The sequence below is a fragment of the Isoptericola sp. NPDC056605 genome, assembly GCF_042792795.1.
Classification (GTDB): Bacteria; Actinomycetota; Actinomycetes; order Actinomycetales; family Cellulomonadaceae; genus Isoptericola.
In genome coordinates this window covers 1-220,251 of the sequence record NZ_JBHTVT010000006.1, presented here as the reverse complement: position 1 = coordinate 220,251, position 220,251 = coordinate 1, and the positions used below count along the sequence as shown (strand labels likewise).

218 protein-coding genes, 2 tRNA genes, 1 other RNA gene, 3 pseudogenes and 1 riboswitch (1 of these 225 only partly in view) are annotated in these 220,251 nt (G+C 74.3%); of the genes and pseudogenes, 139 read left to right on the top strand and 85 right to left on the bottom strand.

Annotated features, from left to right (window positions below):
• The 5 genes from ACFQ8Y_RS09015 to pgi form a co-directional block, all read right to left on the bottom strand.
• Positions 1-640, bottom strand: the 5' portion of a protein-coding gene (locus tag ACFQ8Y_RS09015; RefSeq protein ID WP_430585248.1) for an ATP-binding protein. Its footprint begins 401 nt before the window's first position; the window shows 640 of its 1,041 coding nt (coding positions 1-640); it begins with the start codon at positions 638-640; its stop codon lies beyond the left edge, outside the window.
• Positions 637-1,056, bottom strand: coding sequence for an ATP-binding protein (locus tag ACFQ8Y_RS09010; protein WP_430551493.1), 420 nt, complete (start codon positions 1,054-1,056; stop codon positions 637-639). Before ACFQ8Y_RS09010 ends, ACFQ8Y_RS09015 begins: the two co-directional genes overlap by 4 nt.
• Positions 1,053-1,460: an STAS domain-containing protein gene (locus tag ACFQ8Y_RS09005; protein ID WP_430551492.1), complete on the bottom strand. Its 408-nt coding sequence runs from the start codon at positions 1,458-1,460 to the stop codon at positions 1,053-1,055. Before ACFQ8Y_RS09005 ends, ACFQ8Y_RS09010 begins: the two co-directional genes overlap by 4 nt.
• Positions 1,457-2,290 carry an STAS domain-containing protein gene (locus ACFQ8Y_RS09000; protein ID WP_430551491.1) on the bottom strand — a complete coding sequence of 278 codons (834 nt, stop codon included), beginning with the start codon at positions 2,288-2,290 and terminating at the stop codon, positions 1,457-1,459. The genes ACFQ8Y_RS09005 and ACFQ8Y_RS09000 overlap by 4 nt, the downstream gene beginning before the upstream one ends.
• Before the next feature lie 183 nt (positions 2,291-2,473).
• Positions 2,474-4,192: a glucose-6-phosphate isomerase gene (pgi, locus tag ACFQ8Y_RS08995; RefSeq protein ID WP_430551490.1), complete on the bottom strand. Its 1,719-nt coding sequence runs from the start codon at positions 4,190-4,192 to the stop codon at positions 2,474-2,476.
• Positions 4,193-4,295: 103 nt separating this feature from the next.
• Here pgi and ACFQ8Y_RS08990 point away from each other — a divergent pair, with 103 nt between their 5' ends.
• Positions 4,296-4,781, top strand: a complete 486-nt coding sequence (locus ACFQ8Y_RS08990; RefSeq protein ID WP_430551489.1) for a DUF1269 domain-containing protein — start codon at positions 4,296-4,298, stop codon at positions 4,779-4,781.
• A 90-nt stretch (positions 4,782-4,871) separates the two neighbouring features.
• Here the strand turns inward: ACFQ8Y_RS08990 and ACFQ8Y_RS08985 are convergent, their stop codons facing one another.
• On the bottom strand, positions 4,872-5,159 hold the full coding sequence (locus tag ACFQ8Y_RS08985) for a hypothetical protein (RefSeq protein WP_430551488.1): 288 nt from the start codon (positions 5,157-5,159) through the stop codon (positions 4,872-4,874).
• A gap of 205 nt (positions 5,160-5,364) precedes the next feature.
• Between ACFQ8Y_RS08985 and ACFQ8Y_RS08980 the strand changes: the two genes are divergently transcribed.
• Complete coding sequence (locus tag ACFQ8Y_RS08980) at positions 5,365-6,102, top strand: copper homeostasis protein CutC (RefSeq protein ID WP_430585260.1); 738 nt, start codon at positions 5,365-5,367, stop codon at positions 6,100-6,102.
• Positions 6,099-6,815, top strand: coding sequence for a DedA family protein (locus ACFQ8Y_RS08975; protein ID WP_430551487.1), 717 nt, complete (start codon positions 6,099-6,101; stop codon positions 6,813-6,815). The genes ACFQ8Y_RS08980 and ACFQ8Y_RS08975 overlap by 4 nt, the downstream gene beginning before the upstream one ends.
• A gap of 140 nt (positions 6,816-6,955) precedes the next feature.
• Here ACFQ8Y_RS08975 and ACFQ8Y_RS08970 read toward each other — a convergent pair whose 3' ends face one another.
• Positions 6,956-8,002 (bottom strand): LacI family DNA-binding transcriptional regulator, encoded by a 1,047-nt coding sequence (locus tag ACFQ8Y_RS08970; RefSeq protein ID WP_430551485.1) that lies wholly within the window; start codon positions 8,000-8,002, stop codon positions 6,956-6,958.
• A gap of 197 nt (positions 8,003-8,199) precedes the next feature.
• Between ACFQ8Y_RS08970 and ACFQ8Y_RS08965 the strand changes: the two genes are divergently transcribed.
• The 4 genes from ACFQ8Y_RS08965 to ACFQ8Y_RS08950 all read left to right on the top strand — a co-directional run bounded on the left by ACFQ8Y_RS08965 (position 8,200) and on the right by ACFQ8Y_RS08950 (position 14,020).
• Entirely contained in the window at positions 8,200-9,519 is a 1,320-nt protein-coding gene (locus tag ACFQ8Y_RS08965; protein ID WP_430551484.1) for an ABC transporter substrate-binding protein, read from the top strand.
• 168 nt (positions 9,520-9,687) lie between these two features.
• Positions 9,688-10,659: a carbohydrate ABC transporter permease gene (locus ACFQ8Y_RS08960; protein WP_430585259.1), complete on the top strand. Its 972-nt coding sequence runs from the start codon at positions 9,688-9,690 to the stop codon at positions 10,657-10,659.
• Positions 10,656-11,555 (top strand): carbohydrate ABC transporter permease, encoded by a 900-nt coding sequence (locus tag ACFQ8Y_RS08955; RefSeq protein WP_430551482.1) that lies wholly within the window; start codon positions 10,656-10,658, stop codon positions 11,553-11,555. The genes ACFQ8Y_RS08960 and ACFQ8Y_RS08955 overlap by 4 nt, the downstream gene beginning before the upstream one ends.
• Positions 11,552-14,020 (top strand): beta-glucosidase, encoded by a 2,469-nt coding sequence (locus ACFQ8Y_RS08950; RefSeq protein WP_430585247.1) that lies wholly within the window; start codon positions 11,552-11,554, stop codon positions 14,018-14,020. The genes ACFQ8Y_RS08955 and ACFQ8Y_RS08950 overlap by 4 nt, the downstream gene beginning before the upstream one ends.
• Positions 14,021-14,033: 13 nt before the next feature.
• Here ACFQ8Y_RS08950 and ACFQ8Y_RS08945 read toward each other — a convergent pair whose 3' ends face one another.
• Entirely contained in the window at positions 14,034-14,438 is a 405-nt protein-coding gene (locus ACFQ8Y_RS08945) for a hypothetical protein (RefSeq protein WP_430585246.1), read from the bottom strand.
• A gap of 16 nt (positions 14,439-14,454) precedes the next feature.
• Here ACFQ8Y_RS08945 and ACFQ8Y_RS08940 point away from each other — a divergent pair, with 16 nt between their 5' ends.
• Positions 14,455-14,955, top strand: a complete 501-nt coding sequence (locus ACFQ8Y_RS08940; protein WP_430551478.1) for a nitroreductase family deazaflavin-dependent oxidoreductase — start codon at positions 14,455-14,457, stop codon at positions 14,953-14,955.
• Between the two features lie 174 nt (positions 14,956-15,129).
• Positions 15,130-16,416 (top strand): cellulase-like family protein, encoded by a 1,287-nt coding sequence (locus ACFQ8Y_RS08935; protein WP_430585245.1) that lies wholly within the window; start codon positions 15,130-15,132, stop codon positions 16,414-16,416.
• A gap of 21 nt (positions 16,417-16,437) precedes the next feature.
• Here the strand turns inward: ACFQ8Y_RS08935 and ACFQ8Y_RS08930 are convergent, their stop codons facing one another.
• Positions 16,438-17,352, bottom strand: coding sequence for a helix-turn-helix domain-containing protein (locus ACFQ8Y_RS08930; protein ID WP_430585244.1), 915 nt, complete (start codon positions 17,350-17,352; stop codon positions 16,438-16,440).
• 55 nt (positions 17,353-17,407) lie between these two features.
• Between ACFQ8Y_RS08930 and ACFQ8Y_RS08925 the strand changes: the two genes are divergently transcribed.
• From ACFQ8Y_RS08925 to ACFQ8Y_RS08890, 8 genes are read left to right on the top strand one after another with little or no spacing between them, the layout of a single operon-like run.
• Positions 17,408-20,707 (top strand): DUF5107 domain-containing protein, encoded by a 3,300-nt coding sequence (locus tag ACFQ8Y_RS08925; RefSeq protein ID WP_430585243.1) that lies wholly within the window; start codon positions 17,408-17,410, stop codon positions 20,705-20,707.
• 39 nt (positions 20,708-20,746) lie between these two features.
• Entirely contained in the window at positions 20,747-23,188 is a 2,442-nt protein-coding gene (locus ACFQ8Y_RS08920; RefSeq protein ID WP_430585242.1) for a beta-galactosidase, read from the top strand.
• Positions 23,179-24,507, top strand: coding sequence for an ABC transporter substrate-binding protein (locus ACFQ8Y_RS08915; protein ID WP_430585241.1), 1,329 nt, complete (start codon positions 23,179-23,181; stop codon positions 24,505-24,507). The genes ACFQ8Y_RS08920 and ACFQ8Y_RS08915 overlap by 10 nt, the downstream gene beginning before the upstream one ends.
• Positions 24,504-25,439, top strand: coding sequence for a carbohydrate ABC transporter permease (locus tag ACFQ8Y_RS08910; RefSeq protein ID WP_430585240.1), 936 nt, complete (start codon positions 24,504-24,506; stop codon positions 25,437-25,439). Before ACFQ8Y_RS08915 ends, ACFQ8Y_RS08910 begins: the two co-directional genes overlap by 4 nt.
• Positions 25,436-26,332 carry a carbohydrate ABC transporter permease gene (locus ACFQ8Y_RS08905; RefSeq protein WP_430585239.1) on the top strand — a complete coding sequence of 299 codons (897 nt, stop codon included), beginning with the start codon at positions 25,436-25,438 and terminating at the stop codon, positions 26,330-26,332. The genes ACFQ8Y_RS08910 and ACFQ8Y_RS08905 overlap by 4 nt, the downstream gene beginning before the upstream one ends.
• Positions 26,333-26,337: 5 nt before the next feature.
• The gene (locus tag ACFQ8Y_RS08900; RefSeq protein WP_430585238.1) at positions 26,338-27,708 is read left to right on the top strand and encodes a cellulase-like family protein; all 1,371 of its coding nucleotides are present in this window, start codon (positions 26,338-26,340) and stop codon (positions 27,706-27,708) included.
• A gap of 10 nt (positions 27,709-27,718) precedes the next feature.
• On the top strand, positions 27,719-28,150 hold the full coding sequence (locus tag ACFQ8Y_RS08895) for a GNAT family N-acetyltransferase (RefSeq protein ID WP_430551469.1): 432 nt from the start codon (positions 27,719-27,721) through the stop codon (positions 28,148-28,150).
• Positions 28,151-28,194: 44 nt separating this feature from the next.
• On the top strand, positions 28,195-28,443 hold the full coding sequence (locus ACFQ8Y_RS08890) for a DUF2630 family protein (RefSeq protein WP_430551468.1): 249 nt from the start codon (positions 28,195-28,197) through the stop codon (positions 28,441-28,443).
• A gap of 65 nt (positions 28,444-28,508) precedes the next feature.
• Here ACFQ8Y_RS08890 and ACFQ8Y_RS08885 read toward each other — a convergent pair whose 3' ends face one another.
• From ACFQ8Y_RS08885 to ACFQ8Y_RS08870, 4 genes are read right to left on the bottom strand one after another with little or no spacing between them, the layout of a single operon-like run.
• The gene (locus ACFQ8Y_RS08885; RefSeq protein WP_430551467.1) at positions 28,509-29,945 is read right to left on the bottom strand and encodes a DUF2252 domain-containing protein; all 1,437 of its coding nucleotides are present in this window, start codon (positions 29,943-29,945) and stop codon (positions 28,509-28,511) included.
• Positions 29,942-30,394 (bottom strand): DUF2255 family protein, encoded by a 453-nt coding sequence (locus ACFQ8Y_RS08880; RefSeq protein ID WP_430585237.1) that lies wholly within the window; start codon positions 30,392-30,394, stop codon positions 29,942-29,944. Before ACFQ8Y_RS08880 ends, ACFQ8Y_RS08885 begins: the two co-directional genes overlap by 4 nt.
• Entirely contained in the window at positions 30,391-31,119 is a 729-nt protein-coding gene (locus ACFQ8Y_RS08875; protein WP_430585236.1) for a carboxymuconolactone decarboxylase family protein, read from the bottom strand. The genes ACFQ8Y_RS08880 and ACFQ8Y_RS08875 overlap by 4 nt, the downstream gene beginning before the upstream one ends.
• Before the next feature lie 3 nt (positions 31,120-31,122).
• On the bottom strand, positions 31,123-32,013 hold the full coding sequence (locus ACFQ8Y_RS08870; protein WP_430585235.1) for an aldo/keto reductase: 891 nt from the start codon (positions 32,011-32,013) through the stop codon (positions 31,123-31,125).
• A 198-nt stretch (positions 32,014-32,211) separates the two neighbouring features.
• On the opposite strand from ACFQ8Y_RS08870, the gene ACFQ8Y_RS08865 reads away from it, so the two are divergent.
• Positions 32,212-33,459, top strand: coding sequence for an ATP-binding protein (locus tag ACFQ8Y_RS08865; protein ID WP_430585234.1), 1,248 nt, complete (start codon positions 32,212-32,214; stop codon positions 33,457-33,459).
• A 5-nt stretch (positions 33,460-33,464) separates the two neighbouring features.
• On the opposite strand, the gene ACFQ8Y_RS08860 is transcribed toward ACFQ8Y_RS08865, so the two are convergent.
• Positions 33,465-34,886 (bottom strand): MFS transporter, encoded by a 1,422-nt coding sequence (locus tag ACFQ8Y_RS08860; RefSeq protein WP_430585233.1) that lies wholly within the window; start codon positions 34,884-34,886, stop codon positions 33,465-33,467.
• Positions 34,887-34,987: 101 nt separating this feature from the next.
• On the opposite strand from ACFQ8Y_RS08860, the gene ACFQ8Y_RS08855 reads away from it, so the two are divergent.
• A complete protein-coding gene (locus tag ACFQ8Y_RS08855) occupies positions 34,988-35,905 on the top strand; it encodes a helix-turn-helix transcriptional regulator (protein WP_430585232.1) in 918 nt (305 codons plus the stop codon).
• Positions 35,902-36,318, top strand: a complete 417-nt coding sequence (locus tag ACFQ8Y_RS08850) for a cupin domain-containing protein (RefSeq protein WP_430563377.1) — start codon at positions 35,902-35,904, stop codon at positions 36,316-36,318. Before ACFQ8Y_RS08855 ends, ACFQ8Y_RS08850 begins: the two co-directional genes overlap by 4 nt.
• Positions 36,319-36,324: 6 nt before the next feature.
• On the opposite strand, the gene ACFQ8Y_RS08845 is transcribed toward ACFQ8Y_RS08850, so the two are convergent.
• Together ACFQ8Y_RS08845 and aspA are read right to left on the bottom strand one after the other, a co-directional pair.
• On the bottom strand, positions 36,325-37,632 hold the full coding sequence (locus tag ACFQ8Y_RS08845) for an anaerobic C4-dicarboxylate transporter (RefSeq protein ID WP_430551460.1): 1,308 nt from the start codon (positions 37,630-37,632) through the stop codon (positions 36,325-36,327).
• A 134-nt stretch (positions 37,633-37,766) separates the two neighbouring features.
• A pseudogene (aspA, locus tag ACFQ8Y_RS08840) lies at positions 37,767-39,200 on the bottom strand (aspartate ammonia-lyase); the annotation flags it as partial.
• Between the two features lie 147 nt (positions 39,201-39,347).
• Between aspA and ACFQ8Y_RS08835 the strand changes: the two are divergent.
• From ACFQ8Y_RS08835 to ACFQ8Y_RS08790, 10 genes are all read left to right on the top strand, one after another.
• Entirely contained in the window at positions 39,348-40,274 is a 927-nt protein-coding gene (locus ACFQ8Y_RS08835; protein ID WP_430585231.1) for a hypothetical protein, read from the top strand.
• A 16-nt stretch (positions 40,275-40,290) separates the two neighbouring features.
• Positions 40,291-40,479 carry a hypothetical protein gene (locus ACFQ8Y_RS08830; RefSeq protein ID WP_430551458.1) on the top strand — a complete coding sequence of 63 codons (189 nt, stop codon included), beginning with the start codon at positions 40,291-40,293 and terminating at the stop codon, positions 40,477-40,479.
• Positions 40,476-40,736, top strand: a complete 261-nt coding sequence (locus ACFQ8Y_RS08825; RefSeq protein WP_430551457.1) for a hypothetical protein — start codon at positions 40,476-40,478, stop codon at positions 40,734-40,736. Before ACFQ8Y_RS08830 ends, ACFQ8Y_RS08825 begins: the two co-directional genes overlap by 4 nt.
• A 3-nt stretch (positions 40,737-40,739) precedes the next feature.
• Positions 40,740-41,000, top strand: a complete 261-nt coding sequence (locus ACFQ8Y_RS08820; RefSeq protein WP_430585230.1) for a hypothetical protein — start codon at positions 40,740-40,742, stop codon at positions 40,998-41,000.
• Positions 40,997-41,596 carry an NADPH-dependent FMN reductase gene (locus ACFQ8Y_RS08815; RefSeq protein WP_430551455.1) on the top strand — a complete coding sequence of 200 codons (600 nt, stop codon included), beginning with the start codon at positions 40,997-40,999 and terminating at the stop codon, positions 41,594-41,596. Before ACFQ8Y_RS08820 ends, ACFQ8Y_RS08815 begins: the two co-directional genes overlap by 4 nt.
• Before the next feature lie 77 nt (positions 41,597-41,673).
• Positions 41,674-43,002 (top strand): sensor histidine kinase, encoded by a 1,329-nt coding sequence (locus tag ACFQ8Y_RS08810; protein WP_430585229.1) that lies wholly within the window; start codon positions 41,674-41,676, stop codon positions 43,000-43,002.
• Positions 42,999-43,652, top strand: coding sequence for a response regulator (locus tag ACFQ8Y_RS08805; RefSeq protein ID WP_430585228.1), 654 nt, complete (start codon positions 42,999-43,001; stop codon positions 43,650-43,652). Before ACFQ8Y_RS08810 ends, ACFQ8Y_RS08805 begins: the two co-directional genes overlap by 4 nt.
• Positions 43,653-43,664: 12 nt before the next feature.
• Positions 43,665-44,024: an RNA-binding S4 domain-containing protein gene (locus ACFQ8Y_RS08800; protein ID WP_380318621.1), complete on the top strand. Its 360-nt coding sequence runs from the start codon at positions 43,665-43,667 to the stop codon at positions 44,022-44,024.
• Positions 44,025-44,033: 9 nt separating this feature from the next.
• On the top strand, positions 44,034-45,251 hold the full coding sequence (locus ACFQ8Y_RS08795) for a dipeptidase (RefSeq protein WP_430585227.1): 1,218 nt from the start codon (positions 44,034-44,036) through the stop codon (positions 45,249-45,251).
• A gap of 56 nt (positions 45,252-45,307) precedes the next feature.
• The gene (locus tag ACFQ8Y_RS08790; protein ID WP_430551451.1) at positions 45,308-45,988 is read left to right on the top strand and encodes a response regulator; all 681 of its coding nucleotides are present in this window, start codon (positions 45,308-45,310) and stop codon (positions 45,986-45,988) included.
• Here the strand turns inward: ACFQ8Y_RS08790 and ACFQ8Y_RS08785 are convergent.
• A complete protein-coding gene (locus ACFQ8Y_RS08785; protein ID WP_430563370.1) occupies positions 45,940-47,694 on the bottom strand; it encodes a GAF domain-containing protein in 1,755 nt (584 codons plus the stop codon). The two genes, ACFQ8Y_RS08790 and ACFQ8Y_RS08785, sit on opposite strands and share 49 nt — an antisense overlap.
• A 144-nt stretch (positions 47,695-47,838) precedes the next feature.
• Here ACFQ8Y_RS08785 and ACFQ8Y_RS08780 point away from each other — a divergent pair, with 144 nt between their 5' ends.
• Positions 47,839-48,735 carry a universal stress protein gene (locus tag ACFQ8Y_RS08780; RefSeq protein WP_430551449.1) on the top strand — a complete coding sequence of 299 codons (897 nt, stop codon included), beginning with the start codon at positions 47,839-47,841 and terminating at the stop codon, positions 48,733-48,735.
• A gap of 60 nt (positions 48,736-48,795) precedes the next feature.
• Here the strand turns inward: ACFQ8Y_RS08780 and ACFQ8Y_RS08775 are convergent, their stop codons facing one another.
• A complete protein-coding gene (locus tag ACFQ8Y_RS08775; protein WP_430551448.1) occupies positions 48,796-49,092 on the bottom strand; it encodes a hypothetical protein in 297 nt (98 codons plus the stop codon).
• 106 nt (positions 49,093-49,198) lie between these two features.
• On the opposite strand from ACFQ8Y_RS08775, the gene ACFQ8Y_RS08770 reads away from it, so the two are divergent.
• Positions 49,199-51,259 (top strand): hypothetical protein, encoded by a 2,061-nt coding sequence (locus tag ACFQ8Y_RS08770; protein WP_430585226.1) that lies wholly within the window; start codon positions 49,199-49,201, stop codon positions 51,257-51,259.
• Here ACFQ8Y_RS08770 and ACFQ8Y_RS08765 read toward each other — a convergent pair.
• Together ACFQ8Y_RS08765 and ACFQ8Y_RS08760 are read right to left on the bottom strand one after the other, a co-directional pair.
• Complete coding sequence (locus ACFQ8Y_RS08765) at positions 51,143-51,709, bottom strand: GNAT family N-acetyltransferase (RefSeq protein ID WP_430585225.1); 567 nt, start codon at positions 51,707-51,709, stop codon at positions 51,143-51,145. The genes ACFQ8Y_RS08770 and ACFQ8Y_RS08765 overlap by 117 nt on opposite strands.
• 10 nt (positions 51,710-51,719) lie before the next feature.
• Complete coding sequence (locus ACFQ8Y_RS08760) at positions 51,720-52,283, bottom strand: TetR/AcrR family transcriptional regulator (protein WP_430551445.1); 564 nt, start codon at positions 52,281-52,283, stop codon at positions 51,720-51,722.
• Between the two features lie 102 nt (positions 52,284-52,385).
• Here ACFQ8Y_RS08760 and ACFQ8Y_RS08755 point away from each other — a divergent pair, with 102 nt between their 5' ends.
• Entirely contained in the window at positions 52,386-53,288 is a 903-nt protein-coding gene (locus ACFQ8Y_RS08755) for an SDR family oxidoreductase (RefSeq protein ID WP_430585224.1), read from the top strand.
• A 15-nt stretch (positions 53,289-53,303) separates the two neighbouring features.
• Here the strand turns inward: ACFQ8Y_RS08755 and ACFQ8Y_RS08750 are convergent, their stop codons facing one another.
• Positions 53,304-53,885: a 1-acyl-sn-glycerol-3-phosphate acyltransferase gene (locus tag ACFQ8Y_RS08750; protein ID WP_430545958.1), complete on the bottom strand. Its 582-nt coding sequence runs from the start codon at positions 53,883-53,885 to the stop codon at positions 53,304-53,306.
• Between the two features lie 63 nt (positions 53,886-53,948).
• Between ACFQ8Y_RS08750 and ACFQ8Y_RS08745 the strand changes: the two genes are divergently transcribed.
• Both ACFQ8Y_RS08745 and ACFQ8Y_RS08740 read left to right on the top strand, forming a co-directional pair.
• Positions 53,949-54,329, top strand: a complete 381-nt coding sequence (locus tag ACFQ8Y_RS08745) for a VOC family protein (RefSeq protein ID WP_430551443.1) — start codon at positions 53,949-53,951, stop codon at positions 54,327-54,329.
• A 22-nt stretch (positions 54,330-54,351) separates the two neighbouring features.
• Positions 54,352-54,942 (top strand): phosphoribosylglycinamide formyltransferase, encoded by a 591-nt coding sequence (locus ACFQ8Y_RS08740; protein WP_430585223.1) that lies wholly within the window; start codon positions 54,352-54,354, stop codon positions 54,940-54,942.
• Positions 54,943-55,023: 81 nt separating this feature from the next.
• Here the strand turns inward: ACFQ8Y_RS08740 and ACFQ8Y_RS08735 are convergent, their stop codons facing one another.
• Positions 55,024-55,491 (bottom strand): luciferase family protein, encoded by a 468-nt coding sequence (locus ACFQ8Y_RS08735; RefSeq protein WP_430585222.1) that lies wholly within the window; start codon positions 55,489-55,491, stop codon positions 55,024-55,026.
• Between the two features lie 33 nt (positions 55,492-55,524).
• On the bottom strand, positions 55,525-56,703 hold the full coding sequence (locus tag ACFQ8Y_RS08730; protein ID WP_430551440.1) for an SLC13 family permease: 1,179 nt from the start codon (positions 56,701-56,703) through the stop codon (positions 55,525-55,527).
• 68 nt (positions 56,704-56,771) lie between these two features.
• Between ACFQ8Y_RS08730 and ACFQ8Y_RS08725 the strand changes: the two genes are divergently transcribed.
• Positions 56,772-57,353 carry a hypothetical protein gene (locus ACFQ8Y_RS08725; protein ID WP_430585221.1) on the top strand — a complete coding sequence of 194 codons (582 nt, stop codon included), beginning with the start codon at positions 56,772-56,774 and terminating at the stop codon, positions 57,351-57,353.
• Positions 57,354-57,380: 27 nt separating this feature from the next.
• Here ACFQ8Y_RS08725 and ACFQ8Y_RS08720 read toward each other — a convergent pair whose 3' ends face one another.
• The 7 genes from ACFQ8Y_RS08720 to ACFQ8Y_RS08690 form a co-directional block, all read right to left on the bottom strand.
• The gene (locus tag ACFQ8Y_RS08720; protein ID WP_430585220.1) at positions 57,381-58,304 is read right to left on the bottom strand and encodes a phosphotransferase family protein; all 924 of its coding nucleotides are present in this window, start codon (positions 58,302-58,304) and stop codon (positions 57,381-57,383) included.
• A gap of 16 nt (positions 58,305-58,320) precedes the next feature.
• Positions 58,321-59,679 (bottom strand): hypothetical protein, encoded by a 1,359-nt coding sequence (locus ACFQ8Y_RS08715; protein ID WP_430585219.1) that lies wholly within the window; start codon positions 59,677-59,679, stop codon positions 58,321-58,323.
• Positions 59,676-60,263: an RNA polymerase sigma factor gene (locus tag ACFQ8Y_RS08710; protein ID WP_430551436.1), complete on the bottom strand. Its 588-nt coding sequence runs from the start codon at positions 60,261-60,263 to the stop codon at positions 59,676-59,678. The genes ACFQ8Y_RS08715 and ACFQ8Y_RS08710 overlap by 4 nt, the downstream gene beginning before the upstream one ends.
• Positions 60,264-60,372: 109 nt before the next feature.
• Entirely contained in the window at positions 60,373-60,819 is a 447-nt protein-coding gene (locus ACFQ8Y_RS08705; protein WP_430585218.1) for a universal stress protein, read from the bottom strand.
• Complete coding sequence (locus ACFQ8Y_RS08700; protein WP_430563357.1) at positions 60,816-62,402, bottom strand: tripartite tricarboxylate transporter permease; 1,587 nt, start codon at positions 62,400-62,402, stop codon at positions 60,816-60,818. The genes ACFQ8Y_RS08705 and ACFQ8Y_RS08700 overlap by 4 nt, the downstream gene beginning before the upstream one ends.
• Before the next feature lie 13 nt (positions 62,403-62,415).
• Positions 62,416-62,961 (bottom strand): tripartite tricarboxylate transporter TctB family protein, encoded by a 546-nt coding sequence (locus ACFQ8Y_RS08695; protein WP_430585217.1) that lies wholly within the window; start codon positions 62,959-62,961, stop codon positions 62,416-62,418.
• Positions 62,958-63,935 (bottom strand): Bug family tripartite tricarboxylate transporter substrate binding protein, encoded by a 978-nt coding sequence (locus ACFQ8Y_RS08690; protein WP_430585216.1) that lies wholly within the window; start codon positions 63,933-63,935, stop codon positions 62,958-62,960. Before ACFQ8Y_RS08690 ends, ACFQ8Y_RS08695 begins: the two co-directional genes overlap by 4 nt.
• A 141-nt stretch (positions 63,936-64,076) precedes the next feature.
• On the opposite strand from ACFQ8Y_RS08690, the gene ACFQ8Y_RS08685 reads away from it, so the two are divergent.
• Complete coding sequence (locus ACFQ8Y_RS08685; RefSeq protein ID WP_430551431.1) at positions 64,077-65,810, top strand: sensor histidine kinase; 1,734 nt, start codon at positions 64,077-64,079, stop codon at positions 65,808-65,810.
• On the top strand, positions 65,807-66,493 hold the full coding sequence (locus ACFQ8Y_RS08680; protein WP_430551430.1) for a response regulator: 687 nt from the start codon (positions 65,807-65,809) through the stop codon (positions 66,491-66,493). The genes ACFQ8Y_RS08685 and ACFQ8Y_RS08680 overlap by 4 nt, the downstream gene beginning before the upstream one ends.
• 38 nt (positions 66,494-66,531) lie before the next feature.
• Here ACFQ8Y_RS08680 and ACFQ8Y_RS08675 read toward each other — a convergent pair whose 3' ends face one another.
• From ACFQ8Y_RS08675 to ACFQ8Y_RS08665, 3 genes are all read right to left on the bottom strand, one after another.
• Positions 66,532-67,518, bottom strand: coding sequence for a hypothetical protein (locus tag ACFQ8Y_RS08675; RefSeq protein WP_430585215.1), 987 nt, complete (start codon positions 67,516-67,518; stop codon positions 66,532-66,534).
• On the bottom strand, positions 67,518-68,138 hold the full coding sequence (locus ACFQ8Y_RS08670) for an RNA polymerase sigma factor (RefSeq protein WP_430563352.1): 621 nt from the start codon (positions 68,136-68,138) through the stop codon (positions 67,518-67,520). Before ACFQ8Y_RS08670 ends, ACFQ8Y_RS08675 begins: the two co-directional genes overlap by 1 nt.
• An 83-nt stretch (positions 68,139-68,221) precedes the next feature.
• Positions 68,222-69,097: a LysR family transcriptional regulator gene (locus ACFQ8Y_RS08665; RefSeq protein ID WP_430563351.1), complete on the bottom strand. Its 876-nt coding sequence runs from the start codon at positions 69,095-69,097 to the stop codon at positions 68,222-68,224.
• A 72-nt stretch (positions 69,098-69,169) separates the two neighbouring features.
• Here ACFQ8Y_RS08665 and ACFQ8Y_RS08660 point away from each other — a divergent pair, with 72 nt between their 5' ends.
• The gene (locus ACFQ8Y_RS08660; RefSeq protein ID WP_430585214.1) at positions 69,170-70,417 is read left to right on the top strand and encodes an MFS transporter; all 1,248 of its coding nucleotides are present in this window, start codon (positions 69,170-69,172) and stop codon (positions 70,415-70,417) included.
• On the opposite strand, the gene ACFQ8Y_RS08655 is transcribed toward ACFQ8Y_RS08660, so the two are convergent.
• The gene (locus ACFQ8Y_RS08655) at positions 70,407-70,787 is read right to left on the bottom strand and encodes a winged helix-turn-helix transcriptional regulator (protein ID WP_430563349.1); all 381 of its coding nucleotides are present in this window, start codon (positions 70,785-70,787) and stop codon (positions 70,407-70,409) included. The genes ACFQ8Y_RS08660 and ACFQ8Y_RS08655 overlap by 11 nt on opposite strands.
• A 79-nt stretch (positions 70,788-70,866) precedes the next feature.
• Between ACFQ8Y_RS08655 and ACFQ8Y_RS08650 the strand changes: the two genes are divergently transcribed.
• Positions 70,867-71,277 (top strand): RidA family protein, encoded by a 411-nt coding sequence (locus tag ACFQ8Y_RS08650; RefSeq protein WP_430551424.1) that lies wholly within the window; start codon positions 70,867-70,869, stop codon positions 71,275-71,277.
• Between the two features lie 86 nt (positions 71,278-71,363).
• Positions 71,364-72,026, top strand: coding sequence for a histidine phosphatase family protein (locus tag ACFQ8Y_RS08645; RefSeq protein ID WP_430585213.1), 663 nt, complete (start codon positions 71,364-71,366; stop codon positions 72,024-72,026).
• Between the two features lie 14 nt (positions 72,027-72,040).
• On the opposite strand, the gene ACFQ8Y_RS08640 is transcribed toward ACFQ8Y_RS08645, so the two are convergent.
• Both ACFQ8Y_RS08640 and ACFQ8Y_RS08635 read right to left on the bottom strand, forming a co-directional pair.
• Positions 72,041-72,658, bottom strand: a complete 618-nt coding sequence (locus tag ACFQ8Y_RS08640; RefSeq protein WP_430551422.1) for a LysE family translocator — start codon at positions 72,656-72,658, stop codon at positions 72,041-72,043.
• A gap of 102 nt (positions 72,659-72,760) precedes the next feature.
• Positions 72,761-73,561 (bottom strand): AraC family transcriptional regulator, encoded by an 801-nt coding sequence (locus ACFQ8Y_RS08635; RefSeq protein WP_430563346.1) that lies wholly within the window; start codon positions 73,559-73,561, stop codon positions 72,761-72,763.
• Between the two features lie 87 nt (positions 73,562-73,648).
• Here ACFQ8Y_RS08635 and ACFQ8Y_RS08630 point away from each other — a divergent pair, with 87 nt between their 5' ends.
• On the top strand, positions 73,649-74,125 hold the full coding sequence (locus ACFQ8Y_RS08630) for a GNAT family N-acetyltransferase (RefSeq protein ID WP_430585212.1): 477 nt from the start codon (positions 73,649-73,651) through the stop codon (positions 74,123-74,125).
• 27 nt (positions 74,126-74,152) lie between these two features.
• Here the strand turns inward: ACFQ8Y_RS08630 and ACFQ8Y_RS08625 are convergent, their stop codons facing one another.
• Positions 74,153-74,626: a GNAT family N-acetyltransferase gene (locus tag ACFQ8Y_RS08625; protein ID WP_430585258.1), complete on the bottom strand. Its 474-nt coding sequence runs from the start codon at positions 74,624-74,626 to the stop codon at positions 74,153-74,155.
• Between the two features lie 125 nt (positions 74,627-74,751).
• Here ACFQ8Y_RS08625 and ACFQ8Y_RS08620 point away from each other — a divergent pair, with 125 nt between their 5' ends.
• The 6 genes from ACFQ8Y_RS08620 to ACFQ8Y_RS08595 all read left to right on the top strand — a co-directional run bounded on the left by ACFQ8Y_RS08620 (position 74,752) and on the right by ACFQ8Y_RS08595 (position 80,544).
• Positions 74,752-75,732, top strand: a complete 981-nt coding sequence (locus tag ACFQ8Y_RS08620; protein ID WP_430585211.1) for a cold-shock protein — start codon at positions 74,752-74,754, stop codon at positions 75,730-75,732.
• Positions 75,733-75,945: 213 nt separating this feature from the next.
• The gene (gene dnaK, locus ACFQ8Y_RS08615) at positions 75,946-77,829 is read left to right on the top strand and encodes a molecular chaperone DnaK (RefSeq protein ID WP_430551418.1); all 1,884 of its coding nucleotides are present in this window, start codon (positions 75,946-75,948) and stop codon (positions 77,827-77,829) included.
• Positions 77,826-78,461, top strand: coding sequence for a nucleotide exchange factor GrpE (gene grpE / locus ACFQ8Y_RS08610; protein ID WP_430585210.1), 636 nt, complete (start codon positions 77,826-77,828; stop codon positions 78,459-78,461). Before dnaK ends, grpE begins: the two co-directional genes overlap by 4 nt.
• A 104-nt stretch (positions 78,462-78,565) precedes the next feature.
• Complete coding sequence (locus ACFQ8Y_RS08605) at positions 78,566-79,576, top strand: DnaJ C-terminal domain-containing protein (RefSeq protein ID WP_430585209.1); 1,011 nt, start codon at positions 78,566-78,568, stop codon at positions 79,574-79,576.
• 55 nt (positions 79,577-79,631) lie between these two features.
• The gene (locus ACFQ8Y_RS08600) at positions 79,632-80,069 is read left to right on the top strand and encodes a heat shock protein transcriptional repressor HspR (RefSeq protein WP_430551415.1); all 438 of its coding nucleotides are present in this window, start codon (positions 79,632-79,634) and stop codon (positions 80,067-80,069) included.
• Positions 80,070-80,235: 166 nt separating this feature from the next.
• Complete coding sequence (locus ACFQ8Y_RS08595) at positions 80,236-80,544, top strand: DUF1540 domain-containing protein (protein ID WP_430551414.1); 309 nt, start codon at positions 80,236-80,238, stop codon at positions 80,542-80,544.
• 37 nt (positions 80,545-80,581) lie between these two features.
• Here ACFQ8Y_RS08595 and ACFQ8Y_RS08590 read toward each other — a convergent pair whose 3' ends face one another.
• A complete protein-coding gene (locus ACFQ8Y_RS08590) occupies positions 80,582-81,388 on the bottom strand; it encodes a hypothetical protein (protein ID WP_430551413.1) in 807 nt (268 codons plus the stop codon).
• 182 nt (positions 81,389-81,570) lie between these two features.
• On the opposite strand from ACFQ8Y_RS08590, the gene ACFQ8Y_RS08585 reads away from it, so the two are divergent.
• Positions 81,571-85,494, top strand: a complete 3,924-nt coding sequence (locus tag ACFQ8Y_RS08585; protein WP_430585208.1) for a sigma-70 family RNA polymerase sigma factor — start codon at positions 81,571-81,573, stop codon at positions 85,492-85,494.
• A gap of 33 nt (positions 85,495-85,527) precedes the next feature.
• Here the strand turns inward: ACFQ8Y_RS08585 and upp are convergent, their stop codons facing one another.
• Entirely contained in the window at positions 85,528-86,163 is a 636-nt protein-coding gene (gene upp, locus ACFQ8Y_RS08580; protein ID WP_430551411.1) for a uracil phosphoribosyltransferase, read from the bottom strand.
• Between the two features lie 57 nt (positions 86,164-86,220).
• On the opposite strand from upp, the gene ACFQ8Y_RS08575 reads away from it, so the two are divergent.
• Genes ACFQ8Y_RS08575 through ACFQ8Y_RS08565 form a run of 3 tightly spaced genes read left to right on the top strand, consistent with a single transcriptional unit; the run spans position 86,221 to position 90,102 of the window.
• Entirely contained in the window at positions 86,221-86,766 is a 546-nt protein-coding gene (locus ACFQ8Y_RS08575; RefSeq protein WP_430551410.1) for a nucleoside deaminase, read from the top strand.
• Between the two features lie 54 nt (positions 86,767-86,820).
• A complete protein-coding gene (locus ACFQ8Y_RS08570; RefSeq protein WP_430585207.1) occupies positions 86,821-87,858 on the top strand; it encodes a hypothetical protein in 1,038 nt (345 codons plus the stop codon).
• A 60-nt stretch (positions 87,859-87,918) separates the two neighbouring features.
• Positions 87,919-90,102 (top strand): ABC transporter ATP-binding protein, encoded by a 2,184-nt coding sequence (locus ACFQ8Y_RS08565; RefSeq protein WP_430585206.1) that lies wholly within the window; start codon positions 87,919-87,921, stop codon positions 90,100-90,102.
• Positions 90,103-90,122: 20 nt separating this feature from the next.
• Here ACFQ8Y_RS08565 and ACFQ8Y_RS08560 read toward each other — a convergent pair whose 3' ends face one another.
• Complete coding sequence (locus ACFQ8Y_RS08560; RefSeq protein ID WP_430585205.1) at positions 90,123-91,730, bottom strand: phytoene desaturase family protein; 1,608 nt, start codon at positions 91,728-91,730, stop codon at positions 90,123-90,125.
• Between the two features lie 111 nt (positions 91,731-91,841).
• Between ACFQ8Y_RS08560 and ACFQ8Y_RS08555 the strand changes: the two genes are divergently transcribed.
• The 4 genes from ACFQ8Y_RS08555 (at position 91,842) to ACFQ8Y_RS08540 (ending at position 95,182) form a co-directional block, all read left to right on the top strand.
• Positions 91,842-93,218 carry a sensor histidine kinase gene (locus ACFQ8Y_RS08555; protein WP_430585204.1) on the top strand — a complete coding sequence of 459 codons (1,377 nt, stop codon included), beginning with the start codon at positions 91,842-91,844 and terminating at the stop codon, positions 93,216-93,218.
• Positions 93,206-93,868, top strand: a complete 663-nt coding sequence (locus ACFQ8Y_RS08550; protein WP_430551405.1) for a response regulator — start codon at positions 93,206-93,208, stop codon at positions 93,866-93,868. The genes ACFQ8Y_RS08555 and ACFQ8Y_RS08550 overlap by 13 nt, the downstream gene beginning before the upstream one ends.
• Positions 93,869-93,912: 44 nt before the next feature.
• On the top strand, positions 93,913-94,758 hold the full coding sequence (locus ACFQ8Y_RS08545) for a DUF4097 domain-containing protein (RefSeq protein ID WP_430585203.1): 846 nt from the start codon (positions 93,913-93,915) through the stop codon (positions 94,756-94,758).
• A gap of 64 nt (positions 94,759-94,822) precedes the next feature.
• A complete protein-coding gene (locus ACFQ8Y_RS08540; RefSeq protein ID WP_430585202.1) occupies positions 94,823-95,182 on the top strand; it encodes a hypothetical protein in 360 nt (119 codons plus the stop codon).
• A 16-nt stretch (positions 95,183-95,198) separates the two neighbouring features.
• On the opposite strand, the gene ACFQ8Y_RS08535 is transcribed toward ACFQ8Y_RS08540, so the two are convergent.
• The 4 genes from ACFQ8Y_RS08535 to ACFQ8Y_RS08520 all read right to left on the bottom strand — a co-directional run bounded on the left by ACFQ8Y_RS08535 (position 95,199) and on the right by ACFQ8Y_RS08520 (position 99,600).
• Entirely contained in the window at positions 95,199-96,107 is a 909-nt protein-coding gene (locus ACFQ8Y_RS08535; protein WP_430551402.1) for an NAD-dependent protein deacetylase, read from the bottom strand.
• A gap of 241 nt (positions 96,108-96,348) precedes the next feature.
• The gene (locus tag ACFQ8Y_RS08530; protein ID WP_430585201.1) at positions 96,349-98,166 is read right to left on the bottom strand and encodes a carbohydrate-binding domain-containing protein; all 1,818 of its coding nucleotides are present in this window, start codon (positions 98,164-98,166) and stop codon (positions 96,349-96,351) included.
• 37 nt (positions 98,167-98,203) lie between these two features.
• Entirely contained in the window at positions 98,204-98,989 is a 786-nt protein-coding gene (locus tag ACFQ8Y_RS08525; RefSeq protein WP_430585200.1) for a VTC domain-containing protein, read from the bottom strand.
• Complete coding sequence (locus ACFQ8Y_RS08520; protein WP_430585199.1) at positions 98,986-99,600, bottom strand: DUF4956 domain-containing protein; 615 nt, start codon at positions 99,598-99,600, stop codon at positions 98,986-98,988. The genes ACFQ8Y_RS08525 and ACFQ8Y_RS08520 overlap by 4 nt, the downstream gene beginning before the upstream one ends.
• Positions 99,601-99,786: 186 nt before the next feature.
• Here ACFQ8Y_RS08520 and ACFQ8Y_RS08515 point away from each other — a divergent pair, with 186 nt between their 5' ends.
• The 6 genes from ACFQ8Y_RS08515 to ACFQ8Y_RS08490 all read left to right on the top strand — a co-directional run bounded on the left by ACFQ8Y_RS08515 (position 99,787) and on the right by ACFQ8Y_RS08490 (position 104,233).
• Complete coding sequence (locus ACFQ8Y_RS08515; protein WP_430585198.1) at positions 99,787-100,299, top strand: hypothetical protein; 513 nt, start codon at positions 99,787-99,789, stop codon at positions 100,297-100,299.
• The gene (locus ACFQ8Y_RS08510; RefSeq protein WP_430585197.1) at positions 100,296-101,525 is read left to right on the top strand and encodes an NRAMP family divalent metal transporter; all 1,230 of its coding nucleotides are present in this window, start codon (positions 100,296-100,298) and stop codon (positions 101,523-101,525) included. Before ACFQ8Y_RS08515 ends, ACFQ8Y_RS08510 begins: the two co-directional genes overlap by 4 nt.
• Positions 101,522-101,911: a hypothetical protein gene (locus ACFQ8Y_RS08505; protein WP_430585196.1), complete on the top strand. Its 390-nt coding sequence runs from the start codon at positions 101,522-101,524 to the stop codon at positions 101,909-101,911. Before ACFQ8Y_RS08510 ends, ACFQ8Y_RS08505 begins: the two co-directional genes overlap by 4 nt.
• Complete coding sequence (locus ACFQ8Y_RS08500) at positions 101,908-102,342, top strand: hypothetical protein (protein WP_430585195.1); 435 nt, start codon at positions 101,908-101,910, stop codon at positions 102,340-102,342. Before ACFQ8Y_RS08505 ends, ACFQ8Y_RS08500 begins: the two co-directional genes overlap by 4 nt.
• Positions 102,339-103,424, top strand: coding sequence for a hypothetical protein (locus ACFQ8Y_RS08495; protein ID WP_430585194.1), 1,086 nt, complete (start codon positions 102,339-102,341; stop codon positions 103,422-103,424). Before ACFQ8Y_RS08500 ends, ACFQ8Y_RS08495 begins: the two co-directional genes overlap by 4 nt.
• Positions 103,425-103,570: 146 nt before the next feature.
• Positions 103,571-104,233 carry a PAS and ANTAR domain-containing protein gene (locus tag ACFQ8Y_RS08490; RefSeq protein WP_430585193.1) on the top strand — a complete coding sequence of 221 codons (663 nt, stop codon included), beginning with the start codon at positions 103,571-103,573 and terminating at the stop codon, positions 104,231-104,233.
• Between the two features lie 6 nt (positions 104,234-104,239).
• Here ACFQ8Y_RS08490 and ACFQ8Y_RS08485 read toward each other — a convergent pair whose 3' ends face one another.
• Positions 104,240-104,809 (bottom strand): DUF2231 domain-containing protein, encoded by a 570-nt coding sequence (locus tag ACFQ8Y_RS08485; RefSeq protein ID WP_430585192.1) that lies wholly within the window; start codon positions 104,807-104,809, stop codon positions 104,240-104,242.
• Between the two features lie 148 nt (positions 104,810-104,957).
• Between ACFQ8Y_RS08485 and ACFQ8Y_RS08480 the strand changes: the two genes are divergently transcribed.
• The 5 genes from ACFQ8Y_RS08480 (at position 104,958) to ACFQ8Y_RS08460 (ending at position 109,035) form a co-directional block, all read left to right on the top strand.
• Complete coding sequence (locus ACFQ8Y_RS08480) at positions 104,958-105,137, top strand: hypothetical protein (protein WP_430564379.1); 180 nt, start codon at positions 104,958-104,960, stop codon at positions 105,135-105,137.
• Between the two features lie 91 nt (positions 105,138-105,228).
• Positions 105,229-105,939 carry a PAS and ANTAR domain-containing protein gene (locus ACFQ8Y_RS08475; protein WP_430585191.1) on the top strand — a complete coding sequence of 237 codons (711 nt, stop codon included), beginning with the start codon at positions 105,229-105,231 and terminating at the stop codon, positions 105,937-105,939.
• Between the two features lie 48 nt (positions 105,940-105,987).
• Positions 105,988-106,851, top strand: a complete 864-nt coding sequence (locus tag ACFQ8Y_RS08470) for an SDR family oxidoreductase (RefSeq protein WP_430585190.1) — start codon at positions 105,988-105,990, stop codon at positions 106,849-106,851.
• 136 nt (positions 106,852-106,987) lie between these two features.
• Positions 106,988-108,796, top strand: coding sequence for a glycosyl hydrolase family 18 protein (locus ACFQ8Y_RS08465; RefSeq protein ID WP_430585189.1), 1,809 nt, complete (start codon positions 106,988-106,990; stop codon positions 108,794-108,796).
• A 149-nt stretch (positions 108,797-108,945) separates the two neighbouring features.
• A tRNA-Ser gene (locus tag ACFQ8Y_RS08460) sits at positions 108,946-109,035 on the top strand.
• Between the two features lie 117 nt (positions 109,036-109,152).
• On the opposite strand, the gene ACFQ8Y_RS08455 is transcribed toward ACFQ8Y_RS08460, so the two are convergent.
• The 5 genes and pseudogenes from ACFQ8Y_RS08455 to ACFQ8Y_RS08435 all read right to left on the bottom strand — a co-directional run bounded on the left by ACFQ8Y_RS08455 (position 109,153) and on the right by ACFQ8Y_RS08435 (position 113,023).
• On the bottom strand, positions 109,153-109,671 hold the full coding sequence (locus ACFQ8Y_RS08455; RefSeq protein WP_430585188.1) for a DUF402 domain-containing protein: 519 nt from the start codon (positions 109,669-109,671) through the stop codon (positions 109,153-109,155).
• Between the two features lie 349 nt (positions 109,672-110,020).
• Positions 110,021-110,335 (bottom strand): annotated as a pseudogene (locus ACFQ8Y_RS08450) (DUF6228 family protein); the annotation flags it as partial.
• A 116-nt stretch (positions 110,336-110,451) separates the two neighbouring features.
• A pseudogene (locus ACFQ8Y_RS08445) lies at positions 110,452-110,613 on the bottom strand (IS5/IS1182 family transposase); the annotation flags it as partial.
• A gap of 88 nt (positions 110,614-110,701) precedes the next feature.
• Entirely contained in the window at positions 110,702-112,480 is a 1,779-nt protein-coding gene (locus ACFQ8Y_RS08440) for an ATP-dependent endonuclease (RefSeq protein WP_430585187.1), read from the bottom strand.
• 321 nt (positions 112,481-112,801) lie between these two features.
• Positions 112,802-113,023, bottom strand: coding sequence for a hypothetical protein (locus tag ACFQ8Y_RS08435; RefSeq protein WP_430585186.1), 222 nt, complete (start codon positions 113,021-113,023; stop codon positions 112,802-112,804).
• 99 nt (positions 113,024-113,122) lie between these two features.
• On the opposite strand from ACFQ8Y_RS08435, the gene ACFQ8Y_RS08430 reads away from it, so the two are divergent.
• Positions 113,123-113,548 (top strand): hypothetical protein, encoded by a 426-nt coding sequence (locus tag ACFQ8Y_RS08430; RefSeq protein ID WP_430585185.1) that lies wholly within the window; start codon positions 113,123-113,125, stop codon positions 113,546-113,548.
• Between the two features lie 680 nt (positions 113,549-114,228).
• A complete protein-coding gene (locus tag ACFQ8Y_RS08425) occupies positions 114,229-114,672 on the top strand; it encodes a DUF4304 domain-containing protein (RefSeq protein ID WP_430585184.1) in 444 nt (147 codons plus the stop codon).
• Between the two features lie 107 nt (positions 114,673-114,779).
• Here the strand turns inward: ACFQ8Y_RS08425 and ACFQ8Y_RS08420 are convergent, their stop codons facing one another.
• Positions 114,780-115,217 (bottom strand): hypothetical protein, encoded by a 438-nt coding sequence (locus tag ACFQ8Y_RS08420; protein WP_430585183.1) that lies wholly within the window; start codon positions 115,215-115,217, stop codon positions 114,780-114,782.
• 37 nt (positions 115,218-115,254) lie between these two features.
• The gene (locus tag ACFQ8Y_RS08415) at positions 115,255-115,809 is read right to left on the bottom strand and encodes a GNAT family N-acetyltransferase (RefSeq protein WP_430585182.1); all 555 of its coding nucleotides are present in this window, start codon (positions 115,807-115,809) and stop codon (positions 115,255-115,257) included.
• Between the two features lie 127 nt (positions 115,810-115,936).
• Here ACFQ8Y_RS08415 and ACFQ8Y_RS08410 point away from each other — a divergent pair, with 127 nt between their 5' ends.
• From ACFQ8Y_RS08410 to ACFQ8Y_RS08400, 3 genes are all read left to right on the top strand, one after another.
• A complete protein-coding gene (locus ACFQ8Y_RS08410; RefSeq protein WP_430585181.1) occupies positions 115,937-116,605 on the top strand; it encodes a Type 1 glutamine amidotransferase-like domain-containing protein in 669 nt (222 codons plus the stop codon).
• Positions 116,606-116,696: 91 nt separating this feature from the next.
• Complete coding sequence (locus ACFQ8Y_RS08405) at positions 116,697-117,020, top strand: hypothetical protein (protein WP_430585180.1); 324 nt, start codon at positions 116,697-116,699, stop codon at positions 117,018-117,020.
• A 57-nt stretch (positions 117,021-117,077) separates the two neighbouring features.
• A complete protein-coding gene (locus tag ACFQ8Y_RS08400) occupies positions 117,078-117,788 on the top strand; it encodes a hypothetical protein (protein WP_430585179.1) in 711 nt (236 codons plus the stop codon).
• Here ACFQ8Y_RS08400 and ACFQ8Y_RS08395 read toward each other — a convergent pair.
• Positions 117,770-118,369, bottom strand: a complete 600-nt coding sequence (locus ACFQ8Y_RS08395; RefSeq protein WP_430585178.1) for a dihydrofolate reductase family protein — start codon at positions 118,367-118,369, stop codon at positions 117,770-117,772. The two genes, ACFQ8Y_RS08400 and ACFQ8Y_RS08395, sit on opposite strands and share 19 nt — an antisense overlap.
• A gap of 65 nt (positions 118,370-118,434) precedes the next feature.
• Positions 118,435-118,926 carry a hypothetical protein gene (locus ACFQ8Y_RS08390; RefSeq protein WP_430585177.1) on the bottom strand — a complete coding sequence of 164 codons (492 nt, stop codon included), beginning with the start codon at positions 118,924-118,926 and terminating at the stop codon, positions 118,435-118,437.
• A gap of 122 nt (positions 118,927-119,048) precedes the next feature.
• Between ACFQ8Y_RS08390 and ACFQ8Y_RS08385 the strand changes: the two genes are divergently transcribed.
• Complete coding sequence (locus tag ACFQ8Y_RS08385; protein ID WP_430585176.1) at positions 119,049-119,600, top strand: hypothetical protein; 552 nt, start codon at positions 119,049-119,051, stop codon at positions 119,598-119,600.
• A 6-nt stretch (positions 119,601-119,606) separates the two neighbouring features.
• Here ACFQ8Y_RS08385 and ACFQ8Y_RS08380 read toward each other — a convergent pair whose 3' ends face one another.
• Positions 119,607-120,671 carry a serine hydrolase domain-containing protein gene (locus ACFQ8Y_RS08380; protein WP_430585175.1) on the bottom strand — a complete coding sequence of 355 codons (1,065 nt, stop codon included), beginning with the start codon at positions 120,669-120,671 and terminating at the stop codon, positions 119,607-119,609.
• Between the two features lie 84 nt (positions 120,672-120,755).
• On the opposite strand from ACFQ8Y_RS08380, the gene ACFQ8Y_RS08375 reads away from it, so the two are divergent.
• Both ACFQ8Y_RS08375 and ACFQ8Y_RS08370 read left to right on the top strand, forming a co-directional pair.
• Positions 120,756-121,295 (top strand): PadR family transcriptional regulator, encoded by a 540-nt coding sequence (locus ACFQ8Y_RS08375; protein WP_430585174.1) that lies wholly within the window; start codon positions 120,756-120,758, stop codon positions 121,293-121,295.
• A gap of 80 nt (positions 121,296-121,375) precedes the next feature.
• Positions 121,376-121,999 carry a PAS and ANTAR domain-containing protein gene (locus ACFQ8Y_RS08370; RefSeq protein ID WP_430551361.1) on the top strand — a complete coding sequence of 208 codons (624 nt, stop codon included), beginning with the start codon at positions 121,376-121,378 and terminating at the stop codon, positions 121,997-121,999.
• Between the two features lie 13 nt (positions 122,000-122,012).
• On the opposite strand, the gene ACFQ8Y_RS08365 is transcribed toward ACFQ8Y_RS08370, so the two are convergent.
• The 4 genes from ACFQ8Y_RS08365 to ACFQ8Y_RS08350 form a co-directional block, all read right to left on the bottom strand.
• Positions 122,013-122,714, bottom strand: coding sequence for an ANTAR domain-containing protein (locus ACFQ8Y_RS08365; RefSeq protein WP_430551360.1), 702 nt, complete (start codon positions 122,712-122,714; stop codon positions 122,013-122,015).
• Positions 122,715-122,786: 72 nt separating this feature from the next.
• On the bottom strand, positions 122,787-123,458 hold the full coding sequence (locus ACFQ8Y_RS08360) for an ANTAR domain-containing protein (protein ID WP_430585173.1): 672 nt from the start codon (positions 123,456-123,458) through the stop codon (positions 122,787-122,789).
• Between the two features lie 72 nt (positions 123,459-123,530).
• Positions 123,531-125,345 carry a choice-of-anchor I family protein gene (locus ACFQ8Y_RS08355; RefSeq protein WP_430585172.1) on the bottom strand — a complete coding sequence of 605 codons (1,815 nt, stop codon included), beginning with the start codon at positions 125,343-125,345 and terminating at the stop codon, positions 123,531-123,533.
• Positions 125,346-125,475: 130 nt separating this feature from the next.
• A complete protein-coding gene (locus tag ACFQ8Y_RS08350) occupies positions 125,476-126,774 on the bottom strand; it encodes a glycosyltransferase 87 family protein (RefSeq protein ID WP_430585171.1) in 1,299 nt (432 codons plus the stop codon).
• A gap of 114 nt (positions 126,775-126,888) precedes the next feature.
• Here ACFQ8Y_RS08350 and ACFQ8Y_RS08345 point away from each other — a divergent pair, with 114 nt between their 5' ends.
• On the top strand, positions 126,889-128,223 hold the full coding sequence (locus ACFQ8Y_RS08345; protein ID WP_430585170.1) for an Nramp family divalent metal transporter: 1,335 nt from the start codon (positions 126,889-126,891) through the stop codon (positions 128,221-128,223).
• A 47-nt stretch (positions 128,224-128,270) separates the two neighbouring features.
• Here the strand turns inward: ACFQ8Y_RS08345 and ACFQ8Y_RS08340 are convergent, their stop codons facing one another.
• Positions 128,271-129,017, bottom strand: a complete 747-nt coding sequence (locus tag ACFQ8Y_RS08340; RefSeq protein WP_430564518.1) for an SAM-dependent methyltransferase — start codon at positions 129,015-129,017, stop codon at positions 128,271-128,273.
• A 211-nt stretch (positions 129,018-129,228) separates the two neighbouring features.
• Positions 129,229-129,723, bottom strand: a complete 495-nt coding sequence (locus tag ACFQ8Y_RS08335) for an NUDIX domain-containing protein (RefSeq protein WP_430585169.1) — start codon at positions 129,721-129,723, stop codon at positions 129,229-129,231.
• 204 nt (positions 129,724-129,927) lie between these two features.
• Here ACFQ8Y_RS08335 and ACFQ8Y_RS08330 point away from each other — a divergent pair, with 204 nt between their 5' ends.
• Both ACFQ8Y_RS08330 and ACFQ8Y_RS08325 read left to right on the top strand, forming a co-directional pair.
• A complete protein-coding gene (locus tag ACFQ8Y_RS08330) occupies positions 129,928-131,184 on the top strand; it encodes an acyl-CoA dehydrogenase family protein (RefSeq protein WP_430551353.1) in 1,257 nt (418 codons plus the stop codon).
• A 128-nt stretch (positions 131,185-131,312) separates the two neighbouring features.
• Entirely contained in the window at positions 131,313-132,548 is a 1,236-nt protein-coding gene (locus ACFQ8Y_RS08325) for an extracellular solute-binding protein (RefSeq protein ID WP_430585168.1), read from the top strand.
• A 4-nt stretch (positions 132,549-132,552) separates the two neighbouring features.
• Here ACFQ8Y_RS08325 and ACFQ8Y_RS08320 read toward each other — a convergent pair whose 3' ends face one another.
• Together ACFQ8Y_RS08320 and ACFQ8Y_RS08315 are read right to left on the bottom strand one after the other, a co-directional pair.
• Positions 132,553-133,065 (bottom strand): histidine phosphatase family protein, encoded by a 513-nt coding sequence (locus ACFQ8Y_RS08320; protein ID WP_430585167.1) that lies wholly within the window; start codon positions 133,063-133,065, stop codon positions 132,553-132,555.
• Positions 133,066-133,071: 6 nt separating this feature from the next.
• The gene (locus ACFQ8Y_RS08315) at positions 133,072-133,758 is read right to left on the bottom strand and encodes a GPP34 family phosphoprotein (RefSeq protein ID WP_430551350.1); all 687 of its coding nucleotides are present in this window, start codon (positions 133,756-133,758) and stop codon (positions 133,072-133,074) included.
• A 38-nt stretch (positions 133,759-133,796) separates the two neighbouring features.
• Here ACFQ8Y_RS08315 and ACFQ8Y_RS08310 point away from each other — a divergent pair, with 38 nt between their 5' ends.
• Entirely contained in the window at positions 133,797-134,483 is a 687-nt protein-coding gene (locus tag ACFQ8Y_RS08310; protein ID WP_430585166.1) for a hypothetical protein, read from the top strand.
• 11 nt (positions 134,484-134,494) lie between these two features.
• On the opposite strand, the gene pnuC is transcribed toward ACFQ8Y_RS08310, so the two are convergent.
• From pnuC to ACFQ8Y_RS08285, 5 genes are all read right to left on the bottom strand, one after another.
• A complete protein-coding gene (pnuC, locus tag ACFQ8Y_RS08305) occupies positions 134,495-135,214 on the bottom strand; it encodes a nicotinamide riboside transporter PnuC (protein ID WP_430564523.1) in 720 nt (239 codons plus the stop codon).
• Between the two features lie 125 nt (positions 135,215-135,339).
• A riboswitch (FMN riboswitch) is annotated at positions 135,340-135,483 on the bottom strand.
• Between the two features lie 101 nt (positions 135,484-135,584).
• Complete coding sequence (locus tag ACFQ8Y_RS08300; RefSeq protein ID WP_430585165.1) at positions 135,585-136,145, bottom strand: hypothetical protein; 561 nt, start codon at positions 136,143-136,145, stop codon at positions 135,585-135,587.
• 89 nt (positions 136,146-136,234) lie between these two features.
• On the bottom strand, positions 136,235-137,053 hold the full coding sequence (locus tag ACFQ8Y_RS08295; RefSeq protein ID WP_430585164.1) for a TetR family transcriptional regulator: 819 nt from the start codon (positions 137,051-137,053) through the stop codon (positions 136,235-136,237).
• A 10-nt stretch (positions 137,054-137,063) separates the two neighbouring features.
• The gene (locus ACFQ8Y_RS08290) at positions 137,064-138,272 is read right to left on the bottom strand and encodes a class I SAM-dependent methyltransferase (protein ID WP_430585163.1); all 1,209 of its coding nucleotides are present in this window, start codon (positions 138,270-138,272) and stop codon (positions 137,064-137,066) included.
• A gap of 177 nt (positions 138,273-138,449) precedes the next feature.
• Complete coding sequence (locus ACFQ8Y_RS08285; RefSeq protein ID WP_430564527.1) at positions 138,450-138,689, bottom strand: hypothetical protein; 240 nt, start codon at positions 138,687-138,689, stop codon at positions 138,450-138,452.
• A gap of 65 nt (positions 138,690-138,754) precedes the next feature.
• Here ACFQ8Y_RS08285 and ACFQ8Y_RS08280 point away from each other — a divergent pair, with 65 nt between their 5' ends.
• The 13 genes from ACFQ8Y_RS08280 to ACFQ8Y_RS08220 all read left to right on the top strand — a co-directional run bounded on the left by ACFQ8Y_RS08280 (position 138,755) and on the right by ACFQ8Y_RS08220 (position 155,566).
• Positions 138,755-139,411 (top strand): disulfide bond formation protein DsbA, encoded by a 657-nt coding sequence (locus ACFQ8Y_RS08280; protein ID WP_430585162.1) that lies wholly within the window; start codon positions 138,755-138,757, stop codon positions 139,409-139,411.
• 75 nt (positions 139,412-139,486) lie between these two features.
• Positions 139,487-140,410 (top strand): LLM class F420-dependent oxidoreductase, encoded by a 924-nt coding sequence (locus tag ACFQ8Y_RS08275; RefSeq protein ID WP_430551342.1) that lies wholly within the window; start codon positions 139,487-139,489, stop codon positions 140,408-140,410.
• Positions 140,411-140,688: 278 nt separating this feature from the next.
• A complete protein-coding gene (locus tag ACFQ8Y_RS08270; RefSeq protein WP_430564529.1) occupies positions 140,689-142,386 on the top strand; it encodes a glycosyltransferase in 1,698 nt (565 codons plus the stop codon).
• Positions 142,383-143,114, top strand: a complete 732-nt coding sequence (locus ACFQ8Y_RS08265; protein WP_430585161.1) for an HlyD family efflux transporter periplasmic adaptor subunit — start codon at positions 142,383-142,385, stop codon at positions 143,112-143,114. Before ACFQ8Y_RS08270 ends, ACFQ8Y_RS08265 begins: the two co-directional genes overlap by 4 nt.
• 41 nt (positions 143,115-143,155) lie before the next feature.
• Positions 143,156-145,252, top strand: coding sequence for a glycosyl hydrolase (locus ACFQ8Y_RS08260; RefSeq protein ID WP_430585160.1), 2,097 nt, complete (start codon positions 143,156-143,158; stop codon positions 145,250-145,252).
• A 372-nt stretch (positions 145,253-145,624) separates the two neighbouring features.
• Positions 145,625-146,317 (top strand): DUF624 domain-containing protein, encoded by a 693-nt coding sequence (locus ACFQ8Y_RS08255; protein ID WP_430585159.1) that lies wholly within the window; start codon positions 145,625-145,627, stop codon positions 146,315-146,317.
• Between the two features lie 32 nt (positions 146,318-146,349).
• A complete protein-coding gene (locus ACFQ8Y_RS08250) occupies positions 146,350-147,897 on the top strand; it encodes an extracellular solute-binding protein (protein WP_430585158.1) in 1,548 nt (515 codons plus the stop codon).
• A gap of 87 nt (positions 147,898-147,984) precedes the next feature.
• A complete protein-coding gene (locus tag ACFQ8Y_RS08245; protein ID WP_430551336.1) occupies positions 147,985-148,959 on the top strand; it encodes an ABC transporter permease in 975 nt (324 codons plus the stop codon).
• Positions 148,959-149,912 (top strand): carbohydrate ABC transporter permease, encoded by a 954-nt coding sequence (locus tag ACFQ8Y_RS08240; RefSeq protein WP_430551335.1) that lies wholly within the window; start codon positions 148,959-148,961, stop codon positions 149,910-149,912. Before ACFQ8Y_RS08245 ends, ACFQ8Y_RS08240 begins: the two co-directional genes overlap by 1 nt.
• 1 nt (position 149,913) lies before the next feature.
• Positions 149,914-150,627 (top strand): rhamnogalacturonan acetylesterase, encoded by a 714-nt coding sequence (locus ACFQ8Y_RS08235; protein ID WP_430551334.1) that lies wholly within the window; start codon positions 149,914-149,916, stop codon positions 150,625-150,627.
• Positions 150,609-151,319 carry a DUF1961 family protein gene (locus tag ACFQ8Y_RS08230; protein ID WP_430551333.1) on the top strand — a complete coding sequence of 237 codons (711 nt, stop codon included), beginning with the start codon at positions 150,609-150,611 and terminating at the stop codon, positions 151,317-151,319. Before ACFQ8Y_RS08235 ends, ACFQ8Y_RS08230 begins: the two co-directional genes overlap by 19 nt.
• Positions 151,316-154,012, top strand: coding sequence for a Tat pathway signal sequence domain protein (locus ACFQ8Y_RS08225; protein ID WP_430585157.1), 2,697 nt, complete (start codon positions 151,316-151,318; stop codon positions 154,010-154,012). The genes ACFQ8Y_RS08230 and ACFQ8Y_RS08225 overlap by 4 nt, the downstream gene beginning before the upstream one ends.
• 195 nt (positions 154,013-154,207) lie before the next feature.
• On the top strand, positions 154,208-155,566 hold the full coding sequence (locus ACFQ8Y_RS08220) for a uracil-xanthine permease family protein (protein ID WP_430585156.1): 1,359 nt from the start codon (positions 154,208-154,210) through the stop codon (positions 155,564-155,566).
• A gap of 22 nt (positions 155,567-155,588) precedes the next feature.
• On the opposite strand, the gene ACFQ8Y_RS08215 is transcribed toward ACFQ8Y_RS08220, so the two are convergent.
• Together ACFQ8Y_RS08215 and ACFQ8Y_RS08210 are read right to left on the bottom strand one after the other, a co-directional pair.
• Positions 155,589-156,224 (bottom strand): LytR C-terminal domain-containing protein, encoded by a 636-nt coding sequence (locus ACFQ8Y_RS08215; protein ID WP_430551330.1) that lies wholly within the window; start codon positions 156,222-156,224, stop codon positions 155,589-155,591.
• A gap of 61 nt (positions 156,225-156,285) precedes the next feature.
• On the bottom strand, positions 156,286-156,582 hold the full coding sequence (locus ACFQ8Y_RS08210) for a type II toxin-antitoxin system VapB family antitoxin (protein WP_380320948.1): 297 nt from the start codon (positions 156,580-156,582) through the stop codon (positions 156,286-156,288).
• A 205-nt stretch (positions 156,583-156,787) separates the two neighbouring features.
• Here ACFQ8Y_RS08210 and ACFQ8Y_RS08205 point away from each other — a divergent pair, with 205 nt between their 5' ends.
• Positions 156,788-158,089 carry a glycoside hydrolase family 6 protein gene (locus tag ACFQ8Y_RS08205; RefSeq protein WP_430585155.1) on the top strand — a complete coding sequence of 434 codons (1,302 nt, stop codon included), beginning with the start codon at positions 156,788-156,790 and terminating at the stop codon, positions 158,087-158,089.
• Positions 158,090-158,119: 30 nt separating this feature from the next.
• On the opposite strand, the gene ACFQ8Y_RS08200 is transcribed toward ACFQ8Y_RS08205, so the two are convergent.
• Positions 158,120-158,875, bottom strand: coding sequence for a class I SAM-dependent methyltransferase (locus ACFQ8Y_RS08200; RefSeq protein WP_430585154.1), 756 nt, complete (start codon positions 158,873-158,875; stop codon positions 158,120-158,122).
• Positions 158,876-158,940: 65 nt separating this feature from the next.
• Positions 158,941-159,333, bottom strand: a complete 393-nt coding sequence (locus tag ACFQ8Y_RS08195) for a winged helix-turn-helix transcriptional regulator (RefSeq protein ID WP_430551327.1) — start codon at positions 159,331-159,333, stop codon at positions 158,941-158,943.
• A 155-nt stretch (positions 159,334-159,488) separates the two neighbouring features.
• On the opposite strand from ACFQ8Y_RS08195, the gene ACFQ8Y_RS08190 reads away from it, so the two are divergent.
• On the top strand, positions 159,489-160,931 hold the full coding sequence (locus ACFQ8Y_RS08190; protein WP_430585153.1) for an MFS transporter: 1,443 nt from the start codon (positions 159,489-159,491) through the stop codon (positions 160,929-160,931).
• A 140-nt stretch (positions 160,932-161,071) separates the two neighbouring features.
• Here ACFQ8Y_RS08190 and ACFQ8Y_RS08185 read toward each other — a convergent pair.
• Positions 161,072-161,156: transfer RNA gene (locus tag ACFQ8Y_RS08185), tRNA-Ser, on the bottom strand.
• Positions 161,157-161,293: 137 nt separating this feature from the next.
• On the opposite strand from ACFQ8Y_RS08185, the gene ffs reads away from it, so the two are divergent.
• The 7 genes from ffs (at position 161,294) to ACFQ8Y_RS08150 (ending at position 168,235) form a co-directional block, all read left to right on the top strand.
• Positions 161,294-161,390, top strand: an RNA gene (gene ffs / locus ACFQ8Y_RS08180) — signal recognition particle sRNA small type.
• A gap of 406 nt (positions 161,391-161,796) precedes the next feature.
• Entirely contained in the window at positions 161,797-162,687 is an 891-nt protein-coding gene (locus tag ACFQ8Y_RS08175; RefSeq protein WP_430585152.1) for a MetQ/NlpA family ABC transporter substrate-binding protein, read from the top strand.
• A 60-nt stretch (positions 162,688-162,747) separates the two neighbouring features.
• The gene (locus ACFQ8Y_RS08170) at positions 162,748-164,046 is read left to right on the top strand and encodes a methionine ABC transporter ATP-binding protein (protein WP_430551324.1); all 1,299 of its coding nucleotides are present in this window, start codon (positions 162,748-162,750) and stop codon (positions 164,044-164,046) included.
• Positions 164,043-164,705, top strand: coding sequence for a methionine ABC transporter permease (locus ACFQ8Y_RS08165; RefSeq protein ID WP_430551323.1), 663 nt, complete (start codon positions 164,043-164,045; stop codon positions 164,703-164,705). The genes ACFQ8Y_RS08170 and ACFQ8Y_RS08165 overlap by 4 nt, the downstream gene beginning before the upstream one ends.
• A 131-nt stretch (positions 164,706-164,836) precedes the next feature.
• Complete coding sequence (locus tag ACFQ8Y_RS08160) at positions 164,837-167,383, top strand: DNA polymerase III subunit gamma and tau (RefSeq protein WP_430585151.1); 2,547 nt, start codon at positions 164,837-164,839, stop codon at positions 167,381-167,383.
• Position 167,384: 1 nt separating this feature from the next.
• On the top strand, positions 167,385-167,834 hold the full coding sequence (locus tag ACFQ8Y_RS08155; RefSeq protein WP_430585150.1) for an NUDIX domain-containing protein: 450 nt from the start codon (positions 167,385-167,387) through the stop codon (positions 167,832-167,834).
• The gene (locus ACFQ8Y_RS08150; protein ID WP_430585149.1) at positions 167,831-168,235 is read left to right on the top strand and encodes a VOC family protein; all 405 of its coding nucleotides are present in this window, start codon (positions 167,831-167,833) and stop codon (positions 168,233-168,235) included. The genes ACFQ8Y_RS08155 and ACFQ8Y_RS08150 overlap by 4 nt, the downstream gene beginning before the upstream one ends.
• A gap of 55 nt (positions 168,236-168,290) precedes the next feature.
• On the opposite strand, the gene ACFQ8Y_RS08145 is transcribed toward ACFQ8Y_RS08150, so the two are convergent.
• Positions 168,291-168,815 (bottom strand): NUDIX hydrolase, encoded by a 525-nt coding sequence (locus ACFQ8Y_RS08145; protein ID WP_430585148.1) that lies wholly within the window; start codon positions 168,813-168,815, stop codon positions 168,291-168,293.
• A 26-nt stretch (positions 168,816-168,841) separates the two neighbouring features.
• Positions 168,842-169,894 carry an Lrp/AsnC family transcriptional regulator gene (locus ACFQ8Y_RS08140; RefSeq protein WP_430585147.1) on the bottom strand — a complete coding sequence of 351 codons (1,053 nt, stop codon included), beginning with the start codon at positions 169,892-169,894 and terminating at the stop codon, positions 168,842-168,844.
• A 78-nt stretch (positions 169,895-169,972) separates the two neighbouring features.
• Here ACFQ8Y_RS08140 and ACFQ8Y_RS08135 point away from each other — a divergent pair, with 78 nt between their 5' ends.
• From ACFQ8Y_RS08135 to ACFQ8Y_RS08115, 5 genes are read left to right on the top strand one after another with little or no spacing between them, the layout of a single operon-like run.
• Complete coding sequence (locus ACFQ8Y_RS08135; protein ID WP_430585146.1) at positions 169,973-171,334, top strand: Gfo/Idh/MocA family protein; 1,362 nt, start codon at positions 169,973-169,975, stop codon at positions 171,332-171,334.
• Positions 171,331-173,580: an alpha-N-acetylglucosaminidase TIM-barrel domain-containing protein gene (locus tag ACFQ8Y_RS08130; protein WP_430585145.1), complete on the top strand. Its 2,250-nt coding sequence runs from the start codon at positions 171,331-171,333 to the stop codon at positions 173,578-173,580. The genes ACFQ8Y_RS08135 and ACFQ8Y_RS08130 overlap by 4 nt, the downstream gene beginning before the upstream one ends.
• Positions 173,577-174,965 (top strand): ABC transporter substrate-binding protein, encoded by a 1,389-nt coding sequence (locus ACFQ8Y_RS08125; protein ID WP_430585144.1) that lies wholly within the window; start codon positions 173,577-173,579, stop codon positions 174,963-174,965. Before ACFQ8Y_RS08130 ends, ACFQ8Y_RS08125 begins: the two co-directional genes overlap by 4 nt.
• Positions 174,962-175,918: a carbohydrate ABC transporter permease gene (locus ACFQ8Y_RS08120; RefSeq protein WP_430585143.1), complete on the top strand. Its 957-nt coding sequence runs from the start codon at positions 174,962-174,964 to the stop codon at positions 175,916-175,918. Before ACFQ8Y_RS08125 ends, ACFQ8Y_RS08120 begins: the two co-directional genes overlap by 4 nt.
• On the top strand, positions 175,915-176,811 hold the full coding sequence (locus tag ACFQ8Y_RS08115; RefSeq protein WP_430585142.1) for a carbohydrate ABC transporter permease: 897 nt from the start codon (positions 175,915-175,917) through the stop codon (positions 176,809-176,811). The genes ACFQ8Y_RS08120 and ACFQ8Y_RS08115 overlap by 4 nt, the downstream gene beginning before the upstream one ends.
• 18 nt (positions 176,812-176,829) lie before the next feature.
• On the opposite strand, the gene ACFQ8Y_RS08110 is transcribed toward ACFQ8Y_RS08115, so the two are convergent.
• Positions 176,830-178,146: an alkaline phosphatase family protein gene (locus ACFQ8Y_RS08110; protein WP_430585141.1), complete on the bottom strand. Its 1,317-nt coding sequence runs from the start codon at positions 178,144-178,146 to the stop codon at positions 176,830-176,832.
• Between the two features lie 191 nt (positions 178,147-178,337).
• Between ACFQ8Y_RS08110 and ACFQ8Y_RS08105 the strand changes: the two genes are divergently transcribed.
• The 6 genes from ACFQ8Y_RS08105 to ACFQ8Y_RS08080 are packed head-to-tail and all read left to right on the top strand — an operon-like array spanning position 178,338 to position 183,312.
• Positions 178,338-179,306, top strand: coding sequence for an ABC transporter ATP-binding protein (locus ACFQ8Y_RS08105; protein ID WP_430551310.1), 969 nt, complete (start codon positions 178,338-178,340; stop codon positions 179,304-179,306).
• Positions 179,303-180,139, top strand: coding sequence for an ABC transporter permease (locus tag ACFQ8Y_RS08100; RefSeq protein WP_430585140.1), 837 nt, complete (start codon positions 179,303-179,305; stop codon positions 180,137-180,139). The genes ACFQ8Y_RS08105 and ACFQ8Y_RS08100 overlap by 4 nt, the downstream gene beginning before the upstream one ends.
• 50 nt (positions 180,140-180,189) lie before the next feature.
• A complete protein-coding gene (locus tag ACFQ8Y_RS08095) occupies positions 180,190-181,440 on the top strand; it encodes a sensor histidine kinase (RefSeq protein WP_430551308.1) in 1,251 nt (416 codons plus the stop codon).
• Positions 181,437-182,042 carry a response regulator gene (locus ACFQ8Y_RS08090; protein ID WP_430585139.1) on the top strand — a complete coding sequence of 202 codons (606 nt, stop codon included), beginning with the start codon at positions 181,437-181,439 and terminating at the stop codon, positions 182,040-182,042. The genes ACFQ8Y_RS08095 and ACFQ8Y_RS08090 overlap by 4 nt, the downstream gene beginning before the upstream one ends.
• 40 nt (positions 182,043-182,082) lie before the next feature.
• Positions 182,083-182,682: a recombination mediator RecR gene (gene recR / locus ACFQ8Y_RS08085; protein WP_429766609.1), complete on the top strand. Its 600-nt coding sequence runs from the start codon at positions 182,083-182,085 to the stop codon at positions 182,680-182,682.
• Positions 182,683-182,742: 60 nt separating this feature from the next.
• Positions 182,743-183,312 carry a DUF5063 domain-containing protein gene (locus ACFQ8Y_RS08080; RefSeq protein ID WP_430551306.1) on the top strand — a complete coding sequence of 190 codons (570 nt, stop codon included), beginning with the start codon at positions 182,743-182,745 and terminating at the stop codon, positions 183,310-183,312.
• Between the two features lie 9 nt (positions 183,313-183,321).
• Here ACFQ8Y_RS08080 and ACFQ8Y_RS08075 read toward each other — a convergent pair whose 3' ends face one another.
• A complete protein-coding gene (locus ACFQ8Y_RS08075) occupies positions 183,322-183,849 on the bottom strand; it encodes an SRPBCC domain-containing protein (protein WP_430551305.1) in 528 nt (175 codons plus the stop codon).
• Between the two features lie 91 nt (positions 183,850-183,940).
• On the opposite strand from ACFQ8Y_RS08075, the gene ACFQ8Y_RS08070 reads away from it, so the two are divergent.
• The gene (locus tag ACFQ8Y_RS08070) at positions 183,941-184,717 is read left to right on the top strand and encodes a TSUP family transporter (RefSeq protein WP_430551304.1); all 777 of its coding nucleotides are present in this window, start codon (positions 183,941-183,943) and stop codon (positions 184,715-184,717) included.
• On the opposite strand, the gene ACFQ8Y_RS08065 is transcribed toward ACFQ8Y_RS08070, so the two are convergent.
• The gene (locus ACFQ8Y_RS08065; protein WP_430585138.1) at positions 184,714-186,483 is read right to left on the bottom strand and encodes a peptidoglycan recognition protein; all 1,770 of its coding nucleotides are present in this window, start codon (positions 186,481-186,483) and stop codon (positions 184,714-184,716) included. The two genes, ACFQ8Y_RS08070 and ACFQ8Y_RS08065, sit on opposite strands and share 4 nt — an antisense overlap.
• Before the next feature lie 237 nt (positions 186,484-186,720).
• Here ACFQ8Y_RS08065 and ACFQ8Y_RS08060 point away from each other — a divergent pair, with 237 nt between their 5' ends.
• The 7 genes from ACFQ8Y_RS08060 (at position 186,721) to ACFQ8Y_RS08030 (ending at position 193,895) form a co-directional block, all read left to right on the top strand.
• A complete protein-coding gene (locus tag ACFQ8Y_RS08060) occupies positions 186,721-187,713 on the top strand; it encodes an ABC transporter substrate-binding protein (protein WP_430585137.1) in 993 nt (330 codons plus the stop codon).
• Entirely contained in the window at positions 187,713-188,597 is an 885-nt protein-coding gene (locus ACFQ8Y_RS08055; protein ID WP_430585136.1) for an ABC transporter permease, read from the top strand. The genes ACFQ8Y_RS08060 and ACFQ8Y_RS08055 overlap by 1 nt, the downstream gene beginning before the upstream one ends.
• Positions 188,594-189,310, top strand: a complete 717-nt coding sequence (locus ACFQ8Y_RS08050; protein ID WP_430585135.1) for an ABC transporter ATP-binding protein — start codon at positions 188,594-188,596, stop codon at positions 189,308-189,310. The genes ACFQ8Y_RS08055 and ACFQ8Y_RS08050 overlap by 4 nt, the downstream gene beginning before the upstream one ends.
• Complete coding sequence (locus tag ACFQ8Y_RS08045) at positions 189,307-190,941, top strand: FAD-binding protein (protein ID WP_430585134.1); 1,635 nt, start codon at positions 189,307-189,309, stop codon at positions 190,939-190,941. The genes ACFQ8Y_RS08050 and ACFQ8Y_RS08045 overlap by 4 nt, the downstream gene beginning before the upstream one ends.
• Positions 190,938-191,342 carry a 4Fe-4S dicluster domain-containing protein gene (locus ACFQ8Y_RS08040; protein WP_430585133.1) on the top strand — a complete coding sequence of 135 codons (405 nt, stop codon included), beginning with the start codon at positions 190,938-190,940 and terminating at the stop codon, positions 191,340-191,342. Before ACFQ8Y_RS08045 ends, ACFQ8Y_RS08040 begins: the two co-directional genes overlap by 4 nt.
• Before the next feature lie 122 nt (positions 191,343-191,464).
• Positions 191,465-192,769, top strand: a complete 1,305-nt coding sequence (locus tag ACFQ8Y_RS08035) for an aspartate kinase (RefSeq protein WP_429734073.1) — start codon at positions 191,465-191,467, stop codon at positions 192,767-192,769.
• Between the two features lie 7 nt (positions 192,770-192,776).
• Positions 192,777-193,895: an aspartate-semialdehyde dehydrogenase gene (locus ACFQ8Y_RS08030; protein ID WP_430585132.1), complete on the top strand. Its 1,119-nt coding sequence runs from the start codon at positions 192,777-192,779 to the stop codon at positions 193,893-193,895.
• Between the two features lie 192 nt (positions 193,896-194,087).
• Here ACFQ8Y_RS08030 and ACFQ8Y_RS08025 read toward each other — a convergent pair whose 3' ends face one another.
• On the bottom strand, positions 194,088-194,900 hold the full coding sequence (locus tag ACFQ8Y_RS08025) for an alpha/beta fold hydrolase (protein WP_430585131.1): 813 nt from the start codon (positions 194,898-194,900) through the stop codon (positions 194,088-194,090).
• Between the two features lie 11 nt (positions 194,901-194,911).
• The gene (locus tag ACFQ8Y_RS08020) at positions 194,912-195,640 is read right to left on the bottom strand and encodes a MerR family transcriptional regulator (protein ID WP_430585130.1); all 729 of its coding nucleotides are present in this window, start codon (positions 195,638-195,640) and stop codon (positions 194,912-194,914) included.
• A 39-nt stretch (positions 195,641-195,679) separates the two neighbouring features.
• Here ACFQ8Y_RS08020 and ACFQ8Y_RS08015 point away from each other — a divergent pair, with 39 nt between their 5' ends.
• From ACFQ8Y_RS08015 to ACFQ8Y_RS07970, 10 genes are all read left to right on the top strand, one after another.
• Positions 195,680-196,174: a DUF6194 family protein gene (locus ACFQ8Y_RS08015; RefSeq protein WP_430585129.1), complete on the top strand. Its 495-nt coding sequence runs from the start codon at positions 195,680-195,682 to the stop codon at positions 196,172-196,174.
• Positions 196,175-196,297: 123 nt separating this feature from the next.
• Entirely contained in the window at positions 196,298-196,843 is a 546-nt protein-coding gene (locus tag ACFQ8Y_RS08010; protein WP_430564878.1) for a hypothetical protein, read from the top strand.
• 104 nt (positions 196,844-196,947) lie between these two features.
• Entirely contained in the window at positions 196,948-197,343 is a 396-nt protein-coding gene (locus tag ACFQ8Y_RS08005) for a GntR family transcriptional regulator (protein ID WP_430551292.1), read from the top strand.
• On the top strand, positions 197,340-198,302 hold the full coding sequence (locus ACFQ8Y_RS08000) for an ATP-binding cassette domain-containing protein (RefSeq protein ID WP_430585128.1): 963 nt from the start codon (positions 197,340-197,342) through the stop codon (positions 198,300-198,302). Before ACFQ8Y_RS08005 ends, ACFQ8Y_RS08000 begins: the two co-directional genes overlap by 4 nt.
• Complete coding sequence (locus tag ACFQ8Y_RS07995; RefSeq protein ID WP_430551290.1) at positions 198,299-199,072, top strand: hypothetical protein; 774 nt, start codon at positions 198,299-198,301, stop codon at positions 199,070-199,072. Before ACFQ8Y_RS08000 ends, ACFQ8Y_RS07995 begins: the two co-directional genes overlap by 4 nt.
• Before the next feature lie 5 nt (positions 199,073-199,077).
• A complete protein-coding gene (locus ACFQ8Y_RS07990) occupies positions 199,078-199,848 on the top strand; it encodes a hypothetical protein (protein WP_430551289.1) in 771 nt (256 codons plus the stop codon).
• 68 nt (positions 199,849-199,916) lie between these two features.
• The gene (locus ACFQ8Y_RS07985) at positions 199,917-200,900 is read left to right on the top strand and encodes an ABC transporter ATP-binding protein (RefSeq protein WP_430551288.1); all 984 of its coding nucleotides are present in this window, start codon (positions 199,917-199,919) and stop codon (positions 200,898-200,900) included.
• Positions 200,897-201,709: an ABC transporter permease gene (locus ACFQ8Y_RS07980; protein ID WP_430551287.1), complete on the top strand. Its 813-nt coding sequence runs from the start codon at positions 200,897-200,899 to the stop codon at positions 201,707-201,709. Before ACFQ8Y_RS07985 ends, ACFQ8Y_RS07980 begins: the two co-directional genes overlap by 4 nt.
• A gap of 79 nt (positions 201,710-201,788) precedes the next feature.
• Complete coding sequence (locus ACFQ8Y_RS07975; RefSeq protein ID WP_430551286.1) at positions 201,789-202,757, top strand: bile acid:sodium symporter family protein; 969 nt, start codon at positions 201,789-201,791, stop codon at positions 202,755-202,757.
• On the top strand, positions 202,754-203,485 hold the full coding sequence (locus tag ACFQ8Y_RS07970) for a glutamine amidotransferase (protein WP_430551285.1): 732 nt from the start codon (positions 202,754-202,756) through the stop codon (positions 203,483-203,485). The genes ACFQ8Y_RS07975 and ACFQ8Y_RS07970 overlap by 4 nt, the downstream gene beginning before the upstream one ends.
• 66 nt (positions 203,486-203,551) lie before the next feature.
• Here the strand turns inward: ACFQ8Y_RS07970 and ACFQ8Y_RS07965 are convergent, their stop codons facing one another.
• The 3 genes from ACFQ8Y_RS07965 to ACFQ8Y_RS07955 all read right to left on the bottom strand — a co-directional run bounded on the left by ACFQ8Y_RS07965 (position 203,552) and on the right by ACFQ8Y_RS07955 (position 206,953).
• Positions 203,552-205,870 carry an immune inhibitor A domain-containing protein gene (locus ACFQ8Y_RS07965; protein WP_430585127.1) on the bottom strand — a complete coding sequence of 773 codons (2,319 nt, stop codon included), beginning with the start codon at positions 205,868-205,870 and terminating at the stop codon, positions 203,552-203,554.
• A 168-nt stretch (positions 205,871-206,038) separates the two neighbouring features.
• Complete coding sequence (locus ACFQ8Y_RS07960) at positions 206,039-206,425, bottom strand: DUF5655 domain-containing protein (protein WP_430585126.1); 387 nt, start codon at positions 206,423-206,425, stop codon at positions 206,039-206,041.
• A gap of 30 nt (positions 206,426-206,455) precedes the next feature.
• Complete coding sequence (locus tag ACFQ8Y_RS07955; RefSeq protein WP_430551282.1) at positions 206,456-206,953, bottom strand: NUDIX domain-containing protein; 498 nt, start codon at positions 206,951-206,953, stop codon at positions 206,456-206,458.
• A 374-nt stretch (positions 206,954-207,327) separates the two neighbouring features.
• Between ACFQ8Y_RS07955 and ACFQ8Y_RS07950 the strand changes: the two genes are divergently transcribed.
• From ACFQ8Y_RS07950 to ACFQ8Y_RS07940, 3 genes are all read left to right on the top strand, one after another.
• Positions 207,328-208,476 carry a 3-deoxy-7-phosphoheptulonate synthase gene (locus ACFQ8Y_RS07950; RefSeq protein ID WP_430585125.1) on the top strand — a complete coding sequence of 383 codons (1,149 nt, stop codon included), beginning with the start codon at positions 207,328-207,330 and terminating at the stop codon, positions 208,474-208,476.
• A gap of 159 nt (positions 208,477-208,635) precedes the next feature.
• Positions 208,636-209,208: a sigma-70 family RNA polymerase sigma factor gene (locus ACFQ8Y_RS07945; protein WP_430585124.1), complete on the top strand. Its 573-nt coding sequence runs from the start codon at positions 208,636-208,638 to the stop codon at positions 209,206-209,208.
• Positions 209,201-209,929: an anti-sigma factor domain-containing protein gene (locus ACFQ8Y_RS07940; RefSeq protein WP_430585123.1), complete on the top strand. Its 729-nt coding sequence runs from the start codon at positions 209,201-209,203 to the stop codon at positions 209,927-209,929. The genes ACFQ8Y_RS07945 and ACFQ8Y_RS07940 overlap by 8 nt, the downstream gene beginning before the upstream one ends.
• Positions 209,930-210,040: 111 nt before the next feature.
• Here ACFQ8Y_RS07940 and ACFQ8Y_RS07935 read toward each other — a convergent pair whose 3' ends face one another.
• Positions 210,041-210,727 carry a fasciclin domain-containing protein gene (locus ACFQ8Y_RS07935; RefSeq protein WP_430585122.1) on the bottom strand — a complete coding sequence of 229 codons (687 nt, stop codon included), beginning with the start codon at positions 210,725-210,727 and terminating at the stop codon, positions 210,041-210,043.
• 128 nt (positions 210,728-210,855) lie between these two features.
• On the opposite strand from ACFQ8Y_RS07935, the gene ACFQ8Y_RS07930 reads away from it, so the two are divergent.
• The 3 genes from ACFQ8Y_RS07930 (at position 210,856) to ACFQ8Y_RS07920 (ending at position 215,454) form a co-directional block, all read left to right on the top strand.
• The gene (locus ACFQ8Y_RS07930) at positions 210,856-212,706 is read left to right on the top strand and encodes a cytochrome c biogenesis protein DipZ (protein WP_430585121.1); all 1,851 of its coding nucleotides are present in this window, start codon (positions 210,856-210,858) and stop codon (positions 212,704-212,706) included.
• A 154-nt stretch (positions 212,707-212,860) separates the two neighbouring features.
• Positions 212,861-214,846, top strand: a complete 1,986-nt coding sequence (locus tag ACFQ8Y_RS07925; protein WP_430585120.1) for a LamG-like jellyroll fold domain-containing protein — start codon at positions 212,861-212,863, stop codon at positions 214,844-214,846.
• Positions 214,843-215,454, top strand: coding sequence for a hypothetical protein (locus ACFQ8Y_RS07920; protein WP_430585119.1), 612 nt, complete (start codon positions 214,843-214,845; stop codon positions 215,452-215,454). The genes ACFQ8Y_RS07925 and ACFQ8Y_RS07920 overlap by 4 nt, the downstream gene beginning before the upstream one ends.
• A gap of 31 nt (positions 215,455-215,485) precedes the next feature.
• On the opposite strand, the gene ACFQ8Y_RS07915 is transcribed toward ACFQ8Y_RS07920, so the two are convergent.
• Positions 215,486-216,868: a DUF4232 domain-containing protein gene (locus ACFQ8Y_RS07915; RefSeq protein WP_430585118.1), complete on the bottom strand. Its 1,383-nt coding sequence runs from the start codon at positions 216,866-216,868 to the stop codon at positions 215,486-215,488.
• A gap of 130 nt (positions 216,869-216,998) precedes the next feature.
• Between ACFQ8Y_RS07915 and ACFQ8Y_RS07910 the strand changes: the two genes are divergently transcribed.
• From ACFQ8Y_RS07910 to ACFQ8Y_RS07900, 3 genes are all read left to right on the top strand, one after another.
• Complete coding sequence (locus tag ACFQ8Y_RS07910) at positions 216,999-218,273, top strand: glycosyltransferase family protein (protein ID WP_430585117.1); 1,275 nt, start codon at positions 216,999-217,001, stop codon at positions 218,271-218,273.
• Positions 218,260-219,543, top strand: coding sequence for a glycosyltransferase family 4 protein (locus ACFQ8Y_RS07905; protein ID WP_430585116.1), 1,284 nt, complete (start codon positions 218,260-218,262; stop codon positions 219,541-219,543). The genes ACFQ8Y_RS07910 and ACFQ8Y_RS07905 overlap by 14 nt, the downstream gene beginning before the upstream one ends.
• 11 nt (positions 219,544-219,554) lie before the next feature.
• Positions 219,555-220,251: glycosyltransferase family 4 protein (locus tag ACFQ8Y_RS07900; protein WP_430585115.1), on the top strand; the 697-nt coding region annotated here is incomplete at its 3' end.

Sequence of the window (220,251 nt, the reverse complement as noted above, 5' to 3'; positions counted from 1 at the left end):
CCGGCTGCGCCTCGAGGAACGCGCGGACAGCCGACTGCGAGGCGACGGCGGCCAGCGGACCGTGGCCGAGCCCGTCGGCGACGAGGACCGAGGTCATGCCGTCGTCCGTCCGCAGGGCGAACGCGTCACCGCAGACGACCTGCCCGGTCATCGGCCGGGTCAGGCCCGCCCCCGGTGCGGGGTCGGGCCGGGCTCCGGGGGACGCGAAGGTGGCGGCCACCACCGTGCCCTGCCCGGGCGCCGACCAGGCGTCCCACGAGCTGGTGAGCCGCGGCAGCGTGCCGAGCCCGATGCCGAGCGTGCCGCGCGAGGACACCCCGTCGCGCATCGCGGCGGCGAGGTCGCGCATGCCGGGGCCGGAGTCCACCGCCAGCACCTCGAGCGCGGCATGGTCGTCCCAACGACGGACGCGGAGCGACACCGCCCCCGAGCCGGCGTGCCGGGTCTGGTTGGACGCCAGCTCGGACACCACCAGTCCGGCTTCCGCGGCGCGCGACTCGCCCAGGCCGAGGCTCAGCGCGGCCGTCGTCGCGGCGCGCCGGACCGCGCCGACGGCGGAGGGATGGTCGACGGTGTGCCAGACCCCGGCCTCCAGGGCGACCGCCGTGTCGGGCGAGGACGACCCCGACGGGGAGATCATCGCGACCAGGTCACGATCTCGACCCGGGTCCCTGCTCCCGGTGCCGTGTCGATCGAGAACTGCTCCACGAGCCGTCGTGAGCCGGACAGCCCGAGGCCCAGCCCGTTCCCGCTGGTCCAGCCGTCCGTCAGCGCGAGGTCCAGGTCGGCGATGCCCGGCCCCTCGTCGGAGAAGACGGCCCGGACCCCGGACCGTCGGCCGTCCGCGACGAGCTCCACCTCGACCTCGCCGCCGCCGCCGTAGACCAGCGTGTTGCGGGCGAGCTCGCTGGCGGCCGTGACGAGCTTCGTCTGGTCGACGAGAGAGAGCCGTGCCTGCTGTGCCACCGTGCGGACGAGCTGTCGGACCCTGACCACGTCGGAGTCGGCACGCACCTCGAGCCGTTCCGTCGTCGTGGCCGAGGGCGCGGTCGTCATCTCGACGCTCGTTCGGCAGCCGCCGCGAGCAGCACGCTCTCGGCGGACTCCTGCGCCGGGGCGAGCATCGCGAGGCCGCGCTCCACGTCCAGCGCCGTGCGGACGCCGCCGAGGGACAGGCCGAGCTCCACCATCGTGATGGCCACGGCGGGCCGCATGCCGACGACCACCGTCTGCGCGTCGAGGACGCGGGAGATCGCGGCGACCGACGCCAGCATCCGGCCGATGAAGCTGTCGACGATCTCCAGGCCCGAGATGTCGATGACGACGCCGCGCGCGCCGGTGCGCGTGATGCGCTCGGCCAGGTCTTCCTGCAGCTGCAGCGCGGTGTCGTCCTGGAGGTCCACCTGGATCGAGACGAGCAGCGTCGACCCGATCTTGAGGATGGGGACGGCGTCGCTCACGCGGTCACCTCGATGTGCGAGCGGCGACCCTCCCGCAGTGCGTCCACGAGCGCGTCCGCCAGCGTCGCGCGGGTGCGGATGTCCCCGAACTCGATCCCGAGCGCGACGACCGTCTGCGCGATCTGGGGGCGGATGCCGCTGATGGTGCACTCCGCGCCCATGAGGCGCGCCGCGACGACCGTCCGCAGGAGGTGCTGGGCCACCTGGGTGTCGACCGCCGGCACGCCGGTGATGTCGATGATGGCCTGCGTGCTGCCCGTCTCGACGAGGGTGTTGAGCAGCTTCTCCATGACGACCTGGGTGCGCGCGGAGTCGAGGGTCCCGACCAGCGGGACCGCCACGATGCCCTCCCAGAGCTTGACCACCGGGGTCGACAGCTCGAGGAGCTGCTCGGCCTGCTCGCTGATGATCGACTCGCGGGCGGCGGCGAACGCCTCGAACGTGAACAGCCCGAGCTCGTCCACGAGGCGCAGCAGCGGTACCAAGCGCGTCATGGCGTCGGCCGAACCGGCCAGCCCGTACAGCCCTTCCTTGAGGGCGAACACGCCCACGGCGGTCTCCCGGGGCGTGAAGCCGAGCCGGGCGCGCGCGGCGGAGACGTCCGCCAGGATGCCGCGCAGCTGGTCGAAGGCCTCCGACTGCAGGGCGGTGCCACCGGCCTGCAGGCCGTCGACGAGGGCCTGGTAGATGTCGGACTGCTCGCGCTCGAGCTCGCCCCGGGTGGTGCGTCCGCGCAGCTCCTGCACGGCGGCGTCCAGCCAGGCGGGGCGGACGCTCTCCGCGTGGTCGACGAGGGTCTGTGCCAGGGCACTCGGCGCGACAGCAGTCATCGCGGGATCCTTCCGGACGAGAGAGGGGCCGTGTTCTCGACCGCGGTCAGTGTACGCAGCGACGGGAGCGCTGCCGCACCGGTGTGCGGCAGCGCTCCCGTGACCTGCGGTGCGGTCCTCGCGCTCCCGCAGATTTCACCCGCTCGCCGTCAGGTTCAGGCGCGCAGGTTCAGGCGCGCAGGTTCAGGCGCGGTGCTCCCGGTAGTAGCGGATGAGCGCCTGCGTCGAGGAGTCCTGCGCGGCGAGGGCGGCGTCGTCCCCGGACACGGCCGGGGCGATCTCCAGGGCGAGCTTCTTCCCGAGCTCCACCCCCCACTGGTCGAAGCTGTCGATGCCCCACACGACGCCCTGCACGAAGGTGATGTGCTCGTACAGCGCGACGAGCTGGCCGAGCACCGACGGCGTGAGCGCCGGCGCGACGATCGACGTCGTGGGCCGGTTCCCGGAGAAGACACGGGCCGCGACGATCTCCTCGGGCGTACCCTCGGCGCGCACCTCGTCGGCCGTCTTGCCGAAGGCGAGCGCCTTGGTCTGGGCGAAGAAGTTGGCGAGGAACAGCTCGTGCACGTCGGCGCCCGCGGCCACGGTCTTCCCGTCGCCCTCGTCGTCCTTGAGGGGGTAGGCGGGGGTGGCGACGGCGATGAAGTCCGCCGGGATGAGGCGCGTGCCCTGGTGGATGAGCTGGTAGAAGGCGTGCTGCCCGTTGGTGCCCGGCTCGCCCCAGAAGACCTCGCCCGTCTGGGTGGTGACGGGGGAGCCGTCCCAGCGCACCGACTTGCCGTTGGACTCCATCGTCAGCTGCTGCAGGTACGCGGGGAAGCGGTGCAGCTGCTGCGCGTACGGCAGGACGGCGTGCGTGTGGGCGCCGAGGAAGTTGTTGTACCAGACGTTCAGCATGCCCATGAGGACGGGCACGTTGGCCTCGAACGGCGTGCTCCGGAAGTGCTCGTCGACGGCGCGGAAGCCCGCGAGCAGGTCGCGGAAGACGTCGGGGCCGAACGTGATCGCCAGCGACGTGCCGATGGCGGAGTCCACGGAGTAGCGGCCGCCGACCCAGTCCCAGAAGCCGAACGCGTTGGCCGGGTCGATGCCGAAGTCGGCCACCTTGTCGAGGGCGGTCGAGACGGCCACGAAGTGCGCCTTGACGGCGGCCTGCTTCGCGTCGGGGTCGTCCTCGATGACGCCCGCCGCGATGAGGCGCTCCCACAGCCACGCCCGGGCGAGCCGCGCGTTGGTGAGCGTCTCCAGCGTCCCGAACGTCTTGGACGCCACGATGAACAGCGTGGTCTCCGGGTCGAGGTCCGCCGTCTTCTGCGCGACGTCGGTGGGGTCGATGTTGGAGACGAACCGGGCCTCGATGGCGTCGTCGCCCGTGCGGCCGTACGGCTTGAGCGCCTCGTAGACCATGACCGGCCCGAGGTCGGAGCCGCCGATGCCGATGTTGACCACCGTGCGCACCGGCTTGCCCGTGACGCCGGTCCACGCCCCGTCGCGGACCTGGTCGGCGAACGCGCTCAGCTTGTCGAGCTCGGCCTGGACGTCGGCGTCGACGTCCTGCCCGTCCACGACCAGCGGCGGCTGCGTGCCGGGGGCACGGCGCAGCGCCGTGTGCAGGACGGCGCGGTCCTCCGTGACGTTGATGTGCTCCCCGGTGAACATCGCCTCGATGCGCTCGGGCAGGCGCACCTCGTTCGCGAGGCGGACCAGCAGGTCCAGCGTCTCGTCCGTGGCGAGGTTCTTGGAGAGGTCCACGTGCAGGTCGCCCGCGACGTGGGTCATGCGCGCGGCGCGGCCGGGGTCGGCGGCGAACCAGCCGCGCAGGTCGCCCCGGAACTCCTGGTAGTGGGCGTACAGGTCGCCCCAGGAGGTCGTGGTGGTGGGATCGACGGGGGAGGAGGTCATGGGGCCAACGGTACTGACCGCCCGGCCCGGTTGCGCGGTCTGTTCACGCTGCCAGGATGACCATCAGCCGGGGACGGACCCGGCCCGGCGTCGGGAGGTACTCATGGCGAATTTCACGGTCTGGAAGTTCGACGACCCGGGTGCGGCCGACCGCGCCTTCAAGGCCGTCAAGGGCGGCGAGGCGGACGGCCTGGTGAAGGTCGTCGACCACGCGGTCGTGAGCTGGCCGGAGGGCGAGCGGAAGCCGGACACCCACGGCTCGCACGACGACACCGCCAAGGCCACGGGCTGGGGCGCGGTCTGGGGCCTGCTGCTCGGCGCGCTGTTCTTCCTGCCGGTGCTGGGCGCGGCCGCCGGCGCGGCGATCGCCGGCATCACCCGGTCGCTGTCCGACGTCGGGATCACCGCGAAGGACCTCGAGAAGATGAAGAAGGAGATCGTGCCCGGCACGTCGGCCCTGTTCATCGTCACCGAGCCGATCGACCCCGACCGGCTGGCGGAGCGGCTGCACGGGATCGACGCGACCCTGGTCAGCACCAACCTCACCGACGCGGAGCGCCGGAACCTGCTCGACGCCTTCGGGCAGTGAGCACCCGGGCGGCCCTGGCGCCGCCCGCACGGCGAGCCCGTCGCGCCCCTCGGGGCCGGCGGGCTCGCCCGTGCCGTCGGGACCGCCGTGTCAGGCGGGCTGCCAGCGGTTGCCCCACCGCCGGGTGAGCGTGCCGCCGAACGTGTCGGCCAGCGTGTCGACGCGGTCGTGGACGGCGTCCGCCACGCGGTGCGCGGCGGCGTCGTCCTCCGCCGTGAAGCGGACCGTGACGCGTGCCCGGCCCCGCACCACCCCCACGTCGTACGCCTCGACGGTGACGAGCCCGCGCGCCGCGTCCGCCGCGGCGGGCAGCACGTCGGCGGGATCGACGCCCGGCTGCAGCAGGCCGACGGCGAGGCTCACGCGGTAGGAGGGCACCCGGCGATCCTGCCACCCCGCGGGCAGGCACCTCCGACCGGCACCTCCGACCGGCACCTCCGACCGGCACCGTCCCGTCACACGTCGCCCCGGTCGTCGTCACCTGCGCCCCCGTAGACTCGCGGCCGTGACTGCGGACCCTTCGACCGAACCCGTCCCCGAGCCCGTCAGCCCCGCTCAGCCGCGCGATCGCCGTGGCGTCGCCCTGGAGATCGCGGTGCAGGACGTCGCGGGCGCGCGCGTCGCCGCGGCCGGCGGCGCGGACCGTCTCGAGCTGTGTGCCGCCCTCGCCGGCACGGGGGGACTCACCCCGTCGACCGGCATGGTCGCGGCCGTCGCCGACGCGCTGCGCGGCTCGGGCGTCGGCGTGCACGTCCTGGTGCGCCCCCGGGCCGGGGGCTTCGTGTTCGCGCCCGACGAGGTCGACGTGCAGGTGCGCGACGTGCGCGCGGTGCTCGACGCCGGTGCGGACGGCGTCGTCGTCGGCGCCATGACGGCGGCCGGAGAGGTCGACGCCGCGGCGCTCGCCGCGTTCGTGGCCGCGGCAGACGGTGCGGCCGTCACGTTCCACCGTGCGATCGACCAGGTGCCCGACCCGGTCGCCGTCCTCGACGTCCTCGCGCGCGCCGGCGTGCGCCGCGTCCTCACCTCGGGCGGCGCCCCGCAGGCCGGCGAGGCCCTCGACGTGCTGGCGGCGCTCGCCGCGCGCGGCCGCGAGCTCGGCGTCGAGATCATGGCCGGCGGCGGCGTCCGCGTGGACGACGTCCCCGCCCTCGTCGGCGCCGGCGTGCACGCCGTCCACCTCTCCGCCCGGCGCACCGTGGTCGCCGACGGCGGCCCCGGGGGCGGCGGTGCCGGCGGGTACGACGTCACCGACCCCGGCGTCGTCGCCGCGACCCGCGCCGCCCTCGACGCGGCTCTCCAGGACGAGGCGGGCGCGTGACCGGCGTCGTGCACGCCGCCGCCGTCGCAGCCTCGGCGACGGACCCGTCCGCCGAGTACGACGGGTTCATCGGCTGGGTGCTGAGCCTGATGACCACGCTCGGCGAGGTCGGCGTGGGGGCGGCGGTGCTGATCGAGACGTTCGTGCCGCCCATCCCGTCAGAGGCGGTGCTGCCCGGCGCGGGCTTCCTCGCCTACGCGGGGCACATGAACGCGTGGCTGGCGATCCTCGCCGCCACGATCGGCGCCGTCGTCGGCGCCTGGATCTGGTGGTACCTGGGCTGGCTGCTCGGGCGCGACCGCACCCGCGCGATCGTCGACGCCATCCCCCTCATGGACGGCTCCGACTTCGACAAGGCCGAGGCGTTCTTCGCGAAGTGGGGGCGCGTCGCGGTCCTCGTGGGGCGCTGCGTGCCGCTCGTGCGCAGCTTCATCTCCATCCCCGCGGGCATCGAGCGCATGCCGTTCTGGTCGTTCACGCTCTACACGGCCATCGGCTCGGGCGTGTGGAACGGCATCTGGGTGGGTCTCGGCTATGCCTTCGGCCCCGCCATCGAGCCCGTGCTGGCGCAGTGGAGCGGCATCATCTCGAACGCCGTGCTCGTGGTCATCGGGCTGCTCGTGCTCTGGTTCGTCGTGGTGCGGCTGCGGCAGCGCCACCTCGCCCGCCGTGGCCCGCGCGAGCCCGAGCGTCGGCACCGTCGGGCGCGCTGACCCTGCCGAGGTAGCTCCGGGCCCGGCGAGGTAGTTCGAACCGCGCCGAGGTAGTTCGCGTCGTGCCGAGGTAGTTCAGACCCCGCGAGGTAATCCTCGACTACCTCGCCGAGTCCTCGACTACCTCGCGGGGGTTCGGACTACCTCGGCGGGGGCGCCGTCGAGGCACGGACGACGAGCGACGTGGGCAGCCGCAGGTGGCGCTCGCGGGCGGTGCCCTCGAGGAGGTCGAGCACCATGCGCAGCGCCTCCGCGCCCATGCGGTGCAGGGGCTGCGCGACGGTGGTGAGCGGGGGAGCGCTGCCCCACGACTCGGGGATGTTGTCGAAGCCGACGACGGACAGGTCCTCGGGGACGCGCAGGCCGAGCTCGCCGGCCACCTCGAGCACGTGGATGGCCGACAGGTCGTTCGCGGCGAACACGGCGGTGGGGCGGTCCGGCCGGTCGAGCAGGGTGCGCACGGGCGCGTCGGCGAGGTCGGGGCGGTAGCCGCCCACCTTGATGAGGAGCGGGTCGACGGCGATGCCGGCGCCCTCGAGCGCCTGCCGGTAGCCGAGCTCGCGCAGCCGGGCGGACTCGAGGTCGGCACGGCCGCCCAGGTGCGCGATCCGCCGGTGCCCGAGGTCGATGAGGTGCTCGACGGCCTCGCGGGCGCCGGTCGTGTTGTCGGAGTCCACGGTGGGGGTGCCCTCGGGCCCGGTGTGCGGGTCGACGGCGACGACGGGCACGGGGGAGTCGGCGGACATCACCATCGTCGGCGTCACGACGATCGCCGCGTCGACCAGGGTGCCGGCAAGACGGGAGAGCGACCGCCGCTCCCAGCCCGTGCGCGCGCCGCCGTCCGTGCGGCCGGCGTAGGCGAGGAGCTCGTAGCCGGTGCCGTCCACGGCGGCCGAGATGCCCTTGAGCAGCTCGGTGGAGTACGGCTCGAACTCGGCGACGAGCACGCCGATGACGTTGGTGCTGGTGCGGCGCAGGCTGCGGGCGACCAGGGAGGACTCGTAGCCGAGCTCTTCGACGACGGCGAGCACCCGTTCGGACGTCCCGGCGGCCACGCCGTACCGGTTGTTGACGACCTTCGACACGGTGGCGACCGAGACCCCGGCGACGCGGGCGACGTCGGAGATGGTGACGCGCCCGGCGACAGGTGCGGTGGGACCCCTGGGCGGGTCGGCGGCGGTGCTCACGAGTCGACAGTATGCGCCATACGGGCGGCGATGACGCGTCGTCGTCGGCGTCCGAGCCGGCGACGGGTGAGGTTTCGAAATCGTTATCGACAACGATTGACGAATCGACGGCCGGCCTGCCACTCTCGTGCCAGGAACACTCCTACCTTCGCGGCAGCGTCGCTGCCGTGCCCGTCGACGAGGACAAGGGATCGATGATGACGAGGACGAGGATCATCCGCGGCGCCACCGCGGTCGCGCTCGGGACCACCGTGGCGCTCCTGGGCGCCGCCTGCGCGGGCCAGGGCACCGGCTCGCAGGGCGACGACGACGGCGGCAGCAGCGCCGACGCCAGCACGATCACGTGGTGGCACAACTCGAACACCGGCGAGGGCAAGGAGTACTACGACAAGCTCGCCGCCGACTTCGAGAAGGACCACCCCGGCACCACCGTCGAGGTCAGCGCCATGGCGCACGAGGACATGCTCACCAAGCTCGACGCCGCCTTCCAGTCCGGCGACGCGCCCGACGTCTTCATGGAGCGCGGCGGCGGCGAGCTCGCCGACCACGTCGAGGCCGGCCTGCTCAAGGACCTCTCCGAGCCCGCCGCGGAGACCATCGACAAGCTCGGCGCGTACATGCCGGGCTTCCAGGTGGACGGGGCGTCGTACGCGCTGCCGTTCTCCATGGGGGTCGTCGGCTTCTGGTACAACAAGTCGCTCTTCGAGAAGGCGGGGATCACCGAGACCCCGACCACGATGGACGAGCTGTACGACGTCTTCGCCAAGCTCAGTGACGCCGGCGTCACGCCCGCTTCGGTGGGCGCGGGCGACAAGTGGCCCGCCGCGCACTACTGGTACTACAACGTCATCCGGCAGTGCGCCAAGGACACCCTCGACGCCGCCATCGCCGACGTCGACTACTCCGACCCGTGCTTCGTCAAGGCGGGCGACTCGCTCGACGAGCTGCTCGCCACCGAGCCGTTCAACAAGGGCTTCCTCACCACGCCCGCGCAGACCGGCCCCACGTCGGCCTCGGGCCTGCTCGCCTCGGGCAAGGTCGCGATGGAGCTGGCCGGCCACTGGGAGCCCGGCGTCATGCAGGGGCTCACGGAGGACGGCTCCGGCCTGGGCGACGACACCGGCTGGTTCCCCTACCCGTCGATCGACGGTCAGCAGGGCACCGACGGTGCGCAGATGGGCGGCGGCGACGCGTGGGCCGTGTCGAAGGACGCGCCCGACGTGGCGGTCGAGTTCGCCGAGTACCTGCTGAGCGACGAGGTGCAGACGGGCTTCGCCGAGCTCGACATGGGCCTGCCGACCAACCCGGCCGCGTCCTCGTCGGTCTCCGACCCGGCGCTGGCCGAGCTGCTCGAGGTGCGTGACGGCGCCCCGGAGATCCAGCTGTACCTCGACACGCTCCTCGGAGCGTCGGTCGGTGGCGCGATGAACGACGCGATCGCCCTGCAGTTCGCCGGCAAGGCGACCCCGCAGGACGTGGTCGACGCGGTGCAGTCCGCCGCGGAAGCGGACCAGTGACCGGACGATGACGGACACCGCAGTCCGGTCCGCCGACCGTGCCCCGGCACGGGCGGCGGGGCCCCCGGCCGGGCGGCCCGGCCGGGGCCCCCCCCGGGGCAACCGGGCGGGGTTAGCCCGGGTTGGGTAGCCGGTGGCCGCCCGCCGCCCCGCCCCCCGGGCCCGGGCATTCTCCCCCCCCCCGCTGGCGGCCCCCCCCCCGGCCCCCGGGCCGGGCGGGGGCACCGCCGTCCGGAGCGCCGCGGCCGTGCCGCCGCCTGGCGCAAGCGGGCGGAGATCGCCCTGTTCGTGACGCCGGCGCTCGCGCTCCTCGTGGCCTTCGTGGTGGTCCCGATCGCCACGGCCGTGCAGATGTCGCTGTACAAGTGGAAGGGCTTCGGCCCGATGGTCGACTTCGTCGGCCTGCGCAACTACGTGTCGGTGCTGACCAACGAGGTGTTCACCGACGCCGTCGTGCACAACCTCATCATCGTGGTGGGCTCGATCCTGCTGCAGCTGCCGCTCGGGCTCGCGATCGCCCTGCTGCTCAACCGCAAGATGTGGGGCCAGGGCCTGCTGCGCACGATCATCTTCGTGCCGTACGTGCTGGCGGAGGTCATCGCCGGCGTCGTGTGGTTCCAGCTGCTGCAGCCGCAGTACGGCGTCATCGACACGCTGCTCGCCGCCGTGGGGCTGCACGGGCCGGAGCAGGGCTTCCTCGGCACGCCCGAGTACGCGCTGTGGACCGTGCTCGTGGTGCTCACCTGGAAGTACCTCGGCCTCGCCGTGATCCTCTTCCTCGCCGGCCTGCAGGGCGTGCCCGACGAGCTGTACGAGGCCGCACAGCTCGACGGCGCCTCCTGGTGGCAGGTGCAGCGCCGCATCACCATCCCGCTGCTCGGCCCGACCATGCGCACCTGGGGCTTCCTGTCGATGATCGGCTCGCTCCAGCTCTTCGACATGGTGTGGATCCTCACCGGAGGCGGGCCCGCGAACGCCACGACGACGATGGCGACGTTCCTCGTCAACGAGGGCACCAAGCGGCAGAACTTCGGCATCGCCGGCGCCGCCTCCGTGGTGCTGTTCGTCATCGCGCTGGTGCTCGCGCTCGCGTACCAGAAGTTCATCCTGAGCCGCGACAGCAAGGAGGGCGGCCGATGAGCGCCGTGACGACCCCCGCCCGCACCTCTGGCCGCAACCCCGCCCGTGCGTCGTCCGGCGGGGCGCGGAAGAAGTCGTTCTCCGGCGGGAGCCCGCTGGTCTACGCGATCGCCCTCGTCGTGGTGGCGGTGACCCTCGGGCCCGTGCTGTACGGCGTGCTCGGCGGGTTCCGCTCCAACGCCCAGCTCGCGGAGGACCCGGCCGGCCTGCCCAGCCCGTGGGTGTGGGACAACTACGCCGGCGTGCTCGCGGCGGACTCGCCGTTCTGGGGGTACTTCCTCAACTCCACGATCATCGCCGTCGTCACGACCGCCGTCGTCGTGGTGTTCGGCATCATGGCCGCCTACCCCCTCGCGCGGTACCGCTTCAAGGGTCGCGAGGCGTTGTTCATGGTGTTCGTGATCGGGCTGCTGTTCCCCGCCACGGTGGCGATCATCCCGCTGTTCATCCTCATCACGCAGAACTACCAGATGGGCAACACGTGGTGGGGCGTGGCGCTGCCGCAGGCGGCGTTCGCGCTGCCGATGACGGTCGTCATCCTGCGCCCGTTCCTCCAGGCGCTGCCCACCGAGCTCGAGGAGGCGGCGCAGCTCGACGGCGCCAGCCGCATCGGGTTCTTCTGGCGGATCCTGCTGCCCCTGTCCGGGCCGGGGATGGTGACCGTGGGCGTGCTCGCGTTCGTCGGCTCCTGGAACGCCTACCTCCTGCCCCTGCTGCTGCTGCAGGGCGACATGCGGACGCTGCCCCTCGGCGTCGCCGACTTCTCCTCGGAGCACTCGGCCGACACCGCGGGCGTGTTCGCCTTCACGACGCTGGCGATGATCCCTGCGCTGGTGTTCTTCCTCGCGATGCAGAAGCGCATCGTGAACGGCCTGCAGGGAGCCGTGAAGGGATGACCCAAGGAGAGCACGTGACCCACCCTGTCCCCACGGTGCCGGAGCTGCCGGCGCTGCCCGTGGTGTCCGAGCGCGTGACCGCGCTGCACGCCCGCATGACCCTGGAGGAGAAGCTCGCGCAGCTGGTCGGCTACTGGCTCGACAAGGGCGGCGAGGTCGTCGCCCCCATGCAGGGCGAGATGGCCGCCGGTGACGGCGGCCGCCTCGAGGAGGTCACCCGGCACGGCATCGGCCACTACACCCGCGTGTACGGCACGCGGCCGGTCGACCCGGCGGAGCGCGCCGCCTGGCTGTGGGCGGAGCAGCAGCGGCTGCGGCGCGAGACGCGCCTCGGCATCCCCGCCCTCGTGCACGAGGAGTGCCTCACGGGCCTGTCCGCGTGGAAGGCGGCGACGTTCCCCACGCCGCTCGCCTGGGGCGCGTCGTTCGACCCGGACCTCGTGGCCGAGATGGGCGCCGTCATCGGCAGGTCCATGCGGGCGCTCGGCATCCACCAGGGCCTCGCGCCCGTGCTCGACGTCGTGCGCGACCCCCGCTGGGGCCGCGTCGACGAGTGCATCGGCGAGGACCCCTACCTCGTCGGCACGGTCGGCACCGCGTACGTGCGGGGCCTGCAGGACGCCGGCGTGCACGCCACGCTCAAGCACTTCGTCGGGTACTCGGCGTCGCGCGCCGGTCGCAACCACGCGCCCGTCTCGGCGGGCCCGCGGGAGATGGCCGACGTCTTCCTCCCGCCGTTCGAGATGGCGGTGCGCGACGGCGGCGTGCGGTCGGTCATGGCGTCGTACGTCGACGTCGACGGCGTGCCGATGCACGCCAGCGCGGAGCACCTCACCGGGATCCTGCGCGACGAGTGGGGCTTCGAGGGCACCGTCGTCGCGGACTACTTCGGCGTCGCGTTCCTCGAGGTGATGCACCGGGTGGCCGCGGACCGCGGGCAGGCGGCCGCGCAGGCGCTCGCGGCGGGCCTCGACGTCGAGCTGCCGTCGGGCGACGCCTACCTCGAGCCGCTCGCGGAGGTCGTCCGGGCGGGCGGGCTCGACGAGCGGTACGTGGACCGCGCCGTGCTGCGCGCCCTCGCGCAGAAGGAGGAGCTCGGGCTGCTCGACGACGACGCCTTCGCCGGCGAGCCGCCCGCGGTCGTCGACCTGGACTCGCCCGCCCACCGGGACGTGGCGCGTCGTCTGGCGGAGGAGTCGCTCGTGCTCCTCAGCAACGACGGCGTGCTGCCGCTCACGCGGTGGAGCGCCGCCCCGGTGCGCGTCGCCGTCGTCGGCCCCAACGCGCACCGCAGCGACGCCCTCATGGGCTGCTACTCGTTCGCCAACCACGTGCTGGCGCACCACCCCGAGGTGCCGAAGGGCTTCCACATCCCCACCGTGTTCGAGTCGCTGGGCGGCGCGTTCCGCTCCGCGGGGCTGCCGCAGCCCGAGCTGGTGCACGCCGCGGGCTGCGACGTCGAGGGCGAGGACACGTCCGGCTTCGCGGAGGCGGTCGCCGCCGCGTCGTCGGCCGACGTGGCCGTCGTCGTCGTGGGCGACCACGCGGGCCTCTTCGGCCGCGGCACCGTGGGCGAGGGCAACGACGCCGAGTCGCTGGAGCTGCCCGGCGTGCAGCGCGGGCTCGTCGAGGCCGTGCTCGCCACCGGCACCCCCGTCGTCATGGTGGTGCTCAGCGGCCGGCCGTACGCGATCGACTGGGCGCTCGACGTCGCGGGCGACTCCGACGACCGGCGCCCGGGCGCGGTGCTGCAGGCGTTCTTCCCCGGCGAGGAGGGCGGCACCGCGGTCGCCGCGGCGATCGCCGGCGCGATGAACCCGTCGGGCCGCCTGCCGGTGTCGCTGCCCCGGTCGGCCGGGGCGCAGCCGTACTCGTACCTGCACCCCGTGCTGGGCGGGCCGTCCGACGTCACGTCCACCGACTCGACGCCGCTGCGACCGTTCGGCTTCGGCCTGTCGTACACCACGTTCGCGTACACCGACCTGGCCGTCGACGGCGAGGTCGCCGCGGGCGGCACGTTCGCCGCGGCCGTCCGGGTGACCAACACCGGGACCGTCGCCGGGTCGGACGTCGTGCAGCTCTACGGGCGCGACGTGGTCGGGTCGGTGACCCGGCCCGTGGCGCAGCTGCTCGCGTACCGCCGCGTCGCGCTCGAGCCGGGGGAGTCCGTCGTCGTGACGTTCGCCGTGCCGACGACCCGGCTCGCGTTCGCCGACCGCCGCCTCGTGCGCGTCGTCGAGCCGGGCGACGCCGAGGTGTGGGTCGGGTCGCACGTGGCCGCCACGCCCGACGCCGAGGCCGAGGACGTGCAGCACGCCACCGGCGGGGCCATCACCAGCGCCCGCCGCTCGGAGAAGCGCGACCTGCCGGGGACGGCGACGCCCCGCGCGACGCTCGTCGTCACCGGCGACACCTACGAGGTGACCGTCGCCGACCCGCGGGTGGTGACGTCCACCGTGGCGTGACGGCCGGGGCGGGTCATCCCGTCTCCGGCACCCGGCCGCTCGTCGCACGGAACCGTGCGGCGAGCGGCCGCGCCGTCACCAGCACGAAGACGGCGAACAGCGACTGCGGGACGAGTCCGGCCAGGCCGTCGCCCGTGGCCGCGAGCATGCTCCCGTTCACCGCGACGTCGGCGACCATCACCACCACGCCCAGTGCCACCCCGGCCCGCCGCCGCAGCAGGACCAGCGTCACGACCAGCGGGTCGACGACGGTCAGCGCCACCCAGAACGCGCGGACGCCCGCGGGATACCCGGCGTAGACGTCGGTGCCGCCCAGCACCAGGTCGACCACGTGGGTCGTCGTCCCCACGAGGAACCCGGCCACCCAGAGCAGGCGCACCACGCCCAGGGCGCGTGCGGACGACCGTGGCGAGGGCACCACCCCAGAATGGGGCATGGCCAGCGTGCTGCACGTCGTCCGGTCCGTCGTCGCGCCGATCACCCGGACGCGCGCGTTCCGGGCCGTCGCCCCCGTCGTGCTGCCGCCCGTGGAACGCGCGCTGGCGCGGCTCACGCGCGGCCGGTTCCAGCTCTCGGCCGTGCTGGTGCCCTCGTTGGTGCTGCACACCACCGGGGCCCGGTCCGGCGAGCCGCGCGACACCTACCTCATGTACACGCCCGTGGGCGCCGGACGCCTCGTGGTCGCGGGCACGTCGTTCGCGCGCGACCGCCACCCCGCGTGGACGTACAACCTGCTCGCGCACCCGGACGCCGCCGTCAGCGTCCGCGGCCGGCGCTTCGACGTCCGCGCGACCCCCGTCACCGACGACGGCGAGCGGGACGCGCTGTGGGCGCGCATCGAGGCGCAGTGGCCGGGGTATCGCGCCTACGAGCGGGAGTCCGGCCGCGTGGTGCGGCTGGTCGTGCTCGAGCGGGCGGACGCCGGCGACCGCTGATTCGTCCATGTCGTCCGCCGGATCGGACATTCCCCGCCCCCGCGCGGCGTCTCTACCGTGATCGTCAGGCCGCTCGGGGACGAGGGTGCGACGCCACGGCGGCGGCGCGGTCCTCGTGCCTCGGCGCATCGCACGACTGACCAGCACGACACCCGATCACCGGAAGGCCGCGCCGTGCCCCACCCCGTGTCGAAGGTGCCCTTGCACCTCCCCTCCCGCCTGACGATCAGCCTGTGGGACTTCACCTGGTACACCCGGACCACCCCGGGTGAGCCGTTCGCCGATCTCGACGTCGCGTTCGAGCAGGCCGTCGAGCGCGGCTACAACACCGTGCGGATCTGCGCGATGCCGTTCCTGCTCTTCGGCGACCACGGCATCGACACCGCCGCGCTGCGCTTCACGAGCATGGGCGGCGACGTCGGGGTCAGGACGCGGTGGTACGACGCCGCCGGCGGGGCCGTCCTCGACGGCCGGGCCCACCTCCTGGAGCTCTTCCGGGCGGCGGAGCGCCACGGCTGCCACGTCATCCTGTCGTCCTGGGAGTACCAGCAGAGCCCGGCGTTCCTCGAGGGACCGGAGTGGTACGAGGCCCTCATGGCGGTGGATCCGGACGACCGCCACCGCGTCATGGCCGAGGCCATGTCCGACCTCGTGCAGTTCCTCAAGGACCACGGCCTCGCCGAGCGCATCGCCTACGCCGAGCTGCACAACGAGGTCGACCTGAGCCGCCTCTCCCTGGCGGGCGGTGGCGGCCCGGCAGACGTCTACTGGCCCCAGCGCCCGTTCGTGGAGTCCGCGGTGGCCCGCATGCAGGAGCGCCACCCCGACATCCTCGCCACGACCTGCTACGGCATCCCGCCGCACCTCGACATCGGCGCCGTCCCCGACAACGGCGAGGTCGCCCACTTCCACATCTACGTCTACGGCGTGCTCGGCGCGCTCGAGAAGTGGGCCGGGGTGCGCGCCGTCGACGGGTTCCCCTCCCCGGAGCTGCGGTCCCTGCTGCGCGACGACGCCCCGGACATGGCGTCGTACGAGGGCAAGGTCGACCCGTGGCGCCTGTCCGCCACGGGAGTCTCCGCGAGCATGTTCTACAGCCACGACTGGATGGATACCGCGCGCTGGGACCGGTGGCTGTACGAGAACTACGGCCGGTGGCGGGAGGCCATGAGCACCGCGGTCGACGAGCGGCTCGACGTGCTGGCGCGCCACGCACGGCGCACGGGCACTCCTCTCGTGATCGGCGAGGGGTGGGTCGGCTACACCCCGCTGCTCGCCGAGTTCGAGGACGGCCCCGTCGGCCAGGGCATCGCCGAGCGCGCGATCACCCGGTGCATCGAGCTCGGCGCCTGGGGCGCCGTCCTCGGCTCCAACTCGGCGCCCCACCACCCCGGCTGGGACAACGTCGAGTGGCAGCGGACCTGGAACCGCCGCCTGACCCTGGGCGACGCCGCCGCCTGAGGGGCAGCACGCGCCGTCCGCTCAGCGGCCCCGGGCGCGATAGGCGGTCGGTGACGACCCGTGCACGCGGGTGAACTGACGCGAGAAGTACAGCGCGTCGTCGTACCCGCTGGCCTGCGCGACGGCCGTGACCGGGAGGTCCGTGCTGTCGAGGAGCTCTCGCGCCCGGGCCATCCGCAGCCCGGTCTGATAGCGCAGCGGCGAAGTACCGACCTGCGCCCGGAACAGGCTGCCGAGCTGCGACGGGCTCAGTCCGACCATGGCCGCCAGCGACTCCACCGACGTGCGGCGCGGGGCGGTCGACCGCAGGTGCTCGACGGCGCGCTCCACGGGGTCCGGGGCGGGGCCGGGGGAGCGGCGTCCGGTCGCCACGACGAGGGCGAGGGCGTGCCAGGCCGCGCCGGTCGCGGTCACGAGACCGCCCGCCGTGCCGGCGTCGAGCGCGTCGATCACCTGGGAGACGAGGCTCGCCACGGGCGCCGGGTCCCGGAGGTGGGTCACGGGGCCGCCGGCCGTCTCGCGTGCCGCGCGGACGAGCTCGTCGGCGTCCCGGCCGGTGGCGTGCAGCCACCAGAGGGTCCACGGGTCGTGCTCGGCGGCGGCGTACTCGTGCGACGACCCGGCCGGCACCAGCACCACGTCCCCGGGTCGGACGTCGAACCGGCCGTCCGGCGTGCGGCACCAACCGGCGCCGTCGGTGCAGACCAGCAGGACGTGCTCCCGGGCGCCGTCGGGTCGCGACCGCCCGTGGCGGGCGGCGTGCGGGAAGAACCCGGCGTCCGTCACGACGAACCGGGCCGTCACCGGGCGTGCGAGGGCCGCGCGGACCGCCGGGCGCGGCACGACGACCATGCGCTGACCGGCGAAGCCGTCGCGGAGCGCGCCCTCGCCCCCGACCTCGGTCGCGACGCCGCGTTCGACCGTCGTTTCGTCCATGCGTCCCAGGGAATCGCCCATCGTGCCGTGCGGTCAAGCGGCCTACGTTCGTCGCATGCCAGGAGAAGAGTCGCGGATCGTCCTGCCGTCCGCCCCGGACAGCCTCGCCGACCGGCCCGTGCGCGGGTGGCGCGAGCCGGTGTCCATCGACACGTACGACATCGGCGAGCCGGACCGGTACCCGGCGTACCTGGACCAGCGGGTGTACCAGGGGTCGTCGGGGGCGGTGTACCCGATGCCGTTCGTCGATCGCGTCGAGCAGACCAAGGCGCCCCGCGAGTGGGACGCGATCCACCTGGAGAACGCGTACGTGCGGCTGATGGTGCTGCCGGAGCTGGGCGGGCGCATCCACGTGGGCCTCGACCGCACGCGCGGCTACGACTTCTTCTACCGCAACGACGTCATCAAGCCGGCGCTGGTCGGGCTGCTCGGGCCGTGGCTCTCGGGGGGCGTAGAGCTCAACTGGCCGCAGCACCACCGGCCCGCGACGTTCCTGCCGACGGAGGCGTGGATCGAGCACGAGCCGGACGGCGCGGTGACGGTGTGGTGCTCCGACCACGACCCGTTCGCGCGCATGCAGGGGATGCACGGCGTGCGGCTGCGCCCGGACAGCGCGCTCGTCGAGCTGCGCGTCCGCCTCGTCAACCGGACCGACGACGTGCAGACGTTCCTGTGGTGGGCCAACGTGGCCGCCGCGGTGCACGACGACTACCAGGCGTTCTTCCCCACGGACGTGACGGTCGTGGCCGACCACGCCAAGCGCGCCGTGACGACCTTCCCCGCGGCGTCGGGTCGCTACTACGGGGTCGACTACCCGGCGCAGCGCACCGCGGAGCGCCCCGACGGCGACCGCCTGGACCGGTACCGCAACATCCCCGTGCCGACGTCGTACATGTGCCTGGGCTCGCAGGACGACTTCTTCGGGGGCTACGACCACACCGCCCGTGCCGGGTTCGTGCACTGGGCGGACCATCGGGTCTCGCCCGGCAAGAAGATGTGGACGTGGGGGAACGCGCCGTTCGGCTGGGCGTGGGACCGGCACCTCACGGACACGAACGGCCCGTACGTGGAGCTCATGGCGGGGGTCTTCACCGACAACCAGCCGGACTTCGCGTTCCTGCGCCCGGGGGAGACGACGACGTTCTCGCAGTACTGGTACCCGATCCAGGACGTCGGGCCCGTGCACCAGGCGACCCGGGACGCGGCGGTGCGGCTCGACGTCGAGGGCGCGGCCGTGCGCGTCGGCGTCGCGGTCACGTCCCCGCGGCCGGGGGCGCGGGTGGTGCTGCGGGCCGGCGACGAGGTGCTGCTGGACGAGCGGGCCGACGTCGTGCCCGGGGCGCCGCTCGTGCGCGAGGTGGCCGGGCCCGCCGGCGTCGACCCGACCGCCTACGAGCTCGTCGTCGAGCACGACGGCGCGACGCTCGTCGCCTGGCGCCCGCGGCCCGCGGCGGACCCCGACGCCCCCGCGCCGGAGCCCGCCACCGAGCCGCCCGCGCCGGAGGACCTCGCGTCCGTCGACGAGCTGTACGTCACGGGCCTGCACCTGGAGCAGTACCGGCACGCCACGCGCTCGCCCGAGCCGTACTGGACCGAGGCGCTGCGCCGCGACCCCGGGGACGCGCGCTGCGCGACGGCGCTCGCGGCCCGGCGGGCGCGCGCGGGCCGCCTGGAGGAGGCCGAGCGGCTGCTGCGCTCCGCGGTCGCGCGCCTCACGGTGCGCAACCCCAACCCGCGCGACGGCGAGGCGCACTACCGGCTGGGCGTGGTCCTCGCCCGCCGGGGCCGGACGGCCGAGGCGCGCGAGGCGCTGGGCACGGCGTCGTGGGACCAGGCGTGGCGCGACGCCGCGGCCGTCGCGACCGCGCGGCTCGACCTCGCCGAGGGGCGCGACGCCGAGGCCGCGGAGGAACTCGACGCGCTGCTGCGCCGCAGCCCGGAGCACGTGCAGGGCCGCAACCTCGCGGCGGTCGCCGCGCGACGCCTGGGGGACGCGGACCGCGCCCGCGACCTGGTGCGCGGCACGCTCGCCGTCGACCCCCTCGACGCGTGGGCGCGCGACCTCGCGGCGCGACTCGCGCTCGCCGTCCCGACGGGACCGACGCCCGACCCGACCATCGCGCTCGACGTCGCGCTGGAGCACGCGTCGGCGGGGGAGGTCGCGGACGCCGTCGAGCTGCTGGAGGACGTCGCGACGCGCCCGTCCCCGCGCGGGCAGCGGGACGTCCGCGCGCTCGCGCTGCTGCACCGCGCCGACCTGGAGCTGGCCCGGGGCGACCGGGCGGCCGCGGCGGACGCGCTCGAGCGGGCCCGGCGCGCCCCGCGCGACTGGGCGTTCCCGGCCGCCACGGACGACGACGCCCTCGCGCGGCTGCGCCGGGCGTGGCCGCAGGACCCGCTCGTCGCGGGCCTGGCCGGGCACCGCCTGTACGCGGCGGGCCGGCGCGAGGACGCGGTCGCGGCCTGGGAGGTCGCGGCCGCCGGCGACGGGACCGACGCCGTCGTGCTGCGGAACCTCGGCGTCGCGGCCTACAACGTGCGCGGCGACGCCGCGGCGGCGGCCGCCTGGTACGCCCGCGCGCGGGCCCTCGCCCCCGGCGACGCCCGCCTGCTGTACGAGGCGGACCAGCTCGAGGCGCGGCGCGGCACCGACCCGGAGCGCCGCCTGGCGACGCTGCTCGACCGGCCCGACCTGGTCGACGCCCGCGACGACCTGTCCGTGCAGCTCGCGGAGCTGCTCACCGCGCTCGGCCGCGCGGCCGAGGCGCTCGACACCCTGGCCGGCCGGTCCTTCCAGCCCTGGGAGGGCGGGGAGGGGCGCGTGCTGGGAGCCTGGGACGCCGCGCACCTCGCCCTCGGCCGGCGGGCCCTGGACGACGGCGACGCCGCGACCGCGCTGGCGCACGCCACCGCGGCCCTCACTCCGCCGCAGTCGCTCGGGGAGGCGCGCCACCCGCTCGCCAACACCGCCGACCTGCACCTGCTGCTCGGCGACGCGCTCGACGCCGCAGGCCGCGCCGACGAGGCCCGGGACGCCTGGCGCACCGCCGCCGACCAGCAGGGCGACTTCGAGGGCATGGCCGTCCAGGAGTTCTCGGAGCGCACGGCGGCCTCGGTGCTCGCGCTGCGCCGGCTGGGGCGTGCCGACGACGCACGGCACCTGCGGGACGGCCTCGCGCGGTACGTCGAGGCCGAGGACGGCCGCCGGGCGACCGTCGACTACTTCGCGACGTCGCTGCCCGCCATGCTGCTGTTCGCCCACGACGTCCAGCAGGACCACGACGACAGGGTCCGCGCCCTGCGCGACCAGCTCGCCGCCCTCGACCGGCACGTCGCCGCCACCGCGTCGGCCTGACCCGCCCGCCCCGACCCCGCTTCTCGAAGGAGAGAGCCCATGCCCGACGCCCTCGACAGCCGACGGTCCGTCACGCACCGCGTGCGGGCCCGCCGCCCGTCCCCGCCGCGCCGCGACCACCTCGAGCTGGGCGACCCGCCCGGCGCGTCGGACGCGGTGGCCGTGACCAGCCGGTACCTCGAGCGGGCGGGGCGGCCCTGGTTCCCCGTGACGGGCGAGGTGCACTACTCGCGCGTCCCGCGCGACCGCTGGTCGGAGGTGCTGGGGCACGCGAAGGCGGGCGGGCTGGACTCCGTGGCGACGTACGTCTTCTGGCAGGCGCACGAGCCCGCACCGGGCGACTTCCGCTGGGACAGGAACCTCGACCTGCGCGCGTTCGTCGAGACGGCCGGCCGGCACGGGCTCGACGTCGTCGTCCGGCTGGGGCCGTGGGCGCACGGCGAGGCGCGGTACGGCGGCTTCCCCGACTGGCTCGTCGAGCGCGGGCTGGCGACGCGCACGAACGACCCCGCCTACCTCGACCTGGTGCGGGCCTACTACGCGCAGGCGGTCGCGCAGCTCGACGGCCTCACGCACGCCGAGGGCGGGCCGGTCGTCGGGGCCCAGGTGGACAACGAGCTCTACGACCAGCCCGAGCACCTCGCCACCCTGCGCACCACCGCGGAGGAGCTGGGCCTGCGGGTGCCGGTCTGGACCGCGACCGGGTGGGGCGGCGCGCAGGTGCCCGCCACCCTGCTGCCCCTGTACAGCGCGTACGCCGACGGGTTCTGGGAGGACGCCGAGACCGAGTGGCCGGCGTTCTCGCCCGTGCACTTCCGGTACAGCACGGTGCGCGACGACCTCTCGGTGGGCGCCGACCTGCGCGAGGCCCTCGACGGCATCGTCGTGGCACCCGACGCGGTGGCGCTCAAGGACGACGACGCCCTGCCGTACGCGACCTGCGAGCTCGGCGGCGGGATGCACGTCGCCTACCACCGGCGGCCGCTCGTGACGCCCGACGACGTGGCCGCCCTCGCGCTCGCGAAGGTCGGCAGCGGTTCCGTCTGGCAGGGGTACTACATGTACGCCGGCGGCACCCAGCGCGTCGGGCCGCACGGCACGGAGCAGGAGTCGCACGCCACCGGGTACCCGAACGACGTGCCCACCCGCACCTACGACTTCGGCGCCCCCGTCGGCGAGCACGGCCAGGTGCGCCGCCACCACCACCTGCTGCGCCGCCAGCACCTGTGGCTCCAGGCCGACGGCGCCGAGATCGCGGCCATGACGACCACCGTGGGCGGGGGGAGCGACGACCCGGAGGACCTGCGCTGGTCGGTGCGGTCGGACGGCCGCCGCGGGTACGCCTTCCTCACCACGTACCAGCCCGCGCGCCGCCCGCTGCCGCCGCAGCCGGGCGTCCAGGTCGCCGTCGAGCTCGACGACGCGACCGTGACCGTGCCCACGCGTCCGGTGGACCTGCCGGCGGGCGTCTCGGTCGCGTGGCCGCTCCGCCTCCCGCTGGGCGACGGGCTCGTGCTGCGCAGCGCGACGGCGCAGGTGCTCACCCGGATCGACGCCGGGCGAGACCTCGTCGTGCTCGTCGCGACCGACGGCGTGCCCGTCGAGCTCGTCGTCGACGGCGACGTCACGGCGACGGGTCCGGTGGAGGCGCGCGCCGGGGACGGCGCGACGGTCCTCGACCTCACCGGTCGCCCGGGTCCCGACACCCTGGTCCGGCTGGGCGGCCCGTCGGGCGGGGTCGACGTGCTGGTGCTCGACGAGGCGACGGCGGACCGGCTGTACCGCCTCGACGTCGGCGGCCGCGAGCGCCTGGTGGTCTCCGACGCCCCGGCGTACGCGCTCGACGGCGCGCTCGTCGTGCACACGGAGGAACCGGCGGTGACGGTGTCGATGCTGCCCGCGCCGGCGTCGCTGACGTCGACGACCACGGGCGCCGACGTCGCCGCCGACATCGCCGCCGACGTCGCCCCCGACCAGCCGGCCGGCGCGCTCTGGTCCACGTGGACGCTGTCCGTCCCCGGCGCCGGGCGCCGCCGGGTCGCGTCGGACCTGCACCCGGTCGCCCCCGCGCCGCCGGAGCCGGCGCACGGCGGTCCGATGGACCGGCTCAGCGCGCCGGTCGACTTCTCCGGCGCCGCCCGCGTGGACCTGGACGTGCCCGCCGACGCGCTGGACGGCGTCGACCGCGCGCTGCTGCGCGTCGCGTGGACGGGCGACGTCGGCCGGGCGCTGGTGGGAGGGGAGGTCGTGAGCGACCACTTCTGGCACGGCCGCGAGTGGGACGTCGACCTCACGCCGTGGCGCGACGACGTCGTCCGCGACGGCCTGACGCTGGAGCTGCTGCCGTGGCGCGCCGAGACCGGCGTCTGGGTGGACCCGTCCGTGCGCGACGTGCCCGACGGGATCGCCGTCGCCGCGGTCGACGTCGTGCGGATGGCGCGGGTGGTGCTCGCCGTGGGGGAGGAGCGGTCGTGGACCTGAACCGGCGCGAGGTGCTGCGGCTGCTCGGCGTCGCCGGCCTCGGCGTCGCGGGCGGCGGGGCGCTCGCGGGCTGTTCGTCCACGACCGCGGCCGCGCCGGTTCCTTCGGGAGCGGCGTCCCTCGGGCTGTGGACGCACGACCCCGGCTACGCGAGCTACTTCACGCAGGCGGCCACGGACTCGGCCGTCGTCGGCGGCAGCGCGTGGACCTTCGGCGTGGACGTCACCTCCGTCGCGCCGGCCGACATCGTCTCGCGCCTGGTGACGCAGGCGGTCGCGCAGCGGCCGCTGCCGGACCTGGCCGGGCTGGTGATCGACCAGTTCCCCCGCGTCATGCGGGCCGGGATCGCGGAGAACCTGTTCGTCGACCTCACCTCGCTGACGGCGCCCCTGGGCGACCGGCTGCTGAAGACCCAGCCGTACACCGTGGACGGCAAGGTGTACGCGCTGGAGTCGGACAACTCCATCTCGGTGATGTTCTACCGGGCCGACCTCTTCGAGGAGCTGGGGATCCCGGCGGACGTCGACACCTGGGAGGAGCTGCTCGAGGTCGGGGCCGAGGTCGCCGCGGACACCGGCCAGGCGATCGGGATGGTGGCCAACGGCGACAACGGCTCCATCGTCAACGGGTTCACGCAGCTGCTCCTGCAGCGCGGCGGGAACCTCTACGACGCCGCCGGAAACCTCGCCGTGCTCTCGGACGAGGCCGTCGAGGTGCTCGAGCTCATGGCCGAGGGCGTCCGGACGGGGGCGTTCGTCGCCCTCGCGGACCCGTACGGCGGCGCCGCCGCGGCGGCGCTCAAGGGGAGCCGGCTCGTCGCGACCGTCATGCCGAACTGGTACGAGGTGTACGGCCTCCAGGCGAACGCGCCCGACCAGTCCGGGCTGTGGCGGGCGCGCACGATCCCGCGGTTCGCGGGCGGGGGGCACGTCGCCTCCACGATGGGCGGCACCGCGTTCGCGGTGCTCAAGGACCAGCCCCTGACCGACGCCGCGACCGACTTCCTGCAGCGGGCCTACCTGTCCGAGGAGGGCCAGCTCGCCCGGTACTTCGCGGGCGCCTACATGCCCACCCTGGTCGACCTCTACGACGCGCCCGAGTTCCAGGAGATCACCGACCCGTACCTCGGCGGCCAGCGCGTCTTCGAGGTCTTCTCCGCCGCCGCGGCCGACATGCCGCTCTTCTACCAGTCCGCGGGCGCCTCGGTGCTGCGCGACAGCCTCGGCGGCCCCATCCTCCGCGCCATCAACGGTCAGGTCGGTGCCGAGGAGGCGCTGCGGGCCGGGGTGCGCACGTACGAGAGGCAGGTGCAGCAGTGAGCACCCTGACCAGGCCGCCGACGGCGACGGCCACCCGGGACGCCGCGCGCGCCCCCCGACGCGGGAGCGGGCGGCAGTGGGCGCCCTACCTCTTCATCTCCCCGTTCTTCCTGCTGTTCACGGTCTTCATGGTGGTGCCGGTCGGGGCGGGGATCTACCTGAGCCTCACCGACTGGGCCGGGCTGGGCAGCCCGGAGTTCGTGGGACTGGCGAACTACTCCCGGCTGCTGCGCGACGCCAGCTTCGGCGCCGCCCTCGCGAACACCGCCTTCTACACCGTGTTCGCGATGGTCGTGGTGCTGCCGCTGGCGCTGCTGATCGCGCTGGCGCTCGACGCCAAAGGGCTGCGGCTGCGGGACTTCTTCCGCCTCACCTACTTCATGCCGGTGGTGCTGTCGCCGATCGTCATCGCCCTGATCTTCGGGCTGGTCTTCGACGGCGAGTACGGGCTGCTCAACGCCACGCTCGAGGCCCTGTTCGGTGTCGGCGGCGTCTCCTGGCTCACCGACCCGTGGTGGGCGCGCGTCGTCGTGGTCGTGCTGGTGCTGTGGCGCTGGACCGGGTACCTCACGATCTTCTTCCTCGCCGGCCTGCAGAACATCCCGCGCGAGCTGCACGAGGCGGCCGAGCTGGACGGCGCGGGCGTCGTGCGACGGTTCTTCGCCGTCACGCTGCCCCAGCTCAAGCCGGTCACGGCCTTCATCGCCGTGACGATGCTGGTGAGCACCGCGCAGATCTTCGAGGAGCCGTTCCTGCTCACGCAGGGCGGTCCCGGCGAGGCCACCCTGTCGGTCTCGATGTTCGTCTACCGGGCCGGGTTCCAGCGTCAGGAGCTCGGCTACGCCGCGGCCGCCGGCGTCGTCATGTTCGTCATCGTGTTCGTGCTGGGCCGGCTCGGCACCCGCGCGTTCGGCGTCGGGAGGAACCGATGAGCACTCCGACCCTCGCGCGGGCACCCCGCGCCGCGACCCCCGTGGCGGGGCGGGCGGCCCGCGCCCCGCGGCGCTTCCGCCCGGGCCGCGCCGTCCTGTACGTCGTGCTCGGCCTCCTGACCGTGGTCTACGTCGCGCCGCTGCTGTGGGCGCTGTCCTCGTCGTTCAAGGACCGCGGCGACATCTTCGCGTTCCCGCCCGCGTTGATCCCGGACCCGGCCACGCTGGACAGCTACGCGAACCTCCTCGCCACGCAGCCGTTCTGGCAGTGGATGCTGATGAGCACCGTCGTGGCCACCGTCAGCACCGTCGCCACCGTCTTCCTGTGCTCCCTGGCCGGCTTCGGGTTCGCCAAGTACGAGTTCCGCGGCAAGCGGGTGCTGTTCGACGTGATGTTCTCGTCGCTCGCCATCCCGTTCGCGGTGATCGTCGTGCCGCTGTTCGTCCTCGTCGCGAAGCTGGGGCTGGCGAACCCGTTCTTCGCGCTGGTCGTGCCCTGGGTGGCGCCGGCGTTCGGGATCTTCATGATGCGCCAGTACACCGAGCAGTCGGTGCCCGACGAGCTCCTCGACGCGGCCCGCATCGACGGGTGCTCCGAGCTGCGCACGTTCCTGTCGGTCGTCATGCCGCTGCTGCGGCCCGCGATCGGGGCGCTCGCGGTGTGGAGCTTCCTCAACTCGTACAACACGCTGCTGTGGCCGCTGGTGATCATCGCCGAGCCCGAGTTCTACACGCTGCCACTGGGGCTGCAGGCGCTGTTCGGCGCCGAGGGACGGCAGTACGACCTGGTGATGGCGGGGTCGGTGCTCGCGGCCGTCCCCGCGCTGATCGTGTTCTTCGTGCTGCGCAAGCAGCTCGTCAACGGCCTGACCGCAGGGGCGGTGAAGGGATGAGCGAGATGACGGACCCCAAGATGGTGACGGACCGGTCGACGCCGGACCGGAGGCAGACGGGCGCGACGCCGGGAGGCACCGCCGCGGGGGTCCCCGCGCACCTGCCCCGCCGCCTGGCGATCACGCTGTGGGACTTCTCCTGGTACGTGCGCACCGGGCCGGGGGAGCCCTTCGAGGACCTGGACGCGGCGTTCGCCCGCGCCGCGGAGCTCGGGTACAACGCCGTGCGGGTCTGCGCGATGCCGTTCCTGCTGTTCCGCTCCGGCCTCGACACGACGGCGCTGCGGCTGGGGCCGATCGGCGGCGGGTACGCGTCGCGGGTGCGCTGGTACGACGTGCGCGAGCCGACGACCGTCGACGCCCGCGCGCACCTGCTGGAGCTGTTCCGCGGCGCCGACCGGCACGGCATGACGGTGATCGCCTCGTCGTGGGAGTACCAGCAGAGCCCGGCGTTCGCCGCGGACCGGGCCTGGTACGACGCCCTCCAGGCCGTGCACCCCGAGGACAGGCTGACCGTGCTCGGCGAGGCGACGGCCGACCTCGTGGACCTGCTGCGCGACGAGGGGCTCGACCACGTCCTGGCGTTCGTCGAGCCGCACAACGAGGTGCAGGCCGGGCACCTCACCGCAGGGCTGCCCGGCGTCGAGGACCCGGTGGTGGAGCTGCGCGACCGGCTCGAGCGCGGCATCGCCGCCTTCTCCGCGCGCCACCCCGACGTGCTGTGCGGACCGAACTACGCCGCCGTGCCCGTCACCGCGATGCGGGGGCTGCCGCGCAACGCCCAGGTGCTCGGGGTCCACCCGTACGTGTACGGCGTCCTGGACGACCTGGTGCGGGAGTTCGCGCTGCGCGGCGACCCCGCCGACTTCCCGCAGGCGCGGGCCGACGCCGAGCTGCTCCGGCCGGGTGCGCCGCGGCTCGGCGAGTGGGCGCCGCCGCCGGACGAGGAGTGGAAGCGGCGCGCGTCGATCGTCGGGCACGCGGAGATCTACGTGCACGACTGGTGCGACCCGCAGGCCGTGGACCGGTGGCTGTACGAGCGGTACGGCGCGCACCGCATCGCGATGGCCGAGCGGCTGCGGGAGTGGATCGGCGTCGCCGCCGACCACGCGGCGCGCCTCGGCGTCCCGCTCGTGCTGGGGGAGGGCTGGGTGGGCTACACCCCGCGCGACACCCGGTTCGAGGAGGGTCCGGTCGGGGCGCAGATCTGCCGGGACGCCGTGCGGCACGCGGACGCCGTCGGCGCCTGGGGCTCCGTCGTGTGCTCCAACGCCGCACCGCAGCACGCCATGTGGCTCGACGCCGACCTGCAGCGCGAGTGCACCGCCGTCATCCTCGGCGAGCCCGGGGCCCCGGAGGTCGCCGGCGCCGCCTAGGGTCGGCGGCATGACCGACGCCGCGGACCCGTACGAGCTCGTTCCCACCGCACCGGACGTCGAGGCCTACGTGCGGCTGCGTCGCGACGCGGGCCTGAGCCCGAAGACTCCCGAGCAGGCGGGGTACGCCGTCGCGAACAGCTGGGCGTTCGTCCACGTGCGGCACCGGCCGACGGGGGAGGCCGTCGCGATGGGGCGCGTGCTCGGCGACGGCGGCTGGTACTTCCACGTCGCCGACATGGCGACCCTTCCCGCCCACCAGCGCCAGGGCCTGGGGCGGCGGGTGCTCGGGTGGCTGCTCGACCAGATCGCCGAGCGCGCGCCCGCCGACCCGTACGTCACCCTCATGGCGGACGCGCCGGGCCGGCCGCTGTACCGCAGCATGGGCTTCGTCGAGTCCGCGCCGCACAGTCTCGGGATGGTCCTGGCGTCCCGGCCCTGAGGCTCCGGGCTGCCGCGCACGCCCCGGCGCGAGACCATCGGACGATGGCGACCGACCGCGACATCCAGCAGACCATCAGCGACCTCATCGCCCGGGAACGGGAGCTGCGCGAGCGGCTCGCGAAGGGTGAGATCGACGCGAGCACCGAGCACGACGAGCTCGCCGCGACGGAGACCCGGCTCGATCAGTGCTGGGACCTGCTGCGGCAGCGGCACGCGGCACGGGAGTTCGGCGGCGACCCGGACCAGGCGACCGTCCGCCCCGCGGAGGTCGTGGAGCGCTACCGCGGGTAGAGCCGGGACGGGACCGTGGGGCGCCGGTTCGCCGAGACCTCCATGCCCGTGCGGGGGCGCGCCCGTCACGCCTCCGCGGCCTCGAGCCGGCCCGACGCGACGGCGTCCAGGAAGGCGGCGTAGTCGCGGTCGTTCTGGTCCGCATAGTCCGCGGCGAAGTCCGCGACCGCCCGGTCGAAGACGTCGCCGTGGCCGAGGTAGGCGGCGATCGCGACGCGGTCGCCGGAGCGGGCGTGCGCCCGCGCGAGCGCCTCTCCGCAGAGCTGGGCGTAGGCGCGCGCGCCCGGGGCGTCCATCGCCTCGACGTCCACCCCGCCCTTCCAGTCGTAGAGCTGGCGGAGGTAGTAGTCGCGGACGACGCCGTCCACGCCCGCGACGCGCTGCCAGCCGAGGAAGACGTCGCCGGCCGCCTGCATGAGCCGCTGCCCGCGCACCACCCGCTCGCCGTGGTTGGCGTACCGGCTCGGCGGCAGGAAGCGCTCCAGCACCGAGCGCTCCGCCTGCTTGGCCTGGAGCACGAGGGTGTCCCCCTCGTCGCGGCCGCGCAGCAGCACGACCCAGGCCCGCGTGCCGACGCTGCCGACGCCGACGACCTTGCGCGCCAGGTGCACGTACGAGTACTCCGCCATCGGGTGGTGCTCCGGCTGGAGCGTCGGCAGGTACGAGGCGATCAGGCCCCGCATCCACTCCTCCGCCCGCTCCCGGTCGCGCGCGAGGGGCACGAGGTCCTCGACGGGGACGACGAGCGGCGGGCTGGCCGCGATCCGCGGCTCGCCGTCGACCACCTCGACGAGCTTGGCGGTCGCGCGCGTGCTGTCCTTCGTCCGGGCCTTCGCGAGGTCCGCCTCCAGCCGGTCGACCTGCTTGCGGCCGACCCGCTTCGCGCGGTGCTCGGCCTCGACCCAGGCCACGACACGGTCCGTGTCGAGCCGGTCGTACCACCCCTCGAGCACGCCCGACCCCGCCAGCCGCAGCATGCGCTCGCGGTAGGCCCGCACGACGGCGAGGTCGATGTCGCGGCGCCGGCCGGCGTCGAACCCGCGGTGCCGGCCCGCGACCTCGACGCTGGCGGCCAGCCGCTTGACGTCCCACTCCCACGGGCCGGGGAGCGTCTCGTCGAAGTCGTTGATGTCGAACACCATCGCCCGCTCGGGCGTGCCGAAGACGCCGAAGTTCGACAGGTGCGCGTCGCCGCAGACCTGCGTGACGATCCCCGACGCGGGCGTCCGGGCGAGGTCCGTCGCCATGAGCAGCGCGGCGCCCCGGTAGAAGGTGAACGGCGAGACCATCATCCGCCGGTGCCGGATCGGCAGGAGCTCCGGCACCCGGGTGGCCTCCTGCTCCTCGAGGAGGGCGACCGGGTCGGGGCGGTCGGGCGGGGGCGTCCATCCCGCGTGGGACGCCCTCGGGGTGCGGCGGCGGGCGCTCCTGCCGTGCTCGGCGCGGCGCGCGAAGTCGTGCGGCGGCGGGAGCTCCTCGGCCACGTCGTCACGGGTGCTCATGGGCCACCTCCGATGCCTCGTCCGATCGTCGGCCCCGCCGCCGACCGTCGCACCCGGGCGGTCCGGCCGAGGGTGCGGGAGAGGTCAGCGCGGTTCCACGCGCAAGGTGGTCGAGCGCGCGGTCGGGCTGGTGACCGACCGCACGGCCGAGCCGTCGCCGTACTTGGCGTGGTAGGCGGCGTCGATCGCGTCGTCGTGGGCGTCGTCGCGGGTGAACTCACCTCGGCGCGGACGCCGCCGGCGTCGATCTCGCCGGTGCCGGTGCGCTGCACGCCGCGGTACCAGGCGCCCTCGACGCCGCGCACGGAGCGCAGGTAGAGCGCGCCGTCGACCACGACGTGCCACACGATCCGGGGCGTGCGCAGCGTGCCGTCGGGGCGGTGCGCTGCGACGCGGAGCTCGCCGTCGCCGTCGATCGCCGCCAGGTCGGCGGGGTTCCAGTCGGTCATGACTCCTCCTCGGCGGGGAACGGGGCGATGTCGTCGACGGCGCGCAGGGCGTTGAGCGTGCGCGGGTAGCCGACGACGGGCAGCAGCTGGGTGACGACCGCGACCAGCGTGGCGCGGTCGTTGCCGACGTGGAGGTTCGCGCGCACGTGCCCGGCCACCTGCGGGTCGGCCCCGCCGAGCGCGACGAGCAGCGCCAGCGTGACCAGCTCGCGGGTCGGAACGTCGAGGCCGCCGCGCGTGTAGTGGTCGCCGAAGCAGTGCGCGGCCAGGGCGCGCTGCACGTGCTGCTCGTCGGCGGGGGTGTTCGCGTGCATGGCGTCGACCGCGTCGGCGCCGACGATCCGCTTCTGCACGGCGAGGCCGTCGGCGGCGCGCGTCGCGGGCGTCACCGTGGCCTGCCCGGGCATCGGGAGCTCGACGTCGTGGTCGGCGAGCAGCTCGTTCGCCACCACCAGCGCGTCGACCGCCCGGCCGAGCCCCGCGTACGGGACCGCCTGGTACAGCACCTCCTTCAGCTCGACCGGCGTGACGCCGGCGGCGAGGGCGTCGTCGAGCTCGACCCGCAGGACGGCGGTGCCGCCGGTCGCGACGACGGCGGCGACCCGCAGCAGGCCCCGCAGGCGCGGGGCGAGCGGGGCGTCGCGCTCGACGTCGTCGGCGAACCGGTCCGCGATCGCGACCAGCTCCGGGTCGGTGGCGGCGAGCGAGGTGTCGGCGAGGGGCATCGGTCAGGCCTCCGGGATCTCGCGGCCGAACGTCTCCAGCGTGACGTCGGCGGGATCGGGGCCGCCGCGGCGGCCGGTGTCGAGGGCGTCGATCGCGGCCAGCTCGGCGGCGGTGAGCTCGAAGCCGGTGACGTCGAGGTTCTCCGCGATGCGGCTCGGCGTGACGGACTTGGGGATCGCGGAACGGCCCTGCTGGAGGTGCCAGCGCAGCATCACCTGCGCGGGCGTCGCGCCGTGCGCCTCGGCGAGACGCAGGATCGTCGGGTCCTGCAGCGTGCTGGTGTGGCCGGAGTCGCGGTAGAACGTGATGCCGCCGATGGGCGACCACGCCTGGGTGAGGATGCCGTGCGCGGCGTCGGCGGCCAGGACGTCGGGCTGGCGGAAGTACGGGTGCACCTCGACCTGGTTGACGGCCGGCACCACGGACGTCTCGGCCAGCAGCCGGTCCAGGTGCTCGGGCATGAAGTTGCTGACGCCGATCGCGCGGACCTTCCCGTCGGCGAGGAGCTGCTCGAGGGCCTTGTACGCCTCGATGGTGAGGTCGAAGCGGCTGGGCAGCGCCTGGTGCAGGATCAGCAGGTCGATCGTCTCGACGCCGAGCTTGCCGGCGCTCTTGTCGAACGCGTGCCGCGTCGCGTCGTACCCGTAGTCGCTGATCCAGACCTTCGTCTCGAGGAAGACGTCGTCGCGGTCGACGCCGGAGCGGCGGAGCGCCTCGCCGACCTCGCGCTCGTTGCCGTACGCGGCGGCGGTGTCGATGTGCCGGTAGCCGACGCGCAGCGCCTCGGCGGTCGCCGCGACCGTCTCGTCCGGCGGGGTCTGGAAGACGCCGTACCCGAGGGCGGGCAGCTCGACGCCGTTGTTCAGGGTGAGGGTGGGGACGGGGTTCGTCATGCCGTCCACGCTACGAGCGGGTCGCCGATCCTGGGAGACCCTGCTGGTACCCGGCTGGTCAAACCCCTGGAACCTGCGTGTACTCGTCATGCCGAGCCGTCGCGAACCCACGCACGTGGCGTCGCGAATCCACGAGCAACTTGTCGCGAATCCACGAGCAGGCTGTCGCGAAACCACGGGCGTCGATAGAGTCCGCCCATGGCGAGAGTTCCTCGGAACGTGAAAACGCGAGTCATCGAGGCATTGGATGACACCAGAATCGTCGTCGTCCAAGGCGCGCGCCAGGTGGGGAAGACCACGCTCCTTCGCGAGATCGTCTCCGAACGCGGAGGTCGACTGGTCACCTTCGACGACGAGCTGACCCGTGCCACGGCTCAGGCGGACCCGGTCGGGTTCCTCGACCAGCTGCCCGACGGTCTCTTGGCCATCGACGAGGTGCAGCGCGTCCCTGAGCTGGTCCTGGCGCTCAAGCTCGTCGTCGATCGCGACCCGCACCCGGGCCGCTTCCTTCTGACCGGGTCCGCCAACCTGCTCAGGCTGCCCGCGGTCGAGGACAGCCTCGCGGGCCGTGCCGAGTCCATCGAGCTGCACGGATTCAGCCAAGGTGAGCTCGCCGGGCGCCAGGAGCACTTCGTGGACCGGGTCCTGGGCGGTGAGACCTTCCTCGGGCACGAGAGCGGGCTTCACCGGTCCGACTACCTCGAGCGGGCCGTTGCAGGGGCCTACCCGGAGGCACTGGCTCGACCGGCCGGTCGCCGCCGCAGCCAATGGTTGGAGAACTACCTTGCGCGCATCGTGGAGCGGGATGCCCCGGACGTCTCCAACCTTCAGAGACTCGGCGAGCTTCCGCTGATCCTCCGGATTCTGGCTGCGCGCGATGGTGAGGAGCTGAACGTCGCTCGCGTCGCGAGCGACACCGGCATCCCTGCCAGCACGCTCGTCCCCCATCTCGAGCTCCTCGAGACGCTGTATCTCGTCCAGCGGGTCCCGGCGTGGTCGACGAACCTCTCCAAGAGGGTCGTCCTGCGCCCGAAGATCGCCCTCCTCGACACCGGGCTGGCGGCGCGTCTGGTCAACGTCTCGGCGGCGGGTGCCGCACCGCAGGTCAACGGAGAAGTCGCGGGCCACCTGCTCGAAGGATTCGTCGCGGGTGAGCTGCGCCGTCAGCTGGGATGGGCCGAACGAACCGCCCGCATCAGTCACTACCGGGACCGGGACGGCGACGAGGTCGACCTGATCCTCGAGGCCGACGACGGCCGCGTCGCCGCCGTCGAGGTCAAGGCGGCGTCCTCGGTCGGGCTGCGCGACGCGAAGTGGTTGCTCAAGCTGCGCGACAGGCTGGGTGACCGATTCGTCGCCGGGGTCGTCCTGCACACCGGGGGGACGAGCGGGCCGTTCGGCGACCGGGTCAGCGCCGTGCCCATGGACGTGCTCTGGACGGCGTGACCGCATCACGTCCGGCGACGAGCGGGCTCACGCGCCTGCCGTCCGGCGGAGGGGAGCACGAGCAGGACGGCGGCGACGAGCGCCGCGAGGAGCAGCACCGCGCCGGCGGTCATGGCCGCGGCGTACGTGCTGGTCAGGGCCAGCACGAGGCTCATGCCGAGCGCGCCGCCGAGCTGGTGCACCGCGTTCACGACCCCCGACGCGGCGCCGGCCTGCGACCGGTCGACGCCCGCGATGCCCGACGCCGTGAGCGGCCCGAACGCGAGGCCCTGCCCGGCGCCGACGAGCGTCATCGGCAGCGCGATGCCGACGGCGTACGAGGTGCCGGCGTCGACCGCGCCCAGCCACGCCATGCCCGCGACGGCGAGCACCAGCCCGGCCACGAGCAGCACCGGGCCGCTCGTCCGTCGTTGCAGGCGCGGCACGGCGAGCGCGACGGCGAAGTTGACCGCCGTCATCGGGAAGTAGGCGAAGCCTGCCGCGAGCGCCGAGAAGCCGCGTTCGTCCTGCAGGTACTGGCTGGTGAAGAGGAAGAAGCCCATCATCGCGCCGATGAAGAGCAGCCGGGCCGCGTAGGCGCCCACGCGCTCGCGGCTGGCGAACAGCCCGAGCGGCAGCACCGGCTGCGCGGCGCTGCGCTCGACGACCACGAGGGCGACCAGGAGCGCGACGCCGAGCCCGAGCGCCGCGAGGGTCCCGCGACCGGCCCAACCGTCGTCCCCGGCGCGGACGAACCCGTAGACGAGCGACGACGGGCCGAGCGTGGCCAGAAGCGCCCCCGGGACGTCGAAGCGGCCGGGGGACCGGGGCGTCTCCGGCAGCACCCGCAGCCCGGCGACCAGCATGACGACGCCGACAGGCAGGTTCACGAGGAAGCCCGCGCGCCAGGAGACGAGGTCGGCGAGCAGGCCGCCGACGACGAGCCCGACGCTCGCGCCGATGCCTGCCACCGCGCCGTACGCCGCCGTCGCGCGGATCCGCTCGGGCCCCTCGGGGAAGCTCGCCGTGAGCAGCGCGAGGGTCGACGGCGCGAGCACCGCGGCGCCGACGCCCTGCACGGCGCGCGCCGCGACGAGCCAGCCGCCCGTCGGCGCGAGCCCGACCGCGACGGACGCGAGCGTGAACAGCGCCAGCCCGACCACGAACATGCGCCGTCGCCCGAGGATGTCGCCCGCGCGGGCGCCGAGCAGCAGCAGGCCGCCGAAGGTCAGCAGGTAGGCGTCCTGCACCCAGGCGAGAGCCGTCGCGGACATGCCGAGCTCGTCCTGGAGGTGCGGCAGCCCGGTGATCACGATCGAGTTGTCCAGGATCACCATGAAGTAGCCGACGAGGATGATCGCCAGGACCGCGGTGGTGCCGCGACGGGTCGGGGGCTCTGCGGTGGTCCTGGTCAGGACGCCGGTGGGAGCGGGGGGTGCGCTGGTCATGCCGTCCATCAGACGGCGGCCCGCACGGGCGGGGGAGTCCCGGGCGTCCCCGGTAACGCCAGTACCTCCCGGGGCCGGGGGCGCCGACGTACCGTCGAGGCATGGACTTGAAGGCGGAGACGCGGGAGTTCCTGGCCACCCGCCGGGCGCGGATCACCCCGGACAAGGCCGGCCTGCCCGCGTACGGCGGCAACCGGCGCGTGCCGGGGCTGCGGCGCGAGGAGGTGGCGATGCTCGCGGGCGTGAGCGTCGACTACTACACCCGGCTGGAGCGCGGGAACCTCGGCGGGGTGTCCGAGGAGGTGCTGGAGGCGCTCGCGGAGGCGCTCCAGCTCGACGAGGCGGAGCGGCTGCACCTGTTCGACCTCGCGCGGGCCGCCAACGCGTCCGGCGCGGCCCGGTCGCGGGCGCGCCGCACCCCGCCCGGCTCCGTGCGCCCGGTCGTGCAGCGGATCCTCGACGCCATGGGCGACGTCCCCGCCTTCGTCCGCAACGGACGGCTCGACGTCCTCGGCACGAACGTCCTGGGCCGCGCCCTGTACGCGCCGCTGTACGACTCGCCGGAGCAGGTCGCGGGCAAGCCGGTCAACAGCGCCCGCTTCCACTTCCTCGACCCCGACGCCGCCGCGGCGTTCTTCGGCGAGAAGTCGCCGCGGATGGCCCACGACGCCGTCGCGATCCTGCGCGCCGAGGCGGGCAAGAACCCGTACGACAAGGCCCTCACCGCCCTGGTGGGCGAGCTGTCCACGCGCAGCGAGGACTTCCGCCGGCTGTGGGCGTCGCACGACGTGCGCCTGCACCGCACGGGCACGAAGGTGTTTCACCACCCGGCGGTCGGGCTGCTCGAGCTCGACTACGAGGCCCTCGTGCTGCCCGCCGACCCGGGGCTGCAGATGAACGTCTACAGCGCGCAGCCCGGCTCGCCGTCCGAGGACGGGCTCAAGCTGCTGGCGTCGTGGGCGGCCACCACGCTCACGGCGCCCGCCGCCTCCGCCCGAGAAGGAGCCACCGACCGATGAAGAAGCTTCCCCGCCCCGCGACCACGAAGAACCCGCCCGAGCAGTTCCGCGGCGACGTGTGGCTCGACCCGATCGTCACGCCGCAGGAGGGCGACCAGCGGATGGTCGTGGCGCTCGTGCGGTTCGCGCCCGCGGCCCGCACCGCGTGGCACTCGCACGCCCGCGGGCAGACGCTGCACGTCGTGTCGGGTGTCGCGCTGGTCGGCACGCGCGACGGCGTGGTCGTCGAGGCCCGGCCGGGCGAGACGGTCTACTGCCCGCCGGGGGAGGAGCACTGGCACGGGGCGTCGCCGGACGACTTCATGGAGCACCTGGCGATGCTCGAGAACGCCGACGACCCGGCCGCCACGACCACCTGGCTGGAGCACGTCACGGACGAGGAGTACGCCCGCGCGCCCTGGCTCGACGTCTGACGGCGGTCAGATCAGCAGCGGCGCCAGCCCGAAGCCGATGGCGACGGCGGACGCGACGGCCACCAGCCCCGGCACCATGAACGAGTGGTTGAACAGGTACTTCCCGATGCGGGTGGTGCCGGTGTCGTCGAGCTCGATGGCGGCGACCACGGTGGTGTACGTCGGCAGCAGGAAGAGGCCGGTGACGGCGGGGAACGACGCGACCATCGTCGTGGCTGCCACGCCCATCCCGGCGGCCACCGGCATGAGGGCGATCGTCGTCGCCGCCTGCGAGTACAGCAGCGCCGACGCGAGCAGCAGCACGACCGCGAGCATCCACGGGTAGCGCTCGATGATGTCGCCGCCCAGCTCCTCGATCTCGGCCGTGTGCCCCTGCACGAACGTGTTGCCCAGCCACGCGACGCCGATGATGCAGACGGCGGCGCTCATGCCGCTGCGGAACGTCTGCTGCGTGATGACCGTGCCCACGTCGATCTTGCACAGCAGGGCGATGAGCAGCCCCGCCAGCAGCATGAACGTCATGATGGCGCCGCTGCGCGTGATGGTGGGGTTCTCGATGAGGCCCACCGAGTCGGACACCGCCGTCGAGTAGAGCACGACGACCAGGAGCGCCGCCGCGAAGATGATCAGCGACAGCAGCGCCCGCGGCTTGGCGACGAACTCGGTGCGCTCGCGGCGCTTCACCAGCCCCTTGGCGAGCCGCTCCTGGTAGACGGGGTCGTCCTGCAGCTCCACCCCCTGCCGGGACGCGACGACGGCGCCGACCATGCAGCCGACCAGCGTCGAGACGCCGGCCACCGTGAGCAGCGTGATGTAGTCGACGCCCAGCGGCTCCACGACGGCGGCCATCGCCACCACCGCCGCGGAGATGGGCGAGGCGGCGATCGCCATCTGCGACGCCACCACCGCGATGGACAGCGGCCGCGACGGCCGCACGTTCGACTCCTTCGCCACCTCCGCGATCACCGGCAGCGTCGAGAAGGCGACCTGCCCGGTGCCGGAGAACACCGTCATGACGTACGTGACGAGCGGCGCGAGGAAGGTGATGCTGCGCGGGCGGGCGCGCAGCAGCACCTCCGTCTTCGCCACGAGGTAGTCCAGCCCGCCGGCGGCCTGCATCGCGGCGATGGCCGCGATGACGCACATGATGATGCCCAGCACGTCCCAGGGGACGCCCGTCGCCGGGTCGACCTCGAGGCCCAGCAGCCCGAGGACGATGACGCCGGCGCCGCCCGCCAGCCCGATCCCGATCCCGCCGAGGCGCGCGCCGATGAAGACGAAGAGGAGGAGGACGGCGAACTGGACGACGATCACCGGGCGGCCTCACCCGTCTCGTCGGAGGCCTCGTCGTGCTCGTGCCCGGGGTCGGACGGCGCGCCCGTCGCGTCGTCGGACTCCACGACGCGCGAGGACTCGCCCTCCTCGCCCAGCGGCGGGATGCCGCGTTCGTCGGGCGCGTAGAAGCGGCCGCTGTAGCGCGGGTGCAGGAAGTTCTCGGTGGTGAGGATCTTGTCCACCTCCTCGGCGGTGAGCAGGCCGCGCGCGACGACGACGTCGCGCACCGAGGCGCCGGTGCGGGCCGCCTCCTTGCCCACGAGGTCGCCGTTGTGGTGCCCGATCACCTCGTTGAGGTAGGTGACGATGCCGATGGAGCCGAGCACGTGCTGCCGCATGACGTCGGCGTTCGCGGTGATCCCGACGACGCACTTGGTGCGCAGCGCGTCGCACGCGTTGGTCAGCAGCCGGATCGACTCGAACATCGACTCCGCCAGCACGGGCTCCATGACGTTGAGCTGGAGCTGCCCGGCCTCGGCGGCGTGCGTGATGGTCACGTCGTTGCCCATGACCTTGAAGCAGACCTGGTTGACGACCTCGGGGATCACCGGGTTCACCTTGGCGGGCATGATCGACGAGCCGGCCTGCAGCTCGGGCAGGTTGATCTCGTTGAGCCCCGCGCGCGGCCCGGAGGACAGCAGGCGGAGGTCGTTGCAGATCTTCGACAGCTTGGCCGCGAGCCGCTTCACCGCGGAGTGCACGGCCAGGTAGGCGCCGTTGTCGTAGGTGGCCTCGACGAGGTTCTCCGCCGGCACCGTGCCGAGCCCGGACACCTCCGCGAGCCGCCGCGCCGCCACCTTCGGGTAGCCCGGCGGGGTGTTGAGGCCGGTGCCGATCGCCGTCGCGCCCAGGTTCACCTCGAGCAGCAGGTCGGCCGCGTTCCGCAGGCGCTTGACCTCCTCCGCGACGTTGACGGAGAAGCCGGCGAACTCCTGCCCCAGGCTCATCGGCACCGCGTCCTGCAGCTGGGTGCGGCCCATCTTCGGCAGGTCGGCGAACTCCGACGCCTTCTCGTCGAACGCCCGCGACAGGCGTCGGACTGCCACCACGAGCGACTCGGTCAGGGCATGGACGGCCAGGCGGAAGCCCGTGGGGTAGGCGTCGTTCGTGGACTGGGACTTGTTGACGTGGTCGTTCGGGTTGATGACGTCGTAGCGGCCCTTGGGGAAGCCGGACAGCTCCAGCGCGAGGTTCGCCACCACCTCGTTGGTGTTCATGTTGACGCTGGTGCCCGCGCCGCCCTGGAACACGTCGATCGGGAACTGGTCGAGGCAGCGCCCCTTGACCAGCACCTCGTCGCACGCGCCGATGATGGCGTCCGCGACGTCCCGCTGGATGGCCCGCAGCTCCCGGTTCGCGAGCGCCGCCGCCTTCTTCACCATCACCATGCCGCGGATCATCTCCGGCACGTCGTTGATGGTCGTCCCGGAGATCGGGAAGTTCTCGATCGCCCGGACGGTGTGGATCCCGTAGTACGCCTGCGCAGGGACCTCTTTCGGTCCGAGCAGGTCTTCCTCGACGCGCACGTCAGCCGTGGGTTCAGCCATGGGGCAGACGCTAGCAACGCCACCGGCCGGGCACCCGACGAGAGGTGGGCGTGCGTGCATGCGGGGTCCGGCGTGTGCTGGAGGGGCACGAAGTCGTCAGGGGGCGCCATCGGTGGTCGTTCGGCTGCCCGAGTCGAGGAGGAGCCCATGACGAGGACCAACCCGATGACGTGGCTGGGCAGGCAGGCCCGGCGCGGCGTGACGGACCTGCCGCGCAACGTCCTGTGGATGCTGGACGCGGGCGTCAAGAGCCCGGCCCGCACGGCCGGCCGCACCGTGCAGTCCGCCGGCCGCACCGCGCAGTCGGCCGGGCAGCAGGCGGTCGCCGCCCTGGCCGACGCCAACCCCTTCCCGGGCGACGGCGACCAGCGCCGTCTGAGCCGGGTGGACGCCGCGATGGAACGGGCGCACGAGCTCGAGGTGCGGGCGCACGACGAGGCCCGCCATGCGAAGGAGCAGGCCGACGCCGTGGCCGAGGCCGAGGCCGAGGGCGACCGCCGGGTGGCCGAGGCCCGCACGGAGGGCGACCGCGAGGTGAAGCGGGTCACCGCGGAGGCGCAGCGCGAGGCGGACGAGTACGTCGCGGCGAAGCGCGGGCGGGCCACCGAGCTCGCCGCCCGACGGGTGGAGGAGACGGAGGCCGACGTCGGCAAGCACGTGGAGCAGGTCAGGGCGGAGGCCGACCGGGCTCGCGCGAAGGCCGAGGAGGCGGTCGAGCGCGCCCGCCAGCAGATGACGCGAGCCCGGGAGCTGGCCGAGGCCGCGGCAGAGGACGCCCGGCGCGCGGCCGACGAGGCCAGGGCCCGGGCCGACCGGCTCGCGGGGGAGGCCGAGGAGGAGGCGGAGCAGGCCCGCCGGCGGGTCGAGGAGGCCGACGCGCGCCGTCGGGAGGTGGCGTCCGAGGGACGGCAGCTCGGGGCGGACGCCGACACCGGCCCGCTGGACCTCAAGGCGATGACGAAGGACGAGCTGCGCGCGCTCGGGGTGGAGATGGGCCTCGACCTGCCGACGTCCCTGCGCAAGGAGCAGATCGTCACGAGGATCCGCAGGCACAAGGACGAGCACGACCGATAGGGACGGGAGCACGACGATGACGTGGTGGCGCAAGAAGACGTTCGCCGACCGGGTCGCGGAGGCGCTGGGGCGCAGGTCGCGGCGGTCGGGCGGCACGGCGGTGCGGTCGGGGCTGATCGCGCTCGGGTCGGTCGTCGGCGTGACGGCCGCGAGCGCGGTCGCGTCGGCGATCCGCACACGGCAGGGCCAGGAGGGGTCAGGATGATCGGTCGGAGGACGCTCGGCCGCGCCCTGTTCTTCGGGCTCGGGTACGTCGTGGGCACCCGGGCCGGGCGGGAGCGGTACGCACAGATCGAGGCCGGCGCCCGGGCGCTCGTCGCGGGCCTGCGCGCCCGCCTCGACGGCGAGGACGACGGCGGGAGCGTCGACGACGACGGCGGTCGCGACGGCGAGGCGCGCCGCCGGTCCGGGTCGTCGCGCGCGGGGGCCGACCCGTACGGGGACATCAGGCTCGGCGGGTGACCCGTGGCCGTGATCATCCGGGTGCACCTGCTCGCGCGGCTCCTGCGCATCCCGCTGCTGCGGGTCGTGGGCGCGGTGGAGCTCCGGGACGACGACGACCCCGGTGGCGCCGCCGTCACCCGACGGACGGTCGTCGAGGAAGCCGTCGGCGGCACGCTGCCCGGGGAGCGCCGCGTCCCGGCGGTGTACGGCCGTGACCTGGCCGCCGCGGAGGCGCTCCTGGCGCAGCTGCCACGGCACCGGAGGAACAGGGAGACGTCATGACGTACCAGATCGGCTACATCGTCGGGAGCCTCGCGAAGGGCTCCATCAACCGCACGCTGTCGCGGGCGCTCGTCCGGCTGGCGCCGGAGGACCTCGAGTTCACGGAGATCCCCATCGGGGACCTCCCGCTCTACAGCTGGGACTACGACGCCGACTACCCGCCCGAGGGGAGGGCCTTCAAGACGGCGGTCGAGGCGTCGGACGGCCTGCTCGTCGTGTCGCCGGAGTACAACCGGTCGATCCCGGGCGCCCTGAAGAACGCCATCGACTGGGGCTCGCGCCCGTGGGGCCAGAACTCCTTCGCGCGCAAGCCCGTCGGCATCATCGGCGCGTCCCCGGGCGGCATCGGCACCGCCGTCATGCAGTCGTCGATGCGCGCCGTCCTCAGCTTCCTCGACGCGCCGCAGCTCAACGCCCCGGAGGCCTACATCACCTTCGTCGCCGACGACTTCGGACCGGACGGCGAGGTGTCGAACGAGAGCACCGCCGGCTTCCTGCGGCACTACATGGACGAGTACTGCGCGTTCGTGCAGCGCGTGCTCGCCGTCACCGCACCCGGGCACATCGGCGACAGCGACCCGGCGTCGACCAAGTAGTCCCCCCGCGCGGGGGGACCGGATCTCCCCCGCTCGGCGGTGGTGGGCGGTGCGGCCGAGCGGCCATGATCGTCGCCATGACCTCGACCGTCGCCGCGCCGAACCCCCTCCGGCCCGCCCGCGCCTGGGTCGCGCCCGCGGCGATGGCCGCGGTGCTCGGCCTCTTCCTCCTGGCGTCGCCCCTGCGGGTCGAGGAGGCACCGCTCGCCGTCGAGCAGCCGGACGGCACCTGGGACACCCCCGCGGGCACGCCCTACCTGGTCGAGACCTCGTGGCTCGACTCCGGGTACTTCCTGTGGTTCGTCACCTGGGCGGCGGGGCTGAGCTGCGTCACCGCCGTGCTCGTCGCCCGCCGTCGTCCCGTCCTCGCGACGCTCCTGGCGGCCTGGCCGTTCCTCACGGTCCCGCTGCTCGGGACGTTCGTGTGGGGCTGGTGGCTGGCCCTGCTGATGATCACGTGCCTGGTGGTCCAGGACTCGTGGCGCCGCGCCGTCGTGCCGCTCGTGGTCACCCTCGCGGGCGCGTGGCTCTACGCGCTCACCAACGTGCCCGCGGCGCTCCCGATCGGCCCGGTGCACGCCGGGAGCTATGACGGCGAGCGCCCAGTCGAGGCGGGCCTGATCTACACGGTGGCCGTGTCGCTCGTCGTCGGGGTCGCCGCCGTCGTCCGCACGGCGCGCGCGTCGTCGCGGCGCTCGCTGGCGGCCGCCGCCACGGAGCGCCACGCGCTGGAGGTGGAGTCCGTCGCCGTCGAGCGCGCGCGCCTCGCGCGCGACCTGCACGACGTCGTCGCGCACCACGTGTCCCTCGTGGCCGTCCGCGCGGAGTCCGCCCCGTACACGTACCCGGACCTGGGCGACGACGGCCGCCGCGTGCTCGCCGACATCGCCGGGGACGCGCGCGAGGCGTTGGGCGAGCTGCGTCAGGTGCTCACCGTGCTGCAGCGCACGGACGGGACCGCCCGGGCGCCGCAGCCGTCGGCCTGCGACATCGCGGGCCTCGTCGAGCAGGCCCGGGCCGCGGGCCAGGACGTCACGCTCACGGGGGACTGCGAGGACGTGCCGGCCGCGCAGGGCTACGTGCTCTACCGGGCCGCGCAGGAGGCGCTGACGAACGCCCGGCGGCACGCGCCCGGTGCGCCGACGACGATCACGCTGGCGCACGTGTCGGACGTCGCCGGGCTGCGGGTCACGAACCCGGTCGACCACCCGGCCGGTGCGGGCGACGTCGTGCCCGGGGGCGGGCTGATCGGCATGCGGGAGCGGGTCGAGGCGCTCGGCGGCGTCGTGACGGCGGAGCGGGAGGGGTCGGAGTTCGTGCTCGTCGTCAGCCTGCCGGTCGGCCCGCGCGAGGCGGTGCCCGCCGTCGGACGCGACGTCCGGCGCGACGCCGCGGGCGTCGCGTGACACGGGTCGTCGTCGCCGACGACCAGCCGGTCGTGCTGCACGGGTTCACCGCGATCCTCGGCTCGGCGCCGGACCTGGAGGTCGTCGGGACCGCCGGGGACGGCCGGGACCTGCTCGACCTCGTCGCCCGCACGGAGCCGGACGTGGCCGTGGTCGACGTCCGCATGCCGGTGCTCGACGGCATCGCCGCGACCGCCCGGATCGCTGCCGACCACCCCGCCACGCGCGTGCTGATCCTCACGACGTTCGACCTCGACGAGTACGTGTACGACGCCCTGCGGTCCGGGGCGAGCGGGTTCCTGCTCAAGGACGTGACGGGGGAGCGGCTGATCGAGGGCGTCCGCCTCGTCGCGGACGGGTCGATGCTGCTGGGCCCCCAGGTCACGCGGCGGCTGGTGGACGACTTCGCGGCCCGGGCGGCCGCACGGCGTCCGGCGCCGGAGCTGGGCACGCTCACGCCGCGGGAGACGGACGTCCTGCTCGCCGTCGCGCGCGGGCTGTCGAACGCGGAGATCGCCGACGCCCTGTTCATCGGGGAGCAGACCGTGAAGTCGTACGTGTCGGAGGTGCTGCGCAAGCTCGGGTGCCGCGACCGCGTGCAGCTCGTCATCGCGGCGTACGAGAGCGGCCTGGCCGGGCGGTCGTCGTGAGAGGCTGACGTCGTGCGCGTGGACGTGTGGCTGTGGGCGGTGCGGCTCTTCAAGAGCCGGTCGTCGTCGGCCGCCCTGCTCCGGTCGGGGCGGGTGCGGGTGAACGGCACGGTGGCCAAGCCGTCGACGTCCGTCACCGTGGGCGACACCGTCACCTGGCGCGACCCGCTGCGCGACCGCAAGGTCGTCGTCGTCGAGCTGCTGCCCAAGCGGGTCGGCGCTCCGCTGGCCGTCAAGGCGTACCGCGACGAGAGCCCGCCGGTGCCCACCCGCCAGGAGCGGGAGGCCGTCGGCGTGCGCGACCGCGGCGCCGGCCGCCCCACCAAGCGCGAGCGGCGCGAGATCGACCGGCTGCGCGGCGGCCGTCGCTAGGGTCGGGGGATGACCAGCTCAGCGGACCACACCGACCGCATCGCCGCGCTCCTGCGCGAGCATCCCGTCTGGGACGGGCACAACGACCTGCCGTGGGAGGCGCGCGACCAGGTCGCGTACGACTGGTCGCGGCTGGACCTGGAGGCCGGTACCGACGGCCGTACGCACACCGACGTGCCGCGGCTGCGCGCGGGGGGCGTGGGCGCGCAGTTCTGGTCGGTGTACGTGCCGTCCAACCTGCCCGGCAGCGCCGCGGTCACGGCGACGCTCGAGCAGGTCGACGCCGTGCGCCGCATGGTGGCGCGCTGGCCCGAGCACTTCCGCCTCGCGACGAGCGCCGACGACGTCGTGGCCGCGTGGGCGGAGGGTCGCGTCGCGTCGCTCATGGGCGCGGAGGGCGGGCAGTCGATCGACTCGTCGATGGGCGCCCTGCGCATGCTGTACGAGCTGGGCGTGCGGTACATGACGCTCACCCACAACCACCACAACCCCTGGGCCGAGTCCGCGACCGACGAGCCCCCCGCCGACGGGCGCTTCGCGCAGGGCGGGCTGACGCCGTTCGGGCGGGAGGTGGTGCGCGAGATGAACCGGCTGGGCATGCTCGTCGACCTCTCGCACGTCTCCGCGGGCACGATGCGCGCCGCCCTCGACGTCTCCGAGGCGCCGGTGATCTTCTCGCACAGCTCCGCGCGCGCCGTCGCCGACGTGCCGCGCAACGTGCCCGACGACGTCCTGGCGCGCCTCGCCGAGAACGGCGGCGTGTGCATGGTGACGTTCGTGCCGAGCTTCGTCACCCCGGCCATCGGCGAGTGGCGGGCGCAGGCCGGGGCGGCCGCGAGGGCCGCGGGGATCGCGCCGAACGACATCGCCGAGTTCGACCGGTTCTCCACCGCCTGGGCCGAGACGCACCCCAAGCCGCCGACGACGCTCGACGACGTCGTCGCGCACGTCGAGCACGTGCGCGAGGTCGCGGGGGCGGCGCACGTCGGCCTGGGCGGCGACTACGACGGCGCAGGAGGGTTCGCGGACGAGCTGCGCGACGTCTCCGGCTACCCGGCACTGCTGGCGGCGCTCGCCGACCGCGGCTGGTCGGACGCCGACCTGGCGGGCCTGACCAGCGGCAACGTGCTGCGCGCGCTGCGCGGCGCGGAGGACGTCGCCGCCCGGCTGCGGGCCGAGCGGGAGCCCAGCGTCGCGCGCCTCGAGGACCTCGACGGCGGCGTCTGACGGTTGCCCGCGTCGGCCGCCCGGCCGAGGGCGCGCCGGAGGGCTAGCGTGAGCCCATGACCGGTGCGCCCGTGCGGGTGTTCCTCGTCGACGACCACGAGGTGGTGCGCCGCGGCGTCGCCGACCTGCTCGGCATGGAGGCCGACCTCGAGGTCGTCGGTACCGCCGGGACGGCGGCGGAGGCCCTCGCGCGGGTCCCGGCCCTGCGGCCCGACGTCGTGGTCCTCGACGTCCGGCTGCCCGACGGCGACGGGGTCAGCGTCTGCCGGGAGCTGCGCTCGCGCACCGACGTGGCGGTCCTCATGCTCACGTCGTTCGACGACGACCAGTCCCTGTTCGACGCGATCCTCGCCGGCGCGTCCGGCTACGTGCTCAAGCAGGTGCGCGGCACCGACCTGGTCGCGGGCATCCGGACGGTGGCGGCGGGCGGCTCCATGCTGGACCCGCGGGCCACGGGCCGCGTGATGGCACGCCTGCGCGAGAAGACCGCGGCCGACGACCCGCTCGCCGACCTCACCCCCCAGGAGCGGCGCATCCTCGTGCTCGTGGGCGAGGGCCTGACGAACCGGCAGATCGGCGCCGAGCTGTTCGTTGCCGAGAAGACCGTGAAGAACTACGTGTCGAGCCTCCTGGCGAAGCTGGGCCTCGAGCGCCGGGTGCAGGCGGCGGTCCTCGCGGTGCGGCTCGATCAGCTCGGCCGGCCCGACGACCCCGACACGCCGTCCGCCGCCTCCTGAACCACGCCGGCGAGACCGCTGCCGCCGGGCACGAGCGGCACCCGCCAGCGCAGCGCCGTGCCGCCGGCCCGGCCCGGCCGGGCCTCGAACGAGCCGCCCAGCTCCGCCGCCCGCCGCGAGAGGTTCGCGAGCCCGCTGCGGGGCGCGTCCGTGGCGATCCCGACGCCGTCGTCGACGACGGTCAGCACGAGGTCGCCGTCGGCGCGCAGGCCGACCCGCACCCGTGTGGCGCGCGCGTGCCGGGCCGCGTTCGACAGGCTCTCGCGCAGCACGGCCACGAGGTGCGCCGCGACGGTGGAGGGCACCTGGGCGTCGATCGGGCCCTCGAACCGGACGGTCGGGGCGAAGCCGAGCGCATGGGTCGCGGCGTCGGCCTCCGCGAGGAGCAGCGAGCGCGTGCCGACGCGGTGCGGGAGGTCGCCGCCCGGGTCGCGCAGCCCGCGGATGGTGGTGCGGATCAGGTCGATCGTCTCGTCGATCTGGTCGATCGCCGCACCGACCCGCCCCGCCGTCTCACGGGTCTCCTCGGGGGCCAGGGGACCCGGTGCTGCGAGGCGGCGGTCCACCGTCTGCAGGGAGAGCCCCGTGGCGTACAGGCGCTGCACCGCCAGGTCGTGCAGGTCGCGCGCGATGCGGTCGCGGTCGCGCACCACGGCGAGCCGGGCCGCGTCCGCGCGCCGTTCGGCCAGCTCGAGCGCGACGGCGGCCTGGTTCGCGAACGCCCCCAGCGCCTCGACGACGACGGTCGGGAAGGGGTCGGCGCCGCGCACCCGCCCGACGACGAGGACGCCGCGCGCCCGCCGCCCGCGGCCCACGAGCGGGAAGGCGGCGACGGGGCCGAGCGTGCCGTCCGGGTGCAGGGCGACGTCGGCGCGGTCGTCGGTGGTGGCGTCGGCGGTGACGACGGGCCGCCCGTCCACGAACGCCATCGCGCTGAACGAGCGCGGCGGGGTCAGCACCTGCCCGCGCAGGCTCTCCGCCCGGATCCCGACCGCCGAGCGGACGACGAGGGTGGGGAGCTCCCGGTCCGGGTCGTCGTCCACGGGCACGGCGATCCCGGCCGTGTCGGCCGCGGCCACGCTGATCGCCTCCGCCGCGACCAGGTCGAGCACGCTGTCCGGGTCCTCGCCGGACAGCAGGCGCCGCGCGATCTCGTCGTCGGCCCGCAGCCACCGCTCCCGCAGCCGCGTCTCCTCGTAGAGGCGCGCGTTCTCGACGGCGAAGCTCGCGGCGGTCGCGAACCCCTCCAGCAGCCGCTGGTCGTCCGCGGTGAACTCGCCTCCGCCGCGCTTCTCGGTGAGGTAGAGGTTGCCGAACGGCTGTCCGTGCACCTGCAACGGCACGCCGAGGAAGCTGCGCATCGGCGGGTGGTGCGGCGGGAACCCGACCGAGCGCGCGTCCGCGGCGATGTCCGGGAGTCGGAGCGGACGGGGGTCGCGGATGAGCTCGCCGAGGATCCCGTGCCCCGTCGGGTACGGGCCGATGGCGCGGATCTCGTCCTCGGACATGCCCACGGTGAGGAACCGGGTGATGCGCCGGTCGTCCCCGAGCACGCCGAGGGCGGCGAAGCGGGCGTCGACGACCGCGGCGGCGGCCTGCACCACCCGGTGCAGGGTCGTCTCCAGCTCGAGGCCCCGGCCCACGGACACGACGGCGTCCAGGAGGACGTCCATGTCCCGCTCCCGGCGACCCTGCCGCGGACTCACGTCACACACGCTAGAAGCACCGACGGATGCCCGCCCGTTGTCCCGGTCGTCCCGATCGGGACCTTCGGCCCGTCCGACGGGGCGTTCGGCACTGCCGCGCGGCCCGGCGCGCGTGGCCCACTGGTGCGGTCGGAGGAGGACGACATGGCGATCAGCAGCGTGGAGGGACCGGTCCGGGACGTCGTCGTGGGTGTCGACGGCTCGGAGGGCGGCTACCACGCGATGGCATGGGCGGCGGGCGAGGCACTGCGCCTGGCGGCGCGCCTCGTCGTCGTGCACGCCTACGCCCAGCCGGTCGGTCTCGGGGCGGTGACCGCGGGGTCCCGCGGGCCGGAACCGCGGGCGGAGGCGGAGGCGCTGGTCGCGCGGTCCCGGGTCAGGTTCGAGCGCACGACGGCGGCGCGGACGCTCGGCACGTCGCCCGGCGCGGTCGAGTTCGTGGCCGTGCGCGGCGACGCCTGCGCCGTCCTCGTGCACCACGCCCGGCGCGGCGCCGTCGTCGTGGTGGGACGCCGGGGCGTCGGCACGTTCGACCGCGTGCCCATGGGCTCGATCTCGTCCGCCGTGGCGGCGCTGGCCCCCGGCACGGTGGTCGTCGTCCCGCGGGCCGCCCGTGCCCAGGAGCCGCGCCGCGTGGTCGTCGCCGTCGACCCTCGCGAGGCCTCCGACCGCGTGCTCGAGGCAGGGTTCGACGAGGCCGACCGCGCCGGTGTGTCCCTGACGGCGGCGCACTCCGCCGACGAGGGGATGTTCGCGGGCGCCACCGACGGCGACCTCGGGTGGCTGGAACGGCTGCGCGCCGAGGCGCGGGCCGACCTCGAGGCCCGGGTCGCGCGGTGGGGCGAGAAGTACCCCGCCGTCGGCTGGACGGTCGAGACGCGCGGTGGTGTCGCGCCGGGCGCGCTGCTCGCCGCGCTGCGGTCGGACGACCTGGTGGTGACCGGCGGCCGTGCCGCCTCGCTGCAGGTCGGCCGCGTGCGCGGCGGTCCCGACCGGATCGTGCGCCACGCGCCGTGCGCCGTGACGGTGGTGCACGACTAGCTTGCCGCCGCGCGCCCGTCGACTCCCCCGGCGAGCCGCGGCGGCAGGATCCCGTGCGGCTCAGGCGCTCAGTGAGCGCTGCGACCAGCTGGTGCCGAGGGCGCGCAGGACGTCGTGCGGGTCGCGCCGCGTCGCGTCCGTGTAGGCACGCAGGGACATCACCGAAGCCGTGAGCATGGTGGTGATCACCTCGCGCGCGAGCCGGGGGTCGGTGCTCGCCTCGTCGAGCAGCTCCTGCACGATGCGGGAGCGGATGCCGAGGTCGGGTTCCGAGCACGCCGTGAGCAGGGCGATGGTGAGCGAGCCGGCGTCCGTGCCGGCGGAACCGTCGCCGGCACCTGTGCTGTCAGTACCCATGGCGTCCCCCTCCGCGGCCCGACGGGTTCCGGTCTACCGCACGGGGCGACGTCGCGCACCCGGGCGGGCTTGCGGCGTGCCGACGGCAGGCGCAAGGATGCGCGCGATGATCCCCTCGCCCGCGCCTCGCCGACGTGCCGCGCCGCACCTGCTGCCCGGTCTGCTCGGCGTCGGGCTGGCCGGCGCCCTGCTGCTGGCGGGCCCCGCCGCCGTCGCCGACGAAGGGCTCACGGAGGAGTCCCACAGCCGGTACGTGCTGCGGGCGAAGGACACCGAGGTGCGGGCGACGTCGACCACCACCATCGGCAACGTCACGCCCGACCGCGGGCTGACGTACTACTACTTCACGTCGTACTCCATCGCCGTGCCGGCGGGGGCGGAGGACGTGCGCGCGACGAGCGGCGGTGCCTCGCTGCCGGTGCGGCTGGAGGCGACCGAGGACCCGAGCACCCGGTACGCGGTGACGACGTTCGCACCGCTGCGGTACGGGCAGACGCGCACCATCGAGTGGAGCTTCGTCGTGCCGGGCGAGCCGGTGCGCTCGAAGGACTACACGCGGGTGGGCGACGGCTTCGCGACCTTCGCGGCGTCGGGCGTGGGGGACGCCGGCCGGACGACGGTCGAGGTGGTGCTACCGGCGTCGATGACGTTCGACGCGACGTCCGACGTGTTCACCCAGGAGCGCTCCGGGAAGACCACCACGTACACGGCCACGGAGAACACCGACAAGGACGGGATCTGGGCGGTCGTCTCGGCGCGCGACCCGAAGAAGGCGGACGAGAAGGTCGTCGAGGTGGGCGGCACCACCCTCACGCTGCAGAGCTTCCCGGGCGACGAGAAGTGGACGGCGTTCGTGGGGAAGCGGCTGCAGCAGGGCCTGCCCGTGCTGGAGGACCTCGTCGGGCGGCCGTGGCCGGGCGGGCTCGACACGATCCGCGAGGACGTGTCGCCCAAGGTGCTCGGGTACGCGTGGTTCGACCCGGACAAGGACGAGATCGTCATCCCGGAGGACCTCGACCCGGCGACGCTCTACCACGAGCTCGGGCACGCCTGGCTCAACCCGGACCGCCTCACCGAGCGGTGGCTGTCCGAGGGCGTGACGGAGGTGGTGGCACAGCGGGTCGTCGAGCGGACGGGCGCGTCGAGCGACCCGTGGTCGGCGCCCGACCGCCACGCCGACGTCGCCGTGCCTCTCTCGGACTGGGACGCGCACCCGGGCGAGCTGGACGCGGACGCCGAGCAGTACGGGTACGCGGCGTCGTACACCGTGGTGCGGAAGCTGCTGGGCGGGCTCGACGACGACGCGTTCACGGCCGTGGTCTCGGCGGCCCAGGCGGGGGAGAGCGCGTACGAGCGCCCGGGCTCCATGGAGGAGAACGGCGGCCGGACCGACTGGCGGCGCTTCCTCGACCTGGTGGAGGAGCGGGGCGACGTCTCCGGCGCGCCGAAGGTGCTGCGCACGTGGGTGCTCGACGCCGAGCAGAAGGCCGCGCTGAAGCCCCGGGCCGCCGCGCGGAAGGCGTACGCGGCCCTGGACGAGGCCGACGGCGGCTGGGCGCCTCCGCTCGGGCTGCGCACGGCCATGACCCGCTGGGAGTTCGACGAGGCGAAGGACGTGCGGTCCGCGCTCGACGGCACGGCGCAGGACGCCGGGGCCGTGCAGTCAGCGGCCGAGCGGGCCGGGCTGGACGTGCCGGCGGCGGTGCGCGCGGCGTACGAGGGGGCGTCCGACGCCGACGCGTACGCGGAGCTCGCCACCCTGCTGCCGCGGGCCGCCGAGGTGACGACGAGCGTCGGCGCGGCCGTCGAGGCGTCCGACGCCGACCGCGACCCGGTGACGGAGCTGGGGGCGCTGGTGCTCGGCGTCGATCGGGCGGCCGAGCGGGCGCGGGGCGACCTCGCTGCCGGCGACCTCGATGCCGCCGCCGAGCATGCGGCCGCGGCGTCGGACCGGGCAGGGCTCGCGACGGCCGCCGGGGCCGGCGTGGTGGTGCTGGTCCTCGCCGCGGGGGGCGGCGTCGTCGCTCTCGTGGTGCGCCGTCGACGGAGGTCAGTCGTGGAGGATGCGCTGGAAGAGGGCGTGGTCCTGCCAACGGCCGGCGATCCGGAGGTAGGACGGCGCGGTGCCGATGCGGTCGAACCCGGTGCGCGCGAGCACCTTCTGTGACGCCGTGTTGTGCAGCAGCGTCGCCGCCTGGACGCGGTGCAGGCCCAGGTCGTCGCGGGCGTGCGCGCACGCGGCGTCGACCGCCGCGGTCATGACGCCGCGCCCGGCGAGCGAGGCGTCGACCCAGTAGCCCAGATGGGTGTTGCGGAACGCGCCGAGCACGATGTCGGACAGGTTCACGCGGCCGACGATCTCGCCGGCACGCACCAGGACGAGCGGCACCGACCGGCCGTCCTCGTGCGACCGCAGCTCCGTCGCGACGAGCCCGGCCTGCCGGTCGGCGTCGTAGAACTCCGGCGGACGCACCGGCTCCCACGGCTCCAGGTGAGCCCGGTTGCGGGAGTACGCCGCCGCGAGCGCCGGTCCGTCGTCGTCGTCCAGGAGGCGCAGGGTGACGCCGTCGGGCAGCGCACCGGAGGGGACGGAGGGCGGGTTTCCGGTCGCGGGCACGACGGCGAGCCTAGCCCCGCGCCTGCGCGCGCAGGGCCGCGAGGGCGGACCGCACCTCGTCGGTGACCGGTCGGGACTGCCCGGAGGCGATCCAGGCCTCGAACCCGACCCGGAACGCCGCCACCCCGGCCTCGGCGACCATCGAGGCGTCCGGTTCGGGGACGCCGCGGCCGCGCAGCGCTGCCGCGGCGGCGTCGCGCAGCGCGGCGAGCTTGAGGAGCTCCCGCTCCTGCAGGCGCGGGGTCGCGGCGACGACGGCGGCGCGGCGGGCGGCGAACTCGCGGCGCTCCTCGAGCACCTCGACGGCGGTGGCGACGGCCTCGCCGACGACGTCGAGCGGCTCGTCGGCGTCGGGCGCGGCGGCGATGGCGGCCTCGACGGCCGCCTCGAGCTCGTGGGAGCCGTCGAACAGCACCTCGCGCTTGTCGGCGAAGTGCCGGAAGTACGTGCGCTCGGTGACGCCGGCGCGCTCGGCGATCTGGGCGGTCGTCGTCTGCTCGAACCCCTGCTCGGCGTAGAGGTCGAGCGCGGCGCGCGTCATGCGCCCGCGCGCGTCGGGTTCCCATCGGGCCATGCGGGACAGTCTAGTGATGACGGTCCCTGACATCAGGTGTACCGTGAGTGATGTCAGCAACTGACATCACGGGCCGCGGCACGGCCCACGAGAGGAGAACCCATGCGCGTCTTCGTCACCGGAGCCTCCGGCTGGATCGGCTCCGCCACCGTCCCCCACCTCCTCGCCGCCGGGCACGACGTCCTCGGGCTCGCCCGCTCCGACGCGTCGGCCCGCCGGGTCGAGGAGCTGGGCGCCACCGCCGTCCGTGGCGGGCTCGACGACCTGGAGGTGCTGCGGGCCGCCGCCCGCGACGCCGACGCGGTCGTCCACCTGGCGTTCAAGCACGACTTCGCCGACTACGAGGCCGCGGGCCGTACCGAACGGGCCGTCGTCCAGGCGTTCGTCGACGAGCTCGCGGACAGCGGGCGCGGCCTGCTGGTCGCGTCCGGCGTCGTCGGGCGGCCGGGCGTCGTGCTCACCGAGCGCGACGCGTCGGCCTTCACCGGCCCGGACGCGCCGCGCGGCGGCTCCGAGGGCGTGGCGCTCGACGCCGTGGGACGAGGGGTCCGACCGGTGGCGCTCCGGTTCCCGGCGACCGTGCACGGCACCGGCGACCACGGCTTCACCGCGACGCTCGTGCGGACGGCGCGCGAGCGCGGCGTCTCCGGGTACGTCGGGGACGGCTCGGCCCGGTGGCCCGCGGTGCACGTCGGCGACGCCGGGCGCGCGGTCGCCCTCGCCGTCGACAAGGCGCCCGCGGGCTCCGCGGTGCACGCCGTGGCGGAGGAGGGCGTCCCGTCCCGCGAGATCGCCGAGGCGATCGGCAGGGCCGTGGGGGTGCCGGCGGTGTCCGTCGACCCGGCGGACGCGGCCGAGCACTTCGGGTGGCTCAGCCGGTTCTGGGGCATGGACGCCGTCGCGTCGAGCGCCCTGACGCGCGAGCTGCTGGGCTGGGAGCCGGTCGGCCCGACGCTGCTGGAGGACCTTGCCGCCGGCGCGTACGACCACGCGGCGCGCGGCTGACGCGTCGAGAGGGCGTCAGCCCTGCCGGTCCTCGTCGGCCAGCCGCGGCTCGGTGCGCAGCGCCGGGCGCAGGCCCGCCTTGTCCGCGTAGAACGCGCGGATGTCGTCCATGTCGGCGCGCACGTCGCCGGTGAGGCGGAGGGTGGGGCCGAGGCCCGTCGTCATCGTGGTGCGGTCGACGTACCCGAGCGTCACGGGCAGGTCCGCGGCCCGGGCGATGCGGTAGAAGCCCGACTTCCACCCGTCGCCCGACCGCGTGCCCTCGGGCGTGACGACGAGGTGGAACACCTCCCCGGCACGGACGTGGGCGAGCACGTCGTCCACCACCCGGCTGGGGTCGCGACGGTCCACGGGGATACCGCCGAGCGCGCGCATGAGCGGCCCGCGCCAACCGGCGAACAGGGTGTGCTTGCCCAGCCAGCGCACGTCCAGCCCGAGCCGCCACGCGATGGCGAGCATGAGCACGAAGTCCCAGTTGGACGTGTGCGGCGCGCCCACCAGCACGCCCGCCTGCGCCGGGGCCGGCTCGCTGCGCAGGGTCCAGCGGCTGAGCCGCCAGTAGGTGCCGGCGAGCGCCCGCCGCAGGGTTCTGAGCATCGGGCGACTCTACCGGCCGGCGGACGGGGAGCGGGTGTCGGAGGGCCGCGCCATGCTGCCTGGATGAGCGAGCACGCGCACGGCGTCCACCACACCATCGACTACCTCGAGCTGCCGGTGACCGACCTCGCGGCGGCACAGGAGTTCTACGCCGCGGCCTTCGGCTGGGAGTTCGTCGCCTACGGGCCGCAGTACGCGGGCATCCGCACGGCCGCGGAGCGGGCGCCGGCGGAGGCGGGCGGGCTGCGTCTCGCCGAGGCCGCCGACGTCTCCCGGGGCGGCCCGTTCGTCCTGCTGTACTCCGACGACCTCGACGCGACGCTGGCCGGCGTGACGGCCGCGGGCGGCCGGGTGGTCGACGGCCCGTACGAGTTCCCCGGTGGCCGCCGCTTCCACTTCCTCGACCCCAGCGGCAACGAGCTCGGGGTGTGGGCGACGGCCTGACGGGCTCTGGCAGGCTCGTGCCGTGACCGCCGCCGCGAGCCCCTCCGTCCCGCTCCGTGTCGCCCTCCTCGGGTCGGGCGCGGGGAGCACCGCCGACCACGTCCTGGGGTCGGGCGCCGCCGACGTGCGCCTCGTGCTCGGGAACAACAGCCGGTCGGGGATCTTCGACGTCGCCCGGCGGCACGGCGTCCCGACCGCCCACCTCAGCGGTGTCACCCACCCGGACGCGGACGACCTCGACGCCGCCGTCCTCGCCGCGCTCGACGGTGCCGAGGTCGACGTGCTGGTGCTCGCCGGGTACATGAAGAAGCTCGGGTCGCGGGTCCTCGCCCGCTACGCGGGGCGGATCCTCAACACGCACCCCGCGCTGCTGCCGGAGTTCGGCGGCGCCGGCATGTTCGGCGACCATGTGCACGAGGCCGTCCTGGCCTCGGGCCGCACGGTCTCCGGCGCGACGGTCCACGTGGTGACGGCGGACTACGACGAGGGACCCGTCGTCGCGCAGACCGAGGTGCCGGTCGTCCCCGGCGACGACGTGCCCGCCCTGCGCGCCCGGGTGCAGGCTGCGGAGAAGGCGCTCCTCGTCGACGTGCTGCGGGCCTGGCGCTCCTGAGCCGGCGGGTGCGCCGGACGAGCTCGCGACGACAACCCCTGGACCCCGACGGACACGCCGCGCCCGTCCCGGCGTGAGGCCTCAGCCCCGTGCGAAGGCGATGCTCTCGGCCACGACGGACACGACGGCGTCGACCTCCGCGGCGTCGCGCGGGCCGTAGACCATGTACTCGGTGCCGAAGTCCTCGTACTGGTGCGGCTCCGCCCACCCGAGCGCGACGAGCTCCTCGCCGCGCTCGTGCGGCAGCACCAGGTGCACGCTCGTGTCGGTCACGCCGTGCAGGTGCACGGGCTCGAGGCGACGTCCCGGGGCCAGGTTCGTCGCCGGCTCCCGCTCCTGCTCGAGGCCGGCGAGGAAGACCGCGCGCGAGGACTTCGGCGACACCTGGCTGTGGCCCTCCACGACGCCGTCGAGCGCGAACACTCGGGCGACCAGCTCGCCCCACAGCGCAGGGGTCGAGCGTTGGGTGAGCTGGCGGTGCGGGCCCTCGTCGGACGTGTCAGGACGGTCGCCCGGGCGGGCGGTGGTCAGGTGTGGGGAGGTCGGCACGGTGGCACCGTACCCGCCCCGGCAGCCGGGACGTCAGCTCACGACAGCCAGGGCGAGCACGCCGGCCGCGACGGCGAGCGGCGCCACGACGGCGCCCTGGGTGACGACGCGGCGCACCAGGCCCACCGGCGCGGAGAACGTGTGCCGCCGGTACTGCTGGAGCCACAGCAGCGTGGCGAGCGACGCCCAGGGCGTGACGAGCGGCCCGGCGTTGACGCCGACGAGCAAGGCCGCCAGCCGGGCGTCGTCGCCCGTCACGGTGGGGGCGAGGGCGAGGTAGGCGGGCAGGTTGTTCACCGCGTTCGCGGACGCCGCGCCGACGGCGGCGACCTGGGCGAGGGCGCCCGCGTCGTCGCCCGTACCCACGAGCGGGGCGAGCAGGTCGGTGAGACCGTGCGCGTGCCACGTCCCGACGACGGCGAACAGGCCGGCGGTGACCACGACCGTCCGCCACGGCACCAGCTCGCGCACCGGGACGAGGAGCGGCACCCGGCGCCACGCCGTCGCGGCCCCGAGCGCGACCGCGGCGCCCAGCGCCACGGGCAGCACCGGCAGCCCGGCGGCGAAGCCGGCCCCCATGAGGACGACGACCGCGCCCGCCGTCCACAGCAGCACCGGGTCGGCGGCCCGGCGAGGCTCCGGGACGGCGTACGTGCCGCGCAGGGCGGGCGCGTGCAGGACGGCGAGCGCGGCGACCACGACGACGACCACCGCGACGGCGGGCGCCACCATGACGCCGAGGTACCCGGCGTCGAACGACGACGCGGCCATGAGGTTGGTGAGGTTGGAGACCGGCAGCAGGAGCGACGCCGTGTTGGCGAGCGCCAGCACCGTGAGCGCGAGGGGGAGCGGGTCGCGGCCGGCGCGGCGGGCGACGGCCACGACGGCCGGGGTGAGCAGCACGGCCGTGGTGTCGAGCGACAGGACGACGGTGCAGACGGTCGCGACTGCGGCCACGAGGAGCCAGAGCGCCACCGCCCGCCCGCGGGCGAGCCGGGCGGCGCCGTCCGCGACGGCGTCGAACAGCCCCGCGCCGGCGCAGAGCTCGGCGACCACCGTGAGCAGGACGACGAAGCCCAGCACCGGCCCGGTCAGGGCGGCGAGGGAGCGGGCCTCGGCGGCCGGCAGCGCACCCGACAGGGGCAGGGCGACGACGAGGAGGAGCGCCGGGACCCACAGGGGCGGCAGGAGCCGTCGCGCGCGGCGTGTCACGGGCTGAGCGTAGACGTCGGTTCGAAGGTCGGAGGTAGTGATCGGGCCTCGGCCGGCAACTGAGGGGTATGAGCACTCGACGCCGACGCCCCGGGGACGCCTCCGCGCCCCTGATCTTCGCGCTCGTGGCGCTCGGCTGCGCCACCGTCTGGGTCGTGTGGTTGGGCGTGCTGATGCTCACCGACGTCGCCGGGCCGCAGACGGCCGGCTGGGTGCTGACCGTCGGCGGCGTGACGGTGCTGGTCGCCGTCGGGCTGCTGGTGGCGTCGCTGCTCCGCGGCCCGACGCGCATCGTGGCGCACGACCCGTCCGGCGCGCGCTGGTCGCTGCGGGCGGCCCCCGTGCCGGTGCGCCTGGCCACGTCGGACCCGCTCGAGACCGGGTCGCGCGGCGCGGCGCTCGCCGCCCAGGTCGTGCGCGCCGCCACCCGGCCCGGCACCGCCGACCGGGTCGACCGGGCACGCGCCGTCCTGGTGCTGCGACAGATCCTCGAGGTCGTGCAGGGGTCGGACGGGCCCGGCGGCCCCGGCGACGGCGACTGGGCACGGGTGCGCGCCGCCGTCGTGGATCTGACGCTGAGGGCGTCCGACCACCCGCCGCACCCGGTCACCCTGCTGCCGTGGGAGGAGCACCTCACCGCGCCGCAATGAGCTGCCTGCGGCGCCCGTCCGGCCTGATCAGGGGCTCGTCGGGCGGGCGCCGCCGGCGTCGGCCAGCGCCTCCGCGACGAGGCGGTGGCCCTGCGCCTCGAACGCGTCGTCGCCCACCTGGTACGCCCAGCAGGCGGTACCGATCGCCTCGCGCACCCGCGACCGGGACCACGCTCCCGGCTCGCGCGGGTCGTGCCCGTACCCGGCGAGGAACGCCTCCTCGGCGCCCGGGTACCGCCGGAACTCCCGCGACGCGAGCCGGTCGAGGTCGCTCATCGCCGGCCGCAGGTCCGCGCGCCCGAGGTCGATGACGCGCACAGTGCCACCGTCGTCCACCAGCCAGTTGCGTGCCTGCCAGTCGCCGTGCGTCGGGACGACGACGGCGGGCGGCGTGGGCCAGGAGCGGATCAGCGTGCGCAACCGCGCCACGTCCCCCGGGGCGATCCGGTGCGGACCGCCCAGCCACCGCTCGGACCGGGCGTTCGCCCTCGCCTCGTAGCCGAGGTCCTCGACGGCGAGCTGCCCGTGCAGTGCCGCCAGCAGCCGCCCCGCCTGCTCGTAGGTGTCCGGGTCGGCGGCGGCCGCGTCGTCCTGGACCAGCCGGCCCGGCTGGTACGTCGTGACGAGCAGCTTGGCGTCGACGTCGGCGCGCACCAGGCGCCCGACCCGGTCCGCGTCCACCCGGTCCGCGTCCACCCGTGCGTCGGGGGCGTCCGCGAGCCAGGGCCCCGTCCACTCCCGGTGCGCCCGGACCTCGCGGGCGATGTGGTGATCCCGCTCGCCCCCGGCCTTGACGACTAGCGTCCGCCCGCCCGCGGCCACGCGGAGGACGGTCGTCTCCACCAGTCGCCAGCTCATGTCCTCCTTGACCGCGACGTCCGGCAGCCAGGCGCTCAGCAGCTCGCGCTGCCGGTCGGACAGGGCGCGGAGGTCAGGGACCGCACGAGACATCCGGGCAGGTTAGCGCTCAGTCCTCGTGCCGCGAGCCGTCGTCGAGATACCAGACCAGCTGTGCCTCGTCGAGGATGTCGCCGCCAGAGGTCGTGCTCCATGCGACCCAGTACCCGTCGGACAGCTCGGCGGGGACGACGGTGCCGTCCTCCGTCTCCAGCTCGACGCGCTCGACGTCCGCGCCTGCGAAGCCCGTCAGCACGTGGGCGCCGTCCGTCGAGGTGCCGATCTCCACCGCCGCCACGTCGCGCGCCGGGGCGGCGTCGGCCCTGCCGTTCGTCACGGTCCAGGCCTGGTACGGCGGGTACGCGTCCTGGACGCACATGACGAGCTCGCGCCGGTCGTTCATCATCGCGGTGAGCCCGAGGTCGTCGTAGCGTCGCTCGATCAGCGGTCGGAGGCCGGTGACGTCGGGGCCGTCCGTGCACCGCTGACGACGCTGCTCGGTGAGCGCCGTGGCCGGCTCCCCGTCCTCGGGCCAGGCGCTGTCGAGCGCCAGCGACCGGGCAGTGCCGTCCTCCCGCCAGAGCAGCGAGACGCGGGCGTCGGTCGGCACGCGGTCGCCGGGCATCATGACGGTCCAGCCGGCGCCGTCCCGGACAGTGTCGACGACGAGCAGGGAGCCCGGGGCTCCGGCGTCGCGCGGCGGTTCCACCTGGAGCCGGACGTCCCTGGCCACCGAGCCGACATCTCCCCAGGCGACGTACCAGTCGTCGTCCATGACCCCGCCGAGCGTGACCTCCCCGGTAGACGCCGTGGGCGCGGGATCGGTCCACAGGGTGTTCGTCCTGGTCGAGCCCGCCGCGTCACTCGTGTCCGCGCAGAATCCGGTCAGCTTCTCGGGCGACCGCAGCATCGTCAGGCTCGCCCCGCCGACGGTGTCGTGGGCGAGCGACGACCAAGCCGGGTGGAGGTCGAACCGCTCGGGCAGGGACGCGGTGAGCTGCTCGGCGCACGACGACTCGGGTGACGCCGGCCCGGGAGCGGGTCGCGGTGCCAGCACCAGCCCGACGGCGACGACGCCGACGACGCCGGCCGCGGCGGCGCCGAGCTGCACGCGCCGACGGCGGCGCTCGCGCGCGGTGCGGCCGCGGTCGAGCGGCACGACGAGGTCGTCGTCGACCAGGGGGAGGGGGGCATCACCGTCCGCGGCGTCGCGGCGGGCGCGGGCGTCGTCGAGGTCGAGCACGTGCGCGCCCCCGACGCGTCGGCTGCGGGAGGGGCCGGACCCGTCGCGGTCGCCGTCGAGGGTCTCGTCGAGCACGTCGTCGAGCACCGCGCGGGCGGCGGCGAGCCGCTCGGGGTCGAGGGACGCGGTGGGGGCGAGGCGGGCGAGCCGCTCGTCGATACCGGTGGAGCTGCCTGCGGTGCTCATGCGGACCTCCTGGAGGACGCGGCGGAGCGGAGGGCGGTGGTCGCGGCGGCGGGGGCCGCGCCGGGGGCACCGTCGGCGTGGTCGGCGTCGGCGGCCAGCCGGCGTCGGGCGCGGTGCAGCCGGACGTGGAACGTCGCGGTGCTGCACCCGGCGACGTCGGCCGCGTCGGCGGGGGCGAGGCCGTCCCACGCGACGAGGAGGATCGCCTCCCGCTCGCGCTCGCCGAGGCGGGCGAGGCCGCGCAGCAGGGCGTCGCGCTCGACGGCGAGGGCCTCGGGTGCGGCCTCCGGCAGGGGCGCGGAGGCCGCGAGCGAGGCGAGCTCGTCGTCGAGCGTGCGGCGGCGCCGCGCGGCACGGTGCGCGTTGCGCACGAGGTTGCGGGCCACGACCAGCAGCCACGGCAGCGCCGGGTCGGGGACGTCGTCGAGGCGGCGCCACGCCACGAGGAACGTCTCGGAGAGCACGTCCTGCGCGGTGTCCGGGTCGGTGTGCCGCCACAGGTACGCCTGGACGCGGACGGCGTGCGCGCTCCACAGCGCGGACAGTCGTTCGCGCCGGTCGGCGGCGTCGTCGGGGGTGCTCACACGACGTAGTGTCCCGGCCGGGCGATGACTTACGCGCGAGTTCGGTCATCCGGTGCGAGATCGGTCCGGAGGTGGACCGAGCTCGCACCGGATGACCGATCTCAGGCCGTCAGGCGGGGTGTTCCCCGGGCTTCACGGCGAGCACGGGGCACTCGGCGGTGAGCAGGATGCGCTGCGCGACGGAGCCCATGAGCAGCTTGCCCACGGGGCTGCGGTGCCGCAGCCCGACGACGACGAGCCGGGCGGACAGCTCGGCCGCGACGTCGAGCACCTGCTCCGCGACGTCGCGCCCCATCTCCTGCCGCACGACGTGCGGCAGCCCGGTGCCCCGCAGCCGTTCGGCGAGGTCGGCGAGCCCGGCGGGGGCGGCGAACCGCTCGTCCACCAGGGCGTCGCCGCGGGTGCCGTTGACGACGGCCACGCCGCGCCCGCCCTCGGCGGCCCAGGCGATCGCGTGCTCCAGCGCGGCGGCACCGAACTCGTCGGGCGTCCAGGCCACCACCACCCAGCCGTCGGCGGGGGGCGGGGTCTGCTCCTGCCCCGGGGTCGTGGTCATCGGGCGCTCCCTTCGGTCACGGTCTCGTCGTCCGCCTCCTGCGTGTGCTCCGCCTCCGCGACGATCCGCGACTCCGTCCGCGACCGCCACCGCGACAGCAGCGGCCGGGTCAGCAGGACCAGCGCCAGGACCGCGTAGATGGCGATCGCCAGCGGCTCGCTCCACAGGATGGCGGGGTCGCCGCCGGAGATGGTGAGCGCCTCGCGCAGCTTGGTCTCCATGAGCGGGCCGAGGATGACGCCGAGGATGAGCGGCAGCACGGGGAGTCCGAACCGGCGCATCGCCATGCCGAGCAGGCCGAACACCAGCAGCAGGGCGATGTCGAACGGGTCGAGGTTGGTGGCGTAGGCGCCCAGGCAGGCGAAGAACAGGATGCCCGCGTACAGCTGGGGCCGCGGGATGCGCAGCAGCCGCGCCCACAGCGGTGCCAGCGGCAGGTTGAGCACGAGCAGCAGCAGGTTGCCGACCAGCAGGCTGGCGAGCAGCGTCCACACCATGTCCGCGTGCTCGGTCATGAGCTGCGGGCCGGGCTGGATGCCGTACCCCTGGAGCGCGGACAGCATCACCGACGCCGTCGCGGTCACGGGCAGGCCCAGCGCCAGCATCGGCACGAGCATGCCCGCGGCCGACGCGTTGTTCGCGGCCTCCGGACCGGCGACGCCCTCGATGGCGCCCCGGCCGAACTCGTCCTTGGCGTCCGCCCTCCGGCGGGCGACGCCGCGCTTCGCCAGGCTGCGCTCGGTGACGAACGACAGGAACGTCGGCAGCTCGGCGCCGCCCGCGGGCAGCGCGCCGAACGGGAACCCGTACGCCGTGCCGCGCAGCCAGGGCTTCCAGGACCGGCGCAGGTCCTCGCGACCCAGCCACGGCTGCCCGACCGGCACGACGCGCGCGGGCTTGCGACGCAGGTGCGCCGCGACCCACAGGGCCTCGCCGAGCGCGAAGATGCCGACGGCCACCACCACGATGTCGAGCCGGTCCACGAGCTGCGTGACGCCGAACGTCAGGCGCGGCTGCCCGGTGTTGAGGTCGAGGCCCACCAGGCCGATCGTCAGGCCCACGAACAGCGACATGAGGCCGCGCAGCGGGCTCGCGCCCAGCACCGTCGCCGTCATGACGAGCGCCAGCACCATGAGCGCGAAGTACGACGGCGCGCCGATCTCCACGGCGACGTCCGCCAGCGCCGGCGCGAACATCGCGACCAGGAGCGTGCCGATCGTGCCGGCGACGAACGACCCGACCGCGGCGGTCGCCAACGCCTGCGCGCCCCGCCCGGCCCGCGCCATGAGGTTGCCCTCGAGCGCCGTCATCACGGACGCGGACTCGCCGGGCGTGTTGAGCAGGATCGACGTCGTCGACCCGCCGTACATGCCGCCGTAGTACAGCCCGGCGAACATGATGAACGCCTGCGTGGGCTCCAGCCCGAACGTCACGGGGAGCAGCAGCGCGATCGCCATCGCCGGCCCGATGCCGGGCAGCACGCCGACGAAGGTGCCGAGCAGCACGCCCACCGCGGCGTACAGGAGGTTCATGGGGGTGAGGGCGGCGCCGAGGCCGTCCCACAGCAGTCCGAGGTTCTCCATCAGTCCCGCCCCCTCACAGGATCCCGTCGAGGACGCCGGGCGTGAGCGGGATGCCCAGCCCGACGACGAAGCCGTACCAGCTGGCCACGGCGAGCACGAGGCCCACCAGCACGTCGCGGATCACCGTGCGGCTGCCGAGCGCCCACGCCGACCCGGCGAAGAGGACGGCGCCCGCGAGCGCCCACCCGAGCCAGCTCACGGTGGCGACGGTCAGCAGGATGACTCCGACCAGCTTCAGCACCGTGGGCCAGTCGGCCGGGGTCGTGACGTCGACGTCCTCGCCCGCCTCCGGCTCGGGGCGCGAGCCGCGCGCCGTCGCGACGGCCAGCAGCACGCTCGTCACCGCCAGCCCCGCGCCGATGACGAAGGGGAAGACGCGCGGGCCCACGGGGTCGGCGAACCCGACCTCGAGGGTCGCGGCGTCGTAGACGGTGTAGGCGCCGACGACGAGCAGCACGGCCGACAGCCCGTACTGGGCGGCGTCGACGCGTGGGGTGCCCGGGCCACGTGGATCCTCGCCGGCCGGCCCCGCGTCGGGGGTCTCCACCTCGGTGCTCACAGCAGGTTCAGCTCCTTCAGGGTGGTCGACACCCGCTCGTCCTGCTCGCGCAGGAACCGCTCGAAGTCGTCGCCGGTGGTGAAGGCGTCGGTCCAGCCGTTGTCGGCCAGGGCCTGGTCCCACTCGGGCGAGTCGTGCATGCGGGTGAGGTAGTCGACGAGCCGGTCGCGGGCCTCGTCACTGATGCCGGGCGGGGCGACGACGCCGCGCCAGTTGGTGAAGACGAGGTCGATGCCGGACTCGGTGAGGGTCGGGACGTCGGCGAGGACGTCCCCGGCGACGCGCTCCTCGCCGGAGACGGCGAGCACGCGCAGCTCGCCCGCCTCGATCTGCCCCTCGAACTCGGCCAGGCCGGAGAACCCGACCTGGATCTTGTGCCCCAGCAGGGCGCTGGTCAGCGGGCCGCCGCCGTCGTACGACACGTACCGCAGGTCCTTCGGGTCCACGCCGGTCGCCTTGGCGAGCTGCATGGGGAACAGGTGGTCGGGGCCGCCGGGCGACGACCCGCCGCCCACGACCACGGAGCCCGGGTCGTCCTCCCACGCGGCGACGAGGTCGTCGATGGTCTCGAACGGCGAGTCCGCGGGGACCAGCACCCCCTCCTGCTCCTCGATGAGCTGGGCGATGGGGGTCGCGTCGTGCGGCCGGGCGTCCACGCCGAACGAGTAGGTGGAGCCCACGACGCCGAGCCCGAGCGTCATCAGGAGCCGCTCGTTGCCCGCCTCGCCCATGAGCCGCGACATGGCGACCGAGCCGCCCGCGCCGAGGATGTTGGTGACCTGGATGTCGCCGCCGGTGATGCCGTCGCGGTCCAGGACGCCGACGGCGGCGCGGCCGGTCTGGTCGTAGCCGCCGCCCGGGCTGTTGGGGATCCACATGTCGAGGTCGGTCGAGTCGTCGCCGCGCGTCACTCCGCACGCGGCGGAGACCGCCACGAGGGTCGCGGCGAGGGCGGCGGCGACGGCGGCGCGCACGCCACGTCGTCGGCGGGATGTCGTCGTCGACACCGGGTACTCCAGACTGTCGGTGCTGCGGGGCGGCTGTGCCCCGGGTGAGATCGTCACAGGTACGCGTGGGGCGCGTCATCATTGGGCAACCAAAGGAGGTTGTGGAACTTGCGGTCACGACGCTCGCAGGGCTCCCGGCGCCACCTGACGCTCGGCGGTCAGGTGCTGGCGCTGCAGCTCGCCGTGCTGCTCGTCGTCGTCGCCGCGGCCGCCGTCGTCTTCCTGGGACAGGCCGACGCCGAGTTCCGCGACGACCGCGCGGACCGGCTCGAGGTGGCGGCGGAGGGCCTGGCGGGCATCCCGGCGGTGCAGGCGTCGCTCGCCGCGGACGCGCCCGACACGCAGGCGCTCGCGTTCTACCTGCAGACCCGCGCGGCCTACGTCGACGCCCGCAACGCCTACCTCACCGACCCCGAGGGACGCATCCTCGTCGCCACGGACCCGACCCGCACCGGCGAGCGTCTCGACCTGCCCGACGACGCCGCCACGCGCGCCGGCAGCGGCGACGTCGCCGACGTGGCGGGGAGCTCGATCGCGGCGTGGGTGCCGGTCTACGGCGGCAGCGACCCGGTGCCGGAGCCGCGCGCGCCCGAGCCGGTGGCCGTCGTCGTGCTGGCCGACCCGTACCCGCCGCTGACGGAGCGGCTCTCGGACGCCGGCGGCGACGTGCTCGTGGTGCTGGGCATCGGCACCGCGCTCGCGGCCGCCGGGTCGTGGCTGCTGGCACGCCTGGTGAAGCGGCGCACGCGCGGCCTGGAGCCGGCGCAGATCGCGGCGCTCGCGGACCACCGCGAGGGCGTGCTGCGCTCGATCCGCGAGGGGGTCGTCGTCGTGGGGGACGACGGCGCCGTGAGCCTCATGAGCGACAGCGCCCGCGAGCTGCTCGGCCTCGTCGGGCCGGTCGCAGGGGCGGGCGACGCGCCCGACCCGACGGGCCGCCGCCTGGAGGACCTGGGCCTCGACCCCGCCGTCCTCGACCTGCTGCGCGGCACCGACGAGGTGCACGACGCGGTCCTGGTCGCGGGCGACACGGTGCTGGTGCTCAACCGCCGCCGCGTCCTGCACGACGGCCGCCCGGCCGGCACGGTGACCACGCTGCGCGACCGCACCGAGCTGCTGGCGCTGCAGAGCGAGCTGCACGCGCGCGAGAGCGTCACCGAGACGCTGCGCGCGCAGACGCACGAGTTCAGCAACCAGCTGCACACCGTCTCGGGGCTCATCGAGCTGGGGGAGTACGACGAGGTGGGGCGGTTCGTCGAGCGCCTGACGCGGCGCCGTGCCGACCTGAGCGACGTCGTGACGGCGCGCGTCGCCGACCCGGCGGTGGCGGCGCTGCTCATCGCGAAGGCGACGCTCGCGGACGAGCGGCACGTGGAGCTCGTCGTCGACCCGGGCAGCGCGCTGCCCCGACTGGACCCGGACCTGTCCGCGGACGTGGGGACCGTGCTCGGCAACCTCGTGGACAACGCCGTCGACGCCGCGGCGTGGGCCGCGGGCCCGGACGCGCACGGCGTCGCGGCGCCCGCCATGGTCCGGGTGCGCCTGGCGCTGGACGGGCCCGCGCACGACGTCCTCGTCGAGGTCGCGGACACCGGGCGGGGCGTGCCGCCCGAGCAGGCGGACGAGATCTTCCGGCGCGGGTGGAGCACGAAGCCGCACGGCGCGACCGGCCGGGGCGTGGGCCTCGCCCTGGTGCACGTGCTGGCGCAGCGCCGCGGCGGGAGGGTGACGGTGCACAATGGCGACGCCCGTGCCGGGGAGGGCGGTGCCGTGTTCATCGCCCGGCTGCCGCAGTCGGTCGCGGGCACCGGACGGGCCGACCAGGAGGTGCAGCAGGCGTGAGCCTCGACGTGCTGGTGGTGGAGGACGACTTCATGGTCGCGTCCATCCACCGCCGCTTCGTGGAGCGGGTCCCGGGGTTCCGCGTGGTCGGGGAGGCCCACTCGGGCGCCGACGCGATCGCCGCCGTCGAGGCGCTGCGGCCGGATCTCGTGCTGCTCGACGTGCACCTGCCCGACATGAGCGGCATCGAGGTGCTGCGCCGCCTGCGCGCGGCCGGTCACGACCTGGGCGTCGTCGTCATCACCGCCGCCCGCGAGGCGGACACGGTGCGCGCCGCGGCGGCGGGCGGGGCGGCGCACTACCTCGTCAAGCCGTTCGCGTCCGACGACCTCACGGCGCGCCTCCAGGAGTTCCGCCGCGCGCGGGTCGCGCTCGAAGGGCTCGACGACGACGCCGGCGCGGACATCCAGGCGGACATCGACGCCGTCTTCGCCCGCCCGCCGCAGGCCGCCGCCCCGCGCGAGCCCCTGCCCAAGGGGCTCAGCCAGGAGACCGCCGACGCCGTGCTGGCCGTGCTCGCGGACGGCGCCGAGCTCAGCGCGACCGAGTGCGCCGACGCCGTCGGCGTCAGCCGGGTCAGCGCCCGCCGCTACCTGGAGCACTTCGCGACGACGGGGCGCGCCGCGGTGCGCCTCAACTACGGCACCGCGGGGCGCCCCGAGCGCCGCTACCGGCTGCGCTGAGCCGGCAGCGGCGCTGCGGACACGGACGTCGGGCCGGGTCAGCCGGCCGCGCTCGGCCCGTACACGGTCACCTCGATGGTGCCGCCGAGGAAGACGTCCACCCGGGAGCACCCGGCCGACTCGTCGGTCACCTCCCTCGTCGGGACCTCGAAGTCGAACGACGCGACCGCCTCGTCGGCGACCGCCCGCGCCTCGTCGGCGGGGAGGCACTCGTCCACCACCCGGCCCCGGAGCGCGCCGATCATCGCGTCCACGTCCGGCGCGGACAGCCTCTGGTACGGGTCCTCCGACGGGCTGACGGTGAGCGTGCGCTCCCCGACGTTGACCTCGAGGTGGGAGCACGACGGCGAGGTCCCGCTCGCGTCCTCCGAGGCGACGGTCCAGTCCTGCAGGCCGAGCCGGTCGATCTCCCCCTGGGCCCAGGTGGCGCCCTCGGCGACGGAGCGGCACTCGCTCCAGCCGCCGTCGACCGGGTCGACGACGCTCTGCTGCAGCTCGACGACGCCGGTGCCCACCGCCTGGGACCCCTCCAGGCGCTGCACGCCCTCGGGCACCTGGCCGGCGGGGGCCACGACCGTCTGGCCGTCCCACGCGAAGGCGACGGGGTCCTCGATCGGGGGCAGCCCGGCCTCGGCGAGCAGCGTGGTGCAGTCGGCGTACGGGTCGCCGGTGATCCACGAGCCGGCGGCGTCGACGTCCAGCCCTTCGGCGGTGTCCGCGGTCCAGGCGTGGACGCAGGTGACGCCCTCGCCGCTGGAGCCCTGGAACGCCTGGATCGCCGCGTAGGCCACGCCGCCCCCGGTGAGGACGGCGGCCAGGCCGAGCGCCACCGCGCCGCGGCGCCCGAGGCGGCGTCGCCGGGGGAGCGGGTCGCCGGCGGTGGGCAGGGCGGGCGCGGTCGCGCCGTCGGTGCTCGTCATGGTGATCTCCTCGCGCAGGGCGGCGAACGCCGCCTCGTCCACGGCGTCGAGTCGGGCCCGGCGGGCCGGGTCCGCGGCGCTCAGCCGCTTCATCAGGTCGCTCATCACGCCTCCTCGGTTCCGGGGCGGGCAGGTGCCCACCCGCTGATCACCTGTCCGGCCGGGACGGTGCGTTGCGCGGCCCGGTCGGTGCGTCGCACGCCGGGGACGCCGTCCGCCGCGGCGAGCGCGGCCAGCTGGTCGGCCAGCCGCCGTCGGGCGCGGTGCAGCCGGACGCGCACCGCGGCGCGGGAGACGCCGAGCACCATCGCGATCTCGTCCCGCGCGAGCTGCTCCCACGCGACGAGGCGCAGCAGCTCCCGGTCCTCGTCGCCGAGGCGCGCGAGGGCCTGCTCGACGTCGCTGACGTCGTCGTCGGACGGAGGCGGCACGGCCTCGACGACCTCGGCCCGCAGGCGGTCCGCCAGGGCGGTGCGGCGCCTGGTCCCGCGGTGGTGGTTCGCGAGGACGCGGCGCGCCACGCCGAACATCCACGGGCGCGCGTCCGGGCCGGCGGGGACGTCCTCGATGCGCCGCCATGCGACGAGGAACGCCTCGGCGACGACGTCGGCGGCGTCCGCGGGGTCGGCGACGCGTCGCACCGCGTAGGCGAGCAGCGGGCGGTGCGTGGCCTCGAAGAGCGCGGTGAAGCGCGCCTCGTGGTCCGGCGGTTCGCGGGTGGGCATGGGCGGTCCTTCCGACCGGGGGACGGTGACGACCGGGACATGTCCACGTCCGGCCCGAGCGTTGCAGGGCGGCCGGGGCGGCGCTACCGGTCCCCGCCGCCGGCGCCCAGCACCCGCGCCGTGATCCGGGGCAGCGCGTCCGCCAGCACGGCGGGCCGCGGCGTCCGGGTGACGAGCGTGACCCGCACGGCCCCCGGCACCGGGGACGGCACGACGCGGTCGCCGGGCGCGGCGTACCAGCGGGCGGTGAGCTCGGGCACGAGGGCCGGGCACCCCAGCTCGCGCGCGATGCGGAGCGTGGCCTCCGTGGTGGGGCCGCGGCGCGGGACGGCGCCCAGGGCCGACAGCCGCCGGTGCGTGGTCTCGCCGGCCAGGTCGATGAGGCTGTACACGACCGTGCGCCCCGCGAACGGCCGGCGCCCCGCGGCGAGCGGCGCCACGCCGGCGGGCAGCACGACCACCCGTGGCGACTCGCCCAGCGGGGTGCGCTGCAGGCCGCGCGGCACCACGATCTGCTCCGCGACGGTGACGATCGCGGCGTCCAGGGAGCCCTCGTGCACCTGCCGCACCAGGGTCGGGCCGTGGTCCACCTCCGGCAGGACCGTGACGTCGGGCAGCTCGAGCTCGACGGCGGTGAGCACCATCGGGCTGAGGGCCTGGATGGTGCCGACCGACAGGGTCGGCGCGGCGACGGCGGCGAGCACCTGGTCGGGCAGGTCGTCCAGGTCGGCCAGGAGCCGCGCGGCCAGGCGCGCGAGCTCGCGCCCGGCCGGGGTGGGCCGGGCGCCGGTGGTGTCGCGGTCGAACAGCGGCGTGCCGAGGCGGCGCTCCAGGGCGGACAGGCGGCGGCTCGCGGACGGCTGCGCGACGAGCAGCTCGCGCGCCGCGGCGCCCACGGAGCCGTGCCGCGCGACCGCCTCGGCGAGCAGCAGGTCGTCCACAGTCAGACGGGAGGTCATGCCTCCAGCGTATGAGCGAGGCGCCCGCGCCGCCGTCTACCGGCGGCGGCCGCCGGTGCGGAGGATCGAGGCATGCGACGTCCCCTGCTGATCCTCACCGCGATCACGTTCCTCACCTGGGTGGGGGCGCGGATCACCGCCGTCGCGCTGCCGCTCGTCGCGCTCGCCGAGACGGGGGAGGCGTGGGCCACGGGCCTCGTGGGCGGCATGTCGGGGCTGCCGCTGCTGACGGTCGGCTGGTGGGGCCGCGGCCTGCGCGAGCGGCTGGTGTCCGGCCGGGCGCTCGCCGTCGTCATGCTCGTGCAGGCCGCGGGGCTCGCGATCGTGCCGCTCGCGGCGCTCGTCGGCCAGGTGGGCGCGGTCAGCCTGTGCGCGTCCGGCCTCGTGACCGGCGTCGCCGGCGCGCTGCTCGGGCCGGCCGAGCGCGCGCTCGTCGCCGACCTCGCGGACGTCGGACGGCACGGTGGCGGGGCAGGAGGGGCGGGCGCGTCCGCCGCCCGCTGGCTCGCGTGGCAGGACCTCGCCCATCGCGTGTCGATGATCTTCGCGCCGCCGCTCGGCGCGTGGCTGGTCGTGGCATGGGGCGCGGAGCCGCTGCTGTGGTGCCAGGCCGCCGTGGTGCTGGCGGCCGCGGCGGCGATGCTCAGGGTTCCGCGGGCGGACGGCCGCGCGCCGGCGCGGGGCGAGGAGGAGCCGACGGCGGTGCTCGCCGTCCTGCGCGCGCACCCGCAGGTCGCGGTGGGGATCGCCGCGGCGGGCGTCGGCGGGCTGTGCTGGTTCGGCTTCAGCCTCGGGCTGGCGGTCCTCGGCGTGGAGCACGGGATGCCCGGCGCGCTGATCGCGGCCGGGATGAGCGGCTACGGGGCGACGTCGGTCGCCGCGTCTCTGGCGGCGCCGCTGCTCGTCGACCGGCTGCCGCGCCTCGCGACGGCGGTCGGCACGTGGGCCGTGCTCGGCCTGTCGTTCGCGGCGCTCCCCGCGGTGGTGCCGAGCGTGGTGGGCGTCGCCCTCGTGTCCGCCGTCGGCGGGCTGGCGACGCCGTTCGGGATCGCCGCGCTCAACGCGCTGATCAGCGAGCGCACCTCCGGGGCGGAGCGGCGCGCGGCGTTCACGGCGGAGACCGTGCTGCACTCGGGCGGCGCCTCGCTCGGGCTCCTCGTGGGCGGCGCGGTCATCGGCGTGGTGGGCGCGGGTCCGGTGCTCGTCGTCGTCGGCGGGGTGCAGGTCCTCGCCGGCGGCCTCGGGTTGCTGGCGGCCCGGTACGTCGGCGCCCGCGGTCGGACGCCGGCCGCCACGCCGGCCGCCGCCGTCAGCGGCTGAGCGGCGCCGCGTCGGGCCCGGGGCCGTCGAAGGCCTCCCGGGCCGCCTCGACGTCGGGCAGGACGGACGCGGACCAGGCCAGCAGGGCGTCCACGAGGTCCTGGAGCGTGCTGCCGAGCCCCGAGACGCGGTACTCGACGGCGACCGGGCGGGAGCTGAGGAGCCGTCGCTCGACCATGCCGTTGCGCTCGAGCCGCCGCAGCGTCGCGGTGAGCGACTTCTGGGTCACGGCGGGGATGCTGCGGCGCAGCTCGTTGAACCGCTGGGGCCGCTCGCAGAGCGACTCGAGCACCTGCAGCGACCACTTGTCGAGCACCTGGTCGAGCAGCTCACGGTGGGCAGGGGCCAGGGCCGGGGCGGTCTCGTTCACGACACCTAGTCTCGTTGAAGTGGCCTGAGGAGACCAGGTAGACACGGGATACCTGATCGCCCCACCGGAAGGACGTCCTGTGACCGTCGACCTGCGCACCCCGCCCGGCATGCTCCACCCCGTCCCGTACCACCACGTCGCGATCGGCGTGGGCTCCCGGCACGTGCACGTCGCCGGGCAGGTCGGCCGCGACGCCGACGGGTCGCCGTCGGCCGTCGGCGACCTCTCCGGCCAGGTCGCCCGGGCGCTGCGCCACACCGCCCGGGGGCTGGCCGGCGCCGGAGCGGGGTTCGGCGACGTGGTCCGCCTGCGCTTCCTCGTCGTCGGCTGGCGGCCGGAGAGGTACGGCGACCTCGTGGCGGGGATCGAGGAGGTCGTCGAGGAGCTCGGCATCCCGCAGCCGTGGCCGCCCGCCACGCTCGTCGGCGTGGAGAGCCTGTTCGAGCCGGACGTGCTCGTCGAGATCGAGGCCGACGCCGTGCTCGACTGAGGGTCGGCGGGTACCGGCCGGGTGCCGGCCGGGTGCCGCGGACGCGCCAGGCCGTCGGTGGCGGCGCGGGATGAAACCCTGGGGGCATGCGTCTCCTCCTCCTGCGACACGGCCAGACCCCCTCCAACGTGGCGGGGCTGCTCGACACCGGTGCCCCCGGGCCCCGGCTGACCCCGCTGGGCGAGCAGCAGGCGGCCGCCGTCCCGGCCGCGTTGCGGGAACGGCGGATCGACGCCCTCGCGGTGTCGTCGCTGGTGCGGACCTCGGACACCGTCGGCCCCCTGGCCGCCGCCCGCGACCTGCGCCCCACGGTGCTCGACGGCCTGCGCGAGGTGGAGGCCGGCGCCCTCGAGATGTCGTCCGACCTCGCCGACCACCACACCTACCTCGAGACCGTGTTCGCCTGGTCCCGCGGCGACCGGTCGCGACGCATGCCCGGCGGGCCCGACGGCGACGCGTTCCTCGCCCGGTTCGACGACTCGGTCGCCGCGCTCGCGGCGCGCGACCACGACGTCGTCCTCGCCGTCTCCCACGGCGCCGCCATCCGCTCGTGGTCCGGCGCGCGCGTCCGCGGCCTGGACGTCGAGGAGCTGGCGCACACCCCGCTCGCGAACACCGGCCTCATCGAGGTCGAGGGGGACCCGGGGTCCGGCTGGCGGCTGGTGGACTGGCACCGCGAGCCCGTCGGCGGCGCGCTGCTCGACGCGGTCGTCGCGCACGACCCGACCGGCGAGCCGGTCGACGACTGACGGGTCCGTCACGCTCACCGCACCAGGCCCGCGGCGAGCGTGACGAGCATCCCGAGCCCCAGGAGCACGAGGAAGCCGCCGGCGGCCCTGGTCAGCCACGGCAGCAGGCGGGCCAGGCGCGCGAGCGCCCGCTCGGAGCCCAGCGCGACGGCGACGAACAGGTCCCACGCCAGCACGACGGCGACCATCCAGGCGCCGTAGAGCGCGCGGGTGCCGGGCGACGCGGCGGTGAGGGTGGCGGCGAGGCTGACGTAGAACAGCGCGTTCTTCGGGTTGAGCAGCCCGGACGCGAGCCCGAGGCCGAGGTTCCGCGTCCACGAGCCGCGGCCGAGCCTGGCCGGTGCGGCGAGCTCGACGTCGACCCGGGCGCGCACGAACGCGATCCCCATGACGACGAGGAACACGCCGCCGGCGCCCTGGACCACCAGGAGCGCCGCCGGGTTCGTGATCGCGGACAGCCCGCCGAACGCCACCGCGACGAAGACGCCGTTCGCGCAGGCGATCCCGACGCACGCGCCGCTGGCGCTGCGCCAGCCGCTGGTCATCGTGGTGCGGGCGATCAGGAAGAAGTCGGCCCCGGGGATCAGCAGGGCGAGGAAGTGCGCGACGGCGACGGCGAGGAACTGCTCCATGCGGGCATGCTCGGGCGAGCCCGCCGTCGCGGTCTTGGACGAAATTGCACCTGGACGGACCGGGCGCCGCCGCCCGCCCGAGGGCAGCCGCCCGGCGCGGCGTCAGCGCCGGTAGGCGCCGGGGGTGGCGGCCACGTGGGCGCGGAACACGCGGTGGAAGTGGCTCTGGTCGGCGAACCCGAGCGCGTGCGCGGTCTCGGCGAGCGGCCTGCCCGCGCGCAGCATCGCCCGCGCGGCGGTCACCCGGTCGTTGTGGCGCCACGCCACCGGGGTGAGCCCGGTGGCCCGCTTCATCGTCCGCACCAGCGCGTACCGGTCCATCCCCGCGACGGCGGCCAGCTCGTCGAGCGCCGGGTTCGACGCGTCGTCGTGCAGCCGGGCCAGCACCGGTCGCAGACGTTCCAGCAGCGCGTCGTCCGTGGTGGGGGCGATCCGGCGGTGGGGCGGCGTCGTCGCGCACGTGCGCAGGGCCTGACGGAGCGCCTCCTCGACCCCCGCGGCGTCCACCCGTCTCCCGTCGCCGGGCGCGAACAGCAGGTCCTCCACGGCGCGCACCCGGTGGTAGGCGCCGGGGGCGCGCAGGACGGTGATGCCGGTCAGAAGGGCGTCCGCCCCGGCCGGCAGCAGGCCCGCGACCCAGTCCTGGTCGGCGTGGATCATCCCGTACTCCCAGCGACCCCGGTCGGGGTTGCAGGAGTGCACGTGACCGGCGGGCACGAGGATCACGTCGCCGGCGGAGAGCGGCAGGGGAGCGCCGTCCGCACCGGTGAACGTCGTCGTGCCGGCGTCGATCAGTCCGACCGAGAACCGGTCGTGCGAGTGCAGGCGGTAGCACGCGGCGTCCTGGCAGGACCGTCGCGCCTCCAGCTGCGGCAGCGCCGCGTCGTGCCAGAACTCGGTCATCGACGCCGACCGTACGGCATCCTGGCGGCCGGCTCGGTCGCCCGCACCCTGCGCGGCCGGCGGACGAGGGGTGCCAGCATGCTCTGCATGACGACGGTGACGCTGCGCCCGATGACCCCGGCCGAGTTCGACGAGTGGCAGGTCGCCCTGGCGGCGGACTACGCGGCGGAGCAGGTCGCGGCGGGCCGCTGGCCGTACGAGGGGGCGGTGCGGCGGGCCCGCGACGAGTCGGCGCAGCTCCTGCCGCGGGGACCGGCGACGGAGGGGATGCTCGTCAACCTCGCCGTCGACGCCGACGGGGAGCCGGTCGGGCGCAGCTGGGTGGCGCTGGACCCGCCGCACACCACGGCGGGGATCGCGTTCCTCTACGACATCGAGGTCGTCGAGTCCCGGCGCGGTCAGGGCCTGGGGCGTGCGCTGCTGGCCGCGACGGAGGAGGCCGCCCGGCAGGCCGGCGCCACCGCGCTGGAGCTGAACGTCTTCGGCCGCAACGCCGCCGCCGTGTCGCTCTACGACTCCGCCGGGTACGCCGTCGTCACGCAGCAGATGCGCAAGGCGCTCTGAGGCGGGCGCCCGGGAGCACGTGGGTGCTCAGGGGCGCGGGCGCAGGTCCATGCCCATCACGGTGCGGACGGGGACGGCCCCGGTCGTGTCGTCGGCGACGTGCTGCATGCCGAGCTTCTCGGCGACCCGGCGGGACGCCGCGTTGTCGGGGTGGACGATCGCCACGAGCTCGCGCGCCCTCAGGGTGTCGCGTGCGAAGTCGCGGCACGCGGCGGCGGCCTCGGTCGCGTACCCGCGCCCCTGCAGGTCGCCCCGGACGTGGTAGCCGACCTCGAGCCGGACCTCGGCGCCGACGCGCTGCCACGTGAGCCCGCAGTCGCCGACGAAGGTGCCGTCGAGGGTCTCCAGCAACCAGAGCCCGTACCCGTGGCGGGAGTAGTTCTCCTCGTTCCAGGCGATCCACGCCGCCGCCTCGGCGCGGGTCTTCGGGGCGGGGTAGTACGCCATGACGTCGGGGTCGCCGAGGAGCGCGGCCATCTCGTCGAGGTCGTCCGCGCCCATCGCGCGGAACCTCAGGCGGGCGGTGGGCGGGGGCGTCCTGTCGCGGGTCACCTGGCGATTCTCGTCGGGACCGTACTCCGCGCGACACTGGGGGGAGCACTATCTGCCAAGACGAGGAGTACCAGGTGCCCCAGGGAACAGTCCGATGGTTCGACGCCGACCGAGGGTTCGGCTTCATCGACCTCGGGAACGAGGCCGAGGACCTCTTCGTGCACGCGTCCGAGATCGTCGGCGAGGACGGGCCGAAGCAGCTCCGCGAGGGTCAGGCCGTCGAGTTCGAGGTGGGCGAGGGCGACCGCGGCCCCCAGGCGCGCCGCGTCCGTGTCACGGGCGAGCGGTCCGCCGACGCGCCCGTGGGCGTGCTCGGCACGGTCGCCTGGTACGAGCCGGCCAAGGGGTACGGCTTCGTCACGCCCGACGACGGTCGTGGCGAGATCTTCGTGCACAGCTCGGCGATCGTCGGGGGCGGGGTGATCTCCGAGGGCCAGCGGGTGGCGTTCATGGTCGTCGAGGGGGAGAAGGGGCCGCAGGCGGACCACCTGCTCCCGCTCGCCGCGGAGGCGGCGCGGGCGGCCTCCGACGGCGCGGACGGCACCGTGTCCTGGTTCGACGACACCAAGGGCTTCGGGTTCATCGCTCCCGACGCGGGCGGCGGTGACCTCTTCGTCCACGTCAACGCGCTCGGCCCGGGCCTGACCTCGCTGTCCGAGGGCGCGCGTGTGACGTACGACGTCGTCGAGGGCGACAAGGGGCCGAACGCCCGCGACGTGCGGCTCGTGCGCGGCTCCGGCTCGCACGCGGGGCGTGACCGCGACCGCGACCGGGATCGTGACCGTGACCGTGACCGTGACCGCGACCGTGACCGGGGCCGGCCGGGCCGTCCCGCGGCGTCCGGCGGGCCCGTGCGCGGAGGTGAGGGCACCGTCGCGCGCTACGACGCGGACCGCGGCTTCGGCTTCATCACCCCCGACGCCGGGGGTGCGGACCTGTTCGTGCACGTGTCGGTCGTGCAGGGCGGCGAGTACCTGGAGGAGGGCGACCGGGTCCGGTTCAAGGTGCGCCAGAGCGACCGCGGACCGCAGGCCGACCGCGTCGAGCTGATCTGAGCGCCGCGCCGTTCTGGTGGCGACCCTGCTGTTCGCTCACGGCGAACAGCAGGGGCCACCTGGGGGAATATCGGCGCCCCGAGCAAGGTTGAGCCATACAGACTCAACTTTGGCGCCCGCGGTTTGCGAGGCGGGGACGCCGAGATTTACGTTGAGTGCAGTTGACTCAACCTCGGGCGCACAGGCGTCCGGACGTACGCATGGAGGCAGCACATGGCTCGAGCAGTCGGTATCGACCTGGGTACCACCAACTCGGTGGTCGCCGTCCTGGAGGGCGGCGAGCCCACCGTCATCGCGAACGCGGAGGGGTCGCGCACGACGCCGTCCGTCGTCGCGTTCTCCAAGACCGGCGAGGTCCTCGTCGGTGAGGTGGCCAAGCGCCAGGCGGTCACCAACGTCGACCGCACCATCTCGTCGGTCAAGCGCCACATGGGCACCGACTGGTCGGTCGAGATCGACGACAAGAAGTACACCGCGCAGGAGATCTCGGCGCGCGTGCTCGGCAAGCTCAAGCGCGACGCCGAGGAGTACCTGGGCGAGCCCGTCACCGACGCGGTCATCACCGTCCCGGCGTACTTCAACGACGCCGAGCGCCAGGCCACGAAGGACGCCGGCCAGATCGCGGGCCTCAACGTGACGCGCATCGTCAATGAGCCCACCGCGGCGGCCCTCGCCTACGGCCTGGAGAAGGGCAAGGAGGACGAGCTCATCCTGGTCTTCGACCTGGGCGGCGGCACGTTCGACGTCTCGCTCCTCGAGGTCGGCAAGGACGAGGACGACTTCTCCACCATCCAGGTGCGCGCCACGTCCGGCGACAACCGCCTCGGCGGCGACGACTGGGACCAGCGCATCGTGGACCACCTCATCAAGCAGGTGAAGAACAGCGCGGGCGTCGACCTGTCCAAGGACAAGATCGCCCTGCAGCGTCTGCGCGAGGCGGCCGAGCAGGCCAAGAAGGAGCTCTCGTCCGCGACGAGCACCACCATCTCGATGCAGTACCTGTCGATGAGCGAGAACGGCCCCGTCCACCTGGACGAGAAGCTCACGCGCGCGCAGTTCCAGCAGATGACGCAGGACCTCATCGACCGGACCAAGGCGCCGTTCCACGCGGTGATCCGCGACGCCGGCATCTCGGTCTCCGACATCGACCACGTCGTGCTCGTGGGTGGTTCCACCCGCATGCCCGCCGTGACCGAGGTCGTCAAGGAGCTCACCGGCGGCCGCGAGCCCAACAAGGGCGTCAACCCGGACGAGGTCGTCGCCGTGGGCGCGGCCCTGCAGGCCGGCGTCATCGGCGGCGAGCGCAAGGACGTGCTGCTCATCGACGTCACCCCGCTGTCCCTCGGCATCGAGACCAAGGGCGGCGTGATGACCAAGCTCATCGAGCGCAACACGGCCATCCCGACCAAGCGCAGCGAGATCTTCTCCACGGCGGAGGACAACCAGCCGTCCGTGGCGATCCAGGTCTTCCAGGGCGAGCGCGAGTTCACCCGCGACAACAAGCCGCTGGGCACCTTCGAGCTCACCGGCATCGCCCCGGCGCCGCGCGGCGTCCCGCAGATCGAGGTCACCTTCGACATCGACGCGAACGGCATCGTGCACGTGTCCGCCAAGGACCGCGGCACGGGCACCGAGCAGTCGATGAAGATCACCGGCGGGTCGGCCCTCCCCAAGGAGGACATCGACCGCATGGTGAAGGACGCCGAGGAGCACGCCGCCGAGGACAAGAAGCGTCGCGAGGAGGCGGAGACCCGCAACCAGGCCGAGGCCTTCGCGTACTCGATGGAGAAGCAGATCGCGGACAACCGCGACAAGCTCCCCGCCGAGGTCGTGACCGAGGTCGAGGCCGACATCGCCGGCGTCAAGACCGCCCTGGAGGGCGAGGACGCCGACGCCGTGAAGTCCGCGTACGAGAAGCTCGGCGCGTCCTCGCAGAAGATCGGCCAGGCGCTCTACGCCACGGCCGAGCAGGAGCAGGCCGCGGGTGACACCCAGGCGGCCGAGGACGACGCGGCCGCCGCCGCGGGCGCGACCTCCGCTCCCGACGAGGACGTGGTCGACGCCGAGATCGTCGACGACGAGGACGACAAGAAGTGACGGACGAGAACCAGCGGTCGGTCCCCGAGCCCCCGGAGAACTCCGAGGGCTCGGGGGAGACCCCCTTCCAGTTCACCGACAAGCGCAAGGTCGACCCGCAGTCGGGCGAGGCGCGTGCCTCCGAGCCCGCCGCCGCGGGGGAGGGCGACGACCCGCTCGCCGCCCTCGACTTCGAGCCCGAGGGCGAGGCCGCCGAGAGCGCCGAGGTCCTCGCGGCCAAGGCCGAGGCGGCCCAGCACCTGGACGCGCTGCAGCGCGAGCGGGCGTCGTTCACGAACTACCGCAACCGGTCGCTGCGCGACCAGGAGGCGGCGCGGACCCAGGGCACGCAGGACGTGCTCGCCGCGCTGCTGCCGGTGCTCGACGACATCGAGCGCGCCAAGCAGCACGCCGAGCTGAGCGGGCCCATGGCGGCCATCGCGGAGAAGCTCGACGCGTCGCTGGCGCGGTTCGGCATCGAGCGCTTCGGCGCGGTCGGGGAGGAGTTCGACCCGAACGTCCACGAGGCGCTCATGCACAACGTGGACCCCGAGGCGACGGGCACGACCGTCGCGATGGTGGTCGAGCCCGGTTACCGCATCGGCGAGCGGGTCGTCCGAGCCGCCCGCGTGGGCGTCGTCGGCCCCGAGTGACACCACCCGCGAGATCGACCTGCCCGTCGTGAGACAGACCCTTCGAGGGCCGCTCTCACGACGGGCGGGTCGATCTCGCGGACAATGACAGGAAGGAGGGCGTCGTGACAGGTCAGGACTGGATCGAGAAGGACTTCTACTCCGCTCTCGGCGTCCCCAAGGACGCGGACGACGCGGCCATCAAGAAGGCGTACCGCAAGCTCGCGCGCCAGTACCACCCGGACCAGAACCCGGGAGACGCGTCGGCGGAGGCGAAGTTCAAGGAGATCGGCGAGGCGTACGCCGTGCTGTCCGACTCCGAGCAGCGCCAGCAGTACGACGCCGTGCGCGCCATGGCCGGAGGCGGTGCCCGCTTCGCGGCAGGCCCGGGCGGCGGTGGCGGCAACGGGTTCGAGGACGTCTTCGGCTCGATGTTCGGCGGCGGCGCCGGCCCGAACGTGCGCTACCAGCAGTACCCCCAGGGCGGCGCGGGCGGCGGAGGCTTCGAGGACATCCTCAGCTCCATGCTCGGCGGCCAGGGCGGCTTCCGCAGCGGCGGCCGGCAGCGCGCCGGCTTCACGACTCCGCAGAAGGGCCCGGACGTCGCGGCCGAGACCACGCTGCCGTTCCGCACGGCGGTGGAGGGCGCCACCGTCGAGTTCACGGTGGACGGCCGCAAGGTCAAGACCAAGATCCCCGCCGGCGTGAACGACGGCCGCAAGCTGCGCATCCGCGGCAAGGGGCGTCCCGGCTCGGGCGGCGGCGACGCCGGCGACCTCGTGGTCACCGTGCACGTCGCGCCGCACCCCGTCTTCACGCTCGACGGCGCGAACCTGCGCATGACGGTCCCCGTGACCTTCGCGGAGGCCGCGCTGGGCACGACGGTCGAGGTGCCGACGCTCGACGGGCACACCGTGCGGCTCAAGGTGCCGGCGGGCACGCCCACCGGGCGGGTGCTGCGGGTCAAGGGCCGCGGCGTGAGGACCACGAAGACGCAGGGCGACCTGCTGGTCACGGTCCAGGTGGCCGTGCCGCAGAAGCTCAGCAAGAAGGCGAAGGAGGCGCTCGAGGCGTTCGCCGCCGAGAGCGACCACGAGGACGTGCGGGCGGGGCTCGCGCAGCGCGCGGCGGAGTGACGCCGCGGCGAGGCGCGGGCTGACCGGCCGGAGGCACCGAGCGAGGGAGGTAGCGATGGTCACCGAGGACGCGCCGGTGCTGACCGTGTCGCAGGCGGCCCGGCTCGCCGGCATGCACCCGCAGACGCTCCGGCAGTACGACCGCCTCGGGCTGGTCACGCCGCGCCGGACCCCCGGGCGCGGCCGCCGCTACTCCCAGCGCGACGTGGCACGCCTGCTCGAGGTGCAGCGGCTCGCGCAGGTGGAGGGCATCAACCTCGCCGGGATCCGACGGATCCTCGACCTGCAGGAGCACGTCGCCCAGCTCGAGGGCCGGCTCGCGGCGCTCGCGATGCAGCCCGGCGGCCGGGTGTTCACGGCGGGCTCGACGGGCGACGTCGTCGTCGTGCGCCGCGGCCAGCGCGTGCGCCGCGCGGAGCGGTCCGACCTCCGGGCCGACATCGAGGCCGAGGAGGGCGCGCTGGTGCTGTGGCGCCCGCACCGCCGCGGCTGACGTCTTTTCGCAACGCAATTCTTCGCTAATTCATGGTGCAATAGGTAAGGTATTCCTTATTCGATACGCCGTGAATTCGATCCCGCATTCGCTGTGCATTTCCGTGCGAGAGGAATATCGTGGTCGAAGGCGGCGAGAGCCGGCGTCGAGCGGCGAGGAGCGCACCATGAGCACGCTGATGGAGATGCCCGAGGTCACCGAGTGCACCGTCGAGGGCTGCGGCTACAACCACGACCACGGCTGCCACGCCGGGGCGGTGACGATCGCGGGGCACAGCGGCGACGCGGCGTGCGCCACCTTCATCCCGCTGAGCGCGAAGGGCGGCCTCGAGAAGGTCGTCGCCCACGTGGGCGCGTGCCAGCGCGGCGACTGCGTCCACAACACCGACCTCGAGTGCGCGGCGTCGGCCATCCGCGTCGGCCCCGGCCCGGACGACGAGAGCCACGCCGACTGCCTCACGTACGCCCAGCACTGACGCGGCACCTGACCGGGGCCGTGCCGGGCCGGTACGGCTAGCGGGCCAGCTGCGTCAGCAGCTCGACGGCGGCGGCGTGCGACGTCGGGAGGCGCTCCACCCACACCCGGGTGGGGCGCCTCAGCGCGTCTCCGAGGCCCATGAGCGCGGCGTTGCGCTCCACCACCCCGCGGGTGGCCTTGGCCAGGTCGGGCACCCCCGTGTCGCGCCGCGCGAGCACGACGAACACGCCGTCGGTGAGGGCGGCCATCGGGTGGCCCTCGCCGTAGACCTGCTCGAGGGCGCGGCCGACGGTCGCGGAGCGTGCGGCGCGGTCCCACGGGGCGAGCCCGTCGACGGCGACGTCGACGACGACGAGGCAGTGCGTGTCCGGCACGTCCTGGTCGGCGCCGACGGCGGCGCCGTAGGTCTCCCGCAGCCGCTCGGCCAGGTACTCGCGGGTGGGGAGCCCGGAGCTGGGGTCGCGCAGGGCGCCGAGCGCCGGCTCGGCGTCGCGGCCGCGCACCCACCCGACGGCGACGGCGCGGACCGCGTCGGGGTCGGCCGGGTGGTGGGCGGAGCGGTACAGGCACTCGAGGTCGTCCAGCGTCTCGCCCAGGCCGACGCCGGCCCGTCCGCGCGCGGCGCCGAGCCGGTGGGCGGCGGCGTGGGGGGACCGGCCGTCGTCGAACGCCTCGACGAGGGCGTCCACGGCGGGGTGGTACCAGTCGTCCGGACGCAGCCATACCTCGGCGAGGCTCGTCGCGCGCCAGCGGTCGATCACGTCCGAGACGTGCTCGGGCGCGTCGGGGGGCCCGCTCGTGGACCGGTTCATGATGAAGGGACCGCCATGGGCAGCCATCATGACGCAGTTGTGGCCGACTTTCATCGGTAGGTGCCCCGGGATAGCCCTCTCCGCTGCCTGAGGCACGGAATCCCGCGGATCTCGGCCCAAAGTTCACCCCGCGAGCAGGTGCTCCCGGCGCGTAAAGTACGGGGGTCTGCGTGTGGCCTTCGCGCAGCATCGGGTGCAGAGCGAGGTCGGCCATGACGGACGTCTACGTGGGGTCGGACGACTCGGCGCGCAGTGACGCCGAGCTGATCCTCGACGTGCGCGGTGGGGACCTCGAGGCGTTCGGGGCCCTCTACACCCGGCACCTCCCGGCGGCGCGGGCCGTGGCCCGGCAGTACGTCCGGTCGGCGGCCGACGCGGACGACCTGGTCTCCGAGGCGTTCCACCGCGTGCTCGACGTGCTCCAGCACGGCGGCGGCCCGGACGCGACGTTCCGGGCCTACCTGCTCACCGTGGTGCGGCGCCTCGCCGCCGACCTCGCGCGGGGCGTGAAGCGCACCCGCCCGACGTCCGACGACGGCACGTTCGAGGCCGCGCTCGGCCTGGTCGACCCCACCGACGTCGCGACGTTCGAGGGCTTCGAGCACTCCGTCGTGAAGAACGCCTACCAGGCGCTGCCGGAGCGCTGGCAGGCCGTGCTCTGGTACACGGAGATCGAGGGACGCGCGCCGGCAGAGGTGGCCCCGATCCTCGGCCTGACCCCCAACGGCGTGTCCGCGCTCGCCTACCGCGCCCGGGAGGGGCTGCGGGTCGGCTACCTGCAGGAGCACCTCACGCACGCGCCCACCGACGGCTGCCGGGTGGTGAACCCGCTGCTCGGCGCGTACGTGCGCGGCGGCCTCGCCCGGCGCGAGGTCGCGAAGGTCGACGCGCACCTCGAGACGTGCGGGGAGTGCCGGTCCCTCGTGCTCGAGCTCGGGGACATCGCGCACGGCATGCGGGCGGTCGTGGCGCCGCTGATCGTCGGGATCGCGGGCCTCGCCGTCGTGGGAGCGCTACCCATCGGTGGCGCCCTGGGCGGGGCCGTCGCGACCGGGAGCGTGGGGGCCGGCAGCGCCGTGGGCGCCGGGAGCGCCGGGAGCGTGGGGGCCGTCGCGGGCAGCAGCACGGCCGCGTCGGGCACCGTCGGCACCGCCACGGTCGGAAGCGCGGGCATCACCGGTGGCGCGGGCGTCACGGGAGGGGCCGCCGGCACGACGGCGGCAGCGACGGCGGGCACGACGGCAGGCGCGACCGCCGGCACCACGGCAGCAGGTGCCGCCACGGCGACCGCCGCCACCGCGGGCACGACGGCCGCCGCGACGGCGGGCACGGCCGCCGCGGTCGGCACGGCGAGCGTCGCCGCGGCGGCGAGCGCGGTCGCCGTCGCGACCGTCGGGGTCGTCACGGTGCTCAACGCGCTCGGCGGCGGCGACGAGCCGCCGGCGGTGCCGCCGGCGCCGGTGACCGTCCAGGGCGCACCCTGGACCCCGCCCGGGGAGCAGCCCGGCGAGGGTGCGGTGCAGCCCGCCGAGGACGATGCCGCCGACCCGCCGGAGCCCACCGCCGACCCGACGAGCCCGGTCAACCTGCTCGGCACCACGCTCTTCGCCCCCGTCGCGGACCTCACGGTCACGGCCGCCGCGGCGCCGCTCGAGCCCCGCGCGCCGCAGTCCCTGGTTCTCACCGTCGGCAACACGGGGAAGGCGGCGGCGAGCGCGACGGTCGTCGAGGTCGCGCTGCCGGACGGCGTCGACCTGGCGACGCCGCAGGCGCCGGCGGGCGCGGCCCTCGGCGACGTGCTCGCCGCCGACGCCCTGTCGTGCACCCCGGGGGACACCACCGGGAGGACGGCGCGCTGCACGGTCGGCACGCTCGAGCCGGGCGCGACCCGCGACGTCTCGGTGCCGGTGCGCGCCCACTCCGGCGGCAGCTACGCGATCGGTGTCGCGGTCTGGGCCGACGGCGTGGGGCGGGAGAACATCGCCCTGCCTCCCACCACCGTGCGGCCCTACGGCGCGGAGCTCACGGCCTCGAGCGGCGACGCCGTCCCGGTCTCGAACCCGGGCGCGGCCTGGGTGCCCGTCGCGGTGCGGAACACCGGCGACCAGCCGGCCGCCGCCTGGTCGGTGCAGCTGGGCGTGCCCGCGGGGCTGCGGCCGGTCACGACCGACGGCGACCTCGTGTGCGTGCCCGGCACGGGCGACTCCGCGGCCGGCGCCGTCTGGACCTGCGTGGCCCGGCCCGACGCAGCGCCGCTGGCGCCGGGCGAGCAGCGGACGGTCCGGCTGCGCGTCGTGGCGGACGGCTCCGCCGCGCCGGGCCCGATGACGGTCTCCGCCGCACCCCAGCTGCCGGGATCCCCGCACACGGTGGGCGGCAACGCGGCGGTGACGGTGGCGCAGTCGTGGGCGGGCGCGGCCTCGGGGGCGCGCGCGGTCGAGGCCCGCTGCACCGCCGTCGGCGGCGTGAGCACGGCCTCCTCCGTGGTCGAGGGCACGTACGTCAACCTCACCGACCAGAGCCTTGCGGTGCGGCTCGACGCCGCCGGCGACACCGCCGCGGCGGCGCAGGAGGTCGCGCCCGGCGCGTCGGTCACCGTGCAGGTGCCCGACGGGCTCCGGGTCCCCGCGGGCGCCGCCACGTGGACGGTCGCGACGACCCTCGGCGGCGAGACCTACCGCACCACCGTGCCCGCCGGGACGCACGGTTCCGCGGAGTGCTACGACCCGAGCTGGGCCGTGTCGAAGTCCGCCGAGACCGTGAACGTCGACGGCCGTCTGCAGGTGCGCGGCACGCTGACCAACACCAGCGACGAGTCGATGCGGGTCGGGATGACCGCGGCCGGCGTCAGCACCGAGCAGAAGCGGCTCGCGCCGGGGGAGAGCGCCACCTTCGTCGCCGCCACGGACCGCTCGTCGCTCTCCGCGGGCGCCGCCGAGTTCCAGCTGTACCGCTGGGTGGCCGACCGCGACGGCGACGAGCCCGCGCAGGGCGTGGTACCCGCCGTCGCCCCGACGGCGTCGTACGCCGCTGCGACGCTCGCGCCCGCCGTCGGCGGGCCGGTGACGCTCGCCGCGACCGAGTGCCGGTTCGACGAGTCCGCCGACACGTCGTGGCGCACCGTCACCGTCCCCGTGGACAACAGCGCCTCCACGCACGCGGTGCGGTTCGCGGTGGCCGACGGGGCGGGCGACGGTCGTGCCGCGACGGTCGCGGCCGGCGCCACGGGCACCCTCACGGTGTCCGTGCCGTGGGGCACCCGCAGCCTGGCGGTCACCGCCGACGGGCGCGACCTCGCCACGGTGGACGTGCCCGGCTTCGAGAGCTGCGCCACCGTGACCTGGCCCGGGTCGGTGGACGTGGCCGTCAGCACGCGGTGCGTGGAGGACCGCGCCCAGGTGGTGGTCGACGTGCGCAACGGTGGCGGTGTGCCCTGGACAGCGCGCCTCGCGGGCGGCGGCGACGACACCTCCGTCGAGCCCGGCTCCGGCGCCAGGCTCACGACGGCTCCCGCAGGGCTGACGGCGGAGGCCGGCCACGTCACGGTGCGACTCTCCCGCGAGATCGAGCAGCGCACGCGGTCGGTCGAGCGGACCTTCGAGCACGACGCCGTGTCGTGCGTCGTCGTCGACCCGCAGGCGCGGCTGGACCCGGGTGCCGTGCAGGTGGAGAAGGAGCGCGGGCGCTCGACGTCCACCCGGTCGGTGTCGGTGGTGCTGGACAACACCGGCTCCTCGGTGCCGCAGGACTTCGCGGTGCGCGGTTCGAACGGCGCGTCCGTCGACGTGACCGTGCCCGCCCGGCAGAGCCTGACCGCTGACGGCGGCACCGTGCGGGGGCGTGACGGCGCCACCTACACCGTGGGCGCCGGCGACTGGTCCGTCGAGCTCGCCGTCGAGCCCTTCACGGGCACGACCGGCTGGTGCGCCGCCCGGGTCCGCTGGGGCGGCGGGTACGAGGTGGGCGACGTCGCCTCGTGGCACGGCGCGAACTACCGCTACGTCGGGCGCGGTGCCCAGGAGAAGGCCGAGGAGAAGGCCCAGGAGAAGGCCCAGAAGCGCCAGGACGGGGACCGCGGCCGGGGCCACGGGTGGGGCCGGGCCTGGGAGCGGGTCGGGGACTGCGAGTACCGCTGAGCCGGTCCCCGGGACGTCCCGGGCCGGGACGCGTCAGACGATGCCGTACAGCCGGTCCCCGGCGTCGCCGAGGCCGGGCACGATGTACTTCTGGTCGTTGAGCCGCTCGTCGACGGCGGCGACGACGATCTGGACGTCCACCCGCGAGCCGATCGCCTCCTCGAGGACCTTCAGCCCCTCGGGCGTGGCCAGCAGGCACACGGCGGTGACGTCGCGGGCGCCGCGCTCCAGCACGTAGTCGATGGCCGCGACGAGCGTGCCGCCGGTGGCGAGCATCGGGTCGAGCAGGAAGACCTGCCGGTCGGTGAGGTCGTCGGGCAGGCGGTTCGCGTAGGTGACGGCCTCGTACGTGGACTCGTCGCGCTGGAGGCCGAGGAAGCCGACCTCCGCCGTCGGGATCATCCGCGTCATGCCCTCCAGCATCCCCAGCCCGGCGCGCAGGATCGGCACCACGATGGGGCTCGGGTCGCTGAGGCGCACGCCCGTGGTCGTGGTGACCGGGGTGCGGATCTCCTTCGGCTCCGTGCGCACGTGCCGCGTCGCCTCGTAGGCGAGCAGGGTCACGAGCTCGTCGACGAGGAGACGGAACGTCGCCGACGGGGTCTTCTCGTCGCGGAGGACGGTGAGCTTGTGGTCCACCAGCGGGTGGTCGGCGACGTGCAGGCGCATGGCCCCACGGTACCGGCGCGAGGGCCCGGGGCACGTCCCGCGGCTAGCCTGGGCCCTGTGACGTCCGACGCCGCCCCCGGCCCCGCAGGCTCCGGCCTCGCGCTGCCCTGGGCGGACGGCGAGTTCCCGCCGCACACCGTCAGCCGGCGTCGTGCGGTGTGGGACGCGCTCATGGGGCTGGCGCTGCACGAGGCGTCGCACGCGCTGGCCAGCGACGACGTGCCGGTGGGCGCGCTCGTCGTCGACGCGGACGGCCGGCTCGTCGGGCTCGGGCGCAACCGGCGCGAGGAGACCGGGGACCCGACGGCGCACGCCGAGGTGCTCGCGCTGCGGCAGGCCGCCACCACGCGGGGCGAGTGGCGGCTCGAGGGCTGCACGCTCGTCGTCACGCTCGAACCGTGCGTCATGTGCGCGGGCGCGCTCGTCGCGGCGCGCGTGCAGCGGCTCGTCCTCGGCGCCTGGGACCCGAAGGCCGGCGCCACGGGCTCCGTCTGGGACCTCGTGCGCGACCAGCGCGCCAACCACGCGGTCGAGGTGGTCGGCGGGGTGCGTGAGGACGAGTGCGGGGGAATCCTGCGAGACTTCTTCGAGTCCCGCCGCTGACGACGACGCGCGTGCGGGCCGATGAGTCCCCACGACGACGGAGGTCAGCAGGGCATGGACACGACGGCACCCCTCTCGGACGCGGCGGAGGGCACGACGACGGCGCCGACCCTCGCGGACTACGCCCGCCACAGCGCCTTCTCCGACCCGGGCCCGCACGCCGACCTGCTCCGTGCCGTCGGCCCGGACCCGGCGAGCGCCGGCGCCGCGGCGTGCGCGACGATCGTGCACTACCGCGCCGGGAACCCGGAGCTCACCGACGAGCAGTCCGCGGACATCGACCGCCGCTGGCTGTCCTCGATCCTCGACGGCGCCGTCGCCCGGCAGGCCGGTCCGCTGGCCGCGCCCCGCGACCACGCCCGGCAGGTGGCCGGCTGCTGCCGCGACCACACGCTGTTCGCGCTCGGGGTGCTGCGCCAGCACGGCGTGCCCGCCCGGTCGCGGATCGGGTTCGCGGGGTACTTCGAGCCGCCGTTCTTCCACGACCACGTGGTGGTGGAGCACTGGGCCGAGGGGGAGGACGACGGCGCGGGGCGGTGGGTGCGCTGGGACCCGGAGCTGACCCCGGACGGGCCGTGGGACTTCGACGTGCGCGACATGCCGACCGGGCCGGCGTCGCCGTTCCCCACCGCGGCGGAGGTGTGGCAGGCCATCCGCGCCGGGGAGGTCGACCCGGCGTCGTACGGCGTCGCGCCGGGGATCCCTGAGCTGGGCGGCCGGGACTTCGTGCGCGGCTACGTGCTGCTCGAGCTGGCGCACCGGATGCGCGACGAGGTGCTGCTGTGGGACGTGTGGGGCGCGACGCCCGACGACGTCCCCGGCGTCACCGAGCTCTGGGCGCACGAGGCGCGGGCGGACGGCGCCGAGCCGTCGTCCGAGCCGACGTCCGACGAGCTGGACGCGCTGGCCGACGAGGTCGCCGCGCTGCTCGTGGCGGCCGACGCGGGGGACACCTCGGCGGAGGCGGCGCTCGCGGACCGCTACGCCGGCCGGTGGGCCGCGCGCGGACGGGTCACGACGCTCTCGCCCACCGGGAGAGTCGGGATCACGGACCTGGCGAGCCGCACCACGCGGTGGGCCGCGACCTCCTGACGCCACCCGACCCGTCCGGCATCCCGCGCGCCCCGGCGGGCCGCGCGTGAGCATGGGCAGATGGCCGACCCCGGAAGCTCCGCGTCCGCCGCCCCGTCGTCACCGGCCCGCACGGGCCCGATCGCCGGGACGCCCGACCAGCCCGTGCTGCGCCGCATCGCCGCGCTGCTCGCGCCGTACAAGGCCCAGCTGGTGCTGGTCGCGGTGGCGGTGGTGGCGGCCGCCGCGCTGACGAGCGTCGCGCCGTTCCTCACCCGCGCGGTGTTCGACGACGCGCTGTTCCCGACCGACGCCGCGGGCCAGGTGGGCGAGCCCGACCTGAGGCTGCTCGCCTGGCTCGTGGCCGGGCTGGTGGCGATCCCGATGGTGAGCGCGCTGATCGGCGTCGGGCAGACGTACCTCACCACCCGGATCGGCAACGGCGCGATGGCGGACCTGCGCGTGGCGCTGTTCGAGCACCTGGAGAAGATGGAGCTCGCGTTCTTCACCTCCACCCGCACCGGCGACATCCAGTCGCGGCTCGCGAACGACGTCTCCGGCGTGCGCAACGTGCTCACCTCGACGGCGACGTCGATCCTGCAGAACGTCGTCACGGTGGCCGCCGCGTTCGTGTCGATGCTGCTGCTGAGCTGGCAGCTGACGATCATCACGCTGGTGCTCATGCCCGTGTTCGTGGTGATCCAGGTGCGGGTGGGGCGGCGGCGCAAGCGGCTCCAGCGCCGCACGCAGGAGTCGCTGAGCGAGATGACGGCCATCACCGAGGAGTCGCTCGGCGTCTCGGGCGTGCTGCTGGCGAAGGTGTTCAACCGGTCCGACGTCGAGGTGGCGCGCTACCGGCGGGAGAACCGCCGCCAGACGCGGCTCCAGGTGAAGAACGCGATGACCGGGCAGACGTTCTTCTCGATCGTCTCCACGTTCTTCGGCCTGACGCCGGCGATCGTGTACCTGGTGGCGGGGCTGCTCATCAACGGCGGCACCCTCATCGGCGGGGAGGTGCTCACCGCCGGCACGATCGTCGCGTTCACGACGCTGCAGTCGCGGCTCCAGCAGCCGCTCGTGGGCCTCATGCGCGTCACGCTCGACGTGCAGACGTCGTTCGCGCTGTTCTCGCGGCTGTTCGAGTACCTGGACCTCGAGCCCGCCATCACCGACCGGCCGGACGCGCGGGTGCTCGACAAGGCCGCCACGCGCGGCGAGGTGGAGCTGCGCGACGTGTGGTTCCGCTACCCCGAGGCGCGGGACGTCTCCGCGCCGCCGGCGCGGCCGGGCGGCGGACCGCGCCCCGCCGGGCGACGGTCCGGGCGCGGGTACCGCGCGCTCGAGGTGCCCGTCGTCGCGACGCTCACCGACCCCGCCGCCACCTACGTGATGTCCGCGGCGTCGGCGCCCGGGCTGGCCGCGGCGGTGCCCGTCGAGGACGACCCGCCGTCGCAGGACCGCCCGGCGGGCACGGGCGGCGACGCCGAGGGCTGGGCCCTGCAGGGCGTGTCGCTGCGGGTGCGGCCGGGCCAGCTCGCCGCGCTGGTGGGGCCCTCGGGCTCGGGCAAGACGACGCTCACGTACCTGGTGCCGCGGCTGCACGAGGTGACGCGGGGCGCGGTGCTGGTCGACGGCACGGACGTGCGGGACGTGACGCTCGGCAGCCTCGCCGACGTCGTCGGGATGGTGACGCAGGAGCCGTACCTGTTCCACGGCACGATCACGGAGAACCTGCGCTACGCGCGCGCCGACGTCACGGACGCGGAGATCGTGGAGGCGTGCCGCGCGGCGAACATCCACGACCGGATCATGAGCTTCGCCGACGGGTACGAGACGGTGACGGGGGAGCGGGGCTTCCGGCTGTCGGGCGGGGAGAAGCAGCGGCTGTCGATCGCCCGTGTGCTCATCAAGGACCCACGGATCCTCATCCTCGACGAGGCGACGTCGGCCCTCGACACCGCCACCGAGCGCCTCGTGCAGGGGGCGCTGGAGCGGGCGATGGCCGACCGCACCACGTTCGCTGTCGCGCACCGGCTGAGCACGATCATGAACGCCGACGTGATCTTCGGGATCGCCGACGGCCGTCTCGTCGAGCACGGCACGCACGCCGAGCTGCTGGAGCGCGGCGGGCTGTACGCGCGGCTCTACGCGGAGCAGTTCGGCGGCGGCACGGTGGAGGCGCGGCTCGAGGACTGCGTGCGGTTCGCCGACGGGACCACGATCCCGCGCCGCGGCGTGCACCCGCGCCCGGACGTGCGCGTCTGAGGTCCCGACCGGGACGCGGGCTACAGCGCCGGGACGCGGACGCCGAAGACGTCGCGCAGCGCGCGCCGCGCGGCGTGCCAGCCGCCCATGCCGTGCACGCCGGGGCCCGGAGGGGTCGACGCCGAGCAGAGGTACACGCCTCCGGCCACGCGGTAGGGGTTCGCGCGGGGCGTGGGGCGCGCCAGGATCTGCCACATCGTCGCGGCGCCGGCGGAGATGTCCCCGCCGACGTAATTCTGGTTGTGCTCCGCCATCGCGGCGGCGGGGATCGCGCGTGCACCGACGACGACGTCGCGGAACCCCGGCGCGAAGCGTTCGATCTGCGCGGTGACGGTGTCCGTGACGTCGACGCCGGACCCGGCGGGCACGTGCGTGTACGCCCACAGGGGGCGCAGCTCCCCGTCGCCGGACACGACGCGACGGGACGCGTCGACGACCGTCGGGTCGCTGACCAGGCACAGCGGGTGGTCGGCGTGCCGGCCGGCGGCGACCGCGTTCTCGGCCGCGGCCATCTCCGCCCGGGTGCCGCCCACGTGCACGGTGCCGGCCCGGCCGACCTCCGGGTCCGCCCAGGGCACCGGGCCGGACAGCACGTAGTCCACCTTCGCGGCCGCGTTGCCGTACCGGAACCCTCCCAGCGCGCGGCGCAGGCCCGGCGGGACGGCGGGGCCCAGCACGTCGAGCAGGGTGCGCGGCGTCGTGTCGAACAGGACGGCGCGGGCGGCGGGCAGGTCCGCCGGGGTGCGTACCCGGTGACCCGTCACGACCGAGCCCCCGTGCGCCTCCAGGTCGGCGACGAGCGCCGCCACGATCGCCCCGGACCCGCCGCGCGGCACGGGCCAGCCGCCGTCGAACCCGCGAGGTCGAGGTGAGCGCCCGAGGTCGAGGTCCGGGGCATCGACCTCGGGCGCCCCGCCTCGACCTCGGCGCGCGGGGGTGGCGTGGGCGAGGGCGCCGAGCAGCAGGGAGGTGCCCGCCGCGGACAGCGACGGCAGCCGGGTGATGGTGTGCGCGGCCACGCCGGTGAGCAGCGCGGGCGCGGCCTCGCCGGAGAACCGGCCGTCCCAGGCCGCCGTGCCCTGCTCGAGCAGCGCCAGGGCGAACCGGACGGCGCCGGCCGTGGCCCGCAGGGGCGAGCCGCCGTCGAGCACGCCGGGCGGCACGGACCGGTGGTCGCCCATCGCGACGGCGACGACGGCCTCCCACTGCTCGGCCAGCGGGCCGAGCAGGGAGCGCCAGGCGGCGCCGTCGGGTCCGAGGCGCTCGGCCGTGCGCTCCAGGTCGTGGTACGCCACGGCGGCCCGCCCTCCGGGCAGCGGCTGCGCGTAGGACACCTCGGGCGTGAGGAGCTCGACGCCGTGCGACCGCAGGTCGAACGCGCGGAAGAACGGGGACGCCCACGCCATCGGGTGCACCGCCGAGCACACGTCGTGCACGACGCTGGCGGGCAGCCCCGCGAACAGGTCGCCGTGCTCGCCGCCGGGCTCGTCACCGGGCGCGAGGGTGCGTGCCCCGCCGCCGACGGTCGCGTTGGCCTCCAGGACCGTCACGGGCAGCCCGGCCCGGGCGAGGGTGACGGCGGCGGCGAGGCCGTTGGGGCCCGAACCGACCACGACCGCGTCCAGCATGCTGCCTCCCTCCGGCCGCCGCCGCGTGCCCGCCGGCGTGGGGTTTCCCCACCGTGACGACGTGGGTGCGCTGGCTGTCCGGCCGATCCCTCGCAGCCTAGTCTCGAGGTCATGACCAGCACGGACGCCGCCTCCGGCGGCGTGGACGCCGCCCCGGCCCTGAGCTCGCGGGCCGCGCTGCTGCGTGCGCCGGTCGACCCGGCCACGGGCCGCGCCGTCGCGCAGCTCGCCGTGGGGACGGTGTGGTTGGCGAGCGCCGGCGTGGTCGTGTGGGTGCTGGTTCTGGTGTCGTCGGCCCTCGTGCCGGTCCTCGGTCTCGGGCTGCTCGCGCTCGGCGTGACGCTGCCCGCCGCCCGCTGGTTCGCCGCGCTCGAGCGGGAGCGGCTCGCCGCCCAGACCGGCGTCGTCGTGCCGGGGCCGCCGCTCGGCGCGGCCGGGCTGCCGCGGTCGTGGGCCGCCCTGCGGGGCACGCTGCGCGACGGGCGGGCGTGGGCGGCCGCGGGGTACGCGTTCGTCGCGATGCTCCTGTCCGTGGCCTTCCTCGCCGCGGTCGTGGCCCTCGTCGCGGGCGCGGTCGCGCTCGTCGTCGTGATGGCGCGCGGCGGGGTCGGCGCCGTCGGCGGCGAGGCCGGCATCGCGTGGCCGGTCGCGCTGGTCGGCGGCGCCGTCGGCGCGGTGCTGCTGCTGTGGCTCGGGGCGGCCGTCGCCCAGGCGGGCACGGCCCTCGTCCTGGCGCTGGCGCGGGCGTGCCTCGGCCCGTCCGCGACGGACCTCGCCCGGGCCCGGGCACGCGACGCGGAGCACGCGGCGACGGCGGCGGCCGAGCGGGCCGCCGTCCTCACCGAGACGCGGTCCCAGGCCGTCGCGGCCGCCGACGCCGAGCGGCGGCGCATCGAGCGGGACCTGCACGACGGCGCCCAGCAGCGGCTCGTCGCGCTCGGGGTGGAGCTCGGCGTCGCCCGCCGGCTCGCCGACCGCGACCCGGCCGCGTCCGCCGCGGCCCTCGAGCACGCGCACGGCGAGGTGAAGGCGACCCTCGCCGAGCTGCGCGACCTCGTGCGCGGCATCCACCCCGCCGTCCTGTCCGACCGGGGGCTCGACGCCGCCCTGTCCGCGCTGGCGGCGCGCAGCCCCGTGCCCGTGCGGGTCGAGGCGTCCCCCGACGTCGCGCGGGCCGGCTCCGCGGCGCAGGCCGCGGCCTACTTCGTCGTCGCCGAGGCGCTGACCAACGTGGCCAAGCACGCCGACGCGCGCTCCGTCCGGGTGCGCGCCGACGTCGTGGACGACGGTGCGGGCGACGGGTGGAGCGACGGCGCCCGACTGCGCGTCGTCGTCGAGGACGACGGCCGGGGCGGCGCGGAGCCGTCGCCCGGCAGCGGCCTCGCCGGGCTGCGCGGGCGGGTCGCCGCGCTCGACGGCGTCTTCGACCTCGACAGCCCGCCCGGCGCGGGCACCCGACTGACCGTGGAGGTGCCGTGCGCATCGTGATCGCCGAGGACTCCGTGCTCCTCCTGGACGGGCTGACCCGGCTGCTCGCCGCCGAGGGCCACACGGTGACCGGCCACCGCACGGCGGACGAGCTCGTCGCCGCCCTGTCGCGGCCCGGCGCCGCGCTGCCCGACCTGCTCGTCACCGACGTGCGGATGCCGCCGTCGCACACCGACGAGGGTCTGCGCGCCGCGCTGCACCTGCGCAGCCTGCACCCGGACCTGCCGATCCTCGTGCTGTCGCAGTACGTGGAGCAGCGGTACGCGTCCGAGCTGCTGGCCCGCGGCGCGCACGCCCTCGGGTACGTCCTCAAGGACCGGGTGGCCGACGTCGACGCGTTCCTCGACGCCGTCGACCGCGTGGCCGGCGGCGGCACCGTCATCGACCCCGAGGTGGTCACGCAGGTCATCGCCCGCAGCCGCCGCTCCGACCTGGACCGGCTCACGCGCCGCGAGCGGGAGGTCCTCGCGCTCATGGCCGAGGGCCGCTCCAACACCGCGATCGCGGACCGCCTCGTCGTCGGGATGCCCGCCGTCGAGAAGCACGTCACCAGCATCCTCACCAAGCTCGGGCTGCCGCCCGACTCCGACGACAACCGCCGCGTGCTCGCCGTGCTGCGGTGGCTCGACGAGAACGGAGCACGACCATGACCTCCACCGGACCAGCCACCGGACCAGCCACCGGACCAGCCCCCGTGCCCGCCCCGCCGGCCCCGCAGGAGCCGCACCGCGGCCCCGTCGGGCGCGCGCTGCTCGTCACCGGCGTCGTCGTCGGGCTGCTCGCCGTGGCCTGGGGCGCGCTGTTCCTCGTGGACCGGGCGGTCGCGACCACGACCACGCAGCACGAGACGTACGCCGCGGTCGGCACGGTCGAGCTGGTCGCGGACGGCGACGTGACCGTCAAGGCCGCCGACGGCGGCGGCACCGGCGGGAGGGTCGAGGTCGACCGGATCGCGCACCAGGGCCTCACGAGCCCCACGTACCGGGTCGACGACGGGGCCGACCGGCTGGTCGTCACCCACGAGTGCCGGCGCTGGCAGTGGATCCCGGGCCGGTGCGCGGGGGAGCTCGCCGTCACCCTCCCCGCCGACACGACGCTGGTGGTGCGCACGTCCAACGGGGACGTCGTGGCCGCGGGCGTGGTGGGAGACACGGAGCTGCGGTCGAGCAACGGCGACGTCGCGGGGTCCGCCACCGGGCGCCTGGACGCCGGCTCCAGCAACGGCGACGTCCTCGTCGACCGGGCCGCGGGCGACGTCGTCGCGGCGTCGTCGAACGGGTCGATCGAGGTGACGGGGGTCGAGGGCAGCCTCGACGCGGACACCAGCAACGGCCGGGTCGACGTCTCCGGCGTGACCGGCGACGTCCGGGCCGAGTCCAGCAACGGCGACGTCACCGTCGTCGGGGACGGCGAGCCCGTGCGGCTCACGATCGAGACGTCGAACGGGGAGCAGACCACCGAGGGGCCCACGGACCCGGACGCCGACCGCGCCGTGGAGGTCCGGTCGTCCAACGGGGACGTCGCCTACCTGGTGCGCTGACGCGGGCCTGATGCGGGCCTGATGCGGGCCCGGCGTCGCCGCGCGGCGGATATCGTCGTCGGCCATGGGGATCTTCTCGCGCCGGACGCCGGCCCCGTCCGGCCCTGCCGAGCCGTTCGCGCTGCTGGTCGACACCGTCTTCGCCGTCCCGACGCGGGGCCACGTGCTCACCGGCACCGTGACGTCCGGGCGGGTGCGCACCGGCCAGGCCGCGGTGCTGCACCTGCCGACGGGGGAGCACGCCGTGACCGTCACGCGGATCGACGTCCGGCGCCGCAAGGCCGACGTGGCCGAGGCGGGTACCGAGGCCGCCGTCTACCTCGGCGGGCTGGGGCGTGGTGCGCTGCCGGTCGTCCCGGGCGGCGACGGCAGCCTGATCGACGCCGAGGGCGTCAGGGGCTCGCGGCTGGTCGCGGCCCGGTAGCCGCAGCCCGTCGCCGTCAGAGCCGGTCGGCCAGCGCGACGAGGGTCTCGGTGACGCCGTCGTCCACCTTGAGCGTGGCGAGCGGGTCGCCGCGCGTCTCGCCGCGGTTGACGATGACCACCGGCTTGTCGGCCTTGGCCGCGTGCCGCACGAACCGCAGGCCGCTCATCACGGTGAGCGACGTGCCCGCCACGAGCAGGGCGTCGGCGTCGTCCACCAGCGCGTACGCGCGCTGCACCCGCTCGCGCGGCACGTTCTCGCCGAAGTACACGATCTCCGGCTTGAGCACCCCGCCGCAGAACTCGCACGCGGCCGGGACGAAGTGGCTCGTCTGCTCGATGACGGCGTCCGCGTCCGGCGCGGTCTCGATGTCCGCGACGGTCGCCCCGTCGTCGAGCACCGACTCGACGAAGCCCGGGTTGAGCGCGTCCAGCCGTTCCGCGAGGTGCGCGCGGCTGATGACGCGCCCGCACTGCAGGCAGATCACGCGGTCGTAGCGGCCGTGCAGGTCGATGACGTGCCGCGAGCCGGCGTCCTCGTGGAGCAGGTCCACGTTCTGCGTGATGACGCCGCGCACCACCCCGCGCCCCTCCAACCGCGCGAGGGCGCGGTGCCCCGCGTTCGGCTCCGTGCGGTGCACCACCTGCCAGCCCACGTGGTTGCGGGCCCAGTAGTGGCGGCGGAACGCCTCGTCGGCGACGAACTGCTGGTACGTCATCGGCGCGCGCTTCGGCGAGTCCGGGCTGCGGTAGTCCGGGATGCCCGAGTCGGTGGACACGCCCGCGCCCGTCAGCGCGGTGACCGTGCTGCCCTGGAGCAGGCGGACCGCGTCGTCGATCGTGCCGTGGTGCACGACGGCGTCGGGCGGGAGCTCCCACCGCCGGTCCTGGTACGTCGGGGCGAGCGGACGGGGCACGGGTTGCACGCCTTCGAGCGTACGACGGCGCGGCCGGGCCCACCCGGTCCCGCGAGGTAGCACGAGGTCCCGAGAGGTAGTCCAGATCCCGCCGAGGTAGTTCTGACGCGAGCTCGGGACTACCTCGGCGGGATCTGGACTACCTCGGCGGGATCTGGACTACCTCGGCGGGATCTGGACTACCTCGGCGGGATCTGGACTACCTCGGCGGGATCTGGACTACCTCGGCGAGGTCTGGACTACCTCGCGGTCAGCTGGTGGTGGTCGACGACGACTGGTCGGTCTGGCCGCCCTGGTCGGTCGAGCCGCCGGGAGCGGCTCCGCCGGGTCCGCCGCCCATGCCGCCCGCGGGGGCCTCGCCCGCGGTGGCCGTGCCGACCTCCTCGCCGTCTGCGGTGAGCGTGTACGTGCCGCCGTCGGTGATCTCCGGGCCGGAGTACACGACCGACTGGGCCGTCTTCGACAGCGTGATCGTCGCGACCTCGGTCCCGTCGGCGTCCACGACCGCCACGTCCGTGCCGGCCTCGAGCGCGGCGTCGGCGGTCAGCGCCACCCAGCCCTGCGTCGAGTCCTCGTCGAACGCCTCGGCCATGCCCGACGACCCGACCGCCAGGACGGTGCCGCCGGAGACCGTGCTGCCGCCCGCGGAGTCGAGCGCGCCGTTGCCGCCGTTCGTCGGTCCCTCGACGACGACGTCGCCGCCGCTGATCACCGTGACGCCGTTGGAGTCCAGGCCGTCGCCCTCGGCGTCCACGTGCAGCGTGCCGCCCGTGATCGTGAGCGACGCACCCTCCTGGACGGCGTCCATCCCGCCGCCCCCGCCGCCCTGGGGCGCCTCGCCCTGGGGCATCTGGCCGTCCGTGGGCGGCTCTCCCGTCGGCATCTCGCCGTCGGTCGGCGGCTCCGGCGCGGTGCCCTGGTCCTGAGCGGCCTGGTCCTGGGCGGCCTGGTCGTCCGTGCCCGTCGCGGAGTCGTCGGCGGCCGTGTCGTCGGCGGTCGAGTCCTTGCCGGCGGTGTCGTCCTCCGCCTCCTTCACCGTGGCGTTCAGCCCGTCGTCGGACGACGTGATGTCCACGTCGCCGCCGGAGATGGCGATGGTCGCGGCCTCCAGGCCCTCGACGGACTCCTCGATCGTCAGGGTGCCGTCCGTGATCGCGATGTCGGTGAACGCCTGCGCGCCGTCGTCGCCCGCCGCGACGGTCACGTCGCCGCCGGTCAGGGCGATGTAGCCGGCCGTGGCGTCGTCGTCGGCGTCGGACTTCAGCCCGTCGCCGCCGGACGTGACGTCGATCGTGCCCCCGCTGACGACGAGGTAGTCCTTGCCGCGGATCGCGTCGTCCACGGCGTCGACGGAGACGGTCCCGCTCGCGATGACGAGCCCGTCCTTGCCGGTGATGCCGTCGTTCGCGTTGCCGACCACATCGAGCGCGCCGCCGCCGGAGATCGCCAGGTCCGCCGTCGAGTACAGCGCGGCGTTGGCGGCGTTGTCGGAGGTCGTGTCGGCGTACTCCTCGGCGTCCTCGAGCCGGTTGGTGGAGCCGTCGGCGAGGACGACGGACACCTGGTCGGCGTCCTGGACGTCGATCGCGGCGCCGGTGGAGCTGGTGACGTCCGCGCCGTCGAGCACGAGGCGCACGACGCCGTCGGCCGACGCGTCGACCACGACCTGGCCGTCGTCGAGCGTGCCGGAGAGCCGGTACGTGCCGGGCTGCGTGATCGTCACGGTGGAACCGTCGACGGTGACGCCGTCGCCGGAGGCGGACGCCGAGTCGCCGTCGAGGGTGACGGCGACCTCGTCGGCGGTGTCCCAGGTCTGGTCGGCGAGGGCCGCGGTCTCCGCGGACGACAGGTTCTCGTCGAGGACCTCCTGCGCGGACCGGCCGGAGTTGTCCGTCGCGGCGACCTGGGCGGTGGTGGTGCCGGAGCCGTCCGACGCCGCGGACGTGGTGGAGCCGGCGCTGCACGCGGCCAGCGCGCCGACGGTCAGGGTCCCGGCGGCGGCGAGCGCCACGGCTCGGGTCGAGACGGTGCGGGTCCAGAAGGTCTTCCTCGGGCGGGGGATGCGCATGGTTCGGGCTCTTCTCTGGTGGGGATCGGTGGTGAGGTCAGGCGGTGCCGAGCCGCTCGCGCCGCAGGCGGCGCCAGGGGTGGTCGGGCAGGTCGGGTCGCAGGGTGGCGAGCCCGGTCGCGTACTTGGAGATGCGGTCGGGGCGGTGGCCGGCGCGCCACAGGGCGCGGTCGGCGGACGACGGCGCGGTGCCGGCCTTGGTCTCGACGACGACGAGGTCGCCGACGTCGGCGGTGCTGCGGTCGGTGGCCTCCGGGCCCGCGAGCCGCCACCGCAGGCCGGTGTCGAGGGTCACGCGGGCGTCGGGCAGCAGCACGGTGGTGCGCCGGTACGCGGAGCGCAGCACGGGGGCGAGGTGCGCCGACGGGGGCGCGTCGAGGTGGGCGGCGGCGAGCCGGTCGTCGACGAAGTCGAGGCCCTCGCCGGCCAGCGGCGTCGCGAGCTGCCACGGCCGCCGCTCCTTCACCGTGACGCCGCGGGCGGCGCGCGTCTTCACCTCGAGGAACGTGGCGTTCCCCGTGTCGACGTAGGTGCGGGTGCGGACCTTGAACCGCCGCCGACGACGGCGCGCGGCCAGCCGGAACGTCAGCAGGTCGGCCGTGTCGTAGTAGGTCGACGCGTACGTGAACGAGCGGTCGCCGGCGATCTCCAGCACGCGCGGGCCGTGCGCGGCGAGCGTGGCGAGCAGGGCGGCGACCTCGGCGGGGGTGAGCACGTACTTGCGGTCGACGCGGGTCTGGAGGGCGGCGGTGGCGTCGAGCTCCGCGAGGGAGACGGGCGCGGCGCCCTCCAGGCCCCGGGCGACGACGGCCGCGGCGCTCACCGGGTCACCGCCAGCGTGTCGGGGGCGGCGACGGGCGCGACGGCCGGGCGGGCGGGCAGGTCGCCGTCGCGGGGCAGGTCGTACCGGACCTCGACGCGCGTCGTGTCGTCCGCGAGGTCGAGCTCCTGCACGGAGACGGACCGCACGCGGGCGCCGAGCAGCGCCTCGAGGTGGGCGGTGAGCTCGGCGCGGTCGACGACGGCGCGGTCGAGCACGATCGTCTGCGAGCCGTGCCGTGCCAGGAGGCGCGGGTGGTCCGCGACGGCCATGACGACGAGGATCAGCGCCGAGCCGGCGACGCCGAGCCAGCCGGCCGACGTGCCCAGCCCGCCCAGGAGCCCCAGCGCGAGGGCGGCGAAGTAGTACGCCACCTCGCGCTGGGAGAGCTCGTCGGACCGCAGCCGGATGATCGACAGCACGCCGAACAGCCCGAGGCCGAGGCCGGCGGCGACCGAGGCCGACGCCAGCACGGCCGACACCGCCAGCACGCCGACGTTGACGCCGAGGTACGCGACCACGAGGTCGCGGCGGCGGTGCCGGGGGAAGTAGAGCGCGAACGTCAGGATCGACACGGCGACGAGGTCGACGGCGTAGAGGGCTGCGGGAGGCATGCGGGCTCCGGGGGGACGGGGACCGGTCGTGGTCCGTGGGTGGGAAGGACACCCAGTCGACACCTCCCGTTCAGGTGGGCGCTGAGGGCGTCCTGGGAATCGGCTGCGAGCGGTGGGCGGTCGCTGGGAGCACCGCCGAGCAGCCCTGGACATGCGTGCAGACGCGCGCCGTGCGGATGATCGGACGTGACGCGGCAGACAGGACGACGGCGGCCCGCGGCCGCCGGACCGGCGGTCGTCGTGGTGCTCACGATCGTGCTGGGCACGACGGGGTGCGTCGCCGGCCGGCAGGAGCCCGGCCAGGCGACGGCGGCCGTGGCGGACGCGCTCGCGGAGGCCGGGTCCGCGGGCGAGACGGCGCGGATCGCCGTCGGCCTGCTCGACGAGGGCCGGGTCACCGGGCCCGTCGCCGACACGGTGCTGCTCGACCAGCTGCGGGTGCTCGACGACGCGGAGTCGGCGCTGACGACCCTCGTGCCGCCCGACGCGGCGTCGTCCGCGCGGCGCACGACCGGGCTGGACGCCGTCGGCGACGTCACGGACGCCGTCGTGGCGGCGCGCAGCTGGGTGGCGACGCGCTCCGGGGGCGACCTCGCCGCCGACGAGGGCGTGCCGGCGTCGGCCGACGACCTGCTGTCCGGGCTCGCGACCGCCCTCGACGCCACCGACGCCGCCCTGGCCGAGGCGGGCGGGCCGTGAAGAAGCTGCTCGCCGCCGCGCTCGGCATCCTCACCGCCATCGGCGGGTTCGTCGACATCGGGGACCTGGTGACCAACGCCGTCGTCGGCTCCCGGTTCGGCATGTCGCTCGCGTGGGTCGTGGTGCTCGGCGTGGTCGGCATCGTCCTGTTCGCGAGCATGGCCGGGCGGGTCGCGGCGGTGAGCGGCCGCGCGACGTTCGAGATCGTCCGCGAACGGCTCGGCCCGCGCGCCGCGGGGGCGAACCTGCTCGCGTCGTTCGCGATCAACCTCCTCACCCTCACCGCGGAGGTCGGGGGCATCGCGCTCGCGCTGCACCTGGCGAGCAGCGTGGAGCCGCGCCTGTGGATCCCGGTCGCGGCGCTCGCGGTGTGGCTCGTGCTGTGGCGCGTGAAGTTCCAGGTCATGGAGAACGTCGCAGGCCTCATGGGGCTGCTGCTCGTGGGGTTCGCCGTCGCGCTGTTCCAGCTCGGCCCGGACTGGGGCGAGCTGCTGCGCCAGGCCGTGCCGCCGTCGCCGCCGGGCACCGAGCACCCCGCGTCGTACTGGTACTACGCGGTCGCGCTGTTCGGCGCGGCGATGACGCCGTACGAGGTGTTCTTCTTCTCCTCCGGCGCCGTCGAGGAGCGGTGGACCGCCAAGGACCTCGGCACCAACCGGGTCAACGTGCTGCTCGGCTTCCCCCTGGGCGGCCTGCTGTCGCTCTCCATCGCCGCGTGCGCCGCCGTCGTGCTGCTGCCGGCGGGGATCGAGGTGTCGTCGCTGTCGCAGATCGTGCTGCCGGTCGCGCAGGCGGGCGGCGTGCTGCTGCTCGCGGTCGTCATCCTGGGGATCGTCGCCGCGACGTTCGGCGCCGCCCTGGAGACGGCCCTGTCCAGCGGCTACACGCTCGCGCAGTACCTCGGCTGGTCGTGGGGGAAGTTCCGCCGGCCGGCGCGGGCGGCCCGCTTCCACCTCACGATGATCGTGGCGCTGCTGCTCGCCGTCGGGATCCTCATGACCAGCGTCGACCCGGTGGCGGTGACGGAGATGTCGGTGGTGTTCTCCGCCGTCGCGCTGCCGCTGACGTACGTGCCGATCCTCGTGGTCGCGAACGACCCGGAGTACATGGGGGAGCACGTCAACGGGCGGGTGGTCAACGCCCTGGGCACGGTGTACCTGGTGGTCGTGGTGGTCGCCGCCGTCGCGGCGATCCCCCTGATGATCGCGACGGGAGCGGGGTCATGACCGAGCCGAGGGGAGAGGTGCGCCTCGTCGACGCCCGCCTGCACCTGCTGAGCCGGCAGGTGCTCGACTCGGACGGCGAGCCCGTCGGCGTGGTCGACGACCTGGCCCTCGCGGGCCCCGGCGGGGGCGATGTCGAGGCGGGCCGCGAGGTGCACGTCGACGCGATCCTCGTCGGCCCCGTGCTGGCGACGCGGCTCTTCGGCGGCCGCGTGCCCGACAGCCGGCTGCCTCGCATCGCCTGGGACGACGTCGGGCACGTCGGGACGGCGATCGAGCTCACCGTGTCGTCGGACCGGCTCGACGCCGTGTGGGTGGAGCGCTGGGTGCGCGACCGCCTGATCGGGCGCATCCCCGGCGGCCGGCACGACCCGGAGGCCGGGGCATGAACGTCGGCGACCTCCTCGACGCGCGCGTGCTGGGGCCCGACGGCGCGCCCGTCGGCGTCGTCGTCGACGTCCGCCTGGTGCTCGAGGTCGTGGACGAGCCCGAGGACGGACCGGGCGCTGGGGAGGACCGCGAGGAAGCGGGGCACGACGCCCCGCTGAGCGCGCAGGCGCGTCGCGACGCCGTCGGCGGCGCGCGCCTGGTCGGGCTGCTGGTCGGGCCGCGAGGCGCCGGGTCGTTCCACGGGTACGAGCGAACCGACGTCCGGTCGCCGTGGCCGATCCCGCAGCTCGTGCGCCGCCGCCACCGCGGCACCTTCCTCGTGCGGTGGGAGGACGTGGCGGCCGTCGAGGCCGACCCGGTGGCCGACGACGCGACCCCGCGTCTGCGCCTCGCGCCGGGCTACGCCGAGCTGCCGGCGGGGCTGGGATGACCCGATGGTGGGGCCGGGGCGCCGCGGGCCTGCACCACGTCTGGGTGCGGCATCCTCGCTGGTCGCTCGCGTTCCGGGGCGCGGTGGCCGCGGCGCTCGCCTGGCTGGTCGGGGTGGTCGCGCCGGCGCCGTTCTCCGACTACCCGTACTACGCCCCGCTGGGCGCCGTGATCGCCACGACGAGCACCCTCGCCCGGTCGGTGCGCGAGTCGGTGCAGACCGTGGGGGCCCTGCTGCTCGGCGCCGCCATCGCGCTCGCCGTCGACAGCGTGCTCGTGCCCGGCGTGCTGTCGGTGGCGCTGGTGGTGGGCCTGGCGCTGCTCTGCGCGGGCTGGCGGGTGCTCGGCGCGCAGGGGACGTGGGTCGCGAACTCGGCGATCTTCGTCCTCGTCCTCGGCCAGGGGGAGAGCGCGGAGTACGTCGGTGCGTTCGCCGGCCTGGTGGTGGTGGGGGCGGCGATCGGGACCGGGGTCAACCTCCTGCTGCCGCCGCTGCTGCTCGCGCCGTCGGCCATCGCGCTGGGGGCGCTGCGCGACGCCCTCGTGGAGCAGCTGGACGACCTGGCGGGCCGGCTGGACGACGAGGGGACGCTCGACCCGGACGAGTGGGAACGACGGCGTCGTGCCCTGTTCCCGACGATCGAGGGCGCGCGGGCGGCGGTCGCCCGGTCGGGGGAGGCGTCCCGTGGCAACCCTCGCGCCCGGCGGCACGGCGAGCGCGCCCGGTCGCAGGCCCGGCAGGCGGAGGTGCTCGGGACGGCGGCCGAGGTGGTCGACGAGGTCGTGCGGCTCCTGGTCGACGGGGAGCGCACCGGGCGCGACGACGTCGAGCTGGGCCCGCGGCTGCGCCCCGAGCTCGCGACGGCGTTGCGCACCTTCGCGCGAGCGCTGCGCGGAACGGAGCGCGCCGCGGACGACCCCGGCACCGGCCCCGGCGCTGATCCGGGAGCCGACGTCGCGCGGTCGCTCGACCGGCTGCGCGACGTCGTGCGGGACGAGCGGGAGCGCTCCGGACACGACCACCTCGTGGCCGGCGCGCTCGTCGTCGTGCTGCGCCGGGGAGCCGACGTCCTGGCCGCCTGAGGCGTGGCCCGGCACACCGCCTCGCCGTCGGGGCGGATTGTCGCCCGTGGCACACGCGCTGGTGTTCCGTGGCGTAGCGGCTACGGTCGAGGGGAGTCATGAGGCGGCTCATCTCTAGCGGCGCGAGCCACGACGGGAGGATCCACATGACCGACACCACGTCATGGGACATCGAGGGCACGCTTGCCCTCGGCACCAGCCATCCGGTGGGTCGGTACCAGCACGACCTGTCCACCGGCCTGTGGTGGTGGTCCGACGAGACCTACCGCATCCACGGTTTCGAGCCGGGTGAGGTGGTCCCCACCACCGAGCTGATCCTGGCGCACAAGCACCCCGACGACCGGGACCGCGTCAGCCAGGTGCTCCGTCATGCCTGCACGACCGGCGAGCCGTTCAGCAGCGTGCACCGCATCATGGACGCGCACGGCGACGAGCGGACCCTGGCGGTCGTCGGCGAGGGGCGCACCGACCTCACGGGCGCCGTCTGCGAGCTGGTCGGCTACTTCACCGACGTCACGCCCGCGGTCGCGCGCATCGCCGACGTCCGGGCGACGGCGAGCATCCGCGCGTCCGCCGCGCACCGGGCGACGATCGAGCAGGCCAAGGGCGTCGTCATGTGCGCGCTCCGCACCGACCTCGAGGGCGCCTTCGAGTGGCTCCGGGAGGCCTCGAACCACTCCAACCTGCCGCTGCGCGACATCGCGGCGCAGATCGTGGGGCTCGCCGCCGACGGCAACGGGGACATGCGCCAGGTCGCGGAGGCGATGGCCGACCTGCTGACGAACCGTTCCGAGCGCCGCACGCGGTAGCCGCGCTCACCGGGCCCCGGGGACGTGCCGGGGCTCCCGCATCGCCTGCGCGACGTGGCCCCCGAGGTACCCGCCCGCGCCGATGGCGCCCATGCCGGCGAGGCTGAGCAGCGTGCCCAGCCCGGCCTTGCCGGCACGCCGGGCGCGCCACGAGGCGAGCGCCAGCAGCGTGCCGACCCCGTTGCAGGTGGCGTGCACGACGGCCACCCGGCGGGCGGGCACGCTCAGCGCGCGGTAGTCGGCGAGGCCGGTCAGGGCCGTCGGCGGGGCCGCGAGCAGCCCCAGGCCGACCAGGCGACGGGCGGCGTCGGCGTGCCCCTGAGGGCGGGTGAGGTCGAGCGCGACCGCGCTCGTCCACAGCCCGATCGGCAGGTCGGTGAGCACGCTGTGCACGGGGTGGCCGACGGAACGGCCGCGCAGCTCGTCGCGCACGCGGCCGGGCGAGGGCACGACCGCGCGGGAGATCCGGTCGTACAGGCCCGCCAACGGGTCGAGGCGCTCCGCGCGCTCGAGCTCGGCGGCGAGGCGCGGCAACGTCCGGTCGGTGGGCGGGGGTGCGGGCTGGTGGGCGGGCATCGTGCCTCCTCCTGGAGTCGACGCCACTCCTCGACGCCACCCCTCGACCGTAGGACGGGTGCCCGGTGCTCGCCGTCGAGCGCCCGGGTGCGGGGAGACCGGACCCACCCCAGGCTGGGACGACGTGCCGAGACCGAGGAGGACACGCATGAGCGAGCACCCCACCGAGCGGAACCGCGCGGACGAGGACGACCCGAGCCGCCAGGCCGAGCGCGAGCGGGCGGCGCACGACGGCGACGGCAAGGCCGCCGACGTCGGGGCGGTGCCCGGCGAGAAGCCCAAGGACGACCCCGACGAGGAGGGCGAGGACCGTTTCGACGCCGGATGAGGCGGGCCCGGTGGACGTCCTCGGACGCCGGCGTTAGCGTGAAGGTCCGGCGTCAGGAAGCGGCACCGACCCTCCCACTTCGGAGGTCACGATGACGACGACAACTCCCGCCGGCACCGACCACCTCGTCTCGGCGCTCGCGGTCGGCACCCACCTGCTCACGGGCTCCTACCGGGCCGAGGCAGGGACGGGACGCTGGTGGTGGTCCGACGAGGTCGACGCGATGCTCGGCCACCAGCCAGGAGCGCTCGAGCCCGGTCCGGAGACCCTCGAGGCCAAGCTGCACCCGGACGATCGCGATCGCGTGGTGCACGACGCCGCCCGCGCGCTCGGCTCCGGCGGACCGGTCGTGACGGCCCGGCGCGTCGTCGACGCCCACGGCCGCACGCGGACCCTGCTGGTCACGGCGCAGGCCCGGCGCGTCCGCGGCGACGGGCCGCCCGAGGTCGCGGGATACGTCGTCGACGTCACGCCGGTGCAGCGCGAGGCGGTGCAGCGCGACGTGCGCCGCGCCCTCGACAGCGCCTTCGTCTCCGCCGCCGCCATCGAGCGCGCCAAGGGCGTGCTGATGGCCGTGCACGGCGTGGACGAGGACACGGCGGAGAACCTGCTCGCCGAGGCGGCGGGCGCCACCGGCGCCACGCTGCGCGAGGCCGCCACGCAGCTGATGGCGCACCTGGCCGCCGGCGAGGGCTTCGGCCGCGGTGCGAAGCAGGCCGTCCGGGAGGCCCTCGAGGCCGTGCGGCCCGCCAAGCGGCCGCACGTGCACGAGGCGCAGCTCGCGCGCCGCCGGGCCGCGTGACGCCGGACCGCACGCACGACCCACGACCCACGACCCGAGGAGGACAGCATGGCCGACGACCAGCAGTCGTTCCCCGCCCAGCAGCAGGAACCGCCGGGGCTCACCGGCGCGATGACCCCGACCCCGGACCACGGGGAGCAGAGCTATCGAGGCTCCGGCCGGCTCGACGGGCTGCGCGCCCTCGTGACCGGCGGCGACTCCGGCATCGGCCGGGCCGTGGCGATCGCGTTCGCGCGCGAGGGCGCCGACGTCGCGATCGGGTACCTGCCGGAGGAAGAGGAGGACGCCCAGGAGACGGCGCGCTGGGTACGCGAGGCGGGCCGGAAGGTCGCGCTGCTGCCCGGTGACCTCACCGACGAGCCGACGGCGCGCGGCCTGCCCGACCGGGCGGCGGCGGAGCTCGGCGGCCTCGACGTCCTCGTGAACAACGCCGGGTTCCAGATGGCGCGGCGCGACTCCGTGGAGGACATCACCACCGACGAGATCGACCGGGTGCTGAAGACCAACCTGTACGCGCTGCTGTGGGTCACGCAGGCTGCGCTGAAGCACCTGGGCGAGGGGTCGAGCATCATCAACAACTCGTCCATCCAGGCGTACCAGCCGTCGTCGTCGCTGCTCGACTACGCGTCGACCAAGGCGGCCATCAACAACATCACGGTGAACCTGGCGGGCGAGCTCGGGGAGCGCGGCATCCGCGTGAACGCCGTCGCCCCCGGCCCGATCTGGACGCCGCTGCAGCCGGCCACGCAGCCGGAGGAGAAGCTGCAGAAGTTCGGCCAGGACACGCCGCTCGGTCGCGCCGGGCAGCCGGCGGAGGTCGCGCCGGCGTTCGTGTTCCTCGCCTCCCCACGCGACGCGAGCTACGTCTCGGCGACCGTCGTCGGCGTCACGGGCGGCAAGGCGGTGTTCTGACCGCCTGACCGGGCACCCGGTCTGACCTGGGATCGAGCCGTGCAGGGCCTGGCCACCCCGTGCCGTCCACGCTATTGTGCAGGAGCCCGAACAAATCCTGATCCGGGTGCGCCCGGAGGAAGCAACGAGGCTCCCGATGAGACACCGACCGTCCCCGCGCCGCCACGGCGCCCTCACCCTCGCCGCGGCCGCCGCCGTCGTCGGGCTGACCGCCGGAGGCGCCTCCGCCGCCCCCGCGCCGTCGACCCCGCCCCTGCCCGGCGCAGCCTCCGTGCACGACGCCGACGGCGTCAACGGCTTCAAGACGCCCGCCTACTTCCCGGGCTGGGGCCCGCAGGACGTCGGGTTCGAGGTCGCCGACCTCCAGCGCTCCGGGGCGGTCGAGGACCTCACCCACCTCAACTACGCCTTCGGCAACGTCACGACCGACCTCGTCTGCGACATCACCGACCGCGTCGACCCGGACGAGGGCGCCGTCGACCCGGAGACCGGGCTGCCCGAGGGGCACATGGAGGGCGACCCGCTCAACGACTACGTGCAGCTCAAGGGCGCCGGCCAGGCCGTGGACGGCGTGGCCGACGGCGCGGGCCAGGCGCTGGCGGGCAACTTCAACCAGCTCAAGAAGCTCAAGGCGGCGAACCCCGGCCTGAAGGTGCTGATCTCCCTGGGCGGCTGGACTTGGTCGGACAACTTCTCCGAGGCGGTCCGCAGCCCGGAGAGCCGGCAGCGGCTGGTCGACTCGTGCATCGACCTGTACCTCGACGGGAACCTGCCCGTCGTCGAGGACCCGGAGCACGGCGTCAAGGGCGGCGACGGCGTCGCGGCCGGCATCTTCGACGGGTTCGACATCGACTGGGAGTGGCCCGTCGTGGGCGGGGAGCACCCGAGCGACCACCCGGAGGAGGACAAGGAGAACTTCCTGTCCTTCGCGGAGCTGCTGCGCGCCGAGCTCGACGCGCGCACCGCCACCACCGGCGAGGACTACCTCATCACCGGCTTCGCGCCCGCGTCGTGGGCGGGCCGCACCGAGGGTGGCTGGGTCGACCCGCGGCTCGCCGCCGTCGTCGACTTCCTCAACATCCAGGGTTACGACTACGTGGGGCCGTGGCAGGCGGGCAGCACCGGCCACCAGGGCAACCTGCACGAGTACCCCTCGTACGACGACCCGAGCCAGTCGGCCAACTGGGGCCTCGCCGCCGACGGCCTCATGAACGCGTACAAGAATGCCGGGTACCGCGGCGACCAGCTCGTGCTCGGCCTGGCCGCGTACGGGTACGGGTGGAAGGGCGTCGACGACCCGACGCCCGGCGCGCCCGCCAGCGGCGGATCGCTGCCGTTCACGTACTACGCGCAGCTCCAGGACCGGTTCGCCGAGGGCGGCTTCACCGAACACTACGACGAGCAGGCCGGGCAGAGCTACTACTTCAACGGCGACGAGTGGTGGACGCTCGACACCCCGCGCTCCGTGACGGCCAAGGCCGAGTGGCTCGCCGAGAACGGCTTCGGCGGCGCCTACCTCTGGGACATCGCCGGCGACGCCGATCGCGACCTTAGCTCCGCGCTGGTCCGCACCTTCCAGGCCGCGACGCCCGGGCCCCTCGTCGAGGGCGACGGCGCCGCCCCCTGGTACCCGACCGGCGTCTACACGACCGGCGACGTCGTCTCGCACGACGGCGTCGAGTACGCCGCCAAGTGGTGGACGCGCGGCGTCGCCCCCGCGTCCGTGGCGGCCAAGAAGGACCCGTGGAAGGTCGTCGGCCAGCACGGCGACCACCCCGTCGCCGCCGAGGACTGCGGCCCGGCCTTGGACGCGGGCAAGACGTACTCCACCGGTGACGTCGTCTCCCGCGCCGGCGTGAACCACACCGCCCAGTGGTGGACCCGTGGCGAGCTGCCCGGCAGCGACGTCAAGGGCGCGTGGGACGCCGGAACGCCCTGCGTCTGACGCCTCCGCGCGAGGTAGTGCCTCCCGTCGCCAGGTAGTGCGCGCCGCGTACGACCGGGGGACGGGAGGCACTACCGGCCGGCCGCGGACGCCGGATTTCGGGTCTGCCGGTTCGTTGGGTATCCTCGGTGGGCCGGTTCGTCCGGCGAGGTAGCGTGTCCGAGCGGCCTAAGGAGCACGCCTCGAAAGCGTGTGTGGGTGAAAGTCCACCGTGGGTTCAAATCCCACCGCTACCGCCACCCGAAGGGCCCCACCCGCGACATTCTGCGGCTGTGGGGTCCTTCGTCGTTTCCAGTACTCCTTTTTCACTCCGTTTTGCGGTTCTTCGTCAGCCCGGTGGGGACCGACGAGAACCGTCAGGAGCGAAGTGACCGCAGCCAGGCTCTCGCCGCTCCGCCGAAGGGCTCTGCCTCCGACTGCACCAGAGGCAGCAACGCTTGCGCGACCTCGCTTGCGGTCATCACCTGGCTGTCGGTGAGGTGCCCAGACAGAGCCAGCTCGTCGAACTCGTCCTGGTCGACGATGCCGGCGCGGCCGTCGGCGCTGCGAAACAGGTCCAGCTCCAGGTCGACGTAGGACCACACGCCTCCATCGAGCCTCGGCGGTGTGCAGACATCGATCGTGAGGTCGGTCGTGTCGGTGAACCAGAAGGCGGGCAGCCACCAGGCCCCCTCCGCGATCAGCCAGACAGCATCGTGTTCCTGAGGTTCCTCGCGGCGTCCATCGGGTTGACGGACCGGGTTCCCGCTCCGCGCGCCAAGCCAGGTGCCGTGTTCGTCCTGGCCGAGACGTTCGACCGGCCAGCTGAACCGCTCCGCGCAGGTTCCGTCGATCAGCGAGACCTTTTCCTTAGACATCCTGAGCATGGGGTCCATTCTGTCCGTCCTCTACCGGTTCGAGATGCCCTTCCTGTTGTCGCAGCGGGACGCCCGACGTCGACTCCTGGGTGACGAGCTGGTCGATCACTGTCCGCAGGTCCGGGGCGACGTGGGTCCGCTTCACGTAGTGCCGCACGGTGGTGCCCTCGTCGGCAGACCGAGCAGTGCCGTCGCGTTGGCGATGGTGGTCGAGTTGGCAACCTGGGTGGCGACGGTGCGGCGGAAGTCGTGCGGCGTGACCTTGGTGCCGATGGCGGCCTGGGCGTCGCGGAGCTAGGGCGTGTCTCCTAACGAGTCTTGCTCGGGGCAGCCTCGTGATTGCTCTGATGGCACCAACCTCGGGCGGTCAGGTCGACGTGTTGAGGAGCGCGTGAAACGCATCGGCCAAGCGGCGCACGTCCTCACCGGCTCCGTGGCGCGTTGTCGTCGAGAAGGTCCACGAGTCGTCGTCGTACGGTCTGTTCGTAATCTCCCAGCGGAGATGGACGTGACCGTCGTGTCGCGCAGCAACGCGCAGCTCGTCCTCGAGCGACTGCCAGGTACGTTCACCGGGCCACCCACGAAAATCGTCGTAGAGACCATACAAGAACGCCGAGAACCCGCCGGTACCTAGGAGAATCGCCTGTTGCTCGACCCTCAGATCGTCTCCGATCGCCCGGACGAGGACCCGGACACGTGTGGGTCATCGGGGCCGTATGGAAACGATTGCTCGAACTCCAGCGTCAAGCCGGTCGAAGCGGGAATTCGCACCACAGCCTGTTCGAGCACTCGGCCAACCTACTGGGATCGCAACCAGCTGACGATCGCTGCCAGTACCGCTCCGGCCCGATAGACGACGGCGTGCTTGTCGTAGCGGGTGGCCAGCCCGCGCCACTGCTTGAGCAGGTTGAAGGACCGCTCGACGACGTTGCGTCGCCTGTAGGCAGAAGCGCTAAGCGCCTATGGCAGGTTGATCGAACAGGGATACATCGAAAGAGTGATCGATGACGCGCCCAGGTGGCCCCGCTAGCGTTCCTGGTGAGACGCCTCACCTGACACTAGGATCACGATCGACCGAATTGCCGCTGGCGGTTCGAATAAAGGCGCAGAGCTTCATGATCTCTTTCCGCAACCCGAAGCGGTCGAGGCTGGTCTCGTCGAGGAGGCCCGCAATGACATCGGCAATCGCGATCTTGTCGAAAGATCCGCCAGTCGAGCGCGCTGCCAGCGGGTTGTCCCACTGTCCTACCGGGCCGTATGTTTCTCGCTTGTGGACTGACTCTACCGCCTTCTTCATGAGACCTTCGTCGATATAATTCTCAATGGTGTAGCAATTGGTAACCCATGCGTGACCAGGTGCAGGAAAATCGCGTTCGAACTCGCTCTTGATGCGTTTCTTTGTCTGGCCGATGTGCGCACGCGACGAGAGCTTGTCCGAGTCAATCACGACCGCACTGTGCCGGTTGAGGTGCCGCAGGCTTATGAAATCGTCCAGGGCGCTCTCGCTCACAGAAAGGTGTGACAGCAGTCGCCCGCCGTAGAACATCATGGAGTAATCAATGCCTTCGGAGAGTCCTGAGTCGACGAGCTCGATCCAGCGGCGGATATAAGTACGATCTGAAGGGCCCTCAACCCATATCACACAGTTGGCCTGAAGAAGATCGGATGGGCGGTAGCCAAGGTCGCTGCAAACTTGTACAAGTTCGTGGTCCCTTCGTGCAAGGCTAACCGCGCTGCCGCGGTCTGTCAGTCGAACGTGATATGCGGTCGCCCGCGCGTCGTCGAGGAGATGCGAAGAGTGAGTTGCGATGACGTACTGGTTGTCCGTCTCGTCGGTAAGGTATCGGACCAGCTTCTTTTGAAGCAGTGGATGCAAGTTGGTCTCTGGTTCTTCTACGCATACCAGCGACTTGGTCGTAACCGTAGCGGCGGCGGCAAGCACGATCACTTGTTCAATACCGCTGCCAAGGCTACTCAACGGCAGAACTCTTTGTGGCGTCTCGACCTGTATAGTAGAGAAATCGAACGGGATATTTAGCGAAGCCTCCTTGTCGCCGATTACTGTTCTAACAAATTTGTTTATTGCCGCCCACCGCGGCTGGGCTTCGCTCCATTTGTCATGTGGCGGATTCTGAATTTCGGCCAAGGCTCGGATGATGCCTCGTCCGGAGAGCCAGTCCGGCTCGAGATCATCTGTGGCTTCGACACGTCGCGAGCTTGAGATGGTTACGACAGGGGGCATGGGGCGAAGCGGTATAGAGTTTAGGATTCGGCGCATCACGTCGGTTGAATCGACCGTGCCGCCATTGAGAGCGTTAAGCGCCGGACGATAGGTGCTGTCCCAGTCAGGCCACTCGCGCATTGCTTGCTCAATTCGCTGCGGGTGGACGGAAAGGTTTCCATCCACGAGGGCAAATCGTGTCCAATAGAAGTCTTCGTCCTCTTCTTGGAGGAGAGTCATCGCCGCCATTTGATAATCAGTTAGCGAACCTGAGTAGATTCTCGACTTTCTCGGGTCGGACGCGGCAGATCGATCGATTCTTATGGGCATTCCGATTTCAAATGTAGCGCTTCCGTCAAAACCTCGTGGCAGGTCGATGTCGGCAAGTTTTGGGCGCGACAAGCCTTGGCCTCGATTCGGCGACCCTTGAATCGAAGGTGCCACAGCCTGGAGGAAGCGGAGAATGTTTGACTTCCCGGAGTTGTTTATCCCCGCAATTACCGTGACTTTCGTGGGAAAGCGAACCTGCTGCCATGAAGCAAATGATCTGTATCCGGACAATCCGATTCCGGTGACTAGCGGCTCGTAGTAGTCATTCTCAGGCACGACTCTTCCTCTCGACGCTCTCTAGTCTGGATCCTTCCCCTTACCTTGACCATCAGTCAGCCGGGTGAAGTCGCTGGCGGCGAGGTGCCTGCGGACTGGGCAGGCCACTGTGCGCGCCGTGCTCGGCACCGCCCGCGCTGTGAGTACTTTCTCTACTGACTCAAGGCGCGGCTCCGCCGCGCGGTCGGCCTGCCGGGCGGGGCCCCGCGCTCCGCTCGCAGGCTCGCTTCGCGCACCCCACCCGTTCGGCCTCCCGGAACGGCGAAGGCGGTCCCGAGTCTCCCCAGGACCGCCTACACGGCCATCTGCGCCAGGTAGTAGCTACTCGCCCGGCTGGTTGCGGCTACGGTTCAACGCCTCGAGCTCGGCCCGAATCCCGACGAGCTCCTGGCGGGTTCCCGCGCCCGAGTTCAGGATCAGGCCGACTACGAAGATGACTGTCCCCGAAGCGATGAAGAGCACGGCTGTGTCGACGCCGGGTTCACCGACGCTCCAGATCAGGCCGATGGCAAGAAGAAGGGCACCCACTACCGTCGCGGTCATGTGCCGGATTCTTGCAAGTCGTTCGACAGCTCGGGCACATCTGCCTAGATCCCGGCCCGCGTCAACGGCGCCTGCGGCACATGCTTGTAGTCTGGCGGCGTGACGCTTCGCGCCGACGTGCACCAGATGATGTGTGATCGGCCCGCGACGCGTGTCTGGCTCACCGCCCTGGCGAGCGGCGCGCGCGACTTTGACGAACTGGCGACCGCGGCCGGACTGACGCCACTCGGCCGGGCATGGGTGGAGATCGACCGCGGACGCGCCGAGCGATTCCTTGCGGGACTGCTCCGCTTCGACCTGGCCTACAAGAGCGAGGTTATGACACAGCACCGCGCGGATTGGCTCGCTGGCGAGTTCGTACGAGCATTCGGTCGATACGACGTTCGCTTTGCGACTAACAGCCCAGACCTGCCGGACCGGACGGCGTTCGGTTGGGATCCCGCGACTGAACACACCTTCGATGCGGGGCTTGCCGTCATCGGCACGATGGGTTCGGCAATCTACTGGGTGGCAGACGAGGACTAGGTCCGTCTCAGCCACGCCAGTGAGGCGTGGGCACTCGAACGATCTTGCGTTGCAGCCCCGTACCGATCGCCGAGCATCCGGCCGACTCCGGCCCGCATCAAGGGCGCCTGCGGCGTCGCTGCGCGATGGCCTGCGGCCACCCTTGACCCGGGCCTCCGCCGACCTCTTGTGCTCCGCTATCGGTACGGCGCCTCCGAGTGTCCCAACCCGCCGAGGTGCCGACAGGTCGCCGGATTGCCTCCGTTTTGGACGGCGGATCGGTGCCGGCGGGTGCAACCCGGTCCAACGGCCAGCGCCGTAAAAGGCCAGGTCAGATGCCAGAACGACCCGTGCGAACAGGGCGGGCCAACGCACCGTTTTCAAGCCCACCGTTACCGCCGCCCGAAGAGAGCCGAGGATCCGTCTGGCTCCGGTTCGCATCAAGGTCGCCTGCGGCGTCGCTGCGCGAAGGCCTATGGCCACCGCTGACCCGGACCTCCGCCGACCTCTGTGCTCCGCTATCGGTACGGTGCCTCCGAGTGTCCCAGCCGGTCCCGCCGGCGAGAGGACGTATGTCGGCGACGGACACACAGGCTGGCTTGATGCTTGCGCATCAACCGTCGACAACGGCTGAACTTGGCGGCGCGGGTGGCGCTTCAGTCGTCCTGCGCACCCGATCGTGCACGTTGTAGGGTCCCCGCGTGATCACCGCACAGGAGCACTTTCGAGCCGTCGTTCGGGATCGTCTTGCCCCTGCCCTGCGGTCGATGGGGCTGCGTGGATCGGGTCAGATCTACACGCTTCCGAGTGAGTCCTGTTGGGCGCAGCTCGGGTTGCAGCGCCACAAGTGGAGCGACCGCACAGCTGTGCAATTCACTGCGAACCTGAACGTGGTGAGTCGGAGCGCCTGGGAGCAAGCGCTGGCGTTGTGGCCGGATATCGGAGCCAAACCGACCCCCAACATCTTTACCCCGGTCGCGGATGTCTGCAACGAGCGGATCGGACTTGTTGCCGGCGTCGGTGACTGCTGGTGGCCACTCTCCGCGGATGGCAGGGACGACGATGCGACCTGTCGTGACTTCCTGACGATGGTGGGCGAACACGGGCTGCCGTTCCTGGAGCGTGAGGTCGCCGCGAGGACCTGAACGCCAGCTCGCCCCGCGACCCGACCGGTTCAGTCTCTCGGCATCGCTCAGGCGGTCCGGGGCTGTCTAGAGCTGCCTTTCCCGGGCTGGTCCACGAGCGCTGAGCGCTACGCGTGGGTACTCGCCGCGCGCAGACGCGACCGGGCATCGGCTACCAGGCCGACTGCTCCCGCGAGCGCGACGGCCGCGAGGATCGCTGGTGCCCACGCCGGCATGCCTTCAGCGAAGCGGGTGGACACGCCAGCGACGGCACCGACTCCGCCGCCTGCGACGACGAGGAGTGCCGGCCACCACCACGCCGCTCCGGTGTTCCAGAGGATGGGCACGCAGAGCCCCAGGCCGATTACCACGGGGAGCAGACCCGCCAGGGCGCCCTCGACCCCGGTGCCCGCCGGGTCCGCGATGGCGTACGGGCTGCCGTCGACGAGTTCGTCCGTCCACACGTATGCGAACACGTACGCGAACAAGCCCGTGAACAGGGCGACAACGAGCGCAAGGCCAATGCGCGTCCGCAACCACCGAGATCCACGGCTGGTTTCTGTCACGAGGAACACCGTAGCCAGGTTGCCCCTGGGCCTGCGGCTAGCGACGACCCTCCCAGTCCCGCCGGAGCAGCCCGAACACCCAGGAGTCGGAGACGTCGCCGTTGACGACGCAGTCCTCGCGGAGGGTGCCTTCGTGCACGAACCCCAGCTTCTCCAGGACGCGGGCTGACGCCGCGTTGCGGGTGTCGGTCTCGGACTGGACGCGGTTGAGGGGCAGCGTGTCGAAGCCCCATCCCAGCAGGGCTCGCGCGGCCTCGGTCGCGTAGCCGTGGCCCCACATCGACTCGCCGAGGCAGTAGCCCAGCGTCGCGCTGCGGAAGTCGGGGTTCCACTCGAACAGGCCGCACCAGCCGACGAAGGCGCCGTCGGAGGTGCGGTCGATGGCCACCCGGGCGCCGGTGCCCTCCTCCTCGATCGTCCGGGACATGGCGACGAAGCGGTCGGCGCGGGCCCGGTCGGTCCACGGCGGGGAGTCCCAGTAGCGCAGCACGTGGGCGCTGCTGTGCATCGCGTACAGGGCGTCGGCGTCGTCGTCGGCGACCGGCCGCAGCCGCAGACGGTCGGTGGTCAGCGTGGGGGTGGGCAGCGGCATGCGCCCATCGTGAGCGAATGCGGTGCGGCCGTCACGGCGAATTCCCCGTCCGACCGCACGACGTCGCGCCGATGATTCCGCCGTCGTCGCACCGTCTGCAGGGTGTCCGTCGACCGAGAGGCGCACCATGAAGCTGCTGCTGACGTCCGCAGGCGTGCGGAACGCGACCATCCGCACCGCGCTGGACGACCTGCTCCCACGACCGGTCGCGGACTGCACGGCCCTCGCCATCCCCACCGCGCTGTACGGGCACCCGTGGGTGGGCCCGGGACGGAACGCGTGGAACTTCATCACCGGCACCACGGACCACATGACCGGCCTCGGCTGGAGGTCGGTGGGCGTGCTCGAGCTGACCGCGCTGCCGAGCATCCCGGAGGAGCGCTGGGTGCCGCTGGTGCGGGAGACGGACGTCCTGCTGGCCGCGGGCGGCGACGCCGGCTACCTCGCGTACTGGATGCGCCGCTCGGGCCTGGCCGACCTGCTGCCCACGCTGGACGACACCGTGTGGGTCGGGATGAGCGGCGGAAGCATGGTGATGACGCCCGCGATCGGGGAGGAGTTCGTCGGCTGGCTGCCGCCCGACGGCGAGGACGCCGCCACGCTCGGCGTCGTCGACTTCTCGATGTTCCCCCACCTCGGCCATCCCGACCTGCCCGACAACACGGAGGCCGCGGCCGAACGGTGGGCGGCGAGGCTCGGCGGGCCCGCCTACGCCGTCGACGACGAGACGGCGTTCGTGGTCGCCGACGGCGCCGTCGAGGTCGTGTCCGAGGGGACGTGGCGGAAGCTGGCCTGACCCGCGGGCGCTGTACCTTGGCCTGCGGCGGCCGGGCACCGGCCGGCGTCACCCGGCCCGACGGCCCCCCTCAGCAGGAGACCAGCACCGCATGACCACGCACCACGACGGATACCCGGACGAGCAGGGACCGAGCCCGCTCCGCGCAGCAGCGGTGGTCGGCGTCGCGCTCATCCAGGCGGGCCTCGCGGGGCTGTTCGTGACCACGTGGTGGCGCCACGTGCAGAACGTCGTCGAGTCGCCGGAGGTGCTGCCGGCGCTCTTCCGGCTGCTGTCCGCGGTGCTGTTCGTGTGGGTCGTCGTCGCGGAGGTCCGCGGGCTGGTGCGCGGACGGCGGTCGCCGCTGCTGGTGGTCTCGCTCGCGGCGGCCGCCACCGTCGTCGTGCTGCTGCTCGAGGTGCTCACGCCCCGCTGACGGTGCCCCAGGCAGAAAGAACCTGACGAAGCGGCCGGGCACCGGCGATGCTGAGGCGTGCTCCCGACGTTCGCCCCCGACGCCACCGCCGACGACGCCCGCGCCGCCCTCGAGGCCGCCGGCTGGCGGGAGATCGGGACCGGCGACTGGGCGTGGGTGCTCGCGTCCCCGGACGGCACGCTCGCCGCGCGCGTCACGCCGTTCGACCCGGCGTTCCGGATGTTCGCCGACGCCTGCCTCGCCGGACCGCCGAACCCGTTCCTGGTGCGGGTGGACGGCGTCGTCCCGCTCCGCCACCGCGGCTACGTCGTCGTCATGGAGCGGCTCCACCCGGCGGACGAGGGCCGCGCCCGGGACCTCGTCGCGTCCCTCGGCATCACGAGCGCGTCCGACCCGACGCCGCCCGCCGGCGCGAGCGCCGAGCTCGCCGACCACCCCGACGTCGTCGACCTGCGCCGGCGGATCGAGGACCTGCTCGCCGCCGGCGCCCGCCGCTACCGGCTGTGGGGCGGCGCGGACATCCGGCCCGGCAACATCCTGCAGACCGCGGACGGCGAGCTCCGGCTCACCGACCCCGTCTTCGTGCACGGCCCCACGGTGTTCGAGTCCATCCGCGACGGCCGGACGGACCTGCTCGCCGACTTCTCCCGCGCTGACCTCGAGGACTTCCTGCGCATCCCCGCCTTCGTGCCCGGACCGGACACGGACGCGCTGCGCCGCGCGCTCGACGGCCTCGTGCTGAGCGACGCTCAGCGGACGACGTCGTAGACCACGTGCACCGCCGTCGTCGACGGCGTCGCGCTGCGCTGCACCAGGGCGTGGCGGTGGCCGCCCACGAAGAGCGGCGTCCCGTCGCCGAGGACGACGGGGGAGAGGTGCAGGCTCAACACGTCGAGCAGGCCGGCGTCCAGCGCGGAACCGACGGTCGCGCCGCCGCCCATGAGGACGACGTCCCGGTCTCCGTCGCCGGCTTCCGCCGCCTCACGGGCCTGCGCGACGGCGTCGCGCAGGCCGGTGGTGACGAACGTCCAGAACGCGAGCCGCGTGCGTACGGGCGGGTTGTTCGTGACGACGAAGAACGGAGGCCGGCCGACCTCGCGGGCGCCGTAGCCCACCTCGTCGTTCCAGCCCTGCGGCCCGTCGACGACGTCGAACAGGTTCCGCCCCAGCACGACGGCGCCGCTGCTCGCCGTGGCGGAGCGCAGCTGCTCCCGGTCCACCGGGTCGTCGCTGAACGCCCACGTGTGCAGCGCCTCGCCGCCGTCGCCGAGGCCGTTCTCGGGCCCCGGGTTCGGCCCGGTGACGAACCCGTCCAACGAGATCGAGATGTCGCCCACCACTCTGGTCATGGATGGCGGACCGCTACGACAGCGCGAACTCATCGCCGGCCCGGGGTCGGCGAGGGAAGGGGCCTTCAGTCGACGATCCCCACGACGGCGAACGGGTCCGGTGCGCAGGACGCGCTCGGGTCGATCTCGCAGAGCGTCTTGGCGCCCTGGAGGTCGACGGAGATCCGCGCCTCGCCGATGGGCATGTCGTCCGGCACTCGGACGGTGGCCTCGGCGGCGCCAGCGTCGTCGGGATCGAGAACCGCGACGCTGGCGGAGTAGTAGCGGCTGCCGAGGTCGTCATTGCCCGTCCCATCCACCCGCGAGCCGATCGAGATCCCGTACCGGGCACCGCCCGGCAACGTGGACGAGCACTCGGCATGGTGGCCGACACCGCTGACCACGAACGTCAGCTCGTCGCCGGGAGCGGCGCTCGTCGGGTTCACGACCGGGTCCTCGGGGGAGCAGTAGGCAGTGGGGCGGAGCGCATCGGCGAGGCCGCCGCACCCGGCGAGCACTGCTGTCACTGCGACGAGGCAGGTGGCGAGCACGCTCCGACGTCGGCTGGTCCTCGACATGGCACGAACGTAGCGGTCCTCGACCGTCGGTGGGGATGTCGAGGAGGGATCGCGGCGGCAGGGCGTCGTCGCGCCGGGCCGCCGTACGATCCGGGGAGCCCGCCCGAGACACCGGAGTCCAGATGCACCCACGACCGTCGCCGGTCCTCGTCCCCGCACCGCGGTCGTACGACGCCGCCTGGACACGATGGGGCATGTGGTGGCTCCCGCTCGGCCCGGCGCTCGTGGCGTGCTACGCGACGGTGATGGTGCTGACGATCCTGGTGCTGGAGCCGCTGGCGGCGATGCCCGGCATGACCCAGGCGGAGATCTTCGGGACCCTGGCGGCGGCGGGCTGGACGGTGGTGGGCAACGTCCCGTTCCTGGTGGCGTGGGCCGCGCTCGGGGTCGGGCTGTCGGTCGCGGGGTGCGCCGTCGCGCTCCGGCGGCGGGTGGCCCCCGACACCGCGGTGACGTGGCAGCTCGCCGTACTTGCGCTGGGCGCGCCGGCGTACTTCTGGGGCAGCTTCGGCATGGGCATGAACCTCGCCGACACCTTCATGATCACCGGCGGTGACCACTCCGCCGTCCCGCCGGTCCTGTACGCCGTCAGCGGCGGGGCGCTCGTGGCGCTGGTCGTGCTCCAGGTGCCGCGCGTCGTCCGACGGGTGCGGGTGCGGGTGCGGCGCGGCTGACCGCCCTCACCGCTTGGCGAGCAGCCGCGCGATGCGGGCGTGCGTCATGAACGACTGGTTCATGCGCCGGTAGGCGTGGAAGTTCAGCACCACGTGGGCGTCCTGGCGCGGGTAGAAGAACAGGTGGGTGGCGAAGTGCCCCAGCCCGCCGACGGGCTCGGGGAGCCCGCGCAGGAAGGGCGGGGTGAACTCACCGAACCGGATCGTGACGGTGCCGGCCCCGTAGTGGATGCCGCGCCGCAGCCGGTGCCGGGGCCGGCTCATCCAGGCGAGCGTCGCGGGGGAGACGAGGCGGCCACCGTGCAGGGCGCGCTGGAAGGCCACGAGGTCGGACGGCGGGGCGACGATGCCGCCGCCGGCCCAGTCGAGGCTCATGCTGAGGGCGCGGCTGAGCTCGTGGTCGCCGATCCAGAACGGCGCGACGTCGAGGGCGGCGAGGTCGTCGGGCGTGCCGACGTCGGTGTACGGGGTCGAGCTGCGCTCCATCCCCGCGGGGGCGAGGACCCGCTCGCGCAGGACGTCGTTGAACCGGCCCCCGGTGACCTCCTCCACGACCCTCCCCAGCAGGACGAAGCCCGGGTCGCCGTAGCAGAACCGCTCGCCCGGACGCCCGACGGCGGGGTGGCCGCGCACCTCGTCGAGCAGCGTCGCGGGCGTCCACCGCCGGTCGGGCCGCCCGGCCGTGACCTCGATCGAGTACGGCGTCTCGCGGAGGCCCGACGGCTCGAAGAGGTCGGGCAGCCCGCTGGTGTGCGTGAGCAGGTGCTCGACGGTGACGTCGGTGCCGAGGTCGACGCCGGGGGCTGCGGGGAGGCCGTCGAGTTCGCTCCCCGGGAGCACCTTCCCCACGGGGGTGTCGAACCCGAGGCGTCCCTGCTCGACGAGCGTCGCGACGAGCGTGGCGGTCATGACCTTGCCGACGCTGGCCGCGTGGAACGGCCGCGACCCGCCGGACTCGAGCTCCAGGCCCGGCGCGACGACGAGCACCTGGGGCGGCGGCATCGACGGGCGCCGTCGGGCGATCCTGTCCAGCGCCGACCTCAGGCGGTCGACCTCGCGTGACGTGCTCATGGCTCCTCCTCCGACATTCCCAACCTGTCTCATAGACATGTCTACTAGACAGGTCTATGAGGGTCAACGGTCTAGGGTCGGACCATGGCGCACGTGATCCTCGGGCTGCTCCTGCTGCGGCCGGCCAGCCTGTACGACCTCGTCAAGCACTTCGAGGCGTCGGTCTCGTTGTTCTACAGCGCCAGCTCGGGCAGCATCCGGCGCGCGCTGGAGACGCTGCTGACCGGCGGGCTCATCGAGGTCGCCGACGTCACGCCCGGCGCGCGCGGCCGCAAGACCTACCGCGTCACCGACGCCGGACGCGCGGACTTCCGTGCCTGGCTGACCGGCCCGGTGACGGGTCCCGACGCGGAGGCCGCCGTCCTGCCGCGCCTGTTCTTCCTCGGTCTGCTCGAGCCGGACGAGCGCGCCGCCGTGCTGCCGCGGCTCACGGCACGGGTCGAGCAGGACGTCGCGCGGCTGGAGGCGCTCGAACAGCAGCTCGCCGTGCAGGAGGTCCCCGACGAGCTCGGCGAGGTGTTCGCCTTCCAGCGCGCCACCCTCGACTACGGCCTCGCCTCGGGCCGGTTCGCCCGCGAGTGGTTCCGCCGCTACGGGCGGGAGCACGACACCGGCACGCCGTGAGCGACAGGTGGTGCGCTTGCTATTGTCGTGCCGCCGGTCAAGCAGTGGCCGGTCCGCTCTGAGCAGTGTCGGAGGCGACTGTGCCCACAGACACCACCGTGACCGGTGAGCCCTCGGGCCTCCGTGCTCCACGCCTGGTGGGCTCCTTCCGCCTCGACCTGTCGTCCGACAGCTGGACCTGGTCGGACGGCGTCTTCCGCCTGCACGGCTTCGAGCCGCACGAGGTGGTGCCCACCACGGACCTCGTCCTCGCCCACACCCACCCGGACGACCGCGACGACGTCCGCGCCGCCCTCAGGACGGCACCCGCGACGGGGGCGTTCTCGAGCGTGCACCGGATCGTGACGGCACGACGCCGCGAGCTCACGGTCGCCGTCGTGGCCAGCGCGGAGGACGACCAGCACCGCGACGAGGCGGCGGGCTACTTCCTCGACCTGACCTCGGACGTCGCGAAGCGGGCCGGCGCGCGGGCCTCCGCCGACATCCGGGCGGCGGCGACGACCCGCGGCGTCATCGAGCAGGCGAAGGGCGTGCTCGCCGTCGTCTACGACGTCGAGATCGACGCCGCCTTCGAGCTGATGAGGTCGGCGTCGAACGACCACAACGTGGCCGTGCGGGACCTGGCGAGCGCCGTCGTCGACGTCGCGCACCGCCGCGACGTCGACCGCCGCGCGACGCTCGACCGCGTGCTGCGCCGCGGCTGATCCGCGGGCGCGATCAGTCCTCGGTCCGGCGCGTCTCGACGGGCCCGGTCTCGTCCGCGAAGCTGAGCCGCCGCGCCACCACGTCCTCGGCGACGTCCTCGAGCGCGCTGCCCCGCCCGAACGCGTGCGCGCGCAGGACGGCGAGGGCGTCGTGCGGCTGGAGCCGCAGCTGCGCGGACACCATGCCCGTGGCCTGGTCCACGCGCGCCCGTGCGGACCAGCCGACCTGGTCGATCTCCCCGAGCACGGCGGTGCCGATGGCGTCCGCGAGGAACTGCGCGTCCTCGACGTCCCGCGCCAGCACCCGCCCCGGGCCGACCACGAGGCCCAGCACCCCGACCGGCTGGCCGCCGACGTGCATGGGGATGCCGAACCACCTGCCGTCGCCGGCGGCCTCGCCGGCGAGCTGCGAGAACACGGGGAACGGGTCGTCGTCCCCGAGGCCGAGGGGCGCGGAGACGATCGTGTCGTGCTCGAACGCCTGCCGCCCAGGACCCTCGCCGAGCACCTCCTGGATGCCTTCGACCCGCGCCGCGACGGCGTCCGTGCTGGTCACGGCAACCGGCTCGCCCGCCAGGGTGGCGAGCGTGAGGCTGCCACCCTGCGCGCCGAGGATCGTGGTGCACGCCCGGCACATCCGCGCCGCGACCGTCGCGTCAGGGTCGAGTCCGGCCAGGGTCCGCGCGAGCAGGCCCAGCAGCTCGGAGGTGTTCACCGATCGCTCCGTCCTGTCGCCTCCCGGCCAGTGTGGCACCGATAGGCGATGCACACGGAGCGCGACGCCGGCTCAGCGGTCGAGGTCGCCGATGACGTCGCCCTCGCCGCCCAGGACGAGGGTCCGCACGATCGCCTCGGCGACCTCCCGCTCGGTGAGCCCCCGGCGGTCCGCCGCCGTGCGCAGCACGGCGCGGGCCTCGTCCTCGGGGCAGTCGTTCGACGCCATGATCGCGCCCACCGCCTGCTCGACCGTCGCCCGGTCGGTCATGGTGCGGTACAGGCCGGCGACGGCGTCCCCGAGGTCGGCGAACTGGAGCTGGAGACGCACGGCGTCCGCCGCGAGCGCGGCGTGCCCCACGGCGGCGTCGACCAGGCCGGCGGGCCAGTCCCCGGGCGTGCGGCTGTACACGTTGATCGCCACGCGCGCGCCGGGGCCCACCTCGGCCGGGACGGCGAGCGCCTGCACGAACCCCTCGGCCTCCGCGGCCGCCTGCCAGGCCTCCCAGCCGGGCACCATGTCGGCGAGCCTCGTGGTCAGCACCGTGCCCCGCCGCATCGCGTCGATGCAGGGCCCGGTGTCGGCGCGCGCCTCGGCCTGGTCGCAGCGGCCCGCGCCGGGGGTGCTGCTGCCGGCGCGCAGCGAGATGCCGTGCTCGCGCAGGCTGATGCTCGCCTCGACGCCGTGGCCGAGCACGGCCGCGGCACGGATCGCGCACTCGTCGAGGTAGCGGGACAGGGTCATGGGCGTCACGCTACCCGCGCGCCCCGGCCCCGTCCCGCGGGTCTCCTCGACGGTGCCCGTCAGCGGTGCACCTCAGCGGCGACCGACCAGCCGGTCCACCTGGAAGAGCGTCGTCGTGCCGGAGACCTCGTTCGCGACGGCGAGCAGCGGCCGGTGGGTGGGGGAGTCCGACGCGGGCACGAACGCCAGGCCCTCGGGGCCCAGGTCGCCGGCGCCGGCCAGCGCGTCGGCGGGGGTGGCGCCGTCGTCGATCGCGTCCTCGACGGACACCCCGTAGTCGCGGTTCGAGACGTAGGTGACGAACGCGGCCCGCTCGGGCCGCGTGATGTCGTAGACCACGACGCCGCCCGCACGCTCCAGGCCGACGAAGGCGTACGTGCGACCCGACACCTCGCCGATGGTGAGGTTCTCCGGCTCGGGGCCCTTGTCGTCGCTGCGGCCGTCGCCCTTCGTCTCGGTGTGGTTGGTGTTGAACGCGTCGCCGAGCGCGTCCGCGGTGACCCGCTCGAGCTCGTCGCCGGAGTCGAAGACGAGCTCGCCGTCGGTGCTCCAGATCGAGAACGACCGGCCGCCGAAGGCGTACAGCTCCTCGTAGCAGGAGCCGTCGGCGCGCAGGCCGGACGCCGTCGTGACGTTCAGCCGGCCGAGGTCCGCGTCGCCGAGCAGGCCGGCGGCAGGGGAGTCCTCGCACACGGGCGCGAGGCCGTCGTCGCCCAGGTCCTTGACCCGCGCGGGCTCGACGTAGTCGCCCCACTCGCGGGCGTCGCCCTCGTTCGCGGTGACGAGGTAGATCTGGCCGCGGGAGGAGTACGACGCGATCCCGTCGGGCATGTACAGCCCCCGGACGGGCACCTCGCGGACGGCGGCCCCGCCGTCCTTGTCCGAGGGGTCGATGCCCTGCCCGGGCACGGAGTGGTCCTTGCTGCCGAGCGACCACAGGTCGGTGGTGCGGGCGCTGCGCAGGTCGACCTCGGCGACGGCGTTCGCCTCCTGGAGCGCGACGTACGCGGTGCGGGAGTCCTTCGACACCGTCACGTACTCGGGCTCGAGGTTGCGCGACACACGGTGCTCCAGCGACCCGTCCGGTCCGGCGACGTCCGGCCCGAAGACGCGGACGCCGTCGGGCAGCCGGTCGCCCTCGAAGGCGTGGAACGTCGCGGTGCGGACCGCGGCCTGGCGCACGGCCGGGGCCTTCCGCCCCGAGACGCGGTCGGGGAGCGCGACGACGGACACGGTGCCCTCGGGGTCCACGCCGAAGTCGTCGGCCGGCTCGCCCTCGTTCGCGACGACGGCGCTGCGGCCGTCGGGCGTGATCGTCACCATGTCGGGCAGGGCGCCCACGCGCCACGCGCCGATCGCCTCGCCGGCGCCGGCGGCGTCGAACAGCACCAGCCAGCCGTCGGAGACCTTGTCGGGCGACTCCACCGCGACGACGCCGAGCCCGTCCGGGCGCACGGCGACCGAGTTCGCGACCGCGCCGTCGGGCACGGTCGAGCCGTCCGCGGCGCGCACCCCCGTCGTCTCGAGCGCGAAGAGCCTGCGGGGCGACGACGGGCGCCCGACGTCGAGCACGGTCACCTCGCCCGCCTGCGCGTTCACGGAGAACAGCCGCTCCGAGCGGGCGTGGTAGGCGACGATCTCCGCCGCGGACTCGTCGAACACGCCCGTGGCGTACGAGCCGAGGGGCGTGAGGGCGACGCGGGCGTCGTCGGCCGACAGCGCGACCGGGTCGGCGACGACGCCGGCGCCCGGCGTCACGTCGCGGTGGGCCGACGCGGTGAGCGCGACGGGCACGGTCAGCACGACGGCGAGGGCGGTGGCGCAGCCGGCGACGACGGCGCGTCGCGGGGTGCGGGGGAACAGGGTGCGGGGGAGCGGTGTGCGCAAGGGGTCCTCCGGGGCCGGGGCGCGCGCCGAGCGCGCCGTCGGGGTGACCGTAGGGAGGACGGATGGCGGCCCGGGGGGCTCGGGGTGAACGGGCGCCGACCCGTCGGTGAACGACGGCCTCGCGGGCCGCTCAGGCGGGTGTGCCGGTGTCCGTGCGCACGCCGTCGCGGCCGAGCTGCACGATGCGCCACACCGCGCCGGCGAGCAGCACCACGAGTGCCAGGTTCCGCAGCCCCTCGACGACCACCATCGCGGGCTGCCCACCGAGGAACTCGCCGTACGCCACCGGGTAGACGATCTGCGTGCCGAGCGCGGCCAGCAGCACCCCGACGGCGGGCGGCCCCCACAGCCGCCGCGTGCCGGGGCCGGCCAGGGCGACCGCGGCGGCCAGCGGCGGCCCGATCCACGCCACGAACTGCGGCGAGCCCACCTTGTTGAACACGATGAGCGACAGGAGCAGGGCGGCGGTGCTGAGCAGCAGCACGTCGCCGGCGTGGTCGGGACGGCGGCGCGCCGTCCACCACGTGAGCGCGGCGATCAGCAGCACCGCGACCGGCAGCAGCCAGTCGAGCAGGGTCGCGACCTGCCGGGCGGTGTCGCCCTGCACCTCGTAGGTGAAGATCACGTCGTTGTAGTCGATCCGCACCGACGGGTCCCACAGTCGCGCCACGCTGAACCAGGTCGCGAACACCGACTCCGCCTGCAGCGTGCGCGCCTCCTGCTGGCCGAACACGCTGAACGCGCGCTGCCCCGCGCCGCCCGCCAGGGCCAGCCCCACCACCACGAGGCTGACCGCCGCGCCCGGCACCACGACCTGCCGCAGCACGTCGCGCCAACGGGCGCGGGTCGCGGCCAGCGCCACGACCACGGCACCCGGCGCGATCTTGATCCACGCGCCCGCCGTGGCGACGGCGGTCGCGAGCGTCGGGCGGCGTGCCGCGACCGCGAGGGAGATCAGGATGAGCGGCGCGACGACGCCGTCCAGCCGGCCCAGGAAGATCGGCCCGAGGGCGAGCAGGAAGGCGAGCCACCACCAGGCTCCGAGCACTCCGCGCGGCGCGGCTCGCACCAGCACCACCGTGGCCACGGCGTTCAGGGCCACGACCATCGCCGTCCAGACGATCTCGTAGCCCAGCAGGCCGTCGGTCACGAGCGCGGGCAGCGTGACCGGGACGAGCGCCCCCGCGGGGTACACCCAGTCGTAGTCGAGGACCGGCCACTGCCCGGTGTCGAGCCCGTGGCGGGCCCACCACTCGTAGAGCGTGACGTCGCCGTAGATCGTGTAGCCCCAGGTGATGGCCTGCCCGACCACCCAGGCGTGCACGGCGACGAAGCCGAGCGCCAGCAGCCACCGGGACCTCAGCACGGCGCCGAGGGGACCGGGGGCGTTCCGCGCGGCGGAGGTCTGCGTGGATGGCACGCCCGACATGGTGACAGACCAGGCTCACCGCCGCCCCGGAGCCTCCACGGGGATGCGCGATGCGGGTATGGACGTCTAAGGTTTCGGATAGCCGAAATTTCTCGATCCCACCCGGAGGACCGCATGAGCCGACCGACCCTCGACCGACCCGCCCAGGGGGTGCGTCACGCGCGCCTGGTGACCCTGCTCGGGCCGGCGTTCGTCGCGGCCATCGCCTACGTCGACCCGGGGAACGTCGCCGCCAACCTCACGGCGGGGGCGCGGTTCGGGTACCTGCTGGTGTGGGTGCTGGTCGTCGCCAACGTGATGGCCGTGCTGGTGCAGTACCTGTCCGCCAAGCTCGGGGTGGTCACCGGGCGGTCGCTGCCCGAGGTGCTGGGCGAGCGGCTCTCCCGGCGCGGCCGGATCGCCTACTGGGCGCAGGCGGAGGTGGTCGCGATGGCCACCGACGTCGCCGAGGTGATCGGCGGCGCCATCGCCCTGCACCTGCTGTTCGGGGTGCCGCTCGTGCTCGGTGGGATCATCACCGGCGTCGTGTCGATGCTGGTGCTCGCCGTGCAGCAGCGCCGCGGCCAGCGCGTCTTCGAGACGGTCGTGACGTCGATGCTCGGGGTCCTCACCGTGGGGTTCTGCGCCGGCCTGTTCTTCTCGCCGCCGGACCTGGGCGCGGTGCTCGGCGGGCTCGTGCCGCGCCTCGACGGCCCGGAGTCGGTGCTGCTCGCCGCGTCGATGCTCGGCGCCACGGTCATGCCGCACGCGATCTACCTGCACTCCTCGCTCGCCCGCGACCGCGTGCGCCACGACGCCCGGGTCGAGCGTCGCCACGCCCTGGCCGCGGGAGCCGAGGGCCGCGACGACGTGGTGGGGGAGGACGACGTCGCCGTGCCGGGTCCGCCCTCGCCGCCGGTGATCCGTCGCCTGCTGACCGCCACGCGCTGGGACGTCGTCGCCGCGCTGGTGCTGGCGGGCAGCGTGAACATCGCGATGCTCCTGCTCGCGGCCGCCAACCTGCCTGGCCGCACCGGCACCGACTCGATCGAGGGCGCGCACGCCGCGATCGAGTCGTCGCTCGGGCCCGCCGTCGCCGTGCTGTTCGGCGTGGGGCTGCTGGCGTCCGGGCTGGCGTCGACGTCGGTGGGTGCCTACGCCGGCGCCGAGATCATGTCGGGCCTGCTGCACGTGCGCGTCTCGCTGCTCGCGCGGCGGCTGGTCACCCTGGTGCCCGCGATCGTGCTGCTCGCGACGGGGGTGTCGCCCACGTGGCTGCTGGTCGTGAGCCAGGTGGTGCTGAGCTTCGGCATCCCGTTCGCGATGGTCCCGCTGGTGCGGATCACGCGCGACGCCGGCCTGTTCGGCGGCTTCCGCAACGGCCTCGTCACCCAGCTCGCGGCGTGGGCGGTGGCCGCCGTCATCGTGGCGCTGAACGTCGCGCTGCTCTGGCTGACGTTCACCGGCTGACGCCGACGGCGACGGGCGGGCCTGCGGCCCGCCCGTCGCCCGGGCGGCTAGCGCGCGATCAGCGCAAAGACGCCCCAGCCGAAGTGCGTGCGTGCCCCGGCGGCGTACTGCTGCGGCTCGGTCGCCAGCAGGCGGCGGACCTCGTCGTGCAGCTCGTCGTCCGGGTGGGCGTCGGCCCAGCGCCGCATGGTCAGCCACTGGGGCGTCATGTAGCGGTCCCAGGACTCCTCGGTCGCGCAGACCATCTCGACGACGTCGTACCCCAGGGCGCCGAACGACGCCAGGAGGTCCGGCAGCGTGAGGTAGTCGTCGGCCGACCGCACCCCGCAGGCGGCGAGGGCCTCCGGCGTGGTGGGCACCGTGCGCCAGTACGGCTCGCCGACCAGCAGCAGGCCCCCGGGTGCGAGGCTCCGTCGCAGCAGGTCGATCGTGCCGGGCACTCCGCCGCCGATCCACGTCGCGCCGACGCACGCGGCGACGTCCACGGGCTCGTCGACGACGTAGCCGGACGCGTCGGCCTCGACGAACCGGACCAGGTCGCCCACGCCGAGCTCGGCGGCGCGCGCCCTCGCGTCGGAGACGAAGTCCGGGTTGAGGTCCACGCCGAGCCCGGTGATCCGGTGGTCACGGGCCCAGGTGCTCAACAGCTCGCCCGACCCGCAGGCGAGGTCGAGCACGCGAGCCCCGGCGGGCAGCTCGAGGGCGACCCCCAGGTCGGCGAGCTGCCCCTCGGTCAGCGGGTTGTGGATCCGGTGGCGAGACTCCCGGACGGAGAAGATTCGAAGGTCGGACATGGTGATGCTCCTTGGACGGTTGCGACAGGGTTGCTCGGGTGGGAGCGGGCGGTTCCGCTCACCGACGTCGAGACCGTCATCGGGCATCAGGTCCTTCCTGGTGTCGCCCTGTCGGCCGGCGGCACAGGGCGTGGCTCCGTGCGAGCCGGTCCCGACGCTACGTCCACCACGGTGCGCGGGCCAGGGAATTCCGGGCCCGCGCCCCCTCGCGCTACCGGCCGAGCGCGGCCTCCAGCCGGTCGACGAACGCGGCCTGGGCGCTGACGAGGAGCCGCCGCGCGTCGTCGGGCCCCCACCAGGCCACCCGGTCGATCTCGGGCACCTCGATCCGCTTCCCCGACCGCGGCGGCCACTCGATCTCGACGGTGTTGCTGCGGACCTGGTCCAGGTCCGGGCCCGGCGCGGGCCACTCGCGCGCCCACGCGAGGACGCGCTTGCCAGACCTCTGGCGGACCTCGCCGAGGTCGATGTCGGTGCCGACGCCGGGGGACGACGGCGCGGGGAGCGGCAGCCCGAGCTCCTCCGCCGCCTCGCGCAGCGCGGCGGCGTGCGGCTCCTCGTCGGGTTCGAGCTCGCCCTTGAGCACCGTCCACGCGCCCTCGTCCTTGCGCGCCCAGAACGGTCCGCCCATGTGCCCGAGCAGGACCTCGAGGCCACCGTCGCCCGTGGTGCGGTAGAGCAGGAGGCCTGCGCTCGTCGTCGCCATGGTCTCAGTGTGACCCGGGGCTCCCTCGAGGGGCTCGTCCTGCCTCGACGCAGGGCGTGAGACGGAGTATCGCTTGACGTGAGACCCGGTCGCGGGTGACGATGGTGGAGGACCGGCGCCGACCACCACCAGCCTCGGACGGCGCCGGTCCACACTCCTCACCGGGCCCGGAACGCCGGACCCCCGCGCAGAGAGAGGTCGTCGATGACCCGCAGCTCGTCCCGTGATGTCCCCGTCATGCCCGGCGTGACCGCCCCCGACTACGACGTCTCGCAGCCGCTGGACCTCGACTACGTGGGCGCCTTCGCCGACGTGAAGCCGCAGGAGCGCGCCCATCAGCTCGCCGTCCGCGAGTTCGTGCAGGCGGACGTCCTGCCCGTCATCGACGGCTATTGGGAGCGCGCCGAGGTGCCGTTCGAGCTCGTGAAGAAGCTTGCCGAGCACGACTTCCTGCGCGACGGCGTCGACGTCCCCGGCCGCCCGTCGGTCTCGTTCATGGCCGAGGGCCTGGCCAGCATGGAGATGTCGCGCGGCGACGGCTCGGTCGCCACCATCTGCGGCGTCCAGGGCGGCCTCGCGCTGCGGTCGATCATCATGCACGGCTCGCCCGAGCAGATCGAGCAGTACGCCGAGCCGATGGCGCGCGGGGAGATCCTCGGCGCGTTCGCGCTCACCGAGCCCACCCACGGCTCGGACTCCGTCTCGCTGGAGACCACGGCACGCAAGGTGACCCGCGACGGGGTCGAGGGCTACGTCCTCGACGGCGAGAAGAAGTGGATCGGGTTCGGCTCCTGCGGCGACATCACCGTCGTCTGGGCCCGGCTCGTCGGCGACGACGGCGACAACCAGGTGCACGGCTTCATCGTCCCGCAGGACGCCCCGGGCTACACCGCCACGACGATCGAGGGCAAGGTCTCGCTGCGCGCCATCTGGCAGGCGCACATCGTGCTCGACGACGTGTTCGTCCCCGCGAGCGCGGCGCTGCCCGGCGCGACGTCGTTCAAGGCGACCGCCGCCGTCCTGTTCGCCACCCGCCTCGCCGTCGCCTGGTCCGCCGTCGGGCACGCCGTCGCCTGCTACGAGGCGGCCGCCGCGTACTCGACCCAGCGCATCCAGTTCGGCCGCCCGCTGGCCAAGAACCAGATGGTGCAGGAGCGGCTCACGCGCATGCTGTCCCTGGTCACGCAGATGCAGCTGCTCGTCGCACAGATCACCCGCCTCGCCGACGCCGGCACGCTCACGGGCGAGCAGGCGTCGCTCGCGAAGTACACGACGACGCGGCAGGCCCGCGAGGTCGCGTCGATCGCCCGCGACATGCTCGGCGGCAACGGCATCCTCCTCGGCAACCGCGTCGCGCGGCACTTCGCCGACCTCGAGGCCCTGCACACCTACGAGGGCACAGAGTCGATGCAGGCGCTCATCGTCGGTCGCGACATCACGGGGGTCTCGGCCTTCGCCTGACACCCCGCGGCGTCGTCGTCCCGCAGGCCCCCGTCTCTCACCTGGAGAGACGGGGGCTTGACGCATTCCTGGGCCGCTGTCAGAGTCGGGCGCTGGAAATCGTTTTCGATGCCAGCGGCTCGACGACGGTGCCTCCGGCCGGGCCGGACACGTCCTCCGGCCCGCCGGTCCAGGGCCTCACGGCCTGGTCGCTCTCCGGCGGCAGCGACATCGTGCTGGAGCGGTCCTTCGAGAGCTGGAACGACGAGCACCCCGACCGGCCGTTCGAGGTGGGCTGGCTCGAGAACGACGTCTACAAGGACGAGATCCGCGCGGCCATCGATGCGGACGCGGCGCCGACGCTCGTCTACGGCTGGGCCGGGAGCGACCTCGCGGGCTACGTGGCCGACGGGGACGTCCTCGACCTCACCGGCCGGGTGGACCCCGCGCTCGACAAGGCGCTGCCCTCCGTCGCGAAGAACGGCACCGTGGACGGGCGCACCTACGCCGTCCCCGCCAACCAGACCCAGCCGGTGCTGCTCTACCACAACGCGGACGTGCTGACCCAGGCCGGGATCGAGCCGCCCGAGACGTTCGACGACCTGCTCGACGCCGTGCCCGTGCTCCGGAAGGCGGGCGTGCGGCCCGTCGCGCTGGCGGGCGGGAGCCGCTGGCCCGAGCTGATGTACCTGCAGTACCTCACCGACCGGATCGGCGGGCCCGAGGTCTTCCAGCGCGTCGTCGCGGGCGAGCCGGACGCCTGGTCCGACCCCGCCCTCGTCGAGGCGCTCCGCAAGATCCGCGCGCTCGTCGACGCGGGCGCGTTCGGCGACGACTTCACGGAGGTCACGGCGGACTCGAGCGGCGACGTCGGGATGCTCGTGTCCGGGAGCGCGGCGTTCCTGCTGCAGGGGGCGTGGATCTATCCGGACCTCGTCACCTCCATGCCCGAGCTCGTCGCCGCGGGCGGCATCGGCTTCGGCGCGTTCCCCACCGTGGAGGGCGGCGTCGGCGACCCGGACAACGTCGTCGGCAACCCCGCGAACTTCTGGTCCGTGTCCGCCTCCGCGTCGCCCGCCGACCAGCAGGCGGCGATCGACTTCCTCAACGCGGAGACCTACTCCGAGCGGGCGGTCGACACGTTCCTCACGGTCCGCACCGTGCCTCCCGTGCGGGGGATCGACGAGCGGCTCACGGACGGCGACAGCGCGGAGTACCTGCGGGCGGTGTACGAGATGGTCGACTCGGCCCCGCACTTCCAGCTCTCCTGGGACCAGGCCGTCCCGTCCGACCAGGCGGCGGCGCTGCTCGACCACCTGCACCAGGTGTTCACCGGCGAGCTGGACCCCGAAGGGTTCGTCGACGCCATGAACGACACCCTCTGAGCGGTCAGGGCTCGAGGTCGGTCGTGACGACGTCGGGGAGGCCGAGACGGAGCCAGAACTCTCCCGCGGGCGGGCCCGGGGCGACACGGCCGATCGAGACCAGCCACGCCGTGAGCACCATGCCGTGCGTCGCGACGATCAGATCGCCGCCGGCGGCGTGAGCGCGCACCGCAGCATCGAACCGGCGGGCCGCGTCCGTCGCGGACTCCCACCCGGCGTGCCGGTCGTCGGGCATGCCCTCGACCCAGGCGCGGCGGATCTCGCGGAAGCCCGGGGACACCTGTTCGGGAGGGCGCCAGACCTCCGCGAAGCGCGGGTCCGTGGGGACGTCGGCGACGCCGAGCGCCCGGGCCAGCGTCTCGACCGCCTTGAGCTCGTCGCTCGCGACGGCGGTCGTCCGGTCCGGTAGTCGGAGCCCGCGCGCCGCCGCGCGGCCGGCCGGGGAGAGCGGCCACAGGCTCGCGGGAGTGTCGTCGCGGATCGCGGGCGCCGCGTGTCGCACCAGGGTGATCCGCACCTCGTATCAGCCGGACGTGGCCGTCACGGCGGGCACCATGACGGCCACCATGACGGCCGTCTGCATCTCGTCCACGGCCTTCTTCACAGCCGTGCTCGCCCAGCTCCCCGCGGCGAGCTCCTTGGCGCGTGCCTCCGCCCGCCGCCGGTCCTCGGGCGCGACGAGGCGGCGGACGAGCGGCGTGCCGTTCGCCGTCGCGAGGAGCGCCGCGGTGCGGGCGTCGGGGTCGCGGAGGCCGAGCAGCACCTCGCAGCAGGTCGCGCGCAGCCGCGTCTCGTGGGAGGCGTCGGCGGCGGGCCACGACGTCGTCGGGAAGATCCAGAGGACCGTCTCGTCCTCGCGCCGCAGCACCCCGCGTGCCGCGAGGCCGGCCAGCAGCGGCTCGCGCAGCCCCTTGGCGAGCGGTGCGATCAGGCTCTTCGGCGCGCGTGGCAGGGTCCGCACGAGCGCCAGCGCGTGGTCGAGGGCGGGGTGCCCCGTCGGGGACGCGTCGCGTGCGACGACCCGGCCGGCGGGCACCCGTCGACCGTCCAGGTCCGCGCCCCCCGACGACGTGACGTCGACCCGGCCCATCAGGGCGAGCTCGACGAGCAGTGCCCCCGCGAGCCGGTAGTCGAGCTGGGTCCGCTCGAGCGTCGGGCGCCCGGTCGCGTCGTCGTACGCGAGCAGCAGCAGGTCCTCGGCGATGATCACCCGCCGATCCTGGCGGACGGACGGCCTATGGTCCAGGAGTGACCGACGACCTCGCCCGCGCGGACGCCCGCTGGGATGACGACCCGAGCGCGGGGGAGTGGATCTCGCCGCTGCTCGGGGAGTTCGGTCAGAGCCTCGGCCACGCCGTACCGCAGGCGTACGCGGCGTATGCCGTGGTGCCCCTGCCCCGGGACGACGAGGGCGACGTCGACCTGGACGCGGTCCCGGAACGCCTCGACGTGCTGCTCGACCTGCTCGACCCGTGGACCGGCGGGGCACCGCTGCACGGCACGCTCTGGGAGGGGTGGCCGTCCCTCTACGACCGGGGTGGCGGGGTGGCGTCGTCGGGGACCGCCGTCGGGCTCGCCTGGGACTCGGACGGGCCGGAGCCCACGGCCGAGGAGGTCGCCGAGGCGAAGCGCGAGGCGGAGGCGGACCTGCTCGCCCGGCTGGTCGCGCGGCCCTCCGCCGACCGGCTCCTGCTGCCCCACCGGGGTTACCACGTCTGGACGGGGGTACCCCGGTCGGTCAGCGCGCTCCTCGACCTCGTCGAGCTGCCCTCGCACGTCTGGCCCGAACACCGGGCGTGGTTCCTCGGGCTGCCGATCTACACCGCCGAGGTGGCGCTGGGCGGGCCCGCGGAGCTGGTGGCCACCGTCCTCGACGACGCGCGTCTCGGTGCCCGCGCCGCAGCGCCGGGCACCGAGCTCGACATCGACGACTGACGGCGGCGCCGTCAGGGTGCGACGGCGGGCGTCGTCGTCCCCGTCTCGGCCTGCTCGCGCCGGTGCACGCGCCACCAGACGAAGAACCCGGTCAGGGTGAAGACGCCGTAGAACACGTACATCAGCGCCGTGGCGTAGTACCCGGCCGACCAGAGCAGGGGTACGCCCACGACGTCGACCGCGACCCAGACGAGCCAGAACTCGACCCACCCCTTGGCCATGCCGTACGTGGCGATGAGGGAGCCCATGAAGATCCACGCGTCCGACCACACGGGCTCGTACGAGCCGAGGGCGCGGAACAACGGGGTGAGCAGCAGGGTGCCGCCCACCATGACGACGACGATCCCGACGCGTTCCCGCCAGGAGGCCCAGTGCGGGTGCACCGCGGCACCTCCGTCGGCGGGGATCCTGCCGTCGGCGCGCACGTCCAGGGCGGCGCGCTCGGTCCGGCGCCACTGCACCCAGCCGTAGATCGAGACGATGAGGAACATCACCTGCCGGCCGGCCTGGCCGAGCATGTCCGCGCGGCTCGAGTCGCCGAACCACGAGCCCATGAAGACGGTGAACAGGACGAGGTTGCCGACGATGCCGACGGGCCACGCCCACACCTTGCGCCGCATGCCGCCGAGCGCGGAGGCGAGGCCGAAGCCGTTGCCGACGATCTCGCGCCACGACATGTGCTGGTCACCGATGGTCAGCGTGGCGTTGAAGAACGTGTCGATCACGTCCATCGTTCACTCTCCCGGTCCGAGGTGCGGCGTCCGGGGGTGAGGGTCGGCGCTCGCCGCGTCGGGCCCCGTGGGGCCGTCGTCGACGACACGACGCCCGGCGGCACCCACCCTGTCGGGCGCGTGCCGCACGTGCTTCCTCCCATCCGGACTTTGACCGTCGGCCCTGGAATCACACCAGGTCAGCCGGCCTCTCCCCGCGTCTGCGGGTGGAGGCCGGGTCGCGGGCTGTCACCGCCGGCTCGGAATTTCACCGACCCCGGAGCACGTACGTGCGTGTCTTTCCGCCACCGGAGGTCCCGGCGGCGTCCTGCACAACTCAGGATGCCACAGCGGCATTCCCCGCCGTGGCCGTGGCGGTGGCCGCGGACCGTCAGCCGTCGGACGCGCAGCGCGGCTCCGTGGCGTCCGGGGCGCACATGGTGAGGGAGACGTGGTTCGTGAGCTCTCCCCGCCGTCCGTCCGCCACGAAATCGAGGGTGAGCTGTGCCGAGTACGCGGCGGGGGAGGTGCGGGTCACCTCGACGTGGACCTGGTCGGGAGGGTCCTCGTCGCAGACGGCCAGGACGTCGTGCGCGATCGCGCCGAGGCCGTTCTCGTCCAGCGTGCCCTCCGCACCACCCACGCCGTTCGACGGGTCGGCCGGCTGCCCGACCGTGAACCGCCGCACCTCCAGGCCGGAGCCGGGGTCCGGGACGACGGCGGTCACCGTGCCGGCGCTGCTGTCCCGCAGGCAGACCTCCGCGACCTTGATCGTGTGGACCTCGCCGTCGGCGACGTCGGAGACGCCGATCTCGGCGAGGATCCCGTCGTCGTCGCCCCCCGGGGTGCTCACCCGTGGGGTTCCCGAGCAGCCGCCGAGGGCCGTCGCCAGGAGGGTGGCGAGGAGGGCGCCGGCCGCCGCGGTGACGTGCCGTGGTGCTCGTGCCGCCATCGGTGCCCCCAGGGTCTCGTCGCCCCGGGTGCCGGGTGTCTGGAAGGTAGCGGTGCGGGGCGGCCCCGGCAAGAGGTGCCCGGGGCGGCTCAGGCCAGCGCGTCGCGGACGGCGCGCGCGACGTCGTCCGGCCCGGCCCCGGGCTCCAGCACCGTGACCACGACGCGCCGCCCGTCGCCGCCCGTCGCGACCGTCCGTGCCTCGCCCGGGCCGTCGACGGCGTCGGGGGCGGCGTCGACCGCCGGCGCGTCGGCCGCCGGCTCGCCGTCGCCGTGCGGGAACGGGGCGCCGGCGGCGCGTCGGAGGTCGGCGAACGCCTCCTCCAGCTCGGGACGCAGGTCGAGGTGGGGGTTGCGCAGCCAGCGGCGCAGGATCGCGTTGTGCACGGCGACGACGGACGCCGCGAACGCGATCGACATCGTGGTGGTGGACCGGTCCGGCGGCAGCGTGTCGCGCAGGTAGGCGGTGAAGGCGCGTTCGTAGCGGTGCGTCGTGACCAGCTCGCGGTCGCGCAGCGCCGGCACCTGCTGCAGGAGCTGGTGCCGGGCGATCGACGTCTCGCGCTGGCCGACGTGGTGGTCGAAGACGAGCCGGGCGGCCCGGCAGACCTCGAGGTACGGGTCGGTGGTCGGGTCCCACGCCCGCTCGGGCGCGCGGCCGGACTCCTCGCTCGCCCTCGCCTCGGGGCGGGTCTCCGCGAGCATGACCACGACCTCCTCCAGGAGCAGCTCGTGGTCGGCGAAGACCACGTCCTCCTTGGAACGGAAGCGGCGGAAGAACGTCGCGCGGCTGACGCGGGCGGCGTCGGCGATCTCCTCGACGGTGGTCTGCTCGTAGCCCTGCCGGGAGAAGAGGTCGATCGCGGCGTCGACGGCCTGGGCGTGGGTGTGCGTCCGGACGGCGGTCATGCCAGGGAGATTACTCCGGGGACCCGTTCCCACCCGACGACGTCCGCCCGTCCTGCCCGTCCAGCAGCAGCCGGTAGAACCGGAAGAGGCCGAAGTCGTCGACGGGCAGCACCTCGACGCCGGCGAAGCCCGCCTCGAGCGCGTACCGGCGGAGCGTGGCGGGCCGCATGACGGTGCCCGTCGCGGCGGAGGGCCACGACGACAGGCTGTCCGGCAGGCACACGAACAGGCTGTAGCCGTACATGATCCGGTCGACGTCGTCGGCCGGCGCCCGGAACTCCTCGGCGACCGCCTCGTCCATCACCACGACGACGCCGTCGGGCCGCACCGACTCCCGGACCGCCTCCAGCACGGCGACCGGTCGCGGCATGTCGTGCAGGCACTCGAAGGCGAACGCCGCGTCGAACGGCTCGGCGGTGCGCAGCTCCGCGGCGTCGGACAGGTGGAAGGTGACGCGTTCCTCGAGCCCGCGCTGGGCCGCGGCGACCCGGGCCGCCTCCACGGACGGCCGGTCGAGGTCCACCCCGTGCAGCTCCGCCGTCGGGAACGCGCGCGCGAGCGCGAGCGTCGACCAGCCGAACCCGCACCCCACGTCGACGACACGGGCCCCGGGACGGCTCAGCACCTCGCGCACCGGCTCGACGGCCGTCAGGGCGGAGGCGAGGCGGTGCTCGAACCAGGGGCGGTTGACGTCGGCCTGCGCGCGCCGGGCGTCGTCCCCGAGCTGGTCCCACGACACCCCGCCGCCGGTGCGGTACGACCGCAGCAGGTGCGGGAGCTGGGGCCCCACGGCGCCGACGAACCGCGCCAGCGGCGCGAGGTAGGACAGCGACTCGGGGTCGGCCAGCACCTCGGCGTGCGCCTCCGGGAGCTCGAAGGTGCGGTCCGCGGACCGGGTCCCGTCGGACGACCCGGCGGGCTCGTGGGCCACGAGGATCCCCGTGGCCGCCTGCTGCTCCAGCCACTCGCGGGCGTAACGCTCGGACGTGCCGGTGGCGGCGGCCAGCTCCGCGGACGTCTGGGGTCCCGACGCGTCGAGCGCGCGGTACCAGCCGAGCGAGTCCCCGACGTACACCGCCAGGGTGTCGATCGCGCCCAGCGTCGCGCCGAACAGCCGGTCGGCGAACTCCTCCACGGCCGTCGTCTCGGCGGGCGTGGCGTCGGGTGTGGCGGTGGTCGTGGTGGTGGTCGTCCCGGTGGACCGGGTCACGTCCGACATGGCGACGCCTCCGTCCCGGGGCCCGCGCGCCGCACGGGCCGCCTCGGGGCGCCGGTCGGCCGCGGCGCCTCCCACTCGACGGTAACCGTGGGGTTCGGCCCCCGTCGATGCCTCGGGCGGGTGACTCTTCGGTCGTCCGGTCGGTCGTCCGGTCGGTCGTCCGGTCGGTCGTCCGGCTCAGCGGCGGCGGCGCCCGCGACCGTCGTCCGGCTCCCCGCGGCGGCGCTCGTCGAAGCCCGCCTCGGCGGGGCGGCGGGCCCGCTGCAGGTACCGGATCTCGCGCACCGCGACCCCGGCGGCGATGAAGAACGGGATCCACGCCCAGACCTTGCCGCGCAGCACGACCCACAGCATCGCGAGCGCGACGACGCACGCCCCGACCACGGTCCACACGCTCGCCCACCGCACCTTGCGCACGGGCCGAGGCTACCGCTGCGCCCTCCCGCGGAACACGTGCCCCCGGCATGGGTAGGGTGGCGGTCGTGACTTCCGGGACCACCACCGCGCCTGAGACCACCACCGCCCCCCGCACGACCGTCCCCGTCGTGGACGTGTACGTCGACCCGCTGTGTCCGTTCGCGTGGATCACGTCGCGCTGGGCGCTCGAGGTCGCGGAGCACCGGGACGTGGAGCTCACGTTCCGCCTGATGAGCCTGTACCTGCTGAACAAGGACCGGGACATCCCGGCGGACTACCGGGCGAGGATCGAGGCCTCGCGCGGCATCGGTCGCGTCGCCGCGGCGGTGCAGACGGAGCACGGCCCGGAGGCGTTCAGCGCCTTCTACACCGCGGCCGGCACGCGCATCCACCCCGGCGGCCGCCGGGACGACCTCGACGCCGTCGCCGCTGAGGCCCTGGCCGAGGCCGGCCTGCCCGCGTCGCTCGCCGACGCCGCGTCGTCGGACGCCTACGACGCCGTCCTCGCCGTGTCGCACGAGGAGGGCATGAAGCCGGTGGGCGAGGACGTCGGCACGCCGACGATCCACGTCGACGGCGTGGCGTTCTTCGGCCCGGTCCTCACGCGCATCCCGCGCGGCGAGGACGCGCTGCGGATCTTCGACGGCGCCGTCGCGCTCGCGTCGTTCCCGGACTTCTTCGAGCTCAAGCGGTCGCGCACCAGCTCGCCGACGTTCGACTGACCTCCCCGCTCCACCCCCACCACCTCCCCGCACCACCTCCCCGCACCACCTCCCCGCATCACCGAGAGGCGAACCGTGACCCTCGACCTGCGTGTCTTCACCGAGCCCCAGCAGGGTGCGTCGTACGACGACCTGCTCGCCGTCGCGAAGGCGACCGAGACGCTCGGCTTCAGCGCGTTCTTCCGCTCCGACCACTACCTGACGATGGGCGGCGACGGACTGCCGGGCCCCACCGACGCGTGGACGACGCTCGCCGGCCTGGCCCGCGACACCTCCACCGTGCGCCTCGGCACCCTCGTCACGTCGGCCACGTTCCGCCACCCCGGCGTGCTGGCGATCCAGGTGGCGCAGGTGGACCAGATGTCCGGCGGCCGCGTGGAGATCGGCCTCGGCGCCGGCTGGTTCGCGCGCGAGCACGAGGCGTACGGCATCCCGTTCCCGGCGAAGCGGTTCGGGCTCCTGGAGGAGCAGCTGGAGATCCTCACCGGCCTGTGGGGCACGCCCGTGGGTGGCTCGTACTCGTTCGACGGCGAGCACTACACGCTCGTCGACTCGCCGGCGCTGCCCAAGCCCGCCCAGGCGAAGATCCCGGTCATCGTGGGCGGCGGCGGTCCGACGCGGACGCCGGCGCTCGCCGCCCGGTTCGGCGACGAGTACAACCAGGCGTTCCCCGAGCTGGACACGGTCGCGCCGCGCATCGGCGTCATCAACGAGGCGCTGGCGGCGGCGGGCCGCACGCCGGACTCGATCGTGCAGTCCGTCGCCCTGGTGCTCGCGGTCGGCAAGGACGAGGCGGAGTTCACGCGGCGCGCGGCGGCGATCGGCCGCGAGCCGGCCGAGCTGCGCGAGCACGGCGTCGCCGGCACCGTCTCCGAGGCCGTCGACCTGCTCGGTTCCCTGCGCGACCAGGGGATCCAGCGCGTGTACCTGCAGGCGCTCGACCTGCACGACCTCGACCACCTGGACCTGGTGGCGCGCGAGGTTGCGACGCAGCTCTGAGACCCGGCTCGAGCCTGTGACCTGCGGCGACAGTCGGCCAGGGCGACGGTCTCGCCAGCTGGACTCACCCCCGCCGAACCCGTGACAAGGGGGCGCGCCGGGGTTAGGTTCGCGACAGACGACGAGGTGGCCCGCTCTCCGGAGCGGGTCACCTCGACTCGTTCAGGGCCCACGTCGCGCCCGCTGCAGGCCAGCAGGACCGTCACGACGCAGCCGTCGCACGGACGACGCCGTCCACGTTCCCCGCCGCACGACCGCGCCCGCCCGGAGGACACGCCATGTCCGTCTCCGAGTTCGACCGTCTCGTCGTCACCCCGCGCCGCACCGAGCACGTCCGGTCCCGCCCGCACGGCCCGCTCCCCGCGGAGCCGCCGCGCCCCACCGCTCCGCCGAGGGACGAGAACGCCGCCTCGCGGTCGCCGTCGCTCGCCCTGATCATGCTGCTCGCGACGCTGGGCGTCGTGGCCTACGCCGTCTTCCTGCTCAACCCCGCGAACCGCGGGGACGCCCTGCCGTACGCCATGGTGATCACGGCGGAGACCGTTCTCGTCGTGCAGGCGCTCCTCGCGATGTGGACCGTGCTCTCCAGCGGCTACGACCCGCGCGGGTTCTCGTTCCACCACGCGCAGGACCGCCTGTTCGACCTGCCCGAGATCGTGCGGGACGAGGCCGAGGACGACCCCACGCGCTGGAGCCTGTACCTGCACGACAGACCCGTGACCGTCGACGTCTTCGTCACGACGTACGGCGAGAGCCTCGACACCGTCGCGCGCACGGTGCGCGCCGCCGTCGCCCTGCGCGGCCGGCATCGCACCTGGGTGCTCGACGACGGCCGCTCCGACGACGTGCGCGACCTCGCCGCCACGCTCGGCGCCCGCTACGTGCGCCGACTGTCGAGCCACGGGGCCAAGGCCGGCAACGTCAACCACGCGCTGACGATCGCCAAGGGCGACTACTTCGTCATCCTCGACGCCGACTTCGTGGCCAGGCCGGAGCTCCTGGTCGAGACGGTCCCGTTCTTCGTCTCCGACGACGTCGCCTTCGTGCAGACCCCGCAGACCTACGGGAACCTCGACAACCTCATCTCGCGCGGCGCCGGCTACATGCAGGCGGTGTTCTACCGCTTCGTTCAGCCCGGCCGGAATCGTTTCAACGCGGCGTTCTGCGTCGGCACCAACGTGGTCTTCCGCCGGGCGGCGGTCGACGACATCGGCGGCATGTACACCGACTCCAAGTCGGAGGACGTCTGGACGTCGCTGCTGCTGCACGAGCGCGGCTGGCGCACGGTCTACATCCCGACCGTCCTCGCGGTGGGCGACACCCCCGAGACCGTCGAGGCGTACACCAAGCAGCAGCTGCGCTGGGCCACCGGCGGCTTCGAGATCATGCTCCAGCGCAACCCGCTGAGCCCGCGGCGCCGGCTCACCCTCGACCAGCGCCTCCAGTACACGGTCACGGCCACGCACTACCTGTCGGGGATCGCGCCCCTCGTGCTGCTGCTGGTGCCCCCGCTGCAGATCTACCTGGACCTCACGCCGATGGACCTCGCGATCTCGCCGGGCACCTGGTTGCTGTACTACCTGGGCTTCTACGGCATGCAGATCGCGATCGCGTTCTTCACGCTCGGGTCGTTCCGGTGGGAGGTGCTGATGCTCGCGTCCGTGTCGTTCCCGATCTACACCAAGGCCCTGTGGAACGCCCTGACGGGCAAGGAGCAGGCCTGGCACGTCACGGGCCGCGCCGGTCGCGCCGACTCGCCGTTCACCTTCATGCTGCCGCAGGTGCTGTGCTTCGCGTTCCTGCTGCTGACGTCCGCCGTCGGCGTCTGGACGGAGTGGGGCGGCGACCCGCTGCCCAGCCTGGCGCTGGCCTGGAACCTCACCAACACGTTCATCCTCGGCGCGTTCGTCGTGACCGCGTTGCGCGAGTCGCACCGCGCGCGCGCCGCCGCCCCGTCCGCCGGAGGTGCCGCATGACCTGGACCACCCGCCTGCGCCTGGTGGGAGGGCTGCTCGGCGTGGTGCTCCTGTGCGCCGCGCTCACCCTGGTCATGAACCGTCGCGAGTCGCAGGCCACGTCGTCGGCCGCGACCATCTCCGCGGAGACGTTCGACGTCGGCACCGACTACGCCGGGACGGTCACCGAGGCGCTCGTCGCGGAGGGCGACGAGGTGCGCGCCGGCGACCCTCTGCTGGTCGTGCGCAGCCTCACGCTGCAGCACGACCTCGCCGTCGGCCTCGTCAGCCGGGACGGCGGCGCCTACGAGGTGACCGAGGACGGCGAGATGACCGTCGTCGCGCCCGCCGACGGCGTCGTCACCGACCTCGCCGTGGCCCAGGGGGCGTTCGCGCAGTCCGGGGAGGTGCTGGCCACCGTCGAGCGCCAGGGCTCGCTGTTCGTCGACGCGAGGCTGGTGCTCGACCCGGCCGACTTCGCCCGCGTCCGCGACGGCGCCACGGTCACCGTGGTGCTGCCCAACCAGGCCGAGGTCAGCGGCGTCGTCGACTCGGTGGCCGTGCAGAACACGAAGAACCAGGCGGAGGCGACCGTGACGGTCTCCAGCGCCGGTCTGGTGCGCGGCGCGGAGCACGGGCTCGTCGTGCCCGGCACCCCGGTCACCGCGGTGATCGACCTGCACGACGACGGCCCGCTCGCCGGGGTGGACGCCTCGTTCAGCCAGTTCCTGCGCAGGGTGGGCCTGTGACGGCGCCCGGGCGGGGCCGCTCCGGGGCGGGGACGAGGCGCGTGGCGGCAGCGGCGGGCGGCGTGCTCGCGGCGGCCCTGGCGCTGGCCGGGTGCGGCATCCTCGGCGGCCCGGCGCCCGGCGGGGAGGGCGCGGAGGCGGTCGAGGCCCCGGCGCCGGAGGAGAGCCTCGCGGCGCCCGACGTCGACGTGTCGCTGCTGCCCGAGGAGCAGGTCGCCCCGGCACCCCGGATGCGCCTGGCCGACGGCCTCGCGCCACCCACCAACCGGTGGTTCTCCAGCCTGGCGCTCGGCGACGCGCCGCAGCCCGTGTTCCCGATGCCGCTCGCGGTCGCGCTCACCGGGGGCGGGTTCGCCTACGGGCTGCCGCAGGTCCAGGTGACCGAGACCTCGATCCTCGGACCGTTCGACCCGCAGGTCGGCGCGGACGTCGGCGCCGCGTCGGCGGTGGTGTCGGCGTACGACGTCGCGTCCGTGACGGTGGAGCTGCGCGACGGCGCCGGTGCGGCTCTCGGGCACCTGCAGGTCGTGGAGGGGTCTCCCGTGCTGCGGTACACGGCGGCGACCGACCACGACGTCGCGATGACCGCGGCGTTCACCGTGGCCGACGGTCGTGCGGCGACGGAGGTCCTCGACCGCGAGCACGTCCTCGTGGGTCCCGGCGGCGCCGACGACCCCGGCGCCAGGCTCTCGGGCGACGGGCGCGTCCTCTCGCTCGCCGCGGGCGAGTCGGTCGCGTGGTTCCCGGTGCCGGACGGGGCCTCGGGGGCCGCGGTGGACACGCTGGTCGAGGCGGCCTCGCGGCCCGTGACCGAGGTGAGCGCCGCGTACGGCGCGGGGGACGACGGCGTGAGCACCGCGCTGACGTACGCGACCGCGGACGGCGGGCCGACGGCGGTCGTCCGCATGCCGCACCAGGCGGACTCCGCGGGGGCCACCTGCGACCTGGGCACGTACGCGACCGTGCACGGCACGGTCGACGTGTGCACGGCGTCGACCCTCGGGTGGTCGAGCCCGGCGGTCGAGCCGGGCGGGCGGCTCGACCTGTCGGTCCTGGACGACGACGCGCGCGCCGAGCTCGCCGACCAGGTGCGCGCCGACGCGGCCGCCGTCGAGGCGGGGACGCTCGAGTCGCCGTCCGACACGTACTTCGGGGGCAAGGCCCTGGCCCGGGACGCCAACCTGCTCGCCCTGGCCGACGGGCTCGGCCTCGAGGACGCGGCCGCCGCGCTGCGGTCGGGCCTCGCGGAACGACTGCGGGAGTGGGCCGAGCCCGACGGCTGCGAGCGCCGCGCCGAGCGCTGCTTCGTGCACGACCCCGTGCTCGCGACGGTGGTCGGGAAGGTGCCCGGCTTCGGCTCGGAGGAGGCCAACGACCACCACTTCCACTACGGGTACTTCCTGTACGCGGCGGGCGTGGTGGCCGCCGACGACCCGGCGCTCGCCGCCGACCTCGCGCCGGTCCTGGACCTGCTCGCCGCGGACGTCGCGTCGGGCACGGGGGTCGGCGGCATGCCCCCGCTGCGGGTGTTCGACGTCTACGCCGGGCACTCGTGGGCGTCCGGGTACGCGCCGTTCGCCGACGGCAACAACCAGGAGTCGGTGTCCGAGGCCGTCTCGGCCTGGAACGGGCTGGCCCTGTGGGCGCAGGCGACGGGCGACTCGGAGCTCGAGGATCAGGCGCGGTGGATGCTCGGCGCGGAGGCCGCCTCGGCGCGCGCCTACTGGACCGACTTCGACCGCGACGACCCTGCCCTGGAGGGCTTCGGTCACCAGGTGACGTCGCTCGTGTGGGGCGGCAAGCGGGACTGGGCCACGTGGTTCAGCGCCGAGCCGAGCGCGATGCTCGGGATCCTCGTGCTGCCGGCGCAGCCGGTCGCGCCCTCTCTCGCCGGGGGCCCGGCCCGCATCCGGGCCAACCTCGACGAGGCGCTCGCGGGGCCGCGGGACGACCCCGCGTCGTGGGACGTGATGTTCGGCGACCAGCTCCTGATGTACGCCGCGCTGGCCGGTCCCGACGACGCGGCCGCGGCGCTCGCCGTCGCCCGTGACCTGCCCGACGAGCGCATCGACGACGGGAGCACCCGCGCATACCTCCTGGCCTGGCTCCTGACGCACGCGTCCCGACCGCCGAGGTAGTCCGAACCTCCGCGAGGTAGTTCGAACCCCCGCGAGGTAGTTCGAACCTCCGCGAGGTAGTCCGAACCTCCGCGAGGTAGTTCGAACCTCCGCGAGGTAGTCCTGGCCGCGACGTCCTCGAGGTCTCGAACTACCTCGGCGAGTTCTGAACTACCTCGGCGCGATCGCGACCACCTCGGGGGGTCTCGACTACCTCGGCGCGATCGTGACCTCAACGTTGCAGACGCCTGTTGACGGGTGAAGTCCCGAGCCCTACGGTGAATCCATTCAACGCGGGGAATCGCTTTCCCGTACCGGGTCGACGACGCCGCCGTCCCGGAGGCTGACCGGGCCGACGACGTGTCCGGACATCGACGGAGATGGGACCGGGCCATGGCGCACGAGGGCACACGCGCGGACGCCGCGACCGTTGCGCGCACCGTGGCCCCCGCCGACGGCGGCGCCCGGCTCGATCGGTGGTTCGGCTGGGTCGACACGCTCGCGTTCCTGGGCCTGCTCAACCTCCTCGTGCTCGCGGGCACCCTGGCCGGGGGAGCGGTGCTCGGCGTCGCGCCCGCGCTGGCGGCGGCGACCGTCGTCAGCCGCACGCGGCTGCGGGGCGACACCCAGCGCGCCGTGCGCGTCTTCGTCCGCACCTGGGTCTCCGGCTTCGGCCGCGCCAACCTCCTCGCGGCGCCGGGCCTGCTGGCCCTCGCGCTCACCGGCACGAGCCTGCTCCTGCTCGACGACGCGCCCACGGTGCTGCGCGTCGCGCTCGCCGTCGTCGCCGGCCTCGGCGTGGTCCACCTGCTGCTCTCCCTGACGATGGACGCCCACTACGACCTGCGCCGCGGCGACGTGCCGCGCCTGGCCTGGGCGTTCCTGCTGCGCGCCCCCGGGGCGCCCCTCCTGCTCGCGGCGACGACGGCGCTGGTCGGGGTCGTCACCGCGTTCGTGCCCGGACTCCTGCCCGTCGTCTCGATCGGCGCGTGGGCGTACCTGTGCACGGCCCTCTGCCTGTCCTTCTACGCCGCCAACGACCGCCGCCTCGGCGACCCGGCGGCGACCCTCCCCCTCGACGAGTGAACGACGACGTGCACTCCGACGAAAGGAACAGCATGCGCACACGACGGCTGGCCCCCCTGGCCCTTCTCGCGGTCGGGAGCCTCGCGCTCTCGGCCTGCGGCAGCGGCGGCTCCGGCGACGGCGGCGACGGTGGTGGCGGTGAGGCGCTCGACTCGCTGTCCATCATGGCGCCGTACTTCTCGACGACGCCGCCGGAGGACGACGACCCGGTGGGCGCGAAGCTCTCCGAGCTGGCGGGCCTGGACCTCGACATGCAGTGGGTGCCCAACGCGGAGTACGGCGACCGCACCAACGTGGTGCTGGCCGGCGACGAGATCCCCGACGTCATGGTGATCCAGCAGAAGAGCCAGGGCTTCGTGCAGACGGCCGAGGCCGGCGGCTTCTGGGACCTCACCGAGCACCTGGCCTCGGGCGACTACCCGAACCTCGTCACGGAGAACCCGGACGTCCAGGAGGCGTCGAGCGTCAACGGCAAGGTCTACGGCGTGTACCGGGCCCGCGACGTCGTGCGCACGTCCATCACGATCCGCAAGGACTGGCTGAAGAACCTCGGCCTCGAGGAGCCCACGAACACCGACGAGCTCATGGCGCTCGCCAAGGCGTTCACCGAGGACGACCCCGACGGCAACGGCAAGGACGACACCTACGGGATGATCATCCCCGCCTGGGGCGCGTCGATCGGCACGGGCAGCCCGTACGACGCGATCGAGACCTGGTTCGGCGCGGGCAACGTCTGGAAGGAGGACGGCGGCCAGCTCGTCCCGTCGTTCACCACCCCGGAGTGGAAGCAGGCGCTGGAGTACGAGAAGCAGCTCATCGAGAACGGCTACGTCAACAAGGACTACGCCACGCGGGACGGCTCCACGCAGTGGAACGAGCCGTTCGTCAACGGCAAGGGCGGCATCATCATCGACGTCCAGTCGCGCGCCTCCCAGCTCGCGGGCCTGTTCAAGGAGGCGGACCCGAAGACGTACGACCAGTTCGTCGCGCTCCAGGGCAACATCGCCGGCCCGAACGGCGACTTCGCGCTCCCGACGCCCGGCTACAGCGGCTTCCTCGCGGTCCCGAAGGCGTCGGTGCAGACGGAGGACCAGCTCGAGCAGGTGCTCACCGCGCTGGACAAGCTGGCCGCCAAGGACGCGCAGATCCTCGAGAACAACGGCATCGAGGGCGACAACTTCACGGTCGACGGCGAGTTCGCCGTCTTCGACACGTCGAAGCAGGACTACACGGACCTCGTCTCGGGCTCGTGGGCGCAGATCGGCACGAACATCGCCGGCTACGAGGCGTACAAGGCCAAGCCCGAGACGGAGTTCGACGCCGAGCTCGAGCAGGAGCGCATCGACCTGCAGGCCAAGGACCTCGAGAGGGCCGTCTTCAACCCGGGGGCGGCGCTCGTCTCCGAGACCTACATGACCAACGGCGTGCAGCTCGACCAGGTCATCGCCGACGCCCGCATCCAGTACATCAGCGGGCAGATCGACGAGGCGGGCCTCGACGCCGCGATCGCGCAGTGGAAGTCCAGCGGCGGCGACGCCGTGACCGCCGAGATGAACGAGCTCTACGGCCAGCTCGGCTGATCCCCTCCCGGCGCGGGGCCGGCCCGTCGGCCCGCCCCTGCGGGCCCTGCGGCCCGGCCCCGCGCCCCGTCCGAGAAGGAGGCTGCGATGACCGCCGTCGTCGACGTCGAGCAGGCCGGCACCCCCGTGCCCGCCGCCCCTCCCGCGCCCCGCCGGCCGCACCGCGGCTGGGCGCGGGTGGTGCGCTACCGGTGGCTGCTGGTGATGCTGCTGCCGGGCATCCTGTACTTCCTGCTGTTCCGCATCTGGCCGATGTGGGGCGCGCAGATCGCGTTCAAGAACTACGTGCCGTTCCTGGGGATCCAGGGCTCCGAGTGGGTGGGCTGGCACCACTTCCAGGAGTTCTTCTCCAACCCCGACTTCCCGCGGCTGCTGGGCAACACGCTGATCCTGGCGGCGCTGAGCCTGTTCGTCGCGTTCCCGCTGACCATCGTGCTGGCGCTGCTGCTCAACGAGGTGCGGCTGTCGGTGCTCAAGCGCACGGTGCAGACGCTGGTCTACATCCCGCACTTCCTGTCCTGGACCGTGGTCGTGTCGCTGACCGCGCTGCTGTTCGCGATCGGCACCGGGCCGCTGTCGTCCTTCCTGGACGGCCTGACGGGCACCGAGACGAACTACCTCGCCGACCCGGACTGGTTCCGGCCGCTGATCCTGCTGCAGACCGTCTGGAAGTCCACCGGCTGGGGCACGATCATCTTCCTCGCCGCCCTGGCCAGCGTGGACCAGGAGCAGTACGAGGCCGCCGTCATCGACGGCGCGGGCCGCTGGCAGCGCACCTGGCACATCACCCTGCCCGCGATCCGCCCGACGATCATCGTCATGCTCATCCTGCAGACCGGGGAGATCCTCAACACCGGCTTCGAGCAGATCTACCTGATGTCCAACGCGCTCAACCGCACCGTCGCGGACGTGTTCGACACGTACGTGTACTTCACCGGCATCCAGCAGGGCGCGTACTCCTACTCCACCGCGGTGGGCCTGTCGAAGGCGATCGTCGGGCTGGTGCTGATCTTCGGCACCAACTGGCTCGCCAAGCGCTTCAACCAGCAGGGGATCTTCTGATGGCCACGACCGAGACCGTTGTCCCCGCGCCCGCGCCCGTGCCGACGCCCCGCGCCCGGCGGGCCTCGAAGCCGTCCACCCAGCACCAGCGGTTCAACACCCGCGCGGGGCGGGCGTTCGACGTCGTCAACGTGGTGCTGCTCGTCGCCGTCGGGCTGCTCGCGCTGCTGCCGTTCCTGTACGTGCTCGCGGGCTCGTTCGCGACCGAGCTCGAGATCACCACGCGCCCGTTCTTCCTGTGGCCGCGCGAGTTCACGACCGGCTCCTACGCCTCGATCCTGTCCTCGGACGCGTTCGTGCGCGCCTTCGTCACCACCGTGCTCGTCACGCTGGTCGGCACGCTCGTCCAGCTCGCCCTGACGGCGCTGATGGCCTACCCGCTGTCGAAGGTCGACCTGCCCGGGCGGCGCACCATCATGACCGTCGTCGTGTTCACGATGGTGTTCTCCGCGGGCATGATCCCCACGTTCCTCGTGGTCAAGGAGCTCGGCCTGCTCGACTCCTACTGGGCGCTGATCCTGCCCGCGGCGATCAACCCCTTCAGCCTCATCATCATCAAGAACTTCTTCCAGCAGCTGCCGCAGGAGCTGGAGGAGTCCGCCAAGATCGACGGCGCGCACGAGCTGCAGATCCTGCGGCACGTGGTGGTGCCGCTGTCCAAGCCGGTGCTCGCGACGTTCGCCCTGTTCTACGCGGTGGGGATCTGGAACGACTACATGTCCCCGCTGCTGTACCTGAACGACCAGGACATGTGGACCCTGCAGATGTTCCTGCGGCAGGTGACGGCCTCGGCGTCGATGTCCGCGCAGGACATGGGCACCGAGCTGCCCCCGCCCGCGCAGGGCATCAAGTTCGCGGTGGTCATCGTGGCCACCATCCCCGTGCTGCTGGCCTACCCGTTCCTCCAGAAGCACTTCGCCAAGGGAATGCTCATCGGGAGCGTGAAGGGCTGACATGACCATCCACCTCGCGGGCGACTCGACCGTCGCCCCCACCGACCACGGCCGCACCTCCGGGTACGCCGCGATCCCCCTGCTGGGCTGGGGCGACGAGCTCGCCCCGTTCACCGGCGACGTCGTCCGCAACCACGCGATCGGCGGCGCCACCACGGCGTCGTTCCGCGCCGAGGGGCGCTGGGACGCGCTGCTCGCCGAGCTGCGCCCCGGCGACACGGTGGTGATCCAGTTCGGCCACAACGACCAGAAGCAGCCGGACGAGCTCGCCGCCGAGGGCGGATACACCGACCGGCTCGCGCAGTTCGTGGCGGAGGCGCGCGCGAACGGGGGGCGGCCGGTGCTGGCCACGAGCGTCGAGCGCCGCCTCTACGACGGCGACGGCCCCGACGCGCCGCTGCGCTGGTCGCACGGGCCCTACCCGGCGGCGGTGCGGACGCTCGGGCACGAGCTCGACGTGCCGGTGCTCGACCTCACGGCGTTCACGCGCTGGCTGTACGGGTGGCTGGGTCGCGACGCCTCGGCCGCGCTGTTCCCGCACGGCGCGGCCGATGCGGACGCGCTTCCCGTCGACGACGCGCTGAGCAAGGACAACACCCACTTCACGACGGCGGGGGCGCGCGCCGTCGCCCGCTACGTGGGCGAGGCGCTGGCGTCGCTCGACGGCGTGCACGACGCCGAGGAGCCGCTCGGGGCGTGGGTGATGCAGCCGTGACGGCGCCCGTCGCCGGCTCGCACGTCACGGTGGCGGGGACCTACCGGAACGCCCTGGCCGACCCCGCCGACCTCGCCGGGTGGGTGGCGGAGGGCCCGGTCGGCGTCGAGCACGGCGACGACGGCCTGGTGCTGCGCAGCACGGCCGACGAGGCCGCGCTGGTGGCCGACGGCCGCGGGGACCACGCGCACGTCACCTACTGGTGCCCGGAGGTCTTCGCGGCGGACGTCGAGATCTCCTGGGACTTCCGCCCGTTGGCCGGCGACGGCCTGGCGATGCTGTTCTTCGCCGCCACGGGCACCGACGGCCGCGACCTCTTCGACCCGTCGCTGGCCGAGCGCACCGGGTTCTACCCGCAGTACCACTCGGGCGACGTGTCGACGCTCCACGTGAGCTACCTGCGCCGCAAGTGGGCGTCCGAGAAGCGGTTCCGCACCTGCAACCTGCGCAAGAGCCCCGGCTTCCGCCTCGTCGCGCAGGGGGCCGACCCGCTGCCGGGCCCCGACGACGCCGACGGCCCCTACCGGGTGCGCGTGACCAAGCGCGGCGCCGACGTCGCCTTCGCGATCGACGACCTCACCCTCTTCACGTTCCACGACGACGCGCCGCTGGGCGCCGGCCGGATCGGCTTCCGGCAGATGGCCCCGCTCGTCGCCCACTACCGCAACCTCGAGGTGACCCCGCTGTCATGACCACCGCTACCGCCGTCCACACCGCCGACCCCGCCGACGCCCCGCGGGCGGTCGGCGTCCCGCTGCGCTGGCTCGACGACGTCGCGCCGGACCTCACGGTCGGGGGCGTCACCTGCGGCGTCCCGTTCCGCCCGGGCGCGGTGCGCGACGCCGCGGCGCTCGCCGTCGTCGACGCCTGGGACCGCACCGTCCCGGCGCAGACGTGGCCGCTCGCGACGTGGCCCGACGGCAGCGTGAAGTGGTCCGGTGTCGCGCTCGGCGCGGCGACGCCGCCCAGCGCGTCGTACCGCGTGGTCGCCGCCGACCCGAGGGACGCCCAGGGCGGCACCGGGCCCGCCGTCACGGTGACGGAGCACGCCGACGAGGTCGTCGTGGACACCGGCGCGTGCACGGTGGTCGTGGGGCGTTCCGGGCCGGACGTCGTGCGGTCCGTGCGGGTACGGGGCGCGGAGGTGGCCCGCGCGGGGCGGCTGGTGTCCAGCCGCCAGGACCGGCCGGAGCCCGACCACCGGGCGCGGCGCGAGTCGGTGGGCGTGGTGCGCGACGTCGTCGTGGAGCAGGCCGGCCCGGTGCGCGCCGTCGTGCGGGTGACGGGCGCGCACCGCGACGTCGACCGCGCCCACGAGGACGGCGCGCCCGCCTGGCTGCCGTTCACGCTGCGGCTGGTGCTCGCGGCCGGGGCGCCGACGTTCCGGCTGGTGCACTCGTTCGTGTGGGACGGCGACCCCGAGCGCGACTTCCTGTCGTCCCTCGGCCTGCGCTTCGACGTCCCGCTGCGTGCCGCGCCCTACGACCGGCACGTGCGCCTCGCGGGGGCGGACGGCGGGCTGGTGCGCGAGGCGGTGCAGGGGATCACCGGGCTGCGTCGTGACCCGGGCGAGGAGGTGCGTGCCGCGCAGGTCGCGGGCCGCGCCACCCCGCCGCCGGAGGAGTGGGACGAGAGCGTCTCCGGGCGCCTGCGGTGGGTGCCGACCTGGGAGGCCTGGTCGCTGCGCCAGCTCTCCGCCCACGGCTTCACGGTGCACAAGCGCACCGCCACCGACCGGCCGTGGATCGACGTCGCGCAGGGCACGCGGTCCGAGGGCCTGGGCTACCTGGGGGACACCGGCGGCGGCCTGGCCGTGGGGCTCACCGGGTTCTGGCAGTCGCACCCCACCGGGATCGACGTCGAGCGCGCGACCTCCGACGTCGGCTCCCTCACGACCTGGCTCTGGTCGCCCGACGCCGCGCCGATGGACCTGCGCTTCTACCACGACGGCCTCGGCCAGGACACGTACGACGACCAGCTCGACGCCCTCGAGATCACCTACGAGGACTACGAGCCGGGGTTCGGGAACGCGCACGGCATCGGCCGCACGCACGAGCTCACCGTCACCGCGTTCGCCTCCACGCCCGACGCCGACGCGCTGGCCCGTCTCGCCGCGGGCACCGCGGCCCGGCCCCAGCTCGTGCCCGCCCCCGAGGCGCTGCACGCCGCGCGCGTGCTCGGCGACTGGGACCTCGTCGACCGGGGCACCCCCGAGCGGGCGGCGCTGGAGGACCGGCTCGCCACGATGCTCGACTTCTACGTCGGACAGGTGGACCAGCGGTCCTGGTACGGGTTCTGGAGCTACGGCGACGTCATGCACGCCTACGACCCCGACCGGCACGTGTGGCGCTACGACGTGGGCGGCTACGCCTGGGACAACTCCGAGCTGTCGCCGGACCTGTGGCTGTGGACGTCGTTCCTGCGCACGGGCAGGGCCGACGTCTTCCGGCTCGCCGAGCGCATGACCCGCCACACGGGGGACGTGGACGTCTACCACGCGGGCCCCTGGCAGGGGCTGGGCAGCCGGCACAACGTGCAGCACTGGGGGTGCAGCGCCAAGCAGGTGCGCATCTCGACGCCGGCCTACCGGCGGCCGCACTACTTCCTCACGGGTGACGAGCACACGCGCGACCTGATGCTCGAGCTGCGCGACTCCGACCGGAACTTCCTCGGGCTCGACCCGACGCGCAAGGTGCGGCCCGACGCCGCGACCTACCGTCCGCGGCCGGAGGCGCTCGCCGTCGGGCTCGGCACGGACTGGAGCGCCCTGGCCGCCACCTGGCTCGCGGACTGGGAGACCACGGGGAACGAGCGGTCGCGCGACCGGCTGGTCGGCACCATGACCGACATCGGCGCGCTGAGGCACGGCTTCTTCACCGGCGAGGCGCTGTACGACCTGGGCACCGGCCGGTTCGCCACCGACCGCGACCGGGTGACCGTGTCGCACCTGTCCGCCGTCTTCGGGCTCGTGGAGATCTGCTCGGAGCTCGTGTCGCTGGTCGACGCGGGCCTCGTCGACGCGCCGGGCTTCAAGGAGGCATGGCTGCAGTACTGCCGCCTGTACCTCGCGACGCCGGCGGAGCAGGAGGCCGAGCTCGGCGTCGCGCCGTCGGGCACGAACCTCGAGCAGGCGCACTCGCGCCTCGCCGCGTACGCCGCGGCGCGGCTCGGTGACGACGCCCTGGCCGACGTCGCGTGGCGGGCCTACTTCCGGGGCGGGGAGTTCATGGGGGAGGAGGCCTTCCACCCCGTACCTGTGCTGCCGCCCGAGACCCTGGTGCGGATCGACGAGGCACGGACGCTGTCCACGAACGACGCCGCCCAGTGCAGCCTCGCCACGATCCAGAACCTCGCGCTCGTCGGCCACCGCCTCCTGCCGAGGTAGCTCCGGTCCTGTCGAGGTAGCTCCGGTCCCGCCGAGGTAGTTCGTGACACGGTGTCACGAACTACCTCGGCAGGAGGTGAACTACCTCGGCGTCCGGCCAGTACGCTGTGCGGCGGCAATCTTCACCGGACGTTCACGGGCGAGCGACAGCGGTGAGCACGACGGCCCGCACGCGGGCCCGACGGACGGAGCACCATGAGCCTCGGCTGGACCAAGCACGGTGACGGCAGGCACGTCGCCCCCGGCGACGTCGTCGCACCCGACGAGCGGCTGAGCTGGCCGCGCACCATCGGCATCGGCATGCAGCACGTGGTGGCGATGTTCGGCTCCACGTTCATCGTGCCGCTGATCACCGGGTTCTCGCCCGCGACGACGCTGTTCTTCTCGGCCATCGGCACGGCGCTGTTCCTGCTGATCACGCGGAACCGCCTGCCCAGCTACCTGGGGTCGAGCTTCGCGTTCATCGCCCCCATCACCGCGGCGACGGCCTCGCACGGCGAGTCGGTGGCCGTGGGCGGCATCCTCGTCACGGGCGTCGTGCTCGCGGCGATCGGCGCGCTGGTGCACTTCGCCGGCGCCCGCTGGATCGACGTCGTCATGCCGCCGGTCGTCACCGGCACGATCGTCGCGCTCATCGGCCTGAACCTGGCGCCGGCGGCCTGGGGCACCTGCACGGAGTCCGTCGTGGACGGCGAGATCGTGCAGGCGTGCAACAGCGGCTTCCGCGCCGCGCCGCTCACGGCGACGATCACGCTGGCGGCGATCATCCTCGTCACCGTGCTGTTCAAGGGCATCATCGGCCGCCTGTCGACCCTGGTCGGCGTCGTGATCGGCTACGTGGCGGCGCTGCTCCAGGGCCAGGTGAGCTTCGCCGAGGTCGCGAAGGCCGGCTGGTTCGGCTTCCCGCACTTCGTCACCCCGTCGTTCGACCCGGCGGTGCTGGGCCTCTTCGTGCCCGTGGTGCTGGTGCTCATCGCGGAGAACGTGGGGCACGTGAAGTCGGTCGCGGCGATGACCGGCAAGAACCTCGACGACGTCGCGGGCCGGGCGCTGTTCGCCGACGGTCTCGCGACCACGTTCGCGGGCGTCGGCGGCGGCTCCGGCACCACGACCTACGCCGAGAACATCGGCGTCATGGCCGCGACCCGCGTGTACTCGACGGCGGCGTACTGGGTGGCGGCGGCGACGGCGCTGCTGCTGTCGATGTCGCCCAAGTTCGGCGCGCTCGTCGCCACGATCCCCGCGGGCGTGCTCGGCGGGGCGACGACGATGCTCTACGGCATGATCGGCATCCTCGGCGCCCGCATCTGGGTGCAGGGCAAGGTGGACTTCGGCAACCCGGTGAACCTCACCACCGCCGCCGTCCCGCTGATCATCGGCATCGCGAACTTCACGTTCGCCGCCGGCGACCTCACCTTCGAGGGCATCGCGATCGGCACCGCGTCCGCGCTCGTGATCTACCACGGCATGCGCGCGATCGCCCGGTGGCGCGGCACCGGCCAGGAGCCGGCCTCGCCGGCGTCGGCCCCCGCCGCGGCCGACGTGACGGACTGACGTCCGCCCGGGTGGCCCGGCCCTACTTCTTGGGCAGGGTCACCTGGGGGATCGGCGTGATCTCGTCGGCGGGCTCGCACCCCTCGGCGTCCTTCATCGGGGTCTCGGCGTCGAGCAGCACGCTGTCCTCGCTGAGCGGCGGGCTGTACTCCTCGCCGACCAGGAGGTCGACGGTGTTGCCCTTGCGGTCGTCGAGCACGAGGCGGACGTCGGGGTACTGGGCCGCGAGGGTGTAGGCACGGGTGATGCCCTTGGTGCCGAAGCGCACCTCCGACTGCCCCAGCTGCTCCACCCAGTTGCCGGTGTCGACGATGTTGAAGCCGCGCTCGCTGAGAACGTCCTCGTTCGCGCCGGCGAGGGGCTCGCTGCCGTCGGCGGCGTTGTAGACGCGCACCTTGACCTTGGAGTACGCCACGGGCAGGGCGCCGTCGGGCTGGCCCTTGACCTGCGGCAGGCACGGCTCGGGCTGGGGGGCCTCGGCGACGGGCGTGTGGATGGGCCGCGAGAACGGCGAGCTGAACGCGCCCGAGTACATCGCGGCGGCCGCCAGGCCCGCGAGCAGCAGGAACGCGATGATGAGCCCGAAGACCACGGCCTGCCGCTCGTGCTCGCGCTTGCGGCGCGTCTCGCGGACCGGGTCGGGGGCAGGTGATGTCACGCGAAGAAACTACCCGAGTTCGCGGGAACGTTCGCGGGAGCGCCGCCGGTCGTGGCGGGAGTCACCGGAGCACGAGGACCCGGGCGTGCAGCACGGGCCGCTGCTGGAGCGCGGCCCGCACGGCGCGGTGCAGACCGTCCTCGAGGTACAGCACGCCCTGGTACTCGACGACGTGGGCGAAGAGATCGCCGAAGAACGTGGAGTCCTCCGCGAGCAGGTGGTCGAGGTCCAGCGTGCGCTTGGTGGTGACGAGCTCGTCGAGCCGTACCTGGCGCGGCGGCACGTCCACCCAGTCCTTGGCGGTGACGTGCCCGTGGTCGGGGTAGGGACGGCCGTCCCCCACGGCCTTGAAGATCATGGCTGCCATCGTAGGGGTGGGCCTGTGACCGGCCGTCTCGTTGCCTCGCGATACGGACACGATCCCGTCACGATCCCGTCACGGGCGCCCGGCGGGGCTGCGACGCGTGCCCACCCTGGCCTCGGTCGGAACCCTGTGGCACGCTGGGACCGACAGCAGCGTGGGAGCGCTCTCATCGCGCGGGCGCCGATCAAAGGAGATCGCCGTGGTCCTCGGTTCCTCTCGTCGTCCCTCCAGCCCGACGGTCCGGGCGGTCACCGTCCTCGCCGCGGCCGCGGGTCTCGCCCTGGGCGGGCTCTCGGCGTCCGCGGCGCCGCCACCGCGGCCGGACCCGCAGCTGTGGGTGGACCCGGACAGCTCGACGATCGGCCACGTCGAGGAGCTGGGTCTGACCGGGGACGCGCGCGACGACGCGCTCGCGCTCGCGGGCGTCCCCACGGCGACCTGGTTCACCGGGGGCACGCCGCGCGAGGTGAGGCAGGACGTCAAGGACGTCGTCGTGCACGCGCACGCCGACAAGGCGGTCCCCGTGCTGGTCGCCTACAACCTCCCCTTCCGAGACTGCGCGCAGTACTCCGCGGGCGGCGCCACGTCCCTCGCGGAGTACACCGCGTGGATCGACGGGTTCGCACGTGGGATCGGGAACAAGCGGGCGGTCGTGGTCCTCGAGCCGGACGGGCTCGGCATCATCCCCTGGTACACGACCGTCGAGGGGAACCAGGAGTGGTGCCAGCCGGAGGAGGCGGACCCGGCGACGGCCGCGGCGGAACGGTTCACCATGCTGCGCCACGCCGTCGACACCCTGGGCGCCCTGCCGGGCACGAAGGTCTACCTCGACGCCGGCAACAGCAAGTGGCTCAACGTGGGCGACAACGCCGACCGGCTCCTGAAGGCGGGCGTCGAGCGCGCGGACGGGTTCTTCCTCAACGCCTCGAACTACCAGTACACCGAGAACTCGGTGGCGTACGGGAGGTGGATCTCGTCGTGCCTCGCGCTCGTCACCCAGGCGGGCGGGGCGTTCGGCGACTGCGGGAACCAGTACTGGAACGGCGGCCCCGCGAACGGCTGGGCGGGCGTGGAGATGTCGCCGTACGGACGGTGGTCGGTCGACGCGGCCGACCCGGCCCTGAGCACGGCCGGCGTCGACTCCCGGTACGCCCAGCAACTCGGGGACGTGCGGGCCACGACGCCGTTCGTCGTCGACACGTCGCGCAACGGGCGGGGGCCGTGGGACCCGGCGACGTCCGAGAACGTGTACGCGGACGCCGAGGACTGGTGCAACCCGCCGGCGCGCGGTCTGGGCCTGCGGCCCACCCTGGACACCGGCGAGCCGCTGGTGGACGCCTACCTGTGGATCAAGGTGCCGGGGGAGTCCGACGGCCAGTGCTTCCGCGGCACCGGCGGGCCGCTCGACCCCGAGCGCGGCACGGTGGACCCGCCCGCCGGGCAGTGGTTCGTGGAGCAGGCGGACGAGCTGGTCGACCTCGCCGTGCCCGCCCTCACCTGAGCGGGCCGCCCGGGGCGGCCGGGCCCCGGGCTACCGGCGCAGCTCGACCAGGTGCCGGGCCGAGTGCGCGACGAACGGACCGTCGGCCACGATCCGTTCGTGCAGGTCGCGCAGCTCGGTCCGGTAGGCGTCGACGGTGAAGCCCGGCACCATCCACACGACCTTCCGCAGGAACCAGACGACGGCGCCGACGTCGTGGAACTCGATCCGCAGGCGCTCCGCCCGCAGGTCGACGAGCTCGAGCCCGGCCGCGCGGGCGGCGGCCACCTCGTCCTGCGGGTCGCGGCCGCGCCGGACGTCCTCGGGCTGGGGGCCGAGGAAGAGCTCGACGAGCTCGAAGACGCTCGCGGGCCCGACGTGCTGGGCGAGGTAGGCGCCGCCCGGGCGCAGCACGCGGGCGATCTCCGCCCAGCGGGGGACGACGGGGTGCCGGCTCGTGACGAGGTCGAACGAGGCGTCGCCGAAGGGGAGCGGCGACTCGTCGTCGTGCGCGACCAGCGCGATGCCGCGCGGGTGCAGCCGCGCGGTCGCCGCCGCGACGTTCGGGGGCCACCCCTCGGTGGCGACGACGAGACGGGGGAGCGACGGCGCGGCGGCCAGCACCTCGCCCCCGCCGGTCTGCAGGTCGAGCGCGGCGTCGACGGTGCCCAGTCGTTCGTGCAGGAGGCGGGAGTACCGCCAGCTCGGGCGCTCCTCCGTGGCGCGGCCCTCCAGCCAGGAGAAGTCCCAGCCGGACATCGGTGCGGCGTCGGCCTCGGCGACGAGCTCGTCGAACGTGCGGTCCATGCCGCACATCCTGCCCAGAGCCGCCCTGCCCGGGCACGGGAATTCGGCGCGGTCGGGGAGCCGGGTCAGGCCCGCGCGGCGGCCGGCCGCGGGGCGTCGTCGGCCTCGGACTGCCGGTCGTACCGGGTGCGGGCGACGGCGATCTCCCGCTGGTGCTCCTCCGTCCACGTGACGAGCGCCTTGATCGTGGAGTGCAGGCTCGCGCCGAGGGGCGTCAGGTCGTAGTCCACGCGGGGCGGGACGACGGGGTACACCGTGCGACGCACGAGGCCGTCGCGCTCGAGGTGCCGCAGCGTCTGGGTGAGCATCCGCTGGCTGATGCCGTCGATCTCGCGCTTGAGCTCGGTGAACCGCAGGCTGCGGCGCTCGAGCAGCGCGATCACCAGGAGCGACCACTTGTCGGCGACGCGGTCGAGGATCTGGCGCACCTCGCAGTCCTCGCGGGAGTCCCAGTTCATGACGTCGAACTCCCCGTCGGTTCCCTCGCAGGAACCGGGTGCGGGAAAAGTGCCTTCTTCCATACCCGTCGATGCTGCCCCAGGGTGAGGTCAGTTACAAGAGGGAACCGACAGGTCGAACAGGAACCGAACCCTCGGACAGAACGGAGCCGCCCATGTCACGACCCGCAACGGACGCCGCCGCGAGCCGCCCGGCGGCACCCGCCCGCCCACCGGGCCGACCGGCGGGCCGCGAGCTCGCGGTGCTGGTGGTCGTCAGCGGCGCGATCTTCCTCGAGGGGATCGACATCGGCATGCTCAACGTCGCGCTGCCGGCGATCCGCGCCGACCTCGGGCTGTCCACGGCCGCCCTCAGCGGCATCGTCAGCGCGTACGTCCTCGGCTACGGCGGCTTCATGCTCCTCGGCGGGCGGGCGGCCGACCTGCTCGGGCGCCGCCGGATGTTCCTCGTGTGGTTGGTCGTCTTCCTCGTGTTCTCCGGTCTCGGCGGGCTCGCGGACAGCGGCGGGGTGCTGCTGCTCTCCCGGTTCGTCACCGGCGTCGCCGCGGCGTTCCTCACCCCGGCCGGGCTGTCGTTGCTCACCACGACGTTCCCCGAGGGGCTCCGGCGCGACCGTGCGGTGCTCGTGTACTCGGGGATCGCGGCGGGTGGGTTCTCGCTGGGGGTCGTGGCCGGCGGGCTGCTGACGTCGCTCGGGTGGCGGTGGGTGTTCTTCGCCCCGGTCGTGCTCGCGGCCGTGCTGCTCGCGACCGCCGTCCGTGTCCTGCCCCGCGACCCCGCGCGTGCCGCGACGCGGGCCGGCTTCGACCTGGCCGGCGCCGCGACGATCACGGCAGGCATGCTGCTCCTCGTCTACGGCGTCGTCCGGCTGGAGCACCCGGGCGACGGCGTGGCCACCACCGTCGGCGTCTTCCTCGGCGCCGCCGCGCTCCTGGCCGCCTTCGTCGCCGTCGAGCGCCGGTCGGCGTCGCCGCTGGTGCGGCTCGGGATCCTGCGCTCGTCGCCCCTGGTCCGGGCGAACCTGGGCGCGGCGCTGCTCACGGCGTCGTTCTTCGGCTTCCAGTTCATCGTGACGCTCTACCTGCAGGAGCTGCGCGGCTGGAGCAGCCTGGAGGCCGGCCTCGCCTTTCTGGTCCTCGGTGCGGACGTCGTCCTGGCCCCGCTGCTCACCCCGGTGCTGGTACGTCGGTTCGGCAACGTCCGGGTCGTGGTGGGCGGGTTCGTCATCGCCACGGTCGCCTACGTGATCTTCCTGGGCGTCGGTGCCGACTGGCCGTACGCGGCGATGCTCCCGAGCTTCCTGCTCGTCGCGCTGGCCATCGGGCTCACCTACGGGCCGCTGGTGAGCGCGGCCACGGACGGCGTGGCGGCCGAGGAGCAGGGGCTGGCCGGCGGGCTCGTGAACACGTCCTTCCAGCTGGGCGCCGCGCTCGGCATCTCGGGCGTGACGGCCGTCCAGGTGGCGGCGCTCGGTGCGGAGACGTCGTCGGCCGCGCTCCTGGGGTCGTACCAGGCCGCACTGGTGGTACCGGCGGTCGCCGCGGCCGTCGGCGTCGTCGTCGCCGTGGTCGGGGTCCGGGCGGTGCGGGCCCGATGACGCGCGTCGTGACGGACTTCGCGGGAGTCCGCCCCCAGTTCGAGGCCTACGTGGGCGACATCATCTGGCGACCCGGCGACGAGAAGGGCGCGTGAACGACGACGGGGCCCGCACCGTGTGGTGCGAGCCCCGTCGGTCGGCGGAGGATGGGGGATTCGAACCCCCGAGGGCGTGAACCCAACACGCTTTCCAAGCGTGCGCCATAGGCCGCTAGGCGAATCCTCCTGGAGCGCGACCCGCATCCTGCGCGGGCAGCCCCAGAAGAATAGCCGACACCCCGCCGTGGCTCCGAATCCTGCGGGGGTGACGGCGGTCTCGCCCCCGAGTTTCGGGACGGGGCAGGGTCTCGGTTAGGCTGTCGGGCAGACCCCTCGTGCGGCACCATCTCGCCGAACTCCCCCAGGGCCGGAAGGCAGCAAGGGTAAGTGAGCTCTGGTGGGTGTGCGGGGGGTCCTCTACGTCCCGGCCGGTCGGCTGGTCCCGCCCTCGCAGCGTCGCGACAGTGCCGCGGGTCACAGAATCCATGATGTGGACGCAGAATCGTCCACTGCGTGAGATTCTCCCCGCGTCGGCTTGGTGAACCGGGCCGCGGGTGGTCACTCTGATGGCATGCCCCGCATCGCTCCCGCAGCCACCTCGACCGCGCGCACCCGCCGTCGCGGCGAGATGTGCCGCCCCGCGATGATCCCGGGCCGAATGTGTGAGCTCGGCTGACGCCGCACCGGCATCGCCCGACGACGTCGTCGTCGCCCTCCCCGGCCCGCCGGGGGACCACTCTTCCCGCCGCCTCGAGCTGATGGCCGTGGCTGCCGCACCCCACCCCTCACCGGCGCCGTACCCGGCGCCCGCCCGGAAGGACCCACCCGTGTCCCGTACCACCCGCACCCGCCTCCTCGCCGTCACCGCGATCGCGGCGGCCACCACCCTCACCCTGTCCGCCTGCGGCGGCGGCTCCGGCAACGCCGAGGGCGACGGCACGCTCCGCATCGGCGTCGTCGGCGCGTCCGACGACAAGTGGGCCGTCTTCACCGACAAGGCGAAGGACGAGGGCCTCGACATCGAGCTGGTCGACCTGCAGGACTACACGCAGGCCAACCCCTCCCTCTCGCAGGGCGAGCTGGACGCGAACCAGTTCCAGCACCTGCAGTTCCTCGCCGGCTACAACGTCGACGCCGACGACGACCTGACGCCGATCGGCGCCACGGCCGTCTACCCGCTGGGCCTGTACTCGGAGAAGCACACCTCCGTCGACCAGATCCCCGCCGGCGGCGAGGTCGCCGTGCCGAACGACCCGACCAACCTGGCCCGCGCGCTCCTCGTGCTGCAGGACGCCGGCCTCATCGAGCTCAAGGACGGCGGCAGCGCCGTCTCCACCGAGGCCGACGTGCTGCCCAGCTCCAAGGTCACCGTGACGCCGGTCGCCGCCGAGCAGACGCCGATCCAGCTCAAGTCGGTGGACGCGTCCATCGTCAACAACGACTTCCTCGAGGACTCCGGGCTGTCCGCGGACGACGCCCTCTTCCAGGACGACCCCGACTCCGAGGCCGCCGCCCCCTACATCAACGTGTGGGTGGCGCGGGCCGAGGACTCCGGCGACCCCGACCTGGCGAAGCTGGTCGAGATCTCGCACTCCGACGAGGTCGTCGCGGCCGAGCAGAAGCAGTCCGGCGGCACCGCCGTCATCAAGGACAACTCGCCCGAGGAGCTGCAGGAGATCCTGGCCGGCCTCGAGGACGACATCCGCAACGCGTCCTGACCCGACGACGGCCGGGGAGCGCGGGCCAGCCCGCGCGCCCCGGCCGTCGTGCTGGGCACGATGGGCAGCACGACCGGTCGAGCGGACGACGGGCCGACCACGGGCGACGACGAGCGAGCGCAGACCAGTGAGGACGAACAGGTGAGCGACAACCAGGCCGGACCGGCCCCCGGGACGCCGGCGATCGAGCTGCGCGGGGTGTCGAAGACGTTCGGCGAGGGCGACCGAGCCGTGCACGCCGTCGACGACGTGTCCCTCACGGTGCGCGCGGGCGAGATCTTCGGCGTCATCGGCTACTCCGGCGCGGGCAAGTCCACGCTGGTGCGCCTCGTCAACGCGCTGGAGACCGTCACGTCGGGCTCGGTGCTCGTCGAGGGCACGGACCTCACCGGCCTGCCGGAGCGCAAGGTCCGCGGGATCCGCGCGCGGATCGGCATGATCTTCCAGCAGTTCAACCTGCTGAGCTCGCGGACCGTCGCGGGCAACGTCGCCTACCCGCTCAAGGTGGCGCGCTGGCCGAAGGAGAAGCGCGCGGCCCGGGTGGCCGAGCTGCTCGAGTTCGTGGGGCTCTCCGACAAGGCGCGCGCGTACCCGCGCCAGCTCTCCGGCGGGCAGAAGCAGCGCGTGGGCATCGCCCGCGCCCTGGCGACGTCGCCCACCATCCTGCTCGCCGACGAGGCGACGTCCGCCCTCGACCCCGAGACCACCCGCGACGTGCTGGCGCTGCTGCGCCGCGTCAACGCGGAGCTCGGCCTCACCATCGTCGTCATCACCCACGAGATGGACGTCGTGCGTTCCCTGTGCGACCGCGTCGCCGTCATGGAGCACGGCAAGGTGGTCGAGGTCGGCGACGTGTACGACGTCTTCTCCGCGCCCAGCGCCGACGCCGCCCAGCGGTTCGTCGGCACGTCCATGCACGACCGGCCCTCGCCCGACGCGCTCGCCCGCCTGCGCGAGCGGCACCCCGGACGGCTCGTCACCGTCGGCGTGCGGGAGGGCGCGAGCTCCGGCACCGAGCTGTTCCGCCTGCTGCGCGAGCACGAGGTGGACGGCGCCGTCGTCTTCGGCGGCATCAGCGAGGTCGGCCAGCGGCCGTTCGGCTCGCTCACCGTCGAGCTCGTCGCGCCCGACGACCGCATCGCGGCGCTCCTCGCCGCGCTGCGCGAGCGGGCCGACGTCGTGGACCTGGGCACGGCCGAGCACCCGGTCGACGACCCGCGGGCGATCCGGGCCGACCGCGGTCCACAGGGCGGCACACCTGCGCCGGACGAGGATGACGAGCTCGGCGACCCGTACCGCGAGGCGCGTGACGCGATCACCCGCCACGGCTTCTTCGGCAACCTGGGAGGTCGCTCATGAACCGCGACTGGTCCACCCTGTGGCCGCTGCTGTGGGAGGCGTTCGGCCAGACCCTGCAGATGGTCACGATCGCGCTGCTCACCGGCGGCATCGCCGGCCTGGCGCTGGGGCTCGCGCTCTACGTGACCCGGCCGGGCAACCTGCTGGCCAACAAGGCCGTGTTCGGCATCCTCAACGTGATCGTCAACATCGTCCGCCCGATCCCGTTCATCATCTTCGTGACGCTGCTCGGGCCCGTGACGCTGCAGGTCGTGGGCACGACGCTCGGCACCGAGGCGTTCATCTTCCCGCTGTCGGTCATGACGGCGTTCGGCACGTCGCGGATCGTGGAGCAGAACCTCGTCGGCATCGACCCCGGCGTCGTCGAGGCGGCCCGCGCGATGGGGGCGTCGTCATGGCGCATCATCACCACGGTGCTGGTCCCCGAGGCCCTCGCCCCGCTGATCCTCGGCTACACGTTCCTGTTCATCGCGGTGCTCGACATGTCGGCGATCGCCGGCCTCATCGGCGGTGGCGGGCTCGGTGACTTCGCGCTGCGGTACGGCTACCAGCGCTACAACTGGATGGTCGTGCTGGTCACCGTCGCCGTGATCATCGTCATCGTGCAGGTCGTGCAGTGGGTGGGGAACCGCCTGGCGCGCAAGGTGCTGCACCGCTGACGGCCTCGACGTAGTACCTGATGACGGTTCACCGGCCTGAATTGTCACCAGGTGCTACGTCGACGAGCACGCGCGGACCGGGCTGTGCAGCGGCCTCGTCGGTGTCGGCTGCGGCGTCTAGGGTTGGCCGGGTGACGACAGCCCTGTACCGCCGCTACCGGCCCGAGACGTTCGCCGAGGTGATCGGCCAGGAGCACGTCACCGCACCGCTCATGCAGGCCCTGCGCAGCGGGCGCGTCAACCACGCCTACCTCTTCTCCGGCCCGCGCGGCTGCGGCAAGACGACGTCCGCCCGCATCCTCGCGCGGACGCTCAACTGCGCGCGCAACACCCCGGAGACCCCGCTCGACACCCCGTGCGGCGAGTGCCCGTCGTGCGTCGAGCTGGCGCGCGGCGGCCCCGGCTCGCTCGACGTCGTCGAGATCGACGCGGCCAGCCACAACGGCGTCGACGACGCCCGCGACCTGCGCGAGCGCGCCACGTTCGCGCCCGCCCGCGACCGGTACAAGATCTTCATCCTCGACGAGGCGCACATGGTGACGCCGCAGGGCTTCAACGCCCTGCTCAAGATCGTCGAGGAGCCGCCGCCGCACGTGAAGTTCGTCTTCGCGACGACGGAGCCCGACAAGGTGATCGGCACCATCCGGTCGCGCACCCACCACTACCCGTTCCGGCTCGTGCCGCCGGACGTGCTGGGCCCCTATCTCGAGCAGCTCACCGCGGCCGAGGGGATCGAGCTGGGCGGAGGCGTCGTGCCGCTCGTGACCCGCGCGGGCGGCGGCTCCGTGCGCGACAGCCTCTCCGTGCTGGACCAGCTCATCGCGGGCGCGACCGGCGGGGTCGTCGCGTACGACACCGCCGTCGGCCTCCTCGGGTTCACGCACGCCACCCTGCTCGACGACGTCGTCGACGCGCTCGCCGCCGGTGACGGCGCGTCGATCTTCCGCGTCGTCGACCAGGTGATCGCCACCGGGCACGAGCCGCGGCGGTTCGTCGAGGACGTGCTGGAGCGGCTGCGCGACCTCATCGTCATCGCCGTCTCCGGCGACGCGGCCGAGGCGGTGCTGCGGGGGCTGCCCGCCGACCAGCTCGAGCGGATGCGCGCGCAGGCCGGACGTCTCGGCGTGTCCGAGCTGTCGCGGGCGGCCGACCTCGTCAATGCCGCGCTCACCGAGATGACGGGCGCCACCTCGCCCCGGCTGCACCTCGAGCTGCTCTGCGCGCGCCTGCTGCTGCCCGGCGCCGACGACGGCGTGGAGGGTCTCGCCGCGCGCATCGACCGCCTCGAGCGGGGCAGGATCGCGGCCGGTCCGGCCGCGCCGGCAGGTCCGCCCGCTCCCGGTGACGCCGCACCGACTCCCGCTCCGCCGGTATCCGAGGGCGGGGGAGGAGGGCTGAGCGGGGCCGCCGCTGCCCGGGCCGCCCTGCAGGCGAGCCGGCGTCCGGTCGCCGAGCCCGAGAGCGCCGGCGAGCCCGAGCCTGCGGTGGTCGAGCCGGTCGAGGCCGCGCCGTCCGCGGAGCCTGAGCCTGCGGTGGTCGAGCCGGTCGAGGCCGCGCCGTCCGCGGAGCCCGAGCCTGCGGTGGTCGAGCCCGTCGAGGCAGGCCCGGCGGTTCAGCCGGAGCCGGAGTCCGCGCCGTCCGCTCCCGCCAGCGCTGTGACCACCGAGGTGGTCCGACGCCGGTGGCGCGAGGTCCTGGGCGCCATCCAGAGCCCGCAGGCCGCCGCGTTCCTCGGCGAGAACGCCCAAGTGCTGACCCTCGAGCGTGACGTGCTGCGCCTCGGGTTCGCGCCGGCCGTCGTCGGGCTGGCGCGTCGCGGGCGGCCGGAGACCATCTCGGACGCCGTCTACCAGGCGCTCGGTGTCGCAGTGCAGGTCGAGATCGTCGAGAACGAGGCCGGCGCGCGACCTCGGGAGGCCGGCAGCTCTCCGGTGCCGTCCGACCCGGGCGGCGACGCCGCCGAGGAGCCCGACGACTCCGAGCGGTCCGACGACTCCGAGCGGTCCGACGACGCCGCATGGCCCGACGTCCCGCCGCCCGGCGAGGGGCGTTCCGGCGGCGGGGGCGGCGGTGCCACCAGCGGCGGGGCAGCCGGCGCCCGCCCGTCCGCCGCCACCGTCGCGGCGAGCGAGCCGCGCCCGGACACCGCAGTCGCGGTCGTCGAGCCGCACGCTCGTCGTGCGCCGCAGGACGCCCCGCAGCGGTCTCCGCAGCCGCAGCAGCAGGCGAGGCAGGTCGCCTCGGTCGACGAGGCGGATGCCGCCTGGCTCGCCGGCGTCTCCCTGCACGAGCCCCCGCCCGACGACGAGCCCGAGCCGCCGCTCGACGAGCCCGCCGCGGCCCGGGTCGGCCGGCCCGTGGCGGCGCCGCGGCCCCAGCCCGACGTACCCGCGAGCGCGCCGGCCGCGAGCGCGCCCGCCCCGTCCGGTCCGGCAGTGTCCGCCCCGGCGGCCCCGCCTGCGCGCGAGACCCCGCGGCAGGCCGCCGAGCGCCGGGTGCGCGAGGCGCAGCAGTCGGAGGGCCGGTCGTCCTGGGCGCCCGCGTCCGGCGGGAACCCCGCGGACGACGAGCCCTCCGCCGACGACCCCGACATCACGTCCGCCGGGCTGGTCGGCGTGCAGCTCGTGGTGCAGGTGCTGGACGGCAAGGTCATCGAGGAGATCGCGGAGCAGCCCTGACATGACCGGTCACACCCCCACCGACAGCACGGAGCACGCCCGCCCGGGCGTCACCACCCTGTACATCGTCGCCGCCGTCATCGTGCGCGAGGACGGCCGCGCGCTGCTCGTGCGCAAGCGCGACACCACGGCGTTCATGCAGGTGGGCGGCAAGATCGAGCCCGGCGAGGAGCCGGTCGCCGCGCTCGTGCGCGAGTGCGCGGAGGAGATCGGGCTGGTCGTCGACCCGGCCGCCGCCCGCCCGCTCGGGCGCCGCACCGCCGTCGCCGCCAACGAGCCGGACCACGTGGTCGACGCGCACGTCTTCGAGGTGGTCCTGCCCGCCGGGTTCGACGTCGAGACGCGCGCCGAGCTCGCCGAGCACGTCTGGGTCGACCCGGCCGAACCGGCCGCGCCGCACCCGCTCGCGCCGCTGTCCGCCGACCTCATGGCCGACGTCGCCGCCCGATGACCGGTCGACCGCGCCGCGGGGCCGTCCACCACGTCGAGCTGTGGGTGCCCGACCTGGCGCGCGCCGAGCGCTCCTGGGGCTGGCTCCTCGGCGAGCTCGGCTACCGGACGCACCAGGCGTGGGAGCACGGGCGGTCGTGGCTGCTCGACGACGGCTACGTCGTCGTCGAGCAGAGCCCCGCCCTGTCGGCCCCCACCCACGACCGTCGGCGGCCGGGCCTGAACCACCTGGCCCTGCACGCGGGCTCGCGCCCGCAGGTCGACGCGCTCGTCGCTGCCGCGCCCGCGCACGGGTGGTCGCTGCTCTTCGCCGATCGGCACCCGTTCGCCGGCGGCCCCGACCACTACGCCGCCTACCTCGAGGACGCGGACGGCTTCGAGGCCGAGCTCGTCGCGGGCTGACCGCCCGTCCCGGTGCTACCTCGCGGTCGCTCGGACTACCTCGCGGCCGCCCGGACTACCTCGGCAGGGTGGCGCGCAGGTCGTCGAGCCAGCCGGCGAGGTTGGCCACGGAGTCGGGCATGAACGGCACGTCGTCGATCATCCGCAGCAGGCGGGCGAGCGGCACCCACGCGCCCCAGGCGACCTCTTCCGGCTGCCAGGTCACGGGCCCGTCGTAGGTGCACTCGTAGAGGAACTCGCGCATCCGGGTGCGGTCGTCGGCGTAGTCGGCGACGCCGAGCGGCACCAGCTCCACCCCGGTCACGCCGAGCTCCTCGGCCAGCTCGCGGCGCGCGGAGTCGGTCGGGTCCTCGCCGGCGCGCAGCACGCCGCCCGCGCAGAAGTCGTACCGGCCGGGATACAGGTCCTTCGTATCGGTGCGGCGGTGCACGTAGACGTCACCGGCCCGGTTGCGCACCACGACGGCGGTGGCCGCGTGCCGCAGGTTCTCCGCCCGCACCCGCGACCGCGGCGCCGTGCCGCACGGGCGCCCCGACTCGTCGTACAGCGCCACGACCTCGGATCCCGCGACCTCGCCCATGCGAGCATCCTGCCGCAGACGACCCCTCAGGGGAGGGGCGGGACGTCGTCGTGGTCGAGCGGCGACCCGAAGATCCGCGCGGCGCGCTTGATCACCTCGAGCCCGTCCGTCACCTCGACCGCGGCGACGCCAGGGATGCTGCCGACGTCGCTCGTGAGGAACCGGTAGAGGGCCTCGTCGTCGGCCACGGCGATCTCGCCGCACAGGTTGTGCTGCCCGGTCGTGGCGGCGACGCTCAGGACGTCGGGATGGGCGGCGAGCGTGCGTCCCGCGACCTCCAGCCGGGACGGCAGCACCCGGAGCCAGACAAGGGCTACCACGGGCCGCCCCACGAGCGCGGGGTCCACGACCGCGCGCACCCGCAGCGGACCGCGGCGCATGAGCGCCTCCACCCGCCGGCCGGCGGTGGCGGGCGCGACGGCGGCGCGCTCGCCGAGCTCGCGCCAGCTCAGCCGGCCGTCCGCCATGAGGGCGTCCACGAGCCGGGCGTCGACCTCGTCGAGGGACACGCCGCGCGGTTCCCGCCCCTCGTCCCAGGCGTCCCAGCGCCCGGTCCGCAGCCGGGCCGTCTCCTGCGGGGCGAGGATCCCCGCGGTCCACCCGTGCGGGGTGGCGAAGCGCCGCAGCACGCGGAGCGCGTCGCCCGTCACCACGCCGGTCATCGACCGCAGCCGGTGGTGGGTCACGCCCAGCAGCTCGCGGGCGTTGCGCACCGCGACCTGTGCCGCGCAGTCGAGCTCGCCGCCGGTGACCGCCACGTACCCGGCCTCGTCCCACGACGCGATCTGGCGCGCCACGTCGCGACTGTGGCCGGGCGCGCAGCGCACCCGCAACCACACGGTGAGGCCCGCCCGGGCCCACTCCCGGTCGAGCACCCCCGTGACGCGCACGTCGCCCCGGGAGAGGAGCGCCGCCAGCCGGCGCGACGCGGTCGGCGAGGTGACACCGGCCGCCGTCGCGAGGGCCGCGACCGTCGCGCGTGGGTGGGCGAGCAGCGCGCCGACGATCCGTCGGTCGGGCCCCGTCAGGGCGGACGATCCGTGCACGGGGTCCCTCGAGACGGAGGTTCCGTTCGTCATCGCCCGGATTCTTGCAGCCGGGCGTGCCCCCGGCGAGTCTCGTGACGCATCAGCGGCGACGAGGGTGAGGAGCAGGGCGTGCGACCAGTGACGATCGCCGTCGTCGGGGCGGGGCACCGTGGCGCCGAGGCGTACGCGGACTACTGCCTGCGGCATCCCGACGAGGTGCAGGTCGTGGCGGTCGCCGAGCCCGACGACGGCCGTCGTGCCGCCCTCGTCGCCGCGCACGGGATCGCGGCGGACCGGGCCTACTCGGGGTGGGAGGACCTGCTGGCGGCGGACAGGATCGCGGACGCGGTGGTCGTGGCCACCCCGGACCGGCTGCGCACCGGGCCCCTGCTGGCCGCAGCCCGGCGGGGGTACGCCATCCTCGTGGAGAAGCCGGTGGCCACCTCCCCCGCCGAGCTGGAGGAGATCGTGCGGGCGGTGGGCGAGGCGGACGTCCCGGTCGGGGTGGCGCACGTGCTGCGCTACACGGCGTTCTTCCGGCACCTCAAGGAGCTGCTCGACGAGGGCGCGGTCGGTCGCGTCGTGCACCTGGAGCAGACCGAGGACCCGGGGTACTGGCACTTCGTGCACTCGTACGTGCGGGGAAGCTGGCGGCGCGCGGACACCTCGAGCCCGCTCCTGCTGGCCAAGGCTTGCCACGACCTCGACGTGATCACCTGGCTCCTCGGGGCCGAGCCGGCCACCGTGTACTCCACGGGGGCGCTCACGCAGTTCCGCGCGGAGAACGCGCCGGAGGGCGCCCCGGAGCGTTGCACGGACGGCTGCCCGGCGGCCGACGCCTGCCCGTTCCACGCCCCCCGGTTCTACGTGGAACGCCTGCGCGACCACCACGCCTGGCCGGTCACGGCGATCACCGGGGACACGTCCGCGGAGGGCCGGCTGCGCGCGCTGCGGGAGGGCCCGTACGGCCGCTGCGTCTACCGCTGCGACAACGACGCGGTGGACCACCAGGTGGTGGCACTGACCTACGCCGCAGGGGTCACGGCCACGCTGCGGGTGGGTGCGTTCACGGAGGCGAACACCCGCACGGTGCGCATCCTCGGGTCGCACGGCGAGATCGAGGGGCGCCTCGACACCGGGGAGGTCACGCTGCGCCGCTTCCTGCCGCGCCGGGGCGCGGAGCTCGGAGGGGCGCCCCGGTGGGACCACGACGCCGAGGGCCGGTCCGGGCTCCCGGACGACGACGTCGTGACCGTCGTCACCGCGCCCGTGGACGACGTCGACCTGCTCGTCGAGCCGGGCCGCCGCGAGTCCGACGGTCACGCCGGCGGGGACGACGGGCTGATGCGCGAGTTCGTCGCCACGGTGCGCGACCGGCGGGTGCGACCGGGGGTGCGGGTGCCGACCCACCTCGCCGACGCCGCCGTCAGCCACCGGATCGCGTTCGCCGCGGAGCGCTCGCGCAGCACGGGGGAGGTGGTGCACCTGTGACCGGGGACGTGACCCGCGACGCGGCCGGCGTCCGGCGGCTCGTGGAGCGTGCGACGGGCCGTCCGGCACGGGACGTGCGGCTCGACGTCGACCCGGGACTGGGGGATGGGACGTTCCGGTACTCCGCCGCGGGCGGGACGCTCGAGGTGAGCGCGGGGGACGTCGCGACCCTGGGCGCGGGCTTCGCCCGCTACCTCGCCGACGTCGTGGGGCTCCAGGTCACCTGGGACGACCCTGTCGCGGCACGCGAGCGCCCCGACCGCTGGCCCGACGCCGCCCCCACCACGTGCCGCACCGACGCTGCGGTGCGGTACTACCTCAACGTCGTCACCACCGGGTACTCGGCGCCGTTCTGGGGCTGGGAGCGCTGGGAGCGCGAGGTCGACTGGATGGCGCTGCACGGCGTCACCGCGCCGCTGCTCACCCTCGGGCACGAGGCGGTGCTGCACGCGGCGTTCGTCGACGCCGGGGCGACGTCCGAGCAGTCGCGGGAGTGGCTCGGCGGCGCCGCCTACCTGCCGTGGACCTTCATGGGCAGCCTCAGCGGGTTCGGCGGGCCGCTGCCCCGGCGGTGGTTCGAGCGGCGCGCCGCCCTGGCACGGCGGGTCGCGGCACGGATGCGGGAGCTCGGGATGCGGCCGGTGCTGCCGGCCTTCGGCGGGCACGTGCCGGACGCGCTCGCCCCCGCCGGTGCGCGCCGCACCCGGTGGCAGGGGTTCACGACGGCGCTCCTGGAGCCGGGCTCGGCCGAGCTGGGGGAGCTGGCCGGGAGCGTGCGACGCCACCAGCAGGCCATGGTCGGCACCGACCACCTCTACTCCGCCGACCCGCTCATCGAGTCCGAGCCGCCCTCGGCCGACCCGGACTACCTCCGGGACCTGGGCCGCTCGCTGTGGGAGGGCATCCGCGGTGCGGACCCGGCGGCCACGTGGGTCATGCAGGCCTGGCCGTTCCACTACCACCGGGCGTTCTGGACGCGGGAGCGCGTCGACGCCTTCCTCCAGGCGGTGCCGGGCGACCGCCTGCTGCTCCTCGACCTGTGGGCCGAGCACGCGCCCGTCTGGTCGGACGACCGGGAGATCGCCCGCCGGCCCTGGGTGTGGTGCACGGTCCACAACTTCGGCGCCCGGTTCTCCCTGCACGGCGATCTGCGGGGGCTGCTCGACGGGTACGGCGCCGCGCGTCGCTCGGCGCCCGCGACGCTGCGGGGGGTCGGGCTGGCGCCGGAGGCCATCGAGCACAACCCGGCCTTCTACGAGCTCGCCACCCGGCTGCCCTGGATCGAGGACCTCGACGGGTTCGACGTCGACGGGTGGCTGGCGGGGTTCGTCGGGCGGCGCTACCGCCTCGCGGGGCACCCGCGCGTGCGCGACGCCGCGCAGGAGGCCTGGCGGGTGCTCGGCCGCACCGTGTACCGACCGGGCGCGACGCGGTCCGCGCCGTCCCCCGTCATCGCGCGGCCCGTCGACCTCGCCCCGCCGTTCGCGACCCAGCGGCGCGCCGGGGAGGCGCTCGACCCCGACCGGCCGCCGTCGGCGAACGTGGACGTCGACGCGGACCCGCACGTCCTGGGCGATCTGCCCGAGCTCGCCCGCGCGGCCGCGCTCCTCACGACCGTGGTCGAGGAGCTCGGGCCCCGCGGGCCGTGGGTGGAGGACCTGATCGACGTGACGACGCACGTCGCCGCGCAGCGGCTGCGCGCCCCGGTGCACCGCGCGGCCGCCGCGGCCGCCGCGGGCGACGCCGCCGCCGTCCGGGCGGAGGGCGAGACCGTGCTCGCGGCCCTCGACGACCTGGCGGCGCTCGCCGGCACCAGCGGGAGCCGGCTCGCGGGCCGCTGGGTCGAGGACGCCGCCCGGTGGGGGGACGACGCGGGCGAGCGCGCCGTCCTCGCGCGCGACGCCCGACGCATCGTGACGGTCTGGGGCCGCGGCGACTCGGGCCTGCACGACTACTCGGGACGGCACTGGGCGGGACTCGTGGACGGCCTGTACCGCCCCCGCTGGGTGGCGTGGTTCGCCGCGCTCGAGGCGGTCGCCGAGGGGGAGGACGCCGGGGCGGCCGTCGCACGGTTGCGGGCGGCCGTCGCCGACGCCGAGGAGACCTGGGTGGACGGCGACGTCCCGCTGCCGACCGCGCCGGGGGGCGACGTCGTCGTCGCCGCCGGCCGGCTCCTGGCGGCGCAGCAGGGAACGCACGACCGGACCGGCAGGGAGCCGGCGGAGCAGGAGGAGGCAACGAGATGACGACACCTAGGGTCATGCGCACCGCCCCGGCGTTCGCGGCGGCGGCGCTGCTGCTCGCGGCGTGCTCGGGCGGTGGTGGGGACGACGCCGCGGAGGAGGTCGACACCCTCACGTTCTGGACGGCGCAGACGACACCGGAGCGGGTCGCGGCGCAGGAGGAGATCGCGTCCCGGTTCACGGAGGAGACGGGCATCGACGTCGAGGTCGTGCCCCTCGCGGGCGCGGATCAGAACACGACGCTGCTGGCCAACGCGGCGTCAGGGGAGGTGCCGGACGTCATCCTGCACGGCTGGGAGCAGTCGCCGGCGTGGGTCGACCAGGGCATCCTCGACCAGGACGCCGCCGCCGAGCTCGTCGAGAGCCTCGGCCCGGACACGTTCGCCGACGGTGCCATGTCGATGGTCACGGTGGACGACCAGCCGTCCGGGGTCCCGATGGACGGCTGGGGCTACCTGCTGCTCTACCGCGCCGACCAGTTCGAGAAGGCGGGCGTCGAGCCTCCGGAGTCGCTCGCCGACGTGGCCGACGCGGCCGAGGCGATGCGGGCGGCCGGCGACGGCGGCATCGCGCTCGGCACGCAGCCCGGCGACGCGTGGGCGGGGGAGACGCTCGAGGCGACGCTGCTGCCCAACGGGTGCCAGCTCGCGGAGGGCGGCACCGTGACGCTCGACTCGGACGCCTGCGTGGAGGGGCTCGAGCTCTACCAGCGCATGGCGGCGACGGCCGGCAACGGCGAGCTCGACGTCGACGCCGCGCGCGCGTCGTACCTCGCGGGCGACTCGTCGATGGTGATGTTCTCCACGCACATCCTCGACGAGGTGGCGGGCTTCGACCCCAACAACCCGGTCACGTGCGACGAGTGCGCCGACGACCCGACGTACCTCTCCGCGAACACTGGCGTGGTGACCGGGCTGTTCGGCCCGAGCAACGACGACGCGGTCCAGTTCGGCAACGTGCTCCAGCTGTCGATCCCGGAGGGGGCGCAGACCGAGGCGGCGAAGCAGTACGTGGAGTTCCTCATGACGGAGGGGTACGCGGACTCCCTGGGCATGGCCACGGAGGGCCGGATCCCCACCCGGCTCGGCACCCCGGACGACCCCACCGAGTACGTGGACGCGTGGGCGACGCTGCCGTTCGGGGCCGACGGAGGGGACCGGTCGATCACGGACGTGTACGGGCAGGACGTGGCGAACGCGCTCGCGACGGGCGCGGAGCAGTACGTGCGCTGGGGCGCGGGCACGCAGGACGCGCTGCTGGCCTCCGTGACGATCCAGCAGCAGGTGGTGCCGCAGACCGTGGGCCCGCTGTTCTCGGACGGCGACCCCGCCCAGGTGGCGGACGACCTGCGGTCCGCCGTCGAGACGGTGCAGCAGGACCTCGAGTGACCCGCGTCGCCGCCCCGGTCCGGCGTCCTGCCCGGAGCACCCGCTCCCGGCAGGACGCCCGGGCGGGCGCCGCCCTGGTGGCGCCGACGGTGCTGGTGGTCGCTGCCGTGGTGGTGCTGCCGTTCCTCGCCGTGGTGGTGCTCGCGTTCCAGGACATCAAGCTCGCCCAGCTGCCGCACCTGACCCTCGCGGACCTCGAGCTCGACCCGGAGAACGTCGTCGGGCTGTTCACGTCGGCCGGGTTCTGGACGGCGCTGCGCACCACGGTGGTGCTCTCGGTGGCGACGGCGGTGCAGTCGGTCGCGGCCGGCGTCGCGATGGCCCTCGCGCTGCGGCGGCCGTTCCCGGGCCGGGCGGTGGTGCGGGCGCTGGTGCTCGTGCCGTACGTGCTGCCCGTCGTCGCGTCGATGCAGACGTGGCGCACCCTGCTGAACACCCAGTACGGCTGGGTGAACGCGGTGGGCACGAGCCTGCTCGGCTGGGACGAGCCGGTCGCCTTCCTCACCACGCCCGACACGACGGTGCTCGGCGTCACCGTCCCCGTGGCGCTGGTCAGCGTCATCGTGGTCATGGTCTGGCACACCTTCCCGCTGGCCTACCTGTTCGCGGCGGCGCGGCTGCACGCGGTGTCCGGCGACCTGGAGGAGGCCGCGGCGCTCGACGGCGCGGGGCCGTGGCAGCGGATCCGTCACGTCGTCCTGCCGGAGCTGGCGGGGGTGGTCTCGATCCTCCTGCTGCTCCGCTTCATCTGGACGTTCCAGACCTTCAACGAGGTGTACCTGCTCACCGGGGGCGCGGCCGGGACCGAGGTGCTCGCGGTGCGGGTCTACAACGAGCTGGTCACCCGCTCGGACATCGGGGCGGCGTCCGGCGTCGGAGTGGCGATCACGGCGATCCTCGCCGTGTTCATCGCGCTCTACCTGGTGCTGCAGCGGCGGAGGGAGACGGAGTGAGGCAGGGTCCGGTCGAGGCGGCGGCGAGCCGTCGGAGGCGTCGACGGTCCGGGGGCGAGCGGGTCGCCGGGGCGGTGCGCGTCGTCGTGATCACGGCGGGCACGCTGTTCGCGGCGTTCCCGCTGTTCTACGCGCTGGGGCTGTCGTTGCGCCCGTTCGCGGACGTCGCGGCGCACCCGGCCGTGCCGTGGCCCACGCAGGTGGACGTGACCCCGTACCTCACGGCGCTGCGACCCCTGGACGCCGGAGGCTTCGGGCTCGGGGGGTTCATGGTGAACTCGCTCGTGCTGGCGTCGTCCACCACGCTCGCCACCCTGCTGGTCTGCGTGCTCGGGGCCTACGCCGTGACCCGGCTGAGGTTCCCCGGGCGGGGCGTGGTGGGCGCGGTGTTCCTCGGGGTGTACATCCTCCCGGGGATCGCCCTGGCCGTGCCCCTGTACGTGCTGTTCAGCCGGCTGGGTCTGCGCGGGTCCATCGCGAGCCTCGTGCTCATCTACATGGCGAGCACGGTGCCGCTGGCCGTCTACATGCTGCGCAACTACTTCGCGTCCGTGCCGGCCTCGGTCGAGGAGGCCGGCGCGCTCGACGGGGCGAGCCGCCTGCAGGTGATCGGCCGCCTCGTGCTTCCCATGACGATGCCCGGCATCGCCGCCACCGGCCTGTACATCTTCATGATCGCGTGGAACGAGTACCTGTACGCCCTGCTCTTCCTCGTCGACGACCGGTCGCGGTGGACGGTGTCGCTGGGCGTGGCGCAGCTCGCGACGTTCGACGTGCCGGTCACGGTGCTCATGGCCGGGTCGATCGCGATCACCGTCCCCGTCGTCATCGGCTTCTTCGCCGCGCAGCGGGCGATGGTCAGCGGGCTCACGCTGGGGGCGGAGAAGGGCTGAGCCGTCGCGCGACCGGCGTCAGCCGCGCCGCAGCGCCTCCGACAGCACCCGGCCCTGGGCCCCGGCCGGCGGGTCGACGCCCAGCAGCGCGGCGATCGTCGGGGCCACGTCGACGTGCCGCGGGTCGCGCGGGTGCCGCCCGGGCAGGACGCCGGACCCGGCGAGCACGAGCGGCACCTCCAGCTCGGTGGTGGAGCCGTGCCGGCCCGCGGGCGCGGCGGGCGTGCTCCCGAACGACCAGCCCGGCTCCGGCTCGACGACGAGGTCGCCGTGGCGTGGGCTCATGCGCATCCGCCGCTGGTCGCGGTCGTCGTACACCGCCCGGACCTGGGGCAGCGCCTCGAGCGCGCGCCGGACGCGGCGCTCGGCCGCCGGGTCGTCCGCGGCGTCGCCCAGCAGCGTGAGGTCGGCGACACCGCCCACGACGATCGCGACGTCGGTGCCGGGGGCGGGCGACCTCCCGGCCGTGAGGACCTCGCCCGTGTAGCCGGCGTCGGCGATCGCGGCGAGGCCCTCCGCGGCGAACCCCTTGTCGAAGGTGGTCATGCCGTGGTCGCCGGTGACGACGAAGGTCGTGCGGCCGTAGATCCCCGCGTCCTTCGTGGCCTGGACCAGCCGGCCGAGCTGGGCGTCGAGCTCGGTGAGCGCGGCGGGGATGCCGGGGTGCTCGTCGCCGCCGGCGTGCCCGAGCGCGTCGAGCGCGTCGCAGTACACCGCGGTCAGGGCCGGCAGCCCGTCGGCCCGGACCATCTCCCCGCCCGAGCTCACCGGCTCGCCGGCGAAGACCGCCACGGCGTCGTCGACGCGCCGGCTGCAGTCGCCACCCGGCTGGGTGTACAGGCCCTCGGGGTCGCCGTACGACACGCCATGGTCCTGCACGATGAACCACTGCGACGAGAAGACGGTGCCGCCGCCGGCGCGGACCGCCTCGGCGATCGTCGGCACCGCGAGGGCCCGCTGCTGCCCCTGGGCCGTGCCCGAGACGGGGTCGAACCAGTACGCGGAGTTGAGGTGCCGCTCCGGCCACGCCCCGGTGGCGACCGACGCCCACGACGGGTTCGTGATGGAGGTCATGACCCCGGTGGACGTCGTGACGGACCCGCGGCGCAGCAGCGCCTCGAGGTGCGGCATCGGCGCACGGCCCAGGTACTCGGCGTCGAACCCGTCGAGGGCGAGGAGCACCACGTGGTCGGCGCGCGCAGGGCCGTGCGCCGAGGTGACGGCGTCCGACGACGGTGGCGCGGACGACGCGGCGGCGGCCGGGACGACGACGGCGAGCGCGGACAGGGCGGCGACGGTGGCGCCGGCGAGAGGCCGGGCCCAGCGGTGGGTCACCCGACCGACGCTAGGGCGTGGTCGCCCGGGGCGCGCGTCCTGGGCGCAGAGTTCCCGGACCCGTCACCCGGGGGACATCAGCCCGTCACCGGGACGGCATGACAGATGTCACGGCCCGTCCGTGCGCTCCTCACGGAACCCGGTGACGGGCGGCACTACCTGCGACGACGCGCCGCCGCGAGGGTGGAGGCATGACTTCGGAACCCATCGTCCACGTCCGCGGGGCACGCCGCCGGTACGGCGCGTTCGAGGCCGTCCGCGGGGTCGACCTCGACGTCCACCGCGGGGAGCTCGTCGCCCTGCTCGGCACCAACGGGGCGGGCAAGACGTCGTTCGTCGAGCTCGTCGAGGGGCTCGCACCCGCCTCCGGCGGCACGGTGCGCGTGCTCGGTCGCGACCCGTACCGGGAGCGGCGGCACGTCGTCCGCTCCCTCGGGATCATGCTGCAGAGCGCCGGGTTCTCCGGCGACCTCACCGTCGCGGAGACGGCGCGCACCTGGGCGGGCACCCTGTCGCGGCCGCGCCCGGTCGCCGACGTCCTCGGCGCCGTGGGGCTGGAGCACCGCGCGGACGTGCGTGTCGCCAGCCTCTCGGGCGGGGAGAAACGCCGCCTGGACCTCGCGCTCGCCACGATGGGCGACCCCGAGCTCCTCTTCCTCGACGAGCCCACCACCGGCCTCGACCCGGAGAGCCGCCGCGCCACCTGGGCGCTGGTGCAGGGCATGCTCGACGCCGGCACCACGGTGCTGCTCACCACCCACTACCTGGAGGAGGCGGAGCAGCTCGCCGACCGCATCGCGATCATGCAGGCCGGCCGCGTGGTGCGGACGGGATCGGTCGCCGACGTCGTCGCCGCGGAGCCCGCCCGCGTGGAGGCCGTGGTGCGCAACGATGGCGGCCGGGCCGTCGCGCCCGCCGTGGCGGACCTGCCCGCGCTGGCGGGCGTCGTCGGCGTGCCCGACGTCGACCGCACGGGCCGCCTGCGCCTGCGCACCACGCGCCTGCAGGACGACCTGCTCACCCTGCTCCAGTGGGCCGAGGCGCGGCGCCTGCGGCTGGACGACCTCGACGCCCGGGCGGCGTCGCTCGAGCAGGCGTTCCTCGCCCTCGACGACGGCGCCGACGCGCACCGCACGACCGACACGGAGGCAGCGGCATGACCACGACGACCACCACCCCGGCCCGCCGGCGGGCCGCGACGGGCACGGGCGGCGGCGGCCGCCGCGTCGCGGCCCTCGCCCGCGCGGAGCTGCGCCTGCTGGTGCGCAACCGCACCGCGCTGTTCAACGCGCTCGCCCTGCCGCCGATGACGGTCGGGCTGTTCGCCGCGGTCGGCGGCATCGGCGACGAGGCCCCCGCCGCGACGGGCGCCGTCCTGCTGAACCTGCTGACGTTCATGGCGCTCGCGTTCGTCGTCTACTACAACCTCACCGTCGCGTTCGTGGCCCGGCGCGAGGAGCTGGTGCTCAAGCGCTACCTCGTGGGGGAGTGCTCCCGCGCGGAGCTCCTGGTCGGCACGGCCGTCCCGGCGCTCGTGGTGGCGCTGGCGCAGACGGTGCTGGGAACCGTCGCGGTGTCGGTGTTCCTCACGCCGCCCGCGTTCGTCAACCCGCTGCTCGTCGTCGTGGCCGTGCTCGGCGGGGCCGCGATGCTCACGCTGGTGGCCGCCGCGACGTCCGGCCTGTCCCGCACCGTGGAGTCCGCGCAGCTCACCACGCTGCCGCTGCTCGTCGTCGCGATCCCGTTCGCCGGCCTGTTCGGCGCGCCCGGTGCGTCGAGCGGCGTGCTCGACACGATCGGCACGTTCACCCCGCTGCGCCCGATCACGGACCTCATGCTGCTCGGCGCCGGCGGGATCGACGGGGACGGGCAGGTGGTCACGTTCGCCGAGACGTTCGGCGCGGCCGCGCTGCCCGTGGCCGTGCTCGCCGCGTGGACGGTCGTGGGCGCGCTCGCCGCCCGGCGGTGGATGCGCTGGGAGCCGCGTCGGTGACCCACCTCCCGCCGGGGCGGCCGGCCCCGGCATCGTGGCAGGCTGACGGCGTGAGAACACGTCGTCGGCCCGGCACGGCCCTGGCGGGTGGTGCGCGCGGGGTCGAGACGTACACCCGCGTGAGCCTCTACTCGTTCGTCCTCCTCGAGCCCTTCTTCTACCTGTACGCGGTGGCGGCGCTGGCCGGCACGGACGAGGTGCCCGCGGTCGGCGCGGCGGCGGTCCTGGCGTGCCTGGGCCTCGTCCACATGGCGCTGTGCCTCGGCACCATCCACGTCGGGTTCGACGAGCCGCTGACCACCGGGCGGCGCCCCCGCCCGGTGGTCGTGGCGCTGCTCGCGGTGACGGGCGCCGTCTGGCTCGTGTCCGTCCTCGTGCTGCCCGCGGCCGTCGGGGGCGGCCTCATGGGCGACCCGCGCAGCATGATGATCGCGGTGGCCGGGGCGGCGACCTGCGGGGCCCTCGCCGTCGCGACCCCGATCCGGCGCGTGCTGACCGTCGGTCTCGCGGTGCCGGTCGTCGTGATCGGCGTCCGGCTCGCCTCCGACGCGAGCGCCGGGACGGTCGCGTCCGCGCTCGGCACCGGCCTGGGCGCGTACGTCTTCCTCCTGTTCTGGGCGTCGACGGTGCGGCTGTCCATGTGGATCGTCGAGGTGGTGCGCGAGCTCGACACCGCGCGGCAGGCCTCGGCGCGGCTCGCCGTCGCGGAGGAGCGGCTGCGCATCGCGCGCGACATGCACGACGTCGTCGGACGCGCGCTGTCCGCCGTCGCGGTGAAGTCCGAGCTCGCGGCCGCGCTCGCGCGTCGCGGCGACCCGCGGGGTGCCGACGAGATGGACGACGTGCGCACGCTCGCCCAGGACTCCCTGCGCGAGGTGCGCGGCGTCGTCGCCGGCTATCGGGCGGCCGACCTGTCGACGGAGCTCGACGGGGCCCGGTCCGTGCTGCGCGCGGCGGGGGTGACCGTGCGGGTCGTGGGCGAGGTGCCGGAGCTGGCGGCCCCGCAGGCCGACGCCTTGGCCTGGGTGGTGCGCGAGGCCGTCACGAACATCGTGCGGCACTCGGCCGCGCGCGAGTGCCGGATCGATCTGGACAGGCAGGAGGAGACGGGGGAGATGGTGCTGAGGGTGAGCAACGACGGAGCCCGCGTGGGCGTCGCCGGGGTGGCCGGGCTGGAGGGCGGCGCCGGCCTGGTCGGGCTGCGGGAGCGGCTCGCCGCCGTCGGGGGAGCGCTCGACGTGGCGGCCGACGGCGACCGGTTCGTCCTCACGGCCCGCGTGCCGGGGGAGGTGGACGGGTGATCCGCGTGGTGCTCGCCGACGACGAGACGCTGATCCGGGACGCGGTCGCCCAGCTGCTCGCCCTGGAGGACGATCTCGAGGTCGTGGCGGTCGCGGGGAACGGGACGGAGGCCGTGGGGACGATCGAGCGGTACGCCCCCGACGTGGCGGTGCTCGACCTGCAGATGCCGGGCGCCGACGGGATCGAGGTCGCCGAGGCGGTCCGCAGGACGGTGCCGGCCTGCGGTGTCGTCATCGTCACGAGCCACGGCCGGCCCGGGCACCTCAAGAAGGCGCTCGCCGCGGGGGTGCGGGGCTTCCTGCCCAAGTCGGTGTCGGCGGCCGTGCTAGCGGGCGCCGTGCGACAGGTCGCGGGCGGCGGCCGGTACGTGGACCCGGAGCTCGCGGCCGACGCGATCTCCGCGGGCGACTCGCCCCTGACCGCCCGCGAGGCGGACGTGCTCGAGCTCGCCGCCGACGGCGCGCCCGTGGAGGAGATCGCTGAGCGGGCCGCGCTGGCCCCCGGCACGGTGCGCAACTACCTGTCGTCCGCCGTGGCCAAGCTGGGGGTCGCGAACCGGCACGAGGCCGTCCGGCTGGCGCGTGCCAAGGGCTGGCTCTGAGAGGCCGGACCGTCCCCGCCAGCCCGTAGGCTGGACCCTTGTGTACGAGGGCGCAGTCCAGGACCTGATCGACGAGCTCGGCCGCCTCCCCGGCGTCGGGCCCAAGAGCGCGCAGCGCATCGCGTTCCACCTGCTCGCGGCGGACGCCGCCGACGTGCGCCGGCTCGCCGACGCGCTCACCGAGGTCAAGGCGCGCGTGCAGTTCTGCGAGACGTGCGGCAACGTCGCGGAGTCGGAGAGATGCCGCATCTGCGCCGACCCGCGCCGCTCCGACGACGTGATCTGCGTCGTCGAGGAGCCCAAGGACGTCGTCGCGATCGAGCGCACCCGCGAGTTCCGGGGCAGGTACCACGTGCTCGGCGGCGCCATCAACCCGATCGAGAACGTCGGCCCCGACGACCTGCGCATCAGCCAGCTCATGACGCGCCTGGCCGACGGCACGGTCACCGAGGTCATCCTCGCCACCGACCCCAACATCGAGGGCGAGGCGACGGCCACGTACCTGTCGCGGCTCATCGCGCCCATGGGCGTCACCGTCTCCCGCCTCGCGTCGGGTCTGCCCGTCGGGGGAGACTTGGAGTACGCGGACGAGGTGACCCTCGGTCGCGCGTTCGAGGGCCGGCGGGTCGTCGGCGGCTGACCGGCTCCCGCATCCGTCGGTCGAGCCTGTCGAGACCACGACGCAGGAGGAGGGGACCCCGTGGGTGAGATCGAGGCCGGATCCGAGTTCCGGGACGTCGCCGAGCAGATGTCCGCGCAGGCGCGGACGTTCCTGTCGACGACGACGCAGGTCGCGTCCGGCGCCGCACCGGGCGCGGAGATCGCGCTGCTCATCCTCGCGACGTCGGACCTGCTGTCCGCGGGGGCGCGCCTCGCCGCGATCGTGGACGTCGTCCCCGCCGAGCGGTGGGAGCCCGACGCCGGGCCCGAGACCGACGTGGACCCGCTGCGCGACGCGCTCGCGCAGATGTTCGACGGCTTCGACGACTACGTCGAGGTGTCCGACCCGGCGCTGAGCGCCGACGTCGCGCCCGCGACGCTGTCCGGTGACCTGGCGTGCGTCGCCGAGGAGATCGCCAAGGGCCTGCAGCACTTCGACGACGGGCACGAGCTCGAGGGCCTGTGGTGGTGGCAGTTCAGCTACCTGTCCTCGTGGGGCGAGCGGGCGTCGTCGGCGCTGCGCGTGCTGCAGGGGGTGCTCGCGCACCTGCGGCTCGACGTCGCGGACGACGTCGCCGCCGAGGCGGAGTACGACGCCCTGCACTCCTGAGCCGGGGCGTCAGCCCGCGGCGGTCGCCGCGCGGGCGTAGTGCTCGCGCTGCGCGGGGTAGTACGACTCCCACGCCACCGTGTCCGCACCCCGCCCCGAGCGCACCGCGACGAGCCGGTCGAGGTAGTACTCCCACCCCGGACCGATCGAGGCGGCGTCGTCGTCCGGGCCCAGCCGCTGCCGGAACGTCAGCGTCGTCACCCCGTCCGCCTCCGCGAGGTCGAGCGCCAGGTGCCAGACCCCGCCCGGCGTGGCCGTGTCGACGGCGTACCCGCGCGGCGGCTCGCACCGCGTGATGACGCACTCGGCGGCCTCGGCGTCCGGGCTCTCGGCGGTCATGAAGAACTGGACCGTGCCGGTCGCCGGGTCGCCCTCCCAGCGGCCGACCCACGCCTCGAGCAGGCCCGGCTCGGTGATGCTGGCCCACACGTCGGCGGCGTCGGCGTCGAACCTGCGCACGACGACGAGCTCGCGCCGGCCGGGCCCGTGCTCGACGGTGCCGGTCGCCGCGACGGCGGGGCGCTGCTCGTCCGTCATGCCTCCCAGGGTGGCACGGGGCGGCGGTCGTGGGGCGGTGGGCGGTGGGACGGGCGCCTATCGGCGTCGGCGGGCATGACAGGATTCCCCGGTGCCCGACCTCGACACCCTCACCATCGTGCTGCTCGTGCTGGCCGGGCTCACGGCCGGCTGGGTCGACGCCGTCGTCGGCGGTGGCGGGCTGATCCAGCTGCCCGCGCTGCTGCTGGTGCCGGGGATCTCGCCGGTGCAGGCGCTGGCCACCAACAAGCTCGGCTCGATCATGGGCACGTCCACCAGCGCGATCACGTACTACCGCCGGGTGGGCCCGGACCTCACGACGGCGGGCCCGATGGCGCTCGCCGCGCTGGCCGGGGCCTTCGGCGGCGCCGCGCTGGCCAGCCGCATCCCCGCCGACCTGTTCAAGCCGATCATCCTCGTGGTGCTGATCGGGGTGGCCACGTACACGGTGCTCAAGCCGAAGCTGGGCGCGCACGACAACCTGCGCTGGGAGGGCAACCGGCACCGCTGGACGGCCGCCGGCATCGGCCTCGTCATCGGCGCGTACGACGGCCTGCTCGGCCCGGGCACCGGCACGTTCCTCGTCATCGCGCTGGTAAGCGTGCTCGGCTACGCCTTCCTGCCGGCGTCGGCGCTGGCGAAGATCGTCAACTTCGCGACCAACCTCGGCGCGCTGCTGTTCTTCGTGCCGCACGGCGCCGTGCTGTGGGGCCTGGGGCTGATGATCGGCGCCGCCAACCTCGTGGGCGCGTACGTCGGGGCGCGCATGGCCGTGGCGAAGGGCAGCGCCTTCGTGCGCGTCATCTTCGTCGTCGTCGTGGGCGCGCTGATCGTGAAGCTGGGCTACGACGTCGTCACCGGCGCCTAGCGGTGCGAGGGGCCCGCGGGGAACTCGTTCAGCAGGGCTGACGTGACCTTCACGTCCCGCAGCTGGGTCCAGCCGACCGCGCGGGTGAGCCGCCACCAGGCGTCCCTGGTGTACACCCGCTCCCTGCGGCCGTCGTGGATCCGGTAGAGGTAGCCGGTGCGCTCGGACCTGGCGAAGAACGAGATGGGCTCGACGTCGAAGGCGTTCTTGGCCCTGTCGGGGATCCGCGGGTCGGTGCAGTCGCCACCCCAGTGGCGCACGGTGCCGCAGGCGGTCGCCCACATGAGGTCGCCGTTGCCGTCCAGCATGACGTAGCGGCCGGACGGCACCCGGGCCCAGCGGGAGTCGAAGTCGGTGCCCCGCTCCAGGCTCGTCAGGAACGTGTGGCTCGCGTACGAGGCCCGGCCGAGCCGCCCCGCCAGCGCCGCACGAGCCCTGGTGCTCGTGAGGAGATGCCGCGTGCCGCCGGAGACGAACCACACCTCGTCGCGGGAGAGGTGGGGGCGGTACTCGACGAGGTACCCGGTGCTCGTGTTCCACAGGTGTCGCCACCTGTCCTGGCCGCTCGCGACCTTGCTGCGGATCTCGGCCAGGCGCCGGTAGATCGAGGCCCCCGGACAGGCGGTGCTGCCCACGTCGCGGTGCCCGGAGATCCTGGCCTCGCGCGAGCCGTCGAGGGTGGTGTGGCCGCGGGCCGGGACGCCGTGCAGGGCGAGCTTCCACGCCAGCAGGTCGATGACGCCGCGGACGGCCGCGTCGCTGACGGTGGCCTGCTCGTAGTCGCCGAGGACCGACACCCCGACGGTCTCGTCGTTGACCCCCACGGCGTGCGCGCCGACGATCTCGAGCTCGACGCCGCCGTCGCGGCCCTCCCAGGTGCGGCCCCACCGGTCGACGAGGAAGTTGTACCCGATGTCGCCCCAGCCGCGGGTCTTCGCGTGGTACGTGTAGATGCCGCGGATGATCGACGGCACCTGCGCGGACGTGTAGCTGTTGGTGCCGGCGGTGTGGTGGATGATCGCGCCCTTGACCTGGCCCTGCCGAGGGGTCCAGGTCATGAGGGACTCGTCGGCACCCCAGTCGGCGCGCGAGCGGATGGCGGGCCCGTCGTGCTGGTCCCCGGCCGCCACGGCGCCGGCGAGCGACACGGCGCCGCCGGCACCCTTCCCGAAGGGCGACAAGCCGCCGGCGTCGTCGAGCGACGAGTCCGCGGCGGCTCGGTCCACCGCGCCCTGGCCGGGGTCGACGGCGACGAGCTCGACGTCGTGCACGTCCTCGGCCGCGACGTTCTCGACCGCCACCTGGACCTGGTCCACGTCCCCGACGACGAGGGGGGCCGACCCTCCCTCGGCCGCGTCGGGGTCGAGCGCCTCGATCTCCAGGAGGCTCCACCCCGACCAGGTGACGCCCCCGTCGTCCGAGGTGCGGGCCCTGATGACCAGGCCGGCGCCGGCGGGACCGGCCCAGGTGACCCCGACGGTCGCGAACCCGCTGACGTCGGAGGTGGCGGCGAGGACGTCCCCGCTGGTCGTGGTCCGCGCCGGATCCGAGCCGAGGGTGCGGGCGGTGGCCGGGTCGGGTGCCGCCGCCGGGGTCGTCCTGACGGTCGCCTCGACGGCGGACGGGTCGTCGCCCGCGGAGCCTCCGGCGGGCGTCGTGGCGGACCGCTCCGCGAGGTGCGGCGTCGCCACGGCCGCGGGAGCCCCGGTGGCGACGAGCGCGAGCACCACGGTGGCGGCGGCGGATGTCCAGCGGTGTGCTGTCATCGGTCGGTCTCCTGGCACGGATGGCAGGTGGACGACGCCAACATAGACCGGCACGTGCGGGCGTGCGACGCGGTGCACGGCGGCACGGGCCGGTCGACGTGTGGCGCCGCACCCCATCCGCCAGACGGCGGATGTCCAGATGGCAAGACGTTTCCCCCGATCTCGACCAATCCGCTCGGGGGGATCTAGTTTCCGGCGCGTGCCGACGACCCGTCCGCCCGTCTCCGAGGAGTCCTCATGACCGTGCCCGCGTTCTCCGTCCGCCCCGCCCACGCCCTGCTCGGGGCGGCGCTCGTCGTCGCCCTGTCGGCCTGTTCAACGGCGTCGCAGGCCGACACGGGCTCCGGCGAGGACGCGTCCGTGGGGACGCTCCGCGTGGGCGCCACGTCCGTCACCGGGACGCCGGCCGGCTCCCTCGGCTGGGGCGACAAGGAGGGGATCCTGCTCGACGAGCTGAAGGACGCCGGCGTCGACAAGATCGAGTACTCCTTCTTCCAGTCGGGCAAGGACGTCGTCGCCGCGCTGCTGGGCGGCGCCGTCGACGTCGCCGCGGTGGGCGACAACCCGGCGCTCACGGCCCGCGGCAACGGGGCCGAGGTCGAGCTGCTCGCGCTCGACTCGATCAACGGCGACACCTGGCTGATCGGCGCGCCCGGCGGCCCCACCACGATCGAGGGCCTCGTCGGCAAGGACGTGACCGCGCCGCAGGGCACCATCCGCGACCGGTCCGCCCACCAGCTCGTCGAGGCCGCCGGCCTGGCCGACCAGATCGAGGTGAAGGACCTCGGCACCCCGGAGTCGATCGCCGGGCTCAGCTCCGGCTCCGTCGACGCCACCCTCGTGGGCGGTGCGAGCGCCGTCGAGCTCGCGCGCAAGGGGTTCCCCGTCATCGACCGCACGTCGGACCACGGCCTCGAGAGCACCGGCGCGACGATCGCGTCGACGGAGTTCGTCGACGCCCACCCCGGGTTCCGCGAGGCCTGGCAGGGCGCCGTCGTCGCGACGAACCAGAGCATCGTCGACCGCTTCGACGAGTACACGCAGTGGGTCGCCGAGACGGACGGCGTGGACGTCGACCTCGTGCGCGAGGCGACGCACGAGGACGAGTTCACCCTCGAGCCGTACCCCGACGCCGGCCTGGACCAGCTCCAGTCCGCGCACGACTTCCTGCACGACGACGGCGCGTTCGACGAGGCCTTCGACGTCCGCGAGTGGGCAGGGGTCGCCTGATGGCGGCGCCGACGCTCGAGAGCCGACCGGCCGCCGCGACCGCCCCCGCGGGCGGGGCCCCGGACGGCCTCGTGGACGTGACCGCCGGCGGGCGCCCCCGCCGCGGGCCCTGGTCGCGGGTGCCGCGCCGCGTCCGGAGGCTGACCGGGCCGGTGGTGCTCCTCCTGGCCTGGGCCGTCGCCAGCGAGCTGGGGCTGCTCAACCGCGACCTGTTCCCGCCGCCGCTGGCGGTCGCCGCCCGTACGTGGGAGCTCGTCGTGTCGGGCGAGCTCCAGACGCACGTCGGGGCCTCGCTGGCGCGCGTCGTCGTCGGCACCGTGATCGGCGTGCTGGTCGGCGGCGCGCTCGCCGTCGTCGCCGGCCTGACCCGCACCGGGGAGGACCTCCTGGACTCCACGATGCAGATCCTCAAGGCCGTGCCGAACTTCGCCCTCCTGCCCCTGCTCATCATCTGGATGGGGATCGGCGAGGAGCCCAAGATCGTCCTCATCGTGCTCGGCGTGGGCATCGCCATCTACATCAACACCTACGGCGGCATCCGGAACGTGGACGCGCAGCTCGTCGAGGTGGCCCAGACGCTGGGCGTCAGCCGGTGGCAGCTGGTGACGCAGGTGGTGCTGCCGGGGGCCGCGCCGGGATTCCTCGTGGGGCTGCGGCTCGGGCTCAGCAGCGCCTGGCTGAGCCTCATCTTCGCCGAGACGATCAACACCACGCAGGGCATCGGCTACCTGATGTCCCGCGCCCAGACGATGCTGCAGTTCGACGTGTCGGTGCTCATCATCCTCATCTACGCCGTCGCCGGGCTGCTCAGCTACGCGCTCGTGCGGCACCTCGAGCACCGGCTGCTCGCCTGGCGCGCGGGGTTCACGGGGGTGGCGGCATGAGGGCGGCGCAGGACGCCGTCGTCGTGCGGGGCGCGCGACGCGCGTTCGGCGAGCAGGTGGTGCTCGACGGGCTGGACCTCGTCGTCCCGCGCGGCCAGTTCGTCGCGCTGCTGGGCCACAGCGGGTCCGGGAAGAGCACGCTGCTGCGCGCCCTCGCCGGGCTCGACCCCGACGTGGGCGGCACCGTGCGCGTCGTGCCGTCGCCCGCCGTCGTCTTCCAGAACCCCCGGCTGCTGCCGTGGCGGCGCGTGCTGGCGAACGTCGTCTTCGGGCTCCGCGGGCCGGACGCCGCGGAGCGCGGCAGGGCCGCCCTGGCGGAGGTCGGGCTGGAGTCCAAGACCGACGCCTGGCCGCGGACGCTGTCGGGCGGCGAGGCGCAGCGGGTGTCGCTCGCCAGGGCCCTCGTGCGCGAGCCGCAGCTGCTGCTGCTCGACGAGCCGTTCGGCGCGCTCGACGCCCTCACACGGCTCAAGATGTACGGGCTGCTGCGCGACCTGTGGGAGCGGCACCGGCCCGCCGTGCTGCACGTGACGCACGACGTCGACGAGGCCGTGCTCCTCGCCGACCGGGTGGTCGTCCTGACGGCCGGTCGGATCTCGTTGGACCTGCCGGTGACGCTCGACGCGCCGCGGTCCCGGTCCGTCGACGGGTTCGCGGCCCTGCGTGCCCGGCTGCTCGCCGAGCTCGGCGTCGACGAGAAGGTCGGCACGTGAGCGGGGCGGACGCCCTCGAAGCCTGGGCCGACGTGCTCGTCCTCGGCGGCGGCCCCGCCGGCACGTGGGCCGCTCTGGCGGCCGCCGGCGCGGGGGCCGAGGTCGTGCTCGCCGACAAGGGGTACTGCGGCACCAGCGGTGCCACGGCCTCGGGCGGCAACAACCTGTGGCTCGTCGAGCCCGGCGAGGCCCGCGTCCGGGCGGCCCGGGCGCGCGCCGAGAAGGGCGGCCACCTCACCGACGACACCTGGATGGCCCGGGTCCTGGAGACCACGTGGGAGCAGCTCGACGTGCTCGCCGCCAAGGGCTACCCCTTCCCGCACGACGCCGCGGGGGCGCCCGTGCGCAGCAGCCTCCAGGGGCCGGAGTACATGCGCCGGATGCGCCGGGCCGTCCACCGCGCGGGGGTTCGACTCCTCGACCACCACCCGGCGCTCGAGCTCGTCGCCGACCGGGACGGCGTCGTCAGCGGCGCGGCCGGCGTCGCCCGCCAGGACGGCGGACGGCCGTGGCGGGTGCGCGCCCGCGCGGTCGTCGTCGCCACCGGCGGGTGCGCCGCCCTCGCCGGCGGCTTCGGCACGAACGTCGACACGGGCGAGGGCGTCCTCATGGCGGTGGAGGCCGGGGCCGAGCTGTCCGGCATGGAGTTCTCCACGGCGTACGCGCTCGCCCCGGAGTGGGGCGTGCACACCAAGGGGCGGATGCTCCAGTGGGCCACCTTCTACGACGAGCGGGGCGAGGCGCTCGGCGCGGGCGACGACGGGCCGGGCCGGCAGCTCGCCCAGTCGCTCCTGGGGCAGGGGCAGCGCGTGTACGCGCGCCTCGACCGGGCGCCGCGCGAGATCCACCAGAAGATGCGCGACGCCCAGCCCAACTACTTCGTCCCCCTGGACAAGGCCGGGGTGGACCCGTTCACGACGGCGTACCCGCTGCGGATGGTCTACGAGGGCACCGTGCGGGGGACCGGCGGTCTGCGCGTCGTCACCGACGACTGCGCCACCACGGTGCCCGGCCTCTACGCCGCCGGCGACGCCGCGACCCGGGAGCTCGTCACCGGCGCGATCAGCGGCGGGGGCAGCCACAACGGCGCCTGGGCGATCTCGTCGGGCACCTGGGCGGGCCGGGGCGCCGCCCGCTTCGCCCTCGCCCGCGGCGGCGTACCGGACCGGGTCGACGCGCTCGGCCGGGCCGGGTTGCGGCCGTCGGACGGCGCGGCGGCCGACGTCGACGCCCGCGAGGTGATCGCCGCGGCCCAGCGGCACGTGCTGCCCCCGGCGCGCACCGTGCTGCGGACCGCCGCGGGCCTGCGCGCGTCGCAGACCGAGCTCGAGACGCTGTGGGGCGCCGCCGTCCCGGGGCTGGCGGGGGAGGGCCGGGAACGGCTGCGGGCGCGCGTCGCGGCGTCGCTCGTCGCGCACGCCCGCTGGTTCACGACCGCCGCGCTCGCGCGCGGGGAGTCGCGGGGGATGCACCGGCGGGTGGACGCGCCCGCCGCCGACCCGCGGCTGCGACACCGCCTCCTCACGGGAGGGCTGGACCGCGTCTGGACCCGTCCCGAGGGGCCTCCGGCCCCGCTGTCCGCCCCACGGCCGGCCTCGCCGTCCACCACGAGAGAGGAGGTGCCCGCGTGATCGAGGTCGTCAGCGCCGCCCGGTGCGTCTCGTGCGACATCTGCATCAGGGTGTGCCCCACCGACGTGTTCGACCGCGGCGAGGACGGGGTGCCCGTCGTCGCGCGCCAGTCGGACTGCCAGACCTGCTTCATGTGCGAGGCGTACTGCCCCACCGACGCCCTGTACGTGGCGCCCCTGGCCGGGCCCGCGCCGGCGGGAAGCCCGCACGCGGACGAGGACGTGCTCGCGGCGGCCGGGTCGCTCGGCGCCTACCGTGCGCTCCTCGGGTGGGGTGGCGGTCGCACGGCGGGGAGCAGGCGGGACGCGAACGCCGAGCTGGCGGACCACCCGCCTCTGGCCGAGGCGCGGCTCGCCGCCCCCGCGCCGACGACCGACGCCACGTGGCACAGCGGGCCGTGAGGTGTTCACGACCTGGACCACGCCCACGGCACGAGGTGACGACGACGTAGCATCGACGGGCAAGCACACGCCCCGGCGGACCGTTGAGAGAGACGGAGGCCGGCCAGCAGAAGGTTGTGACAATGGCACTAGTCGTGCAGAAATACGGCGGATCATCCGTCTCCGACGCCCACAGCATCAAGCGCGTGGCGAAGCGGATCGCCGCGACCAAGCGAGCGGGGAACGACGTCGTCGTCGTGGTGAGCGCCATGGGCGACACCACGGACGAGCTCCTCGACCTCGCCGGGCAGATCACCCCCCTCCCCCCGCAGCGCGAGCTGGACATCCTCCTCACCTCCGGTGAGCGCATCTCGATGTCCCTGCTCGCGATGGCGATCACGAACCTCGGGGTCAAGGCGAAGTCCTTCACCGGCCAGCAGGCCGGCCTCATGACCGACGCGGTGCACGGCCGCGCGCGGCTCGTGGACGTGGTGCCGCACCGCATCCGCGAGACGGTGGAGAAGGGGCAGGTCGCGATCGTCGCGGGCTTCCAGGGGGTCAGCTCCACCAACGACGTGACGACGCTCGGCCGCGGCGGCTCGGACACGACGGCGGTCGCGCTCGCGGCCGGCCTCGACGCCGACGTCTGCGAGATCTACACCGACGTCGACGGCGTGTTCACCGCCGACCCGCGCATCGTCCCGAACGCCCGCAAGATCGACCGCGTCACCTACGAGGAGATGCTCGAGCTCGCGGCGTCCGGCGCGAAGGTCCTGGCCCTGCGTGCCGTGGAGTACGCGCGCCGCTACGACGTGCCCGTGCACGTGCGCAGCTCGTTCAGCAACACCACCGGCACCCTCGTCACCGGCACGCACGGCGACGCGATCGACCCGAACGCCCCGGCGGCCGAGCAGGAGGAAACCCAGATGGAAGCCCCGATCATCTCCGGCGTCGCGCACGACCGCAGCGAGGCCAAGATCACCGTCGTCGGTGTGCCGGACAAGCCCGGCACCGCGGCCCGCATCTTCGAGGTCGTGGCCGGCGCGGGCGCGAACATCGACATGATCGTGCAGAACGTGTCGGCGGCCCACACCGGGCTCACGGACATCTCGTTCACGCTGCCGCACGCGGACAGCCCCAGCACCCTGGCCGCGCTCAACGCGCTGCAGGAGGAGCTCGGGTTCGCGTCGCTGCAGTACGACGACCAGATCGGCAAGCTGTCGCTGGTGGGCGCAGGGATGAAGTCGCACCCCGGCGTCTCGGCTCGCCTGTTCGGCGCCCTGCGCGACGCGGGCATCAACATCGAGATGATCTCCACCTCGGAGATCCGCATCTCGGTGGTCACCCGGGAGGACGCCCTGGACGACGCCGTGCGCGCCATCCACACCGCGTTCGACCTGGACTCCGCCGACGGCGAGGCCGTCGTCTACGCCGGTACGGGGCGGTGACGCGCTGATGGTCCAGATCAACACCACCGGCGTGAACGTCGCCGTCGTCGGCGCCACCGGCCAGGTCGGCGGCGTCCTGCGGCGCCTCCTCGCGGAGCGCGCCTTCCCCGTCAAGGAGCTGCGGTTCTTCGCCTCGGCGCGCTCGGCGGGCAGCACGCTGCCGTTCGAGGGCGTGGACGTCGTCGTCGAGGACGTCGCCGCCACGGCCACCGACGACCTGGCGGACGTGGACGTCGCGATCTTCTCGGCGGGCGGCGGCACGTCGCGCGAGCACGTGCCCCGGTTCGCCGAGGCGGGCGCCGTCGTCATCGACAACTCGTCCGCGTGGCGGCTCGACCCCGAGGTGCCGCTGGTCGTCTCCGAGGTGAACCCGGAGGCGATCGCCGACGCCGCCAAGGGGATCGTCGCCAACCCGAACTGCACCACGATGGCCGCGATGCCGGTGCTCAAGCCGCTGGCCGACGAGGCCGGGCTGGAGCGCCTGCGCGTCGCGACCTACCAGGCGGTGTCGGGCTCGGGGGTCGGCGGGGTCAAGGAGCTCGCCGACCAGGCGCGCGCCGCCGTCGCCGGCGACCTCGAGGGGCTGGCGCACTCCGGCGCGGCGGTCGACTTCCCGGCGCCCGAGAAGTACGTCGCGCCGATCGCGTTCGACGTGCTGCCGCTGGCGGGCAACCTCGTGGACGACGGCTCCGGCGAGACCGACGAGGAGCAGAAGCTCCGCAACGAGTCGCGCAAGATCCTCGGCCTGCCCGACCTGGCCGTCGCGGGGACCTGCGTCCGCGTGCCGGTGTTCTCCGGGCACTCGCTGGCGATCCACGCCGAGTTCGGCGCCGCCATCACCCCGGAGCGGGCGCGCGAGCTGCTGGCCGCCGCGCCGGGCGTCGAGCTGGCGGACGTCCCGACGCCGCTGGCCGCGGCGGGCGCCGACCCGTCGTTCGTCGGCCGCATCCGCACCGACCAGTCCGTGCCCGGCGGTCGCGGCCTCGTGCTGTTCGTGTCGAACGACAACCTGCGCAAGGGCGCGGCGCTCAACGCCGTGCAGATCGCGGAGATCGTCGCCGCGGACCTGGCCGAGCTCGACGCGCTCGACGACGTCGACGCGGCGGAGGCCGCGCCCGCGAGGTAGCGCGAGATCTGCCGGGGTAGTTCCGGTCCCCGCGAGGTAGCGCGAGATCTGCCGGGGTAGTTCCGGTCCCCGCGAGGTAGCGCGAGATCTGCCGGGGTAGTTCCGGTCCCCGCGAGGTAGCGCGAGACCCGCCGAGGTAGCTCGGGGCCCGACGACGAGCGATCGTCGGCGGGCCCCGAGCCGTCCCGGCCGTCAGTGCGCGTCGAGGATCAGGCGCGTCACGCCTTCGGGGTCCTCGAGCATGGCCACGTGCCCGACCCCGGACAGGTACTCGAGCCGGGCGCCGGGCACGGCCTCGTAGCGGTGCGCGGACGCCGGGTCCCATCGCGGGTCGGCGTCGCCGAAGATCACCAGCGGCGACGTCCCCGCGGCGGTGAGCCGGTCCGGCACCGACCGCTCGGCGAGGTAGGCGGCGTAGCCGTCCATGACCTGCCGGAAGTCCCGGTAGCGGGTGCGGCGCACGTCGGCGAGGAAGCCGTCGGGCACCACCACGGGGCGTGCCGTCACCGAGCGGATCCCGCGGCGCAGCATCCCCGTGGTGCGCAGCGGCCAGAGCAGCGGGCCGAACGGTCGTCCCATGAGGACGCGCACGACCGCCGCCTCCGGGAGCATCGCGTCCGGGGCGGGCCCGGTGCTCAGCAGGACCAGCGCGCCGACCAGGTCCGCGCGTCGCTCGGCGAGCGCCGTCGCCACGTACCCGCCGCTGGAGTGCCCCACCACGGTCGCGGCGGTCGCGCCGAGCTCGTCGAGGAGCGCCGCGACCCGGTCGGCCTGCGCGGGGACGTCGTACGGGGGTGCCGGCGCCGAGCGACCGCAGCCGGGCAGGTCGATCGCGAGGACGCGGCGGGTCGCGGCGAGGGCCGGGATCGTGGGCGACCAGCTGGCGGCCGTCGCGCCCGACCCGTGCACCAGCAGCAGCGGCGGCGCGTCGGGCGGCCCGTCGACGACGACGTGGATGCCGGCCACGACCGCGTCGCGGCGGGGGCCGGTGGCAGGTTCCGTCACGGTTCCCAGCATCACCGGTCGCGTCCGGCGTCGCCGGGCGAAGGCTGCTCGACGACGACGGCGGCGAGGTCCGCCCCCGCCCGCAGCAGGGCCACGGACCGTCCGGCGATCCGCTCCAGCCGCTCCCGGAGCGCGGCCTCGGCGTCGACCGTGCCGTCGAGGCCGTCCAGCGCTCCCACGACGGCGCGCAGCGCGGGGATGCCGTACCCCGCGGACCGCAGGGCGGCGACCACCCGGGCGGTGGCGACCGCGGCCGCGTCGTAGACGCGCGCGCCGAGGGAGCCCACCCGCTCGGGCGTCAGCAGGTGCTCGGCCTCCCAGTGCCGCAGCGCGGAGGTGCGCACCCCGAGCGCGTCGGCCAGCTCGGTGATCGTGAGGACGGCGCCGCTCGACGGGTCCGCGGGCTCGGCCCGGATCGTCGCCAGCGCGTCGAGGGCCTGGAGGGTTCGGGCGCGCTCCGTGGCGAGTTGCGCGTGCAGCTCGCCGACCGCGGCGGCCGCGTCGACGAGGGTCGCGCCCCGGACCTCGATCATCGCGCGCCGCGCGACGACGGGCCCGACGGCCGCAGCGAGCCCCCGGTAGGCGCGCGCGGCCCGGACATGACGCGCTCCATAGGCGCGGTACCCGTTCGGCTCGCGGTCGGCGGGAGGCAGGACACCGAGCCGTTCGAGGTCGCGCACCTGCTGCACCGAGTAGCCGGTGGCGCGCGCGACGTCGACGGTCCGTAGCGGACGTTCCATCCCCACCCCACAGAAGCACTTCAAGGTCACGCTTGAACCATGACGACGCCTCCGAGTATGGACCAGATCATCGCGGCCGTGCGGCGGCTCGAGGGCGTGCTCGTCCTTCAGCCCCGCGCCGGCGACGGGACGCCCGAGCTCGCCTGGGGCGACGCGTTCTTCTACTACGCCCCCGACGGCCAGGTGCCGACCGCCGTGCAGCCGTACGGCACGGTCGTCACCAAGAACTACCCCGACGACGTCTCGTGCGACCTCGACCGACCCGACCGGTGGCGCGTGAACGTGCACGTGGGCCGCGACCGGCTGCGGGCGCTCGTCGGGGACCGCAGGCCCGAGCGCGCCGTCGTCCCCGACGTCTTCCTCCCGCACCCGCTGTACAGCGAGCTGGGGTGGGTGTGCGTCGTGAACCCGGGGGAGCGCACGGGCCGCCGGGTCGTGGAGCTCCTGCGCGAGGCGCACGACGCCGCCCGCCGCCGGTCCGAGCGGCGCCGGTCGCTCGGCGCACCCGTCCGCCCGGCCGACCCGCCGAGGTAGCCCGGGCCGTGCCGAGGTAGTTCCGGACCTGCCGAGGTAGTCCAGGGCGTGCCGAGGTGGTTCGCGCCCCGGCGGGCGGTCGCTCGGGCGGCGAGGACGCGGGCAGGCTCATTGACTGGACGGATGTCATGGTCCGCGGACACCTGGTCGAGCCTCGCGTTCGTCGTCGCGGGCGCCTGGATCGTGACGACGGCGCACCGGAGCGCTGCGGGGGCGTCGTCGCGTGTGGCGCTCGGCGTCCTCGCGATGCTGGTCGGCGTCGGGTCGGTGGTGCAGCACGGCCCCGCGCCCTCGTGGAACCCCGTGGTGCACGACCCGCCGTTGCTGGGCGCGTACGCGCTCGTCGCGGCGGACGCCGTCGCCGACCTCGCCGGGCGGCGGCTGCGGGTCCGGTGGTGGCTCGTCCCGATGCTGGCAGACGTCGTGCTGGCGGCCCTCTGGCCCGGGGCGTCCGTCGTCGCGCAGGGAGCGGCGGCGGCCGTCGCCGTCGTGGCCGTGCTGCTGCGCGCCCGGGCCCGGCCGCGCCTGCGGCCCCGCCTGCTCCTGGCGCTGGCCGTGCTCGGCGTCGGCACGGTCGTCGGGACGCTCTCGCACGCCGCCTGGCACGTGCTCGCGGCGTCCGCGATCGCGGTGGTCGCGCCCGCGGTCGGACGGCGCTCGCCGCACTGAGCGGGACGGACCTGCCGGAAAGGGTTGCGCGCCGGCATGGGTCTATGGTTCATTAGTCGAGTAATGAACCCCAGAACCACTGAACCTGCCGTGAGGAGGCCCGCGTGTTCGACGGACCCGAACCCATCTACGTGCAGATCGCCCAGATGATCCGCGCGCAGGTGCTCGCCGGTGAGCTCGCGGAGGAGGAGCAGGTCATGTCGACCACTCAGTTCGCCACGACGTTCCGCATCAACCCCGCCACCGCCGCCAAGGCCTTCACCGGCCTGGTGGACGAGGGCGTCCTGTACAAGCGCCGCGGGCTGGGGATGTTCGTCGCCCCCGGGGCGCGCGAGCGGCTGCTGGACCAGCACCGCAAGGCGTACTTCGACGACGTGCTCGGCCCGGCGCTCGCCCAGGCCGACCTGCTCGGCATCCCGACCGACGACCTCGTCGCGTACGTCCTCGGCACCGGCCACCGGAAGCCCGGCGGCCCCACGACCACCACGGAGGAGTCATGACCCCCGCACCCTTCGGCGCCCGTCTCGACGACGTCGTCGTCCGGTTCGGAGCGCAGCGCCGCCTGACCATGGACGGCGCGGCCGTCAAGGACGAGGGCGGCACCGCCCTGGACGGCGTCACCCTGGACCTGCGTCCCGGCGTGATCACCGGGATCCTCGGGCGCAACGGCGCCGGTAAGTCCACGCTGCTCTCGCTGCTCGCCGCGTTCAACCGGCCCACCGAGGGCACGGTCCGCGTCGGCACGGGCGAGCTGCTCGAGGACCCGTGGGAGAACCCGTGGGTGACGGCGAACGTGCAGTTCGTCCGCGAGAGCGGCGACCTCATGGACGACGAGCGGGTCTCCGAGACCCTCAAGTACTACGCCGACCTGCGCCCGTACTGGGACGCCGACCTGGCCGCGCGCCTGCTCGATCTGTTCGAGGTGAACCCGCGCAAGAAGCCGACGGCGCTCTCGCGCGGCAAGCGGTCCGCCGTCGGGGCCGTCATCGGGCTCGCGGCGCGTGCCCCGCTGACGATCCTCGACGAGGTCTACCTCGGCATGGACGCGCCCACCCGGTACGCGTTCTACGACGAGATCCTCGCCGACTACGCCGAGCACCCGCGCACGATCCTGCTGTCCAGCCACCTGGTCGAGGAGGTCGAGCGGCTCTTCGAGGACGTCGTCGTGCTGCACCGCGGCACCGTGCTGCTCGCGGAGACCGCGGAGGAGATGCAGTCCCGCGGGTTCAGCCTCACGGGCCCGGTCGCCGCGGTCGAGGAGCTCGCCCGCGGCCGGCGCGAGCTGCACCGCCAGCGACTCGGCGCGACGGTGCAGGTCACGGTCGAGGGAGCCCCGGACGACGGCGCCGCAGCCGCGGCGCGGGCGGCCGGCGTCGAGCTCGGCTCCCTGCCGCTCCAGGACCTGTTCGTGCGGCTCACGCAGCCGCAGGACGGCGAGCGGGCGGGGGAACCGCGATGAGCGCCGTCGTCACCCGCGCCGACCGCGACGCGTTCGTGGCCCGGGTGCACGCCCGCTCGGTGCGCCGGGTCGCGCGCTCCGTCGGCCAGGCGTCGCTCGTCATCGGGGGCGTGTTCTGGGCGATCTTCCTCGTCACGACCGTCGGCGTGCCGCTGGTCGTGCACCAGGCGGGCGGCGTGATGGGCGGGGGAGTGATGACCGGCGCCGAGTACGCGGCCCCGTGGTTCGCGCTCTCTCTCGGCATGATCGCGCTCGCCTCGCTCGTCGTCCCGCACCTGGCGGCCGGCGGCACGCGCCGGTCGCTGGCCGTGGGCGGCCTGCTGGCTTCGCTGGTCGCCGGCGTCGCGTACGGCGCCGCGTACGCGCTGATGCTGCTCGTGGAGCGCGGCCTCTTCGGGGCGCTCGGCTGGGAGTGGGAGCAGCTCGGCAGCGGTCTCGACGCCGGCGGCGCGTGGCTCGTGGTCACCGGCGTGGGGGAGGCGATCACCGTCGTCGTGTACATGCTGGTCGGGATGGCCGCCCAGGCCGCGTACCGGACGTGCGGCGTGTGGCGCGGCACGGCGCTCCTGCTGCCGGGCCTGGCCCTGCTGTTCCTCGTGGACCACGCCACCCGCAACGGGGCGTTCGCGGACGCCCTCGGCGGCCTCGGGCTCGGCGGGGGCCAGGCGCCCGCGGCGCTCGGCCTCCTGCAGGCGGTCGTCGTCCTCGCCCTGGCCGTCGGCTGGATGTGGTGGCAGGTGCGTTCCCTCCGACTGCGGCCGACGAGGTGAGCGAGATGACGACCACGACGGCCCTCTCGACACCCGATGCCGGCACGCTCCAGCGGGTCGCGTCGGCGGCGGTCCGCCGCCGGTTCGTCCGGAGGCTGCTGGCCGCGGGCGCCTGGTTCTGGGGCATCTGGGCCTTCGTCGTCGCCGTGGTCCCGGCCGCCGTGGACCAGTGGGGCGGGGAGCTCGTCGGCCTGACCTACGAGCTGGCGGGCGCTCCGGCGCGATGGGTCGCCCTCGCGGTCGCGGCTATCTACTGCGGAGCCTGGCTCCGCGGGCACCTCGCGGCGGGCGGGACCCGCCGGTCGCTCGTCATCGGTGTCCTGCAGGGAGCAGCGATCGTCGGCCCCGTGTTCGGCGTGCTGACGGTCCTGCTCACCCTCGCCGAGGAGCGGGTCTTCCGTGCCATCGACGAGCCGTGGCCGGGAGGTGCCACACCGCTGCCGCTCGACACGGTCGCCGGGATCGTCGTCACGATCGTCGGCGAGACCCTCGTCGTCCCGACCTATGCGCTCGTGGGCGCCGCGGCGATCGGCTACTACCGGGCGCTGCCGGTGCGCCTGTACCTCCTGGGCCCCCTGCACGCCGTCCCGCTGCTGGTCCCGCTCGCGATCGTCGACCTGTCGACGCGCACCGGTCTGCTCGGCATCCCGCTGCGCGGCGGGTACGACGACCCCGTCGTCGCGGCGCTCGTCGTCGCGATCGGCGGCGTCCTCGCCGTCGCGGTCGCCGGCGTCGGAGCTCTCCGGCTGATGGCCCGCGTGCGGGTCCGGCCGTGAACCACCCGAACCTCGCTGTCCGAGAACACCGAGGACCCCTGAACCGCACGACCGAGAGGAGCACCGAGATGGCCGACCCCATCGTGGAGGTCAGAAACCTCCGCAAGACGTACGGACCGAAGGTGGCCGTGGACGACGTGTCGTTCGCCGTCCAGCCCGGCGAGATCTTCGGCATTCTCGGCCCCAACGGGGCCGGCAAGACGACCACCGTGGAGACGCTCGCCGGCCTGCGGCAGGCCGACGGCGGCACCGTGCGCGTGCGCGGCATCGACACGCAGCGCGACCCCGCCGCCGTGCGGGACGTCCTGGGCGTGCAGCTCCAGGAGGCCACGCTGCACGACAAGATCACGGTGGCGGAGGCGCTGGAGCTGTTCGCCGGCTTCTACGCGGACCCGGCCGACCCGGCCGAGCTGATGGCGATGCTGGACCTGACGCCGCACGCCGACAGGCGGTTCGCCACCCTCTCCGGCGGTCAGAAGCAACGCCTCTCGATCGCCCTCGCCCTCGTCGGCAACCCGGAGATCGCGGTGCTCGACGAGCTCACGACGGGCCTCGACCCGCAGGCACGGCGCGCCACCTGGGAGCTGGTCGAGCGTGTCCGGCGGGCCGGCGTGACGGTCCTGCTCGTCACGCACTTCATGGAGGAGGCCCAGCGTCTGTGCGACCGCCTCGTCATCATCGACGCCGGGCGGGTCGTCGCCCAGGGGTCGCCCACCGAGCTCATCGACCGGCTGGAGGGCGGGCGCACGGTCGTCGTGCGGTTCGCGCCGCAGGACGTCGAGCGCGGGCGCCGTGAGCTCGCCGTCCTGGCCGACCGGGACCCCGAGGTCGAGGCGGTGGCACCGCTCGACGGGTCCGACGTCGAGATCGCGGTGACGGGCACCCGCCGGGTGCTCTTCTCTCTCGTCCCGGCGCTCGCCGCCGCGGACCTCGTGCCGGACGACGTCCGCACGGTCACCCGGTCGCTCGAGGACGTGTTCCTCGCCGTGACCGGCCGCACGTACGACCCCGAGGCGCAGTCGGCGCTCGTCAGCGAAGGAGCACGGTCATGACCACCGCCATCTCCACGGCCACCCCCGTGCGGCTGCCCCGCCGCGGCTGGCGCGGGTTCGGGCCGCTGCTGCGGATCGAGACCGCCGTCTGGCTGCGCGACTTCGGGTCGGTGTTCTTCGGGGTGCTGTTCCCGTCGGTCATCCTCCTCGGCGTCGGGTTCGCCATCCCCGGCATGCGAGAGCCGATCACCGACGCCCCGCCGGACTCGATCTGGTACGGCGTGACGCCGATCGCGACGTACCTGCCCACGGTGCTCGCCATGGCGATCGGGACGCTCGCCGTCCTGTCGTTGCCCGTGACGTTCGCGACCTTCCGCGACAAGGGCGTGCTCCAGCGGTTGTCCACGACGCCGATGCGTCCGCAGGTCCTCATCCTGGTGCACCTGATCATCAACGTGGTCACGTCGCTGGCCGGGGTGGCGCTCGCCCTCGTCGTGGCGCAGGTGGCGTTCGGCATCGTGCGCCCGAACCAGCTCGGCGTCGTCGTCCTCGCGTTCGTGCTGGGGATGCTGGCGATGTTCTCCCTGGGCATGCTCCTGTCCGCCGTGGTGAACAAGCCGTCGACGGCCAACGCGATCGGGTCGCTCGTCTACTTCCCGCTGCTGTTCCTCTCCGGGCTGTGGACGCCGGGGCCGATCATGCCGGACGTCATCCGGGACATCGGCCAGTTCACGCCGATGGGTGCGGCGACGCAGGCCATGGACGCCGGCTGGTTCGGCGAGGGGTTCCCGGCGCTGCAGTGCGTCGTCATGGTGGTGTGGACGGCCGTGCTGCTGCCGCTCGCCGCCCGCCTCTTCCGCTGGTCCTGACCTCGCGGCGGAGGGCCTCCCGCCGGGAGGCTCTCCGCCGCACGCACGGTTGCCCGGACGGACGGTAGAGTCCCGGCCCATGCGCAGAGTGGCGGAGCTCGCCGGGAAGTGGTTCGCGGTGCTCGTGGTGCTGGGCGGGGTGGCGGGGCTGCTCGCACCGGACGCCCTGTCTCCGATCGCGGCACAGACCCCGCTGTTCCTCGGGATCATCATGTTCGGGATGGGGCTCACCCTGCGGGGCTCCGACTTCGGGCTCGTCGTGCGGCGGCCCTGGGCGGTGCTGCTCGGCGTGGTCGCCCAGTTCACGATCATGCCGACGCTGGCGTGGGGGATCGGGCACCTGTGCGGTCTCGAGGGCGAGGCGATGATCGGCATGATCCTCGTCGGCGCCGCCCCCGGCGGCACGGCGTCCAACGTCATCGTCTACTTGGCGAAGGGCGACACGGCCCTGTCGGTCACGCTGACCTCGGTGTCCACGCTGCTGGCGCCCGTGCTCACCCCCGCCCTCGTGCTGTGGCTCGCCGGGTCGCAGCTCGACGTCACCTACGGCGCGCTCGTCACGTCCATCGTGCAGATCGTGCTGTTCCCCGTGCTGGCGGGCCTGCTGGTGCGGACGTTCGCCGGCGGGATCGTGGAGCGGTACCTGCTGCCCTACCTGCCGCTGGTCTCCGTCCTCGGGATCGTGATCGTGGTGGCCGGGATCGTCGCCGCGAACGCCGACGCCGTGCTCAGCACGGGGATCCTCGTGGCGCTCGCCGTCATCCTGCACAACGGCCTGGGGCTGCTGCTCGGCTACGGCGCCGCGAGCCTGGCCCGGCTCGACGAGGCCGCGCGCCGCGCGGTGAGCGTCGAGGTGGGGATGCAGAACTCCGGCCTCGCGGCCAGCCTCGCCACCACGTACTTCACGCCGGCGGCGGCCCTGCCCGCCGCGCTGTTCTCGGTGTGGCACAACGTCTCGGGCTCCGCGCTCGCGTCGTTCTGGGCGCGGCGTCCCGTCGTCACGGACGACCGGCGTGCGTCCGCCGGGGCGTCTAGCCTGCGACCGTGAGGCCGTTCCTCTTCCTCGGCACCCGCGCGGAGGACGCCGCGGCCGACGGCGAGTACGAGGCCGTGCTGCGCTACTCCGGGCTGACGCCCGCGTCCCTGCGGCGCGTGCGTCTCGAGCGGGAGCCGCTGCCCCACGTCGACCTCGACGCGCTCTCCGGGGTGATCGTCGGGGGCGGGCCGTTCAACTCCTCCGATCCCGAGCCCGAGAAGTCCGACGTCCAGCGTCGCGTCGAACGGGAGATGGCCGCCCTGCTCGACGTGCTCGTGGAGCGCGACTTCCCGTTCCTCGGCGCCTGCTACGGCGTCGGGACGCTCGGCACCCACCAGGGCGGCGTCGTCGACCGCACCTACGCCGAGCCGGTCGGCCCGGCCGAGATCGAGCTGACCCCCGAGGGGCTGGAGGACCCGCTGCTCGCGGGGGTGCCCGCCCGCTTCACCGCGTACCTCGGCCACAAGGAGGCGGTGCGCGAGCTGCCGCCGTCGGCCACCCTGCTCGCCCGCTCCGCCGACGCTCCGGTCCAGATGTTCCGCGTGCGCCGGAACCTGTACGCCACGCAGTTCCACCCCGAGCTGGACCTGGCCGGCATCGAGCAGCGGGTCGAGGTGTATCGCACGTACGGGTACTTCCCGCCCGAGGAGGGCGACCGCATCGTCGCGCGCTCCCGCGAGCACCAGGTCACCGAGCCGATGAAGATCCTGCCGAACTTCGTGGCCCGCTACGCCCGCTGAGACCTGTCAGGGCCACGTGCACGGTGCGGTGCACGTGGCCCTGACAGGTCTGCGGGGTGGTGAGGGTCAGCCCTTCTTGCGCGGCGTGGTGACGTCCACCGTCATCACGCCGTTCTTGCCGTTGACGGCCTTGACCTTGATCTTCGTGCCCGTGCCGCCGACGACGACCGACCCGCCGGGGTTCGTCGCGTCGTAGTAGGCGTTCGGGTCGGTGTCGTCGAAGACGCTGTCCGCCTTGTTCGACCAGGTGCGCAGCGTCGTCAGACCCGCCGCGGTCTCCCGGTGCAGGGTGAACGCGTCGGACTTGCCGAGGCCGAACGTCGCGTCGAACGCCTGGATGCGGTTGCGGGCGACCGTGCCGTCCGACCACCGCAGCGCCTGCGCGTTCGCGTCGACCGGCAGGGCCTGCCCGCCGCCCGGGTGCTGCGACGTGTTGTTGTCGCCGTAGAAGCTGTTCGCGTACCAGACCAGCAGGCCGTCCTGGTACGGGTAGTGCTCCACGGTGTTCGGCTTCGACGAGGTCCAGCCGAAGTTGTACGGCCCGGTCTTCAGGGTCGAGTCGTAGCCGGCGTACTGCCGGTTCTCCGCCACGTAGTAGTGCGAGTACTCGACCTCGTAGGTGCCGTCCGCGCCGATGACGTGGAAGCCGTCGTTCGTCCAGTCCGCGAACCCGTCGGCGAAGTCCTCGGTCAGCGCGTCGCCCACGGCCACGTCGTCGACCGTGAGGCCCAGCAGGTTGAGGCCGCCGTCGCTCTGGTAGCGGAAGCGGATCTGCGCGTCCTGGCCGGCGTAGTCAGCGAGGTCGGCGGTGAGGTCCACCCACTTCTTGCCCGAGTCGCCCGAGATGCCGCCGTTCGCGTCCTCGTCGGAGAGGTTGGTCGCCAGCGGGGTCCAGCTGGAGCCGCCGTCGGTCGAGACCTCCGCGAACGCGTGGTCGTAGCCCGGTTCGATGGCGTACTGCACCTTGGCGGTGAGGGACGCCCCGTCGGGCACGGTGAACGACGGCGACGTGAGCGTGTAGTTCGCGTTGCTGCCGGTGCCGGAGTAGGCGAACTGCCCGTCGTACGGGTCGACGCCGAGGTCGACGTCCTTGACGCCGTCCGGCAGGTTCACCACGACCGCCTGCGGCTTCGTCGTCGCGTGGTACGACGGGCCGAGCTTGACGGTGGCGCGCTCGCCCTGGTCGACGGTGGCGTAGTCGAGCCAGCCGAGGAACATCTTCTCCGTGGCGCCCATGTGGTTCGGCGTGGTGCCGATGGTGCCGTCGCCGTGGCCCAGCCAGGAGCCCGAGCTCATGAGGTTCCAGAAGCCGGTGCCGTTCTCGCCGCCCTCGGTGTCGTAGTAGTCGGGCAGACCGAGGTCGTGGCCGAACTCGTGCGCGAAGACGCCGAGCCCGCCGTTCTCCGGCTCCGTCGTGTAGTCACGGATCCAGATGTCGGAGTCGCCGATCTTGATGCCGCCGACCTTCGGGAACCCGGCCGGGCCGTTGGTGCCCAGCGGGTTGACCGCCCACCGGTGCGACCAGATGGCCGACTCCGGGGCGCCGGCCTCCTCGCCCTCGCCCGCGTGGATGGCCTGGAAGTGGTCGATGTAGCCGTCCGGCTCGTCGAAGATCCCGTCGCCGTCGATGTCGTAGCGGTCCCAGACGTCGAACGACTGCAGGTACTCGTCGATCTCCTCGGCCGTCTTGCCCTGCGCGACCTGGTCCGCGTACCAGGCGTCGGCCGAGTCCTGCACGAACCGCGTCATGTCCGTGTTCGACTCGGTCTGCCCGTACGACGCCGAGTTGTACGGCACGGTCACCCAGTCGGACACGTCGCCCTGCAGGTCGAACCGGCCCGACGACATCTCGTCGTAGACGCCGGCGAACGACTCCCCGTTCTGGTCCTCCAGCCCGGTGAAGAACATCTCCTTGTAGTGCTCCTGGGAGAAGTTCTCCTCCCAGTAGGTGGAGTTGTCGCTGCGCGTGGGCTCCGGGATCTCGTTGTGCTCCGGCCCGGTCTGCGGGGCGTCGGGGAAGCGCGGGTCGGCCTGGTCGCCGAAGTCGACCAGGAACGTGAGCAGCTGCGCCGTCTGCTCGGTCTCGTACTCGACCCACTGGTTCTTGCCGACCTTCACCGACTTCGACGTGTGGGCGCCCTTGCCCAGCGTCTGCACGGTGGCGTCGCCCATGGCGACGCGGTCGACGGCCTCCTGCTTGAGCGCGGTGCGCTTCTCCGCCAGCGGGTCGGGACGGTCGTCCTCCTTGACGTGCGCCGCGGGGTCGGACGGTGGGGCGTCGGGCGCGGGCGCCGAGGACGCCGACGCCGCGATGCCGGGAACGAGGACGGCGGCGGTCAGCAGGGCTCCCGCTGCGCCGAACGCGCTCGTGGTGCGTGCTCTCACGGTTTTTCCTCCAGGGGTGTCGGAGCGACCCGGCCGTGGAGGCCGGGCACCGTCGTGCGGGGGCGCGTCGGTGCGCCCGAGCAAACTGTGGCGGGGCACACATAACCACTTCCACGTTTCACCCGCGAGACGAACGGGAGCACGTGTCGCGGACCGGGACGGACGTGCTCAGCCCGCGGCGTCGTACGCCTCGCGCACCCAGGCGACGACCTCGTCGTCCAGCTCGGCCGCGTCGTGGACCTCGACGTGGTGCGTCCACGCCCTCGACGTCGGGTGCACCACCTGCGTCACGCGCGGGGAGCGGTCCTCGCGCGGGAGGACGAACGTGACGACGGCGGGCGCGTCGACGTGGTCGCGGACCCCCACCCACGGCGGCCAGACGAACGCGAACCCGCGCCGGCGGCGGAACGCGACCTGCGTCCTCGTGGTGCGCGTCGTGACGTCGTCGCCCGTCACGTCCGCGACGAGGTCCGCGAACGCCCGGCAGATCGCCAGGCCCGCGGGGGAGTGCGCGAACAGCTCCTCGGGGGTGGACGGGGTGGCGGGGGTCGGCACGGGCGCCTTCCTCTCGGGGCGGGCGGACGGTCAGCGCACGAAGTACGGGGCCCCGGAGCCGGCGGCGAGCCAGCCGAGGGCGTGTCCCAGCCGCTCCGCGGACGACGGCGCGAGGTCCGCCGGGACGTCGTCGGGCGCGAACCACGCGACGTCGGTGGACTCGTCGTCGGCGACGTGGGCCCGCGCGGCGGCGGCAGGGCTCGCCGCCCGGCACAGGAAGCACAGGTCGAGGTACTGCGACCGGTCGCCGTTCGGGTACTCGACCGGCGGGGTGACGGTGACCGCCACGAGCGCGTCGACGACGACGTCGACGCCCGTCTCCTCGAGCACCTCGCGGGCCAGGCCGACGGCCGGGTCCTCGCCCGGCTCGAGGATCCCGGACACCACCGCCCACAGGCCGTTGTCGGCCCGGCGGCCGAGCAGCAGCCGGCCGTCGTCGTCGAGCACGACGGCGGACACCCCCGGCAGCCACAGCAGGTCGTGGCCGACGTGGGAGCGCAGGGCGGAGACGAAGTCGGGCACCGGCATGCGTCGACACTACGAGGGTCCGCCCGGTGTCGCCGGACCGGGCCGCCGGACCGGGCTGCCGGACCGGGCTGCCGGACCGGATGGTGGACGCGAGTGGACGGAGGCGGGGACGGCGACGTACCGTCCTCGTCGTGGACACCCGTTGGTATTGGCGCTTTACGCCGGCTCCGGTAGGAGCTCGGCGGGCTGACGCCTGACCGACGACTACTCCGGAGCCAGCACAGGGCCTGGGACGCATCACGCGTCCGGGGCCCTTCGTCGTCAGACGGGCCGCTCCGGTCGGGCATGGACCCCGGTTCGAGAAGACGCCGCGACGACGACGCCGAGCCTCCACCCCGACCGCCCCGCCGCCGACACCCTCCAGGAGCCCCGCGATGAGCACCGCCACCAGCGCCACCCCCGCCGCCACCGACCGCACCGCGCCGTCCGAACCCGCCCGGCCGCATACTGACCTGATGGCAGAGACCTCCGACCTGCGGGTGCGCGCGCTCGACCCGCTGCCCGCGCCCGGCGTCATGCGGGCGGAGCTGCCGCTCGGCACCCCGCGCAGCGACCTCGTGACGACGTCCCGCCGCGAGGTGCGCGACGTCCTGCGCGGCGAGGACGACCGGCTCCTCGTCATCGTCGGCCCGTGCTCCGTGCACGACCCGGCGGCCGCGCTCGACTACGCCCGCCGCCTGGCGCCGGTGGCGCGCGAGCTGTCCGACGACCTGGTCGTCGTGATGCGGGTGTACTTCGAGAAGCCGCGCACCACGGTGGGCTGGAAGGGCCTCATCAACGACCCGCACCTGGACGGCTCCCACGACGTGCACCACGGCCTGCGCCTGGCGCGCGAGGTGCTGCTGGGCGTGCTCGACGCGGGCGTGCCCGCCGCGTGCGAGTTCCTGGAGCCCACCAGCCCGCAGTACATCGCCGACGCCGTGACCTGGGGCGCGATCGGCGCGCGCAACGCGGAGTCGCAGGTGCACCGGCAGCTGGCGTCGGGGCTGTCGATGCCGGTCGGCTTCAAGAACGCGACGGACGGCGACGTGCAGATCGCCGTCGACGGCTGCATCACGGCGGCGAGCGAGCACACCTTCTTCGGGGCGGACGCCGAGGGGCGGGCGGCCGCCGTCGAGACGACCGGCAACCCGGACTGCCACGTCATCCTGCGCGGCGGGCGCGGCGGCCCGAACTACTCGGAGAAGGACGTGGCGGACGCGCTGGCGGTGGCGCGCACGTCCGGCCTCGGCGGGGCCGTGGAGGCGGGCGTCGTGGTGGACGCGTCGCACGGCAACTCGGGCAAGGACCACGTGCGGCAGGCCGAGGTCGTGCGCGAGCTCGCGGCGCGCGTCGCCGAGGGCGAGCGGGACGTCACCGGCCTCATGATGGAGAGCTTCCTCGTGGCGGGCGCGCAGAAGCCGGGGCCGCTCGACGGGCTCGTCTACGGCCAGTCCGTCACCGACTCCTGCCTCGACTGGGACACCACGGCGGACCTGCTGGGCACGCTGGCCGCCGCCGTCCGCGCGCGCCGCGAGGCCTGATCGGGCCGTCGTGCGTGCGGCGTGACGCGCGGCACACGGCATCGACCCATCCACGGGGCCGCCGGCGTCGAACCTGAGGTGTCCCGGACGGTCCGGGACCGGACACGCGGGGAGCCGATGGCGATCGATCCGGCCGCGCCGGTACGGCAGACTGTCCAGGTGCCGCCAGCCACGACGCCTCCGAGGTCGGCCGACGCCGCCCTCGTGGCGTGCGTCGGTGCGGACCCGGTCACGTTCGGGCCCGTCTACGACGCCCTCGCGCCCGTCGCGTACGGCGTCTCGGTCGGCGTGCTCCGCGACCCGGACCACGCCGCCGAGGTGACGCAGGAGGTGATGGTGGAGGTGTGGCAGACCGCAGCCCGGTTCGACCCGGCCCGCGCCTCCGCGCGCACCTGGGTCGCGACGCTCGCCCGCAGGCGGGCGGTGGACCGCGTCCGCGCAGAGCAGTCCCGGCGCGACCGCGACCAGCGCGACCTCGACGCCTCGACCGCGACCCCCGTGCACGACGTCGTCGCCGAGGACGTCGAGCGGAGGCTCGAGGGCGCGGCGGTACGACGCTGCCTCGACTCGCTCACGGCGACGCAGCGGGAGGCCGTCGTCGAGGCCTACTACGGGGGCCGCACGTACCGTGAGGTCGCGGAGCGCCTCGGCGCCGCGCTGCCGACGGTCAAGAGCCGGATCCGCGACGGCCTCGGCCGCCTGCGCGACTGCCTGGGGGTGGCCCGTGCCTGACGACGACGCCACGCGCGACGCCTGGGACCTGCTCCCCGCGTACGCCCTCGACGCCGTGGACGACCTCGAGCGCCGCGCCGTCGAGCGGCTGCTGGAGTCCGAGCCCGACGCACGGCGTGCCCTCGACGAGTACCAGGACGTCGTCGCCGCGTTCGCGGTGGAGGAAGAGCCGCCCGCGCACGTGCGCGACGCCGTGCTCGCCCGGGTGGTCGGCATGCCGCAGGCCGCGGCACGTGGCGCGGCCACCGGCGCGCCGGCGACGCCCGCCGTCCGGCCGCGCCGCCGCTGGGGCCTGGTCGCCGCCGCGGCGGCCGCGGTGGTCGCGGTCGCCGTGCCGACCACGATCGCCGTCCAGGAGCACCGCGAGGCGGTCCGGCTGGAGGCGCAGGCCGACCGGGTCGCGCAGATGCTCGCCGACCCGGAGGCGCGCCTCGTCACGGCGCCCGTGGAGGGCGGCGGCGAGGCCACCGCCCTGGTCTCGGGCGGCGACGTCCTGGTCTCCGCCGAGGGCATGCCCGCCCCGGGCGAAGGTCACGACTGGCAGCTCTGGATCGTCGCCGACGACACGCCCGTGTCCGCGGGCCTGATGCCGACGGCCTCCGGCGGCGTGTCGCGCGCGCTCGTCGAGGGCGGCGCCGGGCACGTGGTCGCCGTGACGCTGGAGCCCGCGGGCGGCTCGGCGCAGCCGACCACCGACCCCGTGCTGGCGATCGAGTCCTGACCCGCGGACACCGGTCCGCAGAAGATCCCCGCACGCCGAGGGCCGCCGCACCCCCTGCGTGCGGCGGCCCTACGAGCCTCGTGGGCGGACGACCGGATGCCCGGTGCGGCGTCACATCGGCGGCATCAGCACCGAGTCGACGAGGTACACGGTGGCGTTCTGGGTCATCACGCCACCGCAGATCACGTTGGCGTCGTTGACCTTGAGCTCGTCGCCGGAGCCGGTGACCTCGAGGGTGTCGCCCTGGACGGTCTCGTGCTCCCCGACGATGTCCTCGGGCAGGATCTGGCCGGGCACGACGTGGTAGGTGAGCACCGTGGTCAGGAGGTCGGCGTCCGTGGAGAGGGTGTCGAGGGTCTCCTGGTCGACCTTGCCGAACGCGTCGTCGACCGGCGCGAACACGGTGAACTCGCCGCCGTTGAGCGTGTCGACCAGGTCGACGTCGGGGTTGAGCTCGCCGCTGACGGCCTGCGTGAGGGTCTTCAGCATCGGGTTGTTGGACGCGGCCACGGCGACCGGGTCGGTCGACATGCCCGTGATGGAGCCGGCGCCGTCGGGCACCTGCTCGGCGTAGGCGTCGCAGCCCGGGCCGACGAGGTTCGCCGCCGGGTCGGCGGACATGTCGTCGCTCATGGCCTCCGACGGCTCCTCGGAGGCCATCGGCGACTCCTCCGTCATCGTCTCCTCGGAGCCGGACCCGGCGTCGGCGCCGGAGTCGGACGAACAGGCCGCGAGCCCGAGCAGGGCCAGGGTGGCGAAGCCGGCGGCGGCGGTGCGGGTACGAGTGCGGACGTTCATCGTTCTCTCTCCTTGCGTCGTCGCCCCTCCGGTCCCGGGGCGCTCGTCCGGGGTTCGGAGTGGGCGGCGCACCGGATGGGTGTCGTCGGCGATCCCATCCGCCGGCCCCTCCGTTCCGAACGACGGGCATGGAGACCCTGGTCCTGATCGGCCTGCTCGGTGGCCTCATCACCGGCATCTCGCCGTGCATCCTGCCCATGCTCCCGGTGATCTTCTTCGCCGGCGGGGTGCAGGGCGCCCGCGAGCCGGCGCTGCGCTTCGACGTGCCGACGGCGGTGCGCACGGGCGCGGGCGGGCAGGTCGAGACCGGCGTCGCGACGGCGGGCGAAGGAGCCCCCGCCGTCGGACCGGCGGACCGGCCCGCCCGGCGCCGTGCGCGGTCGTGGCGGCCCTACCTCGTGATCGCCGGGCTGGTGCTGAGCTTCAGCACGATGACGCTGCTGGGCTCGCTGGTCCTCGGCGCGCTCGGGCTGCCGCAGGACCTGCTGCGCTGGGTGGGCATCGTGCTGCTCGCGGCCCTGGGGGTGGGGATGATCGTGCCGCGGTTCGAGGAGGTGCTGGAGCGGCCCTTCCTGCGGCTCGCGTCGCTCGGGTCGCGCCGCGCGGCCGGACAGGACCGGGGCGCGTTCGTGCTCGGCCTCGGGCTGGGGGTGCTCTACGTGCCGTGTGCGGGCCCGGTCCTCGCGGCGATCACGGTCGCGGGCGCGACGGGAGACATCGGGCCGGGGACGGTGGCCCTCACGGTGTCGTTCGCCGTCGGCGCGGCGGTGCCGCTGCTGGTCTTCGCCCTCGCCGGACGGCGCGTCGCGGAACGGGTCTCGGCGTTCCGCCGCCACCAGCGCGGCATCCGGGTCACGGGCGGCGTCGTCGTCCTCCTGCTCGCGGGGGCGCTCGCGCTGAACCTGCCCCAGCAGCTGCAGCGCGCGCTGCCGGACTACACCGGCGCGCTGCAGCAGCAGGTCGACGAGAACGCCTCCGTGCAGGACGCGCTGGACCTGGGCGGCATCGTCACCGACGCGAACCGGGAGCTGTCGAACTGCGCCAACGGGTCGGCGGAGCTGGCCGACTGCGGCATCGCGCCGCCGCTCACCGGCATCACCCGGTGGCTCAACACCCCGGACGGTGCGGCGCTGGACCTGGCCGACCTGCGCGGCAAGGTCGTGCTCATCGACTTCTGGACGTACTCCTGCATCAACTGCCAGCGCGCCATCCCGCACGTGAGCGCCTGGTACGACGCGTACCGGGACGCCGGCCTCGAGGTGATCGGCGTGCACACGCCGGAGTTCGCCTTCGAGCGCGAGACGCGCAACGTCGTCGCCGGCGCCCGCGACCTCGGCGTCGAGTACCCGATCGCGCAGGACAACTCGTACTCGACCTGGACGACGTACCGGAACCGCTACTGGCCCGCCGAGTACCTGATCGACGCCGAGGGGAGTGTCCGGTACATCAAGCACGGCGAGGGCGACTACGGCGTCACCGAGCAGCACGTCCGCGACCTGCTGCGCGCCGCCGACCCGGATGTCGAGCTGCCGCCCGCCACCGACGTCGCGGACACGACGCCCGGCGAGGAGACGACGCCGGAGACGTACCTCGCCCTCAACAAGGTGTTCAACTACTCCGGCGGCCCGGAGTACGGCTCGGGGAAGCAGGACTACGAGCACCCGGACGAGCAGCCGACGGACACGTTCTCCCTCGGCGGCACGTGGGAGGTCGACTTCCAGGGCGCGACGGCGGCCTCCGACGACGCCACCCTCCGCCTCGCCTACCGCTCGACCGACGTGTTCGCGGTCCTGGGCGGCGAGGGGACGGTCACCGCCCGCGTGCTCGCCGACGACGGCAGCGTGCGCGCCGAGCGCGAGATCGACGTGGCCGGCAACCCCACCCTGTACGACGTGCTGCGCGGCGACGGGCAGACCGACGGGATCGTGGAGCTCGACGTGCCCGACGGCATCGCGGTCTACACGTTCACGTTCGGCTGAGGGCCGCGCCGGGGTCGGTGCGAGCGGGTGAAAAACAGGTCCTGCGGTTCGCTGGGGCGACAGGATCCGCTACCTTTCGGTCGGACTTGTCCGGGATGCGACGGTCCGGGCGACCTGCGCGGGTCGCGTCGAGGACGACGAACGGTGGTCAACGGTGGTTCGACGACGTCAGCTCCTGGCAGCGCTCGCCCTTGCTGGACTCGTGCTGACGGGAGGCGCCACGACGGCGACGGCCTCACCCGGTGCCGCACCACAGCTCGAGACGACGGAGGTACCGAGCGGGCAGGTGGTCCTCGAGTCCGGCCCGCTCGCATGGACGGCGCTGCGCAGCGGCGCCCCGACCAGCACGGCGGGCTTCGGGTTCGACGGCGACCGTGTCGTCGGGCAGTGCGTCGGCGAGGGCGGGCGGGGCTGCCCTGCGCGCGGGGTGCAGCGCGTGGCCTACGACTTCGGGGACCTCGGCGACCCGGCCGCGCTGGCCGACGGCGTGCTGGTCGCCGCGACGCTGTCGCTCCCGGTGGGCCGTGACCAGGCGTGCGGGATCGACGACGTCCGGGTGCACGCGGTGCCGGCCGTGACCACGGCGACGACGTGGTCCGCTTCGACGCCCGGGTGGAGGTCCACAGGCGTGGACCTCTCAGGCGCGGGCTGCGGCGGCGACCGGCGCGTCGACGTCGACGTCACCCGGGCCGTGGGGCAGGCCGTGCGCTCCGGCGGCCCGCTGGCGTTCGGCCTCGCCGCGGCGGACGAGGACTGCCGGGGCTGCGGTCGGGCAGCCTTCGGCCCCGACGCGACCCTGACCGTCGAGCTGCGGGCGACGGACACCGTCGTCGCGCTGGGCACAGTCCGCCCGGAGACGTCGTGCGCGGCGGGCGACGACCGCCCGGCGGTCCGCTCGACGACGCCGACCCTGGTGGCCGAGCTCTCCAACGCGCGCGAGCCGTTCCCGTCCTCGATGAGCGCCGAGTTCGCCGTGCGCGACCTCGCGACGGGCGACGAGCTGTGGCGGTCGGTCCCGACCACGCCGCAGGCGTCGGGGGTGACCCACTCCGTCAAGGTCCCGGACGGGGTCCTCGCCGAGGGCGGGACGTACGGGTGGACGGCGCAGGCGGTGCTGCCGAGCGGCGACGTCACGGAGCCGGTCGGCTGCGAGCTGACGGTGGACGTGACGGCACCCGGCGAGACCGTCGTCACCCCGGTCGAGGGGTACCCCGCCGTCTACCTCGAGGACGGGACCGCGGGCGGGGTCGGGATGACCGGCGGGTTCCGGTTCGACGTGCCGGGCTCCGACGACGTGGCCTACGTGCAGTACTCGACCGTGGGTGACGCCCTGTTCGACCGCGCGCAGCCGGGGGAGGTCGTCGAGCTCACGCCGAGCTATGCCGGCCCGACCGTCCTGTACGCCCAGGCGGTGGATGCCGCGGGGAACGTGGGCCCGCGGCGGGAGTACCGGTTCGTGGTCGCCTACCCCGTGGCCCGCGGTGCGACCTGGTGGTTCGACGAGCTCGCGGGGACGACGGCGGGCAGCACCCTCGGCGGCGGCAACGCGCTCACCCTGTCTGGCACGGACCTGTGGTCGCCCGGTCCCTGGGGCGTCCCGGGCGACGGCGCGCTGACCTTCGACGCCGACTCCGACGTGGCGGCGACAGACGGCGCCGTCGTCGACGCGGCGGGCAACGTCACCGTGGCGGCGTTCGTGCGGCCCGACGCCGACGGCGCCACCGCGTCCGTCGTCACACAGGGGGAGGACGGACGGCCGGGCTTCACGCTCGGCACCGTCGCCGACGACTCCTGCACGTCGGCGACCGGCACCTGCTGGGCGTTCTCGGTCGCCACCGGTGACGGCGGAACGTCGACGACAGCGGTGTCCGGTGTCGCCCCCGAGCCCGGCAGCTGGGTCTTCCTCGCGGGGATGCGTAACGCCGCGACGGGCGCCGTCGACCTGTGGACCTGCTCCCTCACCGGAATGGGGGCGCCCGTACGGTCCGGTCGGGCGCAGGCAGGGCCGCTCACGGCCGCGCCGTCCGGGCCGATCACCGTCGGCGGCGGCGCCTGGCGCGGCGCCGTGGACGGCGTCCGCGTGCTCGACTCCGTGCAGGACGAGTCGAAGATCCGGCGCTGGTGCTTCGGGGCGATGTGAGCACACGGCGGGTCCGGCGTTCGACCGTCGCGGTCGTCGGCGCGGCGGTGCTGGCGGCCGCGGCCCTCGGCGGGTGGTGGGGGCTGTCGGCGAGCGCCGACGTCGAGCTCGGGTCGATGTATTCGTCGGGCGCCGGCTACAGGGACGAGTGCACGTACCCGGATGAGGGCTTCTGGGCGCTCTTCGCCGCGGACCAGGACGTCGCCGTCGTGCAGACCGTCCGCAACGACGCCCGCTGGCCGATCACCGTGACGAGCCTGCTGCCCGACGTCTTCCGGTTCGGCGCGGTCGCCGCCGACCCGCGGGACGACTTCGCGTTCGACCCGTCGGACGGCCCGCCGCCCGGCACGACCGAGACGGTCGAGATCCCGCCCGGCCGTGAGGTGGCGATGTGGGTCGTGGGTCCCTGGGGGCGGCTGGAAGCGGACGCGAATCGTGGCGGCCCGGCGGGCATGCGCACGGGGATCGAGCACGCGCCGGTCCGCGTCCGTTCGCTCGGGATCGCGCGGGAGACGGATGTCCAGCTCGAGAAGATGCTGTGGGTCAGCGACCTCGACCTCGGCTCGCGACAGTTCCAGGACGAGATCACGGAGCTGTGCACGGAATGAACCGTTCACGCCGGTCGAGGTGCGTGACGCCTCACGACCAGCCCTCCGCCGCCTGCGCCCACGGGCCGACGCGCACCTCGGCGCCGTCGAGCACGTCGAGCTCGGCGGTCGGGGTCAGCGGGACCGGATCTCCGTCCGGGACGGCGGCGACGTCCACCGTCGTGGTGACGTCCGGGTCGTTCGCCGTCGACATGGCCCGCCACTGCACGGTGGCCAGCGCGCGCTCGCCCGCCGGCACGACGACGCGGCCCGCGACGATGCCAGGCGCGGACGGCTCGGTCGTGACGTCGTCCTGCGGCTCGCCGTCGGCGTCCCGGAAGGTCAGCCGCGGCACGCCGTCGAGGGCGCACGGCCGCCCGGACACGTTCTCGGCGAGCACGGCGAGATACCGGCCGCCGGCCGCGGCGTCCGGCGTGCCGAGGGTCAGGCGGAGGTCGTCGCCCGCGCAGGCCGGGGCGTCGTCGTCGGCCGGCCACGCCCCGACGCCCGCGGGCAGCGGCACGGTGTGCTCCTCGGGCGTCGGGGGCGGCGCGGCCGCGACCCAGCCGTCGACGCGCGCGGCGTAGCCCGGCTCGGTGAGCGTGTACGCGAGGTGGCGGCCCCCGGCGTCGCGGGCGGGGTCGTCGAGCCAGCGCGCGACGCCGTCCGCCTCGGGGGACGACGTCGGCCCGGTGAGGCCGACCTGGAGCGTCAGCGCGGTGTCGTCCGCCGCCGTCGTGCCCGCGGGGAACCCCGCGTGCACGACGACCGACGCCACGCCCGGCCGCCCGGCCGCGTCGACGGCCAGCCGCGCGGCCGCCACCACGGGGACGCGCCCGGAGGCGTCGTACCGCACGGCGTCGTCGGCGGTGCCGAGCGACGCGGCGATCTTGTGCTCCGCGGCCTCCTCCGCCAGCCGCACGAGTCCCTCTCCGTCGGCCGCCTCCGCGCTGACGCCGCTCACCGTCGTCGCGCCGGCGTCACGGAGGACGACGGCGTCAGCGACGGAGGACGCGTCGCCGTCCTCGGTCACCCACGCGGTCAGCGGGTAGACCTCGACGCCATGCACCGTCCGCGGGTCGCCGGTGTGCACCGCCGTGGTGCGGGACAGCGTGCGCACCCCGTCGACCCGCGTCGCCGCGAGCAGACCGTCCGCCCGCGCGGCGGCCGCGCTCGCGGCCTCGGGGGAGAGCCCGTCGTCCAGCACGACGTCGACCGTCGCGAGGGCGACGTCGCCGTCCTTCGCGTCGCGGAAGGCCACCTCGTAGCCGGTGACCTCCGCGGAGACGACGCCGGGGAGGTCGGCTACCCGGCTGGCGGCCGCGCGCAGCTCGTCCGGCACGGGGTCCCCGGGGCGCCCGACGACGACGAGAGCCGCGAGCGCGGCGGCCACGATCAGGGCGCTCACCAGCACGAAGATGCGTCGTCGGGTCACGACGGGAGCGTGCCAGACCCGCGGGACGGGTGAGCGGCGGACCTGGGCGTGCCCTGTGCAGATGCTGCGCCCTTCCGGATGAGAACCCCCTCATGGTCGCCTCATCCGTGACTCAGGCAACCTCCGCAGGGTGACCAGGGTGCGACAGATATCAGCGGTCGAACCCGAGCTCCCGGCGCGACGCCGGGTCGCGTTCTACTCCCACGACACGCAGGGCCTCGGCCACGTGCGGCGCACGTCGCTGCTGGCGCGCGCGGTGGTGGACGCCGACCCGGACGTCGACGTCCTCCTCCTGTCCGGCGCGCGGGAGGCGACGAGCCTGCCGCTGCCGGAGCGCACGGAGGTCGTGACGCTGCCGCGCGTCGGCAAGGACCCGGACCGGGGCTACGGCCCACGCGCCTGGGGCGGCACGCTGGACGACGTCGTCCGCGTCCGGGCGGGCGTGCTCGACGGCGCGCTGGCCGCGTTCCGCCCCGACGTGCTCGTGGTGGACAAGGTGCCGCTCGGCGTCGGCGGCGAGCTGCTGCCCGCGCTGCGGCGGCTGCGCGCCGAGGGCGGGACCGCGTGCGTGCTCGGGCTGCGCGACGTGCTCGACACCCCCGAGGTCGCCGTCCGCGAGTGGCACGAGCAGCGCAGCACGTCCGTCGTCGAGCGGTTCTTCGACGAGGTGTGGGTGTACGGCGACGCGCACGTCTACGACCCGCTCGCCGAGTACGCGCTGCCCGACCACATCTCCGCCCGCACGGTGTTCACCGGATACCTCGGTCGCGGTCGCGCGTCCACGCCCCTCAACGAGCCGGTGCGCGAGGGCGAGCCCTACGTCCTCTGCCTGGTCGGCGGCGGGCAGGACGGCGCGGCGCTCGCGGAGGCGTTCGCCGCCGCGCCGCTGCCCGCGGGCCACCGGGGAGTGCTCGTCACCGGGCCGTACCTGCCGGCGGCCGCCCGCGACCGGCTGGACGCCGTCGCCTCGGGCCGCGACGACCTCGAGGTGCACGCGTTCGTCCGCGACGTCGTCCCCCTCGTCGAGGGCGCCGCCGCCGTCGTGACCATGGGCGGCTACAACTCCGTGTGCGAGCTGCTCGCGTCCGGCCGCCCCGGCCTGGTCGTGCCGCGCACGCACCCCCGCGCCGAGCAGCTCGTGCGGGCCTGCCGGCTCGCCGACCTCGGGCTGCTCGACGTCCTCGTCGGCCCGATCACCCCCGAGCGGGTCGGCGCCTGGCTCGCCCGCACCGCCGCCGACGACGCGCCCCGGCGGCCCGAGGTCGACGTCGACCTCGACGGGCTGGCGCGCGTCCCTGAGCTCGTGGTCGGGCTCGCCGACCGCGTCGCGACCCCCGCCCGCGCGGGGGCCGCCACCCCGCACCCGCAGGACCAGCAGGAGGAGGAGCACCGTGCCACGGCCTGACATCACCCACACCACCCCCTTGATGGCGACGAGCGCCCCGCGAGTCGGCTACGTGACCAAGATGTACCCGCGCTTCTCGGAGACGTTCGTCGTCAACGAGGTGCGGGGCCTGGAGCGCCGGGGCCTGGAGATCGAGATCTTCTCCCTGCGCGCGCCCGTCGACACGCGGTTCCACGCGGCGCTCGCGGCCGTCGCCGCGCCGGTGCGCTTCGTGCCGCGCGCGACCCGCGCGGCGGACGCCTGGTCGGCGCTCGCGGAGGCACACGACCGGCTCGACCTCCGCGGCCTGCCGGCCGCCACCCTCGCGGACCTGCTCGCCGCGGACCCGGAGGACGCCGTCCAGGCGCTGTGGGTGGCGACGGCCGCGCACGACGCCGGGCTCACCCACCTGCACGCGCACTTCGGGTCGGTCGCGACGACGGTCGCGCGGCTCGCCGCCGCCGTCCTGGGGATCGGGTACACGTTCACCGCGCACGCGAAGGACATCTTCCACGAGTCGGTGGACCCCGCCGACCTGCGGACGAAGCTCGCCGACGCGCGCGCCGTCGTCACCGTGAGCGACCACAACCTCGCCCACCTGCGCGACACCTACGGGCCGGCGGCAGGCGGCGTCGTGCGCGTGTACAACGGGCTCGACCTCGACGAGTACGCCCGCGCGACGGCGCCACGGCGGCCGGGGCGGGTGTGCGCCGTCGGGCGCCTCGTGGAGAAGAAGGGGTTCGGCGACCTCCTCGACGCGCTCGCCCTCCTCGTGGCGGACGGCCGTGACGTGCACCTCGACCTCGTCGGGTCCGGCCCGCAGGAGGCCGAGCTGCGCGACCGTGCCGCCGCGCTGGGCCTGCTGCGGGACCGCGCGGAGCACGTGACGTTCCACGGCCCGCTGCCGCAGGACCTGGTGCGCGACGTCGTCGCGCGTGCCGCCGTCTTCGCCGCGCCGTGCGTGCTCGGTGCTGACGGCAACCGCGACGGCCTGCCCACCGTGCTGCTAGAGGCGATGGCCCTCGGCACCCCCGTCGTCTCGACGCCGGTCACGGGCATCCCCGAGGCCGTGCACGACGGCGCGACCGGCCGGCTCGTGCCGCCCGGCGACGCCCCCGCGCTCGCCGCGGCGCTCGGCGCCCTGCTCGACGACCCGGGCGAGGCAGCCCGCCTCGCCGACGGCGCACGCGCCCACATCGAGGCGGAGTTCGACGTCGTCGGCACGTCCCGCCGCCTGCTGGACGTGCTGGAGAGCGCGGCGGCCACCGTCGCGGAGGGGAGGGCGGCATGAGGGTCGCGTACGTGAGCTCCGACCCGGGCGTCCCCGTGTTCGGCCGCAAGGGGTCGTCCGTGCACGTGCAGGCCGTGCTGCGCGAGCTGGTGCGCGCGGGCGCCGAGGTGCACATCGTGACGACGCGCCCCGGCGGGGACGTCCCCACCGACCTGTCGGACGTCGTCGTGCACGAGGTCCCGGTGGCGCCGACCCGGTCGACGGCGGAGCGCGAGGTCGCGCTGCGGGAGGCGGACGCACTCGTCCGCGAGGTGCTCAGCGACGTCGCGGGCGAGGGGGCGCTCGACCTGGTCTATGAGCGCTACTCCCTGTGGGGCACGGCCGCGACGGCGTGGGCGCGCGACGCCGGCGTCCCCAGCGTGCTGGAGGTGAACGCGCCGCTCGTGGCCGAGCAGCGCACGCACCGCGACCTGGTCGACGAGGTCGGCGCCGAGCGCTGCGCCCGCGCGGCCGTCGGTGCCGCGACGGCCGTCGTCGCCGTCAGCGGTCCCGTCGCGGCCTGGGCCGCCGACCGCGCCGGCGAGCACCCCGCCAAGGTCCACGTGCTGGCGAACGGCGTGGACACCGCCCGGATCACCCCGCGGGCCTCCACGCGGGCAGCCACGGACGGAAGCAGCCGCGCCCTGCCGCATTCTTCGCGCGGACGTATCCCTCCCGAAGTGGAGGGCGCCCTGGCGCCCGTGAACGCGTCCGCGCGAAGAATGCGGC

Bases quoted from the DNA above. Each gene is read 5' to 3' on its own strand.
- ACFQ8Y_RS08570 (WP_430585207.1), top strand. From the start codon at position 86,821: ATGGACACGACGGCACCCCTCTCGGACGCGGCGGAGGGCACGACGACG.
- ACFQ8Y_RS08190 (WP_430585153.1), top strand. From the start codon at position 159,489: ATGTCACGACCCGCAACGGACGCCGCCGCGAGCCGCCCGGCGGCACCC.
- ACFQ8Y_RS08520 (WP_430585199.1), bottom strand. From the start codon at position 99,600: ATGCCTCCCGCAGCCCTCTACGCCGTCGACCTCGTCGCCGTGTCGATC.
- ACFQ8Y_RS08555 (WP_430585204.1), top strand. From the start codon at position 91,842: ATGACCAGCACGGACGCCGCCTCCGGCGGCGTGGACGCCGCCCCGGCC.
- ACFQ8Y_RS08880 (WP_430585237.1), bottom strand. From the start codon at position 30,394: ATGACCGACTGGAACCCCGCCGACCTGGCGGCGATCGACGGCGACGGC.
- ACFQ8Y_RS07930 (WP_430585121.1), top strand. From the start codon at position 210,856: ATGGAGACCCTGGTCCTGATCGGCCTGCTCGGTGGCCTCATCACCGGC.
- ACFQ8Y_RS08990 (WP_430551489.1), top strand. From the start codon at position 4,296: ATGGCGAATTTCACGGTCTGGAAGTTCGACGACCCGGGTGCGGCCGAC.
- ACFQ8Y_RS08920 (WP_430585242.1), top strand. From the start codon at position 20,747: ATGCCCGACGCCCTCGACAGCCGACGGTCCGTCACGCACCGCGTGCGG.
- ACFQ8Y_RS08660 (WP_430585214.1), top strand. From the start codon at position 69,170: ATGCGACGTCCCCTGCTGATCCTCACCGCGATCACGTTCCTCACCTGG.
- ACFQ8Y_RS08670 (WP_430563352.1), bottom strand. From the start codon at position 68,138: ATGCCCACCCGCGAACCGCCGGACCACGAGGCGCGCTTCACCGCGCTC.
- ACFQ8Y_RS07995 (WP_430551290.1), top strand. From the start codon at position 198,299: ATGAGCGCCGTCGTCACCCGCGCCGACCGCGACGCGTTCGTGGCCCGG.
- ACFQ8Y_RS07985 (WP_430551288.1), top strand. From the start codon at position 199,917: ATGGCCGACCCCATCGTGGAGGTCAGAAACCTCCGCAAGACGTACGGA.
- ACFQ8Y_RS08795 (WP_430585227.1), top strand. From the start codon at position 44,034: ATGACCAGCTCAGCGGACCACACCGACCGCATCGCCGCGCTCCTGCGC.
- ACFQ8Y_RS08060 (WP_430585137.1), top strand. From the start codon at position 186,721: ATGACCGTGCCCGCGTTCTCCGTCCGCCCCGCCCACGCCCTGCTCGGG.
- ACFQ8Y_RS08270 (WP_430564529.1), top strand. From the start codon at position 140,689: ATGTCCGTCTCCGAGTTCGACCGTCTCGTCGTCACCCCGCGCCGCACC.
- ACFQ8Y_RS08635 (WP_430563346.1), bottom strand. From the start codon at position 73,561: ATGACCGAGTTCTGGCACGACGCGGCGCTGCCGCAGCTGGAGGCGCGA.
- ACFQ8Y_RS08675 (WP_430585215.1), bottom strand. From the start codon at position 67,518: ATGAGCGACCTGATGAAGCGGCTGAGCGCCGCGGACCCGGCCCGCCGG.
- ACFQ8Y_RS08940 (WP_430551478.1), top strand. From the start codon at position 14,455: ATGGCCAGCGTGCTGCACGTCGTCCGGTCCGTCGTCGCGCCGATCACC.
- ACFQ8Y_RS08565 (WP_430585206.1), top strand. From the start codon at position 87,919: ATGGCCGACCCCGGAAGCTCCGCGTCCGCCGCCCCGTCGTCACCGGCC.
- ACFQ8Y_RS08485 (WP_430585192.1), bottom strand. From the start codon at position 104,809: ATGCCCGCCCACCAGCCCGCACCCCCGCCCACCGACCGGACGTTGCCG.
- ACFQ8Y_RS08475 (WP_430585191.1), top strand. From the start codon at position 105,229: ATGACGACGACAACTCCCGCCGGCACCGACCACCTCGTCTCGGCGCTC.
- ACFQ8Y_RS08265 (WP_430585161.1), top strand. From the start codon at position 142,383: ATGACCTGGACCACCCGCCTGCGCCTGGTGGGAGGGCTGCTCGGCGTG.
- ACFQ8Y_RS08930 (WP_430585244.1), bottom strand. From the start codon at position 17,352: ATGGACGAAACGACGGTCGAACGCGGCGTCGCGACCGAGGTCGGGGGC.
- ACFQ8Y_RS08055 (WP_430585136.1), top strand. From the start codon at position 187,713: ATGGCGGCGCCGACGCTCGAGAGCCGACCGGCCGCCGCGACCGCCCCC.
- ACFQ8Y_RS09000 (WP_430551491.1), bottom strand. From the start codon at position 2,290: ATGACTGCTGTCGCGCCGAGTGCCCTGGCACAGACCCTCGTCGACCAC.
- ACFQ8Y_RS08170 (WP_430551324.1), top strand. From the start codon at position 162,748: ATGGGCAGCACGACCGGTCGAGCGGACGACGGGCCGACCACGGGCGAC.
- ACFQ8Y_RS07975 (WP_430551286.1), top strand. From the start codon at position 201,789: ATGCGCAGAGTGGCGGAGCTCGCCGGGAAGTGGTTCGCGGTGCTCGTG.
- ACFQ8Y_RS08500 (WP_430585195.1), top strand. From the start codon at position 101,908: ATGAACGTCGGCGACCTCCTCGACGCGCGCGTGCTGGGGCCCGACGGC.
- ACFQ8Y_RS08590 (WP_430551413.1), bottom strand. From the start codon at position 81,388: ATGATGGCTGCCCATGGCGGTCCCTTCATCATGAACCGGTCCACGAGC.
- ACFQ8Y_RS08560 (WP_430585205.1), bottom strand. From the start codon at position 91,730: ATGCTGGACGCGGTCGTGGTCGGTTCGGGCCCCAACGGCCTCGCCGCC.
- ACFQ8Y_RS08385 (WP_430585176.1), top strand. From the start codon at position 119,049: ATGCACCCACGACCGTCGCCGGTCCTCGTCCCCGCACCGCGGTCGTAC.
- ACFQ8Y_RS08825 (WP_430551457.1), top strand. From the start codon at position 40,476: ATGATCGGTCGGAGGACGCTCGGCCGCGCCCTGTTCTTCGGGCTCGGG.
- ACFQ8Y_RS08240 (WP_430551335.1), top strand. From the start codon at position 148,959: ATGGCCACGACCGAGACCGTTGTCCCCGCGCCCGCGCCCGTGCCGACG.
- ACFQ8Y_RS08755 (WP_430585224.1), top strand. From the start codon at position 52,386: ATGCGCGTCTTCGTCACCGGAGCCTCCGGCTGGATCGGCTCCGCCACC.
- ACFQ8Y_RS08860 (WP_430585233.1), bottom strand. From the start codon at position 34,886: ATGACCAGCGCACCCCCCGCTCCCACCGGCGTCCTGACCAGGACCACC.
- ACFQ8Y_RS08470 (WP_430585190.1), top strand. From the start codon at position 105,988: ATGGCCGACGACCAGCAGTCGTTCCCCGCCCAGCAGCAGGAACCGCCG.
- pnuC (WP_430564523.1), bottom strand. From the start codon at position 135,214: ATGGACGTGATCGACACGTTCTTCAACGCCACGCTGACCATCGGTGAC.
- ACFQ8Y_RS08075 (WP_430551305.1), bottom strand. From the start codon at position 183,849: ATGACGGACGAGCAGCGCCCCGCCGTCGCGGCGACCGGCACCGTCGAG.
- ACFQ8Y_RS08235 (WP_430551334.1), top strand. From the start codon at position 149,914: ATGACCATCCACCTCGCGGGCGACTCGACCGTCGCCCCCACCGACCAC.
- ACFQ8Y_RS08065 (WP_430585138.1), bottom strand. From the start codon at position 186,483: ATGACAGCACACCGCTGGACATCCGCCGCCGCCACCGTGGTGCTCGCG.
- ACFQ8Y_RS08245 (WP_430551336.1), top strand. From the start codon at position 147,985: ATGACCGCCGTCGTCGACGTCGAGCAGGCCGGCACCCCCGTGCCCGCC.
- ACFQ8Y_RS08480 (WP_430564379.1), top strand. From the start codon at position 104,958: ATGAGCGAGCACCCCACCGAGCGGAACCGCGCGGACGAGGACGACCCG.
- ACFQ8Y_RS08125 (WP_430585144.1), top strand. From the start codon at position 173,577: ATGACGACACCTAGGGTCATGCGCACCGCCCCGGCGTTCGCGGCGGCG.
- upp (WP_430551411.1), bottom strand. From the start codon at position 86,163: ATGCGCCTGCACGTCGCCGACCACCCGCTGGTGGACCACAAGCTCACC.
- ACFQ8Y_RS08345 (WP_430585170.1), top strand. From the start codon at position 126,889: ATGAGCCGACCGACCCTCGACCGACCCGCCCAGGGGGTGCGTCACGCG.
- ACFQ8Y_RS08865 (WP_430585234.1), top strand. From the start codon at position 32,212: ATGGCGAGAGTTCCTCGGAACGTGAAAACGCGAGTCATCGAGGCATTG.
- ACFQ8Y_RS08720 (WP_430585220.1), bottom strand. From the start codon at position 58,304: ATGTCTCGTGCGGTCCCTGACCTCCGCGCCCTGTCCGACCGGCAGCGC.
- ACFQ8Y_RS08495 (WP_430585194.1), top strand. From the start codon at position 102,339: ATGACCCGATGGTGGGGCCGGGGCGCCGCGGGCCTGCACCACGTCTGG.
- ACFQ8Y_RS08335 (WP_430585169.1), bottom strand. From the start codon at position 129,723: ATGGCGACGACGAGCGCAGGCCTCCTGCTCTACCGCACCACGGGCGAC.
- ACFQ8Y_RS08870 (WP_430585235.1), bottom strand. From the start codon at position 32,013: ATGACGAACCCCGTCCCCACCCTCACCCTGAACAACGGCGTCGAGCTG.
- ACFQ8Y_RS08885 (WP_430551467.1), bottom strand. From the start codon at position 29,945: ATGAGCACCCGTGACGACGTGGCCGAGGAGCTCCCGCCGCCGCACGAC.
- ACFQ8Y_RS08965 (WP_430551484.1), top strand. From the start codon at position 8,200: ATGACGAGGACGAGGATCATCCGCGGCGCCACCGCGGTCGCGCTCGGG.
- ACFQ8Y_RS08250 (WP_430585158.1), top strand. From the start codon at position 146,350: ATGCGCACACGACGGCTGGCCCCCCTGGCCCTTCTCGCGGTCGGGAGC.
- ACFQ8Y_RS08835 (WP_430585231.1), top strand. From the start codon at position 39,348: ATGACGAGGACCAACCCGATGACGTGGCTGGGCAGGCAGGCCCGGCGC.
- ACFQ8Y_RS08255 (WP_430585159.1), top strand. From the start codon at position 145,625: ATGGCGCACGAGGGCACACGCGCGGACGCCGCGACCGTTGCGCGCACC.
- ACFQ8Y_RS08585 (WP_430585208.1), top strand. From the start codon at position 81,571: ATGACGGACGTCTACGTGGGGTCGGACGACTCGGCGCGCAGTGACGCC.
- ACFQ8Y_RS08340 (WP_430564518.1), bottom strand. From the start codon at position 129,017: ATGTCCGACCTTCGAATCTTCTCCGTCCGGGAGTCTCGCCACCGGATC.
- ACFQ8Y_RS08700 (WP_430563357.1), bottom strand. From the start codon at position 62,402: ATGGAGAACCTCGGACTGCTGTGGGACGGCCTCGGCGCCGCCCTCACC.
- ACFQ8Y_RS08895 (WP_430551469.1), top strand. From the start codon at position 27,719: ATGACCGACGCCGCGGACCCGTACGAGCTCGTTCCCACCGCACCGGAC.
- ACFQ8Y_RS08360 (WP_430585173.1), bottom strand. From the start codon at position 123,458: ATGACCCTGTCCCGCTACCTCGACGAGTGCGCGATCCGTGCCGCGGCC.
- ACFQ8Y_RS08850 (WP_430563377.1), top strand. From the start codon at position 35,902: ATGAAGAAGCTTCCCCGCCCCGCGACCACGAAGAACCCGCCCGAGCAG.
- ACFQ8Y_RS08395 (WP_430585178.1), bottom strand. From the start codon at position 118,369: ATGACCAGAGTGGTGGGCGACATCTCGATCTCGTTGGACGGGTTCGTC.
- ACFQ8Y_RS08165 (WP_430551323.1), top strand. From the start codon at position 164,043: ATGAACCGCGACTGGTCCACCCTGTGGCCGCTGCTGTGGGAGGCGTTC.
- dnaK (WP_430551418.1), top strand. From the start codon at position 75,946: ATGGCTCGAGCAGTCGGTATCGACCTGGGTACCACCAACTCGGTGGTC.
- ACFQ8Y_RS08645 (WP_430585213.1), top strand. From the start codon at position 71,364: ATGCGTCTCCTCCTCCTGCGACACGGCCAGACCCCCTCCAACGTGGCG.
- ACFQ8Y_RS08640 (WP_430551422.1), bottom strand. From the start codon at position 72,658: ATGGAGCAGTTCCTCGCCGTCGCCGTCGCGCACTTCCTCGCCCTGCTG.
- ACFQ8Y_RS08900 (WP_430585238.1), top strand. From the start codon at position 26,338: ATGACGGACCCCAAGATGGTGACGGACCGGTCGACGCCGGACCGGAGG.
- ACFQ8Y_RS08875 (WP_430585236.1), bottom strand. From the start codon at position 31,119: ATGCCCCTCGCCGACACCTCGCTCGCCGCCACCGACCCGGAGCTGGTC.
- ACFQ8Y_RS08950 (WP_430585247.1), top strand. From the start codon at position 11,552: ATGACCCAAGGAGAGCACGTGACCCACCCTGTCCCCACGGTGCCGGAG.
- ACFQ8Y_RS08775 (WP_430551448.1), bottom strand. From the start codon at position 49,092: ATGGGTACTGACAGCACAGGTGCCGGCGACGGTTCCGCCGGCACGGAC.
- ACFQ8Y_RS08725 (WP_430585221.1), top strand. From the start codon at position 56,772: ATGAGCACTCGACGCCGACGCCCCGGGGACGCCTCCGCGCCCCTGATC.
- ACFQ8Y_RS08750 (WP_430545958.1), bottom strand. From the start codon at position 53,885: ATGCTCAGAACCCTGCGGCGGGCGCTCGCCGGCACCTACTGGCGGCTC.
- ACFQ8Y_RS08415 (WP_430585182.1), bottom strand. From the start codon at position 115,809: ATGCCGCTGCCCACCCCCACGCTGACCACCGACCGTCTGCGGCTGCGG.
- ACFQ8Y_RS08925 (WP_430585243.1), top strand. From the start codon at position 17,408: ATGCCAGGAGAAGAGTCGCGGATCGTCCTGCCGTCCGCCCCGGACAGC.
- ACFQ8Y_RS08380 (WP_430585175.1), bottom strand. From the start codon at position 120,671: ATGAGCACGTCACGCGAGGTCGACCGCCTGAGGTCGGCGCTGGACAGG.
- ACFQ8Y_RS08705 (WP_430585218.1), bottom strand. From the start codon at position 60,819: ATGACCACGACCCCGGGGCAGGAGCAGACCCCGCCCCCCGCCGACGGC.
- ACFQ8Y_RS08100 (WP_430585140.1), top strand. From the start codon at position 179,303: ATGACCACGACGACCACCACCCCGGCCCGCCGGCGGGCCGCGACGGGC.
- ACFQ8Y_RS08155 (WP_430585150.1), top strand. From the start codon at position 167,385: ATGACCGGTCACACCCCCACCGACAGCACGGAGCACGCCCGCCCGGGC.
- ACFQ8Y_RS08435 (WP_430585186.1), bottom strand. From the start codon at position 113,023: ATGACCGCGACGGTAGTGGGTGCCCTTCTTCTTGCCATCGGCCTGATC.
- ACFQ8Y_RS08790 (WP_430551451.1), top strand. From the start codon at position 45,308: ATGACCGGTGCGCCCGTGCGGGTGTTCCTCGTCGACGACCACGAGGTG.
- ACFQ8Y_RS08405 (WP_430585180.1), top strand. From the start codon at position 116,697: ATGACCACGCACCACGACGGATACCCGGACGAGCAGGGACCGAGCCCG.
- ACFQ8Y_RS08225 (WP_430585157.1), top strand. From the start codon at position 151,316: ATGACCACCGCTACCGCCGTCCACACCGCCGACCCCGCCGACGCCCCG.
- ACFQ8Y_RS08020 (WP_430585130.1), bottom strand. From the start codon at position 195,640: ATGGAACGTCCGCTACGGACCGTCGACGTCGCGCGCGCCACCGGCTAC.
- ACFQ8Y_RS07950 (WP_430585125.1), top strand. From the start codon at position 207,328: ATGAGCACCGCCACCAGCGCCACCCCCGCCGCCACCGACCGCACCGCG.
- ACFQ8Y_RS08140 (WP_430585147.1), bottom strand. From the start codon at position 169,894: ATGACGAACGGAACCTCCGTCTCGAGGGACCCCGTGCACGGATCGTCC.
- ACFQ8Y_RS07980 (WP_430551287.1), top strand. From the start codon at position 200,897: ATGACCACCGCCATCTCCACGGCCACCCCCGTGCGGCTGCCCCGCCGC.
- ACFQ8Y_RS08665 (WP_430563351.1), bottom strand. From the start codon at position 69,097: ATGACCTCCCGTCTGACTGTGGACGACCTGCTGCTCGCCGAGGCGGTC.
- ACFQ8Y_RS08035 (WP_429734073.1), top strand. From the start codon at position 191,465: ATGGCACTAGTCGTGCAGAAATACGGCGGATCATCCGTCTCCGACGCC.
- ACFQ8Y_RS08150 (WP_430585149.1), top strand. From the start codon at position 167,831: ATGACCGGTCGACCGCGCCGCGGGGCCGTCCACCACGTCGAGCTGTGG.
- ACFQ8Y_RS08030 (WP_430585132.1), top strand. From the start codon at position 192,777: ATGGTCCAGATCAACACCACCGGCGTGAACGTCGCCGTCGTCGGCGCC.
- ACFQ8Y_RS08200 (WP_430585154.1), bottom strand. From the start codon at position 158,875: ATGGACCGCACGTTCGACGAGCTCGTCGCCGAGGCCGACGCCGCACCG.
- ACFQ8Y_RS08530 (WP_430585201.1), bottom strand. From the start codon at position 98,166: ATGCGCATCCCCCGCCCGAGGAAGACCTTCTGGACCCGCACCGTCTCG.
- ACFQ8Y_RS08145 (WP_430585148.1), bottom strand. From the start codon at position 168,815: ATGGGCGAGGTCGCGGGATCCGAGGTCGTGGCGCTGTACGACGAGTCG.
- ACFQ8Y_RS08955 (WP_430551482.1), top strand. From the start codon at position 10,656: ATGAGCGCCGTGACGACCCCCGCCCGCACCTCTGGCCGCAACCCCGCC.
- ACFQ8Y_RS08770 (WP_430585226.1), top strand. From the start codon at position 49,199: ATGATCCCCTCGCCCGCGCCTCGCCGACGTGCCGCGCCGCACCTGCTG.
- ACFQ8Y_RS08375 (WP_430585174.1), top strand. From the start codon at position 120,756: ATGGCGCACGTGATCCTCGGGCTGCTCCTGCTGCGGCCGGCCAGCCTG.
- ACFQ8Y_RS08595 (WP_430551414.1), top strand. From the start codon at position 80,236: ATGAGCACGCTGATGGAGATGCCCGAGGTCACCGAGTGCACCGTCGAG.
- ACFQ8Y_RS08105 (WP_430551310.1), top strand. From the start codon at position 178,338: ATGACTTCGGAACCCATCGTCCACGTCCGCGGGGCACGCCGCCGGTAC.
- ACFQ8Y_RS08465 (WP_430585189.1), top strand. From the start codon at position 106,988: ATGAGACACCGACCGTCCCCGCGCCGCCACGGCGCCCTCACCCTCGCC.
- ACFQ8Y_RS08630 (WP_430585212.1), top strand. From the start codon at position 73,649: ATGACGACGGTGACGCTGCGCCCGATGACCCCGGCCGAGTTCGACGAG.
- pgi (WP_430551490.1), bottom strand. From the start codon at position 4,192: ATGACCTCCTCCCCCGTCGATCCCACCACCACGACCTCCTGGGGCGAC.
- ACFQ8Y_RS08780 (WP_430551449.1), top strand. From the start codon at position 47,839: ATGGCGATCAGCAGCGTGGAGGGACCGGTCCGGGACGTCGTCGTGGGT.
- ACFQ8Y_RS08290 (WP_430585163.1), bottom strand. From the start codon at position 138,272: ATGTCGGACGTGACCCGGTCCACCGGGACGACCACCACCACGACCACC.
- ACFQ8Y_RS08295 (WP_430585164.1), bottom strand. From the start codon at position 137,053: ATGACCGCCGTCCGGACGCACACCCACGCCCAGGCCGTCGACGCCGCG.
- ACFQ8Y_RS08855 (WP_430585232.1), top strand. From the start codon at position 34,988: ATGGACTTGAAGGCGGAGACGCGGGAGTTCCTGGCCACCCGCCGGGCG.
- ACFQ8Y_RS07990 (WP_430551289.1), top strand. From the start codon at position 199,078: ATGACGACCACGACGGCCCTCTCGACACCCGATGCCGGCACGCTCCAG.
- ACFQ8Y_RS08625 (WP_430585258.1), bottom strand. From the start codon at position 74,626: ATGGGCGCGGACGACCTCGACGAGATGGCCGCGCTCCTCGGCGACCCC.
- ACFQ8Y_RS08490 (WP_430585193.1), top strand. From the start codon at position 103,571: ATGACCGACACCACGTCATGGGACATCGAGGGCACGCTTGCCCTCGGC.
- ACFQ8Y_RS08390 (WP_430585177.1), bottom strand. From the start codon at position 118,926: ATGTCGAGGACCAGCCGACGTCGGAGCGTGCTCGCCACCTGCCTCGTC.
- ACFQ8Y_RS08455 (WP_430585188.1), bottom strand. From the start codon at position 109,671: ATGGACCCCATGCTCAGGATGTCTAAGGAAAAGGTCTCGCTGATCGAC.
- ACFQ8Y_RS08210 (WP_380320948.1), bottom strand. From the start codon at position 156,582: ATGATCTTCAAGGCCGTGGGGGACGGCCGTCCCTACCCCGACCACGGG.
- ACFQ8Y_RS08220 (WP_430585156.1), top strand. From the start codon at position 154,208: ATGAGCCTCGGCTGGACCAAGCACGGTGACGGCAGGCACGTCGCCCCC.
- ACFQ8Y_RS09010 (WP_430551493.1), bottom strand. From the start codon at position 1,056: ATGACGACCGCGCCCTCGGCCACGACGACGGAACGGCTCGAGGTGCGT.
- ACFQ8Y_RS08010 (WP_430564878.1), top strand. From the start codon at position 196,298: ATGTCATGGTCCGCGGACACCTGGTCGAGCCTCGCGTTCGTCGTCGCG.
- ACFQ8Y_RS08015 (WP_430585129.1), top strand. From the start codon at position 195,680: ATGACGACGCCTCCGAGTATGGACCAGATCATCGCGGCCGTGCGGCGG.
- ACFQ8Y_RS08050 (WP_430585135.1), top strand. From the start codon at position 188,594: ATGAGGGCGGCGCAGGACGCCGTCGTCGTGCGGGGCGCGCGACGCGCG.
- ACFQ8Y_RS08905 (WP_430585239.1), top strand. From the start codon at position 25,436: ATGAGCACTCCGACCCTCGCGCGGGCACCCCGCGCCGCGACCCCCGTG.
- ACFQ8Y_RS07935 (WP_430585122.1), bottom strand. From the start codon at position 210,727: ATGAACGTCCGCACTCGTACCCGCACCGCCGCCGCCGGCTTCGCCACC.
- ACFQ8Y_RS08505 (WP_430585196.1), top strand. From the start codon at position 101,522: ATGACCGAGCCGAGGGGAGAGGTGCGCCTCGTCGACGCCCGCCTGCAC.
- ACFQ8Y_RS08815 (WP_430551455.1), top strand. From the start codon at position 40,997: ATGACGTACCAGATCGGCTACATCGTCGGGAGCCTCGCGAAGGGCTCC.
- ACFQ8Y_RS08745 (WP_430551443.1), top strand. From the start codon at position 53,949: ATGAGCGAGCACGCGCACGGCGTCCACCACACCATCGACTACCTCGAG.
- ACFQ8Y_RS08830 (WP_430551458.1), top strand. From the start codon at position 40,291: ATGACGTGGTGGCGCAAGAAGACGTTCGCCGACCGGGTCGCGGAGGCG.
- ACFQ8Y_RS08810 (WP_430585229.1), top strand. From the start codon at position 41,674: ATGACCTCGACCGTCGCCGCGCCGAACCCCCTCCGGCCCGCCCGCGCC.
- ACFQ8Y_RS08890 (WP_430551468.1), top strand. From the start codon at position 28,195: ATGGCGACCGACCGCGACATCCAGCAGACCATCAGCGACCTCATCGCC.
- ACFQ8Y_RS07955 (WP_430551282.1), bottom strand. From the start codon at position 206,953: ATGCCGGTGCCCGACTTCGTCTCCGCCCTGCGCTCCCACGTCGGCCAC.
- ACFQ8Y_RS08195 (WP_430551327.1), bottom strand. From the start codon at position 159,333: ATGAACTGGGACTCCCGCGAGGACTGCGAGGTGCGCCAGATCCTCGAC.
- ACFQ8Y_RS08715 (WP_430585219.1), bottom strand. From the start codon at position 59,679: ATGAGCACCGCAGGCAGCTCCACCGGTATCGACGAGCGGCTCGCCCGC.
- ACFQ8Y_RS08300 (WP_430585165.1), bottom strand. From the start codon at position 136,145: ATGGCGGCACGAGCACCACGGCACGTCACCGCGGCGGCCGGCGCCCTC.
- ACFQ8Y_RS08000 (WP_430585128.1), top strand. From the start codon at position 197,340: ATGACCCCCGCACCCTTCGGCGCCCGTCTCGACGACGTCGTCGTCCGG.
- ACFQ8Y_RS08330 (WP_430551353.1), top strand. From the start codon at position 129,928: ATGACCCGCAGCTCGTCCCGTGATGTCCCCGTCATGCCCGGCGTGACC.
- ACFQ8Y_RS08540 (WP_430585202.1), top strand. From the start codon at position 94,823: ATGGGGATCTTCTCGCGCCGGACGCCGGCCCCGTCCGGCCCTGCCGAG.
- ACFQ8Y_RS08410 (WP_430585181.1), top strand. From the start codon at position 115,937: ATGAAGCTGCTGCTGACGTCCGCAGGCGTGCGGAACGCGACCATCCGC.
- ACFQ8Y_RS08760 (WP_430551445.1), bottom strand. From the start codon at position 52,283: ATGGCCCGATGGGAACCCGACGCGCGCGGGCGCATGACGCGCGCCGCG.
- ACFQ8Y_RS08350 (WP_430585171.1), bottom strand. From the start codon at position 126,774: ATGTCGGGCGTGCCATCCACGCAGACCTCCGCCGCGCGGAACGCCCCC.
- ACFQ8Y_RS08600 (WP_430551415.1), top strand. From the start codon at position 79,632: ATGGTCACCGAGGACGCGCCGGTGCTGACCGTGTCGCAGGCGGCCCGG.